214 protein-coding genes, 3 tRNA genes, 1 other RNA gene and 1 riboswitch (1 of these 219 only partly in view) are annotated in these 228,753 nt (G+C 61.3%); of the genes, 127 read left to right on the top strand and 91 right to left on the bottom strand.

Annotated features, from left to right (window positions below; translation table 11 throughout):
• On the top strand, positions 1–1,702 hold the 3' portion of the coding sequence (locus BW978_RS01100; RefSeq protein WP_076391441.1) for a DNA translocase FtsK. 1,382 nt of this gene lie to the left of the window's left edge; 1,702 of the gene's 3,084 nt are visible here — the last part of the coding sequence; the start codon falls outside the window, past its left edge; it ends in the stop codon at positions 1,700–1,702.
• A gap of 82 nt (positions 1,703–1,784) precedes the next feature.
• Here the strand turns inward: BW978_RS01100 and BW978_RS01095 are convergent, their stop codons facing one another.
• Positions 1,785–2,240 (bottom strand): hypothetical protein, encoded by a 456-nt coding sequence (locus BW978_RS01095; RefSeq protein ID WP_175616832.1) that lies wholly within the window; start codon positions 2,238–2,240, stop codon positions 1,785–1,787.
• Between the two features lie 130 nt (positions 2,241–2,370).
• Between BW978_RS01095 and BW978_RS01090 the strand changes: the two genes are divergently transcribed.
• Positions 2,371–3,360, top strand: a complete 990-nt coding sequence (locus BW978_RS01090; protein ID WP_076391438.1) for a YihY/virulence factor BrkB family protein — start codon at positions 2,371–2,373, stop codon at positions 3,358–3,360.
• Positions 3,361–3,440: 80 nt separating this feature from the next.
• On the opposite strand, the gene ngg is transcribed toward BW978_RS01090, so the two are convergent.
• The 10 genes from ngg to BW978_RS01040 form a co-directional block, all read right to left on the bottom strand.
• Entirely contained in the window at positions 3,441–5,246 is a 1,806-nt protein-coding gene (ngg, locus tag BW978_RS01085; RefSeq protein ID WP_076391436.1) for an N-acetylglutaminylglutamine synthetase, read from the bottom strand.
• A gap of 1 nt (position 5,247) precedes the next feature.
• Positions 5,248–7,023 carry an N-acetylglutaminylglutamine amidotransferase gene (locus BW978_RS01080; protein ID WP_076391434.1) on the bottom strand — a complete coding sequence of 592 codons (1,776 nt, stop codon included), beginning with the start codon at positions 7,021–7,023 and terminating at the stop codon, positions 5,248–5,250.
• A gap of 176 nt (positions 7,024–7,199) precedes the next feature.
• Positions 7,200–8,612, bottom strand: a complete 1,413-nt coding sequence (locus BW978_RS01075; RefSeq protein ID WP_076391432.1) for a PepSY-associated TM helix domain-containing protein — start codon at positions 8,610–8,612, stop codon at positions 7,200–7,202.
• A gap of 28 nt (positions 8,613–8,640) precedes the next feature.
• Positions 8,641–9,321: a Crp/Fnr family transcriptional regulator gene (locus tag BW978_RS01070; RefSeq protein ID WP_175616831.1), complete on the bottom strand. Its 681-nt coding sequence runs from the start codon at positions 9,319–9,321 to the stop codon at positions 8,641–8,643.
• Positions 9,322–9,420: 99 nt separating this feature from the next.
• Positions 9,421–9,813, bottom strand: coding sequence for a hypothetical protein (locus BW978_RS01065; RefSeq protein WP_076391428.1), 393 nt, complete (start codon positions 9,811–9,813; stop codon positions 9,421–9,423).
• A gap of 138 nt (positions 9,814–9,951) precedes the next feature.
• Positions 9,952–10,938, bottom strand: coding sequence for a GlxA family transcriptional regulator (locus BW978_RS01060; protein WP_054149465.1), 987 nt, complete (start codon positions 10,936–10,938; stop codon positions 9,952–9,954).
• A 171-nt stretch (positions 10,939–11,109) separates the two neighbouring features.
• The gene (locus BW978_RS01055; protein ID WP_076391426.1) at positions 11,110–12,267 is read right to left on the bottom strand and encodes an osmoprotectant NAGGN system M42 family peptidase; all 1,158 of its coding nucleotides are present in this window, start codon (positions 12,265–12,267) and stop codon (positions 11,110–11,112) included.
• 96 nt (positions 12,268–12,363) lie between these two features.
• Positions 12,364–12,573, bottom strand: coding sequence for a hypervirulence associated TUDOR domain-containing protein (locus tag BW978_RS01050; RefSeq protein ID WP_076391424.1), 210 nt, complete (start codon positions 12,571–12,573; stop codon positions 12,364–12,366).
• Between the two features lie 42 nt (positions 12,574–12,615).
• Complete coding sequence (locus tag BW978_RS01045) at positions 12,616–12,918, bottom strand: hypothetical protein (protein WP_076391422.1); 303 nt, start codon at positions 12,916–12,918, stop codon at positions 12,616–12,618.
• Between the two features lie 125 nt (positions 12,919–13,043).
• Complete coding sequence (locus BW978_RS01040) at positions 13,044–13,742, bottom strand: FadR/GntR family transcriptional regulator (protein WP_076391420.1); 699 nt, start codon at positions 13,740–13,742, stop codon at positions 13,044–13,046.
• A gap of 154 nt (positions 13,743–13,896) precedes the next feature.
• Between BW978_RS01040 and BW978_RS01035 the strand changes: the two genes are divergently transcribed.
• From BW978_RS01035 to hydA, 5 genes are all read left to right on the top strand, one after another.
• A complete protein-coding gene (locus BW978_RS01035) occupies positions 13,897–14,691 on the top strand; it encodes an ABC transporter substrate-binding protein (protein ID WP_076391418.1) in 795 nt (264 codons plus the stop codon).
• A gap of 63 nt (positions 14,692–14,754) precedes the next feature.
• Positions 14,755–15,426 carry an amino acid ABC transporter permease gene (locus tag BW978_RS01030; RefSeq protein ID WP_076391416.1) on the top strand — a complete coding sequence of 224 codons (672 nt, stop codon included), beginning with the start codon at positions 14,755–14,757 and terminating at the stop codon, positions 15,424–15,426.
• Entirely contained in the window at positions 15,426–16,175 is a 750-nt protein-coding gene (locus BW978_RS01025) for an amino acid ABC transporter ATP-binding protein (RefSeq protein ID WP_076391414.1), read from the top strand. Before BW978_RS01030 ends, BW978_RS01025 begins: the two co-directional genes overlap by 1 nt.
• Positions 16,176–16,205: 30 nt before the next feature.
• The gene (locus BW978_RS01020; RefSeq protein WP_076391412.1) at positions 16,206–17,477 is read left to right on the top strand and encodes a cysteine desulfurase-like protein; all 1,272 of its coding nucleotides are present in this window, start codon (positions 16,206–16,208) and stop codon (positions 17,475–17,477) included.
• A 25-nt stretch (positions 17,478–17,502) separates the two neighbouring features.
• Positions 17,503–18,912 (top strand): dihydropyrimidinase, encoded by a 1,410-nt coding sequence (gene hydA / locus BW978_RS01015; protein ID WP_076391410.1) that lies wholly within the window; start codon positions 17,503–17,505, stop codon positions 18,910–18,912.
• 19 nt (positions 18,913–18,931) lie between these two features.
• Here hydA and BW978_RS01010 read toward each other — a convergent pair whose 3' ends face one another.
• From BW978_RS01010 to dctP, 4 genes are all read right to left on the bottom strand, one after another.
• Complete coding sequence (locus BW978_RS01010; protein ID WP_076391408.1) at positions 18,932–19,861, bottom strand: dihydrodipicolinate synthase family protein; 930 nt, start codon at positions 19,859–19,861, stop codon at positions 18,932–18,934.
• A gap of 32 nt (positions 19,862–19,893) precedes the next feature.
• Positions 19,894–21,189 (bottom strand): TRAP transporter large permease, encoded by a 1,296-nt coding sequence (locus BW978_RS01005; protein ID WP_076391406.1) that lies wholly within the window; start codon positions 21,187–21,189, stop codon positions 19,894–19,896.
• Positions 21,186–21,749: a TRAP transporter small permease gene (locus BW978_RS01000; RefSeq protein WP_076391404.1), complete on the bottom strand. Its 564-nt coding sequence runs from the start codon at positions 21,747–21,749 to the stop codon at positions 21,186–21,188. Before BW978_RS01000 ends, BW978_RS01005 begins: the two co-directional genes overlap by 4 nt.
• 78 nt (positions 21,750–21,827) lie before the next feature.
• The gene (dctP, locus tag BW978_RS00995; RefSeq protein ID WP_076391402.1) at positions 21,828–22,838 is read right to left on the bottom strand and encodes a TRAP transporter substrate-binding protein DctP; all 1,011 of its coding nucleotides are present in this window, start codon (positions 22,836–22,838) and stop codon (positions 21,828–21,830) included.
• A 204-nt stretch (positions 22,839–23,042) separates the two neighbouring features.
• On the opposite strand from dctP, the gene BW978_RS00990 reads away from it, so the two are divergent.
• Complete coding sequence (locus BW978_RS00990; RefSeq protein WP_076391400.1) at positions 23,043–23,720, top strand: GntR family transcriptional regulator; 678 nt, start codon at positions 23,043–23,045, stop codon at positions 23,718–23,720.
• 35 nt (positions 23,721–23,755) lie between these two features.
• On the opposite strand, the gene BW978_RS00985 is transcribed toward BW978_RS00990, so the two are convergent.
• Positions 23,756–25,645 carry a bifunctional sugar phosphate isomerase/epimerase/4-hydroxyphenylpyruvate dioxygenase family protein gene (locus tag BW978_RS00985; protein WP_076391398.1) on the bottom strand — a complete coding sequence of 630 codons (1,890 nt, stop codon included), beginning with the start codon at positions 25,643–25,645 and terminating at the stop codon, positions 23,756–23,758.
• A gap of 213 nt (positions 25,646–25,858) precedes the next feature.
• On the bottom strand, positions 25,859–26,746 hold the full coding sequence (locus BW978_RS00980; RefSeq protein ID WP_076391396.1) for a shikimate dehydrogenase: 888 nt from the start codon (positions 26,744–26,746) through the stop codon (positions 25,859–25,861).
• Between the two features lie 185 nt (positions 26,747–26,931).
• Here BW978_RS00980 and BW978_RS00975 point away from each other — a divergent pair, with 185 nt between their 5' ends.
• Together BW978_RS00975 and ppsA are read left to right on the top strand one after the other, a co-directional pair.
• Complete coding sequence (locus BW978_RS00975) at positions 26,932–27,579, top strand: TetR/AcrR family transcriptional regulator (RefSeq protein WP_076391394.1); 648 nt, start codon at positions 26,932–26,934, stop codon at positions 27,577–27,579.
• Between the two features lie 192 nt (positions 27,580–27,771).
• Positions 27,772–30,177: a phosphoenolpyruvate synthase gene (gene ppsA / locus BW978_RS00970; protein ID WP_076391392.1), complete on the top strand. Its 2,406-nt coding sequence runs from the start codon at positions 27,772–27,774 to the stop codon at positions 30,175–30,177.
• 41 nt (positions 30,178–30,218) lie between these two features.
• Here ppsA and BW978_RS00965 read toward each other — a convergent pair.
• A tRNA-Ser gene (locus tag BW978_RS00965) sits at positions 30,219–30,308 on the bottom strand.
• A 175-nt stretch (positions 30,309–30,483) separates the two neighbouring features.
• Here BW978_RS00965 and BW978_RS00960 point away from each other — a divergent pair.
• The 10 genes from BW978_RS00960 (at position 30,484) to deoA (ending at position 39,848) form a co-directional block, all read left to right on the top strand.
• Entirely contained in the window at positions 30,484–30,801 is a 318-nt protein-coding gene (locus tag BW978_RS00960) for a hypothetical protein (protein ID WP_076393092.1), read from the top strand.
• Positions 30,802–30,976: 175 nt separating this feature from the next.
• The gene (gene msrA / locus BW978_RS00955; RefSeq protein WP_076391390.1) at positions 30,977–31,636 is read left to right on the top strand and encodes a peptide-methionine (S)-S-oxide reductase MsrA; all 660 of its coding nucleotides are present in this window, start codon (positions 30,977–30,979) and stop codon (positions 31,634–31,636) included.
• A 256-nt stretch (positions 31,637–31,892) separates the two neighbouring features.
• Positions 31,893–32,885: a BMP family lipoprotein gene (locus BW978_RS00950; RefSeq protein WP_076391388.1), complete on the top strand. Its 993-nt coding sequence runs from the start codon at positions 31,893–31,895 to the stop codon at positions 32,883–32,885.
• Between the two features lie 68 nt (positions 32,886–32,953).
• Positions 32,954–34,474 (top strand): ABC transporter ATP-binding protein, encoded by a 1,521-nt coding sequence (locus BW978_RS00945; protein WP_076391386.1) that lies wholly within the window; start codon positions 32,954–32,956, stop codon positions 34,472–34,474.
• A gap of 7 nt (positions 34,475–34,481) precedes the next feature.
• Positions 34,482–35,585 (top strand): ABC transporter permease, encoded by a 1,104-nt coding sequence (locus tag BW978_RS00940; RefSeq protein ID WP_054149444.1) that lies wholly within the window; start codon positions 34,482–34,484, stop codon positions 35,583–35,585.
• A gap of 10 nt (positions 35,586–35,595) precedes the next feature.
• Positions 35,596–36,567 carry an ABC transporter permease gene (locus tag BW978_RS00935; protein WP_076391384.1) on the top strand — a complete coding sequence of 324 codons (972 nt, stop codon included), beginning with the start codon at positions 35,596–35,598 and terminating at the stop codon, positions 36,565–36,567.
• Between the two features lie 2 nt (positions 36,568–36,569).
• Entirely contained in the window at positions 36,570–36,962 is a 393-nt protein-coding gene (locus BW978_RS00930) for a cytidine deaminase (protein WP_076391382.1), read from the top strand.
• Positions 36,959–37,765, top strand: coding sequence for a purine-nucleoside phosphorylase (locus BW978_RS00925; protein WP_076391380.1), 807 nt, complete (start codon positions 36,959–36,961; stop codon positions 37,763–37,765). The genes BW978_RS00930 and BW978_RS00925 overlap by 4 nt, the downstream gene beginning before the upstream one ends.
• Positions 37,758–38,528, top strand: a complete 771-nt coding sequence (gene deoC, locus BW978_RS00920; protein WP_076391378.1) for a deoxyribose-phosphate aldolase — start codon at positions 37,758–37,760, stop codon at positions 38,526–38,528. The genes BW978_RS00925 and deoC overlap by 8 nt, the downstream gene beginning before the upstream one ends.
• Positions 38,529–38,531: 3 nt before the next feature.
• Positions 38,532–39,848: a thymidine phosphorylase gene (gene deoA / locus BW978_RS00915; RefSeq protein WP_076391376.1), complete on the top strand. Its 1,317-nt coding sequence runs from the start codon at positions 38,532–38,534 to the stop codon at positions 39,846–39,848.
• A 12-nt stretch (positions 39,849–39,860) separates the two neighbouring features.
• Here the strand turns inward: deoA and BW978_RS00910 are convergent, their stop codons facing one another.
• The 7 genes from BW978_RS00910 to BW978_RS00880 all read right to left on the bottom strand — a co-directional run bounded on the left by BW978_RS00910 (position 39,861) and on the right by BW978_RS00880 (position 45,256).
• Positions 39,861–40,382 carry a TIGR02281 family clan AA aspartic protease gene (locus tag BW978_RS00910; RefSeq protein ID WP_076391374.1) on the bottom strand — a complete coding sequence of 174 codons (522 nt, stop codon included), beginning with the start codon at positions 40,380–40,382 and terminating at the stop codon, positions 39,861–39,863.
• A gap of 122 nt (positions 40,383–40,504) precedes the next feature.
• A complete protein-coding gene (gene upp, locus BW978_RS00905) occupies positions 40,505–41,134 on the bottom strand; it encodes a uracil phosphoribosyltransferase (RefSeq protein WP_006725188.1) in 630 nt (209 codons plus the stop codon).
• A gap of 106 nt (positions 41,135–41,240) precedes the next feature.
• Positions 41,241–42,209 (bottom strand): adenosine deaminase, encoded by a 969-nt coding sequence (locus BW978_RS00900; RefSeq protein WP_076391372.1) that lies wholly within the window; start codon positions 42,207–42,209, stop codon positions 41,241–41,243.
• The gene (locus tag BW978_RS00895; protein WP_076391370.1) at positions 42,206–43,426 is read right to left on the bottom strand and encodes a phosphopentomutase; all 1,221 of its coding nucleotides are present in this window, start codon (positions 43,424–43,426) and stop codon (positions 42,206–42,208) included. The genes BW978_RS00900 and BW978_RS00895 overlap by 4 nt, the downstream gene beginning before the upstream one ends.
• Positions 43,427–43,516: 90 nt before the next feature.
• Positions 43,517–44,140, bottom strand: coding sequence for a TadE/TadG family type IV pilus assembly protein (locus BW978_RS00890; RefSeq protein ID WP_083697458.1), 624 nt, complete (start codon positions 44,138–44,140; stop codon positions 43,517–43,519).
• Positions 44,137–44,775, bottom strand: a complete 639-nt coding sequence (locus BW978_RS00885; RefSeq protein ID WP_076391368.1) for a TadE/TadG family type IV pilus assembly protein — start codon at positions 44,773–44,775, stop codon at positions 44,137–44,139. Before BW978_RS00885 ends, BW978_RS00890 begins: the two co-directional genes overlap by 4 nt.
• Positions 44,776–44,884: 109 nt before the next feature.
• A complete protein-coding gene (locus tag BW978_RS00880) occupies positions 44,885–45,256 on the bottom strand; it encodes a pilus assembly protein N-terminal domain-containing protein (protein WP_244551894.1) in 372 nt (123 codons plus the stop codon).
• Between the two features lie 502 nt (positions 45,257–45,758).
• On the opposite strand from BW978_RS00880, the gene BW978_RS00870 reads away from it, so the two are divergent.
• The 9 genes from BW978_RS00870 (at position 45,759) to BW978_RS00830 (ending at position 54,683) form a co-directional block, all read left to right on the top strand.
• Positions 45,759–45,941 (top strand): Flp family type IVb pilin, encoded by a 183-nt coding sequence (locus tag BW978_RS00870; protein WP_076391362.1) that lies wholly within the window; start codon positions 45,759–45,761, stop codon positions 45,939–45,941.
• 138 nt (positions 45,942–46,079) lie between these two features.
• A complete protein-coding gene (locus tag BW978_RS00865; protein ID WP_076391360.1) occupies positions 46,080–46,592 on the top strand; it encodes an A24 family peptidase in 513 nt (170 codons plus the stop codon).
• Between the two features lie 116 nt (positions 46,593–46,708).
• Positions 46,709–47,521 (top strand): Flp pilus assembly protein CpaB, encoded by an 813-nt coding sequence (gene cpaB, locus BW978_RS00860; protein ID WP_076391358.1) that lies wholly within the window; start codon positions 46,709–46,711, stop codon positions 47,519–47,521.
• A 70-nt stretch (positions 47,522–47,591) separates the two neighbouring features.
• The gene (locus BW978_RS00855) at positions 47,592–49,091 is read left to right on the top strand and encodes a type II and III secretion system protein family protein (RefSeq protein ID WP_076393088.1); all 1,500 of its coding nucleotides are present in this window, start codon (positions 47,592–47,594) and stop codon (positions 49,089–49,091) included.
• Positions 49,092–49,150: 59 nt separating this feature from the next.
• The gene (locus tag BW978_RS00850) at positions 49,151–49,828 is read left to right on the top strand and encodes a CpaD family pilus assembly protein (RefSeq protein ID WP_076391356.1); all 678 of its coding nucleotides are present in this window, start codon (positions 49,151–49,153) and stop codon (positions 49,826–49,828) included.
• Positions 49,829–49,861: 33 nt separating this feature from the next.
• Positions 49,862–51,151 (top strand): CpaE/TadZ family protein, encoded by a 1,290-nt coding sequence (locus tag BW978_RS00845; protein ID WP_076391354.1) that lies wholly within the window; start codon positions 49,862–49,864, stop codon positions 51,149–51,151.
• A gap of 26 nt (positions 51,152–51,177) precedes the next feature.
• Positions 51,178–52,662 (top strand): TadA family conjugal transfer-associated ATPase, encoded by a 1,485-nt coding sequence (locus BW978_RS00840; protein WP_076391352.1) that lies wholly within the window; start codon positions 51,178–51,180, stop codon positions 52,660–52,662.
• Between the two features lie 5 nt (positions 52,663–52,667).
• The gene (locus BW978_RS00835) at positions 52,668–53,684 is read left to right on the top strand and encodes a type II secretion system F family protein (RefSeq protein WP_076391350.1); all 1,017 of its coding nucleotides are present in this window, start codon (positions 52,668–52,670) and stop codon (positions 53,682–53,684) included.
• A gap of 12 nt (positions 53,685–53,696) precedes the next feature.
• Positions 53,697–54,683, top strand: a complete 987-nt coding sequence (locus BW978_RS00830; RefSeq protein WP_076391348.1) for a type II secretion system F family protein — start codon at positions 53,697–53,699, stop codon at positions 54,681–54,683.
• A gap of 18 nt (positions 54,684–54,701) precedes the next feature.
• Here the strand turns inward: BW978_RS00830 and BW978_RS23470 are convergent, their stop codons facing one another.
• From BW978_RS23470 to BW978_RS00780, 11 genes are all read right to left on the bottom strand, one after another.
• Entirely contained in the window at positions 54,702–54,857 is a 156-nt protein-coding gene (locus BW978_RS23470) for a hypothetical protein (RefSeq protein WP_175616830.1), read from the bottom strand.
• A gap of 92 nt (positions 54,858–54,949) precedes the next feature.
• The gene (locus BW978_RS00825; RefSeq protein ID WP_076391346.1) at positions 54,950–55,411 is read right to left on the bottom strand and encodes an SRPBCC family protein; all 462 of its coding nucleotides are present in this window, start codon (positions 55,409–55,411) and stop codon (positions 54,950–54,952) included.
• 104 nt (positions 55,412–55,515) lie between these two features.
• A complete protein-coding gene (pncB, locus tag BW978_RS00820; protein ID WP_076393086.1) occupies positions 55,516–56,820 on the bottom strand; it encodes a nicotinate phosphoribosyltransferase in 1,305 nt (434 codons plus the stop codon).
• 139 nt (positions 56,821–56,959) lie between these two features.
• Positions 56,960–57,256 carry a hypothetical protein gene (locus BW978_RS00815; protein WP_076391344.1) on the bottom strand — a complete coding sequence of 99 codons (297 nt, stop codon included), beginning with the start codon at positions 57,254–57,256 and terminating at the stop codon, positions 56,960–56,962.
• A gap of 93 nt (positions 57,257–57,349) precedes the next feature.
• The gene (locus BW978_RS00810; protein ID WP_076391342.1) at positions 57,350–58,312 is read right to left on the bottom strand and encodes a 2-hydroxyacid dehydrogenase; all 963 of its coding nucleotides are present in this window, start codon (positions 58,310–58,312) and stop codon (positions 57,350–57,352) included.
• 12 nt (positions 58,313–58,324) lie between these two features.
• Positions 58,325–59,953 (bottom strand): ABC transporter ATP-binding protein, encoded by a 1,629-nt coding sequence (locus tag BW978_RS00805; protein WP_076391340.1) that lies wholly within the window; start codon positions 59,951–59,953, stop codon positions 58,325–58,327.
• Positions 59,950–60,447, bottom strand: coding sequence for a type II toxin-antitoxin system VapC family toxin (locus BW978_RS00800; RefSeq protein ID WP_076391338.1), 498 nt, complete (start codon positions 60,445–60,447; stop codon positions 59,950–59,952). Before BW978_RS00800 ends, BW978_RS00805 begins: the two co-directional genes overlap by 4 nt.
• A complete protein-coding gene (locus BW978_RS00795) occupies positions 60,444–60,734 on the bottom strand; it encodes a hypothetical protein (protein WP_076391336.1) in 291 nt (96 codons plus the stop codon). Before BW978_RS00795 ends, BW978_RS00800 begins: the two co-directional genes overlap by 4 nt.
• A gap of 67 nt (positions 60,735–60,801) precedes the next feature.
• The gene (locus BW978_RS00790) at positions 60,802–61,938 is read right to left on the bottom strand and encodes an ABC transporter permease (protein WP_076391334.1); all 1,137 of its coding nucleotides are present in this window, start codon (positions 61,936–61,938) and stop codon (positions 60,802–60,804) included.
• Positions 61,938–63,032, bottom strand: a complete 1,095-nt coding sequence (locus BW978_RS00785; protein WP_076391332.1) for a microcin C ABC transporter permease YejB — start codon at positions 63,030–63,032, stop codon at positions 61,938–61,940. The genes BW978_RS00790 and BW978_RS00785 overlap by 1 nt, the downstream gene beginning before the upstream one ends.
• 142 nt (positions 63,033–63,174) lie before the next feature.
• Positions 63,175–64,974 carry an extracellular solute-binding protein gene (locus BW978_RS00780; RefSeq protein WP_076393084.1) on the bottom strand — a complete coding sequence of 600 codons (1,800 nt, stop codon included), beginning with the start codon at positions 64,972–64,974 and terminating at the stop codon, positions 63,175–63,177.
• Positions 64,975–65,242: 268 nt separating this feature from the next.
• On the opposite strand from BW978_RS00780, the gene mepA reads away from it, so the two are divergent.
• The 6 genes from mepA (at position 65,243) to BW978_RS00750 (ending at position 71,194) form a co-directional block, all read left to right on the top strand.
• The gene (mepA, locus tag BW978_RS00775) at positions 65,243–66,274 is read left to right on the top strand and encodes a penicillin-insensitive murein endopeptidase (RefSeq protein WP_244551893.1); all 1,032 of its coding nucleotides are present in this window, start codon (positions 65,243–65,245) and stop codon (positions 66,272–66,274) included.
• Positions 66,275–66,362: 88 nt separating this feature from the next.
• Positions 66,363–66,743, top strand: a complete 381-nt coding sequence (locus tag BW978_RS00770; protein WP_054149416.1) for a methylglyoxal synthase — start codon at positions 66,363–66,365, stop codon at positions 66,741–66,743.
• 27 nt (positions 66,744–66,770) lie between these two features.
• Entirely contained in the window at positions 66,771–67,811 is a 1,041-nt protein-coding gene (locus BW978_RS00765; protein ID WP_076391328.1) for a glucokinase, read from the top strand.
• A 95-nt stretch (positions 67,812–67,906) separates the two neighbouring features.
• Positions 67,907–69,706, top strand: a complete 1,800-nt coding sequence (locus BW978_RS00760) for an ABC transporter ATP-binding protein (protein WP_076391326.1) — start codon at positions 67,907–67,909, stop codon at positions 69,704–69,706.
• Between the two features lie 6 nt (positions 69,707–69,712).
• Complete coding sequence (gene dapB, locus BW978_RS00755; RefSeq protein ID WP_139330245.1) at positions 69,713–70,537, top strand: 4-hydroxy-tetrahydrodipicolinate reductase; 825 nt, start codon at positions 69,713–69,715, stop codon at positions 70,535–70,537.
• Between the two features lie 21 nt (positions 70,538–70,558).
• On the top strand, positions 70,559–71,194 hold the full coding sequence (locus tag BW978_RS00750; protein WP_076391324.1) for a 2,3-bisphosphoglycerate-dependent phosphoglycerate mutase: 636 nt from the start codon (positions 70,559–70,561) through the stop codon (positions 71,192–71,194).
• A gap of 69 nt (positions 71,195–71,263) precedes the next feature.
• Here the strand turns inward: BW978_RS00750 and pcaD are convergent, their stop codons facing one another.
• On the bottom strand, positions 71,264–72,058 hold the full coding sequence (gene pcaD / locus BW978_RS00745) for a 3-oxoadipate enol-lactonase (RefSeq protein WP_076391322.1): 795 nt from the start codon (positions 72,056–72,058) through the stop codon (positions 71,264–71,266).
• A gap of 63 nt (positions 72,059–72,121) precedes the next feature.
• Positions 72,122–75,106 carry a DNA polymerase I gene (polA, locus tag BW978_RS00740; RefSeq protein ID WP_076391321.1) on the bottom strand — a complete coding sequence of 995 codons (2,985 nt, stop codon included), beginning with the start codon at positions 75,104–75,106 and terminating at the stop codon, positions 72,122–72,124.
• A 430-nt stretch (positions 75,107–75,536) separates the two neighbouring features.
• Between polA and BW978_RS00735 the strand changes: the two genes are divergently transcribed.
• From BW978_RS00735 to dnaJ, 7 genes are all read left to right on the top strand, one after another.
• Positions 75,537–75,983, top strand: a complete 447-nt coding sequence (locus BW978_RS00735) for a MarR family winged helix-turn-helix transcriptional regulator (protein WP_076391320.1) — start codon at positions 75,537–75,539, stop codon at positions 75,981–75,983.
• 106 nt (positions 75,984–76,089) lie between these two features.
• The gene (locus BW978_RS00730; RefSeq protein WP_076393080.1) at positions 76,090–77,478 is read left to right on the top strand and encodes a dipeptidase; all 1,389 of its coding nucleotides are present in this window, start codon (positions 76,090–76,092) and stop codon (positions 77,476–77,478) included.
• Between the two features lie 314 nt (positions 77,479–77,792).
• Positions 77,793–78,251 (top strand): YbaK/EbsC family protein, encoded by a 459-nt coding sequence (locus BW978_RS00725; RefSeq protein WP_076391319.1) that lies wholly within the window; start codon positions 77,793–77,795, stop codon positions 78,249–78,251.
• 185 nt (positions 78,252–78,436) lie between these two features.
• Positions 78,437–80,662, top strand: a complete 2,226-nt coding sequence (locus BW978_RS00720) for a transglycosylase domain-containing protein (protein ID WP_076391318.1) — start codon at positions 78,437–78,439, stop codon at positions 80,660–80,662.
• Between the two features lie 290 nt (positions 80,663–80,952).
• Positions 80,953–82,866, top strand: a complete 1,914-nt coding sequence (gene dnaK / locus BW978_RS00715; RefSeq protein WP_076391317.1) for a molecular chaperone DnaK — start codon at positions 80,953–80,955, stop codon at positions 82,864–82,866.
• Entirely contained in the window at positions 82,866–83,336 is a 471-nt protein-coding gene (locus BW978_RS00710; RefSeq protein ID WP_076391315.1) for a hypothetical protein, read from the top strand. The genes dnaK and BW978_RS00710 overlap by 1 nt, the downstream gene beginning before the upstream one ends.
• A 4-nt stretch (positions 83,337–83,340) precedes the next feature.
• A complete protein-coding gene (gene dnaJ, locus BW978_RS00705) occupies positions 83,341–84,495 on the top strand; it encodes a molecular chaperone DnaJ (protein ID WP_069042607.1) in 1,155 nt (384 codons plus the stop codon).
• A gap of 67 nt (positions 84,496–84,562) precedes the next feature.
• Here dnaJ and BW978_RS00700 read toward each other — a convergent pair whose 3' ends face one another.
• Entirely contained in the window at positions 84,563–84,814 is a 252-nt protein-coding gene (locus tag BW978_RS00700; RefSeq protein ID WP_244551862.1) for a putative antibiotic biosynthesis monooxygenase, read from the bottom strand.
• A gap of 104 nt (positions 84,815–84,918) precedes the next feature.
• Here BW978_RS00700 and BW978_RS00695 point away from each other — a divergent pair, with 104 nt between their 5' ends.
• The gene (locus tag BW978_RS00695) at positions 84,919–85,527 is read left to right on the top strand and encodes a TetR/AcrR family transcriptional regulator (RefSeq protein ID WP_076391311.1); all 609 of its coding nucleotides are present in this window, start codon (positions 84,919–84,921) and stop codon (positions 85,525–85,527) included.
• Here the strand turns inward: BW978_RS00695 and BW978_RS00690 are convergent.
• Positions 85,521–85,730, bottom strand: coding sequence for a SlyX family protein (locus tag BW978_RS00690; RefSeq protein ID WP_076393078.1), 210 nt, complete (start codon positions 85,728–85,730; stop codon positions 85,521–85,523). The genes BW978_RS00695 and BW978_RS00690 overlap by 7 nt on opposite strands.
• A gap of 79 nt (positions 85,731–85,809) precedes the next feature.
• On the bottom strand, positions 85,810–86,097 hold the full coding sequence (locus BW978_RS00685) for a hypothetical protein (protein WP_076391309.1): 288 nt from the start codon (positions 86,095–86,097) through the stop codon (positions 85,810–85,812).
• Between the two features lie 162 nt (positions 86,098–86,259).
• Here BW978_RS00685 and recF point away from each other — a divergent pair, with 162 nt between their 5' ends.
• The 3 genes from recF to BW978_RS00670 are packed head-to-tail and all read left to right on the top strand — an operon-like array spanning position 86,260 to position 88,661.
• On the top strand, positions 86,260–87,387 hold the full coding sequence (gene recF, locus BW978_RS00680) for a DNA replication/repair protein RecF (RefSeq protein ID WP_076391307.1): 1,128 nt from the start codon (positions 86,260–86,262) through the stop codon (positions 87,385–87,387).
• A 42-nt stretch (positions 87,388–87,429) separates the two neighbouring features.
• Positions 87,430–88,188 (top strand): molybdopterin-synthase adenylyltransferase MoeB, encoded by a 759-nt coding sequence (locus BW978_RS00675; protein WP_076391305.1) that lies wholly within the window; start codon positions 87,430–87,432, stop codon positions 88,186–88,188.
• Positions 88,185–88,661 carry a GNAT family N-acetyltransferase gene (locus tag BW978_RS00670; protein WP_076391303.1) on the top strand — a complete coding sequence of 159 codons (477 nt, stop codon included), beginning with the start codon at positions 88,185–88,187 and terminating at the stop codon, positions 88,659–88,661. Before BW978_RS00675 ends, BW978_RS00670 begins: the two co-directional genes overlap by 4 nt.
• A gap of 6 nt (positions 88,662–88,667) precedes the next feature.
• Here BW978_RS00670 and BW978_RS00665 read toward each other — a convergent pair whose 3' ends face one another.
• Positions 88,668–89,672, bottom strand: a complete 1,005-nt coding sequence (locus BW978_RS00665) for a 2-hydroxyacid dehydrogenase (protein ID WP_076393076.1) — start codon at positions 89,670–89,672, stop codon at positions 88,668–88,670.
• Positions 89,673–89,871: 199 nt separating this feature from the next.
• Here BW978_RS00665 and BW978_RS00660 point away from each other — a divergent pair, with 199 nt between their 5' ends.
• The gene (locus tag BW978_RS00660) at positions 89,872–90,414 is read left to right on the top strand and encodes an SH3 domain-containing protein (RefSeq protein ID WP_076391301.1); all 543 of its coding nucleotides are present in this window, start codon (positions 89,872–89,874) and stop codon (positions 90,412–90,414) included.
• On the opposite strand, the gene BW978_RS00655 is transcribed toward BW978_RS00660, so the two are convergent.
• Positions 90,407–91,399 (bottom strand): adenosine kinase, encoded by a 993-nt coding sequence (locus tag BW978_RS00655; RefSeq protein ID WP_076391299.1) that lies wholly within the window; start codon positions 91,397–91,399, stop codon positions 90,407–90,409. The genes BW978_RS00660 and BW978_RS00655 overlap by 8 nt on opposite strands.
• 322 nt (positions 91,400–91,721) lie before the next feature.
• On the opposite strand from BW978_RS00655, the gene BW978_RS00650 reads away from it, so the two are divergent.
• The gene (locus BW978_RS00650; protein ID WP_076391297.1) at positions 91,722–92,666 is read left to right on the top strand and encodes an AEC family transporter; all 945 of its coding nucleotides are present in this window, start codon (positions 91,722–91,724) and stop codon (positions 92,664–92,666) included.
• Between the two features lie 76 nt (positions 92,667–92,742).
• Here the strand turns inward: BW978_RS00650 and BW978_RS00645 are convergent, their stop codons facing one another.
• Complete coding sequence (locus BW978_RS00645) at positions 92,743–93,480, bottom strand: c-type cytochrome (protein ID WP_076391295.1); 738 nt, start codon at positions 93,478–93,480, stop codon at positions 92,743–92,745.
• Positions 93,481–93,635: 155 nt separating this feature from the next.
• Between BW978_RS00645 and BW978_RS00640 the strand changes: the two genes are divergently transcribed.
• Positions 93,636–94,403 (top strand): 3-deoxy-manno-octulosonate cytidylyltransferase, encoded by a 768-nt coding sequence (locus BW978_RS00640; protein WP_076393074.1) that lies wholly within the window; start codon positions 93,636–93,638, stop codon positions 94,401–94,403.
• Positions 94,404–94,407: 4 nt separating this feature from the next.
• On the top strand, positions 94,408–95,259 hold the full coding sequence (locus tag BW978_RS00635) for a prephenate dehydratase (protein WP_076391293.1): 852 nt from the start codon (positions 94,408–94,410) through the stop codon (positions 95,257–95,259).
• A gap of 111 nt (positions 95,260–95,370) precedes the next feature.
• Here BW978_RS00635 and nudC read toward each other — a convergent pair whose 3' ends face one another.
• The gene (nudC, locus tag BW978_RS00630; protein ID WP_076391291.1) at positions 95,371–96,330 is read right to left on the bottom strand and encodes an NAD(+) diphosphatase; all 960 of its coding nucleotides are present in this window, start codon (positions 96,328–96,330) and stop codon (positions 95,371–95,373) included.
• Complete coding sequence (locus tag BW978_RS00625) at positions 96,327–96,734, bottom strand: HIT family protein (RefSeq protein WP_076391289.1); 408 nt, start codon at positions 96,732–96,734, stop codon at positions 96,327–96,329. The genes nudC and BW978_RS00625 overlap by 4 nt, the downstream gene beginning before the upstream one ends.
• 91 nt (positions 96,735–96,825) lie before the next feature.
• Here BW978_RS00625 and ffs point away from each other — a divergent pair.
• The 3 genes from ffs (at position 96,826) to BW978_RS00610 (ending at position 99,256) form a co-directional block, all read left to right on the top strand.
• Positions 96,826–96,922, top strand: an RNA gene (gene ffs, locus BW978_RS00620) — signal recognition particle sRNA small type.
• 81 nt (positions 96,923–97,003) lie between these two features.
• A complete protein-coding gene (locus tag BW978_RS00615; protein WP_076391287.1) occupies positions 97,004–98,884 on the top strand; it encodes a DNA polymerase III subunit gamma/tau in 1,881 nt (626 codons plus the stop codon).
• Positions 98,885–98,932: 48 nt separating this feature from the next.
• On the top strand, positions 98,933–99,256 hold the full coding sequence (locus BW978_RS00610; RefSeq protein ID WP_076391285.1) for a YbaB/EbfC family nucleoid-associated protein: 324 nt from the start codon (positions 98,933–98,935) through the stop codon (positions 99,254–99,256).
• A 39-nt stretch (positions 99,257–99,295) separates the two neighbouring features.
• Here BW978_RS00610 and BW978_RS00605 read toward each other — a convergent pair whose 3' ends face one another.
• Positions 99,296–100,186: an alpha/beta hydrolase family protein gene (locus tag BW978_RS00605; RefSeq protein WP_076391283.1), complete on the bottom strand. Its 891-nt coding sequence runs from the start codon at positions 100,184–100,186 to the stop codon at positions 99,296–99,298.
• A gap of 80 nt (positions 100,187–100,266) precedes the next feature.
• Positions 100,267–100,887, bottom strand: coding sequence for an MOSC domain-containing protein (locus tag BW978_RS00600; protein WP_076391281.1), 621 nt, complete (start codon positions 100,885–100,887; stop codon positions 100,267–100,269).
• A 56-nt stretch (positions 100,888–100,943) separates the two neighbouring features.
• On the opposite strand from BW978_RS00600, the gene recR reads away from it, so the two are divergent.
• Together recR and BW978_RS00590 are read left to right on the top strand one after the other, a co-directional pair.
• Entirely contained in the window at positions 100,944–101,549 is a 606-nt protein-coding gene (recR, locus tag BW978_RS00595; protein WP_076391279.1) for a recombination mediator RecR, read from the top strand.
• Between the two features lie 49 nt (positions 101,550–101,598).
• Positions 101,599–102,828: a lytic murein transglycosylase gene (locus tag BW978_RS00590; protein ID WP_175616850.1), complete on the top strand. Its 1,230-nt coding sequence runs from the start codon at positions 101,599–101,601 to the stop codon at positions 102,826–102,828.
• A 9-nt stretch (positions 102,829–102,837) separates the two neighbouring features.
• On the opposite strand, the gene BW978_RS00585 is transcribed toward BW978_RS00590, so the two are convergent.
• Entirely contained in the window at positions 102,838–104,472 is a 1,635-nt protein-coding gene (locus BW978_RS00585; RefSeq protein WP_076391277.1) for an MFS transporter, read from the bottom strand.
• A 240-nt stretch (positions 104,473–104,712) separates the two neighbouring features.
• On the opposite strand from BW978_RS00585, the gene rimP reads away from it, so the two are divergent.
• The 11 genes from rimP to BW978_RS00530 all read left to right on the top strand — a co-directional run bounded on the left by rimP (position 104,713) and on the right by BW978_RS00530 (position 117,556).
• Positions 104,713–105,309, top strand: a complete 597-nt coding sequence (gene rimP / locus BW978_RS00580; RefSeq protein ID WP_069043975.1) for a ribosome maturation factor RimP — start codon at positions 104,713–104,715, stop codon at positions 105,307–105,309.
• A gap of 56 nt (positions 105,310–105,365) precedes the next feature.
• Complete coding sequence (nusA, locus tag BW978_RS00575) at positions 105,366–106,985, top strand: transcription termination factor NusA (RefSeq protein ID WP_076391275.1); 1,620 nt, start codon at positions 105,366–105,368, stop codon at positions 106,983–106,985.
• A complete protein-coding gene (locus BW978_RS00570) occupies positions 106,985–107,665 on the top strand; it encodes an RNA-binding protein (protein ID WP_076391273.1) in 681 nt (226 codons plus the stop codon). The genes nusA and BW978_RS00570 overlap by 1 nt, the downstream gene beginning before the upstream one ends.
• 101 nt (positions 107,666–107,766) lie before the next feature.
• Positions 107,767–110,472: a translation initiation factor IF-2 gene (gene infB / locus BW978_RS00565; RefSeq protein WP_076391271.1), complete on the top strand. Its 2,706-nt coding sequence runs from the start codon at positions 107,767–107,769 to the stop codon at positions 110,470–110,472.
• Between the two features lie 156 nt (positions 110,473–110,628).
• Positions 110,629–111,033, top strand: a complete 405-nt coding sequence (gene rbfA / locus BW978_RS00560) for a 30S ribosome-binding factor RbfA (RefSeq protein ID WP_076391269.1) — start codon at positions 110,629–110,631, stop codon at positions 111,031–111,033.
• A 12-nt stretch (positions 111,034–111,045) separates the two neighbouring features.
• Complete coding sequence (gene truB, locus BW978_RS00555; protein WP_076391267.1) at positions 111,046–111,975, top strand: tRNA pseudouridine(55) synthase TruB; 930 nt, start codon at positions 111,046–111,048, stop codon at positions 111,973–111,975.
• 150 nt (positions 111,976–112,125) lie between these two features.
• Complete coding sequence (gene rpsO, locus BW978_RS00550) at positions 112,126–112,395, top strand: 30S ribosomal protein S15 (RefSeq protein WP_006725260.1); 270 nt, start codon at positions 112,126–112,128, stop codon at positions 112,393–112,395.
• A 315-nt stretch (positions 112,396–112,710) separates the two neighbouring features.
• A complete protein-coding gene (gene pnp / locus BW978_RS00545) occupies positions 112,711–114,852 on the top strand; it encodes a polyribonucleotide nucleotidyltransferase (RefSeq protein ID WP_076391265.1) in 2,142 nt (713 codons plus the stop codon).
• Between the two features lie 76 nt (positions 114,853–114,928).
• Entirely contained in the window at positions 114,929–115,945 is a 1,017-nt protein-coding gene (locus BW978_RS00540; RefSeq protein WP_076391263.1) for a class I SAM-dependent methyltransferase, read from the top strand.
• Positions 115,946–116,061: 116 nt separating this feature from the next.
• Entirely contained in the window at positions 116,062–117,084 is a 1,023-nt protein-coding gene (locus BW978_RS00535) for a helix-turn-helix domain-containing protein (protein WP_076391261.1), read from the top strand.
• 208 nt (positions 117,085–117,292) lie between these two features.
• The gene (locus BW978_RS00530) at positions 117,293–117,556 is read left to right on the top strand and encodes a LuxR C-terminal-related transcriptional regulator (RefSeq protein WP_076391259.1); all 264 of its coding nucleotides are present in this window, start codon (positions 117,293–117,295) and stop codon (positions 117,554–117,556) included.
• A gap of 86 nt (positions 117,557–117,642) precedes the next feature.
• On the opposite strand, the gene fabB is transcribed toward BW978_RS00530, so the two are convergent.
• Together fabB and fabA are read right to left on the bottom strand one after the other, a co-directional pair.
• A complete protein-coding gene (fabB, locus tag BW978_RS00525; RefSeq protein ID WP_076391257.1) occupies positions 117,643–118,866 on the bottom strand; it encodes a beta-ketoacyl-ACP synthase I in 1,224 nt (407 codons plus the stop codon).
• Between the two features lie 44 nt (positions 118,867–118,910).
• A complete protein-coding gene (gene fabA, locus BW978_RS00520) occupies positions 118,911–119,426 on the bottom strand; it encodes a 3-hydroxyacyl-[acyl-carrier-protein] dehydratase FabA (RefSeq protein ID WP_054149380.1) in 516 nt (171 codons plus the stop codon).
• Between the two features lie 304 nt (positions 119,427–119,730).
• Between fabA and irrA the strand changes: the two genes are divergently transcribed.
• Positions 119,731–120,147 carry an iron response transcriptional regulator IrrA gene (gene irrA, locus BW978_RS00515; protein WP_006725267.1) on the top strand — a complete coding sequence of 139 codons (417 nt, stop codon included), beginning with the start codon at positions 119,731–119,733 and terminating at the stop codon, positions 120,145–120,147.
• 18 nt (positions 120,148–120,165) lie between these two features.
• Here irrA and BW978_RS00510 read toward each other — a convergent pair whose 3' ends face one another.
• A complete protein-coding gene (locus BW978_RS00510) occupies positions 120,166–120,801 on the bottom strand; it encodes a trimeric intracellular cation channel family protein (protein ID WP_076391255.1) in 636 nt (211 codons plus the stop codon).
• Between the two features lie 127 nt (positions 120,802–120,928).
• On the opposite strand from BW978_RS00510, the gene BW978_RS00505 reads away from it, so the two are divergent.
• Positions 120,929–121,405 (top strand): hypothetical protein, encoded by a 477-nt coding sequence (locus tag BW978_RS00505; RefSeq protein ID WP_076393070.1) that lies wholly within the window; start codon positions 120,929–120,931, stop codon positions 121,403–121,405.
• A gap of 3 nt (positions 121,406–121,408) precedes the next feature.
• Here BW978_RS00505 and BW978_RS00500 read toward each other — a convergent pair whose 3' ends face one another.
• Entirely contained in the window at positions 121,409–122,200 is a 792-nt protein-coding gene (locus tag BW978_RS00500; protein WP_076391253.1) for a YdcF family protein, read from the bottom strand.
• A gap of 139 nt (positions 122,201–122,339) precedes the next feature.
• On the opposite strand from BW978_RS00500, the gene BW978_RS00495 reads away from it, so the two are divergent.
• A complete protein-coding gene (locus BW978_RS00495) occupies positions 122,340–122,537 on the top strand; it encodes a hypothetical protein (RefSeq protein WP_076391251.1) in 198 nt (65 codons plus the stop codon).
• Between the two features lie 86 nt (positions 122,538–122,623).
• Here BW978_RS00495 and BW978_RS00490 read toward each other — a convergent pair.
• Positions 122,624–122,699: transfer RNA gene (locus tag BW978_RS00490), tRNA-Ala, on the bottom strand.
• A 155-nt stretch (positions 122,700–122,854) separates the two neighbouring features.
• Positions 122,855–123,238, bottom strand: coding sequence for a TIGR02300 family protein (locus BW978_RS00485; protein ID WP_076391249.1), 384 nt, complete (start codon positions 123,236–123,238; stop codon positions 122,855–122,857).
• A 193-nt stretch (positions 123,239–123,431) separates the two neighbouring features.
• On the opposite strand from BW978_RS00485, the gene cmk reads away from it, so the two are divergent.
• Together cmk and rpsA are read left to right on the top strand one after the other, a co-directional pair.
• Positions 123,432–124,085 (top strand): (d)CMP kinase, encoded by a 654-nt coding sequence (gene cmk, locus BW978_RS00480; protein WP_076393068.1) that lies wholly within the window; start codon positions 123,432–123,434, stop codon positions 124,083–124,085.
• A 152-nt stretch (positions 124,086–124,237) separates the two neighbouring features.
• Positions 124,238–125,941 (top strand): 30S ribosomal protein S1, encoded by a 1,704-nt coding sequence (rpsA, locus tag BW978_RS00475; protein WP_054149374.1) that lies wholly within the window; start codon positions 124,238–124,240, stop codon positions 125,939–125,941.
• Positions 125,942–126,012: 71 nt separating this feature from the next.
• On the opposite strand, the gene BW978_RS00470 is transcribed toward rpsA, so the two are convergent.
• Entirely contained in the window at positions 126,013–127,728 is a 1,716-nt protein-coding gene (locus BW978_RS00470) for a hypothetical protein (RefSeq protein WP_139330243.1), read from the bottom strand.
• 217 nt (positions 127,729–127,945) lie between these two features.
• Here BW978_RS00470 and BW978_RS00465 point away from each other — a divergent pair, with 217 nt between their 5' ends.
• Positions 127,946–129,343: a nicotinate phosphoribosyltransferase gene (locus tag BW978_RS00465; protein ID WP_076391245.1), complete on the top strand. Its 1,398-nt coding sequence runs from the start codon at positions 127,946–127,948 to the stop codon at positions 129,341–129,343.
• Position 129,344: 1 nt separating this feature from the next.
• Here the strand turns inward: BW978_RS00465 and BW978_RS00460 are convergent, their stop codons facing one another.
• Both BW978_RS00460 and BW978_RS00450 read right to left on the bottom strand, forming a co-directional pair.
• Positions 129,345–129,596, bottom strand: a complete 252-nt coding sequence (locus BW978_RS00460) for a hypothetical protein (RefSeq protein ID WP_076391243.1) — start codon at positions 129,594–129,596, stop codon at positions 129,345–129,347.
• Between the two features lie 492 nt (positions 129,597–130,088).
• The gene (locus tag BW978_RS00450) at positions 130,089–130,712 is read right to left on the bottom strand and encodes a ribonuclease D (protein WP_076391241.1); all 624 of its coding nucleotides are present in this window, start codon (positions 130,710–130,712) and stop codon (positions 130,089–130,091) included.
• A 572-nt stretch (positions 130,713–131,284) separates the two neighbouring features.
• Between BW978_RS00450 and BW978_RS00445 the strand changes: the two genes are divergently transcribed.
• The gene (locus BW978_RS00445) at positions 131,285–132,709 is read left to right on the top strand and encodes a phosphomannomutase (RefSeq protein ID WP_076391239.1); all 1,425 of its coding nucleotides are present in this window, start codon (positions 131,285–131,287) and stop codon (positions 132,707–132,709) included.
• Between the two features lie 52 nt (positions 132,710–132,761).
• Complete coding sequence (locus tag BW978_RS00440) at positions 132,762–133,517, top strand: SDR family NAD(P)-dependent oxidoreductase (protein WP_083697453.1); 756 nt, start codon at positions 132,762–132,764, stop codon at positions 133,515–133,517.
• Positions 133,518–133,553: 36 nt separating this feature from the next.
• Here the strand turns inward: BW978_RS00440 and BW978_RS00435 are convergent, their stop codons facing one another.
• Genes BW978_RS00435 through BW978_RS00425 form a run of 3 tightly spaced genes read right to left on the bottom strand, consistent with a single transcriptional unit; the run spans position 133,554 to position 136,905 of the window.
• Positions 133,554–134,771 carry an SAM-dependent methyltransferase gene (locus BW978_RS00435; RefSeq protein ID WP_076391235.1) on the bottom strand — a complete coding sequence of 406 codons (1,218 nt, stop codon included), beginning with the start codon at positions 134,769–134,771 and terminating at the stop codon, positions 133,554–133,556.
• On the bottom strand, positions 134,768–135,562 hold the full coding sequence (locus tag BW978_RS00430) for a DUF1365 domain-containing protein (protein WP_076391233.1): 795 nt from the start codon (positions 135,560–135,562) through the stop codon (positions 134,768–134,770). Before BW978_RS00430 ends, BW978_RS00435 begins: the two co-directional genes overlap by 4 nt.
• Positions 135,559–136,905: an NAD(P)/FAD-dependent oxidoreductase gene (locus tag BW978_RS00425; RefSeq protein ID WP_076391231.1), complete on the bottom strand. Its 1,347-nt coding sequence runs from the start codon at positions 136,903–136,905 to the stop codon at positions 135,559–135,561. The genes BW978_RS00430 and BW978_RS00425 overlap by 4 nt, the downstream gene beginning before the upstream one ends.
• Positions 136,906–137,158: 253 nt before the next feature.
• On the opposite strand from BW978_RS00425, the gene BW978_RS00420 reads away from it, so the two are divergent.
• The 5 genes from BW978_RS00420 to BW978_RS00400 are packed head-to-tail and all read left to right on the top strand — an operon-like array spanning position 137,159 to position 141,512.
• Positions 137,159–137,728 carry a sigma-70 family RNA polymerase sigma factor gene (locus BW978_RS00420; RefSeq protein WP_076391229.1) on the top strand — a complete coding sequence of 190 codons (570 nt, stop codon included), beginning with the start codon at positions 137,159–137,161 and terminating at the stop codon, positions 137,726–137,728.
• Positions 137,725–138,402, top strand: a complete 678-nt coding sequence (locus tag BW978_RS00415; RefSeq protein WP_076391227.1) for a ChrR family anti-sigma-E factor — start codon at positions 137,725–137,727, stop codon at positions 138,400–138,402. The genes BW978_RS00420 and BW978_RS00415 overlap by 4 nt, the downstream gene beginning before the upstream one ends.
• Before the next feature lie 40 nt (positions 138,403–138,442).
• Positions 138,443–138,844, top strand: a complete 402-nt coding sequence (locus tag BW978_RS00410) for a DUF2177 family protein (RefSeq protein WP_054149362.1) — start codon at positions 138,443–138,445, stop codon at positions 138,842–138,844.
• A gap of 39 nt (positions 138,845–138,883) precedes the next feature.
• Complete coding sequence (locus BW978_RS00405; RefSeq protein ID WP_076391225.1) at positions 138,884–139,897, top strand: ligase-associated DNA damage response exonuclease; 1,014 nt, start codon at positions 138,884–138,886, stop codon at positions 139,895–139,897.
• A gap of 1 nt (position 139,898) precedes the next feature.
• Positions 139,899–141,512 carry a cisplatin damage response ATP-dependent DNA ligase gene (locus BW978_RS00400; RefSeq protein ID WP_076391223.1) on the top strand — a complete coding sequence of 538 codons (1,614 nt, stop codon included), beginning with the start codon at positions 139,899–139,901 and terminating at the stop codon, positions 141,510–141,512.
• Positions 141,513–141,532: 20 nt separating this feature from the next.
• Here the strand turns inward: BW978_RS00400 and glpK are convergent, their stop codons facing one another.
• The 14 genes from glpK to BW978_RS00330 form a co-directional block, all read right to left on the bottom strand.
• Positions 141,533–143,026, bottom strand: coding sequence for a glycerol kinase GlpK (glpK, locus tag BW978_RS00395; RefSeq protein ID WP_076391221.1), 1,494 nt, complete (start codon positions 143,024–143,026; stop codon positions 141,533–141,535).
• Positions 143,027–143,107: 81 nt separating this feature from the next.
• Positions 143,108–144,826: an ABC transporter substrate-binding protein gene (locus BW978_RS00390; RefSeq protein ID WP_076391219.1), complete on the bottom strand. Its 1,719-nt coding sequence runs from the start codon at positions 144,824–144,826 to the stop codon at positions 143,108–143,110.
• Between the two features lie 83 nt (positions 144,827–144,909).
• Positions 144,910–145,191: a DUF2160 domain-containing protein gene (locus BW978_RS00385; protein WP_076391217.1), complete on the bottom strand. Its 282-nt coding sequence runs from the start codon at positions 145,189–145,191 to the stop codon at positions 144,910–144,912.
• Between the two features lie 10 nt (positions 145,192–145,201).
• Positions 145,202–146,020, bottom strand: a complete 819-nt coding sequence (locus tag BW978_RS00380) for a carbohydrate ABC transporter permease (protein WP_076391215.1) — start codon at positions 146,018–146,020, stop codon at positions 145,202–145,204.
• Between the two features lie 11 nt (positions 146,021–146,031).
• Complete coding sequence (locus BW978_RS00375) at positions 146,032–146,898, bottom strand: carbohydrate ABC transporter permease (RefSeq protein WP_076391213.1); 867 nt, start codon at positions 146,896–146,898, stop codon at positions 146,032–146,034.
• A 3-nt stretch (positions 146,899–146,901) separates the two neighbouring features.
• Positions 146,902–147,972, bottom strand: a complete 1,071-nt coding sequence (locus tag BW978_RS00370) for an ABC transporter ATP-binding protein (RefSeq protein WP_076391211.1) — start codon at positions 147,970–147,972, stop codon at positions 146,902–146,904.
• Between the two features lie 11 nt (positions 147,973–147,983).
• Positions 147,984–149,063: an ABC transporter ATP-binding protein gene (locus tag BW978_RS00365; RefSeq protein ID WP_076391209.1), complete on the bottom strand. Its 1,080-nt coding sequence runs from the start codon at positions 149,061–149,063 to the stop codon at positions 147,984–147,986.
• Positions 149,064–149,114: 51 nt separating this feature from the next.
• Positions 149,115–150,626 carry a glycerol-3-phosphate dehydrogenase gene (gene glpD, locus BW978_RS00360; protein ID WP_076391207.1) on the bottom strand — a complete coding sequence of 504 codons (1,512 nt, stop codon included), beginning with the start codon at positions 150,624–150,626 and terminating at the stop codon, positions 149,115–149,117.
• 91 nt (positions 150,627–150,717) lie between these two features.
• Positions 150,718–151,506 (bottom strand): DeoR/GlpR family DNA-binding transcription regulator, encoded by a 789-nt coding sequence (locus BW978_RS00355; RefSeq protein WP_076391205.1) that lies wholly within the window; start codon positions 151,504–151,506, stop codon positions 150,718–150,720.
• Between the two features lie 74 nt (positions 151,507–151,580).
• Entirely contained in the window at positions 151,581–152,591 is a 1,011-nt protein-coding gene (locus BW978_RS00350; protein WP_076391203.1) for a FecCD family ABC transporter permease, read from the bottom strand.
• A gap of 54 nt (positions 152,592–152,645) precedes the next feature.
• Entirely contained in the window at positions 152,646–153,602 is a 957-nt protein-coding gene (locus BW978_RS00345) for an ABC transporter substrate-binding protein (RefSeq protein WP_076391201.1), read from the bottom strand.
• 20 nt (positions 153,603–153,622) lie between these two features.
• On the bottom strand, positions 153,623–154,417 hold the full coding sequence (locus tag BW978_RS00340; RefSeq protein ID WP_076391199.1) for an ABC transporter ATP-binding protein: 795 nt from the start codon (positions 154,415–154,417) through the stop codon (positions 153,623–153,625).
• Between the two features lie 201 nt (positions 154,418–154,618).
• Positions 154,619–154,850, bottom strand: a riboswitch (cobalamin riboswitch).
• Between the two features lie 123 nt (positions 154,851–154,973).
• Positions 154,974–156,257 (bottom strand): NAD(P)/FAD-dependent oxidoreductase, encoded by a 1,284-nt coding sequence (locus BW978_RS00335; protein ID WP_076393066.1) that lies wholly within the window; start codon positions 156,255–156,257, stop codon positions 154,974–154,976.
• Between the two features lie 396 nt (positions 156,258–156,653).
• A complete protein-coding gene (locus tag BW978_RS00330; RefSeq protein WP_083697452.1) occupies positions 156,654–157,199 on the bottom strand; it encodes a DUF4142 domain-containing protein in 546 nt (181 codons plus the stop codon).
• Between the two features lie 139 nt (positions 157,200–157,338).
• On the opposite strand from BW978_RS00330, the gene BW978_RS00325 reads away from it, so the two are divergent.
• From BW978_RS00325 to hutC, 17 genes are all read left to right on the top strand, one after another.
• A complete protein-coding gene (locus tag BW978_RS00325) occupies positions 157,339–158,292 on the top strand; it encodes a sugar-binding transcriptional regulator (protein WP_076391197.1) in 954 nt (317 codons plus the stop codon).
• 147 nt (positions 158,293–158,439) lie between these two features.
• Entirely contained in the window at positions 158,440–159,753 is a 1,314-nt protein-coding gene (locus tag BW978_RS00320; protein ID WP_076391195.1) for an ABC transporter substrate-binding protein, read from the top strand.
• A gap of 144 nt (positions 159,754–159,897) precedes the next feature.
• Complete coding sequence (locus BW978_RS00315; protein ID WP_069043978.1) at positions 159,898–160,770, top strand: carbohydrate ABC transporter permease; 873 nt, start codon at positions 159,898–159,900, stop codon at positions 160,768–160,770.
• A 10-nt stretch (positions 160,771–160,780) separates the two neighbouring features.
• A complete protein-coding gene (locus BW978_RS00310; RefSeq protein WP_076391193.1) occupies positions 160,781–161,605 on the top strand; it encodes a carbohydrate ABC transporter permease in 825 nt (274 codons plus the stop codon).
• A gap of 12 nt (positions 161,606–161,617) precedes the next feature.
• A complete protein-coding gene (locus BW978_RS00305) occupies positions 161,618–162,616 on the top strand; it encodes an ABC transporter ATP-binding protein (RefSeq protein ID WP_054149340.1) in 999 nt (332 codons plus the stop codon).
• Positions 162,613–163,392, top strand: coding sequence for an L-iditol 2-dehydrogenase (locus BW978_RS00300; protein ID WP_076391191.1), 780 nt, complete (start codon positions 162,613–162,615; stop codon positions 163,390–163,392). The genes BW978_RS00305 and BW978_RS00300 overlap by 4 nt, the downstream gene beginning before the upstream one ends.
• Before the next feature lie 34 nt (positions 163,393–163,426).
• The gene (locus BW978_RS00295; RefSeq protein WP_076391189.1) at positions 163,427–164,911 is read left to right on the top strand and encodes a mannitol dehydrogenase family protein; all 1,485 of its coding nucleotides are present in this window, start codon (positions 163,427–163,429) and stop codon (positions 164,909–164,911) included.
• Between the two features lie 6 nt (positions 164,912–164,917).
• Complete coding sequence (locus BW978_RS00290; RefSeq protein ID WP_076391187.1) at positions 164,918–165,625, top strand: HAD family hydrolase; 708 nt, start codon at positions 164,918–164,920, stop codon at positions 165,623–165,625.
• Complete coding sequence (locus BW978_RS00285; protein ID WP_076391185.1) at positions 165,618–167,243, top strand: FGGY family pentulose kinase; 1,626 nt, start codon at positions 165,618–165,620, stop codon at positions 167,241–167,243. The genes BW978_RS00290 and BW978_RS00285 overlap by 8 nt, the downstream gene beginning before the upstream one ends.
• Positions 167,244–167,380: 137 nt before the next feature.
• Complete coding sequence (hutF, locus tag BW978_RS00280) at positions 167,381–168,754, top strand: formimidoylglutamate deiminase (RefSeq protein ID WP_076391183.1); 1,374 nt, start codon at positions 167,381–167,383, stop codon at positions 168,752–168,754.
• A 43-nt stretch (positions 168,755–168,797) separates the two neighbouring features.
• Positions 168,798–170,306 carry an HAL/PAL/TAL family ammonia-lyase gene (hutH, locus tag BW978_RS00275; RefSeq protein WP_076391181.1) on the top strand — a complete coding sequence of 503 codons (1,509 nt, stop codon included), beginning with the start codon at positions 168,798–168,800 and terminating at the stop codon, positions 170,304–170,306.
• Positions 170,303–171,523 carry an imidazolonepropionase gene (gene hutI / locus BW978_RS00270; RefSeq protein WP_076391179.1) on the top strand — a complete coding sequence of 407 codons (1,221 nt, stop codon included), beginning with the start codon at positions 170,303–170,305 and terminating at the stop codon, positions 171,521–171,523. Before hutH (BW978_RS00275) ends, hutI begins: the two co-directional genes overlap by 4 nt.
• Entirely contained in the window at positions 171,520–173,055 is a 1,536-nt protein-coding gene (gene hutH / locus BW978_RS00265) for a histidine ammonia-lyase (protein ID WP_076391177.1), read from the top strand. Before hutI ends, hutH (BW978_RS00265) begins: the two co-directional genes overlap by 4 nt.
• A 1-nt stretch (position 173,056) precedes the next feature.
• The gene (hutG, locus tag BW978_RS00260) at positions 173,057–173,857 is read left to right on the top strand and encodes an N-formylglutamate deformylase (RefSeq protein WP_076391175.1); all 801 of its coding nucleotides are present in this window, start codon (positions 173,057–173,059) and stop codon (positions 173,855–173,857) included.
• Between the two features lie 12 nt (positions 173,858–173,869).
• Positions 173,870–175,543: a urocanate hydratase gene (gene hutU / locus BW978_RS00255; RefSeq protein WP_076391173.1), complete on the top strand. Its 1,674-nt coding sequence runs from the start codon at positions 173,870–173,872 to the stop codon at positions 175,541–175,543.
• A gap of 17 nt (positions 175,544–175,560) precedes the next feature.
• A complete protein-coding gene (locus tag BW978_RS00250) occupies positions 175,561–176,178 on the top strand; it encodes a HutD/Ves family protein (protein ID WP_076391171.1) in 618 nt (205 codons plus the stop codon).
• Positions 176,179–176,265: 87 nt separating this feature from the next.
• On the top strand, positions 176,266–177,003 hold the full coding sequence (gene hutC / locus BW978_RS00245; RefSeq protein ID WP_076391169.1) for a histidine utilization transcriptional repressor HutC: 738 nt from the start codon (positions 176,266–176,268) through the stop codon (positions 177,001–177,003).
• A 58-nt stretch (positions 177,004–177,061) separates the two neighbouring features.
• On the opposite strand, the gene BW978_RS00240 is transcribed toward hutC, so the two are convergent.
• The 3 genes from BW978_RS00240 to BW978_RS00230 are packed head-to-tail and all read right to left on the bottom strand — an operon-like array spanning position 177,062 to position 182,510.
• Positions 177,062–180,115 (bottom strand): efflux RND transporter permease subunit, encoded by a 3,054-nt coding sequence (locus tag BW978_RS00240; RefSeq protein ID WP_076391167.1) that lies wholly within the window; start codon positions 180,113–180,115, stop codon positions 177,062–177,064.
• Positions 180,112–181,197: an efflux RND transporter periplasmic adaptor subunit gene (locus BW978_RS00235; RefSeq protein ID WP_076391165.1), complete on the bottom strand. Its 1,086-nt coding sequence runs from the start codon at positions 181,195–181,197 to the stop codon at positions 180,112–180,114. The genes BW978_RS00240 and BW978_RS00235 overlap by 4 nt, the downstream gene beginning before the upstream one ends.
• Positions 181,194–182,510, bottom strand: a complete 1,317-nt coding sequence (locus BW978_RS00230) for an efflux RND transporter periplasmic adaptor subunit (protein WP_083697451.1) — start codon at positions 182,508–182,510, stop codon at positions 181,194–181,196. Before BW978_RS00230 ends, BW978_RS00235 begins: the two co-directional genes overlap by 4 nt.
• Here BW978_RS00230 and BW978_RS00225 point away from each other — a divergent pair.
• Positions 182,509–183,120: a TetR/AcrR family transcriptional regulator gene (locus BW978_RS00225; RefSeq protein WP_175616829.1), complete on the top strand. Its 612-nt coding sequence runs from the start codon at positions 182,509–182,511 to the stop codon at positions 183,118–183,120. The genes BW978_RS00230 and BW978_RS00225 overlap by 2 nt on opposite strands.
• A gap of 20 nt (positions 183,121–183,140) precedes the next feature.
• Here BW978_RS00225 and BW978_RS00220 read toward each other — a convergent pair whose 3' ends face one another.
• The 5 genes from BW978_RS00220 to cyoA are packed head-to-tail and all read right to left on the bottom strand — an operon-like array spanning position 183,141 to position 188,105.
• Complete coding sequence (locus BW978_RS00220; protein WP_083697450.1) at positions 183,141–183,845, bottom strand: SURF1 family protein; 705 nt, start codon at positions 183,843–183,845, stop codon at positions 183,141–183,143.
• Positions 183,846–183,859: 14 nt separating this feature from the next.
• Positions 183,860–184,258: a cytochrome o ubiquinol oxidase subunit IV gene (gene cyoD / locus BW978_RS00215; RefSeq protein WP_076391159.1), complete on the bottom strand. Its 399-nt coding sequence runs from the start codon at positions 184,256–184,258 to the stop codon at positions 183,860–183,862.
• Positions 184,258–184,878, bottom strand: coding sequence for a cytochrome o ubiquinol oxidase subunit III (gene cyoC, locus BW978_RS00210; RefSeq protein WP_076391157.1), 621 nt, complete (start codon positions 184,876–184,878; stop codon positions 184,258–184,260). The genes cyoD and cyoC overlap by 1 nt, the downstream gene beginning before the upstream one ends.
• Before the next feature lie 5 nt (positions 184,879–184,883).
• On the bottom strand, positions 184,884–186,887 hold the full coding sequence (cyoB, locus tag BW978_RS00205) for a cytochrome o ubiquinol oxidase subunit I (protein WP_076391155.1): 2,004 nt from the start codon (positions 186,885–186,887) through the stop codon (positions 184,884–184,886).
• 12 nt (positions 186,888–186,899) lie between these two features.
• Positions 186,900–188,105, bottom strand: coding sequence for a ubiquinol oxidase subunit II (gene cyoA / locus BW978_RS00200; RefSeq protein ID WP_076391153.1), 1,206 nt, complete (start codon positions 188,103–188,105; stop codon positions 186,900–186,902).
• A gap of 237 nt (positions 188,106–188,342) precedes the next feature.
• Between cyoA and BW978_RS00195 the strand changes: the two genes are divergently transcribed.
• The 10 genes from BW978_RS00195 to BW978_RS00150 all read left to right on the top strand — a co-directional run bounded on the left by BW978_RS00195 (position 188,343) and on the right by BW978_RS00150 (position 201,866).
• Entirely contained in the window at positions 188,343–189,677 is a 1,335-nt protein-coding gene (locus BW978_RS00195) for an MFS transporter (RefSeq protein ID WP_076391151.1), read from the top strand.
• A gap of 194 nt (positions 189,678–189,871) precedes the next feature.
• Positions 189,872–190,459 (top strand): ANTAR domain-containing response regulator, encoded by a 588-nt coding sequence (locus BW978_RS00190; RefSeq protein ID WP_076391149.1) that lies wholly within the window; start codon positions 189,872–189,874, stop codon positions 190,457–190,459.
• Between the two features lie 33 nt (positions 190,460–190,492).
• A complete protein-coding gene (locus tag BW978_RS00185; RefSeq protein WP_139330344.1) occupies positions 190,493–191,767 on the top strand; it encodes a CmpA/NrtA family ABC transporter substrate-binding protein in 1,275 nt (424 codons plus the stop codon).
• A 346-nt stretch (positions 191,768–192,113) separates the two neighbouring features.
• Positions 192,114–193,412, top strand: a complete 1,299-nt coding sequence (locus BW978_RS00180) for a CmpA/NrtA family ABC transporter substrate-binding protein (protein ID WP_076391147.1) — start codon at positions 192,114–192,116, stop codon at positions 193,410–193,412.
• Between the two features lie 88 nt (positions 193,413–193,500).
• Positions 193,501–194,397: a nitrate ABC transporter permease gene (ntrB, locus tag BW978_RS00175; RefSeq protein WP_076391145.1), complete on the top strand. Its 897-nt coding sequence runs from the start codon at positions 193,501–193,503 to the stop codon at positions 194,395–194,397.
• A 13-nt stretch (positions 194,398–194,410) separates the two neighbouring features.
• Positions 194,411–195,208 carry an ABC transporter ATP-binding protein gene (locus BW978_RS00170; protein ID WP_076391143.1) on the top strand — a complete coding sequence of 266 codons (798 nt, stop codon included), beginning with the start codon at positions 194,411–194,413 and terminating at the stop codon, positions 195,206–195,208.
• A 5-nt stretch (positions 195,209–195,213) separates the two neighbouring features.
• Positions 195,214–197,661 (top strand): nitrite reductase large subunit NirB, encoded by a 2,448-nt coding sequence (gene nirB, locus BW978_RS00165; protein WP_076391141.1) that lies wholly within the window; start codon positions 195,214–195,216, stop codon positions 197,659–197,661.
• Between the two features lie 145 nt (positions 197,662–197,806).
• Positions 197,807–198,136, top strand: coding sequence for a nitrite reductase small subunit NirD (nirD, locus tag BW978_RS00160; RefSeq protein WP_076391139.1), 330 nt, complete (start codon positions 197,807–197,809; stop codon positions 198,134–198,136).
• A gap of 4 nt (positions 198,137–198,140) precedes the next feature.
• Entirely contained in the window at positions 198,141–200,789 is a 2,649-nt protein-coding gene (locus BW978_RS00155; protein ID WP_076391136.1) for a nitrate reductase, read from the top strand.
• Between the two features lie 69 nt (positions 200,790–200,858).
• Positions 200,859–201,866 carry an SAM-dependent methyltransferase gene (locus BW978_RS00150; RefSeq protein WP_076391134.1) on the top strand — a complete coding sequence of 336 codons (1,008 nt, stop codon included), beginning with the start codon at positions 200,859–200,861 and terminating at the stop codon, positions 201,864–201,866.
• A gap of 98 nt (positions 201,867–201,964) precedes the next feature.
• On the opposite strand, the gene BW978_RS00145 is transcribed toward BW978_RS00150, so the two are convergent.
• The gene (locus BW978_RS00145) at positions 201,965–202,672 is read right to left on the bottom strand and encodes a GntR family transcriptional regulator (RefSeq protein ID WP_083697448.1); all 708 of its coding nucleotides are present in this window, start codon (positions 202,670–202,672) and stop codon (positions 201,965–201,967) included.
• Positions 202,673–202,862: 190 nt separating this feature from the next.
• On the opposite strand from BW978_RS00145, the gene BW978_RS00140 reads away from it, so the two are divergent.
• The 12 genes from BW978_RS00140 to BW978_RS00085 all read left to right on the top strand — a co-directional run bounded on the left by BW978_RS00140 (position 202,863) and on the right by BW978_RS00085 (position 215,486).
• Complete coding sequence (locus tag BW978_RS00140) at positions 202,863–203,522, top strand: aspartate/glutamate racemase family protein (RefSeq protein ID WP_076391132.1); 660 nt, start codon at positions 202,863–202,865, stop codon at positions 203,520–203,522.
• Complete coding sequence (locus tag BW978_RS00135; protein WP_076391130.1) at positions 203,519–204,898, top strand: dihydroorotase; 1,380 nt, start codon at positions 203,519–203,521, stop codon at positions 204,896–204,898. The genes BW978_RS00140 and BW978_RS00135 overlap by 4 nt, the downstream gene beginning before the upstream one ends.
• Entirely contained in the window at positions 204,895–205,290 is a 396-nt protein-coding gene (locus BW978_RS00130) for a VOC family protein (RefSeq protein WP_076391128.1), read from the top strand. The genes BW978_RS00135 and BW978_RS00130 overlap by 4 nt, the downstream gene beginning before the upstream one ends.
• Before the next feature lie 46 nt (positions 205,291–205,336).
• A complete protein-coding gene (locus BW978_RS00125; protein ID WP_076391126.1) occupies positions 205,337–206,905 on the top strand; it encodes an ABC transporter substrate-binding protein in 1,569 nt (522 codons plus the stop codon).
• A gap of 81 nt (positions 206,906–206,986) precedes the next feature.
• Entirely contained in the window at positions 206,987–207,952 is a 966-nt protein-coding gene (locus tag BW978_RS00120; RefSeq protein WP_069043141.1) for an ABC transporter permease, read from the top strand.
• Positions 207,953–207,959: 7 nt separating this feature from the next.
• Positions 207,960–208,832 (top strand): ABC transporter permease, encoded by an 873-nt coding sequence (locus tag BW978_RS00115; protein WP_076391124.1) that lies wholly within the window; start codon positions 207,960–207,962, stop codon positions 208,830–208,832.
• Between the two features lie 17 nt (positions 208,833–208,849).
• Positions 208,850–209,830 carry an ABC transporter ATP-binding protein gene (locus BW978_RS00110; RefSeq protein WP_076391122.1) on the top strand — a complete coding sequence of 327 codons (981 nt, stop codon included), beginning with the start codon at positions 208,850–208,852 and terminating at the stop codon, positions 209,828–209,830.
• A complete protein-coding gene (locus tag BW978_RS00105) occupies positions 209,827–210,855 on the top strand; it encodes an ABC transporter ATP-binding protein (protein WP_076391120.1) in 1,029 nt (342 codons plus the stop codon). Before BW978_RS00110 ends, BW978_RS00105 begins: the two co-directional genes overlap by 4 nt.
• Positions 210,852–212,321, top strand: coding sequence for an ABC transporter substrate-binding protein (locus BW978_RS00100; protein ID WP_076391118.1), 1,470 nt, complete (start codon positions 210,852–210,854; stop codon positions 212,319–212,321). Before BW978_RS00105 ends, BW978_RS00100 begins: the two co-directional genes overlap by 4 nt.
• A complete protein-coding gene (locus BW978_RS00095) occupies positions 212,318–213,778 on the top strand; it encodes an amidohydrolase family protein (protein WP_076391116.1) in 1,461 nt (486 codons plus the stop codon). The genes BW978_RS00100 and BW978_RS00095 overlap by 4 nt, the downstream gene beginning before the upstream one ends.
• Positions 213,775–214,704 carry a dihydrodipicolinate synthase family protein gene (locus tag BW978_RS00090; protein ID WP_076391114.1) on the top strand — a complete coding sequence of 310 codons (930 nt, stop codon included), beginning with the start codon at positions 213,775–213,777 and terminating at the stop codon, positions 214,702–214,704. The genes BW978_RS00095 and BW978_RS00090 overlap by 4 nt, the downstream gene beginning before the upstream one ends.
• Positions 214,704–215,486, top strand: a complete 783-nt coding sequence (locus BW978_RS00085; RefSeq protein ID WP_076391112.1) for an SDR family oxidoreductase — start codon at positions 214,704–214,706, stop codon at positions 215,484–215,486. The genes BW978_RS00090 and BW978_RS00085 overlap by 1 nt, the downstream gene beginning before the upstream one ends.
• 105 nt (positions 215,487–215,591) lie before the next feature.
• Here the strand turns inward: BW978_RS00085 and BW978_RS00080 are convergent, their stop codons facing one another.
• Genes BW978_RS00080 through BW978_RS00070 form a run of 3 tightly spaced genes read right to left on the bottom strand, consistent with a single transcriptional unit; the run spans position 215,592 to position 218,446 of the window.
• On the bottom strand, positions 215,592–215,897 hold the full coding sequence (locus BW978_RS00080) for an antibiotic biosynthesis monooxygenase (protein WP_076391110.1): 306 nt from the start codon (positions 215,895–215,897) through the stop codon (positions 215,592–215,594).
• A gap of 34 nt (positions 215,898–215,931) precedes the next feature.
• Positions 215,932–217,494, bottom strand: coding sequence for an autoinducer-2 kinase (gene lsrK / locus BW978_RS00075; RefSeq protein WP_076391108.1), 1,563 nt, complete (start codon positions 217,492–217,494; stop codon positions 215,932–215,934).
• 4 nt (positions 217,495–217,498) lie between these two features.
• Positions 217,499–218,446 carry a sugar-binding transcriptional regulator gene (locus BW978_RS00070; RefSeq protein ID WP_076391106.1) on the bottom strand — a complete coding sequence of 316 codons (948 nt, stop codon included), beginning with the start codon at positions 218,444–218,446 and terminating at the stop codon, positions 217,499–217,501.
• Positions 218,447–218,686: 240 nt separating this feature from the next.
• Between BW978_RS00070 and lsrA the strand changes: the two genes are divergently transcribed.
• The 5 genes from lsrA (at position 218,687) to BW978_RS00045 (ending at position 224,574) form a co-directional block, all read left to right on the top strand.
• Positions 218,687–220,189 carry an autoinducer 2 ABC transporter ATP-binding protein LsrA gene (gene lsrA, locus BW978_RS00065; protein WP_076391104.1) on the top strand — a complete coding sequence of 501 codons (1,503 nt, stop codon included), beginning with the start codon at positions 218,687–218,689 and terminating at the stop codon, positions 220,187–220,189.
• On the top strand, positions 220,182–221,207 hold the full coding sequence (gene lsrC / locus BW978_RS00060) for an autoinducer 2 ABC transporter permease LsrC (RefSeq protein WP_076391102.1): 1,026 nt from the start codon (positions 220,182–220,184) through the stop codon (positions 221,205–221,207). The genes lsrA and lsrC overlap by 8 nt, the downstream gene beginning before the upstream one ends.
• On the top strand, positions 221,204–222,223 hold the full coding sequence (locus BW978_RS00055; protein ID WP_076391100.1) for an ABC transporter permease subunit: 1,020 nt from the start codon (positions 221,204–221,206) through the stop codon (positions 222,221–222,223). The genes lsrC and BW978_RS00055 overlap by 4 nt, the downstream gene beginning before the upstream one ends.
• Positions 222,220–223,251: an autoinducer 2 ABC transporter substrate-binding protein LsrB gene (lsrB, locus tag BW978_RS00050; RefSeq protein WP_076391098.1), complete on the top strand. Its 1,032-nt coding sequence runs from the start codon at positions 222,220–222,222 to the stop codon at positions 223,249–223,251. Before BW978_RS00055 ends, lsrB begins: the two co-directional genes overlap by 4 nt.
• A 69-nt stretch (positions 223,252–223,320) precedes the next feature.
• Positions 223,321–224,574: a class II aldolase gene (locus BW978_RS00045; protein ID WP_076393056.1), complete on the top strand. Its 1,254-nt coding sequence runs from the start codon at positions 223,321–223,323 to the stop codon at positions 224,572–224,574.
• Between the two features lie 332 nt (positions 224,575–224,906).
• Here the strand turns inward: BW978_RS00045 and glsA are convergent, their stop codons facing one another.
• On the bottom strand, positions 224,907–225,887 hold the full coding sequence (gene glsA / locus BW978_RS00040) for a glutaminase A (RefSeq protein ID WP_076391096.1): 981 nt from the start codon (positions 225,885–225,887) through the stop codon (positions 224,907–224,909).
• 32 nt (positions 225,888–225,919) lie between these two features.
• On the opposite strand from glsA, the gene BW978_RS00035 reads away from it, so the two are divergent.
• A complete protein-coding gene (locus BW978_RS00035; RefSeq protein ID WP_139330237.1) occupies positions 225,920–226,117 on the top strand; it encodes a response regulator in 198 nt (65 codons plus the stop codon).
• A gap of 161 nt (positions 226,118–226,278) precedes the next feature.
• On the opposite strand, the gene BW978_RS00030 is transcribed toward BW978_RS00035, so the two are convergent.
• Positions 226,279–226,485, bottom strand: coding sequence for a hypothetical protein (locus BW978_RS00030; RefSeq protein WP_076391092.1), 207 nt, complete (start codon positions 226,483–226,485; stop codon positions 226,279–226,281).
• A gap of 312 nt (positions 226,486–226,797) precedes the next feature.
• Positions 226,798–227,367: a YeeE/YedE thiosulfate transporter family protein gene (locus BW978_RS00025; protein WP_244551861.1), complete on the bottom strand. Its 570-nt coding sequence runs from the start codon at positions 227,365–227,367 to the stop codon at positions 226,798–226,800.
• 373 nt (positions 227,368–227,740) lie between these two features.
• Between BW978_RS00025 and BW978_RS23715 the strand changes: the two genes are divergently transcribed.
• Both BW978_RS23715 and BW978_RS00010 read left to right on the top strand, forming a co-directional pair.
• Entirely contained in the window at positions 227,741–228,124 is a 384-nt protein-coding gene (locus BW978_RS23715) for a recombinase zinc ribbon domain-containing protein (protein WP_139330235.1), read from the top strand.
• A gap of 69 nt (positions 228,125–228,193) precedes the next feature.
• Positions 228,194–228,637, top strand: coding sequence for a hypothetical protein (locus tag BW978_RS00010; RefSeq protein ID WP_076391086.1), 444 nt, complete (start codon positions 228,194–228,196; stop codon positions 228,635–228,637).
• A gap of 21 nt (positions 228,638–228,658) precedes the next feature.
• Here BW978_RS00010 and BW978_RS00005 read toward each other — a convergent pair.
• Positions 228,659–228,735, bottom strand: a tRNA-Met gene (locus BW978_RS00005).
• Positions 228,736–228,753: the final 18 nt, after the last annotated feature.

Raw genomic sequence — 228,753 nt, 5'->3', positions numbered from 1 at the left:
GCAGCAGGCGCAGGCAGCGGCGACCGAGACCGTCGCCCCCCTTGAGGCGGTTGTTCCGGCGCCGCTTCAGGCGAACCATTCGTCGATTGCTCCCATGTCAGCCGCCCTGCCAAGACAACCGCTGTTCAAGGCGCAGGACGCGCTGGGCGAAGGCGAATATGAGCTTCCCTATCTCGACTTCCTGCAGATGCCGCCGGTCCAGACGGGCGTCACAATGACGGCAGAGGCACTGGAGCAGAGCGCCGGGCTGCTGGAAAGCGTGCTGGAAGATTTTGGCATCAAGGGCGAAGTGATCGACGTGCGCCCCGGCCCTGTTGTCACGCTCTACGAATTCGAACCAGCACCGGGGGTGAAGTCCTCGCGTGTCATCGGTCTCTCCGACGATATCGCCCGCTCGATGTCCGCTTTGTCCGCTCGCGTCGCAGTCGTCCCCGGCCGCAACGTCATCGGCATCGAGCTGCCGAACCCGGTGCGCGAAACCGTCTATCTGCGCGAGCTGATCGAAACGCCCGATTATGCCGAGACGCGCTACAAGCTGCCGGTCTGCCTCGGCAAGACCATCGGCGGCGAGCCCGTGATCGCGGAGCTTGCGAAGATGCCGCATCTGCTCGTGGCCGGCACCACCGGTTCGGGTAAGTCGGTTGCGATCAACACGATGATCCTCTCGCTGCTCTATCGGTTCCGGCCGGACGAGTGCCGGTTGATCATGGTCGATCCGAAGATGCTGGAGCTTTCCGTCTATGACGGGATCCCGCATCTCTTGACCCCTGTCGTGACCGATCCGAAGAAGGCCGTGATGGCGCTGAAATGGGCGGTGCGCGAGATGGAAGACCGCTATCGCAAGATGAGCCGCCTCGGCGTGCGCAATATCGACGGCTACAATGCCCGCGCCGCCCAGGCGCGCGAGAAGGGCGAGACGATCACCGTTTCCGTGCAGACCGGTTTTGACCGTCAGAGCGGCGAGATCGTTTATGAGGAGCAGGAACTCGACCTTTCGCCGATGCCGTACATCGTCGTCGTGGTCGACGAGATGGCCGACCTGATGATGGTCGCCGGCAAGGAGATCGAAGGCGCGATCCAGCGGCTGGCGCAGATGGCGCGTGCCGCCGGCATCCACCTGATCATGGCGACGCAGCGCCCCTCGGTCGATGTCATCACCGGCACGATCAAGGCGAACTTCCCGACCCGCGTTTCCTTCCAAGTGACATCCAAGATCGACAGCCGCACCATTCTGGGTGAGCCGGGCGCCGAACATCTGCTCGGCCAGGGCGATATGCTGCACATGGTCGGCGGCGGACGCATCGCCCGCGTGCACGGTCCCTTCGTTTCCGACGAGGAAGTCGAGAAGGTCGTCGCGCATCTGAAGATGCAGGGGCGTCCGGATTATCTGGGCACCGTGACAGAAGATGCCGACGAGGTGGAGGACGAGCCGGAAGAGGACGTGGCCGTCTTCGACAAAAGCGCCATGGCGGAAGAGGACGGCAACGATCTCTACGACAAGGCGGTCAAGGTGGTGCTGCGCGACAAGAAGTGCTCGACCTCCTATATCCAGCGCCGGCTATCCATCGGCTACAACAAGGCGGCTTCGCTTGTGGAGCGGATGGAGCAGGAAGGTATCGTGGGGGCTGCCAATCATGTCGGCAAGCGGGCGATCATCGTCGGTGGACGAGAGGTGAATGCCGAAGGCGACTTCGAAGGCTGACACCATTGGATCTGGTCGGGGTCGATGGAGGCCCCGACCGCGTCAATCAGCGAAGGCGCTGTCGCCCGATGCCTTCCAGCGATCAGATCTGCACGGGTCGGATCGTGTCGATGCCAATCTCGCCATCGATGAGACCACGGGTGAGACCCTGCCTGTCACGCGCGATCTCGATGACCGTGTAGAGTTTCTCCGAGCGGAAGGCACTTGCCATTCCGGTCGTCACGTCCTCGGCAGGTTTGGCGTCGATTTCCATATAGTCCAGCTCCTGCGAGGCCGCGACGAGGCGGGCATCGCCCGTTGAGCGGGCAGCTACCGTCACCACGCCATGGCCGGGGGCATTGTCCCAACGCGGATCGTCCGGCGCGGCTATAGGCTCCAGCCGATAGATGTTGAGCAGTTCATCGCCCCTCGACATGCCATGTTCCGCGGCGGCTGCATCCGACCGGCGCGCGGCCACTTCGAGGGGCTGCGCCAGATGAGGATCGATATGCTCTCGCTGAAGGTTGTTCGGCACTTCGTGGTCGTTGTTGTCGGACATGGTCTTCTCCCAGTGAAACATTCGGGAGCCCAACTGACCTCGGCCGGCGACGGTTCCGCCCGGCTTCTCTCGTCTCGGCAGGGAACATGGCGGCATGTGGACAAGTTTCCCTGACAACAAGGAGCCCGACATGCCGCCAGTGACACCTTCATCCCCGCCCCTCGCCTCCCACAGCCGCGATGAACGAGGGCGAGATGCGCGCAGCCCCAGCGACATTCCGGTGCGTGGCCTGTGGGATGTTTCGCTCAGGGTCCTGTCGCGGCTGACATCCGACCGGGTCACGCTCGCTGCAGCAGGCGTGTCCTTCTACGTGATGCTGTCGCTGTTTCCCGGTCTTGCAGCGCTGGTGTCGCTCTATGGCCTGATTGCCGATCCGACCACGATCGCCGGACGGCTGGATTTCCTCTCAGAACTGCTGCCTGCCGACGGGGTCACGATGATCCTGGGTCAGTTGCAGGCGCTGGCCGACGAAAACAACAGCACCTTGAGCACGGGTTTTCTCGTCGGTCTTGGCGTGTCGCTGTTCAGTGCCCGCAACGGGATGCTGGCGCTCTTCGAGGCCATGAACATTGCCTATGAGGAACAGGAGAAACGCGGCTTCGTCCATACTACGCTTCTGGCCGTCGCATTTACACTTGGCGCCATGGCCGTTCTCGCCGTCGTCATCACGGCACTCGCCATTCTGCCGCTGATCATGTCGGTCATCTTCATTTCGGCGCGGGCCGAGATGATCGTCGGGTTTATCCGCTGGCCGATCCTGATCGGCGTGATCTGGCTGGGGTCCGCGATGATCTATCGTTATGGGCCGAGCCGCGAGAACGCCCAACTGCGATGGCTGACCTGGGGCACTTTGCTGAGTTCGCTCGTCTGGATGATCATGTCGCTCGGCTTCTCCTTCTATCTGGAGAATTTCGCCGACTACAACGCGACCTATGGCGCGCTCGGCACATTTATCGCCTTCATGTTCTGGACCTGGCTGTCGGTGGTGATCCTGATTGTCGGTGCCATGCTGAATGCGGAGCTCGAACATCAGACGGCAGTGGACACGACGACGGGACCGGCAGAGCCGATGGGACGTCGGGGCGCGCATATGGCGGACACGATCGGCGAGTCGCAGTAGCCGCGATGAGAGCCGCAAAGCAGAAGGGCGGCACCGGAATGCCGCCCTTCTTGTTTGGGTCTTATCGATCACGCCTGTCGTCAGGCGTTGCGGCGCTCGCGAGCGCGGCTGCCGGGAAACAAAAGCTGGATGAAGCACTCGGCCGTCGGCTGAGGCTCGTGATTGGCAAGCCCGGGCCGCTCATTGGCTTCAATGAAGACATAGTCCGGCTTGGCAGGATCATGGACCATGAAATCGATACCGACGACCGGGATCTTGATGGCCTTGGCAATCCGGCAGGCCGCATCGACAAGGTCGGGATGGACAGTCGCAGTGACATCATGGATCGTGCCGCCGGTGTGGAGATTGGCGGCCTTGCGCACGGTGATTTCGCGGCCCTCTTCCAACACGCTCTCAAGATCGAGGTCCTGTTCGGCGAGGCAACGCTTCGTCTCGGCATCAACCGGAATGCGGCTTTCGCCACCGGTTGCGGCAGCGCGGCGGCGGGACTGCTGTTCGATCAGCTTGCGGATCGGCGAGCGGCCATCACCGATCACGCGGGGCGGGCGACGGACGGCGGCGGCGACGAGCTTGTAGTCGATGACGACGAGGCGTAGGTCCTCGCCTTCGAAACAGGCTTCGAGAAGCACGCGGTCGCAGACCTGGCGGGCCATACGAATGGCGGCCTGCAGGGCATCCATCGAGGAAATGCCGACCGAAATGCCCCTACCCTGTTCGCCTCGTGCGGGTTTCACGACCAGCTTGCCGTGTTGTTCCAGGAAGGCCTGCTTTTCGGCATCAGGGGCGTCAGCGGAGAGTTGTTCGGGGACGCTGAGACCCGCCGTCTCGGCGAAGCGGCGGGTGACGGCCTTGTCGTCGCAGATCGACATGGCGACCGATGAGGTGAGATCCGAGAGGCTTTCGCGGCAGTGAATGCTGCGGCCGCCATGGCTCAACCGGAAGAAACCGCCCTCAGGATCGGTCACCTCGACATGAATGCCGCGGCGGAGCGCCTCGTCAACGATCAGCCGGGCATAGGGGTTGAGCGCCTCGTAGCCTTCGACCGGCTGGGCGAAGAACTTCTCGTTGATGGCGTTCTTGCGTTTCACGGCAAAGAGCGGCACCCGGCGGAAGCCGAGCTTCTCGTAGAGACCGATCGCCTTATCATTGTCATGCAGGACGGAGAGATCGAGATAGGCGAGGCCACGCGCCTGGAAATGTTCGGCGAGGATACGCACCAAGCCCTCACCGATACCCGGCTGGCGGGCCTGGGGGTGGACGGCGAGGCACCAGAGCGAGGCGCCGCGCTCCGGGTCTTCGAACAGGCGATGATGGTCGATGCCGGTTACCGTTCCGACGATCTCGCCGGTGAGATCGTCCTGCGCGACGAAATAGGTGACGGGGCGGTTGTCTCGCTCGCCGGCGAAGAAGTCCTCGCGCACCTGGACCATGCCGCAGCTGGCATAGACCGCGTTGATGCCCGCCGCATCGCTCTCGGAGGAGAAGCGCCTGATCGTGACGCCCTTTGGGCGGCGGCCGCCGGCGCGATAGGTGGACAGGTCGAGCCGGAAGGTATGGGACGGATCGAGGAAGATCTCCTGCGGTGCCTGGGCAAGCAGGACATGCGGATCGCCGACGTGAAAGGCGATGTCGCGCGTATCGGGGGCTTCCTCGCGGAGCGCATCAAGCAGGTCCTGATAGCGGTCGAAGGTGGGAGTGAAGAGCAATCGCCCCCAGCCGCAATCAAGAGCGATGTTGTGGTTTCGGCCCTCGGTTTCAGAGGGCCGGCTGGTTGTCCCGTGGCTGCCGCTGCCAGGTGTGCGCAGGCGCGTCAACCGATGCGACAGGGCATTGCCGCGACGCGCCTTGCGCAATTGGGGGGCGATCTTCTTTTCCGCCTCGCTCACGTCAGTTCTCCTGAGCCTGCAACCACATTTCGAGAAGGCCGATCTGCCAGAGTTCCGAGCCCTGCAGCGGCGTGATATGCGAGGCGGGATCGGCCACCAGGCGATCGATGTAATCCTGGCGGAAGAGGCCACGTTCGCGGGCAGCCTGGGACGACAGGGCGTCGCGGAGCATGTCGAGATAGGGACCGGCGATGTATTTCAGCTGGGGCACGGGGAAGTAGCCCTTCTTGCGGTCGATGACCTCGGAGGGGATGACCTTGCGGGCGACATCCTTGACGATGCCCTTGCCGCCGTCCCGGAGCTTTTCCTCAGGCGGAATGCGGGCGGCGAGTTCGACCAGTTCGTGGTCGAGGAAGGGCACGCGGGCTTCCAGGCCCCAGGCCATGGTCATGTTGTCGACGCGCTTGACCGGATCGTCGACCAGCATGACGTTGCTGTCGAGGCGGAGCGCCTGATCGACCGGAGTATCGGCGCCGGAGCGCAGGAGATGTTCGCGCAGCAGGTCGCCGCTGACGTCTCGATCGGCAATCCAGCGATCCTGCAACTGGGTCTGCAGGGTTTCATGCGAGCGATCGCGGAAGGCACGGCCGTAGTCGCCGACGACATCGGTGGAGCCGACCAACGGCGGATACCAGTGATAACCGCCGAAGACCTCGTCGGCGCCCTGGCCCGATTGCACGACTTTGATGTGTTTGGAGACTTCCTTCGAGAGCAGGTAGAAGCCGACATTGTCATAGGAGACCATGGGCTCGGACATGGCGGCGATGGTGCCGGGCAGCGCGCCCATCAAATCGGCCGAGGGCACGAAGATCTTGTGGTGATCGGTGCCGAAGCGCTCAGCGATCAGGTCGGAATAGACGAATTCGTCTCCCTTTTCGCCATTGGCCTCTTCGAAGCCGACGGAGAAGCTCATCAGGCCTGTCTGCCCGGCTTCTGCCAGAAGGCCGACGATCAGGCTGGAATCGACGCCGCCGGAGAGGAGCACGCCGACGGGCACATCGGCAATCATCCGGCGCTTGACGGCAAGACGCAACGCATCGAGCAATTGCTCCTGCCAGTCCTCACGGCTCATACGGGCGTCTTCGGCGCGGCGCGTATAGGCTGGATCCCAATAGCGCTTGTCTTCGAAGCTGCCATCGGGCTGGTAGACCCGGATGGTTGCCGGGGGCAGCTTGCGCACGCCCTTGTAGATCGTGCGCGGCGGCGGCACGACGGCGTGGAAGGTCATGTAGTGATGAAGCGCCGTGACATCGATCGCGGTGTCGACGCCACCCGCCTTAACGATGGCGGGAAGCGAGGAGGCGAAACGCAGGCCACCGGAGACTTCCGCCAGATAGAGCGGCTTGATGCCGAAACGGTCGCGCGCCAAGACGACGCGGCCGGTGTCGCGCTCATGGATGACAAAGGCGAACATGCCGTGGAAGCGGGATACGCAGTCCGTGCCCCAGGCATGCCAGGCCTTCAGGATGACTTCGGTGTCGCCATCGGAGAAGAAGCGGTAGCCCTTGGCTTCCAGTTCGCTGCGCAGCTCACGGAAGTTATAGACACAGCCGTTGAAGACGAGCGAAAGGCCGAGATCGGGATCGACCATCGGCTGCTGCGATTTGTCGGAAAGGTCGAGGATGCGCAATCGTCGATGGCCGAGCCCGACATTGCCCCTGACCATCACGCCGGCCGAATCCGGCCCTCGTGGGGCCAAGACGTCCGCCATGATCGAAACTGCTGCTACCGACGGCGATGCGCCATCGAATCTCACTTCTCCACAAATGCCACACATGAACCGGGCTGAAACCTCCGTTGAAAGACCAAACGAAAAGGTGCCGGCAAACCACTCCTGGGTTTACCGGACACACTGTTTTGCAAATGGTCGAGAGGTTCCATTGTTCCATTCTTTTTTCAGAACATGGCTTGAGGCGGGCTCGGCGCCCCGCTTTTGGGAGCGCCGATATTCAATCAGCTCAAGGCCTTTTTCAGCGGCCTGATGTGGCGAAAGACCAGGAGGTCAAGGAGGAGGACAGCCAAGAGGACCGCGCCTGAGAGCGGGAAGAGAAGTGCGGTTCCCAGCATGACCAGTGCTCCGGTCTTCCAGAGGGGGCCGGGCTCGCCAACGGTTGGGGCCATGAGACGACCGGCACCCTTGGGACGGCGCTTCCACCACATGACGAAGCCGCTGACCGAGAGGAAAATGATCGACAGACAGACGAGATTGACCAGCACCAGGTTCCAGAGGCCCATATCGCCCTCGTGGAAGGCGATACCGGCGGCCATGGCCTTGCCGGCTGCGCCGTAGTCGTCGAAGCCGACATCGGCGAGGATGCGGCCGGTATACTGGTCGATGTGAACGGTGCGATCCATCAGCGGATTGGCGCTGTCATTGCTCATGGTGTCGCGGGCGATTGTCCAGACGGCCGTCTCGTCACCCGGGAACGCCAGCTGGAAGCGCTGGTCGAAGCCAAGCGTGCGGGCGAGCGTGACGATGGCGTCCAATGAAACGGGCTGGCCTTCCGGGGTGCCAGTGATACCGGCATCGGAGCCGGAAGCGGGCATCGGAGTCTGCTCCAGTGTCCACGGGACTTCCTTGACGCCGCCATGGTTCATGCTGGCATGGGTCTTGTCCGACAGGGGCACATTGTCCCATTTTTCGGCCGGGAAGGTGCTCCAGGCCTGGGTGAACTTCTCGCCCCAGATCCCGGCCCAGGTCAGGCCCGACAGCAGGAAGACGACGAGGAAGAGCGAGGCATAGAAGCCGATCGTCAGATGCAGCGACTTCCAGAACTGACGCCCCCTGGCGGAAAGCTGCGGAACCAGCACCGAGCCGAAACCGCGGCCATCCCGCGGCCACCAGAGATAAAGGCCGGTGACGACGAGGACGATGCCGAAGCCGGCCGCAATCTCGATCAGACGGTCGCCGAGCGTGCCGATCAGCAGCGTGCCATGGATGTTGTCGGCGAGATCGTAGAGTCCGGTACGCCGATCCCAGTGGCCGAGGACTTCGGCACGGTAGGGATCGACTGCCACCATATAGGAGGCGTCACCCTGGTTGATACGAAAGAGGGCGGCCTGTTCGGGCGTGCGCGGGGCGATGTACTGGATGATCTGGCCGGGGATTTCGAGGGTTGCGGCTCCCGCCTGGTCCGAGACGGAGGAAACCACGGCTTGCGGCTCGACCGTATAGGTCTTCTCGCCATCGCGGCCGAACAGGGTTGCCGTCCACAACATCATCAGGCCAGTGACGGCGAGCATGATCATGAAGGGCGCGACATAGACGCCAGCATAGAAGTGCCAGCGCCAGGCGGTGATGTAAAAGCGGCGCGACAGATCCTTGTCTGTCGCCTGGGCGGGGGTGAGGTCGGAAACGATGGTCATCCTAATTCTCTGTTGGTTATGGGAAAATTCAATTGGCGAGCGCATAAGCGCCGGCAGCGACGCCTGCGAGCTGTTCCGGATCGAGCACGGTGACGAGATCGCCATGCTTGATCTCGATGAGCCCTGCCTTCTTCAGACGTGTGAGGCAGCGGCTTACGGTCTCGATGGTGAGGCCAAGCCAGTCGGCGAGATCGCCGCGTGTCGGGTAAAGATGGAAGGTGATGGACCTCCGCTTCCTGTCACGCGCGGCGCGGCCGAATTGCTCCGCAAGATCGATGAGGGCAGAGGCGACACGCTCCGGTGCGGTCTTGCGACCAAGCAGCATGACGAGGCTTTGCGACCGGGCCAGCATTTCGCTCAGCGCCAGATCACGCTCGCCCTGCGCCATGCTTTCAGACACGGCCTCCAGCCGGGTGAAACCCAGCGTCTCGGCGGAATAGCGGTTCTGATCACCAAAACCGAGGCCGATCAGGCGTCCGGGGCCGATGAGATCGATGATCTGGCGCCGACCATCGACCAATGTCTGGGCGGTGGCGACACAGCCATCGACGACGCGGTATTGCGGGGAGCGGGCCAGACCTTCGAGAAAGACGACGGTGCGCGGCGGCAGAAGCGGACCGGCGAGCGACATCGCCCGTTGTGGGGACAAGGTTGACGAGACAGGCGGGAACGCAGGCGGCGCCCCGCAATCGGCAAACATTTGCAGCATGACAGACATCCGATTTTGACCGGAGCTGCGCGATTGCTAGCTCACCGGCCTGACGACACGGACAGCCGGGCGCAGACATGCGCCGGCCATGGCTTTCGATCAGGCGGTGATAGGGGGCGCGCGGGGATGGCTGTCGGGCGGGAAAAGCTGGCGATAGTGAGCCTCTGCCGGCTGCGGCAAGGTCACTGCTGCCATGAGCGGCATGCGGATGCCGACCGAATCGGCCGGGGCAGGCAACAGGGCTGATGCCGCGATGCGGCAAGCTTCACAATCGGACGAGACGGCGTGGCCCTTGGCCTTGCCGTCCTCTGTCGGCAGGCAGAGCTCAGGCAGGCTGCCATCCGGCAAGGTAAGGGCTGCGATTTCCTGCGATGAAAGCTGCGGTGTGGATGGAACGGCAGGGCGATGCGCGAGGCCGAGCAGCACCATCGCGATGACGCAGATCATGCGTATCGCCCGGTCAAAACTCAACTCAAAGCCCCGTTCGGCCATTCTATCCCCCGACAGATGTCTGCTGGATAGCACTGGCCGAGCCGGCTCACAAGCGGGCGACCCGGGCCTTTGCGTCGCAGGCAACAGACCTAAACAAGGCGGCGCTAAAAGCAGCTGATGCGCGAGCGCCGATCGCGGTCAAACCGTCGGATGACTGCGCATCTGGCCCGGCGTCCTGCCATAGGTGCCCTTGAAGACCCGGGTGAAATGGGAGGTGTTCTGGAAGCCGACCTGAAGGGCGATATCGATCAGCGAAGCGTTGGTCTGGGTGACCAGCATCTTGGCGCGCTCCATGCGCAGCTTGGTGTAGATGCGGGCGGGCGAGACATCGATCTTCTGGGCGAAGAGGCGCTCGAGCTGGCGGCGCGAAAGGCCGACCGAGCGGGCGAGCTGATCGATGGTCAGTTCGTTTTCGAGGCTCTGCTCCATCAGGATCAGAACCGCTTTCACCCGGGGATCGTCGCATTCGATGGTGAGCGGGCGACGGACCTGGATGTCCCTGTTGGTTCGGGCCTTCTCGATCTGCAGGACTTCAAGCGCGTTTCGCTCGGCATCGTGGCCGAGATACTGGCGGACGATAAAGGCGGCGAGGTCGGCGGAGCTGCTGCCACCGGCACAGGAGCCGCGGCGGCGATCGAGATTGAACAGACGGTCGGAGCGGACCTCATGATCTGGAAAACGGTCGCGGAACTGCTGGTAGTGGAGCCAACTGACGCAGGTCTGGTGGTTCTTCATCAGACCCGCGTCCGCGAGGATGAAGGTTCCCGTGCAAAGGCCGATCAGCGGCACCTTCTGGGCATCGGCCCTTTTCAGAAAGGCGATAGTCTGATCGTCCACCGCGGCCTGGCGCCCGAGCAGGCCGCCGACCACAACGATGTAATCAAAGCGGCTCGGATCGACGAAGTCGCTGGTCGGTGCAACCTGCACACCGCAGCTCGAACTGATCAGGTGACGCGTGCTGCCGAGCACCTGCCAATCCGCGAGCACGCGGCCCGACCGATCATATTCGTCGCTGGCAAGTCGGATGGTATCAATGAAGAGCGCGAAGGCGGAGAGCGTGAAGGAACGCGACAGCACGAAGCCGATCTTCAGCCGCGGCCTTTTCGTTGCCTCGTCGCCCGACATTGTCTCACTCTCCGCAGGTTCGGCGCATCCGCCATTCCGAACGCTAGCAGGGGGAAACAACCGCCGCAATCGGATGTCAAGCCATGCGCGAAACTTCGCAACAATCGCGCCTCAAAAGCGGCTTCAACTGTGGCGATCCGCGACGTGGGCGGATGGTTCGACGTGCCAGAATTATGGTTCGTCGGGTTCGTTTGCTCGAAGCACCTGCTCGGCTGGCGCCACCTTCTGTCGGGTGAAGCCGCGCAGACCGGACACCTCTTCGGAATCGCGTTCGATCTGCACCTCGCTCGCGGCGTAATGGACCACCAGCTTGGCGACCGAGATCAGCGCATGGAGATGAATGCGCTCATAGCCGTGCGAGGCATCGACGCCGAAGGCGAGCAGTGCGGTGCGCACATCATGTCCGGCCTCGACCGCCGAGGCGGCATCGGAGCGATAGTAGCGGAAGACATCCTTCTGGACGCGGATGCCATGTTCGCCGCACAGTTCGAAGAGCTTCTTGGACAAATGATAGTCGAAGGGGCCAGTCTGGTCGGCCATGGCGAGCGTCACGCCGAATTCGTCGGAAGCCTGGCCGGGTGCTGTGGTGCCATTGTCGATGGCGACCAGGGAGGCGATCTCCGGCACGAGCGCGGCGGAGGCGCCGACACCAACTTCTTCGCCGATGGTGAACAGCCAATAGGTATCGACCGGTGTCTCGATGTCCTGCCGCTGCATTGCCTCGAGTGCTGCCAGCATGATGGCGACACCGGCCTTGTCGTCGAGATGACGCGAGACGATGAAGCCGTTTTCGAGAAACTCCGGCTGCGGATCGATCGCAACGATGTCACCGATATCGATGCCCAGTTGCACGATGTCCTTGCGGTCGCGCGCCAGAGCGTCGATGCGCATTTCGATATGCCGCCAGCCTGTCGGCTGTGTGTCGACCTCATCGTTGAAGGTATGCCCGGATGCCTTCAAGGGCAGGATGGAGCCGCGGTAAATGCCCTTGGTCGAAAAGATCGAGGCGCGGGCGCCTTCGGCGAAGCGGGCAGACCAATGACCGATGGAGACCAGTTCCAGACGTCCGTTGTCTTTCAGCGCCTTTACCTGGGCGCCTAGGGTGTCGAGGTGGGAGACGATGCCACGGGCAGGCCTGTCGGCGGCTCCCGGTCGACGGGCGCGGATCGCCCCTCTGCGGGTCAGCTTGACCTCAAGTCCAAGACGTTCCAGTTCGCGGGCGGTGTGCCGGACGGCCTCGTCGGTGAAGCCAGTCGGGCTCGGAATGGCGAGCAATGCCTTCAGCCGAGACCTGAGATAATCCGGGTCGATATCGATCGGTGTATGCATTCGAGCCTTGTCGCAGTCCTTGGCCAATGGGTCAACACCGGGGCGCGATTGCCGATTCGGAGGCCGGACCAAGAACGGACCCTCCACCGCCTTGCATCAAGCCTTGTGGAGGGCATCCGGCTTGTGCACAGCGCGCTTGCCGGTCTTTGCGCTTTCGACGATGTATTGCGGATCGGATTTGGACGCCTTGACCGGGTGATCCTTGATCTTCGTCGGGCTCGTCTGCTTCTTCACTACCTTGCCTTCGGTCTTGCCCTGGCTGGTCTTCCATTCGACCTTGTCGCCCTTGTGAAAAGTCTTGGTCATGTCGGTTCTCCCTGGTCCTGTTGGCTTCGGCCTGCGTCCATGTCAGGCGAGCTTGTCCTTCACCCAGTCGCGTCCGGCATCACCGCCCCACAGGAGCCAGGCGATGTAACCCGCAGACGGATTGTCATTGTGGCCGAAATTCTTGGCGCGCTTGTCGACCTTGTGGCGGGCGAAGTAGCTTTTCATACGCTTCAGCGTGTCTTCGCTGAGGTTGCGCCGGTTTTTCAGATCGCGTGCGCGGGCGACGCCGACTGCGGTTCCGCCGCGCTTGAACTTCTCGCGCAGTTCCAGACCACGGGAGGCCTCCTCTGCCATGGCCGTCGTCGGCTTGAAGCTGTCGGTCATGATGTCCTTCCTCGATCTCTGCAGCGCGGCACCAGTGCCATGCCCCCAATCTGAGCAAAGAACGGGATGACGATCCGGGAAGTTCCCACTGCATTGTCACTCTGCGAAAGGCGCAGGGGCGCTGCCTACGGCTCGAGCCCGGCGCAACGCGCGGTGTTGCGGATGTGGGTTTCCATCTCGAGCTTGGCGCGCGCGCCGTCGTTGGAGCGCAGGGCAAGGATGATCCTGCGGTGTTCGGCGATGGATTCCCGCATGCGTTCGGGATCGGTGATCGGGATCGGCTGGCGCTGCGTTTCCGTCACAAGATCGCGGACGGTCTGGTAGAGCGCCTTCAGCATGGCGTTCGAGCAGGCCGAGACGATCAGCCCGTGAAATTCGAGGTCAGCCTCGACATTGGCGAGCAGATCCTGGTTTGCCCAGCACTCTTCCATCGTCCGTGTCGCCTTCTCCATCTTGTCGAGTTGCAACTGGGTCAGTCGGCCCGCCGCCAAGCGGGCGATCTCGCCCTCCAGAAGGATGCGTGTCTGGAAGACGTCAAAGACGGAATAGCTGTCGGAATAGCGCCAGGGCGCCATGTGACCGGCGGCACCCGAACTGGTCACTGAAGGGCTTGCAACGAACGTGCCCCGCCCCGCCTCGGTCTTCAAAAGCCCCAGCGTTTCCAGTGTCAGCAGCGCTTCCCGCAGAGAGGCTCGGCTGATGCCGAACTTCTGGGAGAACTCCCGCTGGGAGGGGATCTTCTCGCCCGGCTTCAGCTGTCCGGACTGGATCATACCCTGGATTTCGCGTGCCACAGACTGCGGAACGAGCGTCTTGTTGAACATGCAGTCCCTTCCCCGGCGGCGTGCTTCAGCTCGCAATCTATTTTTTTCGCCATCCCCTTGCCAAGCACAAAGCAGCATGCTTGTTTGGCCTGACTGGTCTGACCAGTTAGACCAATGTAGATTGAGTCATGTTCAAAAAACAAGGGGAACTCTCATGACACGTTCAACCACATTTACAGCATCCATCTTCGCGGGCCTGCTTGCCGCATTTGGCACGTCCGCCCATGCCGCAGATCTGACCGTCGGCGCCAATATCGGCAACGTACCTTGGGAATTTGAAGACGCCAGCGGCAAGGTCACGGGCTTCGAGGTCGATCTCGTCAATGAGATCGCCAAACGCCTCGGCAAGACGGTCGAATTCGTCAACACCCCGTTCAACGGCCTCTTCCCGGCCGTGCAGTCGGGCCGCATCAACATGGCGATCTCGTCGATCACCATCACCGAGAAGCGTCTGGAATCGGTATCCTTCGCGCAGCCCTATTATGACAGCGACCAGTCGCTGACCGTGACTGCCGCCTCCGGCATCATGGGTCTCAAGGACATGGGCGAGAAGGTCGTCGGTGTCGATACCGGCTCGACCGGCGACATGTGGTCCGAGGCCAACAAGGGCGAATACAAACTCGGCGAAATCCGCCGCTTCGAAGGCCTGCAGCCCGCGATGCTCGATCTCGTTGCCGGTCGCATCGATGGCTATATCTCCGACATCCCGGCACTTCTCTACTACGCCAAGGACAAGCCGGAACTGAAGGTGGTCGAGCGCATCCCGACAGGCGAGAAATACTCGATCATGTTCAACAAGGACGATCCGCTCGCAACGGAAGTCAATGCCGTGATCACCACGCTCAAGCAGGAAGGCTTCATCGCCCAGCTGCACGAGACCTGGTTCGGTGCCAAGGCAGAAGACACGACCTCGACGGTCACCGTACTCGACATGCCTAAAGCCATGTAACGCTCAAAACGCGATCGGCGGGATGCTCTTGTCCCGCCGACTTGCCAAAGGAGCCGATGCGGCATGACACTCCTCAATACCTTCTTCAACCTCAACGTTTTGGCCGACAGTCTTCCTGCGCTGCTCTGGGGGCTGCTGGTCACGCTCCAGATCGGCGTGACGAGCATTCTCGTCGGCCTTGCCGGCGGCCTTTTCCTCGCAGTCGCACGCCTCTACGCACCGGCCTTCTTCAAGGTTCTGATCCGGATCTACATCGACATCTTCCGCTCGATCCCGCTTCTGGTGCTGCTGATCGTCGTCTACTACGCCTTGCCCTTCGTCGGCATTCGCCTCTCGCCTTTCCTGTCGGCGGTGACTGCCCTGTCTCTGGTGTCTGCTGCCTACACCGCCGAGATCTTCCGCGCCGGCATCGAGGCCATCCCGCATGGCCAGTTCGAAGCGTCGGCGGCCCTCGGTCTGTCCAACCGCCACACCATGGTCGACGTGATCCTGCCCCAGGCGATCCGCATCGTCATTCCGCCGCTCACCAACAACTGCATCAACGTCATGAAGGATACGGCACTCGCTTCCGTTGTCGCCATGCCCGACCTCTTGAAGCAGGCGACCCAGGCCCAGGCACTCGCTGCCAATCCCACACCCCTCATCGGCGCAGCGCTGATCTACATCGCGCTCCTTTGGCCTATGGTCGCAATCGTCTCGCGCCTTGAGAAACATTTCAGCCGGGGGAAACGCTGATGACCGGAACCACCGCGCCCCTTATCTCGATCCGTGGGCTGACCAAGGCCTATGGTACTTTCACCGTGTTGCACGATATCGACCTCGACATATCAGAAGGTGAAGTTGTCTGCGTCATCGGCCCCTCTGGCTCGGGCAAGTCGACGCTGATCCGCTGCATCAATCATCTCGAGGCCTTTGCGCCGGAAAGCCGGATCACCGTCGATGGCATTCGCGTCGAGCCTGGCCCGGCGCTTGCCAAGGTGCGCGCCGAAGTCGGCATGGTGTTCCAGTCCTTCAACCTCTTCCCGCACATGACCGTATTGAAGAACGTCATGCTCGCCCCGATGCGGGTGCGCGGCACATCCGTGGCGGAGGCAGAACGTAAGGCGCGCGAACTGCTTGCCCGGGTGGGCATTTCAGAACAGGCGGAGAAATTTCCGGGACAGCTCTCCGGCGGCCAGCAGCAGCGCGTTGCGATTGCTCGGGCGCTGGCCATGGAGCCGCGCGTCCTGCTCTTCGACGAGCCGACATCGGCGCTCGACCCGGAAATGGTGGGCGAAGTGCTTGATGTCATGCGCAAGCTGGCGGGCTCCGGCGTCACCATGATCGTCGTCACCCACGAAATGGGTTTCGCCCGCCAAGTCGCAGACCGGGTGATTTTCATGGATGGCGGGCGGCTGGTTGAAAGCGGAGCGCCGGCAGACATCTTCGACGCCCCACAGCATGAACGGACGCGCGGCTTCCTGCGCGCAGTCCTCAATCACTGAACAAGAAAAAACACTGGAGGACACCCCGCAATGCCAGCCCCTTCCGCCAAGCCGCTCGATCTCGACTATGTGCGCAGCCAGTTCCCGGGCCTCGCCCGCGGCTGGACCTTCTTCGACAATGCGGGCGGCTCGCAGATCCTGAAGGGCGCGGTCGAGCGCATCAACACCTTCCTCTATGAGAAGAACGTGCAGATCGGCGGCTCCTACGAGGTCTCGCAGGCTGCAGCCGCAGCGCTCTATGAGGCGCGCACGGCGGCCATGCATCTGGTCAATGCCGGCCGGCCGGAAGAGATCGTCTTCGGCAATTCCACGACAGCGCTGTTGCAGAACCTCGCACGCGCCATGCATAGTCAGTTGTCGGCGGGTGACGAGATCATCATCACCGTCTCAGACCACGAATCCAATATCGGCCCCTGGGACCGGCTGCAGGAGCGCGGCGTGGTGCTAAAGATCTGGCCGCTGAACAAGGACACGCTGACGCTCGACCTCGCCGATCTCGCACCGTTGATGAGCGAACGCACGAAGCTCGTCTGTGTCACGCATTGCTCGAACATCCTCGGCTCGATCAACCCGATCCGCGAGATCGCCGATTTCGTGCATGCCCGCGGCGCCAAGATCTGCGTCGATGCCGTCGCCTATGCACCGCATCGCGCGGTCGACGTTCAGGCCTTCGACGTCGACTACTATGTCTTCAGTCTCTACAAGACCTATGGTCCGCATTATGCGCTGATGTATGGCAAATACGACCTTCTTCTCGAGCTCGACACGCTCTACCACTATTTCTACGGCCGAGACAAAGTGCCGGGCAAGCTGGAGCCGGGCAACCCCAATTACGAGCTCGCCTATTCCACCTGCGGTATCGTCGATTACCTCGCGAGCCTTGGCGAACAGGCCGGCGAAACCGGCAGCGTGCGCCAGAAGATAGAGGCCGCCTATGAGGCGATCACGGCGCAGGAAGATGCGTTGACCGACCGTCTGCTTACCTATCTGCGCTCCCGCAATGACTGCATGATCGTTGGCCACTCTGCCAATCACGAGAGCCGCCGGGTGCCGACCATCGCCTTCCGTCTCGACGGTCGCGATGCCGGCGAGATGTGCAGGGCGATGGATGCGGAGAAGATCGCGATGCGCTTCGGCGATTTTCACTCGCGCCGGCTCGCCGAATATCTCGGCCTGACGGACCACGGCGGCATGCTGCGCGTCTCGATGGTGCACTACAATACGCTTGAGGAAGTGGACCGCTTTACAGCAGCGCTCGACCGGATTCTGGCCGGACAGGCTGGTTTTGCGAAGGCGAGCTGAACCGCAACTGAGAAGGACGAGCCCCATGCATTTCGACACAGTGATCCGCAACGGAACGGTGGTGACCGCAAGCGATACTTTCGTCAGCGATGTCGGCATCAGGTGCGGGCGGATCGTGGCGCTGGCAACCGATCTGGCGGATGCCGACGAGGTGATCGATGCAACGGGGCTCTTCGTGCTTCCCGGCGGGATCGACAGCCATGTGCATCTCGACCAGCCGTCCGGTGAGGGCATCGTCATGGCCGACGAATTCGACAGCGGCACGCGATCGGCTGCGATCGGCGGCAACAGCAGCGTGCTCGCATTCTGCATGCAGGAAAAGGGTCAGTCACTGCGCGAGGCGCTCAAGATCTATCACGGCAAGGCCGAGGGGAAATGTCATATCGACGTGTCCTTCCACCTCGTCGTGACTGATCCGACGGCGGAAGTTCTCGGCCAGGAACTGCCGGCGCTTGTCGAGGATGGCTACACCTCGCTCAAGGTCTTCATGACCTATGAGGGCTTGAGGCTGCGGGACGACGAGATTCTGGCCACGCTCGATACGGCAAGGCGCACCGGTGCGCTGGTCATGGTCCATTGCGAGAACGAGGATGCGATCCGCTACCTGATCGGCCGGCACGAGGAAGAGGGCAAGTTCGCCCCGAAATACCATGCCACCACCCGACCGGTGGCGGCCGAGCGCGAAGCGACCCACCGGGCCCTTTCGCTCGCCGAAATCGTCGATGTGCCGATCGTCATCGTCCATGTCTCGAACCGCGAGGCGATGGAGGAAATCCGCCGCGCCCGCCAGCGCGGACAGAAGATCGCTGGCGAGACCTGCCCGCAATATCTGATGCTGACGGCTGACGACCTCGACCTCGAAGGTCTGGACGGCGCAAAATTCGTCTGCTCGCCGCCGCCGCGTGACAAGCCGAGCCAGGATGCCTGCTGGGAAGGTCTCGAACAGGGCGTCTTCGACCTCTTCTCGTCCGATCACTGCCCGTTTCGTTTCGATGATCCGGAGGGCAAGCTGAACGAGAAGGGCAAGCGGCATTTCCGCTGGATCCCGAACGGCATACCGGGGGTGGCCACGCGCCTTCCCATTCTGTTTTCCGAAGGGGTGATGAAGGGGCGGATCGATATCAACCGCTTCGTTGCGGTGACGTCGACCAACCACGCCAAGCTCTACGGCATGTATCCGCAGAAGGGCACGATCGCGATCGGCTCAGATGCCGACATTGCGCTGTGGGACCCGACAAGACAGCTCACCCTGACCAATGAGATGCTGCAGCACGGGGCAGATTACACACCCTATGAAGGGCTTGCGGTGACGGGGTGGCCGGTGCGCCTGCTGGTCCGCGGCAAGACCGTGATGGATCAGGGATCCATCGTTCGCGCAGCAGAGGGACGTTACCTCAGCCGCAAACGATCGGCCTTGAGCACCGCACCGGCCTAAGTTGGGCGAAAGCCTTGGCTCAGGCTCTCGCGATTTTCGAGCGGAAGCGGTCTGCACCCGTCACGATGTGATCCAGAACGGTTTCCACGGCCCAGTGGCGTTCCGTGATGTCATGCGGCACGGCGCGGCTGTGAACATTGGCGAATGTGCCGATGCGGCGATGGAAATGCTTGGCGAGCTTCGGATAGCCGTAACTCTCCGACATGGCCGAGAGGACGAGGAAGGTGTCGAGTTCGGCGGCAAGTTCCGGATGGGATTTGCCGTGATCATAGAGCCAGCGATAGAGATCCGGGTGGAAGTTGTTCATGACACCGGAAAAGCCGTGGCCGCCGGCCTCAAGGAAAGGCCAGGCGATCGCTGCATTGGCATTGTTGATCGCAAGCGGCGTGTTCTCGACGAGGGCCAACCGGCGGCGGATGTGGTCGAGGTCGCAGGAAACATCCTTCAGGAAGGCGAAGCGACCGCTCTCGGCGCACCAGCGGACCTCGTCATCGATCAGCAATCTGCGATAGGGTGCGGGGCATTCGTAGAGCCCGAGCTTCATGTCTGCCGGGATCGCGCCGAGCAGGTCCTGCATCCGCGAGCGGAAGACGGTGGCATCTTCGTCGGCAGCCGCGAGGCGGTTGGTCACGAGGACCACGGCGTCAACACCCGTTTCGGCCATGGCCCGAAGCTCTGCCTTCTGGTCGTCCATGCTCTCAGAGATATGTCCGGAAGCGACGACCGGGACGCGGCCCTTGACTTGCCGGACCGTGAAGGAGGCGAGCGCAGTGCGCTCTTCCAGCGTCAGAAACAGCATTTCCGAGGACTGGCACACGGCAAACAGGCCGTGGGAGCCATTGTCGATGTACCATTCGATCAGCTTGGCATAGCCGTCCCAGTCGATTGCGTTATTGTCGTCAAAGGGCGTGATCATCACCGGGACGATCCCGTGGAAGTTATGCGTCATGGAAGCGGTCCTCGAAACAGGGGCATTTGCGATCAGCCGGCATAACCGAGGGCACGCGGCAGCATCAGGGTGATATCGGGAATGAGGATCAGCAGCAGCAGGGCAACCAGAAGGGCCGCCAGGAAGAGCCAGATCTCTCGGATGATTTCAGCGAGCGGTATGCGCGTCACGGCATTGATGACGAAGAGAAGGATGCCGTAGGGCGGGGTGATCAGACCGATCATGCAGTTGACCACGGCCACCACGCCGAAATGCACGAGGTCGATGCCAAGCGCCCGGCATGTCGGAATGAACAGGGGAATGATGACCAGGATGATCGTCGAGGCATCGAGGAAACAGCCGAGCACGAGCAACAGCAGGTTGACGGCGAGCAGGAAGACCAGCGGATGCACATCGAGGTCGACGAGGGCATTGGCGACGACGGTCGGAATGTTCTCCGAGGCGACGATGTAGTTCAGGATCAGCGCACCGCCAATGATCAGGCCGACGGCCGCGGACGAACGGGCACTGGTGACCAGGATCTCGTAGAAATGCTTGAAGCTGAGCGACCTGTAGAAGATCGTCGCCAGGATCAGCGCATAGAAGGCCGCCACGGCTGCTGCCTCGGTCGGCGTCGTGACGCCGCCATAGATGCCGTAGAGCAGGATCGCAGGCATCATCAATGCAGGGCCGGCATTGATCGTCAGGGCCGGGAATTCGCGCAGCGGCACGGGCTCATGCTTGGCAAAGCCGCGTCTGTGCGAAATCCAGGCATTCATGGCCATCAGTAGGGCACCCATCAGCAGGCCGGGGACGATTCCGCCAAGGAAGAGGAAGCCGATGGAGGTGTTGGACACGAGGGCATAGAGCACCATCGGGATCGATGGCGGGATGATCGGGCCGATGGTGGCGGATGCGGCCGTGATCGCGGCGGCATAGCCGCGCGTGTAGTGGCCAGACTTCACCATCATGTCGATGATCATCTTGCCGATGCCGGCCGCATCGGCAATCGCTGAGCCGGACATGCCGGAAAAGACCAGGGACGAGAGGATATTGACATGGCCAAGGCCGCCGCGGAAGCGGCCGACCAGGGCGACACAGAACTGCAGCAGCCGATCGGAGACCGAGCCGGCATTCATGATGTTGGCCGCGATGATGAACAGCGGCACGGCGAGCAGAATGAAGCTCTGGTAAAGGCCATCCAGCAGGATCTTGCCGCTGATGCCGATGCTCTGACCGCTGGCGGCAAGATAGGCAAATGAGGCAACAAGGATCGCATAGGCGATGGGTGTACCCATCACGGCGAGGCCAAGCAGAATGACGATGCAGAGGAGGAAGGCGATGCTCATGCCTGGCCTCCCGTCTGTCCGGTGTCACCAGTGCCGCTGAGGCTCTCGCGCAGTGCCTGCCAGACTTGCCAGATATAGCGGCCGGCGACGGCGACGAGGAAGACGATATAGATCATGTAGACATCTCGCATGCGGATCCAGTCGCCGAAGAGATCGCCGAGGGTGGCTGTCTTTTTCAGGCGGAGAATGGCGAGGCGATCCCAGGTGGGCGCCACCGACAAGAGAAGGGCGATGGCGACGGCAAGGCCGGTGACAACGGTGAAGATCTGCCTGATACGCGGGGATACGGAGACATAGAGCACGTCGAAAGTGACGTGATCCTCGACCCTGACAACGAAGCTGTTGCCCCAGAAGATCAGCCAGACCCAGATGGCGAGACAGAATTCCAGCGTCCAGCCAAAGTTGGTCGGCTGGAGAAAGGGCATGTTCTCGGCGACCCAAGGGAGGCGCGCCGTGTAGCGAACGAGGACCTGCAGAATGAAGGTCGCAAACATGGCGGCCATCAGCGCGGCAGCCACGGCTTCGGCCGAAGTCCGAAACAGTTTGATCAGAGAAGACACACCATCACCTTCGACAGGACATCATGTTCGACGATGGGCCGGAGATCACTCCCCGGCCCGGTTCAGATCAGGTCGCGCTCAGTCAGCGATGGCGTTGATCTTCTCAAGTGCACCTTCCGGCCAGGCCTTGGCGAAGTCGGAGCCGACATACTGTGCCTGAACGTGGGTGCGGAAGGCATTTAGGTCGGGCTCATAGACTTCGAGACCCTGCTCCTTGAGGAAGGCGACGAGTTCGTCTTCCTTCTTCAGCTGGCCTTCGCGACCCGACTGTGCCGCGTCTTCGGCAGCCTTCTGGACCGCGGCCTGCTGCTCGGGCGTCAGCTTGTCCCAGACGGCCTTGGAGAAGGCGATGTAGTTGAGGTCGACGAGGTGGGCGGTCAGGCTCACCTGCTTGGTAACTTCGTAGAACTTCGCGTCGACAACCGTCGGCAGCGGATTGTCCTGACCATCGACCGAGCCGGTCTGGAGGCCGGTGTAGATCTCAGTGAAGGCCACCGGCGTCGGGTTTGCGCCAAGGGCGCGGCCGAGGAACTGCCAGGCGTCGCTGCCGGGCATGCGCAGGTTGACGCCAGCGAGATCTGCCGGGGTCATGATGTTCTTTTCCGATCGCGGGAAGCGCAGGTTCACGTGACGCTTGCCGAGATACATGACGGCGAGGAGCTTCACACCGAGTTCGCTTTCGACCTTCTCCTTGAGCGGATCCATCAGCGGGTCGCTGAAGACGTTAACCTGATGCTGGGCGCTGCGATGAACATAACCTGTGGCGAAGATCGAGAATTCCGGCAGGAAGTTTGCGAGTTCCTGCGCCGAGGTGATCGACATTTCCAGATCGCCGGCTGCAATGGCCTCGAGCTCCGAGCCCTGCGGCACGAGGGAGGCGTTGTAGTGCGGCTGATAGGTGGCGAATTCGCCGATCGCCGGGCCGAAGACGGTTGCGAGCGCCACGGATCGCTGATCGGTCTCGGAGGCCGGCGTGGACATGCGGATCACCGGCTTGTCCTGGGCGATTGCGAGCGAACCGCTCGCTGCGAGTGCCGTGAAGGTGATGGCGGATGCCATCAGGAAGCGGCGGGTCAGTGTGAGTTTCATTGTGTAGTCTCCTCCCGTTTGACTATGGAACTTCTGGTTGTTTTCCGCCCCAGCACGCTTCCGGTCCTCCAAACCTGTGAAAACGCGCTGATGGCAGAGATCCTGCCTTACTGATATCGAACTAACATGTTAGTGTGCTGTTATCAATCCCGAACGCGACAGTGTGAACCCATGAGAGACAAACCGAGCGCCCGGCAGGCAGTTATGTCGACGACAGGCGAAAGCTCCCTCAGGCAGCTCGCCTATAGTCGAATTGAAGAACTTCTGAATTGGGGCCGGCTGAAGCCCGGCCAGGTCATCTCCCAGCGCGCGCTGGTCGAGACGACGGAACTGACACTCAGCGCCATCCGCGAAGCCATTCCGCGGCTCGAGGCCGAAGGCCTTTTGCAGACGCTGCCGCAACGCGGGCTGATGGTGCCCAGCCTCGATGTGACCTTCGTGCGGGAAGCGTATCAGATGCGCCGCATCATCGAACTCAGCGCCATCCCGGACATGATCCAGCGCCTCGACCGTGCCGTGATCGCCAACTGGCTCGACTGGCACATCCAGGCGCGCGAGCGGCTCGGCGGCGACGACATCACCGACCTTCCCGCCTTCCTGCGCGACTTGCAGGTCTATGACTGGCAGATGCATGCCGACATGGTCGACGCCATGGAGAACAGCCTGATCGCCAATGTCTACCGTGTCACGGCGATCAAGATCCGGATGACGGCGCAAACCAGAGTGCGCGTGACCCGGGACAATGCCAAACGGGTGATCTCCGAGCATCTGGCCTTCCTCAACCCGCTGATGGAGGGATCTGCCGAGCAGGCTGCCGCGGCTCTGTCGCGTCACATCGACCAGTCGCTGACGATCGCGCTCGGTGGCACGGTGGCGAACTGAACGGCTGCGGCCGGCTGCGTGGATAATCCGGGCGCTCATTTCGGCATTCCCTTCGGACGCAGATGGCGCTTGAGGGCGGCGATGCGGAAGATCGCGTTCGGCGCTCCGTAGCCACGATAGCCCCGACGCTCGACGATCTCGAAGAAGAAGCCCTCGCCATAGGTTGGGGAGTAAAGCTGGAAATACTCCCCCGCCTCATCCTGATCATAGAGGATATTCGCCGATTTCATCCGCTCGACGAGATCGGGGTCGAGACCGAAGCGGGCCTCGATGTCGTCGTAGTAATTCGGCGAGATCACGAGGGATCGGAAACCTTTCGCGGCAAGCCCCTCGGCGGTGGCGAAGATGTCGTCCGTCTCGAAGGCAATGTGCTGGATGCCCGAGCCGAAGGTTTCGGCGATGAAGCGGCCGGCCAGCGTGTTGCGGTTTTCAGCGCCGTTCAGGGTGATTCGTAGACGCCCGTCCGGGGTCTCGACCACCTGGCTTCTGACGAGGCCGGCCGGATCGATGATGTCGACCATCGGCGTCTTCCGGGCATCGAGCTGTGATGTGTAGAAGAGCAGCCAGGTGAGCATTTCCTCGTAGCGCGTTGTCTGGGCGATGTGGTCGACCCGGGTCAGGCCGATGTCGACGCTGCTCTCCGGCGTTTCATCGATAGGCGTGAACTCGACGTCGAATATCCGCGCGAGTTCACTCTTTTGGTCGAGGAAGTAGACGAGCCCTCCGCCAACGCCGCGGATCGCCGGGACCTGCAGCTCGCCCGGACCGACGGACTGGCGGAAATCCTCGGCACCGAGCTGAAGCGCGCGTCTATGGGCCTCTGCCGCGTCATCGACCATAAGCCCGAAGGCATAGGCATTGGCCCCATGGACGAGATAGGAGGCGTTGGCGAAACCCTTCTCTTCCCTGTTGATGACGATATTGATGTCGCCCTGGCGATAGAGGGTCACGGCCTTGGAACGATGCCAGGCAGTGGGCACGAAGCCGAGCAGCGTGAAAAGGGCTTCAAGCTCGCGCTCCTCGTCCTCGCCGGCGGCGAATTCGATAAAGGCGATGCCGGATACCTTGGCGCGGTCGGGCATGGCCGGCACCGGTATGCTGATCTTCGGTTCGGCCCGGGCCACCTGATCCATGAGGTTGACCAGCGAGCGACGCCCGTCCCGCGAGATTGCGTCAGGTGAGCCGCCACGAAACTGGTCGTTGAAGATTTCGAGCGACAGATAGCCGTTGTAACCGGTGGCTGCGACGGCCTGCATGAAGGCGGTGACGGCCAAATCGCCCTCGCCCGGCATGTTGCGGAAATGGCGCGACCAATAGAGGAGATCCATTTCGATCAGCGGCGCGTCCGCGAGCTGGACGATGAAGATGCGATCGCCGGGGATCGACCGGATCGAGTTCAGCTCGATCTTGCGAGACAAGGTGTGGAAGCTGTCGAGGATCAGGCCGATGCTGGGGTGGTCGGCGCGGCGCACGATCTCCCAGGCGTCGCGGTGGTCGTTGATATGCCGCCCCCAGGCGAGCGCCTCGTAGCCCACACGCAAGCCACGGCGGGCGGCACGCTCGCCGAGCGCATGGAAATCCTCGGCGGCGCGATCGATGCCGCCCAGCGCGACGGGGGAGGCGTTCGAGCAGATTAGCATCAGATCCGTGCCGAGCTCGGCCATCAGATCGAATTTGCGCTCGGCACGGTCGAAATTGCGGGATCGAAAGGGTTCAGGCATGCCTTCGAAGTCGCGAAACGGCTGGAAAAGCGACACGGCAAGACCATGATCACGAACCATCTGTCCGACCTCGGCCGGCGAACGATCAAAGGCGAGAAAGTCGTTCTCGAAGATCTCGACGGCATCGAAGCCGGCGCGCGCGATGGCGGCGAGCTTTTCCTCGAACTCACCGCTGATGGAGACGGTCGCAATCGAGGTCTTCATGCGAACCTCCCCTTATGGACGAGAGCGGTCAGCAGAGCGGATCGTATGCAAGGAATTGGCGTACGGGAGAGCGACACGTGGCGCACAACCTGGGAGTTCAGGATGTCGATGATGCCGGACATGTCTTCCTCCTCCCTGCCCTTTCGGGCCACCAGTTTCAATCCGGACAGGCGGCCAGCGCCTGATGGCCACACTCCAAATGCACTCTCCGCCTCAAGCCGTCTGAGGCTGGCGTGTGACACCACCCTCAGTCAGCGCTTCAAAATGGCGGAGCATGCGACCGACTTCGGGCTCAAGGCCCGTGAACAACGAGAACGCGCCGACGGCCTGGAAGACCGCCATCCCGCCTCCGTTCGCCACGCGACAACCGCGCTGACGGGCGGCCTGCAGCAGCGCCGTCTCCAAGGGGAAATAGACCACCTCGGCAACCCAGAGGCCCGGGTGCAACAGTTCTGCGGGCACGGGCATGCCGGGATGCTTATCCATTCCGATCGGCGTGGCATGAACGAGCCCGGTGGCGGCGCCTATGACAGCCTGCAGATCGGAAGCGACGCTGACCGAGGCTTCGGGGAAATGCCGCGCCATGAGGGACGCCAGTTCCGATGCCTTGTCCGGATCGATGTCGAAGATCGCGAGTGACCGCGCGCCCATTTCGAGCACGGCATAGGCCGTCGCCGCGCCGGCACCGCCAGCACCGATCTGAACCACAGACGACAAGTCCGCGTCAGGCAGTTGGCGGGAAAGCCCTTGCGCGAATCCCCACCAGTCGGTGTTGTGACCGATGCGCTTTCCGTCGCGCAAGATCACCGTATTGACGGCGCCGAGCTTGCGCGCGTCCTCGGAGATGTCGGTCAGCAAGGGCAGGATTCTTTGCTTGCAGGGATAGGTGATGTTGAGGCCGCAGAAGCCCCGTTCCTCGGCCTCAGCGACAAGCGCGTCAAGGTCATCGGGGCCGAGCTTGCGCTCATTGAGGTCGATGAGGTCGTAGCGATAGTCGACGCCCTGGGCCTCGCCTTCGCGCATGTGCATGGCAGGGGTCAGCGAGCGCTGAATGCCGAACCCGATCAGTCCGGCGCTCAAGATATCGCGCTTTTGCGTCATAACTGCCTCCCAATGTCGAAGCCCGGATCTCGTCCACGCTTCCGGCCTCCCAACCTGACCTCAACAATAATGTACTAACTAGTTAGTGTCAATCGTGGCCAGCTTGAAGCGTGGGACCGAGACCATTATGAACGGAAAGCGCGGTGCGTCGGCAATGGCCGCAATCGCGATCGGGGATAGAGATTATGGCGAAAACGGCGAGGGAAACGCGCAGGAACGACCCTGAGCGGACGCGGGAAGACATCTTGGATGTCGCAACGGAGGAGTTCGCCGAGTTCGGACTGTCGGGCGCACGGGTCGATCAAATCGCCGAGAAGACGCGCACCTCCAAGCGGATGATCTATTACTACTACGGCAGCAAGGAGGGGCTGTATCTCGCGGTGCTGGAAAAGGCCTATCGCAAGATCCGATCGCTCGAAGCGGATCTACAGCTGTCGGAACTGGAGCCCGACGAAGCTCTGCGCCGGCTGATCAGCACGACCTTCGACCATGACGAACACAATCCCGATTTCGTGCGGCTCGTCAGCATCGAAAACATTCATCACGCGATGCACATGAAGCGATCGAGTGAAATCGCTGATCTCAACATCTCCGTCATTCGCACGCTGCAGGACATCATCGACCGTGGCCTGAAGAGCGGCCTGTTCCAGCGAAGGGTCGACGCGATCGATCTGCACATGCTGATCAGCGCCTTCTGCTTCTTTCGTGTCTCGAACCGCTACACCTTCGGCACGATCTTCAAGCGTGACCTTTCCGAACCTGAAATCTACGACCGTCATAAGTCGATGATCGCCGACGCCGTGCTCGGATATCTGCGCAGCACCGACCCTTAAGTGTCCAGCATTGAGCCGCAGGCTTCTACAGATCGGACAGCCAAGCGCTGACCGCCTTGCGAAATGGCACGGCCAAAACCGGGATGTGGCCGAGCCGAACTCTCCTTGATGTGCATCAACCGCAGGTCGGCGCTTTGCCGATAGTCTTCCCTTGGGTTCGCTTAAAGCAACCCGTCCTTGGAGGAGGTAGGCATGCATCATGTAACCGCTCATGTAGTCTGGTTTGATGACCTCAAACGCTCGGATGTCGCCAAGGTCGGCGGCAAGAATTCCTCACTTGGGGAAATGATCCAGGAGCTGGGTCTCAAGGGCGTCGATGTTCCACCGGGCTTTGCGACCACCTCTGATGCCTACTGGCATTTTGTCGACGAAAACCAGATCCGTGAATTGATCGGCAAATCGATCGCCGACTGGACAGCCGGCAAGGCAAGCCTTTCCGAGACGGGGGCAGCCATCCGCCAGCTGTTCCTCAGGGCAGACTGGCCGGCCACCACGGCCGCCGCCATCGTCGAGGCCTATCGCGGCATGGCAGACAGAGCCGGTCAACCTGGTGTCAGTGTCGCCGTCCGCTCCAGCGCCACGGCCGAAGACCTTCCGGATGCAAGCTTTGCCGGACAGCAGGAGACATTTCTCAACATCGTCGGGGAGACGGAACTCCTGCAGGCCTGCAAGCGCTGCTTTGCCTCGCTGTTTACCGACCGAGCGATCTTCTATCGTCAGACGAAAGGCTTCGACCACATGAAGGTCGCGCTGTCTGTCGGGATCCAGCAAATGGTGCGTTCCGACATTGGCGGGTCCGGCGTCATGTTCTCGATCGACACGGAAACGGGTTTCGACAAGGTCGTCCTGATCGATGCCGCCTGGGGGCTCGGCGAAAATGTTGTCCAGGGTGCCGTCGACCCGGACGAATATCAGGTCTTCAAGCCGCTCCTCAACGATCCGGCGCTCAGCCCGATCATTTCAAAGAAGTGCGGCGGCAAGACCATCAAGATGATCTATGGCTCTGCCGAGCAGCCGACGCGCAACGTGCCGACATCGAAAGCGGAGCGCGCCGCCTTCGTGCTTTCCGACGCCGAGATCCTGACACTTTCGCGCTGGGCCACGACCATCGAACGCCATTACGGCTGCGCGATGGATATGGAATGGGCCCGGGACGGGCATTCCGGGCGCCTCTACATCGTCCAGGCCCGACCGGAAACGGTCCAGTCGAACCGCGAAGCCGCAGTGTTCAGCTCGTATCAGATCAAGAGCAAGGGCAAGACACTGCTCACGGGCCTGTCGATTGGCGACGCCGTCGTCTCCGGCCAGGTCTGCCTGATCGAGAATGCCCACGATATCGGGCAATTCGTCGACGGATCGATCCTGGTCACGTCCACGACCGACCCTGACTGGGTTCCGATCATGAAGCGGGCGGCTGCCATCGTGACCGACCATGGCGGCCGCACCTCGCATGCTGCCATTGTCAGCCGGGAACTGGGTCTGCCGGCCATTGTCGGGACAGGGACAGCAACCCAGGTCCTGCATTCTGGCCAGGAAATCACCGTGTCCTGCGCCGAGGGAGACGAGGCGTCAATCTATGAGGGCCGCGCCGACTACGAGGTCCAGACGCTCGACATGGAGGATATTCCGGCGACAAAGACCAAGGTGATGCTGAACCTCGCCAATCCGGGTGCCGCATTCCGCTGGTGGCGACTGCCGGCGGACGGCGTTGGCCTGGCGCGCATGGAATTCGTCATTAGCAATGCCATTCGTATCCATCCCATGGCACTGGTGAATTTCGACAGTCTAACCGATCAGAGTGCCAAAGCCGAAATCGCCGAACTGGCAGCGGGCTATGCCGACAAGTCCGCCTACTTCGTCGACAAGCTCGCCGAAGGACTGGCGAGGATCGCAGCAGCCTTCTACCCGAAGCCTGTCATCGTGCGGATGAGCGATTTCAAGACCAATGAATATGCGGGGCTTCTTGGCGGCGCCGCGTTCGAGCCGACCGAGGAAAACCCGATGATCGGTTTTCGCGGCGCCTCGCGATACTATTCGCCGCGATACCGGGACGGATTTGCTCTCGAATGCAGGGCAATTCGAAAGCTGCGCAACGAACTCGGCTTCAAGAATGTCGTGGTGATGATCCCTTTCTGCCGGTCCGTTGCGGAGGCTGAAAAGGTACTTGGCGTGATGGCCGAAAACGGACTGAAGCGCGGGGAGAGCGACCTGCAGGTCTTCGTCATGTGCGAGATCCCCTCGAACGTCATCCTTGCCAAGCAGTTCGCCCAGTATTTCGATGGGTTCTCCATCGGATCAAACGACCTGACCCAGCTGACACTCGGGGTCGACCGCGATTCCGGCGAGCTGGCCGATCTTTTCGACGAGCAGGACGACGCGGTCAAATGGATGATCCGCAGCGTGATCAGCGAAGCCAAGGCTGCAGGGGCCAAGATCGGCATTTGCGGCCAGGCACCGAGCGACCATCCGGAATTTGCCAAGTTCCTCGTCGAGTGCGGCATCGACAGCATCTCGGTCACGCCGGATAGTTTCATCGCGGTCAAGCAAAATGTTTCGGAAGCCGAGAGTGCAAGGGGAGCCGCCAGCACGGTCCGCTAGGGGTGAATGATATCAAGTAGCAGAATGGAGATTGGGAAGAATGGCGGACAGGGTGGGATTCGAACCCACGGTACGCTTTCACGCACACACGCGTTCCAGGCGTGCGCCTTAAACCACTCGGCCACCTGTCCAGGGGGATCGCGGGGAAAAACCACCGCGGTTGGTCGGGCGCGATATATACCGAGGAATTTCGGCGGATCAACCGAAATCTATCAGAATTTTGACATCGGCCGACAATTCCCTATCTATAGGCCCAGTGCGGCAGGCCCTGAAGGCCGCGCCGGGCTTCAGCCGGAGACATTGGTGGTGCGGTTCCTGTTCAGGGTCTTGAGTTTGCTTGCGCTTTGCGTCGGCGTTGTGTTCTGCGTGATCGATGCCATTGCCTCGGTGTCCGCATCGCAGGTCATCATGACCCCGATTTCGGAAGCCTGGATCGAGACCCATCCGGGCTCTCTCATGACACTCGAAGAGCTTGTCGTCGGGCGGCTCGGTGATGGTGCCTGGCTCGCGCTTCGCGATGTTGTTCTGCCGCAGCCGGCATTTGCCGCCATGCTGGTGCTGTCGCTCGCCTTCTGGATGATCGGCTACAAGAAACCGTCGCTGGCCGGACGGTTTGCAGCGTGAACCGGGCCTTCGGCGCGCCAAGGGCTTGATAGTGCCCGGCAGATTGTAAGTTTTGGTGGGTGCTGACGACCAATGATCGAAGACCGAAGCCGGTTGGTACGGCGGGCGGTGATCTGCCGGAGAGGCAGAAGAAAATGCAAAAACAGGCCGAGAAAAGGCCTCAGGAGGTTTCAAGATGTTCCTGATCGACATGTTCAACAAGAAAACCGTGATGCCGACGGCAGAAAACGCCCTGCCCGGCCGGCCAGAGCCGATCCCGACGGCCGCCACGCATTTCGTTTCCGGCCTGCCGCTCAAGGGACCGGCACCCGAGGGCATGAAGACCATCTATCTTGGCATGGGGTGCTTCTGGGGCGCCGAGCGTCTGCTCTGGCAGACGCCGGGGGTGTATCTCACCGTTTCCGGCTACCAGGGCGGCATCACGCCCAATCCGACCTATCAGGAAACCGTCACGGGCCTGACCGGCCACACCGAAGTGGTGAAGGTGGTGTACGACCCTGCGAAAATCTCGCTCGAAGGGCTGCTGAAGATCTTCTTTGAGGCGCATGATCCGACACAGGGGATGCGCCAAGGCAATGATATCGGCACCACCTATCGCTCCGCGATTTATGTCGATGATGACGAAGACATGGCGCTCGCCATCGCCGTTCGCGATCGCTTCCAGGAGGCGCTGGTGAAGGCTGGACGCAACGGCCGGGTGACGACGGAAATTGCCCATGCCGGACCGTTCTACTATGCCGAGGAGTATCACCAGCAATATTTGGCGAAGAATCCGAATGGTTACTGCGGCCTGCGCGGGACGGGCGTCTCCTGCCCGATATCGCCCGCAGCCTGAGGGCAAATGCTCAAACCGGCAGCATAAATCCTATTGATCTGACTGATTTTTCAGCTGCCTGCGCTGAAAAATCAGCAGGCTTGTGAATCTTTACCAGATGAAAAAAATCTGGTGAATTTTCAGGCGAGCCATGCAAGGATGAAAGCCAGCCAGGACCTCCGGAACAGGGGGCGGCGGTTCCGCAGACATGTCTTTCTCACTCGGAAAGGCTTGCGGGAGGACCCAACAAGATCAATAGCAACAACAGGGCTGCACCATGAAGAAAACCCTCCTCAGTCTCTTTGCCTTGGCCGCGATGTCGGCGACCGCGCTTGCGGCCGACGTCAAGCCGGCGCTGGTCTACGGCACGGGCGGCAAGTTCGACAAATCCTTCAACGAAGCTGCTTATGGTGGCGCCGAGAAGTTCAAGGCCGAAACCGGCATCGACTATCGCGACTTCGAGCCGACCAGCGACACTCAGGGTGAACAGGCGATCCGCAACTTCGCTTCGCGCGGCTTCAACCCGGTCGTTGCTGTTTCCTTCGCCTGGACCTCGGCCGTCGAAAAGGTTGCCGCTGAATTCCCGGATACCCAGTTCGTGATCGTCGATTCCGTCGTCGACAAGCCGAATGTCCGTTCGGTTGTCTACAAGGAAGAGGAAGGTTCTTACCTGGTCGGCCTGCTGGCCGGTATGGCTTCCACCACCGGCAAGGTCGGCTTTGTGGGCGGCATGGACATTCCGCTGATCCGCAAGTTCGCCTGCGGTTACGAGCAGGGCGCACGCGCTGCCAAGGCCGACATCCAGGTCTTCCAGAATATGACCGGCACCACGGGTGCTGCATGGAACGACCCGGTTCGCGGCGGTGAACTGACCAAGAACCAGATCGACCAGGGTGCGGATGTCGTTTACGCGGCAGCCGGCGCGACCGGTCTCGGCGTGCTGCAGACGGCTGCCGACAACGGCAAGCTGTCGATCGGCGTCGATTCCAACCAGAACCACCTGCATCCGGGTTCGGTTCTGACCTCGATGGTCAAGCGCGTCGACCTCGCCGTCTACAACGCTTACGCGGACTCTAAGAACGACAAGTTCACGCCCGGTCTGCAGGTTCTCGGCGTTGCACAGGAAGGTGTCGCCTACGCCCTTGATGACAACAATGCCAAGCTGATCACCGAAGAGATGAAGGCTGCTGTCGAGAAGGCCAAGGCCGACATCGCCGCCGGCACCGTGAAGGTCCATGACTACATGTCGGACAATTCCTGCCCGAAGTGATCTAGAATCCGGGCGCAGGACGGCGACATCGTCGTTCTGCGCCCTTTTTGTATGTCTGGGGGACCGGAATGAACGCAACGAACCAGGCACCCGCGATCGAATTGATCGGCATCGACAAGAAATTCGGTGCGGTGCATGCCAATAAGAACATCAACCTGACGGTCGCCAAGGGCTCTATCCACGGCATCATCGGTGAAAACGGCGCCGGCAAGTCGACGCTGATGTCGATCCTCTACGGCTTCTATCAGGCCGATCAGGGTTCCATTCAGATCGACGGCAAGCCGATCACCATCAAGGACAGCCAAGCCGCCATCAGTTCCGGAATCGGAATGGTGCATCAGCATTTTATGCTGGTCGAGAATTTCTCCGTGCTCGAGAACCTGATGCTCGGCGCCGAAGGCGGCGCCCTGCTCGGCAAGGGCACGGATGCCGCACGCGCGGCGCTCAAGAAGCTGGAAGAAGACTACGAGCTGGACGTGGATCCCGACGCTGTTGTCGAGGAACTGCCTGTCGGTCTGCAACAGCGCGTCGAAATCCTGAAAGCGCTCTATCGCGGTGCCGAGATCCTGATCCTCGACGAGCCGACAGGCGTTTTGACACCGGCTGAAGCTGACCACCTGTTCAAGATCCTCGGCGTGCTGCGCGACCAGGGCAAGACGGTCATCCTAATCACCCACAAGCTGCGCGAGATCATGGCGATCACCGATACGGTGTCCGTCATGCGCCGCGGCGAAATGGTTGCGACCCGCAAGACGGCCGAAACCACGGTCGAAGAACTCGCCGAGCTGATGGTCGGCCGCCGGGTGCTGCTGCATGTGGAGAAGAAGCCCGCCAATGCCGGCGAGATCTTCCTCTCGGTGCGCAATCTGACCGTCAAGGACAACAGGGGCGTCGTCATGGTCGACAACGTCTCCTTCGACGTGCGCTCCGGCGAGATCGTCGGCATCGCCGGCGTCGCCGGCAATGGTCAGAGCGAACTGCTTGAAGCAATCACGGGCATTCGCAAACCGACTTCGGGCGAAATCTGGATCAACGGCAATAACGTTGCCGGCCTCGACCCGGCGGAACTCCGGGGCATTGGTGTGGCGCATATCCCGGAAGACCGCCACCATATGGGTCTCGTGCTGCCCTTCGAGGAGAGCCAGAATGCCATTCTCGGCTACCATCGCGACGAGCGATACGGCAAGGGTCCGTTTCTGAACCCCGACCTGATGCGCAAGGCGGCGGTCGAGGAAATCGAGAAATACGATATCCGTCCGCCGAACCCACGGCTGAAGACCGCCAATTTCTCCGGCGGTAACCAGCAGAAGATCGTCGTTGCCCGCGAAATCGAGCGTGATCCAAAGCTATTGATCGTCGGCCAGCCGACGCGCGGCGTCGACATCGGCGCGATCGAATTCATTCACAAGCGGATCGTCGAGACGCGCGACGCCGGCAAGGCCGTGCTGCTCGTCTCCGTCGAGCTCGACGAGATCCGCTCGCTCTCCGACCGCATTCTGGTGATGTTCGCCGGCAAGGTCGTCGGCGAAAAGACGCCTGACACAGGCGAACAGACACTCGGCCTGATGATGGCCGGTATTGCGGCTTGAGGATTTGATGAGCACTGCATCCGTACCCCTTCCGAACTGGATCAATTATGCGCTGCTGCCGCTGATCAACCTCACGCTTGCCTTTCTCGTATCCGGCCTCGTGGTCTGGATCATCGGGGAAAACCCGTGGGAGGCGCTGAAGCTGATGCTGGAAGGCGCACTCGGCAGCGGTGAAGGCATTGGCTTCACGCTGTTTTATGCGACGAACTTCATCTTCACCGGGCTTTCGGTCGCGGTTGCCTATCACGCCGGCTTGTTCAACATTGGCTCGGAAGGCCAGGCCTATCTGGGTGGCTTAGGCGCAGCGCTCGCAGCGCTTGCGCTCGACCACTATGTGCCGTGGTATGTCACCATGCCGTTTGCGATCATGGCCGCCGCCCTTTTCGGCGCCGCCTGGGCCTTCATCCCGGCCTGGCTGCAGGCCAAGCGCGGCAGCCATATCGTTATCACCACGATCATGTTCAACTTCATCGGCGCAGCGCTGATGGTCTATCTGCTCGTCAACGTGCTGATCGTTCCCGGCAAGATGGCACCGGAAACCCGCACCTTCCTCGAAGGTGGTCAGCTGCCGAAGTTGGACTGGCTGATTGCAATGTTCGGCGGCACGCTTGGGCCGGCCCCGTTCAACGTGTCCTTCCTGATCGCGCTCGTCATGTGCGTGCTGGTCTGGATCTTGATCTGGCGCACCAAGCTCGGCTTCGAGATGCGCACGCTTGGCATCAGCCGGTCGGCCGCCGCCTATGCCGGCATTCCCTATGTGAAGATCGTCATGATCACCATGCTGATCTCCGGCGGCCTTGCCGGCATGATGGCGCTCAACCCGGTGCTCGGCGCGTCTGCCCGTCTGCAGGTGGAATTCGTCGCAGGCGCGGGCTTTGTCGGGATCGCGGTGTCGCTGATGGGGCGCAACCATCCGCTCGGCATCGTGCTCGCCGCCATCCTGTTCGGCATTCTCTATCAGGGCGGAGCCTGGCTCTCCTTCGACATGCCGAACATCACCCGCGAGATGATTGTGGTCATCCAGGGTCTTGTGATCCTGTTCGCCGGTGCGCTCGAATTCATGTGCCGCCCGATGATCGTGCGCATCTACCAGACAATGACAAAGGCCTGAGGACGCGACCATGGAATCATTCGACATGCTCATCAGCATCCTCGGCTCGACGATCCGTCTGTCGATCCCGCTGATCCTGGCCGCCCTTGCCGGCCTCTATTCCGAACGGGCCGGCGTTTTCGACATCGGGCTTGAAGGCAAGATGCTGGCAGCGGCCTTTGCCGCGGCCTGTGTCGCCTATCTCACCGGTTCGGCCTGGCTCGGGCTCTTCTCCGGCATCGCCGTCTCGCTGGTGTTCTCGCTGATCCACGGCTTTGCCTCGATCACCAATCGCGGCAATCAGATCGTTTCGGGCGTGGCGCTGAACTTCGTGGCTGCGGGCCTCACCGTGGTGCTCGGCCAGGCCTGGTTCGGCCAGGGCGGCCGAACGCCGCAGGTCTCCGGCGACGGTCGTTTCTCCCCGATCATTCTGCCGGGTGCCGACATGATGCGCGACGTGCCCTTCATCGGTGCGATCTATTCGAACGTGATCTCCGGCAACAACATGCTCACCTATATCGCGTTCCTCGCCGTTCCGATCTCCTGGTGGGTGCTCTATCGCACACGCTTCGGCCTGCGCCTGCGCGCTGTCGGCGAGAACCCGGGTGCGGTCGACACAGCCGGCATTTCGGTCACCTTCCTGCGCTACCGCGCGGTGCTGATGGCCGGTCTGCTCTGCGGCATCGCCGGTACTTATCTCGCAATCGCCCAGTCGGCTGCCTTCATCAAGGACATGTCGGCCGGCAAGGGCTTCATTGCGCTTGCAGCGCTGATCTTCGCCAAGTGGAAGCCGGTGCCCGTGATGTTTGCCTGCCTTCTCTTCGGTTTCCTCGATGCGCTTGCGAACTTCATGCAGGGCAAGGAACTGCCCGTCATCGGCGAAGTGCCGGTGCAGCTCTTCCAGGCCCTGCCCTATATCCTCACCTGCATTCTGCTTGCGGGCTTCATCGGCTCTGCCAACCCGCCGAAGGCCGGTGGCGTCGCATACTCCAAGGAGCGTTGATCATGGCACATGATCTTTTCGAAGCCGCGCGTGACGCGATGAAATTTGCGCATGCGCCCTATTCGAAGTTCCCCGTGGGGGCTGCGATCCGGGCCGATGACGGGCGCATCTATACTGGCGCCAATATCGAGAACCTCTCTTTCCCTCAAGGGTGGTGCGCCGAGCCGACGGCGATCGGCTGCATGATCATGGGCGGGGGCAAGAAGATCATCGAGATGGCGGTGATTGCCGAGAAGCTTGCGCTTTGCCCGCCCTGTGGTGGCTGCCGCCAGAAGATCTCTGAATTCGCATCGGCCACTACCAAGATCTATCTCTGTGACGAAGTGGGTGTGCAGAAGACCATGACCATGGACGAGCTTCTTCCGCTCAGCTTCAAAACGGACATCCTCGGATGAAGGCGGCCGTGGATCTGCTCGTCGAGCGCCTGAACGGCCTCATGCCGCGCTTCGGCATCGTTCTCGGATCGGGCTTGGGATCGCTGGTCAACGAGGTTCGTGATGCCGTCCGCATCCCCTACTCCGATCTGCCGGGTTTTCCCTTGAGCGGTGTGTCGGGTCATGCCGGCGAGATCGTTGCAGGCTATCTCGGGCGCACGCCCGTGATCATGCTGGCGGGCCGCATGCATTATTACGAACACGGCGATGCCAATGCGATGCGCAAGCCGATCGAAGTGCTGATGGGGCTCGGCGTGAAGTCGCTGATCCTCACCAACGCGGCGGGATCGCTGCGGGAAGACATGCCCCCCGGATCGGTCATGCAGATCACCGATCATATCAACTTCTCCGGCAAGAACCCGCTGATCGGCGAGCCGAGCGACGGGCGCTTCGTCGGCATGACCTCGGCCTATGATGCCGAACTGCAGGCCGCGATGCGGGCAGCCGCTGAAGCAGAAGATGTGCCGCTCGCCCAAGGCGTCTACATGTGGTTCTCGGGCCCAAGCTTCGAGACGCCGGCGGAGATCCGCATGGCGCGTATTCTCGGCGCCGATGCCGTGGGCATGTCGACGGTGCCAGAGGTTATTCTCGCCCGTTTCTATGGCCTGAGGGTTGCGGCTGCCTCCGTGATCACCAATTATGGGGCAGGCATGACCGGTGGCGAACTCAGCCACGAAGAAACCAAGGACATGGCGCCGATCGGCGGCAAACGTCTGGCCACCATCCTGAAACGGATGATCGGCGGAGGAAATAACATTGGATAATCAAGAACTGCGCGCTGTCGCATCGCGGGCGCTTTCGCTGCTCGACCTCACCAATCTGAAAGACGACTGCACACCCGACCAGATCGTGACGCTCTGCGAGCGCGCCCAGAGCGCCTTCGGTCCGACGGCTGCAATCTGCATCTTTCCGCGCTTTGTCATGCAGGCGCGTACCCTGCTTGGCCCCGACGGCCCGATCCGCATTGCGACCGTCGTCAACTTCCCCTCCGGCGAGATGAAGACGGAAGACGTGCTGGCGGAGACGCGCGATGCAGTTGCAGACGGGGCCGACGACATTGACCTCGTGATCCCCTACCGGGCGCTGGCGGCCGGTGACGACAAGGCCGTGACCGACATGGTCACTGCGGTGAAGGCCGCCTGTGGCCAGGCAATCCTGAAGACGATCCTGGAAACGGGTGAGCTCAAGGATATCTCGCTCGTCCGCCGTGCCTCGGATCTCTCGATTGCGGCCGGTGCTGATTTCATCAAGACTTCGACCGGCAAGGTCAGCGTCAACGCGACGCTCGAGGCCGCCGACATCATGCTGCAGGCGATCCGCGACAGCCGCAAGAAGGTGGGCTTCAAGCCGGCCGGCGGCATTTCGACGGTGGCGGACGCCGGCCATTATCTAAAGCTCGCCGACACCATCATGGGCGAGGACTGGGTGATGCCGTCGACCTTCCGCTTCGGCGCTTCCGGCCTGCTCGACGATATAAACGCCGTGCTCTCGGGCGAGCGCTCAACGGCTGCGGCATCGGGGTATTGAGCCATGCTTCCCCAGGAGATCATTCGACGCAAGCGTGATGGCGGGACCCTGAGCGCGCAGGAGATTGCCGGCTTTATCGAGGGCCTGTCGAAGGAAACGATCTCCGAGGGGCAGGTAGCGGCCTTTGCGATGGCGGTCTTCTTCAAGGGCATGACGCCGGATGAAATCGTGGCGCTGACGCTTGCCATGCGTGATTCCGGTGACGTTCTCTCTTGGGCAGGCGTCGGCAAGCCGGTTGCGGACAAACATTCGACGGGTGGCGTCGGCGACAATGTCTCGCTGATGCTGGCGCCGATCGTGGCGGCCTGCGGGCTTGCCGTGCCGATGATTTCAGGGCGTGGGCTTGGCCATACCGGAGGCACGCTCGACAAGCTGCAGTCGATCCCCGGTTACGACTTGATACCCGACAATGTCACCTTCCGCCGGACGGTCGATCGTGCGGGCTGCGCGATCATCGGCCAGACGGGTGATCTGGCCCCGGCCGACAAGCGGCTCTATGCGATCCGCGACGTGACGGCGACGGTTGAGTCCATTCCGCTGATCACGGCCTCCATTCTGTCGAAGAAACTCGCGGCGGGGCTGGAGAGCCTGGTTCTCGACGTGAAGGTCGGCAATGGCGCCTTCATGGCGAAGAGCGAAGATGCGGAGGCTTTGGCGCGCTCGCTGGTGCGTGTCGCGAACGGTGCCGGCGTGAAGACCACGGCGCTTTTGACCGACATGAACGAGCCGCTCGCCGACTGTGCAGGAAACGCGATCGAGGTGCAGAACGCGGTGGATTTCCTCACAGGTCAGAAGAGCGGTACGCGGCTCAAAGAGGTGACGCTGGCTCTCGGTGCCGAGATGCTGGTCAATGCCGGCGTGGAAACGGACCAGGCGGCGGCTCTGGCCCGCTGCGCAAAGGTGCTCGCCTCCGGCCAGGCGGCCGAGCTCTTCGGGAAAATGGTCAGCGAGCTCGGCGGGCCCAAGGATTTCATGGAGAAGGCCGAAGGCTATCTGCCGCGCGCCAAGGTCGAAGTGGCCGTTCTTGCCGAACAGGATGGTTATCTCAGCGCCTGCGACACACGCGGACTGGGCCTTGCCGTTGTCACGCTGGGCGGTGGCCGCCAGCGCCCGAGCGACAAGATCGATCACGGCGTGGGTATCTCCGGCTTCAAGCCGCTTGGCACAGAGCTCGAAAAGGGCGAGCCGATCGCCTTCGTTCAGGCGAATGACGAGGCGACTGCCGCTCAAGCCGCCAAGACCGTGGCGGAGTGCTATCGGATTTCAGAGACGAAGCCGACGGCAGCATCGGTCATCGGGCTCAGGATCGGCGCCGAGTAAGGAGCGAAAACCTCACTGGATCATCCGCAGCGTGCGTTTCTCCGCCGTATAGGACCTGAGTTTTGTCATGAAGCTCATGCCGACAAGCGTGGAAGAGAGCGCCTCGTCACCCAGAACGACGGCTTCGACGTTATGCACCCGGATACTGCCGACCTCGACCCGGTCTAGCGTCACGTATGCAGCCTTGGTCAAGCCGTTCGCAGTTCTCACCTGATAACGGAAATCGAGCACTGCCGGGCTGAACCCGAGGCGGCGGGCGGTCGAGACATTGATCGCCACCCTGGAGGCGCCAGTATCGACCATGGCGTCGATCGGCTTGCCATTCATCTTGAACGTCCCCGAGTAGTGCCCGTCGCGACCCATCGAAAGAACCGTCTGGCCGGAGGGAGCCGCTGCGGCAGGCTCGGCAACGACGGCAGCGGGTTCGGCCGTCTCGCGCTCGTCCAGCATGGCCTGAACCGTCTCCGCGATCGTCGGCCATTGGCTGGCGGACAAGGCGAGCATCATGACTGTGAACAGCGTGCGAGCGAACATCTGAAATCCCCGTGGATCGACCGGATGGTAGCAGTGGCTGATCAGAAATTGGATAAGGGACCAGGCAAAACGGCCCTAAACCGGAGTTTCGGGCCGTCAAAGCTTGCGATCTGGTTAAGAAATCACTTCGTTCCGTACATACGGTCGCCGGCATCGCCGAGGCCGGGCATGATGTAGCCCTTTTCGTTCAGGTGGCTGTCGATCGACGCGGTGAAGATCGGCACATCGGGATGGGCGGCGTGGAAGTTCTTGATGCCTTCGGGGGCAGCCAGCAGGCAGAGGAAGCGAATGTTCTTCGCGCCGCGCTCCTTCAGCTTCTCGATCGCCGCGATCGAGGAATTGCCGGTTGCCAGCATCGGATCAACGACGATGATCAGGCGTTCCGACAGGGCATCGGGTGCCTTGAAGTAGTATTCGACGGCCTGCAGCGTCTCGTGGTCGCGGTAGACGCCGACATGGGCGACGCGGGCGGCCGGCACCAGTTCCAGCATGCCTTCCAGGAGGCCGTTGCCGGCGCGTAGGATCGAGGCGAAGACCAGCTTCTTGCCCTCGAGGATCGGCGACTGCATCTCGGTGAGCGGCGTCTCGATCGTCTCCATGGTGAGTTCGAGATCGCGGGTCACTTCGTAGCAGAGGAGCGTCGAGATTTCGCGCAGCAGCCGACGGAAGCTCGAGGTCGACGTTTCCTTGCGGCGCATGATCGTCAGCTTGTGCTGCACGAGGGGGTGATCGATGACTGTTACGCCGTCCATGGTCGAGCCTTCTTTTCTTGTTTTCTGAGGTGCTTCTATTTTCACGTTCTCTTGGACGCCCGCAAGAGCGATGCCGCTTTTTGGCCGGTCTTCAACAGTTGCGGTGTCACAACCGGGCGAGAAGCCGCGCTCGCGTCGCCTCGTCGACGAAAGCGGCCTCGATGGCTGTTCGCGTCATGCCGTCGATCTCGGCATCGGTAAAGCCGAATTCGCTCGATGCCCAGTCGTATTCCTGGGCAAGCGATGTACCGAAGAAGGGCGGATCGTCGGAATTGATACAAACCTTCACACCAGCTTCATGGAATTTCCTGAGAGGATGGCTGGCGAAGTCGGGGAAGACCTTGAGCGCGATGTTGGAGCCCGGGCAGACTTCCAGCACGGTGCCAAGATCGACCAGGCGGCTGACAAGCTCGGGATCCTCGATGGCGCGCACGCCGTGGCCAATGCGAGCGGGTTTGACGAGATCGAGGGCATCGGTGACGCTGAAAGCGCCGCAGACTTCGCCGGCATGGATGGTGAGGCCGAGACCCGCGTCACGGGCGATGTCGAAGGCGCGTGCGTAATCCGCTACGCGGCCCATGCGCTCCTCGCCAGCCATGTTGAAGCCCGTGACCAGCGGATTGTTGCTGCGGGCGGCATATTCGGCAGCGGCAATGACGCTTTCCGGGCCGAAATGGCGTTCGCCGGTGACGATGATGCGGGCCTCGATGCCAGTCGCCGCCTTGGCGGCCTCAATGCCGGCGGTGATGCCGGAGAGATAGGTGTCGGCGCCGAGACCGATGCGGTCGCCATGGTCAGGCGAGACGATGATCTCGCTGTAGATCGTGTCGACGGCCGCAAGCTCGCGCAGATAGGTCTCGGTCAGGAGCGCATAGTCCTCTTCCGTGCGGAAGAGCGCCGCCACACGGTCATAGGCCTTGATGAACTCGGCGAAATCGCTCCAGCCATAGGCGCCGTCGCGCATGAAGGTCGCGGGGTCCACGCCGTATTTCTCGGCCTGGGCGAGTGCCAGTGCCGGCGGCGCCGCACCCTCGATATGACAGTGCAGTTCGGCTTTCTTCAGTCGTTTCGTCACAGGAAGCTCCGTCCGTGGCGGCCAGGCGCTAACCCTAAATGCGCCGCGATGGTTTCGCCGATATCGGCATAGGTGTTGCGCACACCGATGTTGCGCGAGCGCACGCCGGGGCCGAAGCACATGATCGGCACGCGCTCGCGGGTGTGGTCGGTGCCGCGCCAGGTGGGATCGCAGCCGTGATCGGCCGTCATCAAAACCATGTCTCCCGGCTTCAGCTTGCGGTGAACTTCCGGCAGGCGGCGGTCGAAGGCTTCGAGCGCTGCGGCGTAACCCGGCACGTCGCGCCGATGACCGAAGAGCATGTCGAAATCGACGAAATTGGTGAAGACGAGATCGCCGTCTTCGGCCTCGTCCATGACCTTCAGCGTCGCGTCCATCAGCGCCATGTTGCCATTGGCCTTGATGATACGGGAGACACCCTGATGGGCGAAGATATCGCCAATCTTGCCGACGGCATGGACCTTACGGCCGGCGTCTACCAGGCGGTCAAGCAACGTGGGTTCGGGTGGCAGGACGGAATAGTCGCGACGATTGCCGGTGCGTTCGAAGGTCTGGACGGTTTCGCCGATGAAGGGGCGAGCGATAACGCGGCCGATGTTCAAGGGGTCCAGCAGCTTGCGGACGATCTGGCACAGTTCGAGCAGGCGTTCGAGGCCGAAATGGACTTCGTGGGCGGCGATCTGGAAGACGGAATCGCTTGAGGTGTAGCAAATCGGCTTGCCGGTGCGGACATGCTCCTCGCCGAAGCGGGCGATGACCTCGGTGCCGGATGCATGGCAATTGCCGAGGATGCCCGGCAGGTTCGCTTCGCGACAGATCGCTTCCACCAGATCTGCCGGGAAGGCTTCTTCGCCTTCCGGAAAATAGCCCCAGTCGAACATCACGGGCGTGCCGGCGATTTCCCAGTGACCGGAGGGCGTGTCCTTGCCGTGCGAGACTTCGCTTGCCGCACCATGCAGGCCGAAGACCCGCTCGGGGACGGCCATGCCGTCGGGCGCCTTGCCGGTGGCGAGCCTAGCGGCCTCGATGAGGCCGAGTGCCGACATGTTCGGCAGGATCAGCGGTCCATTCCGCAGCCCCTTGCGATTGCCGGCGCCGGCAGCACAGAACTCGGCGATATGGCCGAGCGTATCGGAGCCATGATCACCATAGGCGGGCGCATCGGGGGCGCCGCCGATACCGAAGGAATCGAGAACGAAAAGGAAAGCACGTGCCATGTGAACACCACGGCCGGGTCTGGTCTATTGTTCTGCCGGCCTTCGAGCGCATCCTTAGCGCCTGAACGAAGGCTTGGCAAACGCCTCAGATCAGCAGTCTCTGCATTCGATTTCGGTGTCGAGGCGTTGGCGGAAGTAGTATTCCCGCGCGATGGTGAGGTTCTTGGCTTCCGCGCCCGACAGGCCCGGCAGATACATCATGAGTTCGTGGCTGACGCTGAGTTCGCTGCGGACAAGGTAGGTATTTGCGACACGCATATCGGCCGGCACGGGTGCATCGGCGCCGGCAGCATAGGGGGCGACGCCTGTGGTCGACCAGGACCACAAGACCTTCGCCTCGTTCGAGGAATCTATGTGGATCGCGCTGACATTGATCAGAAGATCCTTGGACGGATAGGGCACATAGATTGCACCGGAGACATCCGCCATACCCGCAAGGAATGCCTTGTCGACTCTATCTTCGCGCGAAACGAGGTCTGCAATCGTACTGCTTGCCATCGACGTCTTCTTGGCAACGCTCAAGCCCATGGTGAGCTCGAATGCCATCAGATAGAGCACGATCAGCATCGGCGCGATGATCGCGAACTCGACCCCACCGACGCCCTGTCTGTCGCCAGTCAGGCGCTTCAAACTGCCGATAAGGCCGAGGCCACCCTGGCGAAGGCTGGTGACGCTTCGTCTCAGCGCGGATTTACCTCTGCCGCTCACGATCATGGATACTTCTCGTTCTGGAAGGCGGTGGTTGCGACGATCAGGAAGTCCGATGGCAGCGATCCATCAGCGGGTCTGATGGTCGTGATGAAGGGGCGGACGAGATCGGTGATCACTTGCCAGCGATAATAAGCGCGCAGCATGTTGACTGTGTCCGGACCTCCCGGCTCAAACTTAAAGCTCGTTGGGTCGATGTCCGCGAAGCTGGCCGTCGAGACACGCGGAATGGTATTCGGGATGTCCGCAAACGCGGGGAAGGTCCGAGCATCGATATAGAGCTTGCTCGGAGTTGCGATTTCCTCCGCCGAGCATTGGATCATGATGTTCACTTCGTCACAGAACGCCTCGCGGAACTTGGTGACATCCATGTCCGTGGCAGGGCGGTTCATCTGATAGGTGATCTGTCCGGTGCGGATCTGCCGGCCCAGCGTGTTGACCGCATTGGTCACCAGCTGCTCTGCAGCGAACGCCACGAAGGTTTCGATGATCGCGAAGATGATGAGGAAATAGGGAACGGCAAGGATCGCGAATTCGATCGCTGCTGCGCCGTCTTTCGAACGCGCAAGCTTGCGCCACAGCCGGAAGCGTGGTCTGCGGCGCTCAATCCGATGATCTCGATCGATATCCTGGCAGGTCATAGCCTTTTTCATCCTCAAAGGTCAGGAGAAGCTACGAGCCAAATATTGATTTTCCGTTTCCCGAATATTTACACTTTGCCACGCCGTCTGAAGGCGAAACTCAAGAGTATTACGGCGTAGAGCCGGTCTTTGCGTGTTCTTCGCAATTCGGCGTGCAGGAGAGAACGGTGCGCGCGGTGGACTTGAACACTCGCACAGTGCTGGCCTCGTCGATCGATACGAGGATGCGTTCGTCGAGGATGGCATTGCCGTCGGCATCCAGCAGGACAAGGTTTGTCGTGCCGTAGGAACGGCCTGTCAGAACGATGGTGCGTGCGTCGGCAACGGTCGCATCGGCAACTTCGGCATTGCCGACGATCACTTTGCTCACCGGGCGATCCAGCTTCAGCACGCGGGCGCTGTTCATATAGACGCGCAGGATACCTTCATCTTGCGCATGCACAACGGTTGCTGACGAGAGCGTGGCCAGGACCATGGTCATGGCGGCGGCGGCAGCAAGAAGACGATCGGACATGAACGTGCCTTTGGATACGCGCGTGAGGATGTTGCCGGAAGCATGCCGGCTTTTGGTGAATGAAGGGTTAAGTGCATTTCTGGAGCCCCAGACAGAGCACCCGTCCGACTCTGTTATCGAAATTTGCCACCGGCTCGAGCGGCGCATTGGTCGAATGTGTGCCATTCGGGGGCAGCATGGCGAGGAGATGCGTTAACATTTGCTCGCAACGAGGAGGGCCTCGCAATGCCGGACCCGGCACAAGAGCGGAGAAGCTCCCGCTTATGGGCTGTTTTGACTGAGATGGGCGGTATCTTATCGTTCGAAGCCAGCATTCATTTACCACACCGGAGGCTTGCGCCGTTTCACGATCCGGTAACCGTTTTTCTTAAGCCGATGGCAATAGGCCGCCGCTTAGGTTGGCGACATCCGAGCAACGGCAAACAGTTGCCGGCAGTGCTGATCAACCTCGCGGAGTAGGAGAAATAACATGACCAAGCTTTTCGCACGTTTCGTCAAGGACGAGTCCGGCGCAACCGCAATCGAATACGGCCTTATCGCCGCCCTCATCTCGGTCGCCCTGATCACCGGCGCGACGACCCTCGGCGGCGCTCTGAACGACACGTTCCAGAACGTCTCTGAACAGATGGAAGGTGCCCGAGACGCCAACTAAGAGTGGCGTAACGAAGAGTTTGAAGGCCGCCTATTCGGGCGGCCTTTTTGCATTTTCAGCACTTTCAAAATTAGCGGGATGTCCGTTTCCGGAATTTCAACACAAATCGGGTATCTCGGCTGACGAGGAGTAGCGGCCATGTATTCAGCGATCGTATTTATCGTGCTTCCAGCCTGCCTGGTTCTGGCAGCCCTCACAGATTTTCTGGAGATGACGATCCCGAACTGGATCTCACTCCTGCTGATCGGTGCCTTCGTCCTGATTGCTCCGTTCAGCGGATTGACCGTGATCGAGCTCGGCTGGCATCTGGCGGCGGGTCTGCTGGTATTCTTGGGATGTTTCGCTCTCTTTGCGCTCAATGTCATGGGCGGCGGCGATGCCAAGCTCTTGACGGCTGCGGCGCTCTGGTTCGGTTTCAACCATTCGCTCTTCGAGTTTATCGTCTATACGGGATATCTCGGCGGTGTGCTGACCATCCTGATCATGCTCTTGCGTGCCAATTGGGACAAGCTCGCGACCGTTGGCGTCCGACTTCCGCAAACTTTGATGGTCGCAAAGAAAATCCCTTACGCGATTGCGATCGGCGGAGCAGGTCTGCTGGCCTATCCAAATTCACCGCTTGTAGTTTCAGCCATTCAGAATGCGCTCTGACGGGGACTGAAGAAACCTTCCGTTAACTACAAATGTAAGCGGGTCATTAACCATAAGTACACCAATTCCTGATCAACCTTGCCGGTAGAACCTATTGCGTCGCCCGAGGATCGATCATGAAACCCGCCCGCCTCATCATACTCGCTGTCGCCGTCGTGGCTGCCGGTATGGCCGGTCTGCTTGCCATGCGGCTCAGCGGCAACCAGACCGTGATCGTGCAGGATGCCGTCGTGGAGAAGGAGCCGACCGTCGAGGTGCTCGTCTCAGCGGCGAACCTTCCGGTCGGTGCGCGCCTCGACGAAAACTCCATGCGCTGGATGGCCTGGCCGGAAGGCAGCGTGGTGGATGGCTTCATCACATCGTCGACGCGGCCGGATGCCATCGCCGAGCTGTCCGGCGTCGTCGTTCGCCTGCCCGTCTTCGAAGGCGAGCCGCTGCGGCGTGAAAAGATTGCCGATTCCTCTTCCCGTATTCTCTCGGCACTCCTGCCCTCCGGCAAGCGGGCCGTCTCGACCGAGATTTCGGTGGCAACCGGCGCCGGTGGTTTCATCCTGCCGAACGACCGCGTCGACGTGATCATGGTCCGCAAGGGTGAGGAAGACAATTTCCTGACGGAGACCATCCTCTCCAATGTTCGCGTCCTGGCGATCGACCAGCAGATTGCGGAAGCGCCAGATGGCTCCAAATCCGTCATTGGCACGACGGCAACCCTCGAACTGACCCCGGACCAGACCAAGGTCATCGCAGTGGCACAACAGATGGCAGACCGCCTGTCGCTCGCCCTGCGTTCGGTCGCCGACGCGCAGGAAGAAGACACGTCGGCTGCCGACCATCTGCTCAGCGGCGGAGACGGTCAGCCGACCATCCAGGTCATCAAGTCTGGCGAGGTGGTCAAGTCGACCTCATCGACCGCCAATTCCATGCAATGAGTGGAGACCCATCGTGGCCAGTCTGACACACAAACTGAAGGTATCGCTGACCGCAAGCATCGCCTTTGCCATGGCGATCACAGGTGCTCCGAGCTCCTTTCTTGACCACGGATCCATGGTGCCTGCAGCGGAAGCGGCCCAGCAGACGGTCCTGCGCATTACCAATTCCGGTCCCGGCGCTCGCCGGGCGGTAAAGCTCGGCCTCAACAAGGCGCTGGTTGTCGACCTACCCGCAGATGCACACGACATCCTGGTCGCAGATCCGGTCATGGCCGATGCTGTGACGCGCTCGTCGCGCCGAATCTATCTGTTCGGCAAGATGGTCGGTCAGACCAATATCTTCATCTTCGGCGCCAATGGCGAGGAGATCGTCAGCCTGGATATCCAGATCGAGCGCGACATCTCGGGTCTTGAAACCAATCTGCGCCGCTTCATTCCAGAATCCGACATCAAGGTCGAAATCGTCTCCGACAACATCGTCCTGACCGGCAGCGTGCGTACCCCGCAGGATGCATCTCGCGCAGCGAGCCTTGCGGAAGCTTTCCTTAAGGGCGGTGAAGCGACCACCCGCAACACGACCGCGACAAGCGAGAGCAGCGGCGACGGCGCCGTCGCGATCTATGCCGAACAGAGACAGACATCACAGATCGTCAACCTCCTGACCATCGAGGGCGAGGATCAGGTGACCCTGAAGGTCACCGTGGCAGAAGTCAGCCGGCAGGTGCTGAAGCAGCTTGGTTTCTCGGGCAGCATCTCCGACGGATCGACCGGCATCAGCTATGCCAATCCGTCGAACCTCGGCAATGCCATCGATCCGACAGGGACGGCTACGATTTCTGCTGGCATCGGCGGCCTCGGGCTCAATACCTACATCAATGCCATGGAGCAGGCCGGCGTCATGCGCACGCTGGCCGAGCCGAGCCTAACCGCAATTTCGGGCGAGCCCGCAAAGTTCTACGTCGGCGGCGAATTCCGGCTTGCCGGACCGCAGGAGGTGTCGAGCGACGAAGAAGGCACTTCCATCGAACGCACGACGCAAAGCATCGACTACGGCATCGAATTGAACTTCCGTCCGGTCGTTCTGGCGCCCGGTCGTATCAGCCTACAGATCGAGACCAATGTCTCCGAGCCGACCTGGGAATCCTCGCAGGTCACGGGCAACGTTCTCAATCAGGTCCCGGGCTCGACCTTCCTTTCGATCCGCAAGCGTGAAGCCTCAACGACGGTCGAACTGCCGTCCGGTGGCTCGATCGTGATTGCCGGTCTCGTTCAGGACAATATTCGCCAGGCGATGTCCGGGCTGCCCGGGCTTTCCAAGGTACCCGTTCTCGGCACGCTGTTCCGTAGCAAGGACTTCCAGCGCAACGAAACGGAACTCGTGATCATCGCGACGCCCTATCTGGTGCGGCCCGTTGCACGCGGTGCCCTGTCGCGACCGGATGACAACTTCAACCCCGAGAACGACGGCGCGACCTTCTTCCTGAACAAGGTGAACAAGGTCTATGGCCGCCGCGAGAACAACCAACCGACCGGCCAATATCATGGCGCTGTCGGCTTCATCTACAAGTGAACGGCGTGAGGATCGTGATGAAACATTCGACGCGTCAAGTTAGGGAAAGTCGGCCAGCCATGGCATCAGTGGGTCATTCATTCCAGCGTATCGTCCTTGCCGGCCTCGTTGTCGGAACAGCCGTCGCGCTTTCCGGCTGCGGCAGCACGAAGGACCGGATGACAACGTCCGCTATCCCCGACGACTACCGTACGCGACATCCGATCATGCTGAGCGAAGTGGAACACACGCTCGACGTTCCGATCGCCTCGGGCGACCGGTCGCTGACGGTTGGCGTGCAGGATTCGATCGCCGGATTTGCCGCAGACTATCTGTCGGCGTCGACGGGCACGATCCAGGTCTTGGTGCCGCATGGCTCACCAAATTCCGGCGCGGCGTCGGCCATGCGCAAGCAGATCCGCCATGTTCTGACCACGCGGGGCGTTGCTGCCAACAAGATCATCGAAACGTCGTATCAGGCAGAAGCCAACAGCAATGCGGCCCCTGTCAGGATCAGCTATGTCGCGATCACCGCGATGACCAATCCCTGCGGCGAATGGCCGGAGGACCTGCAGAACAACACCTTCAGCAACAAGAACTATCACAATTTCGGCTGCGCGACGCAGAGCAACCTCGCCGAACAAATCGCCAATCCGATGGATCTCGTCACCCCCCGCGACATGGCTCCGATCGACGCCACCAGGCGCTCGACCGTGATCGGACTTTATCGCCAGGGCAGCGACACCTCCACGAATTGATGTGACTGCGGTCCAAGAGGACAGGATGAGAGCATGAACGCGATCGACTATGACATCGGCGAATCCAACGAGGGATATCGTAGCGCTTCCGAGAGCGTGATCGCGGGCGACGTCGAAAGCCTGCGTCCGTTGCCGCGCATCTCGATCCATGCCTTCTGCATCAGCGACGGCGTGCATCGGACGATGGAGCAATGCGCCGGCGACCGACGCATGGCGCGTGTCAGCATGCGTATCACGCATGGCAATATCGCCGCAGCAGCGAACATGTTCTCCTCGACGCCGACGCCGAACCTCATCATTCTGGAAACAGACGCGGGACCGCGCGACCTGATGACGGAGCTGGCACCGCTGGCCCAAGTCTGCGATCCGAGCTCGCGGGTGATCCTCGTCGGCCGGCACAACGATATCGCGCTCTACCGCGAACTGATCCGTAACGGCATTTCCGAATACATCGTGGCGCCCTTCACCATGGCCGACATGATGAGTTCCATCGCCTCGATCTTCGTCGATCCGGAGGCCGAGCCGCTCGGCCGCAGCATCGCCTTCATCGGCGCCAAGGGCGGCGTGGGGTCCTCGACCATTGCGCATAACTGCGCCTTCGGCATTTCGTCGCTGTTTTCGACCGAAACGGTGCTTGCCGACCTCGATCTGCCCTTCGGTACCGCGAATATCGACTTCGACCAGGATCCGGCCCAGGGCATGGCGGAAGCCGTGTTTTCGCCTGAGCGTCTCGACGAAGTCTTTCTCGACCGACTGCTGACCAAATGCGGGCAGAACCTTTCGCTGCTCGCAGCCCCGTCGATGCTCGACCGCGGTTACGACTACGAGCGCGGCGCCTTCCAGCCGATCCTCGACGTTTTGCAGCGGAGCGCTCCCGTGACGGTGCTCGACTTGCCGCATACCTGGGCCGACTGGACCCGTGCGGTGCTTTCTGACGTCGACGAGATCGTTATCACCTGCGCGCCGGACCTCGCCAATCTGCGCAACATGAAGAACATGATCGATGCCTTGAAAAAGCTGAGACCGCAGGACAAGGCGCCGCATCTCATCCTCAACCAGGTGGGCATGCCGAAGCGGCCGGAGATCGCGCCAGCAGACTTCTTCGAACCGCTCGAGCTCGATCCGGTCGCAATCATCCCGTTCGACGCCCAGCTTTTCGGCACCGCTGCCAATAGCGGCCGGATGATCAGCGAGATGGATGGCAAATCGCCGACGGCGGAGACGTTCTCGCAGCTCGCACATCTCGTCACGGGCCGTGCCACGATCAAAAAACCCAAGAAGGCGGGTCTCGGCTCGTTCATCGAAAAGCTGCGCAAGAAGTAGACCGCTAACAGGAACAGGTAGAGCTCATGTTTGGCAAACGCGGAAACGACGGTTTCGGCAAGGGCGGGGCGGGCGTCGGCACGATCCCGACACAGCCGTCTGCTGCTGCGCCCGCGGCACGCTCCAGCACGCTCATCGAACCCGGCAGCCCGGAAGTCAGCACACGTCAGCAGGTGACACCGCCTTCGATGCAGACGCCCGGCCGCAAGAAGCCGCCGCGGACAGAGGACTATTACGACACCAAGAGCCAGGTCTTCTCGGCACTGATCGACACGATCGATCTGTCGCAGCTCGCCAAGCTCGATGGCGAAAGCGCGCGCGAAGAAATCCGCGACATCGTCAACGACATCATCACGATCAAGAACTTCGCGATGTCGATCTCGGAGCAGGAAGAGCTGCTCGACGACATCTGCAACGACGTTCTGGGCTACGGTCCGCTCGAACCGCTTCTGGCCCGCGACGACATCGCCGACATCATGGTCAACGGTGCCGGCCAGACCTTCATCGAAGTCGGTGGCAAGACGATCGAGTCCGAGATCCGGTTCCGCGACAATTCGCAGCTCCTCTCGATCTGCCAGCGCATCGTCAGCCAGGTCGGGCGTCGCGTCGATGAGTCGAGCCCGATCTGCGACGCCCGCCTTCCCGACGGATCGCGTGTCAACGTGATTGCACCGCCGCTCGCGATCGACGGTCCGGCGCTCACCATTCGTAAGTTCAAGAAGGACAAGCTGAACCTTGCCCAGCTGGTCAAGTTCGGCGCGATTACGCCCGAAGGTGCAGAAGTGCTGCAGATCATCGGGCGCGTCCGCTGCAACGTAGTCATCTCAGGTGGTACCGGCTCGGGTAAGACGACGCTGCTGAACTGCCTGACGGGCTTCATCGACACTGACGAGCGCATCATCACTTGCGAAGACACGGCCGAACTGCAGCTGCAGCAGCCGCATGTGGTGCGCCTGGAAACCCGTCCGCCGAACATCGAAGGCGAAGGCGAGATCACCATGCGTGACCTCGTCAAGAACTGCCTGCGTATGCGTCCCGAACGCATCATCGTCGGTGAAGTGCGCGGACCCGAAGTCTTCGACCTGTTGCAGGCGATGAACACGGGTCACGACGGATCGATGGGCACCATCCACGCCAACACGCCGCGCGAGTGCCTCAGCCGTATGGAATCGATGATCGCCATGGGCGGCTTTTCGCTGCCGGCCAAGACCGTACGCGAAATCATCTCCGGATCGATCGACGTGATCATTCAGGCGGCGCGCCTGCGCGACGGTTCACGTCGCATCACCCACATCACCGAGGTGATCGGGATGGAAGGGGATGTGATCATCACCCAGGACCTGATGCGCTACGAAATCGACGGCGAAGACGCTGCTGGCAAGATCATCGGCCGGCACATGTCGACCGGGATCGGCAAGCCGCATTTCTGGGATCGCGCTCGCTACTACAACGAAGATCGTCGCCTGGCGGCAGCACTCGACGCCATGGAACAGAAGTCCAAGGGGATCTGATCACCATGTTCGGCATCGATCCCACCATCCTGGCCATCGTCCTCCTCGCCGCCGTTTCGACAGGCGCGATCGCCTATGGGGTGCTCTATTCCCGGATCGAAACGGACAAGAAAACCGCGACCCGTATCAACAGGGTGCGATCGGCGGAAACGGACACGGCGCAGATGAAGGCCGCACGCGATCGCGTGCAGGAGATCTCGAAGCGCCGCAAATCGGTTCAGGATTCGCTCAAGGAACTCGAGAAGAAGCAGCAACAGGAAAAGACCAAGAAGGCCAATGCCGCAAGCATGAAGGCCAAGCTGGTGCAATCCGGCCTTTCGGTTTCACTCACCCAGTTCTACGTCTTGAGCGGCGTTCTTGGCATCGTTGTCCTCGCGATGACTTTCCTCGCCGGGATGCCGATCCTTGTGATCGTCGGCGCCGCCATCGTTGCCGGTCTCGGTTTGCCGCGCTGGATCGTCGGCTTCCTCGTGGGCCGCCGACAGAAGAAGTTTCTGGAGGAATTCCCCAATTCGCTCGACGTGATGGTGCGCTCGATCCGATCGGGTCTGCCGCTCAACGACGCAATCCGGATGATTGCCTCCGATGGCCAGGAACCGGTCAAGACCGAGTTCCGCCGCATCGTCGAATCGCAGCAGCTGGGCCTCAGCGTCGCAGACTCCGTTGCCCGCATGCAGCAGACCATGCCGCTCTCGGAAGTCAGCTTCTTTGCCATCGTCATTGCGATCCAGGGTCAGGCCGGCGGCAACCTGTCCGAAGCGCTCGCCAATCTCTCGCGCGTGTTGCGCGACCGCAAGAAGATGAAAGCCAAGGTCAACGCGCTTTCGATGGAAGCGAAGGCATCGGCCGCGATCATCGGCGCCCTGCCCTTCATCGTGGCGTTTCTCGTCTACATCACGTCCCCCGGCTACATCACGATCCTGTTCACCGATTCGCGCGGCCACCTGATCCTCGGGATTTCTGCGGTCTGGATGAGTATCGGTCTGCTGGTCATGCGCAACATGATCAATTTCGAGATTTGAGGGGCTGGTGGGATGACCGAAGACTGGGCTGCACAAGTGACCGATCCGGCACTGATCATCGCCGTCCTGGTGGCGCTTGCGGTGTTCGGGACGTTCTACACCATTGCCATGCCATATCTGGAGCGGGGCGATCTCAACAAACGCATGCGGGCCGTGTCGACCGAGCGTGACCTCATCCGGGCGCGCGAGCGCGCCAAGCTGAATTCCGACGCCGCACAGGGACGGGCATCGCTGCGCACGACCAACAACAAGTCCGTCCGTGACATCGTCGAACGCTTCAACCTGCGTAAAGCCCTGGTGGATGACACCACGGTGGACAAGCTGAAGGCGGCGGGTCTTCGGTCGCAGAACGCGCTGAACATGTTCCTGCTGGCGCGTTTCCTGTTGCCGTTCGCAACGCTCGCACTTACGGCCTTCTGGATCTTCGTGCTCGGCAATCTGGCCGAAAAGGCGCTGCCGGTTCGTCTGTTCGTCACCATTCTCGGCGGCTATCTCGGCTTTTACCTGCCGAACATTTACATTTCGAACCGCATCACAAAACGTCAGCAGTCAATCAAGCGCGCCTGGCCGGATGCGCTGGATCTGATGCTGATCTGCGTGGAATCGGGTATCTCGCTGGAAGCGGCGATGCGGCGCGTCTCGGACGAAATCGGCGAGCAATCGCCCGAGCTTGCCGAGGAAATGGTGCTGACCACGGCCGAACTTTCGTTTCTTCCCGACCGCCGCCAGGCGCTCGAAAATCTAGGCACACGAACGCAGCTCGACGGTGTCAAGAACGTCGTTCAGGCCCTCATCCAGGCCGACCGATACGGCACGCCTGTCGCGCAAGCTCTGCGCGTGCTTGCACAAGAGGGGCGCGACGAGCGCATGAACGAAGCGGAGAAAAAGGCAGCAGCCCTTCCGCCGAAGCTCACCGTTCCGATGATCCTGTTCTTTCTGCCGGTGCTGATCGCCGTCATTCTGGGGCCCGCCGGGATCCAGGTCTCCGACAGGTTCTGATCGACAGACAGGTCACTATCAGTGGACGGTCGTGAGCTCTTCTTCCAGGAGCTTCAACGCATCCTGCAGCGCTTCAACCAGGATGTCCGTCAGTTCGTCGGATTTGTTCTCGAGAAGCATCAGCTTGATCGCCATATCCTGCTGCTCGAAATACTGATCAGGTCCTTCGTTCATCATCATGTCCCCTTAAGGCCGAATCATCTCGGCTGGTTCCACGATGCCGCCGCTTCCTTGTGCCGGGCTTTCACCCGATCCTGCATCATCCGTCAAGCGTCTGTCTCTACGCCGCCGGTGACTGCGGAATTGAAGTTCGAGAAGAACTCACCTGCAAGCTTCTTGGAGGTCGATTCAATCAGACGGCTACCCAGCTGGGCGATCTTGCCGCCGACCTCGGCCTTTACCGTATAAGTGAGCAAAGTCGCTCCGTCCTCTTCCGGTGTCAGGGTCACATCTGCACCACCCTTGGCAAAACCGGCCAGACCGCCCTTCCCTTCGCCTGATATCGTGTAGGAATACGGCGGATTCAGATTGTGCAGCTCGACGGCCCCTTCGAACTTTGCCTTGATCGGCCCGATCTTCAGAACGACCTTGGCGGCCATCTGACTGTCAGAGGTCTTTTCCAGGCTTTCGCAGCCCGGAATGGACTGCCTGAGGATTTCGGGATCGTTCAGCGCACGCCATACGGTTTCCACCGGCGCTTCAATGCGCTCGCTGCCTTGCATGTCCATCCGGTCGTCCTCCCTTGCGGATTGCGGGCTCCCTCCCGCAGCCCTCAGACTGCATGGCGAAGGCGGCGGATGCAAGACTGCTAAAGCATCAGCGTAACCGAAGGTCAGACAAGAACGGCCTGCTCGACGCGGTCCTGGGAGCCGAAGAAGCGGAGGTAACGCTCGACTTCCTCCGGATCGCCGGTCGCCTTGCGCGGATTGTCGGAAAGCTTGACTGCCGGGCGGCCGTTGGCTTCCGAAACCTTGCAGACGATGGAAATCGGCTTCAGACCGGCAATCTCCACAGGCGCGCAGCCGGCGAAGTCATTGGTGAGATTGGTCCCCCAGCCGAAGGACATGCGAACGCGACCGGCAAAGTGGCGGTAGGTGTCGATGATCGCATCGACGTCCAGACCGTCCGAGAAGATCAGGAGCTTCTTGCGCGGATCCCGGCCCATTTTCTTCCACCATTCGATGATCTTCTCGCCGCCTTCGATCGGCGGCGCACTGTCTGGTCGGAAACCGGTCCAGTCGGCGACCCATTCCGGTGCATGCTGAAGAAAGGACGTGGTGCCGTAAGCATCCGGCAGGACAATCAGCAGATTGCCGCCATAGAGGCGATTCCAGTCTTTCAGAACCTGATAGGGGGCTGCGGCCAGTTGCTCATCGGTCTCTGCCAAGGCTGCGACGACCATCGGCAGTTCATGGGCATTTGTCCCGACGGCTTCGAGATCGGAATCCATCGCGAGCAACACATTGCTCGTGCCGGTGAAGGCCGGGCCGATACCCTCCTTCAGGGCTTCGACGCACCAGCGCTGCCAAAGGAAGCTGTGTCGACGACGGGTGCCGAAATCGGAAATGCGCAGACCTGGCAGTTCGCGGAGGCGCTCGACCTTGGACCACATCTTTGCCTTGGCACGCGCATAGAGCACGTCAAGGGTGAAATAGCCGAGGGAGCGCATGGCAGCCCGTGAGCGCAGCTCGTTGATGATGGCAAGCGCTGGAATTTCCCACAGCGTCGTTTCCATCCAGGAGCCGTGGAAGGTCAATTCGTATTGGCCGTCCCGCTTGGAGAGTTCGTATTCGGGGAGCTGGAGATTGCCGAGCCAGGCGAGGAATTCAGGCTCGAAGATCTGGGCGCGACCGTAAAACGTGTTACCCGCTAGCCAGATCATTTCCTTCTTGGTCAACCGCAGCGAGCGAACATGATCAAGTTGGTCCCGCAGTTCCTGTTCATCGATCTCATCGGCGAGTCTGACCGAGGTCGTGCGATTGATCAGCGTGAAGGTTGCGTTCACCTGGGGATAGAGCTTCCAGATCATCTGGAGCATCAGCAGTTTGTAGAAGTCCGTGTCGATCAGGCTGCGGATGATGGGATCGAGCTTCCAGGCGTGGTTGTAAACCCTGGTCGCGATATCTGTCTTGGTCATGATCGACTGCCTTGCCATCCGCAGGGGGACTACGGGGGACAGCCGAAATGCTTCGGCCGTTTCCGCTGCAGTTATCGGCAATCACCGGGGGAATGTCCAGAGAGCGCCATTATACCGCTCTCCGGGAGATTGAACCGCGTTACTGGCTGGGGGTAGGGCTGGAGTCCGGTACGACCTGACCCTGGCCGTTGTTCTCGCTCGGCGACGGGGCCGTCTGCTCGACCGGCTGGTTGGCCGGTTCGCTCGGCGCAATCGAATTGCCCCACCATTCGGCCGGGATCCAGACGAGCATGGCGAGGATCAGCCCGCCGAGCAGCACGATGAGGACCGGTTTGCCTTTAAAACCCTGACGCGCCTCGGTCGGCGTCATGGGTTCCGGCTGCAGGCCGCGTGTGCGACGGTCTGTCGTGTCGGGAAGATCGGTTCGGCTGCTCATTTGGTTGCTCCCTTGTGTCCTGAGGCGCGCAAGGCGCGAATTCTCATGGGAAACGGGAGCTCAGCCGGGTTTGTTCCCGCAATTCTCGGGCGGCTAGTAGCCAGCGGTACGATCGACAACGAATTCAAGCGGCTTGCCAGCCTCGAGCCGAGCGATCTGCGCCTCAGCGTGGCGGAAGAGCGCACGTACATCGGAGGCGGCAGCGGCATGGGGAGTGACGATCACGTTCGGCATCGACCAAAGCGGGCTGTCACGATCGAGCGGCTCCTTTTCGAACACATCGAGTGACGCTGCCTTCAGGGTGCCGTCCTTGAGGGATTCGACCAGCTCAGCTTCCTTCTGGCTGCCGCCGCGACCGGCATTGAGAAAGATTGGACCGCCCAGGGGGCCGGAGCGACGCAGCCTGGAAAACAGAGCGCGGTCGTAGATGCCGCGCGTGTCGTCCGTCAGCGGCAGAAGGCCGACCAGGATATCGGTGCGACCGAGGAAGGCGTCGAGCCCCTTTGCGTCGAAAGTTTCGACGCCGTCGATCTCTTTCTCGCGACGGGACCAGCCTATGACATCGAAGCCGATGATCTTGAGCTTGTGAACGGCATCAGCCCCCAAGACCCCGAGGCCCATGACGCCGACCGTGACATCGCGAGCTTCCGGTTGATCGGCAATCTCGTGCCAGACGCAATCCTGCTGCTGGCCGGCATAGGCGATACCGTTGCGCAGATGATGGAGACATTGCCAGACGACCCATTCACTCATGCGGTCCGTCAGGCTGCGATCGACGAAACGAACAATGGGCAGGTCCGGCAACTCATAGGCCGAGAGGATGTGATCGACGCCGGCACCGCCGGAGAAGATCGCCTTGAGCCCGGTCGCACAACGAAAGAGGGCCGGATCCGGTTTCCAGACCACGGCGAATTCGGCATCCGAGAGATCGCGGTCTGCATTCGCCGGGTCGCCCATGTCGATAACCGGACGATCGGGGAAGGCTAAGCGAAGCGCTTTGACGACGCTTTCGCGCGCAAAGCGGAGATCGACGACGACGGGGCGTTTTTCGGACATTGCAGACTCACATTATTGGCGGATGCCGCCAGCTTCGACGGCTTCGAGATTGAAGGCGGCGGCCATCAGCGCGCGGGTGTAGTCGGCCTTGGGCGCCGCGAAGACCTCTGCGGCCGGACCTTTCTCCACCACCTTGCCGCCGCGCATGACGATCAGCTCATTGGCCAGCGCCTTCACGACCTTCAGGTCATGACTGATGAAGAGATAGGCGAGGTCGTGTTTGGCCTGAAGATCGCGCAGGAGATCGACCACCTGGGCCTGGACGGTCATGTCGAGGGCCGACGTCGGTTCATCGAGCATGACGAAACGGGGTTTCAGCACCATGGCGCGGGCGATCGCGATGCGTTGGCGTTGGCCGCCGGAGAATTCATGTGGGTAGCGCCAGCGGGTGGCGGGGTCGAGGCCGACTTCCTCCAGTGCCCAGGCGACGCGGCTGTCGCGCTCTTCTGCTGTCAACTGCTTTTCGTGAACCTTCAGACCTTCCGCGATGATCTCGCCCACGGACATGCGCGGGCTGAGCGAACCGAAGGGGTCCTGAAAGACGATCTGCAGCCGATCGCGCAGCGGCCGCATCTCGCTATAGGAAAAGGCATCGATGTCCTTGCCAATGAAGCTGATCCGCCCCTTCGAGGAGATGAGGCGTGAAAGGGCAAGACCGAGCGTCGTCTTGCCTGAGCCGGATTCGCCGACCACGCCGAGCGTCTGGCCGGCACGCAGCGTCAGATCCACGCCATCGACGGCCTTCACGTGATCGACGGTACGGCGTAGGAAGCCGGCCTTGATCGGGAACCAGACACGGATGTCTTCGCCTTGCATCACAATAGGCTTCGTTTCGTCCAGAAGCGGCGGTTCGCCACGCGGCTCCGAGGCGAGCAATTTCTTCGTATAGGCATGCTGGGGTCGCTCGAAGATATCCTCGACTAGACCTGCCTCGACGATCTTGCCCTTGGTCATGACGCAGACGCGATCGGCGAACTTGCGGACGATGCCGAGGTCATGGGTGATGAACAGCATGGACATGCCGTGCTCGGACTTGAGGCGCCCCAAGAGTTCGAGGATCTGGGCCTGGACAGTGACGTCGAGGGCTGTGGTAGGCTCATCGGCGATCAGCAGCTTCGGCCTATTGGCCAGCGCCATGGCGATCATCACGCGCTGGCGCTGGCCGCCCGAGAGTTCATGCGGGAAGGCTGTCAGCCGCTTTTCCGGCTCGCGAATGCCGACCTGGTGCAGAAGTTCGAGCACGCGGGCGCGGGCGGATGCGCCTTGCAACCGCTGGTGAAGTGCGAGGATTTCGCTGATCTGCCGCTCGATCGAGTGAAGCGGATTGAGCGAGGTCATCGGCTCCTGGAAAATCATGGTGATGTCGTTGCCGCGCACCGCGCGGAGCTCGGGCTCGCTTGCGGTCATAAGGTCGCGTCCGTCGAACAGGATCTGACCGGATGGGTGGCTCGCTGACGGATAGGGCAGGAGCTTCAGGACCGACGCGGCGGAGACCGATTTGCCGGAGCCGGATTCGCCAACCAAAGCGACGATTTCGCCGCGCTGGATGTCGAACGAGACACGGTCGACCGCCAGGCTCTCGCGGCCACCCTGGTGGAAGGCGACGGACAGATCGCGCACGGAGAGCAGGGGTTCGGTCATGCGGTGAGGCTTTCGATTAGGGAGGTGAGCGTGGGTTCGTCAGGGCGGAGAACCTTCAACGGCGTCATCGGAAGTTTGCCGCGGACATGATGAATGAGTTCATCAATGTCGGTCAAACCAGTATCGGCAGAAAGAAAGACTGAGCATCCCGCGAAAATCGCACTCGCAAGGTGGATGGCGTCGGGCAGCTTGATTTTGCTTGATTGCGCTCTGACGAGTGAGGCGGTCAACAAGACTGCAGGCGATGGCGGAACCGTCTTCAGCCACAATCCGCCTCCGATCCAGCTTTCATAGGTTTCTATGAGGTCGCGATTGTCGTCGGCAAGCAGTTTGACCAGCAGTTCGCTGTAGGTGAGCGTGCTGGTAAACGGTATATGCCCAAGTCTGCGACAGCGAGCCAGCAAGGCTGCGAGCTGTTCCTGTTCGGGGCTCTGAATCTCTTTGAACAGGATGAGGATATTTGTGTCGAGATAGATGGAGGCAGGACGCGTCATTCCTCATCCCACTCGTCGCGCAATTCGCGGATCCGTTGAACCGCCTCGGCCATGGAACCAGCATGGCTGTAACGCTCCGGGAAGTCCTGACGATGCCTCAGGAGTTTCGTGAGGTTTTCACCCACGTCCGTGTCCGCTCCCTCAAGACCGAAAAACGACGTGAGCGGACTGTCGTCCTCTGGAGTGATTTCGACGGTAACTCGCGCCAAACCGGTCTCGGGTAATCCCTCCCGCATATCTTTCGGCAGTTTAGAAACCGGGTAGTGTTCAAGCACGACCTTAGTCATCCAAACGCCCTCCGGCAAAGGTTGCACTTTAGCCAGTATAGCGGCGCGGCGGGGATAGCGCGACCCATCACCGGAAGGTCTTCCTTGGATCAAACGCATCGCGGACGGCTTCGCCGACGAAGATCAGGAGCGAGAGCATGATCGACATGGTGAAGAAGGCGGTGAGGCCGAGCCAGGGGGCCTGGAGGTTGCGTTTGCCCTGCGCAATCAGTTCGCCGAGCGAAGGAGAGCCCGGCGGCATGCCGAAGCCGAGGAAGTCGAGCGAGGTGAGCGTCGTAATTGAGCCTGAGAGGATGAAGGGTAGGAAGGTCAGGGTCGCGACCATGGCGTTTGGCAGGAGATGGCGGAACATGATCGTCCAATTGCCGACGCCGAGCGCCCGGGCTGCATTCACGTATTCGAAGTTGCGCGCGCGCAGAAATTCGGCGCGCACGATGCCGACGAAGCCGACCCAGGAGAAAAGCAGCATGATGCCGAGCAGGACAAAGAAGCCGGGCGGCAGGATGGCCGCGATGATGAGCAAGATGTAGAGAACCGGCATGGACGACCAAATCTCGATGAAGCGCTGCATCAGAAGGTCGGTCCAGCCGCCGAAATAGCCCTGGACGGCACCGGCCGTGACGCCGATTGCGGCGGAGGCGAGCGTAAGTACCAGGCCAAAGAGGATCGAAATGCGGAAGCCGTAGATCATACGCGCCATGACGTCGCGGGCCTGATCATCCGTGCCTAGCCAATTCATGTTGCCGAGCACGCAGTTCGGATCCTCGGCCTTCAGCGGATAGGCGGCGCAGCGGGTCTCCTTGTCCATCAGCCAGAAAGGCGCTGTCGGTGCCGAATGCGGCACTTCGGAATTGACCGTGCGGTAGGAATAACGGATCGGCGGCCAGACCATCCAGCCATTCGCGTTGATCTCATCCGAGATGAAGGGCGAGCGATAATCGGTGACGGCCAGGAAGCCGCCGAATTTCTCTTCCGGGTAATCGACGATGACGGGGAAGAGGATCTCGCCCTTGTAGGAGGCGATTACCGGCCTGTCGTTGGCGATGAACTCGGCAAACAGGCTGAGCACGAACAAGACCATGAAGATCCAGAAGGACCAGAAGCCTCGGCGGTTCGCCTTGAAGTTCTCGAGCCTTCGGCGGTTCGTCGGGTTCAGCCAGCCCTTCTTCGGCGGGGCAATGATGGTGGTTTCGACGGCGGACATCAGACATCCCTCCGGTCGAAATCGATGCGCGGATCGATCCAGGTGTAGATCAAGTCGGAGATCAGGCCGATCACGAGGCCCATCAGCGAGAAGATGTAGAGCGTGGCAAAGACGATCGGATAGTCGCGGTTGACGATTGCGAGGTAGCCGAGGCGACCGAGGCCATCAAGCGAGAAGATGTTCTCGATCAAAAGCGAGCCTGTGAAGAAGGCCGAGATGAAGGCGCCCGGCAGGCCGGCGATGACGATCAGCATGGCGTTGCGGAAGACATGGCCATAGAGCACCTGGCGCTCGGCGAGACCCTTGGCACAGGCGGTGACGACATATTGCTTCTTGATCTCGTCGATGAAGGAGTTTTTCGTCAGCAGTGTGGTCGTGGCGAAGGCTGAGAGCAGGAGGGCAGTCAGCGGCAGAGCGAGATGCCAGAAGTAGTCGAGGATCTTCTGCCACCAGGAGAGTTGGTCGAAATTGTCGGAGGTGAGGCCGCGGAGCGGGAACCAGTCGAAGAAGGATCCGCCGGCGAATAGGACGATCAGCAGGATGCCGAACAGGAAGCCGGGGACGGCGTAGCCGACGACGATGACACCTGACGTCCAGACATCGAAACGGGAGCCGTCGGAGACCGCCTTGCGGATGCCGAGCGGGATCGAAATCGCGTAGGAGATCAAGAGCACCCAGAGGCCAAGTGAGATGGATACCGGCAGCTTTTCGATGATCAGGTCGATGACGGAAGTGTTGCGGAAGAAGCTCTCGCCGAAATCGAAGCGGATGTAATTCCACATCATCTCGAGAAAGCGCTCGAGCGGCGGCTTGTCGAAGCCGAACTGTTTTTCGAGCTTGGCGATCAGTTCCGGATCGAGGCCCTGGGCGCCGCGATAGCGGGACCCCCCCTCCTCTACACCGGCGGACTGCCCCAGCATGTCCCCGCCGCCTGACAGGCGCGCATCCGCGCCATCAGCCTGGCCGCTGAGCTGGGCGATGACCTGCTCGACGGGGCCGCCAGGGGCGAACTGGATGACGATGAAGGAGATGCCCATGATACCGATCATTGTGGGTATCATCAGCAGCAGACGCCGGAGAATATAGGCGGTCATGCGCGGCGCCCCCGTTCAGGATCACATCTGCCCACGATGTCCAGGCTCGTTTGGTCAGCCAATATCAGCCGCTCCGTTTTCCAGCGATTCGTTCCCTCCATTCCTAGAGTCTCACACAAGAGGCGCAAGCCCCGAGCCGAAATCACGGAGCCTTGGCCCACCAGATCGAGGGGAAGCCGGTGCTGTAGGTCGGGAGTTCGGCGGGGTGCTCGAACTTGTCCCAGAAGGCATAGCGAGCCGTACCGCCGTAGTAGAGCGGAATGACGTAGTCATGGGCCAACAGCACGCGGTCCATGGCCTTGGTTGCGGCGACCTGCTCCTCGCGATCGGCCGGGAAGATGATCTTCTCGATCAGGGCGTCGACGGCCGGATCGGCAATGCCGGCGTAGTTCTGCGAGCCTTCACGATTGACGGATGTCGACCCCCAGTAGTCGCGCTGCTCGTTGCCGGGGTTGAGCGTCTGAGCCCATACGGTCCAGGTCATGTCGTAATCGAAGCTTCGGGTTCGATTGGTATATTGCGAGGGATCGACCGTACGGACCGCCATTTCCACCCCAATCTTGCGCAATTGCTGTTGGTAGGGGACCGCGACCACCTCCAGCTGGGGGTTGGACAACAGGAGCTCGAAGCGGAAGGGCTGGCCGGTCTGCGCGTTGACCATGGCATTGCCACGAAGTTCATAGCCCGCCTGTTTGAAGAGCTCGACAGCCTTGCGCAAATTGTCGCGAGACGCCTGCGGTGAACCGCCGACGGGGTTCGTGTAGGGCGTATCGAAGACCGAAGCGGGAACCTTGTCCTTAAGAGCCGTCAGCAGTTCCAGTTCCTGACCTTGAGGCAGCCCGCTGGAAGCAAGTTCGGTTCCATTGAAAAAACTGCTGACGCGGAAATAGGCATTGTAAAAGACGGTGCGGTTCAATTCCTCGAAGTCGAGCGCGTAGTTGAGCGCCTTGCGGACCCGCTGGTCCTTGAACATCTCGCGCCGCATGTTCGGCACCAGCGCCTGCATCACGCCCGTTGCACGGAAGGGGTTTTCGTATTCCTCCTTCCTGACACGACCGTCCTGCGCGGCCGGAAAATCGAAACCAGTCGCCCAGCGCGCGGCCCGCGTCTCCTGCCAGAAGTCTGTGTTGCCGGAACGGAAGGCCTCGAACTCGACGTCTCGATCGCCGAACATGGTATAGGTGATGTTCTTGAAGTTGTTGTAGCCCAGATTGACGTTGAGATCCTTGCCCCAGTAGTCGTCCCGCAATTCGTAGCGGATGGTCGATCCAGCCGTGAACTCGGCGATCTTGTAGGGCCCCGACCCCATCACCGGCTCCAGCGTGGTCCGCCCAATGTCCCGAGACTGTCCATCAGCCCCGCTTGCCTCCCACCAGTGCTTCGGGACAACCGGGAACTGGCCGAGGATCATCGGCAGTTCGCGGTTGTTCTTCTGGTCGAAGCGGAATGTGACGTCACGATCGCCCGTCTTCTCAGCTGCAACCACGTGGCTGTAATAGCTCATGTAGAGCGGGTTCAATTCCTTGAGCTTCTCAAAGCTGAAGATCACGTCTTCCGGCTTGACGGGCTCACCGTCAGCGAAGCGGGCCTCGGCGCGGAGACGGAAGGTGGCGCTCGATATGTCCTTGGGGAATGAGACGCCTTCTGCGAGCAACCCGTAGCCGGTGGAAATCTCGTCACTCGTGTCTTTCAGAAGCGTGTCGAAGACGTTGATCAGGCCCGGTGCGGCTTCGCCCCTGTCGAGCACCGGGTTGAAGCTGTCGAAGGTTCCGGTCGACGACATGCGCAAGGTGCCGCCCTTCGGCGCTTGCGGATTGACGTAATCGAAATGGGCAAAGCCGGGCGCATATTTGAGCTCGCCCAGAAGCGAGACGCCATGGCGGAAAGACTCTGCGTTTTCCTGCGCCACTGCATGAGATGGCGCAAATGCCAAGACTGCCATGAGGCCCCAGACTGCGAAGCTCGACTTTTTGCGATCCATCCGCCTACTTCCCCGTATCTGCTTTTGTTGCGAAGCAGGATAGGGCAAAACCAGGCAAAAAACAGGGGACTGACAGAGATGTGAGCGCCGGGCCTTCCGCAGATTCACCCCAATTCCGTTTCAGGCTAGACTGACCCGTGATTCACCCGGCCAACCGGCAGGGAGCGAATCCGGACAGACCGGGGACATGCACACGATGAAGAAAACCAGGGGCGCACGCCCGCTCGCCATGGCACTGACGTTTGCCTGCGCATTCGCGACCGTCGTCAGCGATACGGCATCCGCCGAAGGACGTCCCGCCAAGGAGCTTTTCGGCGGCATGGCGCTGCCGGCCAAGGCGGCCCCCTCCCCTTATGGTTCCTATGCCAAGGGCTGCATTGCCGGCGCCGTCGCCATTCCGACGGACGGCCCCACCTGGCAGGCGATGCGCCTGTCGCGCAATCGTCGCTGGGGTCATCCCGAGATGATCACGCTCCTCGAGCGTTTCTCGAAAGACGCAGTGCAACTCGGCTGGGGCTCGGGCATCCTGATCGGCGACATCTCGCAGCCGCGCGGCGGACCGATGCTTTCAGGCCATGCCTCGCATCAGATCGGGCTCGACGCCGATATCTGGTTCACGCCGAAGCCCGCCAATGCGCTTTCCCCGCAGCAGCGCGAGGAAATGCCATTCACCTCCATGCTGGAGAAGGACAAATTCCTGACCGTCGACAGGAGGCTCTGGACCAATACCCATGCACGGCTCGTGGTGCGGGCGGCAAGCTACCCGCAGGTGGAGCGCATCTTCGTCAATCCGGCGATCAAGAAGAAGCTTTGCGATACCTGGACGGGTGACCGCGCGGTCCTCGGCAAGATCCGGCCAATTTACGGACATGACGCGCATTTCCATATCCGCATGCGCTGCCCTGACGGTGCCAGCGGCTGCAAGCCGCAGGCGGCCGTGCCGCCGGGCGATGGCTGCGACCAGTCGCTGGCCTGGTGGTTCACCAAGGAGCCTTGGGCCGCACCGAAGAAAGACCCCAACGCAAAGCCAGCGCCGAAGCCCCGGGCCATGCAGGTCGCCGATCTCCCCAAGGCCTGCGCCATGGTTCTCGACGCGCGCGGACCGTCGAGCGAATACGAAGTGACCTATCAGGCAGCGGGTGGGTCGATGCCCGGCAGCGGTGCGTCGGCGTTCGCAGCACCGCCGGTCGCGACGATGACTGAGCCTTTCGAATTGCCCGCCATCGTTCCGGTTCCCCCCGCTCGGCCGGCCGGTTGGTGAAGACGAGGTTCCGCCGGGTGCTTTTCAAGTGATCCTGGCTGCGCTAGATGGGTCTATCAAATCGATTTAAATCAGCTGGGGTCCCCTCGTGAGCCGCACCCGTTGCATCGCCCTGATCGCGCATGACCAGAAGAAGGACGACATGGCGGATTTCGCCCGGCGTCACCAGGCAAAGCTCATGGGCTGGCGGATCGTGGCGACCGGCACGACGGGCGGGCGGATCAAGGATGCCGTCCCCGAGCTCGATGTGACGCGGCTGAAAAGCGGTCCGCTCGGCGGAGACCAGCAGATCGGCGCATTGATCTCGACGGGTGAAGTGGACATGCTCGTCTTCTTCGTCGACCCCTTGACTCCCATGCCCCATGATGTGGATGTCAAGGCGCTGATGCGGCTGGCGACCGTCTATGACATTCCGATGGCGCTGAACCTCGCAACCGCCGACATCCTGATGCAGACCCTGACTGCCTGAGCAGCAACGCCCAAGACCGGACAGACCATGGCCCAGACACATCGCGACGACACCCTCCCCTTTCCGATTCTGATCGGTGACATCGGCGGCACCAATGCGCGCTTCTGGATCCTGCTTGACGAGAGCGGCGAGAAGATCAGCTTCCCCAATGTGGTGAACAAGGATTTCGCCACGATCGACGACGCCATCCGCTCGAGTGTTCTGGAGACAACAAGCCACAAGCCTCGGTCGCTGATCCTGGCGCTGGCTGGCCCCATCAAGGGCGACGAAGTGCCGCTCACCAACTGCCCCTGGGTGGTGCGCCCCAAGGTGCTGATGGCTGATCTCGGCTTTGCCGAAGTGCTGCTTCTCAATGATTTCGAGGCCCAGGCCCTGGCTGCTGCGACGCTCGGCGTCGACGATCGGCAGCATCTCGGTTCGCTCAGCGAGGCCCCGCTCGGCTCACGCGTCGTGCTGGGTCCGGGCACAGGGCTCGGCGTTGCTGGACTGGTCCGGGCGCGCGACATGTGGTTTCCGGTGCCCGGCGAAGGCGGGCATGTCGATGTCGGCCCGCGCACAAGCCGCGATCACCAGATCTGGCCGCATCTGACCCCGGTCCGCGACCCCAACGCGACGCTCGGCCGGATCTCGGCGGAAGAACTGCTTTCCGGGCGCGGCCTGATGAATATCTACCGTGCGCTGTGCAAGGCGGAGGGGAACCTGACGCCGCGCTACGAGGATCCGGCACAGGTTTCGTCTGCCGGTATTGCCGGGGCAGATGCGCTGGCGGGCGAGGCGCTCAGCCTGTTTGCAACCTATCTCGGTCGGGTTGCCGGCGATCTGGCGCTGATCTTCATGGCCAAGGGCGGCGTGTTCCTCGCCGGCGGCATATCGCCGAAAATCCTGCCGGCACTGCAGAGCGGCGAATTCCGCGCCGCCTTCGAGGACAAGGCGCCGCATCAGGCGCTGCTGCACAGCATTCCGACCTTTGTCGTGACCCATCCGCAGGCGGCCCTGCACGGCCTTGCCGCCTTTGCGACGGCACCTTCGGATTTCGGGCTTGCGACCGAGGGGCGCCACTGGCGCTGAGCGGACCTGCCCCGCTATGGTCAAAGGCGCTGCGACTGGCTATAGAGCGGCGGCGCCTGCCGAGGCGTGACAGGCAATAGGACAGGACACTCTTTTTGGACGCTCACGATAGCCAGACCCGCCAGCCAGACATGGACAGCGTCTCCGCCGTCCTGAAGCGCGTCATCGCCGAGAACGGGCGGCAGCATGTGGGCGGTTATGCCTTTGCCATCGTCTGCCTGCTCACGGTTGCCCTGACGACCGCATTTACCGCCTGGATCATGGAAGCCGTCATCAACGAGGCCTTCGCCAACAGGCGCGCCGATCTCGTCTGGATCATCTGCGGCTCGATCTTTGCGGCTTTTGTGCTTCGCGGCTTTGCCGGATACGGTCAGGCCGTGACGCTCTCGAGGATCGGCAACAACATCGTGGCGCGCTACCAGCTGCGCCTGTTTTCACATCTGATGTCGCTCTCCATCGGCTATTTCAGTGAAGCCCGGTCCGCACGGCTCGCAGCGCAGATCAACGAGAACATCAACGGGATCCGTGACGTTCTCAACATGACGATCACCTCGCTCGCCCGCGACCTCGTGACACTGATCGCGCTGCTGGGCGTGATGTTCTATCAGGACATTGTCCTGTCGTTGATCGTGTTCACCGTAGCGCCGCCGCTATTCCTCGGCCTTCGCTACATTTCCCGTCGCCTGCGCAGCGCGACGAAGGAATCGGTCATTCTGAATTCGCATGTGCTCGGGGCCATTCAGGAGGCGGTGCAGGGGATTGCGATCGTCAAGGCCTTCACGATGGAAAGCCAGCTGGAGAACAAAATCCAGTCGACGATCGATGCCGCAGAAGGACGCGCCAACAGGATCGCCCGCCTCAGCGAACGGAACGGACCGCTGACCGAAAGCCTGGCGGGCCTGTCGATTGCCGGTGTCATGGCCTATGCCGCGTATCAATCGATCTATGGCGGCGTGCTGCCAGGCGCCTTCTTCTCCTTTGTGACTGCCCTGCTGCTCGCTTATGAGCCTGCAAAGCGACTGGCGCGCCTGCAGGTCCACATGGAACGCGCCGCCGTGAATGCGCGGATGATCTACGAAATCCTCGACACGGAGCCGAACCAACGGGACAAGGACGGTGCCAAGCAGATTTCGGTTGGCGCGGCGAAGATCGAATTCCGCGACGTGACCTTTGCCTACGGTTCGAACGAGCCTGTCTTGCGCAAGCTGCGCTTCACTGCCGAGGGCGGCAAGACGACTGCGCTTGTGGGTCCGTCAGGTGCCGGCAAATCCACGGTTATTACCCTTGTTCCGCGCTTCTATGACCCGGCCGAAGGCGAAATCTTGATCGACGGGCAGAACATTGCGGACGTCACGAAGTCGTCGCTGCGCCAGCAGCTCGCCTACGTGTCGCAGCAACCCTACCTCTTCGAAGGCACGATCCGCGACAACATCCGCTACGGACGCCCGGAGGCGACCGACGCCGAGATCGAGGATGCGGCACGGCTTGCAAACGCCCATGACTTCATTCTTGCCCAGGCGCAAGGATACGATACGCCCGTCGGCGAAAACGGCATCACGCTTTCCGGTGGCCAGCGGCAGCGGCTCTCGATCGCGCGTGCGCTGGTGCGCAACGCACCGATCCTGCTCCTCGATGAGGCGACATCCTCGCTCGACACGGAATCGGAAGCAGCCGTGCAGCAAGCGCTCGATGCGGCCATGGCCGGCCGCACTGTGATCGTCATCGCGCACCGTCTCTCGACCGTCGTCAATGCCGACAAGATCATTGTCATGCAGGATGGCGAGGTCGTGGAAGAAGGCACGCATGAGAGCCTTGCACAGCGGCAGGGCGGTCTTTACGCTCGCCTCAACAATCTGCAGGCCGCTCCGAACGGCCAGTTCATCAGCCAGGAATAGACCCGCATGAATACGCCCATGAAGCTCGTCGTCGTCGGTGCCGCCGGTCGCATGGGCAAGACGCTGATCAAGCTGATCAGCGAGACAGAGGGCCTTGCGCTGCATGCGGCGGTCGAACGGGCAGGCTCTGCCGTGCTCGGCCAGGATGCCGGCGAACTGGCAGGCGTGCCGAAGCTCGGCGTTGCCGTGACCGACGATCCGCTGGCGGCCCTCCTGCATGCCGATGGCGTTATCGATTTCACCACACCGGCTTCGACCGTGGAATTTGCAGCACTCGCGGCCCAGGCGCGGATCGTGCATGTGATCGGCACGACCGGCTGCCTGCCGGAGCATGAGGAGAAGATCGATGCGGCGGCACGGCATGCGCGGGTCGTCAAGTCGGGTAATATGAGCCTCGGCGTCAACCTGCTCTCGGTTTTAATCAAGCAGGCGGCGCGCGCGCTCGATGCCGCAGGCTGGGATATTGAGGTGCTTGAGATGCACCACAAGCACAAGGTTGACGCGCCCTCCGGCACGGCGTTGCTGCTCGGTGAAGCGGCGGCTGAAGGCCGGGGCATTTCACTGGCTGATCATTCCACACGCGTGCGCGACGGCCATACCGGACCGCGCGAGGAAGGCTCCATCGGCTTTGCCACTCTGCGCGGCGGCTCGGTGATCGGGGAGCATTCCGTGCTCTTTGCCAGCGAAGGCGAAATGGTGACCCTGTCTCACAGCGCGACCGACCGTTCGCTTTTTGCTCGTGGTGCGCTCAAGGCCGCCATATGGGCCCGGGATCAGAAGCCCGGCCGCTATACCATGCTCGACGTGCTCGGGCTCAACTCCACCCCCTGATCGTCAAGAGAGGAATTGTCGATGACCGGTACACTCGTGCTCGTGCGCCATGGCCAGAGCGACTGGAACCTGAAGAACCTGTTCACCGGCTGGCGTGATCCGGACCTGACTGAACTCGGCGTGACGGAAGCCAATGCCGGCGGCAAGGCGCTCGCCGACTACGGCATCAAGTTCGATATCGCGTTCACGTCTGTCCTCACCCGTGCGCAGAAAACCTGCAACATCATCCTCGAAAACGTCGGCCAGACCGGCCTTGAGACGATCAAGGACGAGGCACTGAACGAGCGCGATTACGGCGACCTCTCCGGCCTAAACAAGGACGATGCGCGCGCCAAGTGGGGCGAGGAGCAGGTGCATATCTGGCGCCGTTCCTACGACATCCCGCCGCCGGGTGGCGAAAGCCTGCGCGACACCGGTGCGCGCGTCTGGCCCTACTACATGACCGAAATCCTGCCACGCGTGCTGCGCGGTGAGAAGGTGCTGGTGGCGGCACACGGCAATTCGCTGCGCTCGCTGGTGATGGTGCTCGACAAGCTGACCAAGGAGCAGATCCTGAGCGTCAATCTCGCGACCGGCGTTCCCATGGTCTACAAGCTGAACGCGGATTCGACGGTGGCTTCCAAGGAAGTGCTGGGCGACATGTCCGCCGCGCATTGAGCATCACCACGCTCCCCGAACTGAAAGAAGCCGCCCATGAGGCGGCTTCTGCATTTCCGGTGACTATTCTCAGTTCGCCTGCTTGCGCATGAAGCCCTGGATCAGCTCGGCGAGCGCTTCCGGCTGTTCGACGGAGGGGATATGGGCGCAGTCATCGATCACCTCGAAACGAGCGTCAGGCACCAGCTGGGAGCCGGCTTCGACGGTGGCGGGCGGTGTCGAGCCATCCTGGTCGCCGACGACGAAGAGTGTGGGCACAGTGATGGTCGGCAGGACGTCGGAGAAATCCGTATCGCGCAGGGCAGCACAGGTCGAGAGATAGCCAGCCTTTGACTGGCGCGTCATCATCAGACGGTAACCGGCCAGCTCATCAGCGCGGTCTTCGTGGAAGGCCGGTGTGAACCACCGCGCCATGGCGCTGTCGGCGGCACTTTCGATCCCGTCTTTCTCGATTCCGGCGATGCGCTCGGCCCAGATTTCGGCAGAACCGATGCGGGGTGCGGTGTCGCAGAGGATGAGCTTGCGGAACAGATCCGGCCGTTCCTGCCAGAGGCCCTGGCAAACGAGACCGCCGACGGAGAGGCCGCAGAAGGTGGCCTTGCGAATGCCGAGTTCATCGCAGAGGGTGGCGAGATCGGAGACGAGATCGGCCATGCCGAAGGGCTTGTCGGCACCGCCGGAGAGGCCGTGGCCGCGGCTATCGTAGAACAGCACCGAGACGTCGTCGCCGAGTTCATCGAAAAGCGGCAGCCAGATGCGGAAGTCGGTGCCAAGCCCGTTGGAGAAGACGATCAGGTTCTTGGCTTTCGCCTCTCCGATTAGCTCGTGATGGACGACATTGCCGTTGATGGTGGTGAAGGCCAAATCTCTTACTCCTGTGGGGCCGTTCTCGGCCCGTCTTTGTGGTTCCGGCCAGGCCGGGAATTCTCAGTGCGCCTCGTCCCAATTGTGGGCGGCGCGGGCGTCGACCTTGAGCGGCACGCGCATGGAGACGGCCGGCATGGCGGCATTTTCCATGATGTCGACGATGACAGGCATGGCGGTATCGACCGCCTCGTCCTCGACTTCGAAGATCAGTTCGTCATGCACCTGCAAGAGCATGCGGCAGCGTTCCGACAGGCCGGCAGCCACGAGTGCGGGTTCGATCTGGATCATGGCGCGGCGGATGACGTCCGCGGCCGAGCCCTGGATCGGGGCATTGATGGCGGCGCGTTCGTTGAAAGCGCGCATCGAGGGGTTGGACGACTTGATCTCCGGGTAATGGGCGCGGCGGCCGAAGATGGTTTCCACATAGCCGTGTTCGCGGGCGAAGGCCTTGGTGCTCTCCATGTAGTCCTTGATGCCTGGGAAGCGTTCGAAATACTTCTTGATGTAATCGCCGGCTTCCGAGCGCTCGATGCTCAGCTGATTGGCGAGGCCGAAGGCGGAGATGCCGTAGATTATGCCGAAGTTGATCGCCTTGGCGCGGCGACGGACTTCCGACGGCATGCCCTCAACCGGCACGCCGAACATTTCCGACGCGGTCATCGCGTGAATGTCGATGCCATCGGCGAAGGCCTGACGCAGTTGCGGGATGTCGGCGACATGGGCGAGTACGCGGAGTTCGATCTGGCTGTAGTCAGCCGAGAGGAGCTTGTGACCCGGGGTCGAGATGAAGGCCGTGCGGATCTTGCGGCCCTCGGCGGTGCGGACCGGGATGTTCTGCAGGTTAGGCTCTGACGATGACAGGCGGCCTGTTGTCGTCGAGGCGAGCGAATAACCGGTGTGGACGCGCTTGGTCTGTGGATGGATATAGCCGGGAAGCGCGTCGGTATAGGTGGACTTCAGCTTGGTGAGCTGGCGCCAGTCGACGATCTTGCGCGGCAGCGGTGCGCCTTCGGCGGCGAGGTCTTCGAGGACCTGGGCGGAGGTCGACCACTGGCCGGTCTTGGTCTTGGACCCGCCGGGCAGGCCCATGCGGCCAAACAGGATATCGCCGAGCTGTTTCGGCGAGCCGATATTGAAACGCTCGCCGGCGAGTTCGTAAACCTCGTCCTCGGTGGCGGCGGCCTTCTGGGCAAGCTCGCCCGACAGGCGAGAGAGGATCTGGCGGTCGACGGTGATGCCGCGCTCTTCCATATGGGCGAGCACGGGGACGAGCGGGCGCTCCAGACGCTCGTAGATGCGGGTGAGGCCTTCGGCTGCCAGGCGGGGTTTCAGCACCAGCCAGAGACGCAGCGTCACATCGGCATCTTCGGCCGCATAGGCGGTGGCGCGATCGATGTCGACGAGATCAAAGGTGACCGAGGATTTGCCGGAACCGGCAACATCCTTGTAAGGGATCGGGGTGTGGCCGAGCCACTTCTCCGACAGGCCGTCCATGCCGTGGTTGCCCTTGCCGGCGTCGAGCACGTAGGACATCAGCATAGTGTCGTCGAAGGACTGGAGCGTAACGCCGTGGCGCTTCATCACCAGGTAGTCGTATTTGAGGTTCTGCGCGACCTTCAGGACCGACGGATCTTCGAGCAGGCTCTTCAATGCGGCAAGCGCATCCTTCATCGGGATCTGGCCTTCGGCATGACCGCCGCCGAGGAGATCGCCGACGCCGGTCTTGTGGGTCAGCGGGATGTAGGCTGCGCGGATATCGGTCGAGCCGGGCGACAGCACGTTGTCCTGGATGGCAAGCGAGACGCCAACGAGTTCGGCCTGCATGGGATCGAGCGAGGTGGTCTCGGTGTCGAAGGCGACAAGGCCGGTTTCACGGGCCGCAGCGATCCAGAGTTCGAGGGTCTCGATATCGCGGATCGTCACGTAAGCGCTTCTGTCGATCGGCTTGCCGGCGAATGCGTTGGCGCGGCTTGCGGCGAGATCGGCGGGTGTCTTGCCGTCGGGGCTGGCTGCCGGAGCTGAAGATGCGGCGGCGGCGGGCGCCGAGGTCGGCGCCGCAGACGATGCGGGAACGTCGCCGGCATCCAGGTCGGGGCCACGGGCGGCGTCACCCCATTCGACGGGAACAATAGCGGCGTCGATGGCACTTGCGTCGCAATCGCAGACTTCGGCGACGCGTCGGGTCAGGGTGGTGAATTCCATCGCCTTGAGGAAGCCGATGAGCTTCGGCCCGTTCTGCGGCTCCAGCACCAACTCCTCGAGCTTCATGTCGATCGGCACGTCGGTGCGCAGTTCGACGAGCTGGCGGGAGAGCCGGGCGAGTTCTGCATTGGCGACGATGTTTTCGCGGCGCTTGACCTGCTTGATCTCGCCGGCGCGGGCGAGCAGCGTTTCGAGATCGCCGAACTCTTCGAGAAGCTGGGCGGCGGTCTTCGGGCCGATGCCGGGTATGCCGGGCACGTTGTCGGTCGAATCGCCGGTCATCGCCTGGAGATCGATCATCTTTTCCGGGGGCACACCCCATTTCTCGATGACATCGGGAATGCCGATCTGCTTGTCCTTCATCGCGTCGTACATATGCACATTCGCCGTCAGGAGCTGCATCAGGTCCTTGTCGGAGGAGACGATCGTGACGTCAGCGCCAGTCGCTTCCGCCTGGCGAGCATAGGTGGCGATGATGTCGTCGGCCTCGAAGCCTTCGGTCTCGATGCAGGGCAGATTGAAGGCGCGCGTCGCGTGACGGATCAGGCCGAATTGCGGGATCAGATCTTCCGGCGGGGCAGAGCGGTTTGCCTTGTAAAGCGGATAGATTTCCTTGCGGAATGTCGTCGAGGAGTAGTCAAAAATGACCGCGAGATGGGTCGGCGTGACCCCGACATCGGTGTTGCGGGCGTCGCGCAGGAGCTTCCACAGCATGTTGCAAAAACCCGAGACCGCGTTGACGGGCAGACCGTCCGACTTGCGGTTGAGGGCCGGGATGGCGTGGAAGGCGCGGAAGATGAAACCCGAGCCGTCGACGAGGAAGAGATGATCGCCTTTTTTCATGTCGGCATGGATAGCGCGGGGCGGCTGAAACGTCCATGACGGTTTGGCCAGAAGGCGCCAAAATCACCCGCCCAAGAGTGAGGACGAAATTGAATCGGATCTGTCGCCAACCATCACGAAAAGCTTACCGATTTGTAATCCCCGCTTCCCTTGAAAAAACACATTCCAAATCACAATTCCTAGTCATCGGCGCCTGATCACGCCGTAGTCTGAAAGAGGCTCGTCCCCCGCCGCTTCAGACTCGGGCAAAGGCCTTATCCCCCTCTCCGGGCCTTTGTCCCCATATTCCGGAGCCGTCGTGGCAGTCCCCCCGCCTCACGCCACGGCGGCTTCCGTTCCCCTCGCATGAAAACCCAAAATTAGTCAGCCTCGGAAATGGATCGCATGCGATCATTCCGGAAAGACGAACCACGACGACGTGTCGAGCGCCATGGCCCATGACCGTACGATCCCCGACCGCTCCGAGTCCGCCACTTGGCTGGCGAGCCAGCTTGCGCGCGGGTTCACACGGGCGCTGCAGGCACGGGCGGCCAAGCTCGGCTTCTCCCCGGGACAATTCCCAATTCTGCTCGAGCTCTGGGAAGAAGAAGGTTTGACGCAGCGGCAGCTGCTCGACCGCGTCGATGTCGAGCAGGCAACGATCGCCAATACGCTTGCCCGGATGGAGCGCGACGGGCTGATCGAGCGACGCGTTCACCCCAAGGACAAGCGCGCGCAGCAGATCTTCCTGACCGACAAGGCGCGTGACATGCGCGAGGAAGCGATGGCTGCCGCCGAAGCGGCGGAGCAGGCCATCTTCCAGGGTTTCCGGCGTTTCGAGAAGGAATTGCTGAAGGAATACATCCGCTGGGCGATCGCAAATGCCCGCAAGCTGTGAGCAGATATTGATGCGCAGTTGAGAAAAATTCGCGGTCAGAACGCCTCGAAACATCAGGAGCTTTGGTCTATCGTCCGCCGCACTTTCAAATTTGCAGGACATGACCATGACCGATCTCTCCCCCATCCTCGCCAAGGCCGACGAGGCCCTGCCGCAGAGCCTCGAACGCCTGTTCGATCTCGTGCGCATTCCCTCGATCTCGACGGATCCGGCCTACAAGGCCGATTGCCGCAAGGCCGGCGAATGGCTGGTTTCTGCCCTTTCCGAGCTCGGCTTCGATGCCTCGCTGCGTGATACGCCCGGCCATCCGATGGTGGTCGCCCATCACGCGGCTGACCTGCCCGACGCGCCGCATGTGCTGTTCTACGGCCATTATGATGTGCAGCCGGTCGATCCGCTAGATCTCTGGGAAGACGATCCCTTTGCGCCCGCGATCAAGGAGAAGGATGGCCGCAAGGTCATCACCGGTCGCGGCACATCCGACGACAAGGGTCAGCTTTTGACGTTTGTTGAAGCCTGCCGCGCCTACAAGGCAGTGAAGGGTTCGCTGCCGGTCAAGATCACCATCCTATTTGAGGGCGAAGAAGAATCCGGCTCGCCGTCGCTCAAGCCCTTCCTCGCTGCGAATGCCGATGAGCTGAAGGCCGATTTTGCGCTGGTCTGCGATACCAGCATGTGGGATCGCGAGACACCGGCGATCGCTGCGGCCCTGCGTGGCCTTGTCGGCGAAGAAGTCACCATCATTGCGGCCGACCGCGACCTTCATTCCGGCCTCTTCGGCGGTGCCGCTGCCAATCCCGTTCATATCCTGACCAAGATCCTCGCCGATCTGCATGATGAAACCGGCAAGGTCACCCTTCCCGGCTTCTATGATGGTGTCGAGGAGACGCCCGCCAACATCAAGGCCTCCTGGGAGAGCCTGGGGCGGACGGCGGAGAGCCTCCTCGGCGAGGTGGGCCTGTCGGTCCCCGCTGGTGAGAAGGGCCGTTCCGTGCTGGAACTCACCTGGGCGCGTCCGACGGCGGAAGTGAACGGCATTATCGGCGGTTATACCGGCGAGGGATTCAAGACCGTGATTGCGGCCAAGGCCTCGGCGAAGATCTCGTTCCGTCTGGTCGGGACGCAGGATCCCGCCAAGGTGCGCGAGAGCTTCCGCGCCTTCGTACAGGCCCGCATTCCCGCTGACTGCAAGGTCGAGTTCCACGAGCATGGCGGCTCGCCGGCCATCCAGCTCTCCTATGATTCGCCGGAACTGACCAAGGCGAAGAACGCGCTGTCGGATGAATGGCCGAAGCCGGCCGTGATCATAGGCATGGGCGGCTCGATCCCGATCGTCGGCGACTTCCAGAAGATGCTGGGCATGGATTCGCTGCTGGTCGGCTTTGGCCTGACCGACGACCGCATCCATTCGCCGAACGAGAAGTATGACCTCAACTCGTTTCACAAGGGCATCCGCTCGTGGATCCGCATCCTCGACGGGCTGGCGAACGGCTGAGGCCAGAAAAGCAAAAAGGCCGGTCAAAAACCGGCCTTTCCTTTACGTTTCTACGCTTGCCTGCCAGTACATCCGTGGTCAGGGTCGGAAACGTGCCATTCGATGTCTCGGATGTTGGCCCACCTTCGTGAACCGCATCCCGGATCTCGATGATCGCTCTGGATGCTTAACAACCGGTTAAGCGTTTCGAAGTTCCTCAAACAGGATCTCTGCAAGCGCTCTATCGTCTGGTAGTACAGAGATGGGGATGCTCAATCCGGCTTTCAAGATGCGTGTGCTTGAAAAGCCTTGAGCGCTCCGGTTAGACTTCTCCCATGAGCCTCGAATCCGTCCAACAGTTCTTCCGGGAAAACGCCCCCGAAATCTCCGTCATCGTCACCGAAGCAAGCTCCGCCACCGTGGCGCTTGCAGCCGAAGCGCATGGCGTCGAGCCTGATCAGATAGCCAAGACGATCTGCCTGAGGATCGGCGAGGACGTCGTGCTCGTGGTCACAGCTGGCACGAAGCGTCTGGACAATCGCAAGTTCAAGGATCGTTTCGGCGTGAAGCCGCGCATGCTCGATGCCGAAGCCGTGGTCGAGGCGACGAGCCATCCTGTCGGCGGAGTATGCCCCTTCGGCCTGCCCTCGCCTCTCAAGGTCTATTGTGATCTGTCGCTCCGGGCCTTCGACGAGGTGGTTCCGGCCGCAGGTGCGACGAATGCTGCGGTGAAGATTGCGCCGGAGCGCATGAGGTCGCTGGTCGATGGCGTCTGGGCAGATCTCTGCCAGTAGCTTCACGCCTCGTTCAGAGCTTGTTTACCGGGCTTTAACCACCCCTTAAATCGCCGCAATTACTGTGCAATTGCGCGATCATCGGCTCGACGAGAGTAGATGATCGTCCGAGATTTCTTGAAGCCATTTCCGCGCATGCTTTCCCCTGGCAGCGCACAACGAGCATCTGGAGCAAGATCACCGCAATGGTGAGCAAAGGCAAATCCCGCGACCGCATTGAACCAAGCTTCGGCGACGAGCGCGAGGACGAGGATTTCCGTCTGGATGCAGATGATCGTGTCATCGGCGGGCGGCCGGCACGCGCCGGTGGCAAGAAGACGGCGGGTTCGGCCAAGCGCGGCAAGTCCGGCAACCAGAAGAGCCGGAAAGCGAAAAGCAGCGGCGGCGGATTCGGGCTTGGAAAGCTGATCTACTGGGGTTTCGTGCTGTCTATCTGGTGTGGAATCGGCGTGGTGGGTCTGGTCGCCTACTATGGCTCGCAGATGCCGAGCGCCAGCAGCTGGTCGATCCCCGAGCGCCCACCGAACATGAAGATCGTGTCCGTCGAGGGCACAGTGATCGCCAATCGCGGCGCGACCGGCGGCGAAGCGTTGCCGCTCGAGGAAATGTCGCCATTTATCCCGCAGGCCGTGATGGCGATCGAGGATCGGCGCTTCTATTCGCATTTCGGCGTTGATCCTCTCGGCCTCGCCCGCGCGATCGTCACGAATGTCACGAACGGGCGGGCGGTGCAGGGTGGCTCGACGCTGACGCAGCAGCTGGCCAAGAACCTCTTCCTGTCTCCGGAGCGCACCATTGAGCGCAAGGTCCAGGAAGTGCTGCTCGCCTTCTGGCTGGAGCAGAAATACACCAAGGACCAGATCATGGCGATGTATCTGAACCGGGTGTTCTTCGGCTCGAACGCCTACGGCGTCGAAGCGGCTTCGCGGCGCTATTTCAACAAGTCGGCCCGCGACGTGAACCTCGGCGAGGCCGCACTTCTGGCAGGGTTGCTCAAGGCCCCGTCCCGGCTTTCGCCAGCGCGCGATCCGGAGGCCGCCGAAGCGCGCGCCCAGGTCGTTCTCCAGGCCATGCTCGAAGAGGGTTACATCACAGCAGACGAGATCAAGACGGCGATGTCGCAACCGCCGACCAAGGCCAAGCGCTACTGGAGCGGTGCTGGCCAGTATGTCGCCGATCTGGTGCGCGACGAGGTGACCTTGCTGATCGGCAAGGTGACCGAAGACATCGTGGTCGAGACAACGATCGACATGACGCTTGAAAAGAAAGCGGAGGCCGCACTGACGGAATCGCTTGAGGCTGAGGGCGGTAAGGTCAATGCGTCGCAGGCGGCCCTCGTTTCCATCGACGGGACCGGGGCCATCCGGGCGCTGGTCGGCGGACGCGACTATGCCGAGAGCCAGTTCAACCGGGCGGTCAAGGCAAAGCGCCAGCCGGGCTCGGCCTTCAAGCCCTTTGTCTATGCAGCCGCTGTGGAGAACGGCTTGCGTCCGACATCGGTGCGAAACGATGCGCCGATACGGATCGGCTCCTGGACACCTGAGAATTACGATCAGAAGTATCGGGGACAAGTGACCGCGACACAGGCGCTCGCCGAATCGCTGAACACGATAGCAGCCCAGTTGGTCATGGAAGTGGGACCCGATCAGGTGATCAAGGTCGCCCACCGGATGGGTATCGAATCAGCATTGCAGAACAATGCCTCGATCGCGCTCGGGACCTCGGAAGTCTCGCTCCTCGAACTGACGGCTGCCTATTCGCCCTTCATGAATGGCGGCTACAAGGCGACGCCGCATATCGTGCGGCGGATATCGAAGGCCGATGGCAGCCTGCTCTACGAGAACAATTATCTCGAGCCGCCGAAGGTACTGAACGACGGCGTCGTCGCTGCGATGAACGCGATGATGCGCGATGTCATCGATCACGGCACTGGCAAGAACGCACGGCTTTCCGGATGGGAAGCGGCGGGCAAGACGGGTACGACGCAATCCTTCCGCGATGCGCTGTTCGTCGGTTATACGAGCAACCTGACCACGGGCATCTGGTTCGGCAATGACGACGGACAGTCGATGAAGAAAGTGACGGGCGGCGGGCTTCCGGCCAAGGCCTGGCACGACTTCATGACGGCGGCGCATCAGGGTCTGGCGCCTGCCCCGCTGCCAGGCGGAGACTACATCGAGCCGGCACCTGCGGAAGATCCCATGACGATCGGGACGATCATCTCGGACGTACTCCAGGGGGGCGGTGAAGAGCGGTATTCGGGCGATCCCGTCTATGCCGAAGACTATCCCGCAGGTGCTGCTCCTTCGCAGGATGTGACTGGTTCGGCAGGTCCCATCCCGCCGGGCGAGGTCGGCGGTGGGCAAGGCACGCGCAGAACCACGCTGCTCGACTTGATCCTGGGACAATAAGGGCCACATGAGGACGGCGAGAGGCCGTCGGCCTGACGCAAGGCCGCGACTCTAGTATAGCCGGTCTGTCAAGGACCGAGGGGTGCGGCAAAGCCCATGAAAACGCTGCACCAATCTGTTCTTTTTTACGGGTTTCCAGCGGGTTTCCAGCCTTGCAGTCGGAAATTTCGCTTCTTATATACGCGACATAACCGCAGCGGCGCTGCAGTGTATCCCAGACCATCCACGTCGAGGGGCTGTCAGGAATGCCTGATTGGGGTTCCGACGGCCTGCTTCAAGGAGAATATGACATGGCAAAAGTAATCGGTATCGACCTTGGAACGACCAATTCCTGCGTCGCCGTCATGGACGGCAAAGATGCAAAGGTCATCGAGAATTCGGAAGGCGCACGCACCACGCCGTCCATGGTGGCGTTTTCGGACGATGGCGAACGCCTCGTCGGCCAGCCGGCCAAGCGCCAGGCGGTCACCAACCCGACCAACACCCTGTTCGCCGTCAAGCGTCTGATCGGTCGTCGCTACGAAGATCCGACGGTCGAGAAGGACAAGGGCCTCGTGCCGTTCCAGATCGTCAAGGGTGACAATGGTGACGCCTGGGTAGAAGCACAGGGCAAGGGTTATTCCCCGTCGCAGATCTCGGCCATGATCCTGCAGAAGATGAAGGAAACGGCTGAAGCCTATCTCGGCGAGAAGGTCGAAAAGGCTGTCATCACCGTTCCGGCATACTTCAACGACGCGCAGCGCCAGGCCACCAAGGATGCCGGCCGCATTGCCGGTCTTGAAGTTCTGCGCATCATCAACGAGCCGACGGCTGCAGCACTTGCCTATGGTCTGGACAAGACGGAAGGCAAGACCATCGCCGTCTACGACCTCGGTGGTGGTACCTTCGATATTTCGGTTCTGGAAATCGGCGACGGCGTCTTCGAAGTGAAGTCGACCAATGGCGACACCTTCCTCGGCGGTGAAGACTTCGACATGCGCCTCGTCGAATATCTCGCAGCCGAGTTCAAGAAGGACCAGGGCATCGACCTGAAGGGCGACAAGCTTGCCCTGCAGCGCCTGAAGGAAGCCGCCGAAAAGGCCAAGATCGAGCTGTCGTCCTCGCAGCAGACCGAAATCAACCTGCCGTTCATCACGGCAGATGCCTCCGGTCCGAAGCACCTGACGATGAAGCTGACCCGCGCCAAGTTCGAAAGCCTGGTCGACGACCTCGTTCAGCGCACGATCGCGCCTTGCAAGGCAGCACTCAAGGATGCCGGCGTTACCGCTGCCGAGATCGACGAAGTCGTTCTCGTTGGCGGCATGAGCCGCATGCCGAAGGTGCAGGAAGTCGTGAAGCAGCTGTTCGGCAAGGAGCCGCACAAGGGCGTCAACCCGGATGAAGTCGTCGCACTCGGTGCAGCGATCCAGGCCGGTGTTCTGCAGGGCGATGTCAAGGACGTGCTGCTGCTCGACGTGACCCCGCTGTCGCTCGGCATCGAAACGCTCGGTGGCGTCTTCACCCGTCTGATCGATCGCAACACGACGATCCCGACGAAGAAGAGCCAGACCTTCTCGACCGCCGAAGACAACCAGCAGGCCGTTACCATCCGCGTATCGCAGGGCGAGCGCGAAATGGCTCAGGACAACAAGCTGCTGGGCCAGTTCGACCTGGTCGGCCTGCCGCCGTCGCCGCGTGGCGTTCCGCAGATCGAAGTCACCTTCGACATCGACGCGAACGGCATCGTCCAGGTTTCGGCCAAGGACAAGGGTACTGGCAAGGAACAGCAGATCCGCATCCAGGCCTCCGGTGGTCTCTCCGACGCCGACATCGAGAAGATGGTGAAGGACGCCGAGGCCAATGCCGAGGCGGACAAGAAGCGCCGCGCCGTGGTCGAAGCCAAGAACCAGGCCGAAAGCCTCGTTCACTCCACCGAAAAGTCGGTCAGCGAGTATGGCGACAAGGTTTCGGAAACGGATCGCAAGGCGATCGAGGATGCGATTGCGGCCCTCAAGGGCGCCATCGAAGCCTCCGAGCCTGATGCCGACGACATCCAGGCCAAGACCCAGACCCTTATGGAAGTTTCCATGAAGCTGGGCCAGGCCATCTACGAGTCCCAGCAGGCCGATGGCGGTGCAGGTGACGCAGATGGTGGCAAGGACGACAACGTCGTTGACGCCGACTACGAAGAAGTGAAGGACGAAGACGCGAAGAAGTCGGCCTGATGCAGGGCCACTTCGGACGCCGTTCCAAGACCTGGCTGGCCTTCGGGCCAGCCGCATTTTCGTTGATTCTGGCGACCGGTGCCATGGCACAGGATAGGGGGCAGGTCAGCGCCGTTCACCGCCAGGTGAGCGCCGCCGAGGCCAGTCTGGCCAAGGCGATTTCCGCGAAGGACAGCAATTCCCTTTCCCGCATTGGCAACGATCTCGGCAAGATCATCGAAGCTGCGCTTCAGAGGCGCGAGAACGGTGGCGAGGTTTCTTCCTGCGACATGGCTGCGCATTCGCTGGCCTTTGCGGCGGTGACGTCCGCAGACGGACTAATCAGCAAAGGCGAAGCGCGCAAGCTTCTGATGCAGGATGCGATCTCGGCTGCGTCCGACTTCCAGAAAGACATGCAGGCCTGTGACAAGCAGGCCGGCAAGGCGACTGGCAGCCACACGAGCGTTGGGAAAGCTTTGAGAGCTTTGTAAAACCATGGCAAAAGCAGATTTCTACGAGACCCTCGGGGTTGGCCGGACGGCGGACGAGAAGGAGCTGAAGAGCGCCTTCCGCAAGCTGGCCATGAAATACCACCCGGACAAGAACCCGGGTGACGATGAGGCCGAGAAGAAGTTCAAGGAACTCAACGAGGCCTATGAAACTCTGAAGGATCCGCAGAAGCGCGCGGCCTATGACCGCTTCGGCCACGCCGCCTTCGAACAGGGCGGCATGGGCGGTGGCGGCTTTGGCGGCGGCGGCGGCGGATTTGCCGGTGGCGGCTTTTCCGACATCTTCGAGGACATCTTCGGCGAGATGATGGGTGGCGGCCGCGGCGGACGTGCCCGCTCGACCGGCGGCCGCGAACGTGGTGCAGACCTGCGCTACAACATGGAAATCAGCCTCGAAGAGGCGTTTACCGGCAAGACGGCGCAGATTCGGGTTCCGACCTCGATCACCTGCGATGTCTGCACGGGTTCGGGCGCCAAGCCCGGAACGCAGCCGAAGACCTGCACGACCTGTCAGGGCTCTGGTCGCGTGCGTGCGGCCCAGGGCTTCTTCTCGATCGAGCGCACCTGCCCGACCTGTCACGGTCGTGGCCAGACGATCTCGGACCCCTGCGGGAAGTGCCATGGCCAGGGCCGTATCACAGAAGAGCGTTCGCTTTCGGTCAGCATTCCCTCTGGTATCGAGGACGGCACGCGCATTCGCCTGCAGGGCGAAGGCGAAGCTGGACTTCGCGGTGGCCCTTCGGGCGATCTCTACATCTTCCTGTCGGTGAAGCCGCACGAGTTCTTCCAGCGCGACGGGGCGGATCTCTATTGCTCCGTGCCGATCTCGATGACGACGGCAGCACTCGGCGGAACCTTCGACGTGGTGACGCTGGATGGGACGAAGTCGCGTGTGACGGTTCCAGAGGGCACCCAGCCTGGCAGGCAGTTCCGCCTCAAGGGCAAGGGCATGCCTGTTCTGCGCTCGACGCAGGTCGGTGATCTCTACATTCAGATCCAGATCGAGACGCCGCAGAAGCTGACCAAGCGTCAACGCGAGTTGCTGCAGGAGTTCGAGCAACTGTCGTCGAAGGAGAACAATCCGGAATCGACGGGCTTCTTTGCCCGGATGAAGGATTTCTTCGATACGCTCAGCGATTGAGCGAGCGATCGTCAGAGACAAGATTGCAAGGGGCGGTCCGCCAGGGGGCCGCCCCTTTTGCATGAGGTCAGGCGAGCAAACGCGGCTGGCGCAGGATGAACCAGGCAAAGTGCCTGTGGATCGCGGGTGCGATGCCATAGACGATGGACAGGACCATGATCGGCGCCAGGAGAGCCGTGCGGGCCCAGATCGGCCAGCCTTCGGTCAGCGGCATGAGGACGTAGAGAATACCGGTGACGAAGGGATAGATGACGAGCAGCATCAGCAGGGCAAGTCGATGCTTAGACGGTGTTGGGCGGGATACAGATGGGTTGGACATGGGAGGCTCCATAAGAACGGTACGTTCCGTTTATATTGAAACGGGCCGTTTCGTTCAATAGATTTTTCTGCTAGGGGAATTGCAGAGGAGAACAGCCTGTGACGATGACTGCACCTGATATCACAAAGCGCACATCCATCGGCGCGCAGCGGAACCCTGCTAGCGAGGACGCTATCCTGACGGCAGCGGCCGCGATCCTGCGCGAGGGCGGGTTATCGGCCTTCTCGATCGAAGCAGTGGCGCGCCGTGCCAAGGCCGGAAAACCGACGATCTATCGCTGGTGGCCGTCCAAAGCAGCGCTGCTTCTCGATGTGTATCACCGGCAGAAGGGCGAGACCTTCTATCCTGATACCGGAAACGCTCGCGGCGACCTGATCGCTTTTCTCGAGACATTGCTCGGCTTCTGGCAGAGGAGTGGCGGAGATGTGTTCCGCTCGATCATCGCCGAGGCACAGAGCGATCCGGCGGCTCTGGAGGCGCTGCGCGACTACGCAGTGACGCGCTGCCGGGCAAGCGGCGTGATCCTGGAGCGCGGCGTGGCGCGCGGCGAAATTCGCGAAGGCCTCGACATTCCGCTCGTCATGGAACTGTTCTCAAGCTTCTGCTGGCAGCGGCTGCTGACCGGTCGGCTCGACCCGTCACGCGATCAGATCGCGCACATCGTCGATGCGGTACTGACCGGCTTTGGGACGATGGGTCGTGACGCTCAGTAATGCGGCGGGCGGGTGACGGCCGGGGCTTCCAGGCCCTGCTCTTCCAGAGACAGGAAGCGTTCCGTGAGCCGATCCAGCTTGGCCCGGGTCTGTTCGACCACCTTCCACTGCTCGGTCAGCTGGTCTGACAGTTCCTCGATGACCCGCGTCTGATGGGCGACGGTCTCTTCCAGACGCGTGATGCGCTCGTCCTGCGTGTCCATGATCTTCTCCATCGTCTCTCAAGCGGCCTAGATGCCGCAAGACGGACGCCCGGTCAAACATGGCGCGGAAGAGATCGGGTCAGCGCTGCTTCTTCTTGCGATACGGCATGGTCATGACGGCAGAGGCGGTCACGGCTGCGGCAAAGATCAGCGCGAGGGGCACGGCCATCATGATCGTCGGAAGCACGGGGTGGCTGGAGCGCGAGAGCGAGGTGCCAAGGCCGCCGAGGTCGAGCCAGACGATGGCAAAGGCGACCAGGAAACCGAGTGCTGCCCCGAGCGATGCGTTGAGGGCAAGAAAGCCCAACATCTCCCAGTGGTCGCGGCGGGCTTCTTCAGGCGTGAGATCATCGGACTGCAGAGACATGGCCCGAGCTCCAGAGCGGCGTCAATAAAGTAAAACTAACGCGTCTGGAAAAGAGTTCCATGTCGCCAAGCGACGCACACCTCGGCAAGTTCCAGAAAGCGCGCTTGCGCCTTGCCTTCACGACACATTCGGCCTAGCTCAAGGCGACAACGAATCCGACCGATGACCCAGAAGACACAGATCCAGCGGCTCAAACTCACAGACTTCCGCAACTATGCGCAGGCAGGCCTTGCGCTGGACGGACGGCACGTGGTGCTGGTCGGCGACAACGGGGCCGGCAAGACCAACTTCATGGAAGCGATCTCCTTCCTCTCGCCCGGGCGGGGCCTGCGCCGTGCGGTGCTCTCCGACATTCCGCGTCTTGGCGCCTCCGGAAGCTTCACCGTCTTTGCCGCCGTTGACGGCATGGCTGGCGAGGCCGATATCGGCACCGGCACAGAGACTACGGAGGAAGGCAACCTGGTCCGGCGTCTGCGGATCAATGGCGGCGCGGCAAAGTCGGTCGACGAACTCACCGACCACCTGCGCATCCTCTGGCTGACGCCAGCCATGGACGGGTTGTTCACCGGTCCTTCTTCCGACAGACGCCGGTTCCTCGATCGGTTGGTCCTCTCCCTCGACCCAGCGCATGGACGACGAGCCAGCGATTTCGAGCGCGCCATGCGCAGCCGCAACAAGCTGCTTTCGGAAGGGCGCTTCGATCCGACCTGGCTTTCCGGCATCGAGCAGCAGATGGCAGCGCTCGGCGTTGCCATGGCAGCGGCCCGGCGCGAGATGCTGGGATTGCTCTCCGGCCTGATCGAGGCGGACAGGGAAACCTCTGCCTTTCCATCGGCCTCGCTCGCCTTGAGCGGCTTCCTGGATGATCTGGCCGACCTGCCGGCCTTCGAATTCGAGGAACGCTATATCGAGATCCTCGCACAATCCCGCCATCGGGATGCGGCAGCCGGCCGGACATTGGATGGACCGCACCGGGCAGATCTCATGGTGCGACACATCGAGAAAGACATGGATGCAGAGCGCTGCTCGACTGGGGAGCAGAAGGCCCTCCTCATCGGGCTGGTGCTTGCACATGCGCGACTGGTTGCGACCATGACGGGCTTTGCGCCGATCCTGCTGCTCGACGAGATCGCCGCACATCTCGACGAGGGCCGGCGGGCCTCGCTCTTTGCCCGCATCGATGCGCTCGGCGGCCAGGCTTTCATGACGGGCACGGACAAGGCGATGTTTTCTGCACTGGGCGACCGGGCGCAGTTCGTGACGGTAACAGATGGCCAGATCGATGCGTGAGTGCGCTTTTCATCTTCATGTTCGGGTGGCAAGGTAGACCCCATGGATCCGCTATCGCCCGACGAGCTCTCCCGCTATCATCGCCATATCCTGCTGCCCGAAGTGGGCGGCCATGGGCAGCAACTGCTCAAAGCCGCACGCGTGCTGGTGATCGGCGCTGGCGGTCTTGGCTCGCCAGTGCTGCAATATCTGGCAGCGGCGGGCGTCGGCACGCTCGGGATCGTCGATGATGACGGGGTGTCGCTCTCTAACCTCCAGCGGCAGGTGATTCACGACACGGGAACGCTGGGTGAAAAGAAGACCGAAAGCGCGGCCCAGGCTATTGCGCGGCTCAACCCCCATTGCCGTGTCGTGAGATACGAGCAGCGGTTCGATGCTGACTTCGCACGCGATTACCTGCCCCGCTTTACGCTGCTGATCGACGGCTCCGACAATTTTTCGACGCGCTATGCGGCAGCGGATGCTGCGGAACTTGCAAAGGTGCCGCTGGTGACAGGCGCTGTCGGTCGCTTCGACGGAACTGTGACCGTGTTGAAACCTTATGAGAGCGGGCCGGACGGGGTGGCGTATCCGCGCTATACCGATCTGTTCCCCGAACCGCCGCCAGAGGGTTTGATCCCAGCCTGCGCAGAAGCCGGTGTCATCGGCGCGCTAACAGGTGTCATCGGCACGTTGATGGCCATGGAGGCGATCAAGGTGATCACCGGGATCGGCGAGCCACTGGTCGGACGGCTGTTGATGTATGATGGGCTTGCGGCCCGTTTCGATACCATCCGCTACAAACGCCGGGCAGGTACATGAGCATCGTCATCCGTCGGATCGATCAGAGCTATTCGCATTACGAGGAACTGCTGGCGCTGATCATGGCGTCCTTCGCCTATATGGACGGCGTCATCGACCCGCCCTCTTCCGCGCATCGCCTGACCATCGCCTCCCTGAAAGACAAGGCCCGAGACGAGATCGCGCTGATCGCAGAAATGGACGAGCGCCTTGTGGGCTGCGCCTTTCTGCGTCCTGAACCGGATTTTCTCTATCTCGGCAAGCTCGCGGTTGCCGCAGAGGCGCAGGGCAAAGGGATCGGTGGCCGACTGCTGGCCGAGGGCGAGGCGATCGCCCAACAGCTCGGGAAACAGGCGCTGCGGCTAGAGACCCGGATCGAACTGACCGGCAACCATGACCGGTTCGGCGCCTGGGGATTCGTCAGAACCGCCGAGAGAAGCCATGCCGGCTATGACCGCCCGACCTATATCGAGATGCAGAAGCGACTGACCTGACGCGGCTCAGTTGCGGTTCGGCAGCACCCTGTTCGGCGGGCGGTGACCGTCGAAATAGGTTCTGATATTGATGATGACCTTGTCGCCCATATCGATGCGGCCTTCGATGGTCGCCGAACCGGTATGCGGCAGGAGCACCACCTTGCCCTCGTTGGCGAGCTTCACCAGCTTAGGGTTGACTGCTGGCTCGTTCTCGAACACGTCGAGACCCGCACCGGCGATCTTGCCGGCACGTAATGCCTGGACCAGGGCATCCTCATCGATGATGTCGCCACGGGCGGTGTTGACGACATAGCTTGTCGGCTGCAGCAGGGCGAGGCGACGGGCCGAGAGCAGGTGGAAGGTTGCCGGCGTCGAAGGGCAGTTGACCGAAACGATGTCGACGCGGGCGAGCATCTGGTCGAGGCTGTCCCAATAGGTCGCCTCCAACTCGTCCTCGGTTGCCGGACTGACCCGCTTGCGGTTGTGATAATGGATCGACAGGCCGAAGGCCTTGGCACGGCGGGCAACGGCCGTGCCGATGCGGCCCATGCCGATGATGCCGATGCGCTTGCCCCAGATTCGGCGTCCGAGCATCCAGGTGGGCGACCAGCCCTCCCATTCGCCAGGCTTGTCCATCAGCACGCGCGCGCCTTGAACGAGACGGCGCGGCACGGCGAGGATCAGCGCCATGGTCATGTCGGCCGTGTCTTCGGTGAGAACATTCGGCGTGTTGGTGACGGTGATGCCCTTTTTCGCGGCGGCATCGATGTCGATATGATCCGTACCGTTCGAGAAGCTGGCGATGAGCTTCAGTTGCGGGCCGGCCTCGGCAATCAGGGCTGCATCGATTCGGTCGGTCACGGTCGGCACAAGCACGTCTGCCGATTTGACGGCGGCGATCAATTCTTCGCGCGTGCGGGGTTTGTCATCGACATTCAATTCCGCATCGAATAGCTCGCGCATGCGCGTTTCCACGGCATCGGGCAGTTTCCGCGTGATATAGACCTGAGGTCTTTTCCTGTTCGTCATGGGCCGCATCGATGCCTTCTTCAGAACTCGTTAACCAAGTCGCGGGATACTTCGCTTCTCAGGAAGGCAATTTCTACCAAACCCGTCGGCGAAGACAAACAAAACTCGTCGGATGACGGCGGATTTGTCCCTGATACGCGCGACGCGTCTCGGGGTGGTCAGAAAGCCCTTCATTTCCACAGCTTAGCCCGGAATGACCATGTTTCATAATCTGTGCCGCGTCAGCATTGTATTCAGCGTTCTTGCGCTGTCTCTCGTGGCCGGCCCGATCGCCGGTCATGCCCAATCCACGACCAAGGGTTCGAGCGGGCTGCCGCTGCCGCGCTTCGTCAGCCTGAAGGCCGAACGGGTGAACCTGCGCATCGGTCCGAGCACCGACTATGCCGTCTCCTGGCGCTACATGAAGTCGGGCCTGCCGGTCGAAATCATCCGCGAATACGAGAACTGGCGGCAGATCCGCGATGCCGACGGGACCGAGGGCTGGGTGAACCAGACCCTGCTTACCGGCGAGCGGACGGCGGTTGCCGCCCCGTGGATGCGCGGCAACGGCGACAGTGTCTACGTCATGATGCGACGCGATTCCAACTCGTCCGCAGCCATCATTGCAAAGCTCGAGCCCGGCGTGGTGCTCAGGCTCAAGGAATGCAACGGCAACTGGTGCCAGGCCGAGGCCGGCGGCGTCAACGGATGGATCTCGCAGAACGAGGTCTGGGGCGCTTATCCGGGCGAGGCCTTCAAATAAGGCCGATCGCCGAAGCGCCCTTCGCAAGCGACATCATCGGCCGGGGTCCGATCTGCTGGATGACGACTCCAGCCGCATAGCAGCCAAGGTGTCCACAATCCTCGAAGCTTCGACCATTGGTGTAGCCATAGAGGAAGCCGGAGGCGAAGAGATCGCCGGCGCCCGTCGTATCGACCACCGTCTCCACCTTGGTTGCGGGCACGCGGATGCGCTGCTCCCCCTTGACGATGACGGCACCCTGATCGCCCATGGTGACGGCGGCCAGCTTGCAATCCTTCGAGATCAGATCAAGCGCGTGGGCAAAATCGTCGGTTTCGTAGAGAGACAGGGCTTCCTGCTCGTTGGCGAAGACGATGTCGACGGTACCGGAGCGCATCAGGTCGAGGAATTCGGCGCGGTAGCGACCGACGCAGAAGCTGTCGGAGAGCGTCATCGACATTTCCCGGCCCGCCTCGTGGGCAATGCGGGCGCAATCGAGGATCGCCTGCTTGGCGCGCGGTGGATCCCAGAGATAACCCTCGAAATAGGTGACCTTGGACTGGGCAACGACGTCCGGTTCGACGTCCTCGGGGCCGAATTCGACACAGGCGCCGAGATAGGTGTTCATCGAGCGCTCGCCGTCTTCGGTGACGAAGATCATGCTGCGGGCCGTCGGCGGCTGGCTGCCCAGCGGACGGGTCTGGAAATGCACGCCCTGGGCACGGATGTCATGGGTGAAGATCTCACCGAGCTGATCCTCTGCCACCTTGCCGAAATAGGCAGCCTTGCCGCCGAAATTGGCGATACCGGCTGCCGTATTGCCGGCGCTGCCGCCGGAGGCTTCCACAGCCGGCCCCATCATGCCGTAGAGCCGTTCGGCACGCTCGGCGTCGATCAGGTTCATTGCGCTTTTGGTAATGGCATTGTCGATCAGAAACTGGTCGTCGCAGCGAGAAATAATGTCGACGATGGCATTGCCGATCGTCAGGACATCGAACTGGCTCATGAGGTCCGGGGCTCCGTTTGCTTGGCCTGACGGTCATAGCCGTTTTTCCGCCGATGGGAAGGGAAAAGCAGACCGACGTCATCTCGTCGTTACATCGGGCCAATATGCAAACAGCGTGGCTGGCCATCTCCCCTGGTCTCTCCACCGGACCATGACGGTTCCGAACGGGAAAGCCGACCACGGATGTACTGGCGGCAGATCCCACCCCGGTGTGATCGGGCGTCGAAGCAGGCTCATCGCCTGCTTTTGTCGTTTGTGATGGATTGGCCGGGCGCGGCAAGAGGCCTAAGAAGGGCTTTCTTGCCATGACGAGTCGATTTTCATGACCACCGTTGCCCAGGACGTTCTCCCCATCTTCATTCTCATTCTCTTTGGCTGGGCGCTCGTCCGGTTGAAGATCCTGACCGCCGAAATCGGTGACGGGTTGGGCGACTTCGTGTTCAAGGTCGCGGTGCCGCTCCTCCTGCTTCGGACGATCGCCAATGCCGACTTCCAAGGCGCCTCGCCGTTCCGGCTTTGGATCGCCTATTTCTCCGGCGTTCTGATCACCTGGATCGTTGGACATCTTCTGGCAACGCGCGTCTTCGGACGCGACCAGAAGGTCGGCGTGCTCGCAGGCGTTTCCGCATCCTTTGCCAACAATGTCTTTATCGGCTTGCCGCTCGTCGAACGCACCGTCGGACCGGAGGGGATCGTCGCCATGTCGATCCTGCTCGCCGTGCACCTGCCGCTGATGATGATCGCCGGCGTTCTGGCCATGGAGCGGGCGGAACAGAGAAGCGGAGGACGCAAGGCCGCAGGTATCCTCGCGGTTTCCAAACAGGTGGGCGGCAATCTGGTGCGCAATCCGCTGATCATTGGCCTCGCCTGCGGGGTCCTGCTGCAGCTTGTCGGCACCCCTGTTCCAGCGCTGATCGACGGCATCGTCGCCCAGGTAGCCGGAATGGCGGCCCCGGCAGCGCTGATCTCACTGGGCATGACGCTGAACAAATACGGGCTGGCGGGAAACATGAAGATTGCTGGCAGCATTTCGCTGCTGAAGCTCGGCTTGATGCCAGCCGTGGTCTGGCTCGCATCCACGCTGCTCGGCCTCTCACCGCAATGGACGGCCGCACTCGTCCTGACGTCTTCCGTTCCGACCGGCATCAATGCCTGGCTGATAGCAAACCGCTTCGGTGTAGGCCAGGGACTGGCAGCCTCGGTTATTACGCTCTCGACTGCGGCCGGCGTCGCGACCGTATCGCTTTGGGCGCTACTGCTGCTCTGACGCTGAAAAACAAACGCCCGACCACAAGAGGCCGGGCGCGTAACCAAAGATTGTCAATGCCAGCAGGCGATGACGATCAGGGTGTTGCAGGCTGTGCCGGGGCAGGCTCAGCCGGAGCTTCCGGAGCGGTCTCAGCTGGAGCTGCAGGTGCTGTGTCTGCCGGGGCGGCTTCCGCAGGCGCTTCAGCCGGGGCCTCTGCAGGTGCGGCAGCGGCATCTGCCGGAGCGGCGTCAGCAGGCGCAGCAGCATCTTCAGCCGGTGCAGCAGCTTCAGGCGCCGGCAAAGGAACCGGGCTGTCGGCCATGGTGTGCAGATACAAGATCACGTTGGCGCGCTCGGCATCCTGCTTCAGGCCTGCGAAACCCATAGACGTGCCAGGGATATGCTGCTTCGGAGCAATGAGGAATTCGTTCAGGTGGTCCCAGGTCCAGAGCTCGCTGCCGCCCTGCGAAAATTCCGTGATGGCAGCAGAATAGCTGAAGCCTTCATGCGAGGCGATCGGACGGTCGACAAGGCCATAGAGGTTCGGGCCAACCTTGTTGGCGCCGCCCTTTTCGACGGTGTGACAGCTCGCGCACTTCTTGAAAGAAGATTCACCCGCGGCTGCATCGGCACTGGCAAGCAGGACTGCGATGGGAGTGGCGGCGACTTCCGGTGCTGCATCAGCCGGAGCGGCTTCTTCGGCCACGATGGCGAAGCCTTCCTGCTCAGGCGCTTCGGCATGGAATATCCCTTCCGAAGCAATTGACACAGACATCAGGACGAAGACGGTGCCGAGAAAGGCACCCACGCCCATGTTGGTATAAGAGTTCATCTGCAAAGCTCCCCGTGCAGCCGGCCGATGAGAAACCGGACGATCTTGAAATCGCGCGGAACGTATGTCTTTTGCATAACACTTGCAACACGATTATGGTCCCGCGGCTGGGACTATTTGACACTTCTGTATGGTGATTTGAAGGGGTTATGGACATGAATGAAGGCGGAACTGCCAAAACCCTGATCCTGATCCCGGCACGCATGGCGTCGACCCGTCTTCCGGACAAGCCGCTGGCCGATATCGCAGGTCTGCCGATGATCGTGCAGGTCGCGAAGCGGGCTCAGGAGGCAGAGGTCGGGCGAATCATCGTCGCCGTCGACGACCAGGGGGTCTTCGATGCCGTCAGGGCAGCAGGGTTCGAAGTGGTCATGACCCGTGGTGATCACCAGTCCGGTTCCGACCGCATTTTTGAGGCGCTGACGAAGGTAGACCCCGATGGCATGGCCGAGATCGTCATCAACGTTCAAGGCGATTTGCCAACGATCGATGCGCAAACCATCCGCGCGGCACTTGAGCCACTGGAAGATCCTGCAGTCGACATCGCAACGCTCACCGTCGAAATCGAGGACGAGCAGGAGAAGACGAACCCGAACGTGGTAAAGGTGATCGGCTCGCCGCTTTCCGAGGACAGGTTGCGGGCACTCTATTTCACGCGTGCCACCGCGCCCTACGGTGCCGGCCCGCTCTACCACCATATCGGGCTCTACGCCTATCGGCGCGCCGCGCTCGAGCGCTTCGTTACTTTGCGTCCATCCACGCTCGAAAGGCGGGAATCGCTCGAACAGCTCAGGGCGCTGGAAGCGGGTATGCGGATCGATGCCCAAATCGTGAAAACCGTGCCGCTCGGCGTCGACACGCCCGCAGACCTCGAAAAAGCACGCCGCATCCTTTCCGCATCCTCCTCAAACGCAGGACACTGATCCCTTGGCACCGACGAACAAGATTTCCTTCCAGGGCGACTACGGCGCCAATTCCGACATGGCCTGCCGCGACATGTTCCCCAACATGGAGCCCCTGCCCTGCCCGACCTTCGAGGACGCCTTCGTGGCGCTGGAGACGGGAGAAGTGGATCTGGCGATGATCCCGATCGAAAATACGCTCGCCGGTCGCGTCGCCGACATCCATTACCTGCTGCCACTGTCGCGCCTGCATATCGTCGGCGAATATTTCATGCCGATCCGCTTCCAGCTGATGGTATTGCCTGGCGTGAAGCTCGACGAGATCCGCACGGTGCACAGCCATATCCATGCGCTCGGCCAATGCCGCAAGATCATTCGCAGCCATGGCTGGAAGGCCGTGGTCGCCGGCGATACGGCCGGGGCTGCCAAACTCGTTTCAGAGAAAGGCGACCGCACGATGGCGGCGCTGGCTCCCCGGCTCGCGGCTCCGCTCTACGGCCTCGACATCATCGCTGAAAATGTCGAGGATTCGGAAAACAACGTGACCCGCTTCGTAGTGCTGGCGCGCGACGAGGACGACCAGAAGCGTTCGTCCGCCGACGAGCAGTTCATCACCACCTTCGTGTTCAACGTGCGCAACATTCCAGCTGCCCTCTACAAGGCCATGGGCGGGTTTGCGACGAACGGGGTGAACATGACCAAGCTGGAAAGCTACCAGATCGGCGGCAAGTTCACGGCGACCCAGTTCTATGCCGATATCGAGGGGCATCCGGACGATGCGCCTGTCCGGCGTGCGCTGGAAGAGCTGCGCTTCTTCTCCGAGAAGGTGCGCATTCTCGGCGTCTACAAGGCGCATGAAATGCGCGGCAAGCTCTGATCAAAAGGGTGGCGGCATAGAGCATTCCGGCGAAAAGGAGCGCTTGAACGCTCTATTTTGTTTTCGCGCAATTCCTTACGCAGAACCGCTCCGCACTTTTGCTGGAATCGCTCAGTGCCGCCACTCGTACCAATCCTCGATCAGACGACGGGCGATCGTGCCTTGGATCGGCAGGGTCCTGCCATCGGCTGAACCCTCTGACAGCATCCGGCCAATCTCGTCGCGGGTGAACCAGCGGCAGTCTTCGAGTTCAGCGGTATCGAAGGTGATGTCGAAATTCGTCGCCTCGCCATAGCAGCCGATCATCAGCTGATGCGGCATCGGCCAAGGCTGCGAGGCGTGGTAGCGGACGCGACCGACGGTGATGCCGGATTCCTCGCGTGTTTCGCGCCGGACGGCGTTTTCGATCGTTTCGCCCGGCTCAACGAAACCGGCAAGCGAGGAATACATGCCTGCCGGAAAGCGTGGGCTGCGGCCCATCAGGCATCGATCCTGCTTTTCATCCACGACCAGCATGATGGCGACCGGATCGGTGCGCGGGAAGATTTCGTGGCTGCAGGCGGTGCATTTGCGCTTGTAGCCGCCGATAAGGGTTTCCATCGTGCGGCCGCAGCGACCGCAGAAGCGGTTGTCGGCATTCCAATGCAACAAGCTAAGCGCCTGGGCGACTTCGCCGAGAAGTTCGTCGCCGATCAATGCGTCGCGGAAGAGTGCACGGGGATCGGCCGGCTTGTAATGGGCGGCGAGCGCTTCCGGCGTGACGCTGACGGGCACAGCGAGGCGCGGCTCGCCAGAGGCCTGGTGGCCGAGCAGGATCGCGTCGTCGAAATTCGGTTCGAGCTCTGCAAGTTCGTAAGGGGCAAAGAGCGGATCGAGAACCTGGCCATCATGCTTCAAGACAAGCTGAGTACCGGAAAAGGCGAGGATGTGCATGCCCTCGACCTTCAGTGCTGTTTCAAGCGAGGTTTCGTCGCGATGTTCACTGTTGCGGTCAAGCCTGTTGCCGGAAAAGGCCGTGAGTTCGCTGGGTTCAAGATGGGGGGCACGGTTGAGGAAAATGGAATTCTTCATTGGAATGCTTCAAGGATCCTGTGCTTCATGGCCTCGAAGGCCTTTTCCTCATACGGGACAGACTGGCCATAACCCCAGATCGGGCCGGGCCAATTTGGGTCATTTTCGTTGCGTGCGACGACATGGACGTGAAGCTGGCGCACGATATTGCCGATGGCGGCGATATTGATCTTCTCGGCACCAGTCACCTTCTTCAGCGCCGTCCCGACCGTCACCTGCTCGAATGTCAGGACCGCCTGATCGAGCGGGGTCAGGTCGAAGATCTCCGAGACTTCAGGACGTTGCGGCACGAGAATCAGCCAGGGCCAGCGGCTGTCCCTTGCCAGCCGCAGGTCGCAGAGGCCGAGCTTCAGGATCGACTCGCTATCCCTCGCGAGGCGATCATCCAGGACGAATGGCTGCAAGGCGTTTTCTCCCTCTTGTTTTCTGCGAGACTAGCAGTTTTTTTTTGGCTTGGCTTGCATTTGGCGACGTTATTGCCGATATGTCTCCTTGGGAGGTTGGTGGTGGACGAGCCACTCGCCAACCGGGTCAGGTCCGGAAGGAAGCAGCCCCAACGAGCACGGCACGGGTCATCGTGCCAGCCTCCCACCTCATCTTCATTTCCGGCCCCTGTTTTCAGCACGGGCCGTGCCATGCCCGGGCGCGGGCAGACGGGGAAGCTGGCAGCGCGATGAGCGATTTAGAGCCCACTGCAGAAGCCAAGACCGCCCCCGGCGGCTACCGCGTTCTCGCCCGCAAATACCGCCCCAAGGATTTCACGGACCTGATGGTCGGCCAGGAGCCGATGGTGCGGACGCTGACTAATGCGTTCGAGACCGGCCGCATCGCCCAGGCCTATATGCTGACCGGCGTGCGCGGCGTGGGCAAGACGACCACGGCCCGCATTCTGGCGCGCGCTCTGAACTACAAGACAGCTGAGATCGACAAGCCGACGATCGACCTGCGCATCCCCGGTGAACATTGCCAGGCAATCATGGAAGGCCGGCATGTCGACGTGATCGAGATGGATGCGGCCTCGCATACCGGTATCGACGACATCAGAGAGATCATCGAGCAGGTGCGCTATCGCCCAGTGTCGGCGCGCTACAAGGTCTACATCATCGACGAAGTGCACATGCTGTCGACGGCGGCCTTCAACGGGCTGTTGAAGACGCTCGAAGAGCCCCCGGAGCATGTGAAGTTCATCTTTGCGACGACCGAAATCCGCAAGGTTCCGATCACTGTTCTCTCCCGCTGCCAGAGGTTCGACCTGCGCCGCATCAGTGCTGGCGATCTGGTCGGCCTGTTCTCGACCATTGCGTCGAAGGAAGGTATCGAGGCGGACGAAGATGCGCTTTCGATGATCGCGCGCGCCGCCGAAGGCTCGGCGCGTGACGGTCTGTCGCTGCTTGATCAGGCGATCGCCCATGGCAGTGGCGTCGTGCATGCCGATGCCGTGCGCGCCATGCTGGGCCTCGCCGACCGGGCCCGTATCGTCGACCTTTTCGACCATATCGTGCGCGGTGACGTAGCGGCAGCCCTTTCCGAATTCGGCAGCCAGTATGAGGCGGGTGCCAACCCGACCGTGGTGCTGACCGATCTTGCTGACTTCACCCATCTGGTGACCCGGCTCAAATACATTCCCTCTGCGTCGCAGGATCCCTCGCTTTCCGAAGTCGAGCGCGTGCGAGGGGCCGAACTTGCTGACAGCGTGGCGGTGACGACGCTGTCGCGCATGTGGCAGATGCTGCTCAAGGGCATTCCCGAAGCTGAGGCCTCGTCGCGACCGGCAGGTGCCGCCGAGATGGTGCTGATACGGCTGGCGCATGCCGCCCATCTGCCCTCGCCCGAAGATGCTGCGCGACGCCTGCTTGAACTCTCCAATGGCGAAGGTGGCGGAGATCGCGCGCCTTCTGCGCCGCGGCCGAATGGCGGCGGCGGTGGGGCCTCAATGGCGATGCGCGTGCAGGCCGTTTCTCAAGCACCGCAGGATAGCGCCCCACGCCCGGCGATGAGCCAGCCCGTTGCCCATCTGCAGAGCGTGCCGGCTGGCGACGCGCTGCCTCAGGGCATGGAGCGCCGCGAAACCAAGGTCGAGGAATCACTGGCTCCAGGCATCCGCGTCGAGACGCTGGACGATATCGCCGATCTCTGCACCAAGAACCGTGCGCCGGTGCTTAGGGCCCAGTTGCGCCAGTTCGTGCATCTCGTGAAGATCGAGCCGGGCCGGCTGGAAATTCGTCTGGAATCGCAATGCCCGCCTGGCATCGTCAACGAGTTGAAGATGAAGCTCAGCGAATGGACCGGCGTCAACTGGTGGGTGACGCTGTCCAACGAGGCGGGCGCACCGACACTGGTCGAAGTCGAGAAGACGACCCGCGAAGCGCGGCTGGTCGATGCCCGGCAGGACCCTGATGTCGCCGCGATCCTCGCACGCTTTCCCGGCGCCAAGGTGACCGACGTCCGGATCAAGGCAGCTGCGATCGAGGACGACGACATCGTGGCTACACCGCCGGCTGTGGCGGAATCGGCTGAAGGCGACATCCTGCCGGGCGACGACATCGAATTCTAGGGCTGACGCCCTTCTCGCAGAACACGACAACAATCCAAGGAGAAGACGATGCGCGACATCATGGGCATGATGGGCAAGGTCAAGGAAATGCAGTCCAAGATGGAAAAGATGCAGGAAGAGATTGCTGCACTCGAAATCGAGGGCAAGTCCGGCGGCGGCATGGTGACCGTTGTCCTCAGCGGCAAGGGCGAGATGCGCAGCATCAAGATCGATCCGTCGCTGTTCAAGGAAGACGATGTCGAGATCCTGGAAGATCTGATCGTTGCCGCCCACAAGGATGCCAAGGACAAGGGCGAAGCCCAGGCGCAGGAAAAGATGACGGCGCTGACCGCCGGCATTCCACTGCCGCCGGGCATGAAGTTCCCGTTCTGATCAAGCAGTTCATTCTGCTCGAGAAGGTGATCGGGTCTGTCAGGGATAGACCCGATCATTCCACGGGTTTTCCCCCTCGTGCAGAAACGCGAGGGTGTGGCGCCAGAAGCCACATTCATGGCGGGCGTGGAAGAGATCGAAGTGACCGATACGGTCAAAACCGAGGTCTTGTGGTGCGAGCAGCACCTTGGCCACCGGCGCGCGGCGATAATAGCGCATGGCACGATCTATTGCTTTCGGCGTCGCGATCTCGTCATCCGACATGGCGACACTGAGGATCGGGCAGGTTGCGGTGGCGAACCGATCGCGCATGACTTCGGCCGCCTCTCGCGACAGGCCCTGTTCCGCTCTGCCCTGCTGCAGCCCCCAGCCATAGGCGACCCCTTTCGGCAGATCCTCCAGCCAACCCAGGCGCTTGCCGGGAAAATGGCCGAGTGCAAGGGTGATGGCGGGCATTGCGACATGCCATTTCAAAAAGAGCGGCAGGCGTCGTGCTGGCAGATAGTCCCCCCAATAGCCGTATTGCCCGCCGACCGAAAGCATGGCCGAGACGCGCCCGACCGCCGGCGAATAGCCCGGCAGGAAGCCGCCGATGCTGTGGCCAACGACAAGAACGCGTCCCGTCTTGTCCTCCTGCAGCGCTTGGCGGAGGGCTACATCGAAATCCTTCTCGCCCCATTGGCGCCAGGTGAAGGTCGATCCTTCAAGGTTTTCCGGTCGAGACAGTCCGATGCCGCGGTAATCATAGGTGAGGACGGAAAAGCCGTTTGCCGCGAGGTAGGCGGCGTATCGGTGGTAATAGCGGGCCAGGACGCCAGTTGCCGGATTGATGATCACGGTTCCGATAGGCGCTCCGTCAGCGGATCGCCACCAGTGACCGATTAGCAGCACGCCATCGGCTGCAGTCAGCTCTATTCTCCTCGGGTCCATCGCTCCTCCATGCGGGCGGCATGATGGCGAGAAGTATGGGGCGGGTAAAGCCGGACGGCTTTACGACCTTTGGCGGAGGCTCACATCTCGCCTGCGCTGATCGCGTCGCGAACCTTGTAGTGGACGGGAGCCGCCATGTAGCGGGCGCGATCGGTCTCGCTCAGCTTGCGGCCAAAGGTCGCCATCATCTCGCGCATGGTGACGCGGTCGCCGACCCAGGGCGTGAATTCGACGGCTTGGCCGGCCTTGACCATGCCGCCTTGCAGCACTCGGGCATAGGCGCCCGGGCGGGCGGCGCGGGTGTAGCGCTTGACGAAGGTGGGCTCGCCCATCTTGGCGGCAAAGGTCGCGCACGGGATGCGGGCAGAGGTGACTTCCAGCAAGACCTCGCCGATCGCAAGCCTGTCACCGGCCGCCAACATGGCGCTTTCCAGCCCCTCGATCACCAGATTCTCGCCGAAGGTGCCATAGGGGAGGTCGCGGCCGAGTTCGGCCTGCCACCAGTCGAGATCGATGGAGCCCTCGATATAGACGGCCTGATCGACGCCGCCGTGGTGCTTGCGGTTGAGGATCGCGTCGCCGACGAGGCCTTCGGCATCGACCATGATCGGACCCTGGATGGCCAGCTTGTTGATGCCGGTCTTGTATTTCTTCCCCGGCAGGATCTCGGGTCGACCCAGGCAGACGGCGAGGATTTTCATCTGGAGCGCTCCTTCGGCGATTCCGTTTGGCGTCTATATGGGCTAGAAACGCCGCCATGGCAAAACGAGTCACCGGCCCCGAAATCGAGAAACTCATCCAACTCCTGGCGAAAGTCCCGGGGCTTGGACCACGCTCGGCACGACGTGCTGCGCTGCACCTGATCAAGAAGAAGGATCAGCTTCTCGGCCCCTTGGGTCACGCCATGGGCGAGGCCTATGACAAGGTGAAGATCTGCTCCTGCTGCGGCAATGTCGACACGATCGACCCCTGCACCGTCTGCACCGACGTGGCTCGCGACCAGTCCGTCATCATCGTCGTCGAGGATGTCTCCGACCTCTGGGCGCTGGAGCGGGCCGGCGCGATGAATGCGGCCTATCATGTGCTGGGCGGCACGCTGTCGCCGCTCGATGGCATCGGGCCTGACGATCTCAACATCAAGGGGCTGATCGACCGGGTGGCGAAAGGCGGGGTCCGCGAGATCATCATAGCAGTTAATGCCACCGTCGAGGGGCAGACCACAGCACACTATATAACCGACCATCTGATAGGGCTCGACGTGAAGATCACGCGGCTTGCCCATGGTGTGCCTGTCGGGGGCGAACTCGATTATCTGGACGAGGGAACACTGTCTGCGGCGATCAGGGCCCGGACCATTATCTGACCGCGAGGAAGAACCGATGGCACGCTCCCGCAAGCCACTTAAGTGGCTGATGACCACCGCTTCACTGGTTCTGGCCGGGAGTTTCGCCTCGTCGGCCGCCGCCGCGTCGCGCAGCGCCGTCGAGGCACAGTTCCGGCAGTGGATCGCCAGCGACCTTTGGCGCGCCGCTCAAGAAGGCGGGATCAGCAAAGAGATCTTCGACCGGACGCTTCAGAACGTCCAGTTAAACTGGGATCTGCCGGATCTCGTGCCTCCGGGCACTGCGCCGCCGAAGGAACGGACCCAGAGCCAGGCGGAGTTCAGTTCTCCGGCATCCTATTTCAACGAGAAGCGTCTGCAGGGACTGGCCGCGACCGGTCGGACCCTGGCAAGTCAGCATGCGGGAACACTGCGCAAGGTCGAGGCGACCTATGGCGTTCCGGGTTCGATCATTGTCGCCATCTGGGGGCGCGAGTCCGGCTATGGTCGTGCGAAGCTGCCGCATCCGGCCATCGATGTGCTGGCGACCAAGGCCTTCATGTCGACGCGCAAACCGATGTTTCAGCAGGAGCTGATTTCGGCGCTGCATATCGTCGAAAGCGGGGATGTGACTGCCAACAGACTTATGGGCTCCTGGGCGGGGGCTTTGGGGCAGCCGCAGTTCATGCCGGGAAGCTACCTGAAATACGCCGTCGATTTCGACGGCGACGGCAAGCGCGACATCTGGAATTCAGTGCCGGATACGCTGGCATCCATAGCCAACTATCTGGTCAAGAGCGGCTGGCAGAAGGGTCGCGACTGGGGCTACGAGATCACCATTCCCGATGGCGTCTCCTGCGCACAGGAGGGTCCTGACAGGGCAAAGGCGGTGTCGGCCTGGGCAAGCGGCGGGCTTACCCGGATTTCCGGCCGGGCATTCCCTTCGTCGGAGGCGTCTCAGCCGGCGATGATGCTGGTGCCGGCCGGGACATATGGTCCGGAATTCCTGGTGACGCCGAATTTCTATGTGCTCAAGGAATACAACAATTCCGATCTATACGCGCTGTTCATCGGCAATCTCGCCGACCGGATCGCGAGCGGTGGCGGCGCGTTCAGGGCGCCGTGGGGCGATGTCGGCAAGATGCTGCGCTCGGATGTGCTCGCCATGCAGCAGGCGCTGGTGGCGCAAGGTTACGATGTCGGCAAGGTGGATGGCCTGCCCGGCTTCAAGACGCGGCGTTCGCTTGGCGAATGGCAGGCCAAGAACGGGATGAAACCCACCTGCTATCCGAGTGCAGACCTCAAGGCCAAGCTGCGCTGATGCCCCCCATCAGTGGTGATCGATGTGCGACTGGTGGAAGACGTCGTCAGCCGGTGGGATTGCCTGACGTTCGATCATCCGGTGGACCTTGGGCGGCCTGTCGCCGCGATGCAGTTCCAGCAAGCGGTCGGTGATCTCGGCATCGGCCTTGGTGCGGCGCTGGTTATGGCGCACATAGTCCACCCATGTTGGCACATGATAGGTTTCCGTCCAGATGTCAGGGTTTTCCAGATCGCGCATCAGCGTCCAGTTGCGTGCGCCGTCGCGCAGGCGAATGCGGCGGCGCTCGACCATGATCCTCAGGAATTCCGGAACGTCCTCGTCGGTGATCTCGAAATCGATATGAATGACGATCGGGCCGCTGCGCGGGCGGATGTCGAGCTTCAGGGACGGCTCGTTGAAGCGGTTGAGCGGATCGAGATCGAGGGTGGCAAAGGCAGGCATCGGCAGGAAGAAGCCGATGAAGACGCCGACCATCATCAAAAGGCTGGATGCCACCAGCGCATGGTCGGACCCGTAGCTTTCAGCGACGCTGCCCCAGAGCCAGCTGCCTGTGGCCATGCCGCCGAAGGTGGCAGTCTGGTAGAGCGAGAGCGCACGTCCCACGACCCAGCGGGGTGCCGAAAGCTGGACGACGGTGTTGAACAGCGAGAGCGCCAGCACCCAGCAGGCGCCGGCGACCATCAGGGCAAGCGCCGTGATCCAGACTGAGGTGCTGATGCCCGTGACGCCGGCGGCGACAGCAAAGCCGGCGAAGGCCGCGCGGACGATATCCTCGCTCGACAAGAGCTCGCGCGCACGCTGGTTGGAAAAGGCACCGAAGATGGCGCCGAGGCCGAAGGCGCCGAGCAAGCCGCCGAAGGTGAGCGGACCGCCGGCCAATTGGTCGCGCGCGACGATCGGCAGCAGCGAGAGAATTGCGGTTGCCGTCAGACCGAAGACGAAGCCGCGGAAGAGCACCTTGCCGAGATTGGGTGACATGGCGACGTAGCGCAGGCCGGCGCCGATTGCCGAGCCCAGATGTTCGCGTGGCAGCGGACTTTTCGGAATGTTCGGCTGCCAGCGGAAGAGGGCATAGGTAATGGCGAAGTAGGACAGCGTGTTGACCGCAAAGGCGGCTGCCGCCCCTGCGGCGGCGACGATGGCACCGCCAATCGCCGGTCCGACGCTGCGGGTGATGTTGAAGCCCATGCTGTTGAGCGATACGGCAGCCGGCAGATCCGCCCTCGGGACGATGTCGCCGACAGAGGCCTGCCAGGACGGGTTGTTGAGCGCCGTTCCGCAGCCGATCAGGAAGGTGAAGGCAAGCAGCGCCCATGGGGTAATCAGATCGAGCAAGGCAAACAGTGTCAGGAGCGCCGAGACCACGATCATGAAGAGCTGCGCGGCAATCATGACCCGGCGGCGATCGAAGCTGTCGGCGATGGCACCGGCGATCAGGGAGAGCAGCATGATCGGGCCGGTGTTCGAAGCCTGGACAAGCGCTACCATATTCTCGGAAGTCGAGATCGACGCCATCATCCAGGCGGCACCAACACCCTGGATCAAGCCACCGAGATTGGACGAGATGCTGGCGAGCCAAATCCGGCGATAGGCTTCATTGCGGAGTGGCAGAAGCGGGGAGCGGCGTTCGTTTGTCGACATGTCTAAACTTTTCTGGCCGCAACCTTCTTCAGGAACAGCTGCGGCGGCGTGAGCTTGCCTTGCGCAACGCATGAATGGCAAGTTTGTTTTCTCCCCCCACCGAAAAGCTTGCAAAAGCCGGGGCGGTCGGCTATATGAGCTTCAAATTCTTGATCGACAGATGAAGGGTGGGCCCGAAAGGACCCGCTCTTTTTTATTGGCGATCACAGCCAATCGGGAGTAAAACGATTGTCCGAAGACATGCCGAAGCCGGAACTCGGCGAAGCACGGATCATCATCGAGACGGGCCTTGACCGTCGTATCGCAGAGATTATCGAGCCCGTGCTCGTCGCGATGGATTTCAAGCTGGTTCGCGTCCGTATGATGAACCAGAACGGAATGACGCTGCAGATCATGGCAGAACGCACCGACGGCACGATGACCGTCGAAGATTGCGAAGCCGTATCGATGGCAGTTTCCCCGGTTCTCGACGTCGAGGATCCTGTCGACAAGGCCTATCATCTGGAAGTGTCGTCGCCGGGCATCGACCGCCCGATGGTTCGCAAGTCGGATTTCAGCCGCTGGCAGGGCCATATCGTGAAGTGCGAGACGTCCATCCTGGTCGACAACCGCAAGCGCTTCCGCGGCAAGATTACCGACGTGAACCAGGACGGCTTTACCCTGGAGCGCGATCAGGTGGCCTATGGTGAAGAGCCGAAGGTGGTGATCCCCTTCAATACGCTCGCCGAGGCAAAGCTGATTCTGACGGACGATCTGATCCGTGACGCGCTCCGAGCCGATAAGCTCGCCAAGGCGCAGGCCGCGAACCAGAACGACGAAGACGACAGCGAAGAATAACGTTTGACCTATAGCCCGAGGCCGATGCCCGGGCGTGAAGACGGAGACCTAAGACAATGGCAGTCAGTGCTAACAGGCTCGAGCTCTTGCAGATCGCAGATGCCGTCGCCCGTGAAAAGGTGATCGACCGCGAAATCGTGCTCGCCGCCATGGCCGACGCGATCCAGAAGGCTGCCCGGTCGCGCTACGGCAGCGAAACCAATATCCGCGCCGACATCAACTCCAAGACCGGCGAGATCCGACTGCAGCGTCTTCTGGAAGTGGTCGAGAAGGTCGAAGACTACGCGACGCAGATCGCGCTCGAACTCGCTCGCGATCGTAATGTCGACGCGAAGCTCGGCGACTTCATCGCCGATCCGCTGCCGCCGATGGACTTCGGCCGTATCGCTGCCCAGTCGGCCAAACAGGTCATCGTGCAGAAGGTTCGCGAAGCCGAGCGTGACCGCCAGTTCGACGAATTCAAGGATCGCGTCGGCGAAATCGTCAACGGCACCGTCAAGCGCGTCGAATACGGCAATGTCATCGTCGATCTCGGACGTGGCGAAGGCATCATCCGTCGTGACGAGATGATCCCGCGCGAAGCTTTCCGCTACGGCGACCGCGTCCGCGCCTACGTCTACGACGTGCGTCGCGAGCAGCGTGGCCCGCAGATCTTCCTGTCGCGTACCCATCCGCAGTTTATGGTGAAGCTGTTCACCATGGAAGTTCCTGAGATCTACGACGGCATCATCCAGATCAAGTCGGTTGCCCGTGACCCCGGTTCGCGCGCCAAGATCGCCGTGATTTCGAACGATAGCTCGATCGATCCGGTCGGCGCCTGCGTCGGTATGCGCGGTTCCCGCGTTCAGGCCGTTGTCGGCGAACTGCAGGGTGAAAAGATCGACATCATCCCGTGGAGCCAGGATCCGGCCTCCTTCATCGTCAACGCCCTGCAGCCGGCGGAAGTCGCCAAGGTCGTTCTCGACGAAGATGCAGAGCGCATCGAAGTCGTGGTTCCGGACGAGCAGCTGTCGCTCGCCATCGGCCGTCGCGGTCAGAACGTGCGGCTGGCCTCGCAGCTGACCGGCTGGGATATCGACATCATGACGGAAGCCGAGGAATCGGAGCGCCGCCAGAAGGAATTCAACGAGCGTACGAACCTGTTCATGGATGCGCTCGACGTTGATGAAATGGTCGGCCAGGTTCTGGCATCGGAAGGTTTTGCTGCGGTTGAAGAAGTCGCCTATGTCGAGCTCGACGAAATTGCGTCGATCGATGGCTTCGACGAAGATACGGCGCAGGAAATCCAGACCCGCGCCCGCGAATATCTCGAGAAGATCGAGGCAGAAATGGATGCCAAGCGTCGCGAACTCGGCGTGGCAGACGAGCTGCGCCAGATCGACGGCATGACCTCGCAGATGATGGTCGCGCTCGGCGAGGACGGCATCAAGACGGTCGAGGATTTTGCCGGCTGCGCTGCCGACGACCTGGTCGGCTGGAGCGAACGCAAGGATGGCGAGACCAAGAAGTTCGAGGGTCTGTTCTCGAAGTTCGAGATTTCGCGCGCCGAGGCTGAAGCCATGATCGTGCAGGCGCGTCTCGCGGCCGGCTGGATCACCGAGGAAGACCTCGCGGCCGAAGCCGAAGTTGAAGCTGAAGGCGTACTCGAAGGCGAAGAAGCCGAGCAGGCAACGTGATGGGCGCGCAGACGCCGGACGCGACAGAGGCAGAAGACGACTTCGACCTCTCCGACGTGAACGGACGCATGTGCATCGTCACCCGCGAAAGCGGATCGCCCGAGACGCTTCTGCGTTTCGTGGCGGCACCCGACGGGACTGTTGTCCCGGATTTGAAGCGGGCGCTTCCGGGCCGGGGCTGCTGGGTCAGCCCCAGCCGCGAGGCCGTCGAGAAGGCCGTGGCGAAGAAGCTTTTCGCCAGGGCGCTGAAACGAGATGTGAAGGCGGATCCGGAACTTGGGTCCTTGGTTGAGCGCCTTTTGGTCGCGCAGCTGATCGGCATGATGAATATGGCGCGCAAAGCCGGCCAGTTCATCACCGGGGCGGCGAAGGTCGAGGCGGCGGTGCGCAGCGGAGAAGCCATCGCGGTTTTCCATTCGCAGGATGCCGCGCCGGATGGTGTGAGAAAGATCGACCAGGCCCGAAAGGCCTGGCACCTTGGAACAGGGGCAGAGGCGGAAGTTCCCGCCTTTCACCTGCTCACCGGGGCGGAATTGGACGAGCAGATGGGCCAGAATGCGTTTATCCATGCTTGCGTGCTTGCAGGGCAGGCAGGTGAAGGTGTAGTGAAGCGCGCAACTCTGCTCGAAACCTACCGCGGCACGCCGCGGGTATCGGGCGCTGGCCCGAAATCACAATGACGCGGTCACCGGCACAGGTCGGCCTCCGTGGTTTAGGACAGTATGTGAACGGCGAGGCCTGATGCTCGGCATCCGGCCCCGCTCGAAGGAACGGGAACGGAATGACCGACAACAAAGACGACAAGACTATCGGCGTGAAGAAGACTCTCACCCTGAAACCCTCGGGGATGAGCCAGGGTACCGTGCGCCAGGACATGGGGCGCGGCCGTACGAAGTCGGTCGTCGTCGAAACGGTGAAGCGCCGCACGACCCGCCCGCTCGACGAAAAGCCGCCGATTACGCCGATCACCCCTGTTCGTGCGGAGCCGGCCGCGGCAGCTCCGACGCCGGCACCGACACAGGCGCCTTCGCCGGTTACGGCACCCGTTGCAGCTGCGCGCCCAGCGCCGGCACAGCAGCATCGCCCGCAGCAGCCGCAGCGCCCCCAGCAACCGCAACGCCAGCAACCTTCGCAGCCGCAGCGCCAGCAGGAACGTCCGCGTGGCGCCGTTCTGCACGACCTGTCGGCCGGCGAGATGGAAGCGCGTCGCCGCGCTCTTGCCGAAGCCCAGATTCGTGAAGTTGAGGAAGCCAAGCAGCGCGTCATCGACGAGGCTCGCCGCAAGGTCGAAGCCGAGGAAGCCGCACGCCTGGCCGCCGAAGAGGCCGCACGCCGCGCCGCCGAGCCACAGCCCGAGCCGCAGCCGGAACCCGAAGTTGTCGCCGAGCCCGAAGTGGCGCCAGTGGCTGCTGCGCCCGCCCCCGTGAACCGTACGGCCATTCCGGCACCCGGCGCACCCGGGTTCGTGCGTGGACGCAAGGCCAATGACGAAGACGAGGGCCGTGCATCTCCGCGGACGATCCCCGGCCGCGGCAAGGTCGCCATGCCTGTGGCTCCCAAGGTCCCTGCTCGTCCGAAGGTCGAGGAAGACCGTCGTCGCGGCAAGCTGACCGTTACCACGGCCAATGTCGAGGATGACGGCACCGCCCGTGGCCGCTCGCTGTCTGCCATGCGCCGCCGCCAGGAAAAATTCCGCCGCAGCCAGATGCAGGAGACCCGTGAAAAGGTCATGCGCGAGGTCATTCTGCCGGAGACCATCACCATTCAGGAACTGTCGCAGCGCATGTCCGAGCGCGCCGTCGACGTCATCAAGTACCTGATGAAGGAAGGCCAGATGATGAAGCCGGGCGACATCATCGATGCCGACCTTGCAGAACTCATCGCGACCGAATTCGGTCATACCGTGAAGCGTGTATCGGAGTCCGACGTCGAAGAAGGTATCTTCAACGTCAAGGACGACGAAGGCGAACTGGTATCGCGTCCGCCCGTGGTCACGATCATGGGTCACGTCGACCACGGCAAGACCTCGCTGCTTGACGCCATCCGCAAGACCTCGGTCGTATCGGGCGAAGCCGGTGGCATTACCCAGCATATCGGTGCTTACCAGGTCGAGCAGAACGGCCAGAAGATCACCTTCATCGACACCCCCGGCCACGCCGCGTTTACCGCGATGCGTGCCCGTGGCGCCCAGGCGACCGACATTGCGATCCTCGTGGTTGCAGCAGACGATAGCGTGATGCCGCAGACGATCGAATCCATCAGCCACGCAAAGGCTGCGGGCGTTCCGATCATCGTGGCGATCAACAAGATCGACAAGCATGAGGCAAACCCGGACAAGGTTCGTCAGCAACTGCTGCAGCACGAAGTCTTCGTGGAATCCATGGGTGGTGAAGTGCTCGACGTCGAAGTCTCGGCGAAGAACAAGCTGAACCTCGACAAGCTGCTCGAAGCTGTGCTGCTGCAGGCCGAAATCCTCGATCTGAAGGCTGACCCGACACGTACTGCCGAAGGTACTGTTATCGAAGCACAACTCGACCGCGGTCGTGGTGCCGTTGCAACGGTTCTGGTCCAGAAGGGCACCCTGAAGCCTGGCCAGATCATCGTTGCCGGCGACCAGTGGGGCCGCGTTCGCGCCCTCGTCAACGACAAGGGTGAGCACGTCAAGGAAGCGGGTCCTGCCATGCCGGTCGAGATCCTCGGCCTGTCGGGCACGCCTGCTGCCGGTGACAAGTTCGCCGTCGTCGAAAACGAGAGCCGCGCTCGCGAGATCTCCGAGTATCGTCAGCGTCTGGCCCGCGACAAGGCTGTCGCCCGCCAGTCGGGTCAGCGCGGTTCGCTGGAACAGATGATGAGCCAGCTGCAGAACACCGGCTTCAAGGAGTTCCCGCTGGTCATCAAGGGCGATGTTCAGGGTTCTGTGGAAGCCATCGTGGCAGCACTCGACAAGCTCGGGACCGACGAAGTGCGTGCCCGTATCGTCCATTCGGGCGCAGGCGCCATCACGGAATCGGATATCTCGCTGGCCGAGGCCTCCAATGCTGCGATCATCGGCTTCAACGTCCGTGCGAACGCCCAGGCTCGTACCGCCTCAGAGCGTGCCGGCATCGAGATCCGCTACTACAACATCATCTACGATCTGGTGGATGACGTGAAGGCAGCGATGTCGGGCCTGCTCTCTCCGGAGCGTCGCGAAACCTTCCTTGGCAATGCCGAGATCCTGGAGGTGTTCAACATCACCAAGACCGGCAAGGTCGCAGGTTGCCGTGTCATCGAGGGCAAGGTCGAGCGTGGTGCGGGCGTCCGCCTGCTGCGCGACAATGTCGTCATCCACGAAGGCAAGCTCAAGACGCTCAAGCGCTTCAAGGACGAAGTTGCCGACGTGCCGATGGGCCAGGAATGCGGTATGGCCTTCGAGAACTACGAAGACATTCGCGCGGGCGACACGATCGAGTGCTTCCGCGTGGAACACATCACGCGTACGCTCTGATCTCAGGCGTATCGAACAACGATCCTTTCGGGCGCCGGATATTCCGGCGCTCGCTGTTTATGGGATCGTGACTTCCGGCCTTGACCGGATGAACCACAATTACGGCATGACGCAGCAGGCAAGCGCCGCTGGATGTCATGCGAAAGGCTTTGAACCATGACAAAACCAACCTCTTCGGCACCTTCGCAGCGCATGCTGCGCGTCGGCGAGCAGGTACGTGCCGCCATCACCCAGGTTCTGCAGCGCGGCGAAGTGAATGACGATGTCATCGAAAAAACGGTGATATCGGTTTCGGAAGTGCGCATGTCGCCCGACCTCAAGATGGCGACCGCCTATGTGGCGCCGCTTGGCGTTTCCGACCACGACACTGTCATCGCTGCCCTGAACAAACATGCGAAATTCATTCGCGGGCGGATCGGCAACCAGCTCCGACAGCTGAAATACATGCCGGAAGTCCGTTTCCGCGACGACACCAGCTTCGACAACTATCAGAAGATCGATGCCCTGCTGCGTTCGCCGGAGGTCCAGCGCGACCTCGGCCCCGCCGAAGATCAAGACTGAGAAAAGACCTAGATGTCCAAACCCCGCAAGCCCAAGGGCCGTCCGATTTCGGGCTGGCTCATTCTCGACAAGCCGGTGGATTTCGGCTCGACCGAGGCCGTCGGCAAGATCAAGTGGCTGTTCAACGCTCAGAAGGCCGGTCATGCCGGCACGCTCGACCCACTCGCATCCGGCATGCTGCCGATTGCTCTCGGCGATGCGACGAAGACCGTCCCTTACGTCATGGACGGGCGGAAAATCTACGAATTCACGGTCACCTGGGGCGAAGAGCGCTCGACGGACGATCTCGAGGGCGAAGTTACACAGAGCTCGGACAAGCGTCCGGCCGAGGAAGACATTCGCGCCCTGCTGCCGAACTATACGGGGACCATCAACCAGATCCCGCCGCAGTTCTCCGCGATTAAGATCGCCGGAGAGCGCGCCTATGACCTGGCGCGTGACGGAGAGACGGTCGAGATCCCATCGCGCGAGGTCGAGATCCACCGCCTGACGCTCCTGAACTGCGAAGGCGACAAGGCACATTTCGAAGTTGAATGCGGCAAAGGCACTTACGTGCGCTCGCTGGCCCGCGACTTCGGTCGCGATCTAGGCTGCTACGGACATATCTCCTCGCTCCGCCGCACCTTCGTGGCCCCGTTTGCCGAAGAGATGATGGTGCCGCTCGCAGAGCTCGTGGCGCTCGAAGCCATCGAGGACCGGGATGAGCGGCTGGCCGCTCTCGACGCCTTCCTCGGTGATACGGCCGAAGCGCTATCCGCCTTGCCGCAACTCAGGATCACCGATGACCAGGCGCATCGGTTGCGCATGGGCAACCCGATCATCCTGCGCGGCCGCGATGCACCCGTTGCAGAGCCTGAGGCGGTTGCGCTTGCCGGCGGCAAGTTGATCGCGATCGGCGAGATCGCAGGCGGCGAGTTTCACCCGCGGCGCGTCTTCGCCTGAAGCCTTCCCGCCGCCTGCTCTTTCCTTTCTTAAGGGAATGGAGTATAGGCGGCGGCAGCTGGCCCTTCGGGTGCCTGCATTCACGGCCAATGCTGGACGACATCCCGGCGTTTGGCGACCTGTTTCTCCTTATTCTAGAAAGGATTCACGATGTCGATCACTGCAGAGCGCAAGGCCGCCCTCATCAAGGAATACGCAATCAAGGAAGGCGACACCGGTTCTCCGGAAGTTCAGGTCGCAATCCTGACCGAGCGTATCACCAACCTGACGGAACACTTCAAGGGTCACAAGAAGGACAACCACTCGCGTCGTGGCCTTCTGACCATGGTTTCGACCCGCCGTTCGCTTCTCGACTATGTCAAGAAGCAGGATGAGGCTCGTTACACGACCCTGATCACGCGCCTCGGCATCCGCCGCTAACAACTTCCCGGCGGACCTTCTTCAAGAAGGTCCGCCGGTTGCCTTTCCGGGTCAGGCTACAAGACCCGCGACCGGTTCCGCGCGAAGACCGCCCGGAACAAACGACAGGCCGGATGGGCCGGATCTGTCGACGACAACCGATGACCTGTCATGGGGCAGGATTGTTGGATGCTTCCGCACCCTGTCGGGTGCTCGAACCGGCCAATGCCGAAACCGAAGCCTCCCACTGTCTTGCCCGTGATTGCGTCAGCACATTGCAGACCGAACGCCCCTGCCCATTCGGCAGGACGAAGGTCCGCATATGAAGGACAAGATATGTTTGATGTTCACAGCGTAGAGATCGAATGGGCAGGCCGCCCGCTGAAGCTTGAGACCGGCAAGATCGCCCGCCAGGCTGACGGTGCCGTTCTCGCCACTTATGGCGAAACTGTCGTCCTCGCCACCGTAGTTTCCGCAAAGTCGGCCAAGCCGGGCCAGGACTTTTTCCCGCTCACCGTAAACTACCAGGAAAAGACCTATGCCGCCGGCAAGATCCCGGGTGGCTACTTCAAGCGCGAAGGTCGCCCGTCGGAGAAGGAAACGCTGGTTTCCCGCCTGATCGACCGTCCGATTCGTCCGCTCTTCCCGGAAGGTTACAAGAACGAAACCCAGGTTGTCGTCACCGTGGTCCAGCATGACCTCGAAAACGATCCGGACGTTCTGGCCATGGTTGCCGCTTCAGCAGCCCTCACGCTCTCCGGCGTACCCTTCATGGGCCCGGTCGGCGGTGCTCGCGTCGGCTACATCAACGGCGAATATGTTCTGAACCCACATCTCGATGAGATGGACGAGTCGACCCTCGATCTCGTCGTTGCCGGCACCCAGGACGCCGTCCTGATGGTCGAGTCGGAAGCCAAGGAACTGAACGAAGACATCATGCTCGGCGCTGTGATGTTCGGCCACAAAAGCTTCCAGCCGGTCATCGACGCGATCATCAAGCTCGCCGAAGTGGCTGCCAAGGAGCCCCGCGAGTTCGAACCGGAAGATCATTCCGCTCTCGAAGCCGAAATGCTGCAGCATTTCGAAGCCGAACTGCGCGCCGCCTACAAGAACACGCAGAAAGCTGAACGTTATGCAGCCGTCGACGCCGTCAAGGCGAAGGTGAAGGCGCATTTCTTCCCGGAAGGCGTTGAGCCGAAGTACCCGAACGAAGTCATCGGTGCCGTCTTCAAGCACCTGCAGGCGAAGATCGTTCGCTGGAACATCCTGGACACCAAGAGCCGCATCGACGGTCGTGACCTCGAAACGGTTCGCGCCATCGTGTCGGAAGTCGGCATCCTGCCACGCACGCATGGTTCGGCCCTCTTTACCCGCGGCGAGACCCAGGCGATCGTTGTCGCCACGCTCGGCACAGGCGAAGACGAGCAGTATGTCGACAGCCTGACCGGCATGTACAAGGAACGCTTCCTTCTGCATTACAACTTCCCGCCCTACTCGGTCGGTGAAACGGGCCGCATGGGTTCGCCAGGCCGCCGCGAAATCGGTCATGGCAAGCTCGCATGGCGCGCTATCCGCCCGATGCTGCCGTCGCCTGAGCAGTTCCCCTACACGCTGCGTGTTGTCTCGGAGATCACCGAGTCGAACGGCTCGTCCTCGATGGCAACCGTCTGCGGCACCTCGCTCGCACTGATGGACGCCGGCGTTCCGCTGGCCAAGCCGGTTGCCGGTATCGCCATGGGTCTGATCCTGGAAGGTGAGCGCTTCGCGGTTCTCTCCGACATCCTCGGTGACGAAGACCACCTCGGCGACATGGACTTCAAGGTTGCCGGTACTGCCGATGGCATCACCTCGCTGCAGATGGACATCAAGATCGCCGGTATCACCGAAGAGATCATGAAGGTCGCACTCGGCCAGGCACAGGGTGGCCGCAAGCACATCCTGAACGAAATGGCGAACGCCATCACCGAAGGTCGCTCGCAGCTCGGCGAATTCGCACCGCGCATCGAAGTGATGAACATTCCGGTCGACAAGATCCGTGAAGTCATCGGTTCGGGCGGCAAGGTCATCCGCGAAATCGTCGAGAAGACCGGCGCCAAGATCAACATCGAAGACGACGGCACCGTGAAGATCGCCTCCGCCTCCGGCAAGGAAATCGAAGCGGCCCGCAAGTGGATCCATTCGATCGTGGCCGAGCCAGAAGTTGGCGTGATCTACGAAGGTACCGTTGTGAAGACCGCCGACTTCGGCGCCTTCGTCAACTTCTTCGGTTCGCGTGACGGCCTCGTGCACATCTCGCAGCTGGCGTCCGAGCGTGTCGCCAAGACCTCCGACGTCGTCAAGGAAGGCGACAAGGTCTGGGTCAAGCTCATGGGCTTCGATGAGCGCGGCAAGGTTCGCCTGTCGATGAAGGTCGTCGATCAGACCACCGGCCAGGAAATCGTGGCCGAGAAGAAGAACGACGGCGAAGCCGCTGAATAAGCGGACGTCGTTCCCGATCCGAGGCGCGGGAGAATTTCCCGCGCCTTTTTTGTTCGCCGAGAAAGAAGACCGAGCCATGAGCCGCGAAACCCTGAAGACCCTGTTCCACCCCTTCGTCACGGAAACCGTCGCCCTTCCCGAAGCCGGAAGCCGTTACCTGTTTCTCGGCGCCGAGGCGGGATTTGCCAAGCCCGAGGGCTTTGCAGCCGAACTGACCGTGGTTCAGGATTTCCGCCCGGAATTCCGGCGCCTCGAAGCCAGCCACCTCCAGCCCGTCCCGACGGTCGATGGTGAGGGCTACGACGGTGCCCTCATCCTCTGCAGCAAGCACAAGGGCGTCAACGAGGACCGCGTCGCCGAAGCGCTGAAGCGGGTCAAGGCCGGCGGCATCATTCTGGTCGCAGGCGCCAAGGAAGACGGCATCCTGCCGCTGCGCAAGCAGCTCGACAGGTTCGGCCTCGCACCGGAATCCATGCCGAAATACCACGGCGTCGTCGTCTGGTTCGCCGCACCCGAGGATCCATCAACAATCGTTTCAACGCTTTCCGCCAAGCCGGTCACGGTCGACGGTCGCTTCGAGACGCGCTCCGGTCTCTTTTCCCACGCCCATGCCGATGAAGGCTCCGAACTGCTCGCAAGCCGCCTGCCGACGGCCTTCGACGGCAATGCAGCCGATTTCGGCGCGGGCTGGGGCTATCTGTCGGTCATGCTTGCGGAGGCTGCGCCCCGCACCAATCGCATCGATCTCTTCGAAGCGAGCCACGAGGCCCTGGAGCATGCCAAGCGCAATCTGGCGCGCAACTGCCCTGATCTGACGACACGGTTCTTCTGGCAGGATCTTGGCAACGAGCCGCCGAAAGAGAAGTACGACCTCGTCATCATGAACCCGCCCTTCCATGAGGGCCACGCCGCCGAGCCTTCTATCGGTGCCGCAATGATCAAGGCAGCCGCAGATTCGCTGCGCGGCGGCGGTGACCTCCTGATGGTGGCAAACCGGGGCCTGCCCTACGAGCCCGTGCTGGCTCAACATTTCAAGCAGTCTGGAGAAGTATGCCGGAATGCCCGCTTCAAGGTCCTCTGGGCAAAGCGCTGACACAAAAGCGATCGTGATCGGGAGGGCGCGGACTTAGACTACGCGCCCCTCGACTCCGGATCGCACCTACCTTAGCATCTGGCGCCATAAGCTTCACTTCTGGCGCCAGCGGTCTCATGCCTTCTCGGAATCTCACCGATGAATTGACCACCGTGGCCGGCCTCGCATCAGCGGTGGTCGAGCATGCCCTGTCCTATGGCATCGACATAAAACCCATTTGCAAGGCGCTGGAGATCGATCCGCAGATTTTCCAGAGCCTGACTGCGCGCATCAGCCTCGATCGCCTCTGCAGGCTCCTGGAGACTTGCGCGCTGCTGTCCGATGATGAGGCATTCGCACTTGCAAGCATCACGCGATATGAGGCCGGCTCGACCGGTCCGTTCGGCTACGGCTTGATGGCGGCGCCGACAGGGCTGGATTTCGTCCAGTTTCTCGACGACCACATCCAGTATGTGACCCATACCAGCTATTCCAAGCTGACGCTCGACGAGCGCGGTGCGCATCTCGCCTGGACCTTCGCTCCCATCATCGTAAAACGCGACCAGTATGTCGACATGTCGGTCGGGCTGGTAATGCAACGGGCCCAGGCGTTTGCCACCAGCGACGGTATCGAAGTTCAACTGGAAAGACCGGCTCCGCGCAATCACAAGCCCTTTCGGCAGTTGCTGTCGCGGCGCGTGAGCTTCGGCGCGCGTGTGAACTGCGTGCATTTCCCGCCCAGCTTCCTTCAGGCGCAAAACCCCACGGGCGACCGCAGGCTTTTTGAACTGATGGATCTGCAATGTAGGAGCCTGAGACCGCCGACGCCTGAGAAGAGCGCTGATTTCCTGGAGCAGGTCCGTCGCTACCTGCTGCTGCACGTATCGGATGACGATTATCCGCTCGCCGAGATCGCACCCTATTTCGGATTGTCGGAGAGAACGTTCCAGCGCCGGCTGGCGGGCCACGGAACGAACCTCAACGAATTGCGGGATCAGATCCGCAAGGAGGTCAGCTTCAATCTGTTGACCGAAAGTGAACTGCCGATCTCGGAAATCTGCTACCGGCTCGGCTACTCCGCGCCGAGCGCCTTCACGCGCTCCGTCACGCGGTGGTTCGGCACCACCCCAACGGAAGTACGCGAGCGGAAGTCTGCCTGACAGCTGCAGAAACTTGACAAGGGCGGCGCGATCGGCCCTAATTGAGCGATCAAAGCGCTTCCAGCGCTGTATTTCCCTTCTTTTAGCGTGTTCGGATAAGCCGTTGGCGCGCGATGTCAACGACGCAAGTCCGGCAGAATGCTATGAGCGCCGCCTGACGACCTGATGGATATCAAGTCGACGTTTCTCCATTGCGGCAACTTAAATCATGAAAACCGATACCAAACAGGCAATCGGACGATCGCCTGCTGTTTCGATCCTCTCGGATCGCGAAATACGCTGCCTGCAGCTCGTAGCCGAAGGCATGCGGTCGGACGAGGCGGCGAATGCGCTCGTGCTGTCACGGGAAGAGGTGAACCAGGCTCTGGTCAGTGCTCAAGAGAAGCTCGAAGCGAGCAATCTGATGCATGCGGTGAGCCTCGCCATGCTGATCGGCGTCATTGACCATACCGATCCTCATCAACCGAAGTAAGCCGTACTCCCACGGCTGGCGGACCACTTCGGATGAACGCCTGGCGCGGCAACGCGCCAGGCTTTTTTGTTCCGGCGTCTGGACGATCAGCCTTGATGACGCTGGAAAACCAGCGTCGCGTTGGTACCGCCGAAGCCGAAGGAATTCGACAGCACGGTATCGATCTTGGCGTTGTCGATGCGCTTGCGGACAACCGGCACACCCTCGAATTCCGGATCGAGCTCGGTGATGTGGGCGCTTTCGCCGATGAAGCCGGCCTGCATCATCAGCAGGCCATAGATCGATTCCTGCACGCCGGCGGCGCCGAGCGAGTGGCCGGTCAGCGACTTGGTCGACTGGATATGCGGGATCTTGTCGCCGAAGACTTCGCGGATCGCACCGATTTCCTTGGAGTCACCCACCGGCGTCGAAGTGCCATGGGTGTTGATGTAATCGACATCACCCTTCACGGTGGACAGGGCCTGACGCATGCAGCGGATCGCGCCTTCGCCCGAGGGAGCGACCATGTCGTAGCCGTCGGAGGTGGCACCATAGCCGACGACCTCGGCATAGATCTTGGCGCCGCGGGCCTTGGCATGCTCGAGCTCTTCGAGGACCAGAACGCCAGCGCCGCCGGCGATGACGAAGCCGTCACGAGAGGCGTCATAGGCGCGGGACGCGGTCGAAGGGGTGTCGTTGTACTTCGACGACATGGCGCCCATAGCATCAAACAGGCTGGACATGGTCCAATCGAGATCTTCGTGGCCGCCAGCAAAGACCATGTCCTGCTTGCCCCACTGGATCATCTCATAGGCGTTGCCGATGCAGTGCGCCGAGGTCGAGCAGGCGGACGAGATCGAGTAGTTGACGCCGTGCAGCTTGAACCAGGTGGCAAGCGTTGCGGATGCCGTCGACGACATGGCCTTCGGAACGGCGAAGGGGCCAATGCGCTTCGGGCTGTTGTTCTGGCGGACGATATCGGCAGCTTCGACGATCTGCTTGGTCGACGGACCGCCGGAGCCCATGATGATGCCAACGCGCTCATTCTGCTGATAATCGGCCTCTTCGAGACCGGCATCAGCGATCGCCTGCTTCATGGCCACATGGTTCCAGGCGCCGCCCTGGGACAGGAAGCGCATGGCACGACGGTCGACCAGATCGGTCGGGTCCAGACCTGGCTTACCCCAGACCTGGCACTTGAAGCCGTGTTCGGCGAAATCGGGAGAAAAGGTGATGCCCGACTTGGCGTCGCGCAGCGATGCCGTGACTTCGGCGGCATCGGCACCGATGGAGGACACGATGCCAAGACCTGTTACTACAACCCGTCTCATCTCTCAGACCTTCTTTATAAACTTCAGGTGCGGACCGGGCCGGTTCAGGCCGCCTTGTCCTTCGACAGACCGACGCGCAGGTCGGATGCCTGGTAGATAGTTTCGCCATCAGCCTTTAACCAGCCATCGGCCGTGCCGAGCACCAGGCGACCGCGCATGACGCGCTTGAAGTCGATGCCGTATTCGAGAAGTTTCGTCTCGGGGCGCACCATGCCCTTGAACTTCACTTCGCCCGTTGACAGGGCCATGCCGCGGCCGGGCTCTCCCAGCCAGCCGAGGAAGAAGCCGGTCAGCTGCCACATGCCGTCGAGGCCAAGGCAGCCTGGCATGATGGGGTTGCCCTGGAAATGGCAGGGGAAATACCAATCATCGGGACGGACATCGTATTCGGCACGAATATAGCCCTTGTCGAAGGCGCCGCCGGTTTCGGAAATATCGGTGATCCGGTGCACCATCAGCATGGGCGGAAGGGGGAGCTGCGCATTGCCCTCGCCAAAGAGTTCACCGCGGCCGCAGGCAAGGATTTCGTCGTAGTTGTAGCTGGACTGTCTCGTAACCATTGTTCTTCTTCTTCCCCCCTCTGCTTCAGATATCCGGGACCCATTAGAGCAAGACGGTGGCAAATTGAAGCCCCGCAGCCGCTACGCCGGTTTCCTTGAGGCCGTGTCGGCCTCATCCTCATATCATCGTCGCATACAGTAAGGAAAAGGGCATCACCAGACCCGAAGCATCAAAAACCGCCCGACAGCAGGCGTCTCACGGCTTCTCGCGAGCGTAACTATTGAAAGAGCCTGATTTTGCAGTTATATCCACACGTGTGGATGTTCATGCATGCCACGCAACGATTGGAGTGCGTCTTTGACGATGGCAACCTGCCAAACGGGTATCGAACTGAAACTGCGCCGCTCGGGCCTGCGCCCGACGAAGCAGCGCATTGCGCTTGCCGGCCTTCTGTTCGCAAAGGGTGACCGCCACCTGACCGTCGAAGAGCTGCACGAAGAGGCTATCTCCGCCGATTTTCCAGTCTCGCTTGCGACCGTCTACAACACGCTGCACCAGTTCACCGAAGCGGGACTGATCCGCGTTCTCGCTGTCGAAAGCTCCAAGACCTATTTTGATACGAACGTGTCCGACCATCACCATTTCTTCGTCGAAGGCGAGAACAAGGTGCTGGATATCCCGGTGAACAACATCAGCATCGACAATCTGCCGCCACCGCCAGAAGGCATGGAAATCGCGCATGTCGACGTTGTGATCCGGCTGCGCCCCAAGCAGGGCTGACCTCGCCCTCGCCTCTCCTCACATGACCTCATCCGGATGCCGGCCCGGCTTGTGCCTGTAGGTCGGGAACGTCCATCCGAAGTAGAGTGCGCCGCCTCTGATCGCAAAGGCTGCCAGCGCTCCGATCGCGGAGGCGGCATAAAGCGGCATTCCGAACTCGTTCGCCGCCGTGAAGACCGCCGCTCCAACCAGGGCCGCGGTGATGTAGATCTCCGGCCGCAAAAGCACCGAGGGCTCATTGGCCAAGAGATCGCGCAACACACCGCCAAGACTCGCCGTCAGCGTGCCCGTGACGATGGCGATTGTCGGGGAGCCGGTCGCGGCTAGACCTTTCGCCGCGCCCATCACGCAATAGGCCGAGAGCCCGATGGCATCGAGCCAGATCAACAGGCGATAGCGCGATTCGACGAGATGGGCTGTGAAGAAAACGACGACGCCGATCGCGCAGCAGATCAGGATGTAATCTGGGTTGAGGACCCAGAACACTGGCACACGACCCAGCACGATGTCCCGAACCGTCCCGCCGCCGAGCCCGGTCACCACCGCGAAGAAAAGAAAGCCGATCATGTCGAGCTGCTTGCGCGACGCGGTGAGGGCGCCCGTGGCAGCGAAAAGGGCGATCCCGGCATAATCGAGATAGGACAGGAACGACATGGCTGGTTTCCTTGCTGGAGCGTTCAGTCGGGGGTCAGATTTGGATCACGCCGTTAAGGGTGAGGCAAGTCGCAGCCGCTAGACTTCTCCCATCGTTCAGCACAGATTGCGCTTCGGAGTCCAGACCGTGACCTTCCTCTCCCGCTTCCTTCTCTTCGTCGTCGCGGTCGGCCTCTTCGCCGGACCTGCCGTCGCGCAGCAGGAATTGCTGACCGATCCCGAGATCTACGAGAAGACCCACTACACCAAGCGTTGCGACGCCGTGCAGTTTGGCGGTCGCTTCCTCGATCGTATCGACATCAACAATGACGGCCTCACGGACGTGGTCACCAACAGCAGCGAAATCGTCTGCGACGGCGTGCGCGGCCCTGATTGCACCGCCGAAGGATGCCCCTTCAACTTCTATCTTCAGGTGAAGGAAGGCGGCTACTTCATGATCGCCACGGCACAGATGTACTCGTACGACTTCATCAAGCGCTTCGGCAACATGGTCTTCGTCTTGAAAATGCACCCGCGCTATTGCGAGCGCGAAGAGGGTCAGGAGCCGTGCGCGATGACGGTGCGCGTGCGTGGCACAAAATTCCTGACGATCTCGAAAAAGTAACGTTTACGGCGCGGGGAAGACGTCGTCGATCCTGCCGAGAATGCGATAGGCGGCGAGCCCCACCCACTCGCGGACGGCGGTCGACATCTGCTGCGCGTTGAGGGTAGGCTGCGTGAAGTCGAGAGCGAAGGACAGATTGCCGGCGGTGCGATAATCGACCGGCCATGGCGCTACATCGACACCTGCTTTTCGAAACAGCCCGACGGAGCGTGGCATGTGGAAGGCAGACGTGATCAGCAGGCATGGCCCCAGATCGCGCCCGGACAGAAGTTCGCGGCTGTTCTGGGCATTTTCATCGGTGTTTCTGGAGGTCGTTTCGGCGATGAGCCGGTCGCCAGGAATGCCGAAGGCCTCAAAGAAGCGGATCGAGGCTGCGGCATCGCCCTCGTAAACACCGCTCAGTGATCCGTCGCCGCCCGACACGAGAATTCTTGCCTCGGGATATCGCATGGCGAGGCGCAGCGCTTCGACGAAGCGATCGGCCGCCTGATTGAGATCCACGCCGCCGCGGGCGGTCGTGACTTCGGTTTCGAAGGCGCCACCCAGCACGATCATGCAGGAGACCTCCGAAGGATCCGCCGCCGGCCGTGGAAATCGCGCTTCCAGGCTTTGTAAAAGGACGGAGCCGAGGGTCGTGTAGAGGGTGAGGAACAGAATCAGAAGCGAGAGCGACAGAGCAGCCACGGCAGAACGAAGCCAGCGGAACCAGATCAGGATCAGGGCAAGCACACCCAGCAGAAACACCAGAGAGAGCGGCTGGATCGCATTCCAGAACAGTTTCGAAACCACAAACACGCTGGACTCTCCCGGTCCGACTAGCCGCCCACGGCTGAAGCCATCAGACCTCAGGGAGGCCAGCTTCGCTCAAGGAGGCGTTACTAAACCCTCGTCCCACTGTCACCCATTTCGATTCTAAATTTTCCGGGAGGAAACCATGCGATTTGCTATCGACACCGTGGACGACTCCGGCAATGACCGTCTTTATATCGGCACACCCGTGCATGTCAGCGACGACAAGCTGCACCTGAAGCTTCGCGACGGCGAGGTGAAGCTCGACATCCGCAAGATCATCGACTGGTTCCAGATCGATCTGTCAGAGACCGGGGAGCGGGTGGAGCTGTTTCGGCGGTGAAGCGCTGAACGCTCACGACGCGAACGACTGCCGTTTAAGCGCTGCGCCTACGCGCCGCATCACTCAAGGAAATCTGTTGGGAAATTTGGTGGAGCTAAGCGGGATCGAACCGCTGACCTCTTGCATGCCATGCAAGCGCTCTCCCAGCTGAGCTATAGCCCCATCAGGGTACCGGGTTTATTCCGGCTCCGGGAACCCGTCTGAAAGCATCGCTTCCGTCGGGGTGGCGGCTTGATACTTCCGGTAGTCGGAGATGGCAAGCCGAAAAATGAAAGCCCGGGCATTTTTTTAAGCCCGGGCTCGAAATCCTTGAAATATCAGACTTCGTCGTCGTCGCCGGTGACGCCGATCAGGCCGGTCATGTCATCATCGTCGTCGTCTTCGTCGGCTTCCAGGAAGGTGTCGTCGTCATCGCCGTCGATCTCAACGTCGTCGTCGCCGATATCAGGGATATCGTCACCCGATGTCTCGTCGGCGTCCTCGAGGGACACGAGCTCGACATCCGTGTTTTCGGTATCGACTTCGGCCACTTCCTCTTCCTCAGCCTTCTCCATGATGGCTGCGACCGAGGTTTCCTCGAAATAGGAAAGCGGCCAGGACTTGTTCGTGTACGGCGACACGATCGGGTCCTTGTTCAGGTCGTAGAATTTCTTGCCTGTGTCGGGGCAAGTCCGTTTCGTTCCAAGTTCTGCCTTCGCCACTGTCAAAGCCTCATGAAGTCGTGAAGATTAAGGGCATGCGCCAAGCGCCCGGCGCGAGGCCGGCCAAACTGTAGTCGGTCCCCTTAATCGCTGATGCCCGTCCTGTCAAAGGCAATCTGCGGGGACATTTTCGCAACCGCCAACTCCCATGCGCCGCTTGGCAATGGCGGCCAAGATTTGTATCAGCGGTGGCATGACCGTTACAGACAACGAGGGCCGGATGATCATCGCCATCGACGGACCGGCCGCAGCCGGCAAGGGAACGCTGTCGCGCAAGATCGCGGAGACCTACGGGTTCCACCATCTCGACACCGGGCTCACCTATCGAGCGACGGCGAAGGCGCTCATCGACGCCGGACTGCCGCTCGACGATGAGGCGGTGGCAGAGCGCATGGCGCTTGCCGTCGAACTTGCCGGCCTCGACCGCGATGTTCTCTCGGCGCATGAAATCGGTGAAGCGGCGTCGAAGATCGCGGTCATGCCGGCCGTGCGTCGTGCCCTGGTCGAGGCACAGCGAGCCTTCTCGAAGCGCGCGCCCGGCACCGTGCTCGACGGTCGCGATATCGGCACCGTCGTCTGCCCGGACGCCCCGGTCAAACTCTATGTGACGGCGTCGCCCGAGGTTCGCGCCAGACGCCGCCATGACGAGATCCTGTCGAAGGGCGGCAGCGCCGATTTCGACGCGATCTTCGCCGACGTGAAGAAACGCGACGAGCGGGACATGGGACGGGCCGACAGCCCTTTGAAACCAGCTGAAGACGCGCACTTGCTAGATACTTCCGAAATGAGTATAGAGGCCGCATTCTTGGCGGCGAAGGGTCTTATCGACGCTGCCCTGACGAAATGAAGTGACCAGGTTCCGGACAAGCCGGAGCCTGAGGGCCGACATCCAGTCCCCGCGCCGGAATTGCTCTTTTGAAAGAGCGGATCGGTTGTTGGCCAAGATCAACACTAGCCCCCGGCGCTCACGCATCCAGTTGGATGCGATCAGGAGATTTCATGTCTGTTTCTACCCCGTCGCGTGAGGACTTCGCAGCCCTCCTCGAAGAATCCTTTGCCAAGACCGATCTGGCAGAAGGCTATGTTGCCAAGGGCATCATCACGGCCATCGAGAAGGACGTCGCCATCGTTGACGTCGGCCTCAAGGTCGAAGGCCGTATCGCACTGAAGGAATTCGGTGCACGCGCCAAGGACGGCACGCTGAAGGTCGGCGACGAAGTCGAAGTTTACGTAGAGCGCATCGAAAACGCTCTCGGCGAAGCTGTTCTGTCGCGCGAGAAGGCTCGTCGCGAAGAAAGCTGGATCAAGCTCGAAGCCAAGTTCGAAGCTGGCGAGCGCGTTGAAGGCGTTATCTTCAACCAGGTCAAGGGCGGCTTCACGGTTGACCTCGACGGCGCCGTTGCCTTCCTTCCTCGTTCGCAGGTCGACATCCGTCCGATCCGCGACGTGACCCCGCTGATGCACAACCCGCAGCCCTTCGAAATCCTCAAGATGGACAAGCGTCGCGGCAACATCGTTGTTTCGCGTCGTACGGTTCTCGAAGAGTCCCGCGCCGAGCAGCGTTCGGAAATCGTGCAGAACCTCGAAGAAGGCCAGGTTGTTGACGGCGTCGTCAAGAACATCACCGATTACGGTGCGTTCGTTGACCTCGGCGGCATCGACGGCCTGCTGCACGTCACCGACATGGCATGGCGCCGCGTCAACCATCCTTCGGAAATCCTGTCCATCGGCCAGTCGGTCAAGGTTCAGATCATCCGCATCAACCAGGAAACCCACCGCATCTCGCTCGGCATGAAGCAGCTCGAGTCGGATCCGTGGGATGGCATTGCTGCCAAGTACCCGGTTGGCAAGAAGATCTCCGGTACCGTCACGAACATCACGGACTACGGTGCATTCGTCGAGCTGGAGCCGGGCATCGAAGGCCTGATCCACATCTCGGAAATGTCCTGGACGAAGAAGAACGTTCATCCCGGCAAGATCCTTTCGACCACGCAGGACGTCGACGTTGTCGTTCTCGAAGTCGATCCGTCCAAGCGCCGTATCTCGCTCGGTCTCAAGCAGACCCTCGAGAACCCGTGGCAGGCATTTGCCTTCAGCCATCCGGCCGGCACTGAAGTCGAAGGCGAAGTCAAGAACAAGACCGAATTCGGCCTGTTCATCGGCCTCGAAGGCGACGTTGACGGCATGGTTCACCTGTCGGATCTCGACTGGAACCGTCCGGGCGAACAGGTCATCGAAGAGTTCAACAAGGGTGACGTGGTCAAGGCCGTTGTTCTCGATGTTGACGTCGAGAAGGAACGCATCTCGCTCGGCATCAAGCAGCTCGGCCGCGACGCTGTCGGCGAAGCCGCAACTTCGGGCGAACTGCGCAAGAACGCTGTCGTTTCGTGCGAAGTCATCGGCATCAATGATGGTGGCGTCGAAGTGAAGCTCGTCAGCCACGAAGACATCACGTCCTTCATCCGCCGCAACGACCTGGCCCGCGATCGTGACGATCAGCGTCCGGAGCGTTTCTCGGTTGGTCAGGTTTTCGACGCCCGCGTCACGAACTTCTCCAAGAAGGACCGCAAGGTCATGCTGTCGATCAAGGCTCTCGAGATCGCAGAAGAGAAGGAAGCCGTTGCTCAGTTCGGTTCGTCCGACTCGGGCGCTTCGCTCGGCGACATCCTGGGTGCAGCCCTGAAGAACCGCAACAACGACTAATCCTCGCTGTTCGCTGAATGCAAAGAACCCGCCGGGAGCGATCCCGGCGGGTTTTTCTTTGGTCTTGAGTATCAGGTGAGACCGGCCATCCGCAGGTAAAGCTCGTGTGCGGGCTCGGGCGGAAGCGGCAAAGCCGTCTCTGAAGGCGCCGGTAGGGCGGACAGCTCCGCCACCATGCTCTCCTGCATATACGTCTCCGCTGGTTCACCGGCCGGGCCTTCGCCTTCGGGCATCACGACGTCTGCAGCATGCTCGTCACCATCGACAGCTTCGTCCCTGTCATCGTCCTCGGCATCCTTCTGCCCATCTCGGTTGCCGGAATCCTCTTCTTCCTTCTCGTCGACGCGTTCGACGTCGAATTCGTCTTCCACTTGGTAAGGAATGAAGGGTATCGGCATGCCTTCCCGCGCAATCGGAAACCTCGCCAGCGCCTGCTCCGACAGCGGGATTGCGCCGGGCGCTGGGCGCTCCTCTGTCGTTTCCGTCAGGGCTGCATCCTGCATGCGTGCTAGCTGCTCGGTTGAATCGCTCGTTTCGTCGGATGAGACCGGCGGCGCGGCAGGTGTCGCCGCCAGTTGCGCTTCCAGGCCGGGAGCGATGCTCGGCCGGGCTGTGGCTTTCGACTCGGTCGAAAGGCTCTTCAGCTGCAGGAGTGCCCGAACGAATTCCGATTCGAGCAGTTCGGCGAGCCAGCCCACCGGCACCGACGGTGTGGGCCTCGCCTGCCCCGGCACGGCGATCACCGGCATGGCTGTGGGAGATGTAGCGGAGGGCGGCGTCTGGCGATCCGGGGCGCCGATGCCACCACCAGGGGCCTGCTCTTCCGGCTGCCCGGCGGCGCCGCTCGCTGGCGCGGGTAGCCTTTGGCCGCTTAGAACTTGCGTGGCCGGGCTGTCTGTGGGCGATGGCGACAGGCCTGCGAACGGTGCCGCTCGGCTCGTCTGCGGTTCAGTCCCGGCCTTCTGCAGCGGCTGGCTTGCGCCTGTCGCCACCGGCAAACTTTCGGGTCGACCGGACGCAATATCGAGGCCCGGCAGGGAGCCGGATGGCGTTGCCGTTGTGGCTCGAGCGGAGCGCGTCGCATCCATGTCTGGACGCTGCGGCGGACCATCATTTGCGGCCCGCGCTTCGGCATTGCCTTTGGCTTCGGCGGCTGGCGTGTTTACAGGTCTGTTTTGCTCGGCTGCCGTCTGTGCAGGGTGCTGGGGGTCGCCCGTCGCACGTCCGGCATCGTTTGCGGCCAAGGGACGGTTGACGCTCGGAGCCGTCGAGCGCGCTTCTCCGGCCGCCTCCCGATAGGATGAGATGACCGAGCGTGTCGCTCCATCCCTGTCCGTCTGACGATAAAGTTCGAGATAAAGTGCCAGTGTTGCGCGTTCCGGGCCTGATGGGGCCGCCATGGCCGCCAGCAGTGTGCGCAATTGCAGTCCTGCAAACGACTGGATCAGGAGCTTCTGCAGCTTCAGGCGATCGGCGGCCGGCAGTGCCGCGATGCCTTCGATCAAGCGGCCCATGTAGTCGCCAGGCGTCTCGTCGGCGCGCCGCTCGATCTTCAAGGCGGCGCCGAGGACGTCTGCCAGAACAGAAAGATTCTGAGACATGCGCTCCGGACCCGACAGGAGCATGATGTTCAACTGGCCCGCGATTGCGGAGGTCTGGTTGATGGCTGTTGGCATTGGCGGTGAGGCAGGCGCTGTGGCGCGAGAGCCGACCGGTTGTTCCGGGCGCGGCTTCATATCGGTCGCAGACGTGTAGGACGCAGGGGACGCAAGGACTGGAGGAAGCATGGCAACCTCTCCGGTTCTGGTGCCTCGGGACAAGTGTTACGGGGGACATCAGAGCCGTGCCACGGCTGCCGATCCCGATCCTTAATCCTTGCCTGATTTGGTTAATGAAACACTAAGGCGCAATCTCGGCGCGCGACACCAGCCTCGCGCATTGATTGGCGTGCATGATGGACGAGGCGGCGTGCTGTCGCCGATTCGATCCAACACGGACGCAGGCATGACACGCAATCTCCTCCTGAACACCGACAGCTACAAGCTTGGCGTCTTTCTGCAGTATCCAAAGGACACGCGGGCCGTCAGCGCCTTCGTTACCACGCGGGGCAACTCCTTCCGCCCCGAGGTGATGTTCTTTGGCCTGCAGATGTTCCTGAAAGACTATCTGTCGAAGCCGATCAGCCGTGCTGACATCGACGAAGCTGAAGAGATTGCACGCGACCACGGCCAGCCTTTCGACCGCAAGGGATGGGAGCACATCCTGAATTCACATGGCGGACTGTTGCCGCTGCGTATCGAGGCACTGCCCGAGGGCGCTGCGATCCGTCGCGGCGTGCCCGTCATGCAGGTGGTCAATACCGATCCTCTCGTGCCGTGGCTCACCTCGTATATGGAGACCGCACTGCTTCGCGCCGTGTGGTATCCGTCAACGGTCGCGACGACCGCCTGGCGCATCCGGATGGCGATACAGCCCTTTCTGGATAGGACCACGGACGATCCGGCCGGGCTGCAACCGAGCCGGATCAGCGATTATGGTTGCCGTAGCACCTCCAGCGTCGAACAGGCTGCGATTGGCGGGGCGGCGCATCTCGTCCATTTCCACAGTTCCGATTCGCTTCCCGCCATTCTGCAGGCGCGTCGCTTCTACAGGGCCTCAATGCCTGCCCATTCGATTCCAGCGGCCGAACATGGAACGATCATTACCTGGGGCCAGGAGCATGAGACGGAAGCCTATTCCAACATGATCGACAATTTCGCGAGTTTCGGCGGCTATTCCGTTGTCTCGGACAGCTTCGACCTCCACAACGCCGTTTCAGAGATCTGGGGCAAGAAGCTGCAGACCAAGGTCCGCGCTGCCGGTGGCGTTCTCGTGGTGCGGCCGGACAGTGGCGATCCGATCGAAACACCGGTCCAGGTCGTGGCCCAACTCGCCTACGCCTTCGGTACACGGCTGAATGGCAAGGGTTTCAAGGTGCTCGACGGCAATGTCCGGGTGATCCAGTCGGACGGCGTGTCGATCCAGGATATTCAGATGATCCTCGGCCGACTCGAAGGCATGGGTTTCTCTACCGAGAACATTTCCTTCGGCATGGGATCGGGCCTGCTGCACAAGATCAACCGGGACACGATGTCCTTCACCATGCGCACCAGCGCCGTCCAGGACGTTGGGGGCCGGTGGCGTACGGTCGTGCGCCGCCCATCCAATCCGCAGGAGAAGGTATCGATGGCCGGCCGTGTGGCTGCGATCGCCGACGGCTATGACATCATGCCGATCCCGCTGGAAGACCTCGGAAACCGCCCCAACCTCTTGCAGCCGGTCTGGCAGGACGGGGAACTCCTGGTGGACTGGAGCCTGGACGAGATACGGGCCAGGGCGACGGCCGCCAGCCTGCCGCGCTAGATCAGTCGATGAGACGCATGAACCGGGGATAGAGGCCGGCCTCGTCCGAGGGGACCGGAACACGCTCGCCAAACGCTTCTTCGGAGCGGCTGCGCTCGTCGACAATGAATGCGTCTAGCCAGTTGGCAGGCGCGTAACGCGGGCCCTGGTCTTCCGTGTCGGCTTGTTCCGCAGGCGCTTCGATCAGATCCAGGTCATAGCTGGATGAATTACGCGATACAGAGTCGAGGAGGATACTGGCTGCTTCCGTCATGGTCGCCTGATCAACGCCTTATGTGCAACGAGCAACTTGAATGGCCCGCCGCGTTACCGATTTCTATGCGGGGATCATGCGAAGTCTCGGTTAATGAAACCTTGGCGAAATGGGCCGAGCTCCCCTCAAATCTCACCCATGAGAAGATCTAGCCATGAGCTTCAAACCTCCAGCCTCTCTGCTTTCTCCCGCGCTTCACTACAGCGTCACGCCCCTCGATCTGGAACTGGCCGGCTAAATGGCCGATGCCTTGGGGCGGGTGGGCCGTAAGACTGAGGAGGCTCTCGAGACGCTTGCTGGCGCGCGTGGCGTGGACGAGGCCCCGATCGAAGACTTGCTCCATGCAGCAGCTGACGCAGTATTCGGGTTGATGGTCCAACGCGAGCTATGTAGCCTGCGAAACCAGGGCGACATGATCCAGCGGTACGCCATCCCTGCCGATGTCATGTCCCGGGTCGGCATTGTCAGGCGCGACTGAGGCCGCCAAAAACTTCAGCTATGCGCGAAGATGTCGGTTTCTTCCCAGCCGAGAAGATCGAGCTTGGAGCGGGTGGGAAGGAATTCGAAGCAAGCCTTTGCATGTTCCATCCGGTCGTCGCGCAAAAGGCGCTGCGTGAGCTTGTCGCGGAGGGCATGCAGATGCAGCACGTCCGAGGCCGCATATTCGAGCTGCGCCTGGCTCAGGGTCTCGGCCGCCCAATCAGACGATTGCTGCGCCTTGGAGATATCGACCTCGAGCATTTCCTTGAGATTGTCCTTGAGACCGTGCCGATCGGTGTAGGTTCGGGTCAAGCGGGAGGCGATCTTGGTGCAGAAGACATTGGTCGTGGTCACACCGAAGGTGTGAAAGAGGACCGCAATGTCGAAGCGACCATAATGGAATATCTTCTGACGCGTCGGATCCGCAAGCATCGCCACGAGGTTGGGCGCATCCTTTTGATTTTTGGCGATCCGGATTACGTCGGCGGTTCCGTTACCGGAAGACAGCTGGACGACGCAGAGACGATCGCGGCGCGTTACGAGGCCGAGGGTCTCCGTATCGATCGCAATGGCGTCGACATAGCGACCGGCGGCATCGGACGAGATGTCCCCCTCGTGATAGCGGATCGTCGTCATCGGTTGCTCCAGAAGTCAGATGTTGTCCCTGCCCGCTATAGACCAAAGCACCCCCGTGCACCATCCCGCGCCTGCCCGGGCCACTCAAGGCGGTCACAGCCTTGTGATAGGTGCATGAGAAACTGCTAAGCAGGGTAGAGATTTGCTCAATTGCTACGCAAACGCGCTTTCGTTTTCAGAGAAACGCGCCGATGCGAAAGATACGAAAGCATGTAGATGCCAAAATCGTAGCAGCGTGTTCCGGCCCGGATATCAAGCCATGCATTTTACGCACTGCTGCGTTGCAACAAGCGCGCTTGGCAGAATCGAGCGCCGTGGGTATAACCAAAACATCGAAGCGGCGCACTCCTCCTCCCAGTGCCGCTCGGTAGGATCGGCAATACTCCTCCTCCTCCCAATTGCCGATCAAGTTTAAGAGCCTGGCGCATCCTCCTCCCGCGCCAGGCTCTTTTCGTTTCTGGATCCCCCTGCAGATTTGGACTTGCCTGACGGTCAAGCGATAGTTCCGCTTGATGCCTTGGGTCACAGGCCCATATAACGCCATCTGTTCGCGAGACCCTCAGGAGGCATGCATGACGGTAAAGTTCGGTACGAGCGGCTTGAGAGGGCTTTCGACAGATCTCGTTGGCTCGGTCTCAGCACTATATTCGACCGCCTTCGCAAGACACATGCTGGAAAGTGGGGCACTGAAGCCTGGGTCGCCTGTCGTGATCGGCCGCGACTTTCGTCCGTCGAGCCCAGAAATCTCATCCACGATCATGGCCGCGATGAAGCGCCTTGGCCTTGTTTCGATCGACTGCGGCACCATCCCGACCCCGGCGCTCGCGCTCTACGGCGCCTCGATCGGGGCAGCCGGCATCATGGTCACCGGCTCCCATATTCCCGCCGACCGCAACGGCATCAAATTCTACCGGCCCGATGGAGAGGTCAACAAGAGCGACGAGGAGGCGATCACCCGCCTCGCAGCCGCATTGAAAGACGATGCAGATGCCAACAAGGTCGAGGCCGGTTCCGGAACGGCTGGCGAGGCAGAGGCAGCGCAGCTCTTCATCGACCGCAATCTCGGCATCCTTGCGCCCGATGCGCTGAAGGGAAAGCGGATCGGCATCTACCAACACAGTTCGGTCGCCCGCGACATGCTGGTCACGGTAGTTGAGCATTGCGGAGCAACCGTGTTTCCGCTGGGGCGCTCGGAGCAGTTCATCCCTGTCGATACCGAAGCGGTATCGGCGGACACGGTCACGCAGCTTGCGCATTGGAGCGACGAACTCGCCCTCGACGCGATCATCTCGACGGATGGCGACGGGGACCGGCCACTGGTGGCCGACGAACATGGCAGGCCGCTGCGCGGCGATCTGCTCGGCCTGATCGTTTCCCGCTTCCTCAAGGCGAAGGTTGTAGCAACGCCCGTTACGTCGAATTCCGGCCTCGAGCAGGACGGCGGCTTTGCCGTGCGCCGCACGCGCGTCGGCTCGCCCTTTGTCATCGCCGCCATGGAAGAGGAGCTATCAGCCGGGGAAACCGGGGTGCTCGGTTTCGAGGCGAATGGCGGCCTGATGCTTGGCTCCGATTTCACCATCGGTGATAAGACGATCGCGGCCCTACCGACCCGGGACAGCTTCCTACCGGCGCTGGCCGTGCTCGGAACCGCGGCAGACCGCGGCCTTTCGCTTTCAGAATTGGTTGATGATTTCAATCTCCCGGTGGCGCTCAGCGACCGCCTGGAGAACTACGCAAGTGAACGCAGCGCCTCGCTCATGCAGCATCTCAGGGCATCGGGAGATCACTTGTCGGCTTTCCTCAGCCCAATCGGTGCCGTCGAAAGCGTCAGCGACATCGATGGATTGCGGGCAACGCTGGCCGATGGCCGGGTCATCCACTTTCGGCCCTCTGGCAATGCGCCGGAGATGCGCTGTTATGTCGAGGCCGCCAACAAGGAAGACGCAGAGGATCTGCTGAAGCAGGGGCTTTCGCTGCTCTCCAGCTGGACGGCCTGAACCGAGCTCGCCCCCGGGGCGTATTGTTCAGGAGATCAAGCAAGAGGATATCATGAACAAGATTGCCTGGATTACGGGTTCCAGCACCGGCATTGGCCGGGCGCTCTCCGAACGCCTGCTTCGAGACGGCTACCGGATAGCCGTCAGCGCCCGCAATGTCGATGCGCTCGCGTCCCTCTCAGCCAGTCATCCCGGCAAGGTCGGCGTCTACCCGCTCGACGTCACCGACCCTACAGCGGTCAAGCAGACTTATGCGGCGATCGAGAGCGAAATGGGCCCGGTCGATCTCGCCGTCTTTGCGGCCGGTTCCTACACCCGCGATTATGCCGATGACTTTGACAGCGCACGGACCCGCCAGATGTTCGAACTCAACGTGCTCGGCACCGCGTCGTGTCTGGAAGCAGTGATGCCGGCAATGATCGCGCGACGCCGCGGACATATCGCAGTCGTTGCCTCCGTATCGGGCTATGTGGGGCTGCCGGGTGCTGCGACCTACGGCGCGACGAAGGCCGCGCTCAATGTGATGTGCGAAGCGCTCTACCCAGAGCTCGAGCGTCATGGCGTGAAGATGACCATCATCAACCCGGGTTTCGTCGACACACCGCTGACCAAGAAGAACGACTTCCCGATGCCCTTCCTGGTCTCCTCGGAAGAGGCTGCCGACACGATCGCCAAGGGGCTGGCCAATGGCAAGTTCGAGATCATCTTCCCCTGGAAGATGGCACTCGCGATCCGTTTCCTGCACGCCCTGCCCCACGCGCTACGCTTTGCGCTGACGCGCAAGATGCTCCGGCCGAAGGGCTCTTGACCCGAGGAAAAACTGCAAATCTGGAAAACCTGACGTTCAGGCTGGCTTGTCCAGCCTGAACTGGACGACGTCGATGCGACCGAAGCGGAAGCCAACCGCGCAATAATGCAGGTAGAGACGCCACATGCGGTAGAAGCGGCGATCGAAGCCGAGGGGCTCGATCTTCTGCCAGTTGGCCGTGAAGGCATGGTCCCAGGCGATGAGCGTGCGATCGTAATCGCGGCCGAAGCGGAAGCGATCGCCGACCTTAAGGCCTGCAGCCTCAGCGTCCCGCTCGAAAACGGTCACCGAGGGCAGCATGCCGCCGGGGAAGATGTAGGTCTGGATAAAATCGGCGCTGCGGCGGTAGTAGTCGAAGCGGCTCTCATCGATGGTGATGGTCTGGATCAGCGCCTGCCCGCCTTCGACCAGCAGGTTCTGCACGGCCTTGAAATAAACAGGCCAGTTTTCTTCACCCACCGCCTCGAACATCTCGATAGAAACAATCTTATCATATTGCCCGCGACAATCGCGGTAGTCCTCGAGCCTAATGTCGACCCTGTCGGCGAAACCGGCCTTATCGAGCCGCTCGCGGGCGAATTTCGCCTGTTCGGTCGATAGCGTCAGCCCGGTGACCCTGCAGCCGGTCTTGCGGATCGCATGTTCGGCAAAGCCGCCCCAACCGCAGCCGATTTCGAGGACATGATCCTCAGGACCGATCTTCAGTTCTTCGACGATGCGGGCGTATTTTGCCTCCTGCGCATCAGCAAGGCTCATGCTGGGTGCGCTGTAGAGCGCGGAGGAATAGGTCATGGTGCGGTCCAGCCACAGGCCGTAGAACGCATTGCCGAGATCGTAATGATAGGCGATATTTCGCCGGCTACCCTTCTTCGAGTTGCGGCGCAGCTTGTGACGCAAGCGGGCGAGCGTCATGAAGATGGATGAGGAGGACAGAACTCGCCCGAGCTGCGCTTCGTTGGCCAGCGCGAGTTCAAGCACCGCGCCAATTTCAGGAGAATCCAGATCTCCGTCCATATAGGCCTGGGCAAAGCCAAGGGTCCCGCTGGTCAAGAGGCGAAAGACAGGGCTCGCATTGCGGACACACAACACGGCGTTCGGGCCCGGGTTTGCACCGATCGCGACATGTTCACCATAGCCTTCGAACTGAAGTGTCAGGCGGCCCACGGCGATCCTGTCGGCCCAGCGGCACATCATGCGCTGCCAGAATGTGAGAGAGCTAACCACAGGGTGCATTTCCTGCTCAGCGTGACTCATGACTTGTTCATCCCATTCTGCACGACGATCGTAGACGCTATTCTGGCTGCTGCTGGCTTATGTCGGTAGATGGGTACACCCTTCCACCAGAGCTTCAGCGCCTCCCAGTGAATGCCCCCCATCACTTTGAGGGTCATCAAAGGGTACTTCAGCAACATGTGCAACAAACCTTTGTCTGACAAAGGACGGCGCCGGCCGGAAAAAGTTGCAAACAAAAGTGGCCCTTCCGGATCGCTCTCGCCGATGTTGATGGCCACATCATCGGTCGGCGGGCTGATACGGAAATTGTATTCGCAGTTCATCGGCATGAATGGCGAGACATACATCTCCTTTGCGCAACGATGGCGCAGGATGCCGTTCTCTTCAGCCTCGATCGGAATCACATAGGTGTGGCGCTCGTTGAAGGTGTTGCAGACCTCGTAGAGGACTGCGGCAAGGTCATCTTCGGCGCGGTAGCAGAAGAACACAGTGATGGGATTGAAGACATAGCCCAGGATCCGCGGATAGCAGAGCATGTGGATCTTGATGCCATCGGCCTCCACGCCGGCCGCGGCCAGGCGTTCTTCGACCCAGGCTCTCAGTTCGCCGGTGCGGCCATTGCCGTGATCCGCGTCATACACCGAATAGAGCGCCGCCCTGTTGTAGCCGAAGAGGCGCAGGCCTTCGTTCAACTGGTCGATCTCATCGAGGTCGACCAGAAGCGAAAACACACTGTAGCGCAGGCTGTGCTTCTTGGGCCGGCTGCGGACATGCAGCACATGCCCGGCATAGATTGCGGACTCCAGCTTCATTCCGCCGCCTCGAGCTGGCGACCGATGACGATGCGACCCGATTCGTTTTCGACCGACCATGGACGACGGACACCGCCGAGCGCTTCGGCGACGGCAAGCCCCGCCTGCAGGCCATCTTCATGGAACCCGCTACCGAAATAGGCACCGCAGAACCATGTGTTGCGGCGGCCCTGAAGCTGCCAGATACGGCGCTGGGCGCGAATTGCTGCCACATCGAAGAGCGGGTGTTCATAGTTGAAAGTCTTGATGATCTTGGACGGATCGATCAGACGGCAGGGGTTGAGCGTGACGAAGAGAGGCGCTGCCGGATCGAGCGACTGCAGCTTGTTCATCCAGTAGGTGACGCAAAGGGTTTCGCTCGAGTCTGCCTGTTTCTCCGCCACATAGTTCCAGCTGGACCAGACTGACTTTCGCTTCGGCATCAAAGTCTCGTCCGAATGCAGCACGGCGAGATTGGGCGTGTACTGGAAGGACTCGAGGATCTCGATCTCTTCGCTGTCGGCGTCCTCCAGGAGATCGATGCTCTGGTTTGCGTGGGTGGCGAGAACGACGTCATCAAAGACCTCCACGCCACCAAGCACATCGGTCACCTGAACGCCGGCAACGCCGCGGCGAACACCTGTCACGGCGGTGCCCAGGCGCACTTCGCCGTTAAAGTCGGCCAGGATACGGGCAACATATTCACGGCTGCCGCCCTTGACCGTGCGCCATTGCGGCCGATCCTTGAGGACCAGCAAACCATGGTTTGAAAAGAAGCGGATGAAGGCATGCAGCGGATAAAGCCGCATCTCCGACGCTGTGGTCGACCAGATCGCAGCGCCCATCGGCAGCAGATGATCCTCGATGAACGAAGGCGAATAATCGGCGGATGCGAGGTAGTCGCCGAGCGACACGCCTTCGAGTTCACGACGCTCAAGAAGGCCGGGGGCTTCCTTGTAGAAGCGAAGAACGTCCTTCACCATGCGCCAGAAGCGCGGGCGCAGAATGTTCGACTTCTGCCCCAAGAGCCCTGAGAGCCCCGAACCCGAATATTCGAAGGCGCCACCGCCGAGAGAGGCGGCAAATGACATATTCGACGGCAGGGTTGGCACATCGAGATGCTCGAAAAGCTTCACGAGATTGGGGTAGTTCCGGTCGTTGTAAACGATGAAGCCAGTGTCGACGGGGATGTCTTTCTGGGCGCCGGGGGCGATCACCGTATTCGAATGGCCACCCGGGCGGCTCTCGGTTTCGTAGAGAACGACATCGGCGCTCTTTGAAAGCAGCCAGGCGGATGAGAGGCCCGAAATCCCCGATCCGATGACCGCGATCCTGCGTTTACCGCCGGATGCGGCCTTCGTCATACCAGTGTCCATTTCCCGCCCTTTGCCACATCTGCAATTCAATCTGTTTGTCGCTGATTACGCAAAGCAAATCTTAATGGATTGATCGCAGCGAATAAATTCACAGGCAGTGATCCGAGCCGAGAACCGCGGCGTAGACCGCTGCATGATGAACGCGATACACATCTCGGCAGATGCGTGCCACAATGACCCCGGGCGAAGTGCACGGCAAAAGGTCGTTGCGTCGCTCAAACGAGGGAAAAAAAGCGTTTCGATGACCGAGTCGGTGGAAGAACTGGACCAGCGTAACTTCTCGCAGCTTTTGGCCGCCGTCGGCCGCGATAGAGACATCGAAGCCTTCGAGACGATTTTCAAATTTTATGGTCCGAAGGTGCGTGCCTACATGGCGAAGCTTGCCCGTGACGGACAGGCTGCTGAAGAGCTGATGCAAGAGACCATGCTTGCAGTCTGGAACAAGGCTGAACAGTTCGACCCCACAAGGGGAAATGTCTCGAGCTGGATCTTCACCATCGCCCGCAACCAACGCATCGACGCATTCCGCCGCGAGAAACGGCCGACCTTTGACCCGTCTGATCCGGCCTTCGTGCCGGACGATGTGCCACCGGCCGATGTCGAATTCGAAGGCAAGCAGGAGGCTGATCGCCTTCGGCGCGCCATGGAAACCCTACCACCCGAACAGCTCGAACTCCTCAAAATGTCATTCTACAGAGAAGCATCCCACAGCACGATCGCAGCCGAACTCGGACTGCCGATGGGAACCGTTAAATCGCGTATCCGCCTCGCCTTCGCGAAGCTGCGCGCAGCATTGGAGGAGCGAGCATGACCCTCCACGTTCAACACCATATCAGCGACGAGCTTCTGCTCGATTATGCGACCGGAAACCTGGCCGAGGGCTGGAGCATTGCCGTTGCAACGCATCTGGCGCTGTGCCCGGCGTGCCGCGACCGGCTGTCGTTCATGGAGCACACCGGCGGTCAATTGCTCGAGGCGACTGAGGTGACCGCCGAGGAGACGCCAGTGTCCGACAGTTGGTCGGCCATGAAGACGAAGCTCAAGTCGCAGGGGACGTCGCGGCTCGCTGCGGCGAAGCCTGTTGCCACGCCTACCGACCTTCCAGTTCTACCGGAGCCGCTGCGCTCCTATCTCGGCGGCGACGTCGACGTGTTGAAATGGAAGGCACTCGGCCGCGGCGCCTATCATATCCCGATCAAAACGGGGGATACAGAGAGCCAGGTTCGCCTCTTGAAGATTCCGGCCGGCAAGCCGGTTCCGGAGCACTCGCATGGCGGACGTGAGCTGACGCTGGTCCTCAAAGGCGCGTTCACCGATGGTGCAACCGTATTCAAGCGCGGGGACATTGAAGAGGCCGACGAGACCTTGACGCACCAGCCGGTGGCGACGCCGGATGAGGATTGCATTTGTCTTGCGGTCACCGATGCGCCGCTGAAGTTCAAGAGTTTGCTTGTTCGACTGGTTCAGCCGGTTCTTGGAATTTGATGAGAGGCCGGGTTGATGCCCGGCCTGAGGGGGAAGACAAATGCCTTACGTGATCGCCTACATCTCCACGGCCGTTGTTTTCTTCGCCATCGACTATCTCTGGCTGACTCGAATTGCGATCGGCTTTTATCGCGAACATATCGGCAGCCTGCTGCTGGCGACGCCCAACTTCGCGGCCGCCGGGATCTTCTATCTCTTCTACGTGGTCGGGCTTGTCTATTTTGCGGTTATGCCGGCCGTGTCTGCCGGAAGCATCGTCACCGCATTGTTCAACGGGGCGCTCCTTGGACTTCTGGCTTACGGTACCTACGACATGACCAATCTCGCCACGCTGAAGGGCTGGTCGCTGCAGGTCAGCCTCGTTGACATGGCCTGGGGTGCGTTTCTCTCGGCAACCGCTTGCGCTGCAGGTTATCTCGCCGTTTCGCGCTTTACGCAGTGAGTGCTGGAAGGGCGTCTTCGGGCGCCCTATGTTCTCGCCATGATCAAGCCGGACCTTCTTCTTCATCCGACACCCGGTGGGCTTTACTGCCCGCTGGGTGATTTTTTTGTCGATCCGGTCCGGCCAGTTGACCGGGCACTGATCACTCATGGACATTCGGATCATGCCCGTTCGGGGCACGCCCATGTGCTCGCCACGCGCCAGACACTCGACATCATGGCGATCCGCTACGGCGAGGACTTTTGCAGCACCTCACAGAGTGCTGCCTTCGGAGAAACCATCTCGGTCAATGGTGTTGCGATCCGCTTTCATCCGGCAGGCCATGTGCTCGGCTCCGCACAAATCGAGATCGAAGCGCAGGGGACACGGATCGTCGTGTCCGGCGACTACAAGCGTGGCGCCGATCCGACGTGCGCCAGCTTCGAGCCGGTGCCCTGCGACGTGTTCATTACCGAAGCAACTTTCGGTCTGCCGGTGTTCCACCACCCCGATCCGCGGCTGGAGATCCAGAAACTGCTGACCTCTCTGCAGCAATTTCCGGAACGCAGCCACTTGATCGGCGCCTATGCGCTGGGAAAGGCACAGCGGGTGATCTCGCTCATTCGGCGGGGTGGCTATGAAAAGCCGATCTACATTCATGGTTCGATGGCGCGGCTCTGCGACTATTACACCGAACAGGGCGTGGAGCTCGGCGAGCTTCGCCCGGCGACGACCGAAGACAAGAAGTCTGGCGCCTTCAAGGGCGCCGTGGTGATCGGCCCGCCCTCGGCCTTCAACGATCGCTGGGCGCGGCGCTTCGAGGATCCCCTCGCGATCTTTGCATCCGGCTGGATGATGGTTCGGCAGAGGGCGAAACAGCGAGGCGTGGAACTGCCGCTCGTCATCTCCGACCACTGCGACTGGCCGGAACTTCTGGACACGATCCGCGAGGTTGGGCCGCAAGAGGTTTGGGTCACGCATGGGCGCGAAGAAGCGCTGGTGCGGTGGTGCGAGCTTGAGGGTATCAAGGCACGGCCGCTGCACCTTGTCGGCTACGAAGACGAGGGAGACTGAGATGAAGGCCTTTGCCCGCCTCCTCGATCGCCTCGTGCTGACCCCCAGCCGCAACGGCAAGCTGACGCTGCTGGTGGACTATTTCCGGCAGACGCCTGATCCGGACCGCGGTTACGCGCTGGCCGCGCTCACCGATGGGCTCGACATCAAGGGCGTGAAGCCTGCCCTGCTGAAGGAACTGGTGCTGGAGCGGATGGATCCGATCCTGTTCCAATATTCCTATGACTACGTGGGAGACCTCGCCGAGACCATTTCGCTCGTCTGGGAGCCACAGGCGCTGGAGGCCGAAGGCGAGGAAGATCTGGAAAGCCTTTCAAGGATCGTCGAGCGCCTGCAGCGGCTTGGGCGCAACGAAACGCGCTCCGTCATGCGCGACCTCTTTAACAGGCTCGACACATCCGAGCGGTTCGCGCTGATCAAGCTCGTCACCGGGGGCCTTCGAATCGGTGTCTCTGCAAGGCTCACCAAGCAGGCGTTGGCGCTTTTCGGTGACAAGGACGTCGTCGACATCGAGAGCCTTTGGCATGGGCTGACACCGCCTTACACGGAGCTCTTCGCCTGGCTGGAGGATCGGTTCGAGAAACCTGTCTTGTCGACGCCGGCAATCTTTCATTCGGTCATGCTCTCCACACCGATCGAAGACAGGGATCTGCCCAATCTTGATCCGAAGGATTTTGCCGCTGAATGGAAGTGGGATGGCATCCGTGTGCAGCTCTCCTGCTCCGGCGGGAAGAGCCGGCTCTATTCGCGCTCCGGCGACGATATCTCCGGGGCCTTTCCTGACATCATCCAGGCAGCAAAGTTCGAGGGCGTGATCGACGGCGAACTGCTCGTCGGCGGGACGTCGCGGACCAATGCGCCGACGCGCACCTTTTCCGATCTGCAGCAGCGGCTCAATCGCAAGACGGTGACGGCCAAGATGCTGGAAGAGTATCCGGTCTTCATCCGCGCTTACGACATCCTGTTCGATGGTGATGCAGACGTTCGGTCCGAGGCTTTCCTCACACGCCGTGAGCGGCTAAGCGCGCTTGTCGAGCGGCAGGAGCCACGGCGGTTCGATCTGTCGCCGCTCGTTTCCTTCTCGACCTGGGAGGAGCTGGAGCAGCTGCGTGCCGCCCCACCCGATCCCGTCATTGAAGGGGTGATGCTGAAGCGGCTGGACAGCAGCTATCAGGCAGGACGCGCCAAGGGGCCATGGTTCAAATGGAAACGGGATCCGATGAATGCCGATGCCGTGCTGATGTATGCCCAGCGCGGGCATGGCAAACGCTCCAGCTACTATTCGGATTTCACCTTCGGGGTCTGGACGGCGATCCCCGGTGAAGGGGATGTGCTGGTGCCGGTCGGCAAGGCTTACTTTGGCTTCACCGACGAGGAGCTCGAGGTGCTCGACCGCTTCGTGCGCAACAATACGGTGGAGCGCTTCGGCCCGGTTCGCAGCCTGAGGGCAGAACCCGAGCACGGCTTTGTCGTCGAGGTGGCCTTCGAGGGGCTGGCGCGGTCGACGCGGCACAAATCTGGTATCGCGATGCGGTTTCCCCGCATCGCGCGGCTGAGGCAGGACAAGCTGCCGAAGGACGCCGACCGCCTGGAGACGCTGGTCGCGATGCTCTGACGGCTAGCGTGTTTCCAGGGTTAGCGCGTGGTCAGGCAGCGGGAGACGCTGTCCTGCCAGCCGGCGATAGCTGCTTCCCGTTCATCCACATCCATACCCGGCTCAAAACGGCGATCCCGCTTCCAGGTCGCGGCAAAACCCTTCTGGTCGGGCCAGAGGCCGGCGCGGGATCCTGCGAGCCAGGCGGCGCCGAGGACCGTGGTTTCGAGAACTACGGGACGATCGACGGGGGCGGCCAGGATGTCGGCCAGCCGCTGCATCGTCCAGTCGGAGGCGACCATGCCGCCATCGACGCGGAGCACCGTCTTCGACGCGCTGCCGTTCCAGTCCTTCTTCATGGCCTCCAGGAGATCATGGGTCTGGTAGGCGACGCTTTCGAGCACCGCACGGGCGAATTCAGCCGGGCCCGTGCCACGGGTCAATCCGAAGATGGCGCCCCGGGCATCCGCATCCCAATGGGGTGCGCCAAGCCCGGTGAAGGCCGGCACGAGATAGACGCGCTGATGCGGGTCGGCCTGGCTGGCCAGCGCATCGGTTTCTGAAGCGACCTTCACGAAGCCCATTTGGTCGCGCAGCCACTGAACCGCCGCACCGGCGATGAAGATCGAGCCTTCGAGGGCGTAAGTTGTCTCGCCATTCAGGCGATAGGCGATGGTGGTCAGCAACCGGTTCGACGAGGCGACGCGATCGCGGCCGGTGTTGAGAAGCGCGAAGCAGCCCGTGCCATAGGTGGACTTCATCATGCCCGGCTCGAAGCAGGCATTGCCGATGACGGCGGCCTGCTGGTCGCCGGCAACGCCGAGGATCGGGATTTCGGCACCGAGCACGGACGCATCGGTGATGCCGAAGTCGTCGGCGCAATCCTTGACCTCCGGCAGCATGGCGCGCGGGATTTCAAGGATCGAAAGGAGTTCGTCGTCAAAGCGGTTTTCGCCGATGTCATAGATCAGTGTGCGCGAGGCATTCGTCGCGTCGGTCGCGTGGACCTTGCCGCCGGTCAGCTTGTAGATGAGCCAGCTATCGACCGTACCGAAGCAGATCTCGCCTTTCTCGGCGCGAGCCTTCAGGCCGTCGGCATTCTTCAAGAGCCAGGAGAGCTTGGTGCCGGAGAAATAGGGATCGAGCAGCAGGCCGGTCTTCTCGGTGAAGAGCGGTTCCAGGCCCTTATGCTTGAGTTCGTCGCAGAAACGGGCCGTGCGGCGGTCCTGCCAGACGATGGCACGGTGGACCGGCTGGCCGGTCTCGCGGTCCCAGACGACGACGGTTTCGCGCTGGTTGGTGATGCCGATCGCGGTGACATCGCCGATCTTGATCTTGGCGGCAGAGAGTGCCTTCTCGATGGTCGCCAGCACACTCTGCCAGATCTCGTCCGCATCATGCTCGACCCATCCGGAATCCGGAAAATGCTGGGTGAACTCCTGCTGGGCGACGCCGACGATATGCATCTCGTGATCGAAAATCATCGAGCGGGTCGAGGTCGTTCCTTGGTCGATGGCCAGAATGTAACCGCTCATCAGGCTGCAACTCCTTATGTGAAGAAGCCGGGGCGTAGTTGGCGCCCCGGCGATTGTCAATTCAGCGGCGATCGCCGGTGGTTACTGCCAGCTCTTGACGAGCTCGTCGTAGTTGACCGTCATCGGCTGCTCTTTTTCGTTCTCGATCTTCAGCTGCGGCGCGATATTACCCTTGGCAACAGCATCGGCGTTCCACTCTTCGAGGGTCTTTTCCTCGGCAAGCTTCGGACCGATATCGCCCTGGACGCCAGCGCGTTCGAGACGCTCAAGCACCTTTTCCTGCTCGGCGCAGAGCGAGTCCATGGCTTCCTGGGCGGTCTTGGCGCCGGAAGAAGCGTCACCGATTGCCTGCCACCAGAGCTGAGCCAGCTTCGGATAGTCAGGAACGTTGGTGCCGGTCGGCGACCACTGCAGGCGAGCCGGCGAGCGGTAGAATTCGACCAGACCGCCGAGCTTCGGAGCGCGCTCGGTGAAGGAGGCGTGATCCAGGGTCGACTGACGGATGAAGGTCAGGCCGACATGGCTCTTCTTTACGTCGATGGTCTTCGAAGTGACGAACTGTGCATAGAGCCAAGCGGCCTTTGCACGATCTTCCGGGGTGGACTTCATCAGCGTCCAGGAACCTGCGTCCTGATAGCCGAGCTTCATGCCGTCCTTCCAGTAGACGCCATGCGGGCTCGGCGCGAAGCGCCATTTCGGCGTGCCGTCCTCGTTAACGACCGGCAGGCCTTCCTTGACGAAGTCGGCCGTGAAGGCGGTGTAGGTGAACATCTGCTGGGCGATTTCACCCTGCGACGGCACCGGACCTGACTCGGAGAAGGTCATGCCCTGAGCGGCTGGCGGCGCGTATTTCGTCATCCATTCGAGATACTTCTCGATGGCGTAAACGGAGGCCGGGCCGTTGGTATCGCCGCCTCGGGCGACGCAGGAGCCGACCGGACGGGAATTCTCGTCGACCTTGATGCCCCATTCGTCGACCGGAAGGCCGTTCGGGATGCCCTTGTCGCCGTTGCCGGCCATGGAGAGCCAGGCATCGGTGAAGCGCCAGCCGAGCGACGGGTCCTTCTTGCCGTAGTCCATGTGGCCGAAGACCTTCTTGCCGTCGATTTCGCGACCGGTGAAGAATTCAGCGATGTCCTCGTAAGCCGACCAGTTGACGGGAACGCCGAGGTCGTAGCCGTACTTTGACTTAAAGTCGGCCTTGTTCTTCTCGTCGTTGAACCAGTCGTAGCGGAAGAAGTAGAGGTTCGCGAACTGCTGGGTCGGAAGCTGGTAGAGCTTGCCGTCAGGGGCAGTCGTGAAGGACTTGCCGATGAAGTCGTCGATGTCGAGCGTCGGGCTGGTAACGTCCTTGCCTTCGTTCGCCATCCAGTCGGTCAGATTGCGAACCTGCTGGTAGCGCCAATGGGTGCCGATCAGGTCAGAGTCGTTGATGTAGGCGTCATAGATGTTTTCACCCGACTGCATCTGCGTCTGCAGCTTTTCGACGACGTCACCTTCGCCGATCAGGTCATGGGTGATCTTGATGCCGGTGATGGCGGTGAAGGCCGGAGCGAGGACCTTCGATTCATATTCATGCGTGGTGATGGTTTCGGAGACGACCTTGATCTCCATGCCAGCGAATGGTTTCGCAGCATCGATGAACCACTGCATCTCGGCTTCCTGGCCGGCACGATCAAGTGCCGACATGTCGCCGACCTCGGCGTCCAGGAACGTCTTCGCCGCTTCCATGTCGGCAAAGGCGACGCCCGTCATTGCCAGAAGCATGGCGGCCGTCGTCGTCAAAAGGTGCTTTCGCATAGTTTCCTCCCTAAGGTTGCGAATGCGTTCAGTTTGCAGTCCCGAGGATGGCGACCTCCCGCCGCCATCCATCTTGTCTTGCCCTAGACGAAGCGGAAGACGCCGATGGCGTAGACCACGGACAGGGCGAGAGCCCACCACAGGTTCGGTCCGATGAGACCGAGCCAAGCGAGATTTATGAAAGCCGACCCGAGCAGCGACACAAACAGTCGGTCACCGCGGGTCGTCTCGAAGCGCAGGATGCCGGTCCGCGGATTGCCGCCTGGGGAGAAATATTCCCAGACCGCCATCGACAGGATCAGGCTAAAGATCACGACGAAAAAAATCGTCGTCGGCATCGTCCAGGCCATCCATGTAAAGTCCATCGGAACCTCCTCAGACGCGGCCCAGGGCAAAGCCCTTGGCGATGTAGTTGCGGACGAAATAGATGACGAGCGCTCCGGGTATGATCGTAAGCACGCCGGCCGCGGCCAGAACGCCCCAGTCCATGCCCGAGGCGGAGACCGTTCGCGTCATGATGGCCGCGATCGGCTTGGCATCGGTGGTTGTCAGGGTCCGGGCAATCAGGAGCTCGACCCAGGAGAACATGAAGCAGAAGAAGGCGGCGACGCCGATGCCCGAGGCGATCAACGGCATGAAGATTTTCACGAAGAAGCGCGGGAAAGAATAGCCGTCGATGTAAGCTGTCTCGTCGATCTCTTTCGGTACGCCCGACATGAAACCTTCCAGGATCCACACGGCGAGCGGCACGTTGAATAGGCAGTGTGCAATGGCGACGGCGATATGCGTGTCGATCAGGCCGAAGGCGGAATAGAGCTGAAAGAAGGGCAGCGCAAAGACGGCCGGTGGCGCCATACGGTTTGTCAGCAGCCAGAAGAACAGATGCTTGTCACCGAGGAACCTGTAGCGCGAGAAAGCATAAGCTGCCGGCAGCGCGACGGCAACCGCGATCACGGTGTTCAGGCACACATAGATAATCGAGTTGATATAGCCCTTATACCACGACGGATCGGTGAAGATCACCGCGTAATTGGCAAGTGTCGGATTGACGGGCCAGAGTGAGAAGGCGCCGGTGATCTCTGCATTCGTCTTGAAGCTCATGTTAACGAGCCAGTAGATCGGCAGCAGCAAGAAGATGATGTAGATCGTCGGTACCAGGAAGCCGAGGCCGGTGCGGTTATCAGTGCTTTTCATCGGTATCTCCCTCAGCCCTTCGCGTCACTGTTGGTCATGACGGTGTAGAAAACCCAGGACAGCGCCAGGATGATCAGGAAGTAGATAATCGACATTGCCGCCGCCGGACCAAGGTCGAACTGGCCGACCGCCATCTTGACGAGGTCGATAGAAAGGAAGGTGGTCGAATTACCCGGGCCACCGCCTGTGAGGACGAAGGGCTCAGTGTAGATCATGAAGCTATCCATGAAGCGCAGCAGCACGGCGATCAGAAGCACGCGTTTCATCTTCGGCAGCTGAATGAAGCGGAAGACGGACCAGCGCGATGCGCCATCGATTTTAGCGGCCTGGTAGTAGGCATCCGGGATCGAGACGAGACCGGCATAGCAGAGAAGCACGACAAGGCTTGTCCAGTGCCAGACATCCATCACGATAATGGTGACCCAGGCGTGGATCGGGTTCTGGGTGTAATTGTAGTCGAAGCCAAGCGCGTTGAGCGAATAGCCGAGAAGACCGATGTCGACGCGACCGAAGACCTGCCAGATCGTGCCCACGACATTCCATGGAATAAGCAGTGGCAGCGCCATCAGGACGAGGCAGACCGGAACCCCCAGGCCCGTTTTCGGCATGTTGAGCGCGATGAAGATGCCAAGCGGCACCTGGATCGCCAGAATGATCATTGAGAAGATCAGGTTGCGTCCAAGCGCATCCCAAAAACGGTCAGACGAGAGGATATCAGCGAACCAGTCGGTGCCGGCCCAGAAGAACTGGTTGTTGCCGAACGTGTCCTGGACGGAATAGTTGACCACTGTCATCAGCGGGATGACGGCCGAGAAGGCCACCAGCACCAGGACCGGGACGACCATGAACCAGGCCTTGTTGTTCCAGGTTTTTTCCATGGGTCAGCCCTCCATGCCTACGCGCCAGGAATCGGCGAAGATGCCGAGCCCTTCGGGGACGAATGTGATGCGGGGATCGGCGGGAATGTCTGCGTCTTCGGGCACGACGATCGACAGAGATTGATCAGCAAAGCGGGCACGCACGATCTTCTGTCGACCGATGTCCTCGACCTTGGCGATGGAAATCGGCATGCCTTCCCGCCCAAGGCGGATGAATTCGGGGCGGACACCGAGCTCGATCTTGCTCTGGCCCGAAAGCTTGGGCGCGCCTGGCAGATTGATCGTCTGGTCACCGACGATAGCGGTTGCGCCGCTGACCTTGGCAGGCATGACATTCATGCCCGGAGAGCCAATGAAATAGCCGACGAAGGTGTGGCTCGGCCGCTCGAAGAGCTCGGCGGGCGTCCCGATCTGCACGATTTGACCGTCATACATGACGACGACCTTGTCGGCGAAGGTGAGCGCTTCGGTCTGGTCATGGGTGACATAGACCATTGTGAAACCGGACTGGCGGTGCAGGCGCTTGAGCTGCGAACGCAGGACCCACTTCATGTGCGGATCGATGACCGTCAGCGGCTCATCGAAAAGGATCGCATTGACGTCGGAGCGGACGAGGCCACGGCCGAGCGAGATCTTCTGCTTCTGGTCCGCCGTCAGGCCTTGCGCCTGCTTGCGGGCCATGGGCTGCAGGTCGATCATGTCGAGGATCTCGTTGACCCGCTTGTTGACCTGATCTTCCGGGACATGGCGATTGCGCAGTGGAAATGCCAGATTGTCGTAAACCGTCATGGTGTCGTAGACGACCGGGAACTGGAAGACCTGGGCGATGTTGCGAGCGGCTGTCGGCAGGTTTGTGACGTCGACACCGTCGAACTCGATGCGGCCGTCGGATGGGTGCAGCAGGCCCGAGATGATATTGAGCAATGTAGTCTTGCCGCAGCCGGAGGGCCCAAGCAGCGCATAGGCGCCGCCATCGTCCCATTCGTGGTGGACTTCCTTCAGAGCATAGTCGCCGGCCGCACGGGCGGCGGGGGAGTAGGCGTGGCGGATGTGGTCTAGATTGATGCGTGCCATGACGTTGCTCCTCACGCGGCCATTTCGGCCGGCGCCCCGAGCGCCTTGCCGTCGGCGCCGAACGCCATCAGGTGACGGGTGTCGATGAAGACATCGATCTCGCGATCGGGATCGATGTCGTGGATGCCATGGGCCAAGCACACCCAGCGGGCGGTGCCGTATTCGACATGGATGAAGCTCTCCGAGCCTGCGATTTCAGAAACCAGCGTCCGCGAGCGCATGGACATGGCGCCGGGCAGCGCGGTGAGCGACAAATGATGGGGGTGGAAGGCAATAGTGACGGGGCCGTCGGCGATCGACGCCAGGTGGCTAGGCACCGCCAGAACGGACTGGCCGTTCAGTTCGAAGCTTGCGCCCCGCTTGACCAGCGCGATGGTGTTGAGCGGCGGATCGGCGAAAGTTTTGGCGGCCAGGAGGTCCAATGGGCGGCGATAGACGTCGATTGTCGGACCGAACTGGGTGATCCGGCCTTCTGACAGGGTCGCGGTGTTGCCGCCGAGCAGCAAAGCTTCAGATGGTTCCGTTGTCGCGTAGACGAAAATCGCACCGGATTCGGCGAAGATCTTCGGCAGCTCTTCGCGCAGCTCCTCGCGCAGCTTGTAGTCGAGGTTGGCGAGCGGCTCGTCCAGCAGGACAAGGGTGGCGTTCTTGACGATAGCGCGGGCGAGCGCCGTGCGCTGCTGCTGTCCACCGGACAGGTTCAGGGGTGTGCGATCGAGATAGGGCGTCAGGCGCAAGAGGTCGGCAGCCTTGCGGACCTCACGATCGATGGTGGCTGCATCCTTGCCGCCAACCCGCATCGGCGAGGCGATGTTTTCGTAGACGGTCAGTGCTGGGTAATTGATGAACTGCTGGTAGACCATCGCGACATTGCGCTTCTGGACCGGCATGCCGGTGACGTCCTGCCCGTCGAAATGAACGGTGCCGGAAGTCGGCTTGTCGAGGCCGGCCATCAAGCGCATCAGGGATGTCTTGCCCGAAAGGGTGGGCCCGAGCAGGACGTTCAGCGTGCCCCGCTGCAGCGTCAGGTCGGTCGGGTGGATGTGATATCCACCTCCCGCCATTTTCGAGACTTTACGCAGTTCCAACATATGTCCTCGGGCCTCCTCCAAACCGTCGGTCTTTATCCGTGAGATGGGCGATCAGGCCGCCGCCAGCATCCCCAGATAGGCATCCAGCCCCTTCGCCTCCTCCGGCGTCAGGAATAGACCCTGTTTCGTTCGGCGCCACAGCACGTCTTCGGCCGTAACCGCCCATTCCATTTCCACCAGCCAGCGAACCTCCGCCTCGTAAAGCGTGCCGCCGAAGTGGCGACCGAGATCAGCCGAAGACCGGGCCTTGCCCAGAATCGATTTCGAATCCGTTCCGTAGCAGCGGATCAAACGCTCGGCGTGCCCTCGCTCCAAGAATGGATAGGCTTTCAGGAGATCGGCGACCGTTGGTTCGAATGCCGTCGCGGCGAAGTCGCCGCCGGGCAGACGACTGCCCGCCGTCCATGGCGTGCCCTTCGGCCCGATCGTCTCACCGATTTTCTCCAGGGCATGTTCGGCCAGACGACGATACGTCGTCAGCTTGCCGCCGAAGACGTTGAGCAGCGGGGGCTCTTCGTTTGCCCCTTCGACCTTCAGCACGTAGTCGCGGGTCGCTTCCTGAGCCTTTGATGCGCCGTCGTCGAAGAGCGGCCGCACGGCGGAATAGCTCCAGACGATATCGTCAGGGCGGATCGGTTCCTGGAAATACTCGCTCGCGGCGCCGCAGAGGTAGTTCACCTCTTCGGGGCTGATGCGAACGTCCTTGGGGTCTTCGGTGAAATCCCGGTCCGTCGTGCCAATCAAGGTGAATTCCCCCTCATAGGGGATGGCAAAAATGATGCGGTTGTCGGGGTTCTGGAAGAAGTATGCGCGTGCGTCGGTGAACTTCTTGCGCACCACGATATGGCTGCCCTGCACAAGGCGTACATTGTGAACATTGTTGCGGCCGAAGGCGCCCGCCAGAACCTGATCGACCCAGGGGCCGGCTGCATTGACTAGCATTCGGGCCTTGTGGGTGACGATGGAGCCGTCGCGCTGCGACTTCGTCGTGACGACCCAGTGGCCGTCTTCGCGGTGGGCCGAGACGACACGGTTGCGGCTCAAGATCGTCGCACCGCGGATCTGTGCATCGCGGGCATTGAGAACGACCATGCGCGCGTCATCGACCCAGCCGTCCGAATATTCGAACGCCTTGGAGAAGACTGGCTTCAACGGCTTGCCAGCTGGATCGCGGCGCAGATCGAGGGTTTTGGTCGGCGGCAAAAGCTTGCGACCACCCAGATTGTCGTACAGGAAAAGGCCGAGGCGAATGAGCCAGGCGGGGCGAATGCCGCCCTTCTGGAAGGGCAAAACGAACCGCAAAGGCCAGATCACATGCGGCGCCATGGCCCAGAGGACTTCGCGCTCCATGAGCGCTTCGCGGACCAGGCGAAACTCGTAGTGCTCGAGATACCGAAGACCACCATGGATGAGCTTCGTTGCGCCCGAGGAGGTGCCGGAGGCGAAATCGTTCATTTCAGCCAAGGCAACGGAGTAACCACGGCCGGCCGCGTCGCGCGCGATCCCAGTCCCGTTGATCCCGCCGCCGATCACAAAGAGATCGTAAATTGGCTGCCCCGACATCGTTCCTCCGCATGTTCGCACCTGCAGCATTTGCTGCTATTGCGAAAGTAGGATTATCTTTTTCGAAATTTAAACGAATGTCAAACGAAAGTTATTCTGCCGCTATATTGCGGTCGACCGGCGCAGTTTCGATGATCCTGACATCGCGCTCGGCGCAGATGTCCCGGATACTGCTGGACGGACAATGATCGGTGATAAAGGTTTGAACTTGCGAAATATGTCCGATGCGGACCGGCGCGGTGCGCTCGAATTTCGATGAGTCGGAGACCAGAATGACATGCCGCGCGTTGGCGATGATGGCCTGGGCGACTTTCACTTCGCGGAAATCGAAATCGAGCAGTGCACCATCTTCGTCGATCGCAGAGACGCCGATCACAGCGAAATCCACCTTGAACTGACGGATGAAATCAACGGCCGCCTCGCCGACGATACCGCCGTCCGATCCACGAACCACACCGCCGGCGATCACCACCTCGATCGAGGGATAGACACGCAAGCGATTGGCGACATTGATATTGTTGGTGATGACCATCAATTCCCTGTGGTCAACAAGCGCTTCACCCACGGCTTCCGTCGTGGTGCCGATGTTGATGAACAGGGAGGAGTTGTCCGGGATCAGGTTGGCGGCGGCACGGCCTATCGCCTGCTTCTCCCCGGCCGCCATCGAACGGCGCGCCTCGTATTTGACGTTTTCGTTTCCACTCGGGAAGACGGCACCGCCGTGAATACGGTTGAGCGCGCGTGCGTCGCACAGGTCGTTCAGATCCTTGCGAATCGTTTGCGGCGTGACCGCGAAGCGCGCAGCGAGCTCGTCCACCAGAACGCGGCCCTGCTCCTTGGCCAAGTTCATGATCTCGGCCTGTCTCGCGGAGAACATCATGCCGCCCCCTCCCCTTATTTCGTTTTTTCTTCAGTCTAGGCAAAAACGAAACAGGAGCAATAGGACTGGTCGAACTATCGGCGCCGCAGCAGAAGAATGAAAGCGAGCCCGCCTGCCAAACCGGTAATCACCCCGATCGGGACATCCTCGGGCGCCATGATCGTGCGCGACACGATATCGGCCAGAATGAGGATAACGGCGCCGGCCAACGCCGAAAGGGGAATGACCCTGATATTGTCGCTGCCCGCGGTCAGGCGGACAAAATGCGGAACCAGAAGGCCCACAAAGCCGATGGCACCCGAAAAGGCGACCATCACGCCTGTCAGAAGCGCAGTGACGACGAAGAGTTCTGCGCGGAATCTGGCGACCGGAATGCCGAGCGTCGCCGCAGTTTCGTCCCCCATGGCCATGGCGTTGATTTCCCGGGCTCGCACGACGAGGAAGACGAGGCAAGCAGAAAGCACCGTCACTGGGTAAAGAAGATGCGACCATTGGGCGAGGCCGAGCCCTCCCAACATCCAGAAGACCACCGTGTGGGCGGCGCGTGGATCTCCGAGGAAGATCGCAAGATTTCCGAGCGAGGTCGCCACAAAAGCGATGGCCACACCGGTCAGCACCAGGCGATCGGCACCTGCCCCGGTGAAGCGGGTCACGGTGACAACCGCGAGCGTCGCAGCCAAGGAACCGCCGAAGGCAAAGAGCGGTACGGTGACCAGGCCGAAGACAAGGCCGGTATGGAGGAGCGCGATAATCGCACCCAGGGCGCCGCCGGACGAGACGCCGAGCAGATGCGGGTCAGCCAGTGGATTACGGGTCACCGCCTGCAGGACGGCTCCGACCGTCGCGAGTCCGGCTCCGACCAGGCCAGCCAGAATTACGCGCGGGAAGCGAACGTCCCAGACGATGCTCTCGCGACCGGGCGACCATGTCACTTCAAATGTACCGGGTGCGAGTTTGTTGGCCACGATCGACCAGACAGTGCTGACCGGAATGGGAGCGGAGCCCAAGGAGACGCCCGCCGTCAGGCAGAGGGCCAGCAGCATCAGAGCCAGACCCACCCAGAGAAACATGCGACCGTGCATCATGCTGCCTTGAAGTTTCACGCCAGGCGGGGCCGGATCACGGCCCCGCCTCAAGGCTTACATGTTGCGCGGATGGAAGGTGTTTGCGAGCCGCTCGATCGCCTGGACATTGCGCGGCCCAGGCGTTGCCTCAACATATTCCAGGACCACAAAGCGATCCTGCTTGACGGCATCGAGATTCTTGAAGGCCGGGTTTTCCTTCATGAACGCGATCTTCTGTTCGGCCGTGACATCGCCATAGTTGACGATGACGACAACTTCCGGATTGCGCTCGATCACCGGCTCCCAGGACACTTCCGTCCAGCTCTTTTCGACGTCTTCCATGATGTTCACGCCGCCTGCGGCTTCGATCATCGCGGTCGGGATGCCGAAGCGACCCGAGGTGAAGGGCTTTTCCGTGCCGGAATCATAGACGAAAACACGCACGGGCTTCTCGATCCCGCCAATCCGCGTGGTGATGTCGTCCAGTTGCGTGCGGTAGCCAGCCACCAGGGCCTCGGCGCGGTCTTCGACGTCAAAGATCTTGCCGAGGTTCAGCAGGTCGATGAACATGTCGTCCATCGTTGGCTTGTTCTTCGCCATGATATGGATGCAGGATTCGGTGAGTTCATAGACCTTGATCTTGAAGGGCTCGAGCGTTTCGGGCGTCACCTCGCCGCCGACCTTCATGCCGTAGTTCCAGCCGGCAAAATAGAAATCGGCATCGGCGTTCAGCAGCACTTCCTTGGTCGGGTATTTCGGCGAAAGCTCCGGCATTTCCTTCACGCCTTCCCGAAGCCCCGCATCCAGCGTCTTCCAGCCGGAGATCCCGGTGTAGCCGACCATGCGGTCCTGCAGCTTCAAAGCCAGCATCATCTCGGTCAGGTTGACGTCGTTGGAGACCGCGCGCGCCGGAGGTGCGTCAAACGTGACCTCGCGATCGCAGCTCTCGACCGTGACAGGATAGGCAAATGCCGATGAGGCGGCGAAGACCGAAGCAAAGAGCGTGGCAGACAATAGAAGACGGGAAGCCATAGTGGCGGATCCTTTCAAAATCAGGTCAAGGCAAGGGAAAAGGAAAAACGATGGGACCGAGCGCCCTCCGCCTGTTGACGGGCGGCGAGGACACCGAAGGTTCCGGACAGGGCCTGTTCGGTCAGAACAGCTTCCGGTGGGCCGAACGCATCCATCCGGCCGCCATGCATCAGGGCAACATGTGTTGCAAACTCGGCGGCGAGGTTGATGTCATGCAGGGTGGTAATAATCGTCAGGTTCAAAGCGCCGAGCAGATCGAGGATCTCGAGCTGGTGGCGGATATCCAGATGGTTGGTCGGCTCGTCGAGTATGAGGATTTCAGGCTTCTGCGCCAGCGCACGCGCCACCAAGACACGCTGCTTCTCACCTCCCGACAAGGTCGAGAACTGCCGGTTCGCCAGCCGCAGCAGATCGAGATGATCGAGGGCATGGTCTGCTTCGGCCCGGTCTTCTTCGCTCCAGCCCGCGAGGCCTTCGCGCCAGGGAACGCGCCCCATCATCACCACGTCGCGGACTGTGAACGGGAAGTCGCCCGGCATTTCCTGCAGAACGACCGCCACCCGGCGGGCAAGTTGGCGGGCACTCATCTGCCAGATATCCTGACCGTCGACCTCGACGCGCCCCTCCAGCGGGCTAACACCGCGATAGAGGCAGCGCAGAAGCGTGGTCTTGCCAGCCCCGTTCGGCCCGACGATTGCCAGCCGGTCGCCTGCATCGAGGGAGAAGGAAACGCCTCGGACCAAAAACTGGGATGACTTCGGCCCCCAACCGATATCGGTGACCCGGATCGGGCAGCCCTTGCTGGAACAGCTCATGGGCGGGCCTCATCGAACGACGAAACGCCGAGCGTTACGCCATGGCCAAGGCCGATCGCCCGTCCCTGCGCATCATGATCTGGAAGGAAATGCATGCCAGTCCTCCGCAGGATTTCTCCGGAGGCAAAATGGCATGTGGTCGGCGCGCCAGACGGCGCAGCGCAAAAGCCAGTTCGTATCCATCGGAACACCCCGTCCGCTTCGTTTTCTTCACTTGACGGCAGGTCTCCTGGCTCGCGGATATGCGCTTTCCATTTGCCTTCCCACGGTGACCCGCAGTGGCCCGGCGCTTTCACGCCGCGAGAATGGACAGCAATCCGCTTACAGTTGCGGGGGCAGCCACGGTCTTGGTCCCTATTGGGTCGTCCTCACCGTGTTCCCTATTAATCCCCTCGGAGTCATCCGGCGGGGAACCGTCACTGCTTGCATAGGACCTGGAGCCCCTGGCGGTCAAGCCTCGATCTTTTTCGTTATGTAATATCGTTACGTCTACAGATCTCGGATCGGGTTGTCCACCTCCAAAGCGCATCCACCCTCAGGTTCTCAACGGAGGCCTTTACTTGTCAGGGTCAACGACGTTTTCGTCAATCAGGCGCGCGCCTCTCTGACGGGTGGTGTAGCGCCAGATCCACTGAACACTGACAAGCAGGCGCTTCTCGAAATTGACCAGCAGATAGACATGGACGATGGCCCAGAGCAGCCAGCCGAGGCGGCCCTTGAGCTGCCAGGTGCCGAAATCGAAGATGGCTGCGTTTCTGCCGATGACCGCCGTATTGCCGCGGTTGCGGAAACGGAAGTCTGGCACGGCCGTTCCTTTCAGGAGGTTGGCCTTGAGCGCTTTGCCGAGAAATGTGCCTTGCTGTTTGGCCACCTGAGCGAGGGCGGGCAATGCTTCGCCATCCTCGTCGAAAGCCAGCGCGGTATCGCCGATGGCGTAGACCCCGTCTAAGCCATCCACCGAAAGGTCCCGCGCCACCGGCAGGCGCCCGCCCGGACCCGGCGCGATGCCCAGCCAGTCAGCGGCCGGTGATGCCTTCACGCCGGCTCCCCAGACGATGCAGCTCGCCGGCAGGAATCCGTCCTTGACCTGAACGCCCTCGGCAGTGACGTCTTCGACGGGCGTGTTCAGCCTGATATCCACGCCGATGTTTCGTAGATAGTCGGCAGCATAATCCGAGAGGTTCTCGGGGAAGGTTGCCAGAATACGCGGACCGGCCTCGACGAGGACGACATGAAGTTGCTCCGGTCGCAGGCTGCGGAAGTCGCGATCAATCATGAATCGACCGAGTTCTGAAATGGCGCCGGCCATCTCGACGCCGGTCGGGCCGCCACCGATGACGACGCTGGTCAACAGGCGGCGCTGCTCTGCCTCGTCCTGGCTTCGCTCGGCCTGTTCGAAGGCGAGCAGGAGGCGGTGACGGATCTGGCGGGCTTCATGGATCGACTTCAGCCCCGGTGCATGTTTCTGCCAGTCCTGATGGCCGAAATAATTGTATTTTGAGCCAGTCGCGATGACGAGGCGATCGTATGAAATCGCGGCGCCATCGGCAAGCGAGACTGCGCGGGCGTCCGTATCGATCGACACCACCTCTCCCATCAAAACGTGGATGTTGTCGGATCGTCCCAATGTGCGGCGGATCGGCTCCGAGATATCCGCAGGCGAAAGTGCCGCCGTCGCGACCTGATAGAGCAATGGCTGGAATAGATTGTGATTGCGCCGGTCGATCACCGTCACGTCGACTTCGGCGTCTGCCAGAGCCTTTGCGCAGGCAAGACCTCCAAAACCTGCGCCGACGATCACGATGCGCGGCCGGCTCCCGACATTGGATTGGTCTTCCATCATCACCTCACTGTCTGCTCGCATTGTTCCGAGACAACCGGAAGGTGCCGGGAAATGTTCCTGAGGAATGGTTCGGAGGCGGGACGGTTGGTCAAGGGCAGTCAGTCGATGGAAGGAACAGTTCGTCTTCCAGTCCATGCGACGCTCAAGCAGAACAGCTCTGATCACGCGAATAGCAGGCAATGTATTTCTTTGTTCCGCGAATGGAACAAAGCGTCGCCGTACCGGTTGAAGAGACAAATCATTGTTCCCTCCCCCGAACCTCCCCCGGCCGCCCCTTGGGCGCCTACCTGAACCCCGCTTCGGCGGGGTTCTTTTTCGTGGCTACCGGCTTACTGCTGCATGCTGTACCGAGGGATACCTTTGCAATTTTCGTTGCTGCTGCGCCAAAGACCCTCACGGATTGGTCTGGGATTGCGCTCTGACCTTGTGCATCCGGACCAGCGGGTAATTGGCAATCGCATAGGTTTTCAGACTTCCAGCCGGTCCATGATCGGCATAGGCGCCCAGCAGCCTGATGGCCTGATCATGCGCCTTCATCTGGGAGGACATATAGGCGGGGTCGAACTGGCTCTGCTCTGCCTGTTCCAGCGCGGTAAGCGTTTGTTTCTGTTCCATCGACAGTTCTAGAACCATCGCAATCGAATCGGCCTTGGCGGCTTCGCTCAACTGGCCTTGTGCACGCTTGTAGTCGTCCAGCATGGTACGAGCGAAGTCCTTCACCTCGTCGTTCTGGCTTCGCTTGAGAGCGAGTTCCGCGGCCAGGATTTCAAACTCGTTGGTAGCGGCGGCCTGTTGCGCGAACTCAGCCGGACCGAGCGCCTTGGTTTCGGCAGAAGCCTCTGGCGTCGGCAACTGCTGGATTGGCGCCGCCTGCTGGGCCATTGCCGTTGAGACGAGGCAAAGTGCTGTTGCGGGTGCGAGCGAAATGGAGCGGATCATGATGGTTCTCCTTCAATAACGGGTTGCTAGCTCAACCCGTCAGCCTTCGAACCGTTCCAACACAGGCACGAGCGCGGAGCCCGGATTTGACAGGAGAGGGCAAAATTGGCAGCAGTGTTCCAGACGGAGAGGAGACCGCATGGCACGGCGTGGCGAGGGGCAGACGAGACTGGATGATGCAGCACGGGCCGGATGGCTCTACTATGTCGCCGGCAAAACCCAGGACGAGATCGCGGCTGCCATGGGGATATCCCGACAAAGCGCCCAGCGCCTCGTATCCCTTTCTATAGCGGAAAAGCTGATCAAGGTCCGGCTCGATCATCCCATCGCGGCATGCCTGGAACTTGCCGAAGCTGTGAAGCACAAGTTCGGCTTGAAGGCGGTGGAAATCGTGCCCACCGATCCCGGATCCGAGTCCGCGACAGTGGGAGTGGCAGAAGCGGGCGCGGCGCAGCTGGAGCGCTGGCTGAAACAGCCCGAACCGCTGGTCATTGCGATGGGAACGGGTCGAACACTCCGCTCAATGATCGATCAGCTGTCTCCGATGGAATGTCCGCAGCACAAGATCGTCTCGCTCACGGGCAATATCAGCCCCGACGGATCGGCTGCCTATTTCAACGTCATCTTCTCCATGGCCGATGCGGTGAAGGCACCGCACTTCCCGATGCCGCTGCCGGTCATCGTCTCCTCTCCCGCCGAGCGGCAGTTGCTGCATGACCAGCCTCTGGTCGCGCCGACAATCGCGCTCGCGCGCCGATCGGACGTCACCTTTGTCGGCATCGGCGAGATGAACATGCGTGCTCCGCTTCTCGTCGATGGCTTCCTGAAGGCCGACGAGATGGAAGATCTCCTGCAGGCCGGCGCGGTTGGAGAGATCTGCGGCTGGATCTTCGGGGACAACGGCGAGTTGCTGACCCATCCGGTCAATGAGCGGGTTGCGAGCTTGCAAATCCCCTCCCGCGAAACCTCGACCGTGATCGGCCTCGCACGGGGTCGCCGCAAGCATCCGGCGATCCTGGCGGCTGTCCTAGGCGGGCATATCAATGGGCTGATCACTGATGAAGACGCTGCGCGCCATCTTCTGGCGAGCTAGGCCTCTACAATATTTCAATTCCAGAACAGTTGGTTAGCTATTTCATGCGGCAGCGCAGCATGAAATGCGGATTGACATTTTTTGCTCTACGATTGAGTAATTGCCCATGAGCAAAGCGAATGCTCATTTTTCTTCTGGGAGGAAGACATGACATTGAAGACGATTTTGCTGGGCGCGTGCTCGGCGCTGGCGCTTGCCGGCATGGCCTCGGCCGAAACCCTCACGATCGCGACCGTCAACAACGGCGACATGATCCGCATGCAGGGCCTGACCTCGGAATTCACCTCGGCGAATCCCGACATTCAGGTTGAGTGGGTCACACTCGAAGAGAACGTTCTGCGCGAACGCGTGACGACGGACATCGCCACCAAGGGCGGCCAGTACGACATCATGACGATCGGCACTTACGAAGTTCCGATCTGGTCCAAGCAGGGCTGGCTGCTGCCGCTCGAAAACCTCGGCGCGGACTATGATGTCGACGATCTGCTGCCGGCGATCCGCTCAGGCCTGACCGGCGATGACGGCAAGCTCTATGCCGCGCCGTTCTATGGCGAGTCCTCCTTCATCATGTACCGCAAGGACCTGATGGAGAAGGCCGGCCTGACCATGCCCGATGCCCCGACCTGGGAATTCGTGGCCGACGCTGCCCGCAAGATGACCGACCGCGCCAACGACATCAACGGCATTTGCCTGCGCGGCAAGGCCGGCTGGGGCGAAAACATGGCCTTCCTGACGGCCACGTCGAATGCCTTTGGTGCTCGCTGGTTCGACGAAAACTGGAAGCCACAGTTCGACCAGCCGGAATGGAAGAACACGCTCGACTTCTACGTCACCCTGATGAACGACGCTGGCCCGCAGGGCGCGTCTTCCAACGGCTTCAACGAGAACCTGGCGCTCTTCCAGCAGGGCAAGTGCGGTATGTGGATAGACGCCACAGTCGCGGCTTCCTTCGTGACCAATCCGACCGATTCGACCGTCGCCGACAAGGTTGGCTTCGCGCTCGCCCCTGACACCGGTCTCGGCAAGCGCGGCAACTGGCTCTGGGCCTGGAACCTCGCGATCCCGGCTGGCTCACAGAAGGCGGAATCGGCCGAGAAGTTCATCTCCTGGGCAACCAGCAAGGCTTATGCCGAACTCGTCGCTTCCAAGGAAGGCTGGGCCAATGTTCCTCCGGGCACGCGGACCTCTCTCTATGAGAACCCGGAATACCAGAAGGCAGCGCCCTTTGCGAAAATGACGATCGACTCGATCAACGCGGCTGACCCGAAGGCTCCAACGGTCAAGCCGGTACCCTATGTCGGCGTGCAGTTCGTGGCGATCCCCGAGTTCCAGAGCCTCGGCACCTCCGTCGGTCAGCTCTTCTCGGCAGCGCTTGCAGGCCAGATGTCGGTTGATGATGCACTGGCCCAGGCTCAGAGCCTGACCGAGCGTGAAATGACCCGCGGCGGCTACATCAAGTAATCCACCCTCCCGAACCACCTGCCCGGATTGCGATCCGGGCAGGACAGGCTTCGACCGTTTGCGGCCAATGCCGGTCGTCGTCACCCAGCCTCCAACGGGCCTGCGGATCTCGTCTCCGACATGGCCATCAGGGCGAGCTCCATCATGGCTACTCAAAACACACGCACCCTGGCCCGTCTGATGATGGCGCCGTCAGTCGGGCTCCTGTTGATCTGGATGATCGTGCCACTGTCGATGACGCTGTGGTTCTCGTTCCAGAACTACAATCTGCTCAATCCTGCCAATGTCAGCTTCGCGGGCCTGTTCAACTACCGCTATTTCTATACGGATCCGGCCTTCTTCCAGTCGATCTGGAACACCATGCTGATCGTCGGCGGCGTGCTGTTCATCACCATCTTCGGCGGCACGCTGCTGGCGCTGCTGCTCGATCAGCCGATCTTTGGCCAGGGGATCGTGCGTATCCTCGTCATCTCGCCCTTCTTCGTCATGCCGCCGGTCGCTGCATTGATCTGGAAAAACATGATCATGCACCCGGGCTATGGCGTGCTGGCCGACATCAACCGGGCGCTCGGCTTGAGCCCCGTCGACTGGTTCGCGCAATATCCGCTGTTGTCGATCGTCATCATCGTTGCCTGGCAATGGCTGCCGTTTGCGACGCTCATCCTGCTCACCGCCCTGCAGTCACTCGATGGCGAGCAGCAGGAAGCGGCCGAGATGGACGGTGCGCGCTTCATCGACAAATTCATCTATCTGACGCTTCCGCATCTCGCCCGCGCAATTACCGTCGTCATCCTGATCCAGACCATCTTCCTGCTCGGGGTCTACGCGGAAATCCTGGTCACCACCAATGGCGGCCCGGGCTATGCGTCGACCAATCTCGTCTTCCTGATCTACCGAACGGCCCTTCTGGGTTACGACGTCGGCGGCGCTTCGGCAGGCGGCATCATCGCAATCATTCTCGCCAATATCGTCGCCATCTTCCTGATGCGCGCCGTCGGCAAGAACCTCGACCGGTAAGGACAAGGCCATGGCTCGCAACGTCACAACCCGGCGCAAGATCATCTTTACGGCGATCGCCTGGACAATCGCCTTCGTGATCTTCTTCCCGATCCTCTACACGCTGATCACCAGTGTGAAGACGGAAAGCGAAGCGATCCAGGGCTTCGACCTGATCCCGACCTTTACCTTCGAAAACTACGTGACGGTTCAGACACAGCGCGACTACATCAAGCCGTTCATGAACTCGGTCATCCTGTCTGTGGGCTCGACGATCCTGGCACTTTTCGTCGGCATCCCGGCCGCCTGGGCGATGGCGTTTTCGCCGACCAAGCGGACCAAGGACATCCTGATGTGGATGCTCTCCACCAAGATGATGCCTGCAGTCGCCGTGCTCGTTCCGATCTACCTGCTGTTCCGCGACTTCGGTCTGCTCGATACCCGGATTGGTCTGACGATCATGCTGACGCTGATCAACCTGCCGATCGTCATCTGGATGCTCTACACCTATTTCCGCGAGATTCCGGGCGAAATCCTCGAAGCCGCGCGAATGGACGGTGCCTCGCTTTACAACGAGATCGTCTATGTGCTCGCACCCATGGCCCTGCCGGGCATTGCCTCGACGCTTCTCCTCAACATCATTCTCGCCTGGAACGAAGCCTTCTGGACGATCCGTCTCACCACCACCAATGCGGCGCCGCTGACCGCCTTCATCGCCTCCTTCTCCAGTCCGCAAGGGTTGTTCTGGGCGAAACTGTCGGCTGCCTCGACGATGGCGATTGCGCCGATCGTGATCCTCGGCTGGTTCAGCCAGAAGCAACTCGTGCGCGGCCTCACTTTCGGCGCCGTCAAGTAAGGAAACCCGACCATGGGCAGCATCAAACTCGAACAGCTCTCCAAGTCCTTCGGCGAGCATGCGGTCATCCCGGGGATCGACCTTGAAATCAATGACGGTGAATTTGTCGTCTTCGTCGGCCCGTCCGGCTGCGGCAAGTCCACGTTGCTGCGCCTGATCGCAGGCCTCGAAGACGCGACCGGCGGGCGCATCGTGATCGACGGCAAGGATCAAACGCATACACCGCCGGCGCAGCGCGGCCTGGCGATGGTGTTTCAGTCCTATGCACTTTATCCGCATATGAGCGTGCGCTCTAACATCGGCTTTCCGCTGAAGATGGCGAAAGTCGATCCGGCAGAAATCAACCGCAAGGTCGAGGAGGCAGCCCGCATCCTGAACCTCACCGATTACCTGGAGCGCCGGCCCGGGCAACTCTCCGGCGGTCAGCGCCAGCGCGTCGCTATCGGCCGTGCCATTGTGCGCAATCCCCGTTGCTTCCTGTTCGACGAGCCGCTCTCCAACCTCGATGCGGCGCTTCGCGTCGCCATGCGTTTGGAGATCACCGAACTGCATCAGAAGCTCAAGGCAACCTCGATCTACGTGACCCACGACCAGGTGGAGGCCATGACCATGGCCGACAAGATCGTGGTTCTCAACAAGGGCCGCATCGAGCAGGTGGGATCGCCGCTCGACCTCTATCGCAGTCCTGCAAACCTTTTCGTCGCCGGCTTCATCGGTTCGCCGAAGATGAACCTGATCTCTGGCCAGGCCGCTTCCGCCCATGGCGCCCACACGATCGGCATCCGGCCGGAGCATGTCACGCTCTCGCTCGACAGCGGCATGTGGCGCGGTCTGGTGACAGTCGCCGAACATCTCGGCTCCGACACGTTCCTGCATGTCGAGGTGGATGGTGTCGGCACGATCACGACGCGCACCGGAGGCGAATTCCCGGTCCGTCACGGCGACACTGTTTATGTGACACCGGATCTCAATCGACTGCACAAATTCAATGACAAGGGACTGGCAGCATGACCGGCAGATTGAGCGGAAAATCGGCAGTGATCACGGGCTCAGCCCGCGGCATCGGCCGGGCCTTTGCGGAGGTCTATATTCGTGAAGGTGCAACGGCAGTTGCGATCGCCGATATCGATTTCGACCGCGCATCGGCAACGGCAGCGGAGATCGGCCCTGCGGCCTATGCCGTCCGGATCGACGTCTCCGATCAGGCATCGATCGACGCAGCGATTGCTGCCTGTGTCGAACGCGCCGGCGGCATCGACATCCTCGTCAACAATGCTGCCATCTTCGATCTCGCTCCGATCGTCGAGATCTCCCGCAAGAGCTATCAACGCGTTTTCGACATCAATGTCGGCGGAACGCTGTTTACGATGCAGGCCGTGGCCAAGCAGATGATCGCGCAAGGGCGTGGTGGCAAGATCATCAACATGGCGAGCCAGGCCGGACGGCGCGGCGAACCGCTGGTCGGCGTCTACTGCGCCTCGAAGGCTGCCGTCATTTCGCTCACCCAATCGGCAGGCCTCGACCTCATCAAGCATGGGATCAACGTCAACGGGATCGCGCCTGGCGTGGTCGGCAGCGAGATGTGGGACGAGGTCGACGCGCTCTTCGCAAAGTACGAAAACCGTCCGCTTGGCGAAAAGAAGAAACTTGTCGGCGAAGCAGTCCCCTTCGGCCGCATGGGTCGGGCAGAGGATCTGACCGGCATGGCAGTCTTCCTCGCCTCGGCGGAAGCCGACTACATCGTCGCCCAGACCTACAATGTCGACGGCGGAAACTGGATGAGCTGACGGCTCGTTCGGCCCCCAGCCAAGGAATGCACCCATGACGATCAAACTCTCGCTTGCAACTCTGGCAGATATCGGTGACCGGGCGGCCCTGCCCTCCTATCGCCGCGAGGACATCCGTCCCGGGATCCTGCATTTCGGCGTCGGCAATTTCCACCGCGCCCATATGGCGATCTACCTGCACGAACTCTTCAACAGCGGTCGCGATCTCGATTGGGGCATTATCGGGGCTGGCGTCATGGCCTCCGACCAGCGGATGCGTTACACGCTGAAAGCCCAGGATTTCCTGACGACCGTGGTCGAGCAGGATATCGACCGGTCGGCAGCGACGATCACGGGGCCGATGCTGGACGTGATCACCGCACCGGATTTCGATCGGATCATCGCGACGCTCGCCTCCCCCGATATCCGGATCGTTTCGATGACGATCACGGAGGGTGGATATTTCATCGATGCGGCCACCGGCAAGTTCGATCCTGATCATCCGGCAATCGTCGCCGACGCGAAGAACCCGACCGAGCCGAAGACCGTCTTCGGACTGATCATCGCCGGCCTCAAGGCGCGCCGCGCTGCGGGCATTCCACCCTTCACCGTCATGTGCTGCGACAATATCCCCGGCAATGGCGAGGTGACGGAAGCCACCGTCTGCGGGTTGGCGCGCCTGTCTGATCCTGATATCGCCGACTGGATCCATCACAACGTCGCCTTTCCAAATTCCATGGTGGACCGCATCACGCCTGCAACCGGACAGCGCGAAATCGACATTACCCGGGAAAGTTACGGGATCGAAGATGGCTGGCCCGTATTCTGCGAGGGCTTCAAGCAGTGGGTGCTTGAAGACAAGTTCCCGCTGGGACGCCCCGCTCTGGAAGATGTGGGCGTAACCTTTGTGCCCGATGTGGCACCCTACGAGCTGATGAAGCTCAGGATCCTGAATGGTGGCCATGCGGCGATCGCTTATCCGGCGGCGCTGATGGACATTCATTTCGTCCATGAATCCATGGAAAACCCGCTGATTCGGGCCTTCCTGGCGAAGCTCGAAAACGACGAGATCATCCCTGTCGTGCCGCCTGTGCCCAACACCAGCTTGCAGGACTATTTCGCACTCATCGAGAACCGATTCGCCAATCCGAAAATCGGCGACACCATTCCGCGCCTGGCGCAGGACGGATCGAACCGTCAGCCCAAGTTCATTCTGCCCTCGACGGCAGATCGTCTGGCCCAGGATCTGGACGTGCAAGGTCTTGCTCTCGTCTCGGCCCTATGGTGCCGCTACTTCGAAGGCACGAGCGATGGCGGAAAGTCGATTGCCTTCAACGATCCAAGCGCGGAGCGGCTGCACGCCGCTGCACTCGCCTCCCGGAATGATCCCATGGCTTTCATCGGGATTACCGACATCTTTGGACCCGTCGGAGCCAATCCGCACTTCCAGAAGCGGTTCGGCGAAGCGATCGCAAGCTTGCGGAGCCATGGCGCCGCCGCTACGATCCAGCGCTATCTCGACGGAACCCTTGCAAGCTGAGTGACCATGGACCCGCAGCCGATCCGCCTGGTGATCTTCGACTGTGACGGGGTTCTCGTCGACAGCGAAGGCATCGCGCTTGAGGTTCTGGTCGAAGCACTGGCCGAGAAGGGCGTTATGCTGACGACCGACGAGGCGGCGGAGCGCTTTCTCGGGCGCAGCCTCGGTTCGCTGACAGAGGTGGTTCGATCCGAATTCGGTGTCGAAATCGATCCTGCTTTTCTAGCCGGCATGCGGGACGGGCTCTACGCTCGGTTTCGTGCGGAATTGGACCCGCTGCCCGGGGTCGCGGCTGCCATCGATTCGCTCAAGGCCATGCAGGTCTCCTGCTGTGTGGCCTCGTCCAGCCAGCGGGAACGGATCGAGCTCTCCCTGTCCGTGACCGGACTTCTTCCCCGTCTCAGCCCACATATCTTCAGCGCGACCATGGTCGAACGCGGCAAACCCGCACCCGATCTCTTCCTGCACGCTGCCGCCAAGATGGGTGTCGCGCCGGCGCAGTGTCTCGTGATCGAAGACAGTCCCGCTGGCATCCGTGCGGCGCAAGCCGCCGGCATGAAGGTCATCGCCTTTACCGGCGGATCCCATACCGGGAATGCCAGCTACCGGGAGGCGCTCACCCATCTGAAGCCGGATGGGCAGTTTGACGCGATGGAGAATTTGCTCCACTTTGTGCGAGGAGCGAGGAGACCGGAAGATCTGACTGATGCGTGAGCACCTCTTGGCCGTGGATGTTGGCACAGGCAGTGCACGGGCCGGGGTGTTTGATCTCAGCGGTCGGCAACTTGCCCGCTGTGTCGTCCCGATCAGCGTTCACCAGCCTCTGCCCAAGCATATGGAGCAGGACAGCGAAGAGATCTGGGCGGCAGTCTGCAGCGCGGTTAAGTCTGCCCTTGCCGAGAGCGGAATCTCTGCTGCCCAAGTCCTTGCCATCGGGTTCGACGCGACGTGCTCGCTCGTCGTGCGTGACCGCGATGGAAGCCCGCTTTCGATCTCAGAAACACGCTCGCCGAACCTCGACACCATCTTGTGGATGGACCATCGAGCGCTCGAGGAAACCGAATACTGCAACGCGATCGCCGATCCGCTTCTCGAACGCTTCGGCGGACGCCTATCGGTCGAGATGCAGATTCCGAAACTGCTCTGGCTAAAGAGGCACAGACCGGATCTCTGGGCCGAAAGCGTACAAATCTTCGATCTCTGCGACTTCCTGACCTGGCGCGCGACCGGCTCCGAAAAACGCAGTCATTCGGCGCTCGCCTCGAAATGGGGCTATACGCCGGAGGCGCCCGGTGCGCCACCGATGGACTATTACCGGAAAGTTGGACTCGGCGACATCATGGAGCGAGCGGGCCTGCCGGCGCTTTCGGAACGGCCGGGTTGGACGATCGGCTGCCTCTCCCGAACCAGCGCCGCGGAACTTGGTCTCGACGAGCATTGCCTTGTCGCCCCGGGGCTGATCGATGCTTACGCGGGAACTGTCGGCCTCTTCGCCGCGGGGGAACGGCCGAACATCCCGCTCGATGCCGAAGCCGTGCTGATCGCGGGCACTTCGAGCTGCATAGTGCGGCTTTCGAGCGAGCCTGTGTCCGGCACCGGCTGCTGGGGCGCCTTTCGGGATGCCGCGATCGCCGGCCTCTGGTTGACCGAGGCCGGGCAGTCTGCCTCGGGTGCCTTCCTGGACCACGTTGTAACGCAACACCCGGCTGGCGGGATTCCGATGAAGGCACGCCACCGGGCAATCCTCGACGGGATCGCCGAGTGTCTGGCAAGCGAGGGACCAGATTTCGGTCTGCCGATCACTGTCCTACCGGACCTGCATGGTACACGCTCACCCGTATCCGATCCGATGCTGACCGGAACAATCGCGGGGCTCGATCTCGACCGCAGTGAGCGCTCCCTTCTCAGGCTCTACTGGAGAAGCTGCGTGGCGCTTGCCTGCAGCATACGCCACATCATCGACCATCAGCCGCGCGGTGCGGGAGTGCCGAGACAGCTTCTGTTGGCCGGCGGCCTGGCCGACCATCCGCTTCTGGCGCAACTCTATGCCGATGCGACCGGCTGCGATGTCTACGTGCCGATCGACTGCGACGCCGTTCTGCTCGGCTGCGCACTGCATGCGGCTGTTGCTGCTGGCGCCTTTTCGACTTCTGCGGAAGCGGGGAGCCAAATGCGGTTTGAGATGAAGCACTTTCCTCCATCGCCGAAGCGGCAACAGGCTCTCGCGCGAGATCACGCGCTGCTCTTGGCCATGATGCGGCATCGCGAAGAACTCGCGACGCTTGCAAGCCCTCAAGGCAGAACGCCGGACGCTGTTTCCCTGGCCAACTGATCCCACGCGGCCTCAAGAGGCGAGGTCTCGGCCACGTGCAGTCAACAGAACACCGGATCTGAACGGCGCACGGGTGCCCTCTTGCGCCGACGCTTGGAACCTGCCATGTTGCCTATACAACTTGCAAAGGTTTCGAGATGAAAGCTTCTCAAAGTCTGTTCTGTGAGCGCGTGCTTATGCCCGAGGGCTGGGCAAGCGATGTGACAATCGGGATCGATCAGAGCGGCTCGATAGCCTCGATCGAACGCGGCACTGTGCATGGGCCAGATTCAACCATGCTGGCCGGACCCGTGGTTCCGGCCTTGCAAAATCTGCATTCCCACGGTTTTCAGCGGGCCATGGCCGGTCTCGCCGAGATCGCCGGCTCGACCGATGACAGCTTCTGGACATGGCGTGACACCATGTATCGGCTGGTCGGGCAGATGTCGCCCGACGATGTCGAGGCTGTTACAACAAAGTTGTATAGTGAACTTCTGAAAGGTGGCTTCGGTCAGGTCGTGGAATTTCACTATTTCCACCATGCCCTTACCGAGGTCGGCACGTCCGACGGGTTCGAGATGTCGAACCGCATCCTGCGTTCGGCCGAGACGGCCGGGATAGGCCTGACGCATCTGCCCGTCTTCTACGCTCATGCAGGCTTCGGAGGGCTCGCGCCCAATGCAGGACAGCGCCCTTTCATTCATAGCGTCGACAGTTTCCTGGCTCTCCTCGATCGACTGGCGCCCGCGTGCACGACCGCCGATGTGCGTCTTGGTCTGGCCATCCATTCGCTGCGGGCGGCAACGCCGGACGAGATGCGCGCGGTGCTGTCGGCGGAGGAGACTGGCGGGCCGATCCATATCCATGTGGCCGAACAGGAACGGGAGGTGGAAGACTGCCTTGCCTGGAGCGGCCGGCGACCGGTCAACTATCTGCTCGACGACTTTGCGGTCGATGAGCGCTGGTGTGCCATCCATGCGACGCACATGACGACAGAGGAGACGGCACGGCTGGCGAAATCCGGAGCGGTCGCGGGACTCTGCCCGGCCACAGAAGCCAATCTCGGCGACGGGATCTATCCTGCGACGGACTTCATGGCTCTGGGCGGGCGTTTCGGGATCGGCACGGACAGCCATGTCGCAACTTCCGTGGCGGAGGAGCTGCGCCTACTGGAATACGGACAGCGGCTGCGCGATCGACGCCGCAACCGGCTTGTGTCCGGTTCTGGCGCCTCGGTCGGCCGCACGCTGATTGAGTCCAGCCTGTCCGGCGGTGCTCAGGCTGCAGGTCTCAAGATGAGCGGCATTCGGGTGGGCGCGCGCGCCGATCTTGTCGTCCTCGACGGCGCTAACCCCTTCATCGCCTCGGCCAAGGACGATCAAATCCTCGACCGCTGGATCTTTGCTCTCGGCAGCGAGGCAGTGCGCGACGTGATGGTTCGCGGAGAATTCGTGGTTCAGGAGGGTCGCCACCGGATGGAAGCCCGCATCAACAGCGACTTTTCCCGTGCGCTGAAGAGGATCCTGCAATGAGTTTTATTAGCCGGCGAATTGTTTCCAGCAGACGGAGCGCCTGATGGGGCAGACGATCACTCTCGATACTGTTCTGGCAGCCGATGCGATCGCTGCCATTGCGTATGGCGCCAGGCTGGCCTTAAGTGAAACAGCACGGCAGCGGATCCTCAAAGCCCGCGCTATCGTTGACGCCCTCGTCGACCAGGGTATCCGCGGTTACGGGATCAATACGGGCGTCGGCGCACTCTGCGACGTGGTCATCGATCGCGAGGAGCAGGCAACGCTTTCCCGCAATCTGCTGTTCAGCCATTCCTGTGGCGTCGGTGAGCCACTCGGGCGGGTGGAAACCCGCGCGATCATGGCAGCCCAGATCGCCAATTTCGCGCATGGTTATTCGGGCATCCGGCTTGAGGTCGTCGAGACGCTGATTGCGCTTCTGAACAACGAGATGCTTCCGGTGATCCCGTCGAGGGGTTCGGTTGGTTACCTGACGCATGGCGCATCCATCGGGTTGGTCCTGATCGGATCCGGCGAATGCCGTCATGACGGCAAGCGATTGTCGGGCGCAGACGCGCTGGCAGCGCTCGGTCTGAAGCCGCTCGTGCTCCGGGCGAAGGAAGGTCTTAGCCTTATCAACGGTACACCCTGCGCCACCGGCCTTGCATCGCTTGCCGTCACCAGGCTGGCGCATCTCGTCGACTGGGCGGATGCGAGCGCCGCGATGAGCTACGAGAACCTCGGCGCGCAGACTGACCCATTTGCGGAAATGCCGCTTTCCCTGCGGAAGTCCGATGGACTGCAGCAGGTCGGGCACAACTTGCGCAGACTGCTGGCCGGGAGTGCGCTTCTGGCGGAATCTGCTGGCAAGCGGACGCAGGATCCGCTCAGCCTGCGGGCCGTACCGCATGTGCATGGCGCGGTGCGCGATGCGCTCGTGGAGGCGTATGCAGTCGTGGATCGGGAGCTTGCGAGCGTCACCGATAATCCGGCCGTCAGCGGCTCGCCTGATGACCCGAAAGTGCATTCGCAGGCGCATGCCGTGGGTGCCGCCCTCGGGCTTGCGATGGATCATCTGGCGACGGCCGCCGCAGAACTCGCCGCAATTTCCGAGCGTCGGATCGACCGGCTGGTCAACCCGCTGGTGAGCGGCCTTCCGGCCTTTCTTGCCTCGGGCAGCGGCGTCGGATCCGGCTTCATGATCATCCAGTATACTGCGGCAGCGCTGGTCGCGGAAAACCGGCGGCTGGCCATGCCGGCAAGCCTCGACGGTGGTATCACCTCCGGTCTGCAGGAAGACATTCTGACCCATGCGACGCCTGCTGCGGCCAAGGCGCTCGCCATCCTCGACAATCTCGAGACGGTGCTAGCCATCGAGCTGACTGCCGCAGCGCAGGCGCATGACCTGCAGTCCTCCAAGGCGAAGAAAGCTGCGATGACGCAAGGGATCTACGAGCGGGTTCGGGATGTGGTGCCCTTCTACCGGGACGATCGACCCCTGAACCGCGACATCCAGCAGATACGGACACTCCTGAAGACGACGGCGGCCTGGTCCGAAAGCGAGGGCGCATGACGACTGTACTCACCAACGTACGACTGGCGACCATGGCGCCCGACCGGCCCGGGCTGGGCGTGGTCGAGAATGGCAGGGTGATGATTGAGGGCGGACGGATTGTCGCTGTCGGCGCGGCGAGCGAGGTCGCGATCCCCGGTAGCGCCGAGGTGATCGACTGCGAGGGTCGCTGGGTGACGCCGGGCCTCGTCGATTGCCATACGCATCTCGTGCATGCCGGCAATCGGGCACGTGAATTCGAGATGCGTCTTGCCGGCGCTTCCTACGAGGAAATCGCACGCGCCGGCGGCGGCATCGTCTCGTCGGTGCGCCAGGTGCGCGAGGCGAGCGAGGCGGAGCTCGTCTCGCAAACGCTTCCCCGGCTCGATGCGCTGATCGCCGAGGGCGTGACAACCGTCGAGGTCAAGTCCGGCTATGGGCTGACCGTCGATGACGAGCTCAAGATGCTGCGTGCCGCACGGCAGCTCGCCGACAAGCGTCCGGTCGCCGTCACCACAACCTATCTCGGAGCGCATGCAACGCCTGCGGACTACAAGGGGCGCAATCGCGACTTCATCGAAGACGTCGTACTGCCGGGGCTTAAGGCTGCACAGGCGCAAGGACTGGTCGATGCGGTGGATGGCTTTTGCGAAGGCATCGCCTTTTCTCCTGAGGAGATGCGGATTGTCTTCGATGCAGCGCGGTCTCTCGGACTGCCGGTCAAACTCCATGCCGACCAGCTGTCGAACCTTCAGGGCGCGGCCCTTGCAGCCCAATACCAAGGCCTTTCGGCCGACCATCTGGAATACACCGATGAGGAAGGTGCTGCTGCGATGAGCCGGGCCGGAACCGTCGCGGTGCTCTTGCCCGGAGCCTACTACTTCATCCGCGAGACGAAGAAGCCGCCGATTGAGCTGTTCCGCAAACATGGAACGGCCATGGCGCTTGCCACGGACTGCAATCCCGGCACCTCGCCGCTGACCTCCCTGCTGCTGACCATGAACATGGCTGCCACGCTGTTTCACATGACGGTCGAGGAATGCCTTCTCGGCATCACCCGCAATGCCGCCCGCGCGCTGGGACGCCTCGACACGGTCGGAACCATCGAGGTCGGCAAGCAGGCCGATCTTGCCATCTGGTCGGTCGAGAGCCCGGCGGAGCTCGTCTACCGCATCGGGTTCAATCCGCTGCATCAGCGGATCTGGAACGGCCACATCACCAAAGGAATTCTGTTGTGACCATTACGCTTCACCCCGGCCGCGTCTCTCTGGCTGAACTAGCTGAGATCTACTGGAACGGCGAAAGCGCCGTGCTCGACCGCGGCTTCGATGCCGGCATCGAGAGGGCCGCCGCGCGCATTGCGGAAATCGCCGCCGGCAACGCGCCGGTCTACGGCATCAATACCGGCTTCGGCAAACTCGCCTCGATCAAGATCGATGCGGCCGACACGGAGACGCTGCAGCGCAATCTGATCCTGTCGCATTGCTGCGGCGTGGGCCAGCCGCTGGCGGACAAGATCGTGCGCCTGATCATGGCGCTGAAGCTGATCTCGCTTGGTCGTGGCGCCTCGGGTGTACGCCTGGACCTGGTGCGTCTCATCGAGGGCATGCTGGACAAGGGCGTCACTCCGCTCATTCCGGAAAAAGGTTCCGTCGGCGCGTCCGGCGATCTTGCACCGCTGGCCCATATGGCTGCAGTGATGATGGGCGAGGCGGAAGCCTTCTTTGAGGGCGAACGGCTTACCGGCGCCGAGGCGTTGAAGCGCGCGGGGCTCACGCCCGTGGTGCTTGCGGCCAAGGAAGGTCTGGCGCTGATCAACGGCACGCAGGCCTCGACGGCGCTGGCGCTGGCCGGCCTCTTCCGCGCCCATCGTGCCGCGCAGGCGGCATTGATCACCGGTGCGCTCTCGACCGACGCCGCGATGGGCTCGTCTGCGCCCTTCACCGCCGACATTCACACGCTGCGTGGCCACAAGGGCCAGATCGATACGGCAGCGGCCCTGCGAGGGTTGCTGGCCGGTTCCGTTATCCGGGAAAGCCATCTGGAAGGCGATGAGCGGGTGCAGGATCCCTATTGCATCCGCTGCCAGCCGCAGGTCGACGGTGCCTGCCTCGATCTCCTGCGCATGACGGGTCGGACGCTTGAAATCGAAGCGAATGCCGTCACCGACAATCCGCTCGTGCTCTCCGACATGAGCGTCGTCTCGGGCGGCAACTTCCATGCAGAGCCCGTCGCTTTCGCCGCCGACCAGATCGCGATCGCTGTCTGCGAAATCGGCGCGATCGCACAACGCCGCATCGCGCTGCTGGTCGATCCGGCCCTGTCCTACGGGCTGCCGGCCTTCCTCGCCAAGAAGCCGGGACTGAATTCCGGTTTGATGATTGCCGAGGTCACGTCGGCTGCCCTGATGAGCGAAAACAAGCAGATGGCGCATCCGGCCTCAGTCGATTCGACGCCGACGTCGGCCAATCAGGAAGACCATGTCTCCATGGCCTGCCATGGCGCGCGGCGCCTGCTGCAGATGACCGACAACCTCTTCTCGATCATCGGCATCGAGGCGCTAACCGCCGCCCAGGGCGTCGAATTCCGCGCGCCCCTCACGACGAGCCCGGAACTGAGACAAGTGATCGCCACCCTGCGTGCCCATGTCGCCACCCTGGAGGAGGACCGCTACATGGCGCCCGATCTCGAGGCTGCCGGTCGCCTGGTTGCGGATGGGACACTGGTTTCGGCGGTTTCCGCCGGGCTGTTGCCGGGTCTGGAGGGTTGAGATGGCGGTCTTCGACGTCAAGCAAGGCACCTCCCCCGTCATTCTCGCCTTTCCGCATACGGGCACGGATGTTCCGCCTGCGATCTGGGATCGCCTCAATGACAACGGCAGACTGCTGGCCGATACCGACTGGCATATCCATGAGCTCTATGCCGGATTGTTGCCGGATGCGACGACGGTCCGGGCGACCTTCCATCGCTACGTCATCGATGCGAACCGCGACCCTCATGGCGTGAGCCTCTATCCAGGGCAGAACACCACTGGCCTCGTTCCGGAAACGGATTTCGACGGTGTTGCCATCTGGAAAAGCGGCGAGGAGCCGACCGAGGATGATATTGGCGATCGGCTGGCAGGCTTCCACGCGCCCTATCATGCGGCGCTGAAAGCCGAGATCGAGCGCGTGAAGGCGATCCATGGCGTGGCGGTGCTCTATGACTGCCACTCGATCCGCTCGCTGATCCCCTTCCTGTTCGAAGGGCCTCTACCGGACTTCAACATCGGCACGGATATGGGCCGCACCTGCGATGCCAGGATCGAGAAAGCCGCCGCCGAAATCGCCGGTCGGGCCGAGGGATACACGTCTGTGGTCAATGGCCGCTTCAAGGGTGGTTGGACGACGCGGCATTACGGGCAGCCGGAGACCGGCGTGCACGCCATCCAGATGGAACTGGCGCAGATCACGCATCTCGCCACCGAAGCACCACCCTTCGCCTATGTCGCCGCGAAGGCCGAGGTGCTGCGACGCCATCTCAAGGACATTCTGACAACCATCGAAGCCATCGCGCTCGATCTGAAACGCTGAGGAGCGAGGACCATGAGCAATCCCAGACACAATATCCGCGACGTCCGCGCCGCCACCGGAACCGAACTCTCGGCCAAGAGCTGGATGACGGAAGCGCCGCTCCGCATGCTGATGAACAATCTCGATCCCGATGTTGCCGAGCGGCCGCATGAGCTCGTCGTCTATGGCGGCATCGGCCGGGCTGCCCGCACCTGGGAGGATTTCGACCGAATCGTCGAAACGCTGAAGACGCTTACAGAGGAAGAGACGCTGATCGTGCAGTCGGGCAAGCCGGTCGGCGTGTTCCGCACCCACAAGGATGCGCCGCGCGTGCTGATCGCCAATTCCAACCTCGTGCCGCATTGGGCGACCTGGGACCACTTCAACGAGCTGGATAAAAAGGGGCTGGCCATGTACGGCCAGATGACTGCCGGCTCGTGGATCTATATCGGCACCCAGGGCATCGTGCAGGGCACCTATGAGACCTTCGTGGAAGCCGGCCGCCAGCATTACGGCGGCAACCTGAAGGGCAAATGGATCCTGACCGGTGGTCTCGGCGGCATGGGTGGCGCCCAGCCGCTCGCCGCTGTCATGGCCGGCGCCTGCTGCCTTGCCGTCGAATGCGACGAGACCCGCATCGATTTCCGCCTGCGCACCCGTTATGTCGACGCCAAGGCGCATACGCTGGACGAGGCGCTTGCCCTGATCGACCAGTGGACCAAGGCGGGTGAGGCCAAATCCGTCGGCCTGGTCGGCAATGCCGCCGACATCTTCCCGGAACTCGTGCGCCGCGGCGTGCGACCCGACATCGTCACCGACCAGACCTCGGCCCATGACCCTGTTCACGGCTATCTGCCCCTCGGCTGGACGGTTGCCGAATGGCGGGCAAAACAGGAAAGCGATCCGAAGGCAGTGGAAGTCGCTGCCCGCGCCTCGATGAAAACCCATGTGCAGGCGATGGTCGACTTCTGGAACAGGGGGGTTCCGACACTCGACTACGGCAACAATATCCGCCAGGTGGCCAAGGAAGAGGGCTTCGAGAATGCCTTCGCCTTCCCCGGCTTCGTGCCGGCCTATATCCGTCCGCTGTTCTGCCGCGGCATAGGCCCCTTCCGATGGGCCGCTCTCTCGGGCGATCCGGAGGATATCTACAAGACCGATGCCAAGGTGAAGGAGCTGCTGCCGGACAACACGCATCTGCACAACTGGCTGGACATGGCGCGCGAGCGCATCGCCTTCCAGGGCCTGCCGGCCCGCATCTGCTGGGTCGGTCTCGGCGATCGCCACAAGCTCGGCCTCGCCTTCAACGAGATGGTGCGGAGCGGCGAGTTGAAGGCGCCTGTTGTCATCGGTCGCGACCATCTCGATTCCGGTTCGGTCGCCTCGCCCAACCGCGAGACGGAAGCGATGAAGGACGGCTCGGACGCCGTGTCCGATTGGCCGCTTCTGAATGCGCTGCTCAACTGCGCCTCGGGTGCGACCTGGGTTTCGCTGCATCACGGCGGCGGTGTCGGCATGGGCTTTTCCCAGCATTCCGGCATGGTGATCTGCGCCGATGGCACTGACGATGCTGCCCGCCGGCTGGAGCGGGTTCTCTGGAACGACCCGGCGACAGGCGTCATGCGGCATGCCGACGCGGGCTATGACATCGCGCTCGATTGCGCCAAGGAAAAGGGCCTTCGTCTGCCCGGCATCCTCGGCAATTGAGGGGATACGACACGCCCATGTCCCTCCGCATCCAGCGCTTTGACGAGCACCGGCAGATGCCCTGGAAAAACGGGCTGGGGATCACCCGCGAGGTGATCTCCCGGCCTGCTTCGGATGGCTCCGGCGGGTTCGACTGGCGAATCAGCCTGGCAACCGTCGGGACCTCCGGTCCGTTCTCGGTCTTTGCCGGGATCGACAGGACGATTGCCGTTCTCCAGGGCGACGGCATGCAGCTAACGGTCGATGGGAGGCAGGAGCCGCCGCTACTCGTAGGCTCGCCTCCCTTCGCCTTTTCCGGCGATGCGGAGGTTCAGGCGGATTGTCTTGGCGGCGAGACGCTCGACCTCAATGTCATGAGCCGTCGTGGGCGTTTCGTCCATCGCATGACGAAGATCGACGTCTCTGCCGCTCAGACGCTTTCGATGTCACGGGACACAGTCGCAATCGTGTTTCGGGGTGATGCCCTTGTTGCGGTCGATAGCATGCGATCGGAAGTAGGGCTCGGCGATATCATGATCTCAGAGCAGGTACCGTTTGAGTTCACCGTCGAGCCTCGCGCGGCTGATTGCACGCTCTACAGCATCGAAGTAACTGCCGCTCTGGATAGGGCTTCTGAACCCGAACCGGTTGCCTAGACAAGGCCTGTGCCGATAAGGGAATGCCCGATGCGCTGCGGCTAGACACCCGCAAGATCGCTTCGCCACCATCAGGATCGACCCACCATGTCCGACGACCAGCCAGGCTTTGCACTCCCCGTGGAACGGCAGGATACGCCGCTCTACGAGCAGATGAAGGCCGAGATCAAGGCGCGGATCGAGCGCGGCGAATGGCCGATCAATTACCGCATTCCCTCCGAGAACGAGCTGGTCGAGATGCTGGGGGTCAGCCGGATGACGGCGCATCGGGCGCTCAGGGAACTGGCCAGCGAAGGCGTCATCGTCCGGGTCCAGGGGCGCGGTTCCTTCGTTGCGCCGAAGAAGCGCCGGGCCAATGTCAGCGACGTGCGCAACATCGCCGAGGAGATTGCCGAGCGCGGCGGCCAGCATTCGGTCGAGATCGTGCTGATGCAGGTGGAAGTCTGCGACCATGATCTGGCGGACAGGCTGGAAGTGGAGGCCGGCACATCAGCCTTTCATTCGGTCATCGTACACAAGGAAGACGATCTCCCAATCCAGCTTGAGGATCGCTTCGTCCATGCGGAACTGGCGCCCGCCTATCTCGATCAGGATTTCCGAACGATCACGCCGAATGCCTATCTGAGCGGTATCGCGCCGATCTCGCGCGCCGAGCAGTTCGTCGAGGCAGTGTTACCCCAGCCGTGGGAATGCCGGCTGCTGGCCATCGCCAGGTCCGAACCCTGTCTTCTGGTGCGGCGTCGAACCTGGTCCGGCGACCGGCTGGTGACATCCGTTCGGCTTCTCTATCCGGGCAGCCGCTACAGTCTCGAAAGTTCTTATTGAGCCGAGAAGAAAACCGGCCGCAAGCTTTGTCGCGGCCGGTCGAAGTTTGCCCAGTCGGTCAGGCTGTGGCCGAGGGCTCCTTGATCCGGAACCAGATCAGATAGAGCGCCGGCAAGAAAAGCAGCGTCAGCACCGTACCGACGACTATGCCGCCCATCATCGCGAAAGCCATTGGCCCCCAGAAGATCTCAGAGGCGATGGGGATGAGCGCGAGACTGGCTGCGGCAGCCGTCAGCATGATTGGCCGCATGCGGTGCTCGGTGGCCTCGCGGACCGCGTCCCAGGCATGCCGGCCGTTGCGTTGCAGCGTATCGATCTCGACCACGAGGATGACCGAGTTTCGGATGAGGATGCCGATCAGGGCCAAGACGCCGAGAATGGCGACGAAGCCGAGAGGCGCCCCGCTGGGCAGGAGGGCTGCGACAACACCGATCAGTCCGAGCGGGGCTACAATCACCACCATGAACAGGCGCTGGAAGCTCTGCAGCTGGAACATGAGGATCGTCGTCATTGTCAGAAGCATCAGCGGCACGACGGCCGCAATCGGTGCCTGGCTTTTTCCGCTGCTTTCGACCGAGCCGCCGACCGCGACATGATAACCCGCAGAGAGATCAGCAGCATAGGTTTCGACCTTGCCCTTCAAGGCCGCATCAATGGTGGCCGGCTGCGTTGCATCGGTAATGGCAGCTTTCAGGGTGATCGTCGGACTGCGATCACGACGCCAGATCACGGGCTGCTCCATGCCGTAGGAGAAGGTGGCGATGGACGCGAGCGGTACGGACTGCCCGTCACCGCCGGGTAGCTGCAGATTGCGAAGTGTTTCGACGGACTGGCGTTCGTCGCCCGGGGCACGGCCAACAACGTTGACTAGATAGATACTGTCGCGCAGCTGGGTCATGGCGGAGCCGCCGGCCATGTTGTTGAGTGCCGTTGCGATATCGCTCGAACTCACGCCGAGAAGACGGGCCTTGTCCTGAAGCACATCGACCTTGACGGTGCGAGCCGGCTCCATCCAGTCGAAGACGATGCGACCGAGACGTGGCTCCGTGCCGATGACGGCTGCCAATCCGGTTGCGTATTCGCGCACCTTTTCCGGATCCGGGCCGCTGACGCGGTACTGGATCGGCCGACCGACCGGCGGTCCGAGCTCCATTTCCTTGACCAGAATGTCCGTGCCCGGATAGCCATCCGCAGCAACTGCCATCAACTTTTCCTTGAGAGCCTCACGGGCTTCGATGCTCTTGGTTACGATGACCATCTGGCCGAAATACGGGGCCGACGGCTGCACGTCGAATGAGAGAACGAAACGTTTGGCGCCCTGCCCGACATAGGACGTCCAGTGGTCGATACTGTCGTCATTGGCGAGGTAGGCGGCCTCGAATTCATCCATGTCGGCCTTGGTCTGGGCCAGCGTGGAGTTCTGGCGCCCGGTCCAGTCGACGATCAGTTCCGGGCGATCCGATGCCGGGAAGAACTGCTGCTGGACGAAGCCCATGCCATAGACGGAGAGGAGGAAGACGCCGAATGTGGCGGCGACCGTCATCTTCGGCCGATGCATGCAAGCCGCCAGAATGCGCGAGAACATCTGGGCGACCCTGCCCTTCTGCTCGTGATGCCGCTCCATCTTTGCCGGAAGGATCAGCACCCCGAGAACCGGCGCGAAGAGAACGGCGACAATCCAGGAAACGATCAGGGCAACGGCAATGACGACGAAGAGCGAGAAGGTGAACTCGCCAGCGGCGCTGTCGTTCAGACCGACGGGAATGAAACTCGCGACGGTGACCAAGGTGCCGGTCAGCATCGGAAATGCCGTCGAGGTCCAAACCGCGATCGCTGCCTTGGACAGGGGTTCGCCCTGTTCAAGCTTGGACACCATCATCTCGATGGCAATCATGGCATCGTCGACAAGAAGACCGAGGGCGATGATCAATGCACCCAGCGAAATGCGCTGGAGGGAAATGCCCAAATACTCCATGGCGACGAAGGTGATGGCGAGAACCAACGGGATCGACAGAGCGACCACGAGCCCGGCTCTGGCACCGAGACTTATGAAGCTGACGACGAGAACGATGGCGATTGCCTCGAAGAGGGCCTTGGTGAAACCGCCGACCGCCTCGTCGACGACAACGGCCTGATCGGCCACATGGTGAACGCCAATGCCGATGGGCAGGCTGGCGGTCACCTTTTCCATCTTCTCGGACAGGGCTTCGCCGAATTCGAGCAGGTTGGAGCCCGGCTTCATGCCGATCGCCAGACCGATCGCCGGCTCGCCATTGACCCGGAACAGCGCCTGCTGCGGGTCGACATAGCCGCGCGTGATGGTCGCGACATCGCTCAGTCGGAAGAAGCGGTCGTTGACGCGAAGGTTGACCTTTCTCAGGTCGTCTTCCGTGGAGAACTGACCTGAGACGCGCATGCTGATGCTCTCGGACGCGGTGCGCAGAGTGCCTGATGCGACGACGGCGTTCTGGTTCTGCAGTGTCTCGACGATCTGTTGCTGGGTGATGCCAAGCGCGGCCATACGCCGGGTGGAGAACTCCAGATAGATCACCTCGTCTTGAGCGCCGATGAGATCGACCTTCCCGACATCGGGAACGGCAAGGATTTCGGTTCTTGCCGCTTCCAGATAGTCCCGGAGCTGTCGCTGTGTCAGTCCGTCCGCCGTGAAGGCATAGATATTGCCATAGACATCCCCGAAGCTGTCGATGAAGAAGGGACCGACCACACCCTGAGGAAGGTTTGGAACGATGTCGTTGATCATGTTCCGGACCTTGACCCAGGTCGGGCTGACGTCCGCCGCCTTTGTATTCTCGAGAAGGTTGACGTAGATCGTCGCCTGTCCCGGGGCATTGATGCTCTTGGTGTAGTCGAGGGATTCGAGTTCCTGCAGTTTCTTCTCGATCCGATCGGTGACCTGACTGGTCATTTCATCGACCGATGCACCCGGCCACTGGGCCTGGATCAGCATCGTCTTGATCGTGAATTCGGGATCTTCTTCCCGTCCGAGATTGAAATAGGCCATGATCCCCGCGACCGTGGAGAGGATCATGAAGTACCAGACGAGCGACTTGTGCCGCAGTGCCCATTCGGAAAGATTGAATTTGCCGTTCATCGGGCGATCTCATCGGTGAAGGAAACGATCTGATTTTCGGTGAGGGAGTTCACGCCGGCGCTGACCACGCGCTCTCCGGCCTGCAATCCCGAAACAATGTCATGGCCGCCGCCATCGGCCTTTTTGGCTTCGACAGGCCGACGCGCCACCGCACCGCTGGCCGGGTCGATGACCCAGACAAATGCGGCGCCTGACTGATCGGCACCCATGGCCGTTTCAGGGAGCCAGATGGCGGTGGCGACGGCTGCGATTGGTCTCGCGAGAACGGTGCTGCCGAGGCGAAACGCCTTGTCCGGGGCAGACAGCGCAAGCTTGGTTCGCCGCGTCCGGGTTGCACCATCAGCCTCGGGCGCGACTTCTCGCACGCGACCTTGCGCCTTGATCTGCGGGTTCGACAGGAGGGTGACCTCGTATTCCGTATCGGGCAGTTGAAGCGCCTTCAGCGTGTCGGGGACATCGATGACAGCATCGAGTGCCTCCAGCCGGGCGATCGTCACGGCCGATTGACCGGCTGCAACGACCTGTCCGACTTCCGCGCTTACGGCCGAAACGACACCATCGGTTTGTGCGACGACAGTGGCATAGGATGTCTGCTCACGCGCTTTCGTCAGATCGGCTTCCATTTGCCGGACCGTCGCCTCGGCGGCTTCCGCTGTCTGCTCGGCTTCTTCCAGTCGCTCACGCGTGGTCGCCTGGGTTCTCAGAAGTGTCGCCTGACGGCTGGCATTGACCTGCGCCAGATCGAGTTTGGCATTTGCGGATGCAAGATCTGCTTCGGCCTGGCGGACGGCGAGCTGAAGGCTCGTCGTGTCGAGCGTCATCAGAACCTCGCCGGCACGAACGACATCGCCGACATCGACCATGCGCGCGGTGACCCGACCGAGCAGACGAAAGCCGATGTCGACATTCAACTTGGCCTCGACGGTCCCGGTGAAGGTCGATCCAGGCTCACTCGCGCGCGGCCCGGCGATGACCGAAAGAGCCGGACGCACCTGCGGCGCGGCCTGTTCTTCGACCTCGCTGCAGGCACTCAGCGCAACGACCGCAAGGCACAGAAATGCGATTGCTTTCACCTGCTTCATTGCGCGTCTCCCTGAACCGTACGAACCTTTTGTGTCGGGTAGAGAAACTGCGTTCCCTCGACGACGAACTGATCACCGGGTTCAAGCCCGTTGGCGACGATGATCCGGTCGGCGTCGTAGCGCAGCACCTCGATTTGACGGGTCTCGACTGTCTCCGTGGACGGATCGACGACGAAGACTGCGGGCTTTCCGTTGGCACTCGTCAAAGACTGGGACGGAATGGATATCCGCCCCACTTCGGAGAGCTTCGCATAGGCCACAATTGCTGAACCCAGCGTGATCTCCGGTGGCGGATCGGTGATCGACAGCTTCAGGCGCACGGTGCCGAGCTTGCGATCCACCGAGGGGCTGATCTCCTGAATTTTGGCAACTGCGCGAATATCCGGCCGATCAACAAGAGCAACTTCCACCGATTCGGGCTGGTCATCCCTGGTCAAGGCGCTTTCATCCACGTTGAAGACCGCATCAAGTTCACCATCATGGGCGAGCTCGAAGGCGGCCGATGATGGCTGCACGACTTCTCCCGGCTCGATGCTCACAGCAGTGATGAGGCCATCAGCATCGGCTTTCAGCTCGGTCTGAGCGAGGCTTTCCTGCACGCTGGCGAGATTCGCTTGTGCTGCATCGAGATCATTGACTGCCGAATCATATTGCTGGATCGCCTCGTCCAACTGCTGCTGTGGCAAAGCCCCCGTCTGTGTCAGGGTGCGGCGGCGGTTGAGATAGGATTCGGCGGTGCGCAAGGTGGCTTGGCGGGCGCGGATGGCCGCTTCTGCCGCCGCCAGATCCGCCTTCTGTTCCGTCGGATCGATCCGAGCAAGCACCTGACCGACTTTCACCCGGTCGCCGACCTCGACATCACGGGCAATGACGCGGCCGCTGACCTTGAAGGACAGGACGCTTTCGACCCTCGGCTTCACCTCCCCGGTACCGGAGACCGTGACGGCATCGGACACGGTGGCTGCGGTTGCGACCCTGACCGTCGGCACATAGCCGGTCTTTTCCGACGCATCTTCGCTGCAGGAGGCGAGAAGGAGGGGCAGAACTGCCGCCAGCAGCCATGGGGATTTTCTTGACGTCGGGGGCAACCGACCCATCTGGCGCGTTACCAACGGGGTGGGCATCGCAGGCTCCTGAAAACGAGGGAGGATTTTATTCATCGTCTGTTGAATATATGCCGGAATGCGGCTAGGCTTGTCAAGCGAACGAATTGAGGGTGGTGTGAAACAGGTTAAGAACGTGCCAGAGCGGAAACGGGGTCGGCCTCGCCGGGGCGCAGAACAGAATGCCGAAGGCCTTCTGGAGGCTGCCATGGAGACCTTTGCGGCAAATGGTTTCGAGCAGACATCACTGCGCGCGATCGCAGCGACCGCAGGTATCGATGTTGCACTGATATCCTACCGCTACGGATCAAAAATGGGCCTTTGGCAAGCGATCGTGACCGAAGTGGCGCGCGAAACCGTGGAATTGCTCGAGGCAGCGATTGCCCGGGCCCAAGACCGCCCACAAGCAGAGCGTGTCGATTTCATCAGTTCCGAAGTCGTGGACGTTATCTGGCGGCGACCGCATTTCTCAAGGATTCTGTTTTCCGAGATCATCCAGAGCCGAGACGAAGAACGAAAGGATTTCATAGAGGAGGCCTTGGCGAAGCCATTTCTCGAAGTCCTCTATCCTTTCGTGCAGTCAAACCTTGAGGCGGCAGGGCAGCAGCGGCCCTTCGACACCAAACTCGGAATGATGGCGTCGATCGCGCTTGCGGGGCTCTTGAGTTCCACGCGCGAGTTCACCGGCCGCTTCGTGGAGGTGGCAAGACAGGACGAGATGTTGCAGCACCAGGTGAAGCAGATCATTAAGAGCATGTGGACCGGCCCCGCTGACAACGCGGTGCCCACCCCTCTTGCAGCTGGATCGAAGAGATCCTGACCAATCCGTCGGCAGCGCTATCAGCGGTGTGATTCGCCAGGCTTCGTCGCGCGGTAAAGCAGATAGGCAAAGACGGCAGCCAGACCGAACCATGTCATGGCATAGCCGAAATGCTTGTTCGGGAAGGAGACGACGGTCAGCCCGCCAATCGGGAATGCGTCGCCGCTTGCGTCAGAATCGATGAAATAGGGCGCTACCTCCCCTAGCCCGAGCGTACCGGCCATCGCAAAGGTGTCGCGCGAGAACCAGCGGCCATTGGCGGGATCATTGTCCCGCAAAAACGCGCCGCCGGGCTGGGTGAGCCGCAAAAGCCCCGTGACCTCGGGCTCGCCAGCAGGTCGCGGACGATCTGCCGGCGACGCACGATCATCAGGTACGAAGCCTCTGTTGACGAAGAGCCGCCATCCTTCGAGCGTTTCGAAAGGCGACATGACCCAGAAGCCGGACCCGCGGGCCGTAACGGCCTTGACGAGAATATCGTCGCCCGGAAGATAGCGGCCTTGTACCTCGACGCGGCGATATTCCGCGGTGTCGAAGGAGACGGCAGCCCAGTCATCAGGACCGGGAGCAGAGACCGGCGGGGCAAGAAGCCCCGCTTCGACCCGTTCTATGAGTGCCGTTTTCCACTGCAGACGCTGAAGCTGCCAGACGCCCAGCCCGAGAAGCAGGGTGATGGCGAGCGTGCCGAGCCCGATGATCCACCATGGTCGGCCCGCTCGCATCATGTCGCCTCGCTGTTTCAGGAGCCGAAGCCCTGGAAGCTCTCGTGATCCATTGAGGGCATCATATTGTTGTTGAGGTTGTACATGACCCAGACGGAGCCAGCGATCATGATCACCACCACGATGACGGTGAAGATCATCGACAGCATTGTCCAGCCTTCGTCCGAACGGGTGTTCATGTGGAGGAAGTAGACCATGTGGACGAGGACCTGGACGACCGCGAAGGCGATCACCGTCACTGCAGTGAGGACCCGGCTTTCGAAGCCGCCGCTCATGACGATGGCAAATGGAATGATCGTCAGGATCGCGGCCAGTACGAAGCCGGTCAGGTATGACCGGTAGCTGCCATGATCATGGCCGGTGCTGTCATGCCCATGGTCATTGTGGCCATGGGGCTGGATGGAAGGTTTGGACATCAGATCATCCCCAGGAGGTAAACGAAGGTGAAGACCCCGATCCAGATGACATCGAGGAAGTGCCAGAACATGCTCAAGCATTCCATGCGTCGGGTGTTGGCAGGGATCAGGCCTTTCTGATTGACCTGGACCATCAGCGTGACGAGCCAAATGCAGCCGAACAGCACGTGCAGGCCGTGGGTGCCGACCAGCGCGAAGAAGGCGGACAGGAAAGCCGAGCGCTGCGGACCAGCGCCGAGCTCGATCAGGTGATGAAACTCGTAGATTTCGAGCGCCAGGAAGGCGAGGCCGAGCAGGAGAGTGATGGCAAGCCAGATCTGCATGCGGGCCTGCCTGCCTTCATACATGGCAAGCATGGCGAAGCCGAAAGTGATCGAGGAGACCAGCAGAAAGCCGGTGTTGATCGCGATCAGGTTCAGCTCGAAGAGCGCCTTGGGGCCGGGACCGGCCGCATAGCTCTGGCCGACCACGGCGAAGACCGCGAAGAGGACTGCAAACATCAGGCAGTCGCTCATCAGGTAGATCCAGAAGCCGAGCCGCGTGGACGCGCCTTCCGGATGATGATGCGGCTCGGTTTCCCAATAGACGGCAGGCGTATCGGTTTGGGTGACGGTGCTCACGATTGTTACGCTCCTACGCTTGCCAGTTCGCGCTCACGCGCCTTTTCGACACGCTCGACCTCGTCGACGGGGACGTAATAGTCCCGGTCGTAGTTGAAGGTATGGGCGATCGACACAGCGATGATCGCGAGGAAGGACACGGCCGCCAGCCACCAGATGTACCAGACCAGCGCGAAGCCGCAGAGCGTGGCAAGCGCGGAGATCATGACGCCTGTGCCGGTGTAACGCGGCATGTGGATCGGCAGATAGGGTGCCTTGGGGCGTGTCTGGCCAACCTGCTTCATGTCATGCCAGGCGTCGAGATCGTGGACGACAGGCGTGAAGGCGAAGTTATAGGCCGGCGGCGGGGAGGACGTCGCCCATTCGAGCGTGCGACCATCCCATGGGTCACCGGTGACGTCCATGTTGTCCTTCCGGTTCCAGATCGAGACAGCGATTTGGATGAAGAAGGCGGCGATACCGATGGCAATCAGGAACGCACCTAGGGCAGCCAGAATGAACCAGATCCTGAGATCCGGATCATCGAAGACGCGCATGCGGCGGGTGACTCCCATCAGGCCCAGCACATAGAGCGGCATGAAGGCGAGCCAGAAGCCGCTGACCCAGCTCCAGAAGGAGACCTTGCCCCAGAAGACGTTGAGCTGGAAGCCGAAGGCCTTGGGCCACCAGTAGGCGATTGCCGCAAAGCAGCCGAACAACACACCGCCGATGATGACGTTGTGGAAGTGCGCCACCAGGAAGAGCGAGTTGTGCAGGACGAAGTCCGCCGGCGGGACGGCAAGGAGAACGCCGGTCATGCCGCCGATGGTGAAGGTCAGCATGAAGGCGACCGTCCACATCATCGGCAGGTCGAAGCGCACCCTACCCTTATACATGGTGAAGAGCCAGTTGAAGATCTTGGCCCCCGTGGGCACCGAGATGATCATCGTGGTGATGCCGAAGAAGGCGTTCACCGAGGCGCCCGAGCCCATGGTGAAGAAGTGGTGCAGCCAGACGACATAGCTCAGGATCGTGATGCAGACGGTGGCATAGACCATCGAGCTGTAACCGAAGAGCCGCTTGCCGGAGAAGGTCGAGGTGATCTCCGAGAAAACGCCGAAGAGCGGCAGGATGAGGATGTAGACTTCCGGGTGACCCCAGATCCAGATGAGGTTGATATACATCATCGGATTGCCGCCGAGATCATTCGTGAAGAAGTTCGTTCCCACGTAGCGATCGAGCGTCAGGAGGATCAGCGTCATCGTCAGCACCGGGAAGGAGGCGACGATGAGGATGTTGGTGCAGAGTGCCGTCCAGGTGAAGACCGGCATGCGCATCAGGGTCATGCCCGGGGCACGCATCTTGACGATGGTGACGAGCAGGTTGATGCCGGATAGCGTCGTTCCGACGCCGGCGATCTGCAAGCCCCAGATATAGTAGTCGACCCCGACCCACGGACTGTAGCCGATGCCCGACAGCGGCGGGAAGGCAAGCCAGCCGGTCTGCGCGAACTCACCGACGAAGAGCGAGGCCATCACAAGCACGGCACCGCCGACGGTCATCCAGAAGGAGAAGTTGTTGAGGAAGGGGAACGAGACGTCTCGCGCGCCGATCTGCAGCGGCACGACATAGTTCATCAGTCCCGTGACGAAAGGCATCGCCACGAAGAAGATCATGATCACGCCGTGGGCGGTGAAGATCTGATCGTAGTGATGGGCGTTGAGATAGCCCTCGGAGCCGTTGAAGGCGAGCACCTGCTGCAGGCGCATCATGATGGCGTCGGCGAAGCCTCGCACCAGCATGACCAAGGCCAGGATTATATACATGATGCCGATCTTCTTGTGATCGACAGAGGTCAGCCATTCCCGCCAGAGGTAACCCCAAAGGCGGTAATAGGTCAGCGCGCCCACCGTTGCAGCGCCCCCGACCGCAACTACAACGAAGGTTGCAAGCACGATCGGGTCCGTCGGGATCGCACTCCAGTTGAGGCGACCGAGAAGAAGCGTGGTGGAATGGTCTATGGTAGCCATGCCAAATTCCTGTCAGAGTTGCGGCGCATTGCCGGATGCCTGCCGGACGAGCGTGAGGAAACGTTCGGCCTCACCGCCGAAAGGCGATACCGGCTGCGGCATGTTGTGTCCCATCAGGGGACCCGAAACGACGGGCTGGTCGTTGTAGGAAGCAGGCTTTGCGGCCAGCATCTGCTCCAGTTCTTCCGCCGAGCAGAAGCCCAGAACCTTGAAGGGTTCCCAGCCGAAGACCGGCTCGCGCGTGCCGCGACGTTCATGCTTGTCGTAGATCAGGGCGCTCATATTGACCGTTCCGGCGAGACCCGTTCCGCCCTGGGCGTCGAGCGCCATCATTTCGGCCATGCAGATCTTGCCGTCTTCGACACACATGTTGACCACCCGCGGAAAGAGCTGCGGATCGATGCTGGCGAATGTGATCGGGGTGACGTTCTCGGTGGGACGTTCGAGCTCGAGATACTTCGCCCGGTCCAGCTTGTCGCTGCCCGCACGCGCTTCCTCGACCCAGGCCTCGAAGGCGGCCGCGTCGGTTGCGGTTGCCTTGAAGCGCATGCCGGAGAAGCCAGCACCCGAATAATGCGATGCCAGACCCTGGAAGGTGCCTTCCTCGTTGAAGACACCGTGCAGCGTCGTCTGCATGCCAGGCATTGCGTAGATCATGCCGGCCATGTGCGGGATGTAAAAGGCGTTCATCACCGAAGAGGAGGTCAGCGAGAACCGGATCGGCCGATCGGTGGGAACCGGAAGCTCATTGACAGCCGCGACGCCGTATTGCGGGTAGATGAAGAGCCATTTCCAGTCGAGTGCCACGACCTGAACCTCGAGCGGCTCCTGCTGCGGATCGAGCGGCTGCTCTTCGGACACGCGCGCCAGGGGCCTGTAGGGGTCGAGAAGATGGGTGCCGACCCAGGTTAGCGCACCGAGGCAGATGATGATCATCAGGGGGATCGCCCAGATGATCAGCTCGAGCTTGGTCGAGTGGGACCAGTTCGGCCTGTAGATGGCTTGACTGTTGGATGCACGGTAGTGCCAGGCGAACCAGCAGGTGAGCGCCATCACCGGAATGATGATGATCAGCATCAGAAGCGTGGAGATGACGAGAAGGTCACGCTGCTGGGCGGCGACGTCGCCGGTGGGAGCAAGGACTTCGGCCTTGCAGGCGGACAGGAAAAGGACCGCCACCACGGCGGCCAATATTTTCGGGAGGCGAAGCTCTTGCATCTCTTACCCTGATACGCTGACGGGTCACAGAGCAGGGGTCCCCCCGAACACCACTCGACGACCATTGACATTCGCCAAGGTAGTTAGTTGGGTTTTGCGGTGCAGCACATACGACAATTTGTCACCTGTCAATTTGGCCGCACCTGCGGCATTTCATTTCAGCATGTTAGACTAAGGCGAAGGCTGTATCCTCCGATGTGCGCCCGCCCAGTACAATCGAGAAAGTGATCCCGCGACATGGCGAGCATGACCGGTTCTGCACCCCCGGCCGCACAGAACGGCCGCACAACTTCAGAAGATGACCATCACGTTTCCCCGTCCGATATCGCTGTCGGCGTCATCATCGGGCGCACGTCGGAGTTCTTCGACTTCTTCGTGTTCGCGATCGCGTCCGTCATCGTCTTTCCGGCGCGCATCTTTCCGTTCCTCGATCCGCTGACCGGGACGCTCTGGTCCTTCGTGCTGGTGGCGCTCGCCTTCGTGGCACGACCGCTCGGCACCGTGATCTTCACAGCCCTCGACCGCAGGCATGGCCGCGTGACCAAGCTGACGGTGGCGCTTTTCCTGCTGGGAACTTCCACCGTCGCCATGGGTCTGGTGCCTTCCTATGAAACTGCCGGATGGTGGGCAATCGCCATGCTGGCGCTCTTGCGCATCGGCCAGGGTCTGGCGCTGGGCGGCACCTGGGATGGCCTGGCGCCGCTACTGGCCATCACCGCGTCGAAGGACAAGCGTGGCTTCTACGCCATGATCCCGCAGCTCGGCGCTGTGGTCGGGCTTGCGGTCGCGGCCGTGCTGTTCGCCTATCTCGTCATGACGCTGTCGGCCGCCGACTTCCTCGATTGGGGCTGGCGCTATCCGTTCTTCGTCGCCTTCGCGATCAATGTCGTGGCACTCTTTGCGCGTCTGCGCATCGTCGACACGCCCGAGTTCAAGGAACTCTTCGAAACGAACGAATTGACCCCGACCGGGTTGCGCTCCACCCTGTCGCAAGACGGACGCACGGTTCTGCTCGGCGTGTTCGTGCCGCTCGCGACCTTTGCCATGTTCCACATGGTCACGGTTTTCCCGCTTTCGTGGATCTTCCTCTACACGGACGAAGCGCCGGGCACCTTCCTCCTGATCGAAGCAGCCGGTGCTGCCGTCGGTATCCTTGCGATGTTGTTCTCCGGCTGGCTTTCGGACCGTATCGGCCGCGACAGGATCCTCGTCTGGGGGGCCTGGGCCATCGGTGCCTTCGCGCTGACGGCGCCTCTGCTGCTGAACGGCGGGCAGGCCGGTGTCGTCGCCTACATGATGGTTGGTTTCGTCATTCTCGGCTTCAATTTCGCCCAGTCCTCCGGAACCATCGCCTCGCTGTTCGACCGTCGAAACCGCTACACGGCCTCGGCCATGGTTTCGGCACTCTCCTGGATGTTCGGAGCAGGATTTGCACCGCTCGCGGCACTGTTGCTATCCACCTGGTTCGGTCTGTTCGCAGCCGGTCTCTACCTTCTGTCGGGGGCCGTCTGCACGCTGATCGCGCTTGCGCTGGCAAGGCAGATATCGCTGCAGCCCAAGGGCCAGGACTGAGCATCAACGAATACCGACGAAGCCCGCGCTTTTCCGACAGCCCCCGGAGTGGACCACTCCGGGGGCTTCGTTTTTTTTCGTCTCGCTGTTCAGCCCTGCGCGCCAATCTGCTCAATAATTAGTTGCCATTGTCGCAAGCTCAAAATTTAGGCCGCAAGCTTGCCAACTTTGCTGCATTGCGTCATCAATCGCACATGAACCATCTCGACCTCACCATCCTTGTGATCGATGAGAACGCTGTTCGCGCAGCGATCATCGAGGACGGTTTACGCGAGGCAGGTCACCGGCACGTCACCGTTGCTCTCGGGGTGCAGGGAATTGCAAAGACGGTAGAGACCCTGGCGCCTGACGTCATCATCATCGACATCGAGAACCCGAACCGTGACATGATGGAGCACCTCTTCCAGCTCACCCGCTCGGTCAGCAGGCCGATCGCCATGTTCGTGGATCGCTCAGATAGCGCCTCCATCGAGGCAGCCGTGGATGCAGGCGTCTCGGCCTATATCGTTGACGGGTTGCGGAAGGAGCGGGTGAAGCCGATCCTTGATATGGCGGTCAGCCGCTTCAACGCGTTCAGCCGTCTGCAACGCGAACTGGCCGAAGCGAAGAACGCGCTTGAGGAGCGCAAGGTCATCGAGCGCGCCAAGGGCATCCTAATGAAGATGCGTGGCATGAGCGAGGAGGAAGCCTTCGCGCTGATGCGTCAAACCGCCATGAACGAGAAAAAGAAACTGGTGGACATCGCCCAGAGCGTGGTGACCGCTGCGGGATTGCTGCTGTGATGACCGGCGCGCGGGGACAGTGAAGTGAGCGATATGATGAGCAGTCAGCGAGACATCGATCCAGGCGCTCCGGCGGTTCACCATTCCGGTCGGGAGCAGCGTATCCTGCGTGCCGGCTTCATTCCGCTCATGGATGCCTCGATCCTGATCGCGGCTGCGGAAATGGGATTTGCCGCCAAGGAAGGACTGACACTCGACCTCGTACGCGATGTGTCCTGGGCGAATGTCAGGGATCGCCTCGCTTTCCGGCAGTTCGACATCGCACATATGCTGTCGCCCATGCCGGTCGCCTCAATGCTGGAGCTCGGCTCCAACCCCTCCCCGACGATTACCCCATTTTCTCTCGGCCGTGGCGGCAATGCGATCACGCTGTCGCTGCGCCTCTTCGAACGGATGAAGGTTCGCGCCGATCTGGCAGAGGATGCGAGCGCGCTGCAACTGGCAAGAGCGCTGGCGAGCGTATTGCATGACATGCGGCAGAACGGCGAGCAGCCCCCTACCCTCGGCATGACCTATCCGTTCTCGTCGCACAATTACGAGTTCCGCTACTGGCTGGCCGCTGGTGGTGTCGATCCGGATCGTGACGTGAAGCTCGTTGTCGTGCCGCCACCCCTCACCTCCGATGCGCTGGCGGCCGGGGCGATCGACGGCTTCTGTGTCGGCGCGCCCTGGAACATGGTTGCATCCGAACGGGGTGTCGGTCGGATCGTCGCGGCCAAGCAGGATATCTGGCCTTCGGCGCCCGAGAAGGTGATCGGCATGCGGCCGGATTGGGCCGAAGCCAATGCCGACACGGTGGGTCGACTGATCGTGGCTCTCGACAAGGCCGCCCGATGGTGCGACCAGCCGGAGAACCATGATCATCTCTCAGAGATGCTGGCATCTCCCCGCTACATTACCGCATCACGGGACATCATTCGCCGCGTCCTAGCCGGAGAGTTCAGCCTGGATGCCCAAGGCAATCGTCGATTGATCCGTGACTACTTCGTGTTTCACCGACAGGCGGCAAACTATCCGCAGGTCAATCAGGCGCTCTGGATCTATAGCCAGATGATCCGCTGGGGGCAGGTCGAGCACAGCGCCGACAATCTCGAGCGGGCGAAGAGCGCCTATCGCGCCGACCTCTATCGCGCAGCACTCGGGCCGGCAGCACAAATACCGGACGATGCATCGCCGCTGCCCGGCAGCTCCGAGGATGACCGTTTCATGGATGGACGGATTTTCGATCCCGGCCAAATGACCGACTATGTCACCAATTTCGAGGTCCGTTCCGGGGCCAAGCGGGCGCCAATCGCTGCGGATGACTGATCGACTGCCCGAAAAGGCGTCCTCATTTGCTAGGCGAGACTGTGCAGTTGCACAAATTTTGAACCCCGGCCATGTTCCTATTCGTCCCGACATGATTTCTGCTTCTTAGCCCTTTCCAATTTCATTTCAGATAGTTGACCCCCTGCAGTAAAATTTGGCACGGGCATTGCATCAGTAAAAAACATCCGGTCAACGGCGACCGGACGAAAGAGCGCCTGAAGCGCGCTCACCAGAGACACCGACGTCGCTTGGTTTGCACACGGGATCCTTCGATCCCGCGGATGCAGTCACCGAGCGGCGTTTTTTTGTTTTTCCGGATCTCCGTCACATCAGAGGGGCACAGACAATGACGAAGACTACAGGAATGAGCACCACCCGCCGCCAGCTTCTGAAGCTCACATCCGCAGCTGCTGTCGTCAGCGCCGCGAAGCTGGCCTTTCCGTTTGGTGCCTTTGCGGCTGGCGCAGGACCGGAGGTGAAGGGGGCGAAGCTCGGCTTCATCGCGCTCACCGACGCCGCACCATTGATCATCGCCAAGGAAAAAGGCCTGTTCGACAAATTCGGCCTGCCGGAAATGGAAATCTTGAAACAGGCATCCTGGGGCGCGACGCGCGACAATCTGGTGCTCGGCGGAGGCTCGAACGGCATCGACGGCGCCCATATCCTGACCCCAATGCCGTACCTGATCTCGGCCGGCAAGGTGACGCAGAATAGTGTGCCCGTGCCGATGTCGATCCTCGCGCGCCTCAACCTCGACAGCCAGGGCATTTCGGTCGCCAAGGAATATGCCGAGACCGGCGTCGGCCTCGACGCATCCAAGCTGCGGGATGTCTTTGCCGCCAAGAAAGCGGCCGGCGGCGAGGTCAAGGTGGCCATGACATTCCCGGGCGGCACACACGATCTCTGGATTCGCTACTGGCTGGCCGCCGGCGGCATCGATCCGGACAAGGACGTATCAACGATCGTCGTTCCGCCACCGCAGATGGTCGCCAATATGAAGGTCGGCAATATGGATGCCTTCTGTGTGGGCGAGCCCTGGAACGAGCAGCTGGTCAACCAGGATATCGGCTTCTCCGCCTGTACGACCGGCGAACTCTGGAAGGGGCATCCGGAAAAGGCGCTCGGCCTCCGGTCCGACTGGGTGGAACAGAACCCCATTGCCGCGAAGGCACTTCTCATGGCCGTCATGGAAGCCCAGATGTGGGCCGACAGCATGGATAACAAGGACGAGATGTCCGACATCCTCGGCAAGCGGCAATGGTTCAACGTTCCACCGAAGGACGTTGCGGGTCGCCTGAGAGGCACGATCAACTACGGCAACGGCCGCGTCGTTGAAAACTCCGGGCTTGAGATGAAGTTCTGGAAGGACAACGCCTCCTATCCGTTCAAGAGCCACGATGCCTGGTTCCTCACCGAGAACGTCCGCTGGGGCAAGTTCGCGCCCGACACCGACATCAAGGCACTCGTCGACAAGGTGAACCGCGAGGACATCTGGCGCGAGGCCGCCAAGGAACTTGGGGTCGCGGCTGCCGACATTCCATCCTCTGCCTCGCGGGGCCCGGAAACCTTCTTCGACGGCAAGGTCTTCGATCCTGACAATCCGCAGGCTTATCTCGACAGTCTCGCCATCAAGGCGAGCGCCTAACGAGAGCTATTTCTGAATGCCCTGCGGTAGCCGCAGGGCATTCGGAGGCACGAACACCTCCCATTCGACACGCGCAGAGGAAAAACCCATGACCGCAACCGCCCGAAAAGCAGAGACGGAGGCGATCGCCGTCTCCCCGGACCGGACCGGAACCGTCATTCACCTGGCCAAGCGCGGTGCGCCGAAAATCGATCTGAAGCGGGCCGGCGCCGATGTCTTGCGCAATGTACTGCCACCGCTCGTGGTCACGCTGGTGCTTCTCGCCATCTGGCAGATCGCCTGTTCGCAGCCCGGCGCGACATTGCCGTCGCCTTCCCAAGTCTGGTCCGACAGTTACGATCTGATCGCCTATCCGTTCTTCGAATACGGCTCGCAGGATATCGGGCTCGCCTGGCGGGTCCTGACATCGTTGGAACGTGTCGCCATAGGCTTTGGCTTTGCCGCCATCGTCGGCGTCTTCCTCGGTGCCGTCGTCGGCCAGTCCATCTGGGCAATGCGTGGTCTTGATCCAATCTTCCAGATCCTGCGGACGGTACCACCGCTCGCCTGGTTGCCGCTCTCGCTTGCGGCCTTTCAGGATAGCAATCCCTCCGCGATTTTCGTCATCTTCATCACCTCGATCTGGCCAGTCATCATCAACACTGCCGTCGGCGTGCGCAACATTCCCGAGGACTATCGCAACATCGCACGCGTCTTGCGGCTCAATCCGCTGGAATTCTTCGTGCGGATCATGGTGCCGGCTGCAGCGCCATACATCTTCACCGGTCTGCGGATCGGCGTCGGTCTCTCCTGGCTGGCGATCGTTGCGGCCGAAATGCTCACCGGCGGCGTCGGTATCGGCTTCTTCATCTGGGATGCGTGGAATTCCTCGCGCCTCTCCGACATCATCGTGGCGCTCGTCTATATCGGTGTTACCGGCTTTGTCCTCGACAAGCTCGTCGCCCTGCTCGGCAGCGTCGTCACCCGTGGCACCACCAAGAACTGAGGGGGACGCCATCATGTCCAGCTATCTCAAGATCGACCATATCGACAAAAGCTTCGAGCGCGGCGGAGTCCGCACCGAGGTTCTCCAAGACATCACGCTCACCATCGACAAGGGCGAGTTCGTCTCGATCATCGGCCATTCCGGCTGCGGAAAGTCGACGCTGCTCAACCTCATTGCCGGGCTCACGCGGGTGAGCGCAGGTGCAGTTCTCCTTGAAAACCTGGAGGTCAACGCGCCGGGGCCAGACCGTGCCGTGGTCTTCCAGAACCATTCACTGCTGCCTTGGCTCACCGTTTACGAGAACGTCAATCTGGCTGTTTCCAAGGTGTTCTCCGGACGCAAGACGAGGGCCGAAAAACATGACTGGGTCATGCACAATCTCGATCTGGTGCAGATGGCACATGCCAAGGACAAGCGGCCGGCCGAAATCTCCGGGGGCATGAAACAGCGTGTCGGCATTGCCCGCGCTCTGTCGATGGAGCCCAAGGTGCTGCTGCTCGACGAGCCCTTCGGTGCGCTCGATGCCCTGACGCGCGCGCATCTGCAGGATGCGGTCATGGAGATCCATGGCCGGCTCGGCAATACGATGATCATGATCACGCATGATGTCGATGAGGCGGTGCTGTTGTCCGACCGGATCGTGATGATGACAAACGGACCGGCCGCGCGCATCGGTGAGATCCTGGACGTGCCGATTGCACGCCCCCGCAACCGGATCGAGCTCGCTTCCGACCGGACCTATCTCAAGTGCCGCGAGGCCGTGTTGAAATTCCTCTACGAGCGCCATCGCTTCGTGGAAGCTGCGGAGTGACGTCAATGGCAGAGAAACTGGTCATCATCGGCAATGGCATGGCGCCTGGCCGCATGCTGGAAGAACTGTTCGAAAGGGCCCCCGGCCTCTACGACGTGACGATCTTCAATGCCGAGCCGCGGGTCAATTACGACCGTATCATGCTCTCGCCGGTGCTCTCGGGCGAAAAGGCTTATGAGGATATCGTCATCCATGACGATGACTGGTATGCGACGCATGGCGTAACGCTGCACAAGGGTGCCACGGTCACCGAGATCGACCGGCAGGCGAAGATGGTGACCTCGGCAAACGGGATCACTGTCTCCTATGACAAACTGGTCATAGCGACGGGATCGCTGCCTTTCATCATCCCGGTCCCCGGCCATCAATTGCCCGGCGTTCTTGCCTATCGCGATCTCGACGATGTCGAGAAGATGCTGGAGATCGCCAAGGGCAAGGGTCGGGCAATCGTCATCGGCGCGGGGCTGCTGGGGCTGGAAGCGGCCTATGGCATGAAGCGTCAAGGCATGGAGGTCACCGTCATCCACCTGATGCCGACGATCATGGAGCGCCAGCTCGATCCGGCTGCCGCCTATCTGCTCGAAAAGGCGCTGACCGAGCGCGGCATCGAGATCATCACCAAGGCGAATACGAAACAGATCCTCGGAATCGACAGGGTAGAAGGGATCGAACTCGAAGACGGCAGGGTGATTTCCGGCGACATGGTGATCATGGCGGTCGGTATCCGTCCGGCGTCCCAGCTCGCCAAGGATGCGGGGCTCGCGGTCAACAGGGGCATCGTCATAGACGACGGCATGATGACCTCGGATGCCTCCATCTATTCGCTAGGGGAATGCGCCGAACATCGCGGCGTCTGCTACGGCCTCGTCGCGCCGCTTTACGAAAGCGCCCGCGTTCTCGCGGATCGCCTGACCGGTGGCAATGCCGAGTATCAGGGCTCGGTGGTCAACACGAAGCTCAAGGTCACGGGCATCAACCTGTTCTCGGCCGGCGACTTCGCCGAGGCGCCCGACCGCGAGGAAATCGTGCTGCGTGATGCCTCCGCCGGCGTCTACAAGCGTCTCGTTCTGAAGGACAACCGGATCATCGGTGCGGTTCTCTACGGCGAAACCTCCGACGGCTCCTGGTTTTTCGATCTCCTGAAGAAGCAGACCGATATCTCCGCCATGCGGGAGACACTGATTTTTGGCCAGTCCTACCAGGGAGGGTCCCCGCTGGACCCTATGGCGGCCGTTGCAGCCTTGCCGGATGATGCGGAAATCTGCGGCTGCAACGGCGTTTGCAAGGGGAAGATCACAGGCGCGATTACGGGGAAGGGTCTGACAACGCTGGACGGCGTCAGGGCGCATACGAAGGCATCCGCCTCCTGCGGCAACTGCACGGGTCTCGTAGAACAACTGATGTCGCTGACCCTTGGGGATGCCTACAACCCCGCCGCCGTGACGCCAATGTGCAGCTGCACCGAGCTTGGACATGACGATGTGCGCCGTCTGATCAAGGCCAAGGGATTGAAAACGATCCCGGCCGTGATGCAGGAACTGGAATGGAAGACCTCCTGCGGCTGCGCCAAATGTCGCCCGGCGCTGAACTACTATCTCGTCTGCGACTGGCCGGATGAATATGCCGACGACTACCAGTCGCGCTTCATCAATGAACGCGTGCACGCCAACATCCAGAAGGACGGCACCTATTCCGTTGTGCCGCGCATGTGGGGCGGCGTGACCAATTCTGCCGAACTGCGCGCGATTGCCGATGTCGTCGACAAGTTCGAGATCCCGATGGTGAAGGTGACCGGCGGCCAGCGCATCGACCTGCTCGGCATCGAGAAAGAGGACCTGCCAGCCGTCTGGGCAGACCTCGGCAAGGCCGGCTTCGTTTCCGGCCAGGCCTATGCCAAGGGGCTCAGAACCGTGAAGACGTGTGTTGGTTCCGACTGGTGCCGCTTCGGCACACAAGATTCGACCGGTCTCGGCATCCGCATCGAGAAATTCATGTGGGGTTCCTGGACGCCCGCCAAACTCAAGCTTGCCGTTTCGGGGTGTCCGCGCAACTGCGCGGAGGCGACCTGCAAGGATATCGGCGTCATCTGTGTCGACTCCGGTTTCGAGATCCACTTCGCAGGCGCTGCTGGGCTCGACATCAAGGGCACCGATATCCTGGGTCAGGTGAAGACCGAGGACGAGACGCTCGAACATATCGTGGCGCTCACCCAGATGTATCGCGAGCAGGGGCGCTATCTCGAGCGGATCTACAAATGGGCCAAGCGCATCGGCCATGACGAGATCCGCCACCAGATCATGGAGGATCACGACAAGCGCCGTGGCTACTACGACCGCTTCGTCTTCTCCCAGAAGTTCGCCCAGGTCGATCCGTGGTCGGAGCGCGTCTCCGGCAAGGACAAACACGAGTTCAAGCCCATGGCAAACGTCGGATTTTCAGCGGCAGCGGAGTGAGAACCTCTGCCTATAGGGGGGAGGTCGTGCGGAACACGCGGGTGGGGGTGATCCATGATTGCGCCTCATCATCCCACCCCGGACCTTTGGTCCGACCCTCCCTCTCAAGGGGATGGTGAATGTGGAACAACAAGGAGCATGCGCCATGAACTGGGTCGCCATCGGCACGATCAATGATATTCCCCTGCGCGGGGCGCGTTGCGTGAAGACACCGCAGGGCAAGATCGGCGTTTTCCGTACTGCTGAGAACGAGGTTTATGCAATCGAGGACCATTGCCCCCACAAGGGTGGTCCCCTGACGCAAGGCATCGTGCACGGCGCTTCCGTGACTTGCCCTTTGCACAACTGGGTCATTTCGCTCGAAACCGGCAAGGCGCTCGGAGCCGACGAAGGCGCGGTTCGTACCATTCCGATCCGCAATGTCGATGGCCAGCTATCGATCGCGCTCGAAAGCTTCCTCCTGGCGGCGGAGTAAGCCCATGGCCTGCGAAACCCGCACCACCTGCCCCTATTGCGGCGTCGGCTGCGGTGTCATCGCAAGGGTCGATGACATGGGGACCGTCAGCGTTCGCGGCGACCCTGAGCATCCGGCCAATTTTGGGCGGCTATGCTCCAAGGGATCCGCGCTGGCCGAGACGCTTGACCTCCAAGGTCGCGTGCTCTTCCCCCAGATCAATGGTCAGCGCTCGAGCTGGGGTGCGGCCTTGGATCTGGTCGCAGAGCGCTTCAGCGACACGATCGCAGAACATGGGCCGGACTCGGTCGCCTTCTACGTCTCCGGCCAGTTGCTGACCGAGGACTATTATGTTGCCAACAAGCTGATGAAGGGTTTCATCGGCTCAGGCAACATAGATACGAATTCCAGACTCTGCATGGCATCCTCGGTCGCGGGACACCGCCGCGCCTTCGGCTCAGATACGGTGCCGGGAACCTACGAGGATCTCGAACTCGCCGACCTGGTGGTACTCGTCGGTTCGAACCTCGCTTGGTGCCACCCGGTGCTTTACCAGCGCATCGCCGCTGCCAAGATGTCCCGGCCGACGATGAAGGTGGTCGTGATCGATCCGCGCCGGACCGCGACTTCAGACATTGCCGATCTCCATCTCGCTGTGCGTCCAGACGGAGATGTTGCCCTGTTCAATGGGCTGCTTGCACATCTTGCCGAGACGAGCCAGATCGACGAAGCCTTTGTCGGGGAACATACTTCAGGGTTCGCCGAGGCGCTGATTGCGGCATCGCCTCTGTCGATGGCTGCGCTTTCGAAGGCAACCGGCCTCTCCGGACTGTTGATCCGGCAGTTCTTCTGGCTGTTCGCGGACACGGAACGTGTCGTCACCTGTTACAGTCAGGGGGTCAATCAATCGGCCTCCGGCACCGACAAGGTGAACGCGATCATCAATTGCCATCTCGCGACGGGTCGTATCGGACGGCCGGGCATGGGGCCCTTCTCCTTAACCGGCCAGCCGAACGCCATGGGCGGCCGCGAAGTCGGCGGCCTCGCCAACATGCTTGCCGCCCATATGGCAATCGAGAATGCGGATCATCGGGATCGGGTGCAGCGCTTCTGGCGATCTCCGCGGATTGCCGATCGTCCAGGGCTCAAGGCCGTGGACATGTTTCACGCGGTGGCAGACGGTCGGATCAAAGCGCTCTGGATCATGTCGACCAATCCCGTGGTTTCCATGCCGGACGCCGACAAGGTGAAGGCTGCCATCGAAGCCTGTCCCTTTGTCGTCGTCTCGGACATGCAGGGAGATACGGATACGGCGCGGCTGGCGCATGTCCTTCTCCCGGCAACGGGATGGGGCGAGAAATCCGGCACGGTGACCAATTCTGAGCGGCGCATTTCCCGGCAGCGAGCGTTTCTCTCCGCACCTGGCGAGGCACGGCCGGACTGGTGGCACTTCACCGAGGTCGCGCGACGGATGGGGTTTGCAAGCGCATTCGACTTTACTTCGGCGGCCGATATCTTCGCAGAGCACGCCGCTCTCTCCGCCTTTGAAAACGATGGATCGAGAGATTTCGACATCGGTGCATTCGCTGCGATCGACAAAGATCAGTATGACGATCTTCGGCCATTCCAGTGGCCCCGACCGGCAACCGGTGAGGCGCCGGAGCGTTTCTTCGGCAAGGGCCGCTTCTACCATGCCGATGGCAAGGCGCGTTTCATCCCGGTGGCAACGGTCCCTGCCCCACAGCAAGCCGGTTTCGTCCTAAACACCGGGCGGGTGCGCGACCATTGGCACACCATGACCCGTACAGGCAAAAGTGCGCGGCTTTCAGCTCACATCGCGGAGCCTTATTGCGAAATTCATCCGCTCGACGCCGCGGACCATGCGGTCGGACATGCCGACCTGGTGCGTGTCGCTGGGCAGGACGGACGGGAGGTCATCGTCAGGTCCTTGCTCAGCGACCGGCAGGCACGCGGATCGCTCTTCCTTCCGATGCACTGGAGCGACGAGACCGCCTCGGCAGCCCGCGTCGATACCCTGGTTCCGCCACTCACGGATCCGATTTCCGGGCAGCCGGCCCTCAAACAGGCGCGTGTTTCGCTTGACCGCTATTCGCCCGGCTTCCACGCATTCCTGGTGACGCGCTACAGGCCGTCCGACCTGCCCTTCGCCTATTGGGCCATGGCCAAGACTGAAGGCGGCTATCGACTGGAGCTCGCCGGAGACGCACCGGATGGCGGCTTTGGGGCGTGGCTTTCGAGAAGCCTCGAACTTGTCGCAGAGGTCGACATGGTCGCCTATGCCGACTCGACGTCGGGTGACAGTCGCATCCTTGCCTTTGACGACACCGATCTGCTGGCCGCCATTTTCGTCTCCCGAGCACCTGTTGCGGTTTCCCGGCAATGGGCTGTCGACCAGCTGAAGGTCGATCACTGCGACCGTCTCGCGCGCTGCAAGCTGGTTGCGGGGCGTCCCGAAACGAACAGACCGGATCGCGGCGCCATCGTCTGTGCCTGTTTCTCGATTGGCGTCAATGACATCCGCCGTGCCATTGATCACGGCTGCCGATCCGTCGAGGCCATCGGAGAGGCGCTTGGTGCCGGCACCAATTGTGGCTCTTGTCGCCCGGAACTCAGGAGCATCCTCAATGCGCAACCGCTTCTCGCCGCAGAGTGATCCCGCCGCTCGGATCGAGCCGCTCGGATCGAGCCGCTGTTCTTTGACCTTCAGGGCAAGAGGGCTCTCGTGGCTGGCGGATCGGACGCTGCGGCCTGGAAGGCGGAGCTTCTGGCTGCCTGCGGAGCAAGGGTCGAGATCTTTGCAGCCGCCGGATCAGTCAGCGACGTGATGGCAGAACTGGCACGCGCGGAGAAGGTCACGATCCATGATACGCCGTGGCATATCGGCATCTTCGCCGGGGCTGCCATGGCGATCGCCGACTGCGACACCGATGACGAGGCGCGTGCCTTTGCCTGTGCCGCGCGCGCAGCCGGCGTGCCTTTCAATGTTGTCGATAAACCCGCCTTTTGCCAGTTTCAGTTCGGGTCGATCGTCAACCGCTCACCGGTGATCCTGTCGATCTCCACGGACGGTGCCGCTCCGATCCTCGCCCAGGCCATTCGCAGACGCGTGGAGACGCTCCTGCCGCCCTCTCTGAAAGGCTGGGCCGCACTGGCACAGGGTCTGCGAGACACGGTCAATTTGCATCTCGCGCCCGGACCGGGGCGTCGGGCGTTCTGGGAGCGCTTCGTGGATCGCTGCTTCTTGTCGACAAGTCCACCCGGTGAGATCGATCGGCAAGCGTTCGTGATGGATATGAAGCACCTCAGTCATATGGCGGAGTCCGGTTCGGTGGCATTGGTCGGTTCAGGACCAGGCGACGCCGAAATGCTGACGCTCAAGGCGGTCCGAACGCTGCAGGCAGCCGACATCATCCTGTTTGACGAAAGCGTCTCGCAGGATGTTCTTGAACTCGCACGTCGAGAAGCGAAGAGGATGCTGGTCCGTAGCGTCGTCGCCTGGGACCCCGCAGGGGTTTCATCATGTCTTCGGGACACGATTGCCAGCATGGCTCGTTCTGGAAAAAGCGTGGTAATTCTGCGGTCGGACTACACAGGGATGTCTGAAGAGGCCGCCAGTGAACTCCGCGACCTGACGCGACGAGGCATCCGGTGTACGGTGGTTCCGGGAATTTCTTGTGTCTCTGGTGACGTTGCCTTTAGAGATCCAGATGATTTGGTTGCGGGAGCCTGATTGCATGGAGACTTGTACGACATGGCACCTCTTGAGCACTTAGTCAGCGCGCATTGCGCAAGACGCAACCACAAGGAAGCGGGACCTCCCCGCACACATCACAGCGTCAACGACGTAGTGTCGCTGGAAATCAACGCCTTCAAAATCCCCTTCTGCGTGTGGTCGCTGTGCTCGACCATCGCCGCTCGCGCAATATCAGGATCGCGAAGACGTAGCACATCGACGATACGTCGATGGTCGGCACTGGTCTCTGGATTGACGTCGCGGCTGACGGCGCCGAGATAGAAGAGACGCGTACACTCGTCGAGATGTGCTGCAACTAAGGCCAGGAGCCGGGGATTGTTCGCTCCCTCGGCGATCGCCAGATGGAAATCGCGGTTGGCCTTGACGAAGGACTGCACGCTCTCGCCCTGTTGCGGATCGTAACGCGCATCCGCCAGGGCTTCGAGCCGATCGAGGTCTGCAGCTGAAAGATTGAGCGCGGCCATGGCGGCGGCCGTGCCTTCGGTCATCGCGCGGATCGCAAAGAGATCATTGATGTCCTTTACCGTCACGGGTGTTACCCTGTAGCCCCGCCTTGGAAAGGCTTCGATCAATCCTTCCGCCACTAGTCGTCCGAGTGCTTCCCGCACCGGCGTCTTGCTCATGGCAAGCTGGTCTGCCAGCTCGAGCTCCGAAAACTCGGCTCCGGGCCTCAAAGAGCCAGAGAGCACCCGCGCACGCAGCGAAAGATAGGCTGTCTCCGTCAGAGATATCTTCTTCTGCCGGGCCGGCGAGGTATCACTTTCAACGCTGAGGCTCTGCAAGACGGCTTCTCTCCAAGCTCGTGGGATCTGTTGGACCCGCTCGTGGATCACAAGGCTTCACGCCCCTTTCTGTCTTCCTCCACTTTTTCTGTCTTCGCAAGACTGCCAGCCTTTGACATGAGATATTTCGTAGTATATCACGATACATATCACAGTTTGACGGCCTGGGAGAGCCGTCTTTGGAGGAACCGTGGCGCAGATCCTGGTGATCAATCCGAACAGCTCGAAGGCCGTCACACGTTCGATGGAAGCATGCCTGAAACCGTTCGAAGGCAATGGCCACGAGATTCGCTGCACTGAGCTTGAGGGCGCGCCTTTTGGTATCGAGACGGATGCCCATGTCGCCGAAGTGGTGCCGCTGCTGATTGAGGCTGTACAGGCGGCAAAGGCGGACGCCATCGTGATTGCTTGCTTTTCGGATCCCGGCATTTCGGCCGTACGAGCCGCCACGAATGTTCCGGTCGTCGGCATTGCCGAAGCAGCCTATCTGGCAGCGCTCGGACTTGGTCAGCGTTTCGGCATCGTCTCGATGGGGCCGTCCTCGATTGAGCGCCACCGGCGCTACCTTGAGGACCTTCAACTCGATGGCAGGCTTGCAGGCGATAGGTCGATCGATATGACCGTTGCTGAACTCATCGCCCAGAACGCGGTCATTCCCGTCACGCGCATCGCCTCCGTGCTTCGCGATGAGGATGGTGCCGAGGCAGTCATCCTCGGCTGCGCCGGCCTCGGGACTTACCGGGAGGCTTTGCAGACGGAACTGGGCTTGCCCGTCATCGACCCGGTTCAGGCCGGCGTCGCCCTTGCCTGCATGCAGGCTGAACTCGGCTATCGCAGGAGGGCGCTTTGAGCATTGATCTCATCATTCGTGGGCGGATCGTTACGCCTCAGATGACCATTCCCAATGGCTGGGTCGCGGTCTCAGGCTCGGTCATCCACGCAATCGGAGAAGGCGAAGCCCCTGCAGCCGCCACCGTGCACGACGCTGGAGACGCTTTCGTCCTGCCGGGGATCGTCGACGGCCAAACCCATGCAGGCAGCTATCTCGGCCTCCCCGGAATAGAGCCGACGACCCGATCCGCCATTGCCGGCGGGGTCACGACCATCGTCGATATGCCCTACGACAACCCGACCCCGCTGAGCGCCAGGGAGCATCTGGACAACAAGGTCGAAGCCGTCGAACGCTTTGCCCATTGCGATGTCGCGCTCTACGGCACGGTCATGCCCGGGCAATCCCTGAACGAAGTACAATCGCTCGCCGATGGTGGCGTCGTCGCCTTCAAGATCTCCGCTTTCGAGAGCAGCCCCACCCGTTTTCCGAGGATCGATGCGGCCCTCGCCCTCGACCTGTTGGAAGCGCTTTCCGCGACCGACCTGCCGCTTGGATTGCACAACGAAGACCAGGAGATCGTGCGCTCACGGGTTTCGCGCGCAAGAGCCGAGGGTCGAAACGGCATCACCGCGCATTCGCCGAGCCGGCCTGAAGTCGCGGAACTGGCATCAACCGTGCACTTCCTCGAACTCGCCGCCAATGCCGGCGGACATGCCCACATCGTCCATATCAGCACGCCGCGCGGCTTCAGGCTGGTGGACAATTATGCGCAAGAGGGCTTCAGGGCGACCGGCGAACTCTGCGTCCACTATCTCTGGTTCGATCCCGAACGCGACGGTGAAGAGCTCGGCGCGCGGATGAAGGTGAACCCACCCATTCGCCCCGGCCAGATTGATCGGCTCTGGCAGGAACTGATCGAGGGCAGGATCGCCTTTGTCAGCTCCGATCATTCCAGCTGGCCGATCGACAACAAGTTCACCGACAGCATCTTCGATGCCGGTGCGGGCGTGCCCGGAATGGAGACCCTGCTGCCTGCCTTCTACACCGTCGCAAAACAGCGCGGCGTCGATGCTGCGCATTACTGCGCCGAATATCTCGCCGAACGCCCTGCCCGCTTCTTCGGCCTCCATCCGCGCAAAGGGGCTCTCGTCCCCGGGGCCGATGCCGACATCACGATCCTCACCGAGGGCGACGATGTCTGGGACGCCAGCCGCGCTCAGGATGGCCTCAAGTGGAGCCCCTATGACGGACGGCGTTTCGCCGCACGAGTAGCTGGGACCTATCATGCAGGCAAGCTCGCCTATGACGGCCAGTCAGTACTCAATACGCCCGGCAGCGGCCGCTATCTGCGCCGCGGCGAAAGCACATGGTTTTCGAAGGATCTCACAACATGACTGAGGCAGCCACCCGGCCCGATGACGGCATCGTCGAGAAGGCCATAACCTTCTTCTACTACGTCGACCTGCCCAAAGCGTTCGACTTCTACACAGAGGTGATGGGCTTCCCACTCGAGATCGATCAGGGCTGGTCGAAGATCCTTAAGATTGCCGAGCATGCCTATGTCGGTCTTGTCGACGAGACCCGCGGCATGCATCGCGCCAATCCAATCAAACCCGTGCAGCTTTGCATCCGCGTGCCGGATGTCGATGCCTGGCATCGCTATCTCGCGAGCCAGAACGCGATCGGGCTGACGGAACCAAAGGACAGCGTCTCCTTGGGAATTCGAGCCTTCGTGCTGGAAGACCCGGAAGGCTACCAGATCGAGGTGCAATCCGTACTTCGGTGAAAACGCGCATGCAAACGTGTCGGCATACCAAAAAGGGGAACTAAAAATGCTGAATCTTCGCATGAAATCCGGACGTATCGCGGCCCTTGCCGCATTCGTCCTTTTGAGCTCGACGGCCCTGGGCGGCCTGGTCCAGGCCAAGGAACTGACCGTCGGCCTGACGTCGGACGCAGTCAATCTCGACCCCCAGGCGGGCGAGGAGCTGTCCAGCAACATCATGTTCTATCACATCTACGATCCCTTGGTCCGCCGCAATGCCGACCTGTCCTTCGGACCCGGCCTTGCAGAGAGCTGGGAGCTCAAGGATGACACGACCTGGGTGTTCAAGCTGCGCCAGGGCGTCAAGTTCCACAATGGCGAAGAGTTCAAGGCGTCGGATGTTGTCTTCACCCTCGACCGTCTGAAGAAGTCGCTGATGGCCAATCTCGGCGCCAACATCGCCTCCTTCACGGCGGTCGATGACTACACGGTCGAGATCAAGACGCCCAAGCCCTACGCAGTCCTGCCGAACGATCTGGCAGCCGTCCTGATCCTCAGCGAAAAGTATGCGAAAGAAGTGGGCGACGAGCAGCTGGACTTGAAGCCTGTCGGCACCGGCCCCTACAAGCTGGTCGAATGGATCAAGGAAGATCACATCACGCTTGCCGCCAATACTGACTACTTCGCTGGCGCGCCGAAAATCGAGGAAGTCACGTTCCGCCCGATCACCAATGGCGCCACCCGCACGGCAGCCCTGCTGACCGGCGAAGTCGATGTCATCCAGGATCTGAATGTTCGCGACGTTGACCGCGTCAAGGCGGATGACCGCTACAAGATCATGACCAAGCCAAGCCTGCTGAACGTCGTGGTATCGATCGACCATCGTGAGAAGAGCCCGACCGTCGCGCTCGACAAGAACCCGATGATGGATCGTCGCGTCCGTGAAGCGATGGTCCGCGCAATCGACGTCAGTGCGATCAACAAGATCATCATGAACGGCCTGTCGACCCCGTCGGAGCAATACATCCCTGCTTCCCATACGGGCTATGTCGACGGCGCAAGCTTCCGTGACATGTATCCCTTCGATCTTGCGAAGGCGGCAGCTCTCATGGCGGAGGCCGGCTATGCCGATGGCTTCACGGTGACCCTCGACACCACCAACAACCGCTATGTCAACGACCAGCAGATCGCTCAGGCGCTTGCGTCGATGCTTGGCAAGATCAAGGTCGATCTCAAGCTCAACCTGATGCCGAAGTCCAACTTCTTCGGCTACATCCGGGTCCCCAGTGAACAGTCGAGCATGATCATGAGCGGCTGGGACGTTCCGTCCGGTGACGGCGGCTCGATGTACAGCGTGATGTTCTACTCGCGCGACAAGAAGGAAGGCTATGGCCAGGTCAACCGCGGATCCTATTCCAATCCGAAGGTAGACGAGCTGATCGACAAGGCCGATGCGACCTCCAAGCTCGAAGAGCGCGACGGATACCTGCAGGAAGTCACCAAGATCCTGATGGAAGACATTCCGATGATCCCGATCCACTACGAGCAGGATCTCTATGCCGCAAAGACCAGTGTCGAGATGACACCGCGTGCGGACAAGTTCCTCTGGGCCTACGAGATCGACGTCAAGGAATAACCCCACCCGAACGAGCGCGGGACTGTCGACCTTGGGGGAGACAGTCCCGAATTTCTCACTTCTTCATGACGGGACACTGCCTTGCTGGGTTATACGATCAAGCGGCTCCTGCAGATGGTGCTGGTACTCTTTTGCGTATCGGTCATCGTCTTCCTGATGATGAGCTTTACCGGCGATCCCGTCTTCATGGTGATCCCGATCGATTCCACCACCGCCGAGATCGAACAGGCCCGCCGTCTGCTGGGTCTCGATCGATCCTTGCTGAGCCAATATTTCATCTTCCTCGGCAACATGCTGCAGGGCGATTTCGGGCGCTCCTATGTGTTCCGCCAGCCCGCCATGGACCTGATCCTGGAGCGTCTGCCGGCAACGATCGAAATGGTGCTGGTGGCAATCATGCTGGCGACCGTGATCGCCGTGCCGCTCGGCGTCTATGCCGGGGCCAATCCGAACAAGCCGGTGTCTCGCGGCATCATGGCGGGCTCACTGCTCGGCATTTCCCTCCCCGGCTTCTGGGTGGGCATGATGCTGATATTCTTCTTCTCCGTCCGCTACCAGTTTCTGCCCTCCTCCGGACGCGGCGATACGGTCGAAATCCTGGGGCTGCGCATATCGATCTTCACGGCGGACGGCTGGTCGCACATCATCCTGCCATCCGTGACACTGGCGCTGGCCACCCTAGCCATCATGCTGCGCATGACCCGTGCGGGCATGATGGAGGTGATGCGGCAGGACTATATGCGGTTCGCCCGTGCCAAAGGCGCATCCCGCCAGAACATCCTGTTCAGGCACGGCCTGAAGAACGCTCTCATTCCGGTCGTAACGATCTTCGGTCTCCAGCTCGGTGACCTCATAGCCTTCGCAACGATCACCGAAACCATCTTCGCATGGCCCGGCACGGGCAAGCTGCTGATCGATTCCATCTACCGCGGCGACCGCCCCGTCATCGTCGTTTACCTGATGCTGACCGCCTTCATCTTCGTTGCCATCAATTTCATCGTCGACATCGTCTACACGCTGATCGACCCCCGCATTACGGTGAAGTGAGGATCGCATGACCGGGTTCTTCTCTTCGGAATTCTTCTTTCACTACCGCCGAAACCTGCCGGCCGTCTTCGGAAGCGCACTGCTTGTCTTCTTCGCCCTGCTTGCGACATTCGGGCCGCTGCTTGTCGCCCAGGACCCCTATGACGTGTCCCAGCTGGAACTAATGGACAGCTTCAAGCCGCCGGTTTGGCTGGAGGGTGGTGATAGCAGGTATCTGCTCGGGACGGATGGTCAAGGCCGCGACGTGCTTGCATCCGTCGTCTACGGCGCGCGGATCTCCGCCTTCATCGGCCTCGCAGCCATGCTCTTCTCTTGCGTGATCGGGACCGCACTCGGGCTGATCTCCGGCTACTACGGCGGCATGGTGGACAGCATCATCATGCGCATCGCAGACATCCAGCTGTCGTTTCCCTCGATGCTGATCGCGCTCTTCCTGATGTCGGCCTTCGGGACAGGCATCGGCATGGTTCTGATCGCGCTCACCGCCGTCGGCTGGGTCGTTTATGCCCGCACCGTTCGCGGATCGACATTGAGCGAGATCCAGAAGGAATACATCCAGGCGGCCAAGGTGGCGGGGCTCGGAAACGGCGAGATCATCCTGCGCCACGTGCTGCCGAACGTGATGACGCCGCTCATCGTGGTTGCGACGATCCAGGTCGGCACCTTCATCCTGATCGAAGCTTCGCTGAGTTTCCTTGGTGTCGGCGTCCCCATCACCGAGCCTTCGCTCGGTCTTCTCGTCAAGGAGGGCTTCGACGTCCTGTTCTCGGGCATCTGGTGGACTTCCGCCTTTCCCGGGCTGTTCATCATGTTCCTCGTCTTCGGCATCAACCTGTTCGGCGACTTCCTGCGGGACGAACTCAATCCGCGCCTGAGATGACGAAGGAGACAGCGACCATGGGCGAAGCACTTCTCGAAGTCCGGGATCTCAAGACACATTTCCATACCTTCGGTGGCGTGGTGAAAGCCGTCGACGGCGTCAGCTTCGACGTCCGCCCGGGTGAGGTGGTCGGCCTTGTCGGCGAGTCAGGCGGCGGCAAATCCGTCATCGGATTTTCCATTCTCGGCCTGATCGACCCACCCGGACGGATCGAGGCAGGCAGCATTGTCTTTGCCGGCGAAGATCTGACGCGCAAGAGCGAGGACCAGATGCGCGCCGTGCGCGGCGGCCAGATCGCCATGGTGTTCCAGGACCCCATGACGTCGCTCAACCCGGTCTATACGGTCGGCCGCCAGATGGACGAAATGCTGCGGCTGCATACTGACCTCGACCAAAGAGCGCGGCGTGCACGCTGCATCGAGATGCTCGAAGATGTCGGCATCTCGGAGGCCGCCAGTCGTCTCGACGCCTATCCTCACCAGTTCTCGGGCGGCATGCGCCAGCGCGTTGTCATCGCCATAGCGCTGTTGGCTGGTTCCCGCCTGATCATCGCGGACGAACCCACCACGGCGCTCGATGTCACCGTCCAGGCCCAGATCTTGAAGCTGATGCGCCGCCAGATCGTCGATCGCGGGGCCGCCATGATCCTCGTGACCCACGATCTCGCGGTTGTCTCCGAGATGGCGGACCGGGTGGTCGTGCTTTATTGCGGCAAGGTCGTCGAGCGGGGACTCACGAGCGAGATCATCCAGTCCCCTGCCCATCCCTATACGCGCGGGCTCCTCGACAGCATTCCGAAGATCACCGATCGCCGGGAACGTCTCAACCAGATACCCGGCACAGTGCCGGACATCCGAACGCTCGGCCAAGGATGCAGCTTCAGGGACCGGTGCTTCCGGGCCCAGGCCATCTGCTCGGCAGAAACGCCGGCTCTTACCCCCGTGCGCGGCTCGCTCGATGCAGCCTGCCACTTCCCGCTGGAGGAGACGGCGTTATGACGACCCCCGTGCTTGAGGTCCGAGGCCTGGTCAAAGCCTTCCCCGTGGGGGGGCTTTTCGATCGGCTACAGTTCGGAAAGGGAAAGCTTCTCGCTCCCCAGAAACAATTGCGGGCGGTCAACGGTGTCGACCTGTCGATTGCACCGGGCGAGGTCATGGCGCTGGTAGGCGAATCCGGCTGCGGCAAGTCGACCGTGGCCAAGACCATTGCCCGGATCTACGAGCCGACCGCAGGCGAAATCCGGATCGACGGGGAAGACATTTCCCGCATGCAGTTTCGCGAAATGCGCCCGATCCGCCGCAAGCTGCAGATGATCTTCCAGGACCCTTACGCCTCTCTCGACCCGCGGCAGCGGGTCAGGGACATCGTGATGGAGCCGAGACGCGCTCAGGCCGGGGGCAAGCTCAGCCGACGAGAACTCCATGACGAAGCCATCGCACTTCTGGCAAAGGTCGGCCTCAATGCCGAACAGGCTGGACGCTACCCGCATCAGTTTTCGGGAGGTCAGCGGCAGCGGATCGGCATCGCACGTGCATTATCGGTCCGGCCAAAGATCATCATCGCCGACGAGCCCGTCTCGGCGCTCGACGTGTCGATCCAAGCGCAGATCCTCAATCTGATGATGGACCTGCGCGACGAGTTCGGCCTCTCCTATCTCTTCGTCTCGCACGACCTCTCGGTGGTTCACCACATCGCCGACCGGATCGGGGTGATGTATCTCGGCTTCATGGTGGAGACGGCGAGCCGTGACCAGTTGTTCAGCCAGCCGAAACATCCCTACACGCAGGTTCTGCTTTCGGCCGCGCCGACCATCGACAAGTCGCTGGCAAAACCGAAGATCGAGATCGTCGGCGAAGTGCCAAGTGCCCTGCGCCTGCCGTCCGGCTGCTGCTTCAGAACGCGCTGCCCCATGGCCTTCGATCGATGCGCGGTCGACCGTCCGGTGTTGACGCCCCAGCCGGATGGCAGCGCCGTTGCATGCCACCTCCACGATCGGAATGATGCCGAAAGGAACAGCCCGTGAGTTCGCCCGCCGTCATTGTTCAACCGCGCCTTGCCCTCGAAGATCCGCATGACTGCACCGATGCGAATGACATGCTGGCCGTCTTCGATACCCTGTTCGACGGGCTTGTGCGTTATGGCAAGGATGGTGGCTACGTGCCAGCACTCGCAAGCTCCTGGGATTTTACACCGGATGCGCGACACTGGACATTCCGGCTGAAGGAAGGCTTGAGATTTCACGATGGCAACCCCTGCGATGCCGCTGCCGTCTGCCAATCGCTGACACGCATGGCCCGTCCTGACAAAGGCTACACCCTCGGGGCGCCCGGGGTCTGGCATCAGTATCTCGGAGACGCGGAGATCGAGGCAGCTGATCCCCTGACGGTAGCGATCCGCCTCTCGAAGTCGATCGCCGATCTCCTCGATATCCTGGTTTACGGCTACGTGGTCGCTCCCTCCGCACTGGACCGCTACGAGGCGGGAGACACATCGCAGCCGGTCGGCACGGGCCCCTATCGTCTGGTTTCCTACGAACCCGGCCAAGCCCTTCACCTCGAACGTTTCGATGGCTGGCATGGCGAACGACCAGCCAATGCTGAACTAACGTTCCGCTTGGAGCCAAACCGGGAAGCGCGGCTGGAGATGCTGATCTCCGGCCAGGCGCAGGTGGCAAACAGCCTCGATTTCGAAGCCTCCAAGGCGCTCGAGGAAACGGCTAAGCATACACGCGTCACATCGCTCGTTCCCGTCGCCATCATCTATCTCTTTAATGCCTTCAAGGGGCCGCTCACCGACAGCCGCGTTCGCCGCGCTCTCAATCTGGCGATTGACCGCCAGGCCCTGATCGATCGGGTTGTCAGAGGTGCAGCAAAGCCACTAACTGGCTTCGTCAGCCCGGTTCATTTCGGCAGCCTGCCGTCAGAGGATCTGCGCGCTGATCAGGATCAGGCGAAAGAACTGCTTGCCGAAGCCGGGTTCAGCGGAGGCCTGACCATCGAGGTCGATTGCCCGACGCGCCTTCCCGATGAGGCCGAGGCGCTGACGGCCGCTCTTGCGGAGCAGCTTGCCCCAATTGGTGTGACGCTGAAGGTTCACCTCCACACAGACCGCGAAGCCTATGCGCATGGTGTCCGCCTGAAGCAGGTGCGCGACATGTGCGTTTTCGATTCCAGCCCCTTGAGCACCTTCCGCATCCTCGCGGAGAAGATCGATCACAGGGCTAAGGGCTCCTGGTGGCTGGGCTTTCACAACGCCGAGGCCGAAGACTTGCTCGATAGGGGCCGGGCAACTGTTGATTTGAATGAACGTGCGGAGATCTTCGAGAAGGCCTTCCGCGCGCTACAAGTGGATCCCCCATGGCTCTATCTCTACAATCCGCTGAGGGTGACAGGCCTCTCCGGGTCCTGGCCAGACTGGCGCATGCGCCAGGATTGCGTGCTCGACGTGACGCGGCTCCCTGACTTCCAGTCCGGGAAGAAAGCATCATGAGGCGCGTCGATCTGATCATCAGCGGCGGCACGGTCCTCACGATGGACGGCAGTCGCCGCGTCCTCGACAAGGGTGCGGTCGCCGTTCTCGACGGTCGCATCGTCGCAGTCGGGCATGCGGACGAGATTGTCAGAGAATACCAGGCCGAGCGCCATATCGACGCCCACGGCAAGGTGATGATGCCGGGCATGATCGACGTCCATGCCCATGCAGGCCACGGCCTGATCAAGACCATGGGCATGGAGCAAGGCAATCACTGGGAAGAGATCTGCAACGCTGCCTATACCGTCGGCTCGACACCGGAATTCTGGTTCGCGGAGGCGCGGCTTGCCGCCCTCGAACGCCTGCGCTTCGGCGTCACCACCGGCGTTTCGCTTCTCGGTGGCGGCGACACGATCATGCGGACGGATGACGTTGCCTATGGAATCGCCCATTGCGAAGGCGTCACGGCAGTCGGCACGCGCTCTGTCGTCGCCGTCGGACCGACCCGCCCTCCGCATCCGCGAACCTATGCATCGTGGCACGATGGCAAGGCGTCAGAACGGCCTGTAACCTTCGAGGATCAGTTTGCTGTCAGCCGGAAACTGCTTGATCTGTGGCACGGGCGCGGACGAATGCAGATCGCCTTGCTCACCCCCGTCATCCGTGACGAACATGAGCGCGACATGTCGGCTGCAGACTATGATGCCGCAGTTACGCAGACCCGGGTCGTGCGGGCACTCTCGCGCGAGGCGGGCGTGGTCTTCACCCAGGATGGCCACTGGAAGGGCTCCGTCTGCCGCGCCGAAAAGCTCGGCATCCTCGGACCCGATGCGCTCCTATCCCACGCCATCGATATCACGCCCGAAGAAATCCGGATCATTGCCGACACAGGCACCCGCATCGCCCATAACCCCAGCGCCATCGCCTCCATCCTTGGCCGGTGCCCGGCGATCGAATTGATCGAGGCGGGTGCTGTGGTGGCCATCGCTTCCGATGCAACCGCGCCGGACCGATCGGCGGACATGTTCCGGCACATGCAGCAATGCATGCACTATCACCGCACCCATTTTCGCGATCCCTCGGTCCTGCCTCCGGGCAAGGCCCTCGAAATGGTGACGATCGATGCCGCGACCGCCTTGGGGCTCGACCTGGAGCTTGGCTCCCTCGAAGTCGGCAAAAAGGCCGACATCGTGGTGGTCGACATGAAGCGCCCCCACCTCGCGCCCTACCAGATGCCGATCTTCCGCCTTGCCTACTTCGCCAACGGCAATGACGTCGACACCGTCGTGATCGACGGGCAGATCCTGCTCGAAGGCGGCCGCCCTCTGCTGACCGACCTCGATGAGGTCGTCGCAGAAGCCGACAAGCAAGCCCGGTTGCTGATCGAGCGCATGGGGCTCGAAAACATGATTGGCCAACCCGAAGGCTTCTTTGGCCATGCACGATATCCGAAACATCAAGGAGACAGCCAATGATGAGGCTGAATGAAGAGGCAAAAGGCGTCTACGTCATAGCCCTCACCCCTTTCACGGAGACGGGTGATCTCGACCTGGACAGCACGGACCGCATGGTCGATTTCTACCTTGAGCGCGGCGCGACGGGACTGACCGTGCTTGGGATGATGGGCGAAGCGCAAAAGTTGACCATCGAGGAATCGCAGACCTATGTCCGCCGTATCCTCCGCAGGGTCGATGGCCGAGTGCCGGTTGTGGCAGGCGTCTCTGCTGCGGGCTTTGCCCAGATGCAGGCTCTGACTTCGATGGTCATGGATGACGGCGCGGCAGGTGTGATGATTGCTCCGCCCTCGTCCCTGCGGAACGATCAGCAGATCGTCATCTACTACAAGCAGGCGGCGGAGTTCATCGGCGATACGCCTTTCGTGCTGCAGGATTTCCCGCTCGTCACGAGCGTCACCATCCCAGTCTCCGTCATCCAGACGATCATCGATCAGATCCCGACCTGCGTCTGCCTCAAACACGAGGACTGGCCCGGTCTTTCCAAGATTACTGCACTACGAACCGCCTCGGAGACGTCCGGCAAGAGGCGCATATCAATCCTGTGCGGCAATGGCGGCGTCTTCCTGCCCGAAGAGATAGCGCGCGGGGCAGACGGTGCTATGACAGGCTTTGCCTATCCCGAAATGATGCGCGACGTCGTCCACTACAGCGAGCAGGGAAATCCGGAGCGCGCGCAGGACATCTTCGACGCTTATCTTCCGCTTGCTCGCTACGAACAGCAACCGGGCCTTGGCCTCTCCATCCGGAAATACATCATGGCGAAACGCGGCGCGATCGCCACGCCGGCCCTGCGCAAACCGGGGGGAGCCCTTGCTGCCACCGATATCAGCGAGATCGAGCGCCTGATTGCGCGCCAGGACAGAAGATTGAAGGAGCTCGGCTGATGGAACTCGGCTTGAAAAACAAAACTGCTCTCGTGCTGGGTGCAAGCCGCGGACTGGGTGCGGCGATTGCCCGAGGGCTGGCGGACGAAGGAGTGACAGTCCATGCCGCCGCCCGCAACACCTCGGCCATCTCGACATGGGTTTCCGAGCTCGCACCAACGGCCGGTCCTGTCATCCCGCTGCAGCTCGACCTCTCGGATATCGACAGCGTGAATAAGGCCGTCCAGTCCCTCATGGCGGCAGGCGGTGTCGACATCCTCGTCAACAATTCCGGCGGTCCGCCACCGGCTGCAGCCGTCGATGCGAAACGGTCGGACTGGATCAACCATTTCGAGACGATGGCCGCAAACATCTTCCACCTGACCACCACCCTCCTGCCCGGCATGCGGGAAAAGCGCTGGGGTCGGATCATATCGATCGCCTCGTCCGGCGTAGAGCAGCCGATCGCACGGCTGGCGCTGTCCAATGGCATTCGCTCGGCCCTGATCGGCTGGTCGAAAACACTCGCTGCGGAAGTGGCCGCAGACGGCGTTACCGTGAACGTGCTTCTTCCGGGGCGCATTCACACACAACGGGTGGACGAACTCGACGCAGCGGCAGCCAGCCGCTCAGCCAAGAGTGTCGAGGAGATCGCGGCCGAATCCGCAGCCGGTATTCCGGCCGGACGCTATGGCCGGCCGGAGGAATTCGCCGCCGTTGCCGTTTTCCTGGCCTCAGAGCCCGCCTCTTACGTAACCGGAAGCAAGATCCGCGTGGATGGCGGTGCCATCAGATCCGTCTGAAACCGACTTAGGCGAAACGGACGTACATCCAATATGTCCGTCCGAAACTCCTTCGCTCAGGCACGACATGCCATCCGATCTGCAGGGCCGCGCCAACTGAAGGGGTCAGGCAGCCAGAAAATCCGCCATCTCCGCGTTGTAGAAGGTTTTCGTCCGCGGGCCGGTGATGATGGGATCAATGCGGCGGACACATTCCTGGTAGTGCGCGGTCTTGCGATGCTCATCAAGCGCCTCTGCAGACTTGAATACCTCATAGATAACGAAGCTGTGGTCATCCTCGGGGCTGCGTAGCACGTCAAAGCGAAGATTTCCCGGCTCGCGGCGCGTGCCTTCATAGTTGATCCGGAAAGCATCGAGAAACTCGTCGACATGGCCTTGCTTGACGTGAATTGCGACCATTTGAATGAGCATGACTTTATCCTGACTTGTTGTTCTATCTTGAAATTCAGAGGCCGGGTGCCTTCCACATGGCCGTAGTAATGCCCTCATCGACAAGCTGGCGCTGCAATGCATAGGCGCGTGCCCATCGGTCGCCCGCGTGATCATAGATGGCCTTGTGCGCGGGATTTGGTTCGAAGTGTTTGTCCCAGCGGACCCAGCTTTCCGCAGCCTCGACAAAATCGCGTCTCAGGCCAATGCCAATCGCAGCGCAAGCAGCACATCCAAGGGCGGTTGCCTCCTTCACGACCGGTGTCACGACAGGCAGCCCCGTGACATCAGACAGGATCTGTGACCAGTGGGCAGATTTCGACGCACCGGCAGCAAAAACGATCCTTTCGGGTGTCTTCCCCGTCAGCCTGAAAATCGCATCGAGATTGCGTGCAGCAACGATGGCTGCATTCTCCTGCAAGGCCCGGAAGATGGCAGCCTTGCCGGACTTGTCCGGATCGATCGACAGATTCAGCAAGGAAGGCGCAGCGTGGTACCAATTGCCGTAATGCATGACGTCGGAGAAAACGGGAATGATCCCGTAGGCGCCAGGCGGAATGGCCGCTGCCTTTTGCTCCAACAGCGTGTAGGCGTCTCCGTCTGGCCCGGCAGCGGCCATTTCTTCCGCACCAAAGCTGTCACGAAACCAGCGCATGACGGCCCCCACGAAGAAGCTGATCGCCTCGGCCTGGTTAAGCCCGGTTACAACATGCGGATTGATCCGCAGGTCCATCGACGGATCGGATACATCGAGACCGACATTGACGACCTGCTGCCAGAATGTGCCGCCAAGCACGGCGCAGTCCCCTTCCCTGACAACGCCGATTGCCGCCGCACCGCTCTGGCAGTCGCCACCACCCATGATGACGGGTGTTCCCGCCTCCAGTCCCGTTTCCAGCGCGGCCTTTTCGGTCACCCGACCGATCATGGTTCCTGGCTCGACGCTCTCTGGAAAGATGTCATCGCGCAGGCCAGCCTTGGCCATGGCGTCTGGCAGCCAGTCGCGCGCCGTCAGACTATATAGGCCGGTCGTTCCGGCATTGGAGGGCTCGCTGGCGATGACACCGGAGAGACGGGCCAGAACCCAATCGGACAACATGCTGATGCGGTGAATGCGGCCATACACATCCGGCAGGTTTCGCTTGAGCCACAAGAGCCTCGGCAGAGCCCCCAGCGCAAAGGTCTGTCCGCTTTTCTCATAGAGCTCTCGCTCCAGTTCAGGGAATTCCCGCTTCAGGTCCCGCACTTCATTGACGGAGCGGCTATCGACATTGGCGCAGGCCCAGATCTCCTGGCCGCTGCGATCATAGGCGACAATCGCCTCGCGCATGCTGGTCGCGCTGACGGCCCTGACATCACCAGCCTTGATGCCGGCTTCGGCGATGGCCCCGCGAATGGCATGCGAAAGAAGAGACCAGTTCCCCTCTACGTCGAAATCCATGGAGCCGGGAAACCGCGGATCAGACTTGTGCCACCATTCCTGTTGCGCACTCGCCACCTGGTTTCCGTTCTCGTCGAAAATGACGGCGCGCCCGCTGCCTGTTCCGGCATCGACAGCGAGCAGATAGGAAGTGGTCATGATGTCAGTCCTTCATTTCAAGGAGGCCCGCAGCCGTCGTCTCGTCGGTAATCAGGATCCCGACGAACTTGCCACGCAATGCGGCATGGATAGCTTGCACCTTGTGCGCACCGCCGGCTGCGGCCACGACCTTCTCGGCGCGAGACAGTGCCGCCAGCTTGACCCCGATGACCCTGTCATGGAGAGGCAGATCGAGCGGCTCGCCGCGTTCATTGTAGAACTGGCACAGGATATCGCCGACAGCACCCTTGCGGCGCAAAGGCTCTACCTCATCCGGGCTCACATAGCCGGAACGCACGACTGTCGAGGCTCCGGAAAGTTCACCAATACCCACCAGCTGGTAGGTCGCGTTGAGAGCCATATCGAGGAGATTGGCAACGGCAGGCTCTGAGGAGAGATTGCGCGCAACATCGGGATCGCGGACGACGAGCGGGGCAGGTACAAGGTGAACGCTGCTTCCCCAGTTGGCCGTGCGCATCCCGTCGACATAGGTACCGACACCCCCGGTCAGGCTGACCAGGCCTATATTGCGCTCGTTTGCCAGGTGTCCAAGGCGTTGGATCGTGTTCGAAACCGTTGCCCCCCAGCCGACGGCGAGAAGATCATCCGTCTGAAGCCTTTGCATGAGGAATTGCGCCGCAGCCTGGCCAAGGCGATCACTCGGATCCTGATCGGGAAGCTGCGGGACGACATAGGCTTCCAGGAGGCCATAACGCTCCTTGATTTGCCGCTCGAGTGTGAGGCAACCCTGGTAGCGCGAGTTGATACGCACCTGGATTATCCCCGATCGCCGCCCGCTTTCCAGGAGCCGGGATACCTTGATCCGCGACATGTTGAGCTTGTCGCCGATCTCATTCTGGGTCAGGCCGTCGTTATAGTAGTACCATGCGATCCGCGTGAGGATTTCCTCATCTGCGTCCGCATAACTCCATTCACCATTTTCCGATGCCATGCGCCAGGGCTCCCTCGGCTTTTATTGATCATTTGCATATCAAATAAACATTTGATCCGTCAACGTCGAGTTTGGCAGAAAAAATTACCCCGCACCTAATCATTTGATTTCCGCTCAAAATTCATCATTTTCAGCGCAACATCGCGACATCAGGAGCGATCCGGTTCTCGTGAACATGTTGACGAACCCAAACCGTTGTGATCACTTGATTGTCACAAGATACATATGAACAGGTGCAGCATGACAGGTAGCCAGACGACCGGGAGGGTCGCGAAGCTCACCGAAATCTGGAAATCCTACGGCGCAATCCCCGTGCTGAAAGGCGTTTCGCTCGATTTGCAAGCCGGAGAGGTTCACGCCCTCCTCGGCGGCAATGGTGCGGGCAAATCCACGCTGATGAAGATCATGTCGGGCGTGATCGCGGCCAATTCGGGCTCGATCGAGATCGATGGACAAGCACTAACACATGCATCACCCGCCCAGGCCCAGGCACTCGGTCTCTATCTCGTGCCGCAGGAAGCGCACATTCTGCCCAACCAGACTGTTCTGGAGAACATCTGCCTTGGCCTCCGGCCCTCGCCACTGACCCTTCGCCCCCGTGTCGAGCAACTCATCGCCGAGCTCTCCGTAACCCTTGATCTCGATGGACAGGCTGCAGCCTTGGAGATCGCGGAACGACAGATCGTCGAGATCTTGCGCGGCCTTGTTCGCGATGCACGCGTCCTCATTCTCGATGAACCCACATCGGCACTGACCCCGTTTGAAACCAGCGCATTGTTTGACCGCGTCCGCAAATTGCAGGCGCAGGGGGTCGGCATTTTCTTCATCTCCCACAAGCTACGCGAGATCCGGGAAATCTGCGGGACGATCAGCGTTTTGCGCGATGGTGTCATCGTACTTTCAGGGTCTCTCGACAGTTATACCGATGCAGCCATCGTCGAAGCGATGAGCCGAGTCCAGATCGGCGCGACACCTTCGAGGATTCGAGAGCAACGCGTCGCAGACAACACTGACGCGCCCCGCCTTTCCGTATCCGGATTGAGTGGCGAAGGATTTCAGGACATCAGTCTTCAGGTCCGCAGTGGCGAGATCCTCGGGCTTGCCGGCGTCGTTGGCGCGGGACGAACAGAGCTTGCCGAGACCCTTTTCGGTCTGAGAGGTCAGTCGACAGGAACAGTCACACTTGATGGACAGGAGCTCAGGAAGAGGTCTCCGCGCATCTGCATCGATCGCGGGCTTGTCTATTTGCCGGAGGATCGCCAGCAGCACGGGCTTTTCCTCGAAGCCCCCCTCTTCTGGAACGTCTCTTCTTATCTTGTCTACCGCCTGCCCTTCTTCCTACGGCCAAGCTCCGAGAAAAAGAGCTTCGAGGCGTTTCGCCAGTCCATGGGCATTAAATGCAGCGGCCCCGGCCAGGAAGCGCGCGGCTTGTCGGGCGGCAACCAACAGAAGGTCCTCATGGCGAAATGCCTTGCAGCACGACCTAAGGTGCTGATCCTCGACGAACCGACACGTGGCGTCGACGTTGCGGCGCGCAACGACATCTACAATCTCATCGAAAAACTCGCCCTCGAAGGGGTGGCGATCATCCTCATCTCCTCCGACTTCGACGAAATCGAGCAATTGGCCGACCGGGTCGAAGTCATGGCCTTCGGACGGCAAGGTGGCGAACTGAAGGACGACATCTCGGTCGATGCGATTGCGCGGCTTGCCTTCGGCGCTTCGGAGGCCCGTCATGCTTGACCTTTTTGCCAAGAACCGCGTCGCAACCCTCCTTGTCGTTCTTGCCCTTGCCTATGCCGCCATCGGCGCTGCGGCACCGGGCTATCTTTCAGGCGCGACACTTTCCTCTGTCTTTTCGAGCAGCCTTGTCCTGATGCTGATCTCGCTCGGCACGATGATCGTCATCCTGACACGCAACATCGACGTCTCAAGTGGCTCGGTCCTCGGTTTGAGCGCAGCCGTTCTCGGTCTCTCGTTAAATGCCGGCATGAGCCTGCCGCTGGCAATCGCTACATGCCTTCTGACAGGCGCCCTCGCCGGCGCATTCAACGGTCTGATGGTGGCCTATCTCGGCATCCCCTCCATCGTGGCGACACTTGGAACACTTGGCCTCTACCGTGGAATCATGCTGGTCATGACGGGCGGTCGGTGGATCGAAGACCTTCCGCAAGGCCTGAAGGCACTGGCCGCCAATCTCGGGTTTGGCTTTTCCTCTCTTACGGTCGTCGTCCTCGCGCTCGTTGTTCTGACCTGGATTGGCCTTCGCAAGACACGGTTCGGTCGCTTCTTCTACGCTGTCGGCGACAACAAGGCGGCCGCTCACCATCTGGGTGTGCCGGTGCACCGTGTTCAGTTCACCGCCTTTGTGGCGACAGGCATCTGCTCGGCTCTTGCCGGCCTCATCTTTGCAGCCCAGATCGGATTCATCCCGAACCAGGCTGGCAACGGGATCGAGTTGAAGGCTATTGCCGTCAACGTACTCGGCGGCGTCAGCCTGCTTGGTGGCACGGGCTCGGTCGCTGGCGTCTTTGCCGCGGTGATCTTCATCACCTCGATCGACAGTGCACTCGTCTTCCTGAAAATTCCCGCCTACTGGAACGACTTCATCGCCGGCGCTCTGCTATTGAGCGTGTTGCTGCTCGATGGACGGATCCGGCAGCTCATTGATCGGCGCATCCGTGCCCGCCGCTATGCGGTCCATGAACGTTCGCCATCTCCCGAACAGACAATTGTAAGCACAGCGGAGGCTGCCCGATGAAGAATCTCTTCTTCCGATGGGAGACCGCTCTCCTTGCCATGCTCGTTGTCGAACTCGCGGTCTTCGGGCTGATCAATCCCAGGTTCCTGAACGTCGCCAACCTCGTCTATGGCACGTCCGACTTCATCCAGATCGGGATGGTCGCCCTGCCGCTTACGCTCGTCATCATTGCCGGTGGCATTGACGTTTCCTTCGCTTCGGTGATCGGGCTGGCTGCCATCATCTTCGGCGTTGCTACATTCTACGGCGTCCCTCTACCGCTGGCGATCGCTTTGGCACTCGCGACGGGCGGCCTGTGTGGCCTGTTCAATGCGACGCTCATTCACCTGTCGAAGATCCAGCCCCTCGTTGTCACACTGGGAAGCCTTTATCTGTTCCAGGGCACGGCCACAGTTGCATCCGGCCTTGTCGGTGCTGGCGGCTACGAGGGCATTGGCAACTTCCCTGAGGCTTTCAACGCCTTTGGATATGCCGAGTTTCTCGGGCTGCCGGCGTCGCTCGCCCTCTTCCTGGCGCTCGCCTTTGTTCTTGTTGTCCTGCTGCATTTCACCCGTTTCGGTCGCACTGTCTTCCTCGCGGGTCAGTCCGAGGACGCAGCACGCTTCGCCGGTATTCCCGTCAGGCGCGTTCAGACAATCACCTATGTGATCACAGGCCTTTCTGCGGCACTCGCCGGCCTCGTGATGTCGGCCTATTTCGGCTCGGCCCGCGTCGATCTCGGTTCCGCGACGCTGCTGCCGGCAGTCACTGCGGCAGTACTCGGTGGCGCATCGATCTATGGCGGCCAAGGCTCCATCCTCGGCACGCTCCTCGCAACATTCGTAATCGGCTATCTGCAGCAGGGTCTGCAGGCAGCCGGGGTTCCCAGCCAGATTTCCAGCGCACTTTCGGGAGGGTTGCTGGTTGTCGCGGTCGCATTGCGCCATGGGAGCGCAATGCTGGCCGATTTCATCGCCGTTGCCCGGCAACAGAAAAAGCCTACGGCAACGGTCACTTCAGGAGGAGAAAGTAAATGATCAAGATCATGTTGAAATCGGGCGCTCTGGCGAGCGTTCTTGCAGCCGGAACCATGCTGGGCGCAGGCTCGGCCAATGCCGAAAACCAGATTGCCTTCATCCCCAAGCTGGTCGGTGTCGGCTTCTTCACCTCGGGTGGCGCAGGTGCCGTCAAAGCCGGCGAAGAGCTCGGCGCCAAGGTGACCTATGACGGACCGACCGAGCCGAGTGTTTCGGGCCAGGTGCAGTTCATCAACAACTACGTCAACCAGGGCTACAATGCCCTGATCGTGTCATCGGTTTCGCCTGACGGCCTGTGCCCTGCCCTCAAGCGCGCCATGGAACGCGATGTTCTGGTCATGACCTGGGACAGCGACGTCAACCCGGATTGCCGCAGCTACTACATTAACCAGGGAACGCCGGAGCAGCTGGGTAGCCTGCTGGTCGAGATGGCAGCCGAGGGCGTGACGAAGGAAAAGGCAAAGGTCGCCTTTTTCTACTCAAGCCCAACCGTCACCGACCAGAATGCATGGGCGGAAGCCGCAAAGCAGAAGATTGCCAAGGAGCACCCGGGTTGGGAGATCGTCACCACCCAATACGGCTACAATGATGCGCAGAAGTCCCTGCAGACGGCCGAGAGCATTCTGCAGACCTATCCCGACCTCGATGCGATCATCGCGCCTGACGCCAATGCACTTCCTGCTGCAGCGCAGGCCGCCGAAAACCTCAAGCGTGCCGAAGGTGTGACGATTGTCGGCTTCTCCACGCCGAATGTCATGCGCCCCTATATCGAGCGCGGCACGATCCAGCGCTTCGGCCTTTGGGACGTGACGCAGCAGGGCAAGATCTCCGTCTACGTCGCCGATCATGTCCTGAAGAACGGACCGATGAAGGTTGGCGACAAGCTGGATATCCCCGGCGTCGGCACCGTCGAAGTCTCGGCGAACAGCGTCCAGGGTTACGACTACGAGGCGGATGGCAATGGCATCATCCTGCTTCCGGAGCGGACCGTCTTTACCAAGGACAACATCGGCAACTTCGACTTCTAACAAACTGACGAACTTACGGCGGGCGGCTTCGGCTGCCCGCCGACTTCATTCAAGAGACAGGATATGCCGATGCAAAGCCGCTGGAACGACGAAGACGCAAATCGCTATGCAGAAGCCGCACGCGCTGCCAGCCAAAGTGATGCTCTCGGCCTTCGGATCTACTCCTCCCGCATCATCGGTGGCGATCCGGACCTCGTCCTGCACGGAGGCGGCAACACATCGGTGAAAGTCGTTGCCGATAATGGCTCGAAACTGATGCACATCAAAGGAAGCGGATGGGATCTCGACACGATCGAAGCACCAGGGCTCCCTGCCTTGCACCTCGCTCCCCTGCTTGAAGTGCGCGATGGACCAAAGCTCTCCGATCTCGACATGGTCGCGCTGCTTCGCCGGAACCTGATCGCAGCGGATGCACCGAACCCATCAGTTGAGGCGTTGTTGCACGCCTTCCTGCCCTTCACATTTGTCGATCACACACACGCGACGGCAATTCTAGCCCTGGCCGACCAGCCGGACATGCGCGAAACCGTAAAGCGCATCTACGGCAGCCGCGTCGCCTATGTCCCTTACGTCATGCCGGGCTTTGACCTCTCAATTGCAGGCGACCTCGTCTATCGGGAAAATCCGGGCTGCGAGGGGCTATGGCTTGAAAACCACGGGCTTTTCACCTTCGCGAACGACGCTCGTAAGTCCTATGAGCTGATGATTGAATTCGTGACGATGGCAGAGCAAGAACTCGACCGTGCAGGTGTCACGCTGACCGGGCCGCAGAGCAATGATGGCCAGGAGGACCAAGACCTCAAACTTCGGTTGGAACGCGCCTTATCTCAGTCGAACTCACCATTCGAGAAGGCTGTCTTTCTGGACTATCGCTCTACATCTGCCATCAGGGACTATGTCGCCAACGAGCGACTTGAGGACATCGCGCGGCGAGGGACCGTTACACCGGACCACGTCATCCGGATCAAGCCCTGGCCGATGATCATAGAGGCAGACGCAAGCGAAGCGGCGATCTTAGAGGCACTCGAGGCTTATGCGGCACGCTACAGATCGTATTTCGAGCGCAATGCCGCACGGCAGAGCGAGCCGAAGCAGATGCTCGACGCCTATCCGCGCGTGATCATTGTTCGGCACAAGGGTATGTATGCGCTTGGAAGCACGGAAAAAGCGGCAAGGATCGCCGGAGACCTCTGCGAGCAAGCGACACGTGCAATCAACGCAGCCGAGGCCTACGGCAAGTTCACGCCGATTGGGGAGGCCGACCTTTTCGATATGGAGTACTGGTCACTCGAGCAGGCCAAATTGAAGGTGGCGGCACACTGAAAGGTGCTTTAGTGACGTCGTGTGCGCCCGATCTGCAATTTGGTAGGCTGCGACGTGTGATGTTGCGCAACCGATCAGTCCGAATTTTTCAATCATAAGCGTCAATATAGGCGGATAAGTCCTAAATTCGCATTCAGTTGGTCCTTTGTGGGGTAAGCATAATTATGGAACAAAATCCCGTAGTCATTTTAAATCCGCAATGGGGCGCAGACCTCGTCAAGCTATGCCTTCAAGGCCATGTCGCTGCGCTTGGCGCTCCTTAAGTGATTTCCCCGAAGCTCTTCGACCAGAACGAGCCAGCTCTATCTAAGAAATTCGTGTTGGCTGGCAATTCACCGGCGCGCCCTGCCGAAGACAGACCAGTCGGTCTTGGAGCTGATCAACTCCAGCCCCAGTGTGCCGAGCCAACTGTTGCCCATTGAGTCGAGTGCTGGCGACCACACGGCGATTGAGGCGCAGTGGGGGGCAACGGCAAGAATTCCCCCGCCGACGCCCGATTTGGCTGGCAATCCAACCCGATAGGCGAAGTCACCTGAGCCATCATATTGGCCACACAGCATCATCACCGAAAGGATCCGCCTAGCGCGCCGCGCCGCTGCCAGGGTTGCATCGTTCTCTTGTTCGGGGTCGTCAAGGATGAGAAAGCGGCCTGCCTTGGCAAGTCCACGACAATCCAGCGTGATGGCGCATTGGTGGATATAGGCTTCCATAACCTTGTCTACCGGATGATCCAGATTGCCGTGGTGTCTCGCCATGAACATCAGTGATCGGTTGAGGTCGCCGCCGGTACGGTCGCTGGCCATAACATCCTTGTCGAGCGTCATCGCCTCACCGTCGAGCATTCTTTCAACAAAGCGAACCACATGACGATTTGGATCTGCGCTTCCTCCGAGACCGGCGAGAACATCGCATACGACCAATGCACCAGCATTGATGAACGGGTTTCGGGGTATACCCTTAGCGCGCTCAAGATCGATAATGGAATTGAAGGGGTCGCCCGATGGATCACGGCCGATCCGTTTCCACAAAGCCTCGCCGAGCGCCTCTAGCGCAAGCTCAAGGGCGAAGACCTTGGATATGGATTGGATCGGAAAGCCGATGCTGGCATTGCCGGCGGCGGCTAGCTGGCCGGTCCTGGTAAATACTGCGATGCCGAACTTTTTAAAGTCTGCCTTGCGCGGGGTTGGCTTATCCTTCTCCTTAGCTTCCGCGACAGCCTCGTCGTAAATTCCAGGCGCACGTGTTCTAATTTGAGAGACAACATCGCTGAGAATTGCCTTCAACTCTGTCCCATCCTCAACAGGATCTGCCATGTCATACGTCCCAATCTGATTGAATGTGCTGCTTGTCGTTACTGTATAGCGATGAAGCGCTGGACATCATCAGCGAACAGACGATCAACCTGCTGTTCACCGCCATCCAAAAGCCCGGCAAGCATTCTGGAGTCGATGTTGCTCAAGTGGTCGCCGATCCCTTGCCCAAAGCAGGCATCACCATTGCGTCTGGCAAACTCGCGACGGCCGAAATCGATCTACCTGCGTAGCCCAATTCTTCCCTAAACCCTACGATCTTTCGGTAGTTCTCGTACGCAAGGAAGAACGAGATCGCCCTTCACTCCGTTGGTGATGTCAAACGTAGGAATGGCAAAAACTCGAAAAATTGTTGGACATCCGCAGGTCCAGATAGCGTCAAAGTCGAAGCGACTTATGCCTTTACGCGGCGTGCCATGTCTTCTTGATGCAGGATGTGCGAAATTTCTCCGAGTATCTCTTTCCGACGCAACGCCTTTTCAGCAGAGTGTCGGGCGATCTGTTCGTCTGTCGCGTCAGTGGCGATATGACCCGGTGTCTCGTTTTCGGCGATATCGCGGAGAATGTTCATGAGCACGAGGTTCCTCTCGTGCATCTGCATCACCATTTCCTTCACTTTCAAACGTTGAGACATACCATCACCCTGTAGAAAATTGGCTTTAGGCAAATAACTGAGCAAAGGCGGAAAGGTGCCAACGGGCGGTTTGGATTCGTATTTTGGGTCAGTTCGGCGCAAGCCTCGAGCCCGGCTGTAGCTGAAAGCGCGCCGTCCTGTTCGTAGTCGAGCCGACCGAGACGAGACCAGCGTCGTTATGACCGTTGGCGGCGGCTGATCAGAACATCCTGTACCCCCGGCCGAAACCGAGGCACTTAGCCAAGGCCGGCTGCCGATAAGCCAGCAAGTCGTGGACGATTAGCCAAATCGCCGGATGCCGAGCAAGCCGGACACGGCGCCCGCTGTACAGAAAATCAGGAATATCCAGCCCGAGACGGCCCCTGCTTGAATTCCCGAGAGCAGAACACCGACGGTGCAGCCGAGACCGATCATTGCCCCCCACCCCATCAGCACGCCCACAGTGAAGCGTGCCAGCAGTCCGCGTGCGTTTGGCCATGAGGGTTCAAAGCGGCCGGAGAGAAGGGCTGAAGCGAAGCGCGCCACGACGAGGCCGATGACGAAGAGGCCGTTGGGAGAGAGCAAGGCAGTCTTGACCGCGCTGATACAGCCCCGGGCGGTATCGAGCCCGACGAGCGTTTCCGGCACGATACCGGCGGAAAGACCTGCGGTCCGCACCAGACTTCCGAGCTCGGCGGTCACGCCGAGCGGGTCAACGCGAAGATAGGCGGCACCACCGATCGCTGCAACGATAAGGCCAGTGACCCAGGCGGCCATCTGCTCAGAAGATAGCGTCAAAGGGCGAGCTTGCTGGTCTAAGACGAGCATGGCGACCGCATTCCAGGCCTTCGCCAGATCGATGAGGAACAAGCTGAGATCATCCGCTGGATTTTTCAGCAGTACGTTCTTGGCCGCTCTCCGAAGGAAATGGCGATCGAGCTAAATAACCGCGTCCCACCGGTACCTGGTCCTCGGGGACTGAAGTGGCAAGACACCGCAATTCACGGCAGCAGGGAGCGCCGCACCGGTATTCTGAACAATGAGACCTATGTGGGCCGTCTCATCTTCAACCGTCGAAAGTTCAGCAAGAACCCGGAAAAGGAGCAGCGCGAAGCTCGCATGAATGACGAACGCGACTGGGTCGTTTCCGAAGTTGCCGAACTCCGCACATCTGATGAACTCTGGGCAAAGGTAAAGCAGAAGCAGAAGCAGAAGCAGAAGCAGAAGCAGAAGCAGATCGAGGTTGAAGCGCAGTTCAAATCACACAACGACAAATCGCCTCAACCGGACGCATCGTCACTCCTACCTTCTCAGCGGTTTGCTCGAATGTGCGCACTGCGCGGGGTCGTATGCCATCATGTCCAAAGATCGCTACGGCTGCACCAATGGACAGAAGGACCTGCGGATCGCCCACCTCGATGATGGTGTTTGCGCCAACTCCAAGACCATCAGTCGGTCAGAACTGGAGACACGTGTTCTCGACGCGATCCCGGCCCGCCTTTTGTCAGTCGGCAGCACAACATCGCTGCAGGATGAGATCAACAAGCAATTGACCGCCACAACAAAGACCGGCGAACGCGATCAAGAGAAGCTGAAGAGCCACCTCAGCGAGGTGTCGCGAAAGTAAGAGGCCATTGCTGCTCAGATCACTGATCGTATCCTCAATGGCCAGCCGCAAATCGAAGCGTTCAACAAATTGCTTGATGACCTGCAGAGCCAGCATGACGAGAATGAAGCGTCGCTTCGTATCCAGCAGACGAAGCGTCGCGGTCCGCCGAAGACCTTTACGGTTAATCCATCGATGTTTACGTCCGCGATCGGTGCGTTGACGGCGGTGGCGCGCGCCGGTGCGAGCGAACATGACGACGTGCAACGTCATTTCAACTTCTTGAGAGAGCTGGTCCAGAAGGTCGTGATAGCGCCGTCTGCCGATGGCAAGTCAGCGGAGCTGACCATCCATGGCCGCCTTGCTGGTGTACTGGCTTCAATGCAGGCGTTCCAAGATTATACGGCCGGGCTGCGCGAACAGCACGCAAACGAGTTCGCCCGCCGTGTGAGGGCGGGTGAGTTCAAGGACAGGGCAGAGAGGCTGGGGTATTTGAACGGTTTTCATGCCGTTGTGGCTGAACGGGATGCTTGATTGCGTCGGTCAGGATTATGTTGGTTGCGGGGGCAGGATTTGAACCTGCGGCCTTCAGGTTATGAGCCTGACGAGCTACCGGGCTGCTCCACCCCGCGCCAAGAGCGCAACTTTGA

This window comes from Rhizobium sp. RU33A (assembly GCF_900156055.1).
Classification (GTDB): Bacteria; Pseudomonadota; Alphaproteobacteria; order Rhizobiales; family Rhizobiaceae; genus Allorhizobium.
Note: the sequence above shows the minus strand (reverse complement) of the source record. Positions and strands in the feature narration are given on the sequence as shown.

Coding starts and splice junctions, on each gene's coding strand:
- BW978_RS00910 (WP_076391374.1), bottom strand. CDS start 40,382: ATGTTCGCTCGCACGCTGTTCACAGTCATGATGCTCGCCTTGTCCGCC.
- hutH (WP_076391181.1), top strand. CDS start 168,798: ATGGGGCAGACGATCACTCTCGATACTGTTCTGGCAGCCGATGCGATC.
- glsA (WP_076391096.1), bottom strand. CDS start 225,887: ATGGCAGATCCTGTTGAGGATGGGACAGAGTTGAAGGCAATTCTCAGC.
- BW978_RS00185 (WP_139330344.1), top strand. CDS start 190,493: ATGATGAGCAGTCAGCGAGACATCGATCCAGGCGCTCCGGCGGTTCAC.
- BW978_RS00670 (WP_076391303.1), top strand. CDS start 88,185: ATGAGCATCGTCATCCGTCGGATCGATCAGAGCTATTCGCATTACGAG.
- nusA (WP_076391275.1), top strand. CDS start 105,366: ATGGCAGTCAGTGCTAACAGGCTCGAGCTCTTGCAGATCGCAGATGCC.
- BW978_RS00055 (WP_076391100.1), top strand. CDS start 221,204: ATGAAGAATCTCTTCTTCCGATGGGAGACCGCTCTCCTTGCCATGCTC.
- hydA (WP_076391410.1), top strand. CDS start 17,503: ATGCATTTCGACACAGTGATCCGCAACGGAACGGTGGTGACCGCAAGC.
- BW978_RS01090 (WP_076391438.1), top strand. CDS start 2,371: ATGCCGCCAGTGACACCTTCATCCCCGCCCCTCGCCTCCCACAGCCGC.
- ppsA (WP_076391392.1), top strand. CDS start 27,772: ATGCATCATGTAACCGCTCATGTAGTCTGGTTTGATGACCTCAAACGC.
- hutI (WP_076391179.1), top strand. CDS start 170,303: ATGACGACTGTACTCACCAACGTACGACTGGCGACCATGGCGCCCGAC.
- rpsA (WP_054149374.1), top strand. CDS start 124,238: ATGTCTGTTTCTACCCCGTCGCGTGAGGACTTCGCAGCCCTCCTCGAA.
- BW978_RS01030 (WP_076391416.1), top strand. CDS start 14,755: ATGACACTCCTCAATACCTTCTTCAACCTCAACGTTTTGGCCGACAGT.
- BW978_RS00430 (WP_076391233.1), bottom strand. CDS start 135,562: ATGAAGCTGGAGTCCGCAATCTATGCCGGGCATGTGCTGCATGTCCGC.
- BW978_RS00375 (WP_076391213.1), bottom strand. CDS start 146,898: ATGGAAAAAACCTGGAACAACAAGGCCTGGTTCATGGTCGTCCCGGTC.
- BW978_RS00390 (WP_076391219.1), bottom strand. CDS start 144,826: ATGCGAAAGCACCTTTTGACGACGACGGCCGCCATGCTTCTGGCAATG.
- BW978_RS00290 (WP_076391187.1), top strand. CDS start 164,918: ATGGACCCGCAGCCGATCCGCCTGGTGATCTTCGACTGTGACGGGGTT.
- BW978_RS00660 (WP_076391301.1), top strand. CDS start 89,872: ATGTTTCATAATCTGTGCCGCGTCAGCATTGTATTCAGCGTTCTTGCG.
- cyoA (WP_076391153.1), bottom strand. CDS start 188,105: ATGCAAGAGCTTCGCCTCCCGAAAATATTGGCCGCCGTGGTGGCGGTC.
- upp (WP_006725188.1), bottom strand. CDS start 41,134: ATGGACGGCGTAACAGTCATCGATCACCCCCTCGTGCAGCACAAGCTG.
- BW978_RS00345 (WP_076391201.1), bottom strand. CDS start 153,602: ATGGCTTCCCGTCTTCTATTGTCTGCCACGCTCTTTGCTTCGGTCTTC.
- BW978_RS01060 (WP_054149465.1), bottom strand. CDS start 10,938: ATGTCGGGCGACGAGGCAACGAAAAGGCCGCGGCTGAAGATCGGCTTC.
- BW978_RS00340 (WP_076391199.1), bottom strand. CDS start 154,417: ATGAGCTGTTCCAGCAAGGGCTGCCCGATCCGGGTCACCGATATCGGT.
- BW978_RS00610 (WP_076391285.1), top strand. CDS start 98,933: ATGCGCGACATCATGGGCATGATGGGCAAGGTCAAGGAAATGCAGTCC.
- BW978_RS00130 (WP_076391128.1), top strand. CDS start 204,895: ATGACTGAGGCAGCCACCCGGCCCGATGACGGCATCGTCGAGAAGGCC.
- BW978_RS00405 (WP_076391225.1), top strand. CDS start 138,884: ATGATCAAGCCGGACCTTCTTCTTCATCCGACACCCGGTGGGCTTTAC.
- BW978_RS00540 (WP_076391263.1), top strand. CDS start 114,929: ATGAGCCGCGAAACCCTGAAGACCCTGTTCCACCCCTTCGTCACGGAA.
- BW978_RS00935 (WP_076391384.1), top strand. CDS start 35,596: ATGGAATCATTCGACATGCTCATCAGCATCCTCGGCTCGACGATCCGT.
- rbfA (WP_076391269.1), top strand. CDS start 110,629: ATGACAAAACCAACCTCTTCGGCACCTTCGCAGCGCATGCTGCGCGTC.
- BW978_RS00195 (WP_076391151.1), top strand. CDS start 188,343: ATGGCGAGCATGACCGGTTCTGCACCCCCGGCCGCACAGAACGGCCGC.
- rimP (WP_069043975.1), top strand. CDS start 104,713: ATGCCGAAGCCGGAACTCGGCGAAGCACGGATCATCATCGAGACGGGC.
- BW978_RS01095 (WP_175616832.1), bottom strand. CDS start 2,240: ATGTCCGACAACAACGACCACGAAGTGCCGAACAACCTTCAGCGAGAG.
- BW978_RS00535 (WP_076391261.1), top strand. CDS start 116,062: ATGCCTTCTCGGAATCTCACCGATGAATTGACCACCGTGGCCGGCCTC.
- BW978_RS00930 (WP_076391382.1), top strand. CDS start 36,570: ATGGCACATGATCTTTTCGAAGCCGCGCGTGACGCGATGAAATTTGCG.
- BW978_RS00460 (WP_076391243.1), bottom strand. CDS start 129,596: ATGACGGAAGCAGCCAGTATCCTCCTCGACTCTGTATCGCGTAATTCA.
- BW978_RS00750 (WP_076391324.1), top strand. CDS start 70,559: ATGACCGGTACACTCGTGCTCGTGCGCCATGGCCAGAGCGACTGGAAC.
- BW978_RS00650 (WP_076391297.1), top strand. CDS start 91,722: ATGACCACCGTTGCCCAGGACGTTCTCCCCATCTTCATTCTCATTCTC.
- recF (WP_076391307.1), top strand. CDS start 86,260: ATGACCCAGAAGACACAGATCCAGCGGCTCAAACTCACAGACTTCCGC.
- BW978_RS00830 (WP_076391348.1), top strand. CDS start 53,697: ATGACCGAAGACTGGGCTGCACAAGTGACCGATCCGGCACTGATCATC.
- BW978_RS01020 (WP_076391412.1), top strand. CDS start 16,206: ATGCCAGCCCCTTCCGCCAAGCCGCTCGATCTCGACTATGTGCGCAGC.
- BW978_RS00600 (WP_076391281.1), bottom strand. CDS start 100,887: ATGAAAATCCTCGCCGTCTGCCTGGGTCGACCCGAGATCCTGCCGGGG.
- BW978_RS00765 (WP_076391328.1), top strand. CDS start 66,771: ATGGCCCAGACACATCGCGACGACACCCTCCCCTTTCCGATTCTGATC.
- BW978_RS00810 (WP_076391342.1), bottom strand. CDS start 58,312: ATGTCCGAAAAACGCCCCGTCGTCGTCGATCTCCGCTTTGCGCGCGAA.
- BW978_RS00320 (WP_076391195.1), top strand. CDS start 158,440: ATGACATTGAAGACGATTTTGCTGGGCGCGTGCTCGGCGCTGGCGCTT.
- BW978_RS00645 (WP_076391295.1), bottom strand. CDS start 93,480: ATGAACTCTTATACCAACATGGGCGTGGGTGCCTTTCTCGGCACCGTC.
- BW978_RS00470 (WP_139330243.1), bottom strand. CDS start 127,728: ATGCTTCCTCCAGTCCTTGCGTCCCCTGCGTCCTACACGTCTGCGACC.
- BW978_RS00665 (WP_076393076.1), bottom strand. CDS start 89,672: ATGACGAACAGGAAAAGACCTCAGGTCTATATCACGCGGAAACTGCCC.
- dctP (WP_076391402.1), bottom strand. CDS start 22,838: ATGAAACTCACACTGACCCGCCGCTTCCTGATGGCATCCGCCATCACC.
- hutU (WP_076391173.1), top strand. CDS start 173,870: ATGAGCAATCCCAGACACAATATCCGCGACGTCCGCGCCGCCACCGGA.
- lsrC (WP_076391102.1), top strand. CDS start 220,182: ATGCTTGACCTTTTTGCCAAGAACCGCGTCGCAACCCTCCTTGTCGTT.
- BW978_RS00570 (WP_076391273.1), top strand. CDS start 106,985: ATGGGCGCGCAGACGCCGGACGCGACAGAGGCAGAAGACGACTTCGAC.
- BW978_RS01035 (WP_076391418.1), top strand. CDS start 13,897: ATGACACGTTCAACCACATTTACAGCATCCATCTTCGCGGGCCTGCTT.
- BW978_RS00400 (WP_076391223.1), top strand. CDS start 139,899: ATGAAGGCCTTTGCCCGCCTCCTCGATCGCCTCGTGCTGACCCCCAGC.
- nirD (WP_076391139.1), top strand. CDS start 197,807: ATGAACTGGGTCGCCATCGGCACGATCAATGATATTCCCCTGCGCGGG.
- BW978_RS00835 (WP_076391350.1), top strand. CDS start 52,668: ATGTTCGGCATCGATCCCACCATCCTGGCCATCGTCCTCCTCGCCGCC.
- BW978_RS00155 (WP_076391136.1), top strand. CDS start 198,141: ATGGCCTGCGAAACCCGCACCACCTGCCCCTATTGCGGCGTCGGCTGC.
- BW978_RS00420 (WP_076391229.1), top strand. CDS start 137,159: ATGACCGAGTCGGTGGAAGAACTGGACCAGCGTAACTTCTCGCAGCTT.
- BW978_RS00780 (WP_076393084.1), bottom strand. CDS start 64,974: ATGGCAGTCTTGGCATTTGCGCCATCTCATGCAGTGGCGCAGGAAAAC.
- BW978_RS00795 (WP_076391336.1), bottom strand. CDS start 60,734: ATGACTAAGGTCGTGCTTGAACACTACCCGGTTTCTAAACTGCCGAAA.
- fabA (WP_054149380.1), bottom strand. CDS start 119,426: ATGGTTACGAGACAGTCCAGCTACAACTACGACGAAATCCTTGCCTGC.
- BW978_RS00925 (WP_076391380.1), top strand. CDS start 36,959: ATGAAGGCGGCCGTGGATCTGCTCGTCGAGCGCCTGAACGGCCTCATG.
- BW978_RS00335 (WP_076393066.1), bottom strand. CDS start 156,257: ATGGAAGACCAATCCAATGTCGGGAGCCGGCCGCGCATCGTGATCGTC.
- truB (WP_076391267.1), top strand. CDS start 111,046: ATGTCCAAACCCCGCAAGCCCAAGGGCCGTCCGATTTCGGGCTGGCTC.
- BW978_RS00710 (WP_076391315.1), top strand. CDS start 82,866: ATGCAGGGCCACTTCGGACGCCGTTCCAAGACCTGGCTGGCCTTCGGG.
- BW978_RS00170 (WP_076391143.1), top strand. CDS start 194,411: ATGTCCAGCTATCTCAAGATCGACCATATCGACAAAAGCTTCGAGCGC.
- BW978_RS00095 (WP_076391116.1), top strand. CDS start 212,318: ATGAGGCGCGTCGATCTGATCATCAGCGGCGGCACGGTCCTCACGATG.
- BW978_RS01080 (WP_076391434.1), bottom strand. CDS start 7,023: ATGTGTGGCATTTGTGGAGAAGTGAGATTCGATGGCGCATCGCCGTCG.
- BW978_RS00090 (WP_076391114.1), top strand. CDS start 213,775: ATGATGAGGCTGAATGAAGAGGCAAAAGGCGTCTACGTCATAGCCCTC.
- BW978_RS00605 (WP_076391283.1), bottom strand. CDS start 100,186: ATGGACCCGAGGAGAATAGAGCTGACTGCAGCCGATGGCGTGCTGCTA.
- BW978_RS00190 (WP_076391149.1), top strand. CDS start 189,872: ATGAACCATCTCGACCTCACCATCCTTGTGATCGATGAGAACGCTGTT.
- dapB (WP_139330245.1), top strand. CDS start 69,713: ATGAATACGCCCATGAAGCTCGTCGTCGTCGGTGCCGCCGGTCGCATG.
- BW978_RS00220 (WP_083697450.1), bottom strand. CDS start 183,845: ATGATGCGAGCGGGCCGACCATGGTGGATCATCGGGCTCGGCACGCTC.
- BW978_RS00975 (WP_076391394.1), top strand. CDS start 26,932: ATGGCGAAAACGGCGAGGGAAACGCGCAGGAACGACCCTGAGCGGACG.
- BW978_RS00125 (WP_076391126.1), top strand. CDS start 205,337: ATGCTGAATCTTCGCATGAAATCCGGACGTATCGCGGCCCTTGCCGCA.
- BW978_RS00815 (WP_076391344.1), bottom strand. CDS start 57,256: ATGAGCAGCCGAACCGATCTTCCCGACACGACAGACCGTCGCACACGC.
- BW978_RS00615 (WP_076391287.1), top strand. CDS start 97,004: ATGAGCGATTTAGAGCCCACTGCAGAAGCCAAGACCGCCCCCGGCGGC.
- nirB (WP_076391141.1), top strand. CDS start 195,214: ATGGCAGAGAAACTGGTCATCATCGGCAATGGCATGGCGCCTGGCCGC.
- pnp (WP_076391265.1), top strand. CDS start 112,711: ATGTTTGATGTTCACAGCGTAGAGATCGAATGGGCAGGCCGCCCGCTG.
- BW978_RS00845 (WP_076391354.1), top strand. CDS start 49,862: ATGAACGCGATCGACTATGACATCGGCGAATCCAACGAGGGATATCGT.
- BW978_RS00250 (WP_076391171.1), top strand. CDS start 175,561: ATGTCCCTCCGCATCCAGCGCTTTGACGAGCACCGGCAGATGCCCTGG.
- BW978_RS00880 (WP_244551894.1), bottom strand. CDS start 45,256: ATGACCATGGTCCTGGCCACGCTCTCGTCAGCAACCGTTGTGCATGCG.
- BW978_RS23470 (WP_175616830.1), bottom strand. CDS start 54,857: ATGAACGAAGGACCTGATCAGTATTTCGAGCAGCAGGATATGGCGATC.
- cmk (WP_076393068.1), top strand. CDS start 123,432: ATGACCGTTACAGACAACGAGGGCCGGATGATCATCGCCATCGACGGA.
- mepA (WP_244551893.1), top strand. CDS start 65,243: ATGGCACTGACGTTTGCCTGCGCATTCGCGACCGTCGTCAGCGATACG.
- BW978_RS00425 (WP_076391231.1), bottom strand. CDS start 136,905: ATGACGAAGGCCGCATCCGGCGGTAAACGCAGGATCGCGGTCATCGGA.
- BW978_RS00105 (WP_076391120.1), top strand. CDS start 209,827: ATGACGACCCCCGTGCTTGAGGTCCGAGGCCTGGTCAAAGCCTTCCCC.
- BW978_RS00510 (WP_076391255.1), bottom strand. CDS start 120,801: ATGTCGTTCCTGTCCTATCTCGATTATGCCGGGATCGCCCTTTTCGCT.
- ntrB (WP_076391145.1), top strand. CDS start 193,501: ATGACCGCAACCGCCCGAAAAGCAGAGACGGAGGCGATCGCCGTCTCC.
- BW978_RS00640 (WP_076393074.1), top strand. CDS start 93,636: ATGAATGAAGGCGGAACTGCCAAAACCCTGATCCTGATCCCGGCACGC.
- BW978_RS00590 (WP_175616850.1), top strand. CDS start 101,599: ATGACCACCGCTTCACTGGTTCTGGCCGGGAGTTTCGCCTCGTCGGCC.
- BW978_RS00300 (WP_076391191.1), top strand. CDS start 162,613: ATGACCGGCAGATTGAGCGGAAAATCGGCAGTGATCACGGGCTCAGCC.
- BW978_RS00945 (WP_076391386.1), top strand. CDS start 32,954: ATGAACGCAACGAACCAGGCACCCGCGATCGAATTGATCGGCATCGAC.
- BW978_RS00085 (WP_076391112.1), top strand. CDS start 214,704: ATGGAACTCGGCTTGAAAAACAAAACTGCTCTCGTGCTGGGTGCAAGC.
- BW978_RS00785 (WP_076391332.1), bottom strand. CDS start 63,032: ATGACCGCCTATATTCTCCGGCGTCTGCTGCTGATGATACCCACAATG.
- recR (WP_076391279.1), top strand. CDS start 100,944: ATGGCAAAACGAGTCACCGGCCCCGAAATCGAGAAACTCATCCAACTC.
- BW978_RS00115 (WP_076391124.1), top strand. CDS start 207,960: ATGACCGGGTTCTTCTCTTCGGAATTCTTCTTTCACTACCGCCGAAAC.
- BW978_RS00295 (WP_076391189.1), top strand. CDS start 163,427: ATGACGATCAAACTCTCGCTTGCAACTCTGGCAGATATCGGTGACCGG.
- BW978_RS00870 (WP_076391362.1), top strand. CDS start 45,759: ATGACCAAGCTTTTCGCACGTTTCGTCAAGGACGAGTCCGGCGCAACC.
- BW978_RS00070 (WP_076391106.1), bottom strand. CDS start 218,446: ATGGCATCGGAAAATGGTGAATGGAGTTATGCGGACGCAGATGAGGAA.
- BW978_RS00445 (WP_076391239.1), top strand. CDS start 131,285: ATGACGGTAAAGTTCGGTACGAGCGGCTTGAGAGGGCTTTCGACAGAT.
- BW978_RS00310 (WP_076391193.1), top strand. CDS start 160,781: ATGGCTCGCAACGTCACAACCCGGCGCAAGATCATCTTTACGGCGATC.
- BW978_RS01075 (WP_076391432.1), bottom strand. CDS start 8,612: ATGACCATCGTTTCCGACCTCACCCCCGCCCAGGCGACAGACAAGGAT.
- BW978_RS00355 (WP_076391205.1), bottom strand. CDS start 151,506: ATGATGTTCTCCGCGAGACAGGCCGAGATCATGAACTTGGCCAAGGAG.
- dnaJ (WP_069042607.1), top strand. CDS start 83,341: ATGGCAAAAGCAGATTTCTACGAGACCCTCGGGGTTGGCCGGACGGCG.
- BW978_RS00410 (WP_054149362.1), top strand. CDS start 138,443: ATGCCTTACGTGATCGCCTACATCTCCACGGCCGTTGTTTTCTTCGCC.
- msrA (WP_076391390.1), top strand. CDS start 30,977: ATGTTCCTGATCGACATGTTCAACAAGAAAACCGTGATGCCGACGGCA.
- BW978_RS00850 (WP_076391356.1), top strand. CDS start 49,151: ATGGCATCAGTGGGTCATTCATTCCAGCGTATCGTCCTTGCCGGCCTC.
- BW978_RS01025 (WP_076391414.1), top strand. CDS start 15,426: ATGACCGGAACCACCGCGCCCCTTATCTCGATCCGTGGGCTGACCAAG.
- deoA (WP_076391376.1), top strand. CDS start 38,532: ATGCTTCCCCAGGAGATCATTCGACGCAAGCGTGATGGCGGGACCCTG.
- BW978_RS00235 (WP_076391165.1), bottom strand. CDS start 181,197: ATGAAGCAGGTGAAAGCAATCGCATTTCTGTGCCTTGCGGTCGTTGCG.
- BW978_RS01040 (WP_076391420.1), bottom strand. CDS start 13,742: ATGTTCAACAAGACGCTCGTTCCGCAGTCTGTGGCACGCGAAATCCAG.
- BW978_RS00985 (WP_076391398.1), bottom strand. CDS start 25,645: ATGAAGACCTCGATTGCGACCGTCTCCATCAGCGGTGAGTTCGAGGAA.
- BW978_RS00230 (WP_083697451.1), bottom strand. CDS start 182,510: ATGGCAGCCTCCAGAAGGCCTTCGGCATTCTGTTCTGCGCCCCGGCGA.
- BW978_RS00840 (WP_076391352.1), top strand. CDS start 51,178: ATGTTTGGCAAACGCGGAAACGACGGTTTCGGCAAGGGCGGGGCGGGC.
- BW978_RS00720 (WP_076391318.1), top strand. CDS start 78,437: ATGGTGAGCAAAGGCAAATCCCGCGACCGCATTGAACCAAGCTTCGGC.
- pncB (WP_076393086.1), bottom strand. CDS start 56,820: ATGACCAAGACAGATATCGCGACCAGGGTTTACAACCACGCCTGGAAG.
- BW978_RS00045 (WP_076393056.1), top strand. CDS start 223,321: ATGCAAAGCCGCTGGAACGACGAAGACGCAAATCGCTATGCAGAAGCC.
- dnaK (WP_076391317.1), top strand. CDS start 80,953: ATGGCAAAAGTAATCGGTATCGACCTTGGAACGACCAATTCCTGCGTC.
- cyoD (WP_076391159.1), bottom strand. CDS start 184,258: ATGTCCAAACCTTCCATCCAGCCCCATGGCCACAATGACCATGGGCAT.
- BW978_RS00725 (WP_076391319.1), top strand. CDS start 77,793: ATGAGCCTCGAATCCGTCCAACAGTTCTTCCGGGAAAACGCCCCCGAA.
- BW978_RS00805 (WP_076391340.1), bottom strand. CDS start 59,953: ATGACCGAACCCCTGCTCTCCGTGCGCGATCTGTCCGTCGCCTTCCAC.
- hutG (WP_076391175.1), top strand. CDS start 173,057: ATGGCGGTCTTCGACGTCAAGCAAGGCACCTCCCCCGTCATTCTCGCC.
- BW978_RS00885 (WP_076391368.1), bottom strand. CDS start 44,775: ATGACCTGCCAGGATATCGATCGAGATCATCGGATTGAGCGCCGCAGA.
- BW978_RS00350 (WP_076391203.1), bottom strand. CDS start 152,591: ATGATGCACGGTCGCATGTTTCTCTGGGTGGGTCTGGCTCTGATGCTG.
- BW978_RS01005 (WP_076391406.1), bottom strand. CDS start 21,189: ATGAGCATCGCCTTCCTCCTCTGCATCGTCATTCTGCTTGGCCTCGCC.
- BW978_RS00950 (WP_076391388.1), top strand. CDS start 31,893: ATGAAGAAAACCCTCCTCAGTCTCTTTGCCTTGGCCGCGATGTCGGCG.
- BW978_RS00700 (WP_244551862.1), bottom strand. CDS start 84,814: ATGTCCAACCCATCTGTATCCCGCCCAACACCGTCTAAGCATCGACTT.
- cyoB (WP_076391155.1), bottom strand. CDS start 186,887: ATGGCTACCATAGACCATTCCACCACGCTTCTTCTCGGTCGCCTCAAC.
- BW978_RS01050 (WP_076391424.1), bottom strand. CDS start 12,573: ATGACCAAGACTTTTCACAAGGGCGACAAGGTCGAATGGAAGACCAGC.
- BW978_RS00110 (WP_076391122.1), top strand. CDS start 208,850: ATGGGCGAAGCACTTCTCGAAGTCCGGGATCTCAAGACACATTTCCAT.
- BW978_RS00325 (WP_076391197.1), top strand. CDS start 157,339: ATGGCACGGCGTGGCGAGGGGCAGACGAGACTGGATGATGCAGCACGG.
- infB (WP_076391271.1), top strand. CDS start 107,767: ATGACCGACAACAAAGACGACAAGACTATCGGCGTGAAGAAGACTCTC.
- rpsO (WP_006725260.1), top strand. CDS start 112,126: ATGTCGATCACTGCAGAGCGCAAGGCCGCCCTCATCAAGGAATACGCA.
- BW978_RS00890 (WP_083697458.1), bottom strand. CDS start 44,140: ATGATCGTGAGCGGCAGAGGTAAATCCGCGCTGAGACGAAGCGTCACC.
- BW978_RS00865 (WP_076391360.1), top strand. CDS start 46,080: ATGTATTCAGCGATCGTATTTATCGTGCTTCCAGCCTGCCTGGTTCTG.
- BW978_RS01010 (WP_076391408.1), bottom strand. CDS start 19,861: ATGACGCATAACTTCCACGGGATCGTCCCGGTGATGATCACGCCCTTT.
- BW978_RS00735 (WP_076391320.1), top strand. CDS start 75,537: ATGGCCCATGACCGTACGATCCCCGACCGCTCCGAGTCCGCCACTTGG.
- BW978_RS00315 (WP_069043978.1), top strand. CDS start 159,898: ATGGCTACTCAAAACACACGCACCCTGGCCCGTCTGATGATGGCGCCG.
- BW978_RS00530 (WP_076391259.1), top strand. CDS start 117,293: ATGAAAACCGATACCAAACAGGCAATCGGACGATCGCCTGCTGTTTCG.
- BW978_RS00415 (WP_076391227.1), top strand. CDS start 137,725: ATGACCCTCCACGTTCAACACCATATCAGCGACGAGCTTCTGCTCGAT.
- BW978_RS01070 (WP_175616831.1), bottom strand. CDS start 9,321: ATGCTGCAAATGTTTGCCGATTGCGGGGCGCCGCCTGCGTTCCCGCCT.
- BW978_RS00940 (WP_054149444.1), top strand. CDS start 34,482: ATGAGCACTGCATCCGTACCCCTTCCGAACTGGATCAATTATGCGCTG.
- BW978_RS01065 (WP_076391428.1), bottom strand. CDS start 9,813: ATGGCCGAACGGGGCTTTGAGTTGAGTTTTGACCGGGCGATACGCATG.
- BW978_RS00685 (WP_076391309.1), bottom strand. CDS start 86,097: ATGTCTCTGCAGTCCGATGATCTCACGCCTGAAGAAGCCCGCCGCGAC.
- BW978_RS00285 (WP_076391185.1), top strand. CDS start 165,618: ATGCGTGAGCACCTCTTGGCCGTGGATGTTGGCACAGGCAGTGCACGG.
- BW978_RS00385 (WP_076391217.1), bottom strand. CDS start 145,191: ATGGACTTTACATGGATGGCCTGGACGATGCCGACGACGATTTTTTTC.
- polA (WP_076391321.1), bottom strand. CDS start 75,106: ATGAAAAAAGGCGATCATCTCTTCCTCGTCGACGGCTCGGGTTTCATC.
- BW978_RS00790 (WP_076391334.1), bottom strand. CDS start 61,938: ATGTCCGCCGTCGAAACCACCATCATTGCCCCGCCGAAGAAGGGCTGG.
- BW978_RS00330 (WP_083697452.1), bottom strand. CDS start 157,199: ATGATCCGCTCCATTTCGCTCGCACCCGCAACAGCACTTTGCCTCGTC.
- BW978_RS00435 (WP_076391235.1), bottom strand. CDS start 134,771: ATGAGTCACGCTGAGCAGGAAATGCACCCTGTGGTTAGCTCTCTCACA.
- BW978_RS00180 (WP_076391147.1), top strand. CDS start 192,114: ATGACGAAGACTACAGGAATGAGCACCACCCGCCGCCAGCTTCTGAAG.
- BW978_RS00030 (WP_076391092.1), bottom strand. CDS start 226,485: ATGCAGATGCACGAGAGGAACCTCGTGCTCATGAACATTCTCCGCGAT.
- BW978_RS00370 (WP_076391211.1), bottom strand. CDS start 147,972: ATGGCACGCATCAATCTAGACCACATCCGCCACGCCTACTCCCCCGCC.
- BW978_RS00365 (WP_076391209.1), bottom strand. CDS start 149,063: ATGTTGGAACTGCGTAAAGTCTCGAAAATGGCGGGAGGTGGATATCAC.
- BW978_RS00240 (WP_076391167.1), bottom strand. CDS start 180,115: ATGAACGGCAAATTCAATCTTTCCGAATGGGCACTGCGGCACAAGTCG.
- BW978_RS00225 (WP_175616829.1), top strand. CDS start 182,509: ATGGAGACCTTTGCGGCAAATGGTTTCGAGCAGACATCACTGCGCGCG.
- BW978_RS00800 (WP_076391338.1), bottom strand. CDS start 60,447: ATGACGCGTCCTGCCTCCATCTATCTCGACACAAATATCCTCATCCTG.
- glpK (WP_076391221.1), bottom strand. CDS start 143,026: ATGAGCGGTTACATTCTGGCCATCGACCAAGGAACGACCTCGACCCGC.
- BW978_RS00690 (WP_076393078.1), bottom strand. CDS start 85,730: ATGGACACGCAGGACGAGCGCATCACGCGTCTGGAAGAGACCGTCGCC.
- irrA (WP_006725267.1), top strand. CDS start 119,731: ATGGCAACCTGCCAAACGGGTATCGAACTGAAACTGCGCCGCTCGGGC.
- BW978_RS00450 (WP_076391241.1), bottom strand. CDS start 130,712: ATGACGACGATCCGCTATCACGAGGGGGACATCTCGTCCGATGCCGCC.
- hutF (WP_076391183.1), top strand. CDS start 167,381: ATGAAAGCTTCTCAAAGTCTGTTCTGTGAGCGCGTGCTTATGCCCGAG.
- BW978_RS00695 (WP_076391311.1), top strand. CDS start 84,919: ATGACTGCACCTGATATCACAAAGCGCACATCCATCGGCGCGCAGCGG.
- BW978_RS00585 (WP_076391277.1), bottom strand. CDS start 104,472: ATGTCGACAAACGAACGCCGCTCCCCGCTTCTGCCACTCCGCAATGAA.
- BW978_RS00895 (WP_076391370.1), bottom strand. CDS start 43,426: ATGGCACGTGCTTTCCTTTTCGTTCTCGATTCCTTCGGTATCGGCGGC.
- hutC (WP_076391169.1), top strand. CDS start 176,266: ATGTCCGACGACCAGCCAGGCTTTGCACTCCCCGTGGAACGGCAGGAT.
- BW978_RS01055 (WP_076391426.1), bottom strand. CDS start 12,267: ATGCATACACCGATCGATATCGACCCGGATTATCTCAGGTCTCGGCTG.
- lsrK (WP_076391108.1), bottom strand. CDS start 217,494: ATGACCACTTCCTATCTGCTCGCTGTCGATGCCGGAACAGGCAGCGGG.
- BW978_RS00825 (WP_076391346.1), bottom strand. CDS start 55,411: ATGGACATGCAAGGCAGCGAGCGCATTGAAGCGCCGGTGGAAACCGTA.
- BW978_RS00675 (WP_076391305.1), top strand. CDS start 87,430: ATGGATCCGCTATCGCCCGACGAGCTCTCCCGCTATCATCGCCATATC.
- glpD (WP_076391207.1), bottom strand. CDS start 150,626: ATGTCGGGGCAGCCAATTTACGATCTCTTTGTGATCGGCGGCGGGATC.
- BW978_RS00655 (WP_076391299.1), bottom strand. CDS start 91,399: ATGAGCCAGTTCGATGTCCTGACGATCGGCAATGCCATCGTCGACATT.
- nudC (WP_076391291.1), bottom strand. CDS start 96,330: ATGAAGAATTCCATTTTCCTCAACCGTGCCCCCCATCTTGAACCCAGC.
- BW978_RS00495 (WP_076391251.1), top strand. CDS start 122,340: ATGCGATTTGCTATCGACACCGTGGACGACTCCGGCAATGACCGTCTT.
- BW978_RS00990 (WP_076391400.1), top strand. CDS start 23,043: ATGTCGACGACAGGCGAAAGCTCCCTCAGGCAGCTCGCCTATAGTCGA.
- BW978_RS00465 (WP_076391245.1), top strand. CDS start 127,946: ATGACACGCAATCTCCTCCTGAACACCGACAGCTACAAGCTTGGCGTC.
- BW978_RS00380 (WP_076391215.1), bottom strand. CDS start 146,020: ATGAAAAGCACTGATAACCGCACCGGCCTCGGCTTCCTGGTACCGACG.
- cpaB (WP_076391358.1), top strand. CDS start 46,709: ATGAAACCCGCCCGCCTCATCATACTCGCTGTCGCCGTCGTGGCTGCC.
- BW978_RS00080 (WP_076391110.1), bottom strand. CDS start 215,897: ATGCTCATTCAAATGGTCGCAATTCACGTCAAGCAAGGCCATGTCGAC.
- BW978_RS00305 (WP_054149340.1), top strand. CDS start 161,618: ATGGGCAGCATCAAACTCGAACAGCTCTCCAAGTCCTTCGGCGAGCAT.
- BW978_RS00855 (WP_076393088.1), top strand. CDS start 47,592: ATGGCGATCACAGGTGCTCCGAGCTCCTTTCTTGACCACGGATCCATG.
- BW978_RS00730 (WP_076393080.1), top strand. CDS start 76,090: ATGACCGATCTCTCCCCCATCCTCGCCAAGGCCGACGAGGCCCTGCCG.
- fabB (WP_076391257.1), bottom strand. CDS start 118,866: ATGAGACGGGTTGTAGTAACAGGTCTTGGCATCGTGTCCTCCATCGGT.
- BW978_RS01045 (WP_076391422.1), bottom strand. CDS start 12,918: ATGACCGACAGCTTCAAGCCGACGACGGCCATGGCAGAGGAGGCCTCC.
- lsrB (WP_076391098.1), top strand. CDS start 222,220: ATGATCAAGATCATGTTGAAATCGGGCGCTCTGGCGAGCGTTCTTGCA.
- BW978_RS00440 (WP_083697453.1), top strand. CDS start 132,762: ATGAACAAGATTGCCTGGATTACGGGTTCCAGCACCGGCATTGGCCGG.
- BW978_RS00980 (WP_076391396.1), bottom strand. CDS start 26,746: ATGACGCAAAAGCGCGATATCTTGAGCGCCGGACTGATCGGGTTCGGC.
- lsrA (WP_076391104.1), top strand. CDS start 218,687: ATGACAGGTAGCCAGACGACCGGGAGGGTCGCGAAGCTCACCGAAATC.